Annotated in this window: 231 protein-coding genes and 4 tRNA genes; 51 read left to right on the top strand and 184 right to left on the bottom strand. The window is 75.2% G+C overall.

Annotation, left to right across the window (positions count from 1 at the left end):
* Positions 1 to 153 precede the first annotated feature (153 nt).
* A complete protein-coding gene (locus ACI781_RS03810) occupies positions 154 to 1209 on the bottom strand; it encodes a BMP family lipoprotein (RefSeq protein WP_456564734.1) in 1056 nt (351 codons plus the stop codon).
* 260 nt (positions 1210 to 1469) lie between these two features.
* Here ACI781_RS03810 and ACI781_RS03805 point away from each other — a divergent pair, with 260 nt between their 5' ends.
* Positions 1470 to 2729 carry a D-alanyl-D-alanine carboxypeptidase family protein gene (locus ACI781_RS03805; RefSeq protein ID WP_456564733.1) on the top strand — a complete coding sequence of 420 codons (1260 nt, stop codon included), beginning with the start codon at positions 1470 to 1472 and terminating at the stop codon, positions 2727 to 2729.
* On the opposite strand, the gene ACI781_RS03800 is transcribed toward ACI781_RS03805, so the two are convergent.
* From ACI781_RS03800 to hisC, 4 genes are all read right to left on the bottom strand, one after another.
* Positions 2695 to 3666, bottom strand: a complete 972-nt coding sequence (locus ACI781_RS03800) for a YihY/virulence factor BrkB family protein (protein WP_456564732.1) — start codon at positions 3664 to 3666, stop codon at positions 2695 to 2697. The two genes, ACI781_RS03805 and ACI781_RS03800, sit on opposite strands and share 35 nt — an antisense overlap.
* Positions 3667 to 3695: 29 nt before the next feature.
* Positions 3696 to 4280: a 2'-5' RNA ligase family protein gene (locus ACI781_RS03795; RefSeq protein WP_456564731.1), complete on the bottom strand. Its 585-nt coding sequence runs from the start codon at positions 4278 to 4280 to the stop codon at positions 3696 to 3698.
* Entirely contained in the window at positions 4277 to 5299 is a 1023-nt protein-coding gene (gene trpS, locus ACI781_RS03790) for a tryptophan--tRNA ligase (protein ID WP_456564730.1), read from the bottom strand. The genes ACI781_RS03795 and trpS overlap by 4 nt, the downstream gene beginning before the upstream one ends.
* A gap of 79 nt (positions 5300 to 5378) precedes the next feature.
* Entirely contained in the window at positions 5379 to 6503 is a 1125-nt protein-coding gene (hisC, locus tag ACI781_RS03785) for a histidinol-phosphate transaminase (RefSeq protein ID WP_456564729.1), read from the bottom strand.
* A gap of 75 nt (positions 6504 to 6578) precedes the next feature.
* On the opposite strand from hisC, the gene galE reads away from it, so the two are divergent.
* Entirely contained in the window at positions 6579 to 7535 is a 957-nt protein-coding gene (gene galE / locus ACI781_RS03780) for a UDP-glucose 4-epimerase GalE (RefSeq protein ID WP_456564728.1), read from the top strand.
* Positions 7536 to 7616: 81 nt separating this feature from the next.
* On the opposite strand, the gene ACI781_RS03775 is transcribed toward galE, so the two are convergent.
* Positions 7617 to 8954: a hemolysin family protein gene (locus tag ACI781_RS03775; protein ID WP_456564727.1), complete on the bottom strand. Its 1338-nt coding sequence runs from the start codon at positions 8952 to 8954 to the stop codon at positions 7617 to 7619.
* A 218-nt stretch (positions 8955 to 9172) separates the two neighbouring features.
* Between ACI781_RS03775 and ACI781_RS03770 the strand changes: the two genes are divergently transcribed.
* Positions 9173 to 10162: a CAP domain-containing protein gene (locus ACI781_RS03770; RefSeq protein WP_456564726.1), complete on the top strand. Its 990-nt coding sequence runs from the start codon at positions 9173 to 9175 to the stop codon at positions 10160 to 10162.
* Positions 10163 to 10274: 112 nt separating this feature from the next.
* Here the strand turns inward: ACI781_RS03770 and ACI781_RS03765 are convergent, their stop codons facing one another.
* From ACI781_RS03765 to ACI781_RS03750, 4 genes are read right to left on the bottom strand one after another with little or no spacing between them, the layout of a single operon-like run.
* A complete protein-coding gene (locus tag ACI781_RS03765; protein WP_456564725.1) occupies positions 10275 to 11489 on the bottom strand; it encodes an NADP-dependent isocitrate dehydrogenase in 1215 nt (404 codons plus the stop codon).
* 44 nt (positions 11490 to 11533) lie between these two features.
* A complete protein-coding gene (gene mdh / locus ACI781_RS03760; protein WP_456564724.1) occupies positions 11534 to 12487 on the bottom strand; it encodes a malate dehydrogenase in 954 nt (317 codons plus the stop codon).
* A 36-nt stretch (positions 12488 to 12523) separates the two neighbouring features.
* Positions 12524 to 12868 carry a DUF3017 domain-containing protein gene (locus ACI781_RS03755; RefSeq protein ID WP_456564723.1) on the bottom strand — a complete coding sequence of 115 codons (345 nt, stop codon included), beginning with the start codon at positions 12866 to 12868 and terminating at the stop codon, positions 12524 to 12526.
* A 10-nt stretch (positions 12869 to 12878) separates the two neighbouring features.
* Positions 12879 to 13739 (bottom strand): bifunctional methylenetetrahydrofolate dehydrogenase/methenyltetrahydrofolate cyclohydrolase, encoded by an 861-nt coding sequence (locus ACI781_RS03750; protein ID WP_456564722.1) that lies wholly within the window; start codon positions 13737 to 13739, stop codon positions 12879 to 12881.
* A 104-nt stretch (positions 13740 to 13843) separates the two neighbouring features.
* Between ACI781_RS03750 and ACI781_RS03745 the strand changes: the two genes are divergently transcribed.
* Positions 13844 to 14587 (top strand): hypothetical protein, encoded by a 744-nt coding sequence (locus ACI781_RS03745; RefSeq protein WP_456564721.1) that lies wholly within the window; start codon positions 13844 to 13846, stop codon positions 14585 to 14587.
* Positions 14588 to 14599: 12 nt separating this feature from the next.
* Here ACI781_RS03745 and ACI781_RS03740 read toward each other — a convergent pair whose 3' ends face one another.
* The 11 genes from ACI781_RS03740 to ACI781_RS03690 form a co-directional block, all read right to left on the bottom strand.
* Entirely contained in the window at positions 14600 to 14902 is a 303-nt protein-coding gene (locus ACI781_RS03740) for a hypothetical protein (RefSeq protein ID WP_456564720.1), read from the bottom strand.
* A gap of 65 nt (positions 14903 to 14967) precedes the next feature.
* On the bottom strand, positions 14968 to 15579 hold the full coding sequence (locus ACI781_RS03735) for a pentapeptide repeat-containing protein (RefSeq protein ID WP_456564719.1): 612 nt from the start codon (positions 15577 to 15579) through the stop codon (positions 14968 to 14970).
* A 29-nt stretch (positions 15580 to 15608) separates the two neighbouring features.
* Entirely contained in the window at positions 15609 to 17171 is a 1563-nt protein-coding gene (gene purH, locus ACI781_RS03730; RefSeq protein ID WP_456564718.1) for a bifunctional phosphoribosylaminoimidazolecarboxamide formyltransferase/IMP cyclohydrolase, read from the bottom strand.
* The gene (gene purN / locus ACI781_RS03725; RefSeq protein ID WP_456564717.1) at positions 17168 to 17791 is read right to left on the bottom strand and encodes a phosphoribosylglycinamide formyltransferase; all 624 of its coding nucleotides are present in this window, start codon (positions 17789 to 17791) and stop codon (positions 17168 to 17170) included. Before purN ends, purH begins: the two co-directional genes overlap by 4 nt.
* A 53-nt stretch (positions 17792 to 17844) precedes the next feature.
* On the bottom strand, positions 17845 to 19020 hold the full coding sequence (locus tag ACI781_RS03720; RefSeq protein WP_456564716.1) for a cell division protein PerM: 1176 nt from the start codon (positions 19018 to 19020) through the stop codon (positions 17845 to 17847).
* A 125-nt stretch (positions 19021 to 19145) separates the two neighbouring features.
* On the bottom strand, positions 19146 to 20096 hold the full coding sequence (locus ACI781_RS03715) for a hypothetical protein (protein WP_456564715.1): 951 nt from the start codon (positions 20094 to 20096) through the stop codon (positions 19146 to 19148).
* Between the two features lie 88 nt (positions 20097 to 20184).
* Positions 20185 to 21054, bottom strand: a complete 870-nt coding sequence (locus ACI781_RS03710) for a hypothetical protein (protein ID WP_456564714.1) — start codon at positions 21052 to 21054, stop codon at positions 20185 to 20187.
* A 247-nt stretch (positions 21055 to 21301) separates the two neighbouring features.
* Entirely contained in the window at positions 21302 to 22180 is an 879-nt protein-coding gene (gene sucD, locus ACI781_RS03705) for a succinate--CoA ligase subunit alpha (RefSeq protein ID WP_456564713.1), read from the bottom strand.
* Between the two features lie 94 nt (positions 22181 to 22274).
* Positions 22275 to 23438: an ADP-forming succinate--CoA ligase subunit beta gene (sucC, locus tag ACI781_RS03700; protein ID WP_456564712.1), complete on the bottom strand. Its 1164-nt coding sequence runs from the start codon at positions 23436 to 23438 to the stop codon at positions 22275 to 22277.
* A 116-nt stretch (positions 23439 to 23554) separates the two neighbouring features.
* Entirely contained in the window at positions 23555 to 23989 is a 435-nt protein-coding gene (locus tag ACI781_RS03695; protein WP_456564711.1) for a methylmalonyl-CoA mutase, read from the bottom strand.
* 34 nt (positions 23990 to 24023) lie between these two features.
* The gene (locus ACI781_RS03690) at positions 24024 to 25025 is read right to left on the bottom strand and encodes a hypothetical protein (RefSeq protein ID WP_456564710.1); all 1002 of its coding nucleotides are present in this window, start codon (positions 25023 to 25025) and stop codon (positions 24024 to 24026) included.
* 232 nt (positions 25026 to 25257) lie between these two features.
* Here ACI781_RS03690 and ACI781_RS03685 point away from each other — a divergent pair, with 232 nt between their 5' ends.
* Both ACI781_RS03685 and ACI781_RS03680 read left to right on the top strand, forming a co-directional pair.
* Positions 25258 to 26145, top strand: a complete 888-nt coding sequence (locus ACI781_RS03685; RefSeq protein WP_456564709.1) for an alpha/beta fold hydrolase — start codon at positions 25258 to 25260, stop codon at positions 26143 to 26145.
* Between the two features lie 226 nt (positions 26146 to 26371).
* Complete coding sequence (locus ACI781_RS03680; RefSeq protein WP_456564708.1) at positions 26372 to 27226, top strand: M23 family metallopeptidase; 855 nt, start codon at positions 26372 to 26374, stop codon at positions 27224 to 27226.
* A gap of 269 nt (positions 27227 to 27495) precedes the next feature.
* Here ACI781_RS03680 and pcrA read toward each other — a convergent pair whose 3' ends face one another.
* Positions 27496 to 29802, bottom strand: a complete 2307-nt coding sequence (pcrA, locus tag ACI781_RS03675) for a DNA helicase PcrA (RefSeq protein ID WP_456564707.1) — start codon at positions 29800 to 29802, stop codon at positions 27496 to 27498.
* A gap of 321 nt (positions 29803 to 30123) precedes the next feature.
* On the opposite strand from pcrA, the gene ACI781_RS03670 reads away from it, so the two are divergent.
* Positions 30124 to 30399: a chorismate mutase gene (locus tag ACI781_RS03670; RefSeq protein WP_456564706.1), complete on the top strand. Its 276-nt coding sequence runs from the start codon at positions 30124 to 30126 to the stop codon at positions 30397 to 30399.
* A gap of 52 nt (positions 30400 to 30451) precedes the next feature.
* Here ACI781_RS03670 and ACI781_RS03665 read toward each other — a convergent pair whose 3' ends face one another.
* Complete coding sequence (locus ACI781_RS03665; RefSeq protein ID WP_456564705.1) at positions 30452 to 32755, bottom strand: putative bifunctional diguanylate cyclase/phosphodiesterase; 2304 nt, start codon at positions 32753 to 32755, stop codon at positions 30452 to 30454.
* A 186-nt stretch (positions 32756 to 32941) separates the two neighbouring features.
* Between ACI781_RS03665 and ACI781_RS03660 the strand changes: the two genes are divergently transcribed.
* A complete protein-coding gene (locus ACI781_RS03660) occupies positions 32942 to 33676 on the top strand; it encodes a PIG-L deacetylase family protein (RefSeq protein WP_456564704.1) in 735 nt (244 codons plus the stop codon).
* A gap of 26 nt (positions 33677 to 33702) precedes the next feature.
* Here ACI781_RS03660 and ACI781_RS03655 read toward each other — a convergent pair whose 3' ends face one another.
* Complete coding sequence (locus ACI781_RS03655; RefSeq protein ID WP_456564703.1) at positions 33703 to 34383, bottom strand: response regulator; 681 nt, start codon at positions 34381 to 34383, stop codon at positions 33703 to 33705.
* A complete protein-coding gene (locus tag ACI781_RS03650) occupies positions 34380 to 35582 on the bottom strand; it encodes an ATP-binding protein (protein ID WP_456564702.1) in 1203 nt (400 codons plus the stop codon). Before ACI781_RS03650 ends, ACI781_RS03655 begins: the two co-directional genes overlap by 4 nt.
* A gap of 126 nt (positions 35583 to 35708) precedes the next feature.
* Between ACI781_RS03650 and ACI781_RS03645 the strand changes: the two genes are divergently transcribed.
* A complete protein-coding gene (locus tag ACI781_RS03645; RefSeq protein WP_456564701.1) occupies positions 35709 to 36644 on the top strand; it encodes a PspC domain-containing protein in 936 nt (311 codons plus the stop codon).
* Positions 36637 to 36969, top strand: a complete 333-nt coding sequence (locus ACI781_RS03640) for a hypothetical protein (RefSeq protein WP_456564700.1) — start codon at positions 36637 to 36639, stop codon at positions 36967 to 36969. The genes ACI781_RS03645 and ACI781_RS03640 overlap by 8 nt, the downstream gene beginning before the upstream one ends.
* Positions 36970 to 37013: 44 nt before the next feature.
* Here the strand turns inward: ACI781_RS03640 and ACI781_RS03635 are convergent, their stop codons facing one another.
* Positions 37014 to 37604, bottom strand: a complete 591-nt coding sequence (locus tag ACI781_RS03635) for a dienelactone hydrolase family protein (RefSeq protein WP_456564699.1) — start codon at positions 37602 to 37604, stop codon at positions 37014 to 37016.
* Between the two features lie 55 nt (positions 37605 to 37659).
* On the opposite strand from ACI781_RS03635, the gene ACI781_RS03630 reads away from it, so the two are divergent.
* Entirely contained in the window at positions 37660 to 38355 is a 696-nt protein-coding gene (locus ACI781_RS03630) for a helix-turn-helix transcriptional regulator (RefSeq protein ID WP_456564698.1), read from the top strand.
* Positions 38356 to 38365: 10 nt separating this feature from the next.
* On the opposite strand, the gene guaA is transcribed toward ACI781_RS03630, so the two are convergent.
* Genes guaA through guaB form a run of 3 tightly spaced genes read right to left on the bottom strand, consistent with a single transcriptional unit; the run spans position 38366 to position 42620 of the window.
* The gene (guaA, locus tag ACI781_RS03625; RefSeq protein WP_456564697.1) at positions 38366 to 39928 is read right to left on the bottom strand and encodes a glutamine-hydrolyzing GMP synthase; all 1563 of its coding nucleotides are present in this window, start codon (positions 39926 to 39928) and stop codon (positions 38366 to 38368) included.
* Positions 39929 to 39931: 3 nt separating this feature from the next.
* Complete coding sequence (locus ACI781_RS03620) at positions 39932 to 41098, bottom strand: GuaB3 family IMP dehydrogenase-related protein (protein ID WP_456564696.1); 1167 nt, start codon at positions 41096 to 41098, stop codon at positions 39932 to 39934.
* Between the two features lie 4 nt (positions 41099 to 41102).
* Complete coding sequence (guaB, locus tag ACI781_RS03615; protein WP_456564695.1) at positions 41103 to 42620, bottom strand: IMP dehydrogenase; 1518 nt, start codon at positions 42618 to 42620, stop codon at positions 41103 to 41105.
* A gap of 122 nt (positions 42621 to 42742) precedes the next feature.
* Between guaB and ACI781_RS03610 the strand changes: the two genes are divergently transcribed.
* Positions 42743 to 43138 carry a DUF5319 family protein gene (locus tag ACI781_RS03610; RefSeq protein ID WP_456564694.1) on the top strand — a complete coding sequence of 132 codons (396 nt, stop codon included), beginning with the start codon at positions 42743 to 42745 and terminating at the stop codon, positions 43136 to 43138.
* Positions 43139 to 43249: 111 nt separating this feature from the next.
* Here ACI781_RS03610 and ACI781_RS03605 read toward each other — a convergent pair whose 3' ends face one another.
* Entirely contained in the window at positions 43250 to 43996 is a 747-nt protein-coding gene (locus ACI781_RS03605; protein ID WP_456564693.1) for a response regulator transcription factor, read from the bottom strand.
* A gap of 260 nt (positions 43997 to 44256) precedes the next feature.
* Between ACI781_RS03605 and ACI781_RS03600 the strand changes: the two genes are divergently transcribed.
* Positions 44257 to 44556, top strand: coding sequence for a WhiB family transcriptional regulator (locus ACI781_RS03600; RefSeq protein ID WP_456564692.1), 300 nt, complete (start codon positions 44257 to 44259; stop codon positions 44554 to 44556).
* A 157-nt stretch (positions 44557 to 44713) separates the two neighbouring features.
* On the opposite strand, the gene groL is transcribed toward ACI781_RS03600, so the two are convergent.
* Together groL and groES are read right to left on the bottom strand one after the other, a co-directional pair.
* The gene (gene groL / locus ACI781_RS03595; RefSeq protein WP_456564691.1) at positions 44714 to 46351 is read right to left on the bottom strand and encodes a chaperonin GroEL; all 1638 of its coding nucleotides are present in this window, start codon (positions 46349 to 46351) and stop codon (positions 44714 to 44716) included.
* Between the two features lie 124 nt (positions 46352 to 46475).
* Positions 46476 to 46784 (bottom strand): co-chaperone GroES, encoded by a 309-nt coding sequence (groES, locus tag ACI781_RS03590; RefSeq protein WP_029433407.1) that lies wholly within the window; start codon positions 46782 to 46784, stop codon positions 46476 to 46478.
* Positions 46785 to 46963: 179 nt separating this feature from the next.
* On the opposite strand from groES, the gene ACI781_RS03585 reads away from it, so the two are divergent.
* Positions 46964 to 48208, top strand: coding sequence for a THUMP-like domain-containing protein (locus ACI781_RS03585; protein ID WP_456564690.1), 1245 nt, complete (start codon positions 46964 to 46966; stop codon positions 48206 to 48208).
* Positions 48209 to 48229: 21 nt separating this feature from the next.
* Here ACI781_RS03585 and tsaD read toward each other — a convergent pair whose 3' ends face one another.
* The 15 genes from tsaD to ACI781_RS03510 form a co-directional block, all read right to left on the bottom strand.
* Positions 48230 to 49264: a tRNA (adenosine(37)-N6)-threonylcarbamoyltransferase complex transferase subunit TsaD gene (tsaD, locus tag ACI781_RS03580; protein ID WP_456564689.1), complete on the bottom strand. Its 1035-nt coding sequence runs from the start codon at positions 49262 to 49264 to the stop codon at positions 48230 to 48232.
* The gene (rimI, locus tag ACI781_RS03575; protein ID WP_456564688.1) at positions 49261 to 49737 is read right to left on the bottom strand and encodes a ribosomal protein S18-alanine N-acetyltransferase; all 477 of its coding nucleotides are present in this window, start codon (positions 49735 to 49737) and stop codon (positions 49261 to 49263) included. Before rimI ends, tsaD begins: the two co-directional genes overlap by 4 nt.
* Positions 49734 to 50372, bottom strand: a complete 639-nt coding sequence (gene tsaB / locus ACI781_RS03570; protein ID WP_456564687.1) for a tRNA (adenosine(37)-N6)-threonylcarbamoyltransferase complex dimerization subunit type 1 TsaB — start codon at positions 50370 to 50372, stop codon at positions 49734 to 49736. The genes rimI and tsaB overlap by 4 nt, the downstream gene beginning before the upstream one ends.
* An 11-nt stretch (positions 50373 to 50383) precedes the next feature.
* Complete coding sequence (gene tsaE, locus ACI781_RS03565) at positions 50384 to 50833, bottom strand: tRNA (adenosine(37)-N6)-threonylcarbamoyltransferase complex ATPase subunit type 1 TsaE (protein WP_456564686.1); 450 nt, start codon at positions 50831 to 50833, stop codon at positions 50384 to 50386.
* On the bottom strand, positions 50830 to 51474 hold the full coding sequence (locus tag ACI781_RS03560) for a uracil-DNA glycosylase (RefSeq protein WP_456564685.1): 645 nt from the start codon (positions 51472 to 51474) through the stop codon (positions 50830 to 50832). The genes tsaE and ACI781_RS03560 overlap by 4 nt, the downstream gene beginning before the upstream one ends.
* A gap of 26 nt (positions 51475 to 51500) precedes the next feature.
* On the bottom strand, positions 51501 to 52700 hold the full coding sequence (locus tag ACI781_RS03555) for an alpha/beta fold hydrolase (RefSeq protein ID WP_456564684.1): 1200 nt from the start codon (positions 52698 to 52700) through the stop codon (positions 51501 to 51503).
* Positions 52700 to 53839: an alanine racemase gene (alr, locus tag ACI781_RS03550; RefSeq protein ID WP_456564683.1), complete on the bottom strand. Its 1140-nt coding sequence runs from the start codon at positions 53837 to 53839 to the stop codon at positions 52700 to 52702. The genes ACI781_RS03555 and alr overlap by 1 nt, the downstream gene beginning before the upstream one ends.
* A gap of 4 nt (positions 53840 to 53843) precedes the next feature.
* Positions 53844 to 55298, bottom strand: a complete 1455-nt coding sequence (locus ACI781_RS03545) for an NAD(P)H-hydrate dehydratase (protein WP_456564682.1) — start codon at positions 55296 to 55298, stop codon at positions 53844 to 53846.
* Positions 55295 to 55690 carry a holo-ACP synthase gene (locus ACI781_RS03540; protein ID WP_456564681.1) on the bottom strand — a complete coding sequence of 132 codons (396 nt, stop codon included), beginning with the start codon at positions 55688 to 55690 and terminating at the stop codon, positions 55295 to 55297. Before ACI781_RS03540 ends, ACI781_RS03545 begins: the two co-directional genes overlap by 4 nt.
* 118 nt (positions 55691 to 55808) lie before the next feature.
* A complete protein-coding gene (gene glmS / locus ACI781_RS03535) occupies positions 55809 to 57698 on the bottom strand; it encodes a glutamine--fructose-6-phosphate transaminase (isomerizing) (protein WP_456564680.1) in 1890 nt (629 codons plus the stop codon).
* A 69-nt stretch (positions 57699 to 57767) separates the two neighbouring features.
* A complete protein-coding gene (gene glmM / locus ACI781_RS03530) occupies positions 57768 to 59117 on the bottom strand; it encodes a phosphoglucosamine mutase (RefSeq protein ID WP_456564679.1) in 1350 nt (449 codons plus the stop codon).
* An 11-nt stretch (positions 59118 to 59128) separates the two neighbouring features.
* Positions 59129 to 59548, bottom strand: a complete 420-nt coding sequence (gene rpsI, locus ACI781_RS03525; protein ID WP_456564678.1) for a 30S ribosomal protein S9 — start codon at positions 59546 to 59548, stop codon at positions 59129 to 59131.
* A complete protein-coding gene (gene rplM, locus ACI781_RS03520; RefSeq protein WP_456564677.1) occupies positions 59545 to 59988 on the bottom strand; it encodes a 50S ribosomal protein L13 in 444 nt (147 codons plus the stop codon). The genes rpsI and rplM overlap by 4 nt, the downstream gene beginning before the upstream one ends.
* A gap of 230 nt (positions 59989 to 60218) precedes the next feature.
* A complete protein-coding gene (locus tag ACI781_RS03515) occupies positions 60219 to 61421 on the bottom strand; it encodes a DUF7373 family lipoprotein (RefSeq protein ID WP_456564676.1) in 1203 nt (400 codons plus the stop codon).
* Positions 61418 to 61906 carry a beta-class carbonic anhydrase gene (locus tag ACI781_RS03510; protein ID WP_456564675.1) on the bottom strand — a complete coding sequence of 163 codons (489 nt, stop codon included), beginning with the start codon at positions 61904 to 61906 and terminating at the stop codon, positions 61418 to 61420. The genes ACI781_RS03515 and ACI781_RS03510 overlap by 4 nt, the downstream gene beginning before the upstream one ends.
* Before the next feature lie 70 nt (positions 61907 to 61976).
* Here ACI781_RS03510 and moeA point away from each other — a divergent pair, with 70 nt between their 5' ends.
* The 3 genes from moeA to ACI781_RS03495 are packed head-to-tail and all read left to right on the top strand — an operon-like array spanning position 61977 to position 64128.
* A complete protein-coding gene (gene moeA, locus ACI781_RS03505) occupies positions 61977 to 63170 on the top strand; it encodes a molybdopterin molybdotransferase MoeA (RefSeq protein WP_456564674.1) in 1194 nt (397 codons plus the stop codon).
* Complete coding sequence (moaC, locus tag ACI781_RS03500; protein WP_456564673.1) at positions 63167 to 63640, top strand: cyclic pyranopterin monophosphate synthase MoaC; 474 nt, start codon at positions 63167 to 63169, stop codon at positions 63638 to 63640. Before moeA ends, moaC begins: the two co-directional genes overlap by 4 nt.
* Positions 63637 to 64128: a MogA/MoaB family molybdenum cofactor biosynthesis protein gene (locus tag ACI781_RS03495; protein WP_456564672.1), complete on the top strand. Its 492-nt coding sequence runs from the start codon at positions 63637 to 63639 to the stop codon at positions 64126 to 64128. Before moaC ends, ACI781_RS03495 begins: the two co-directional genes overlap by 4 nt.
* Before the next feature lie 66 nt (positions 64129 to 64194).
* Here the strand turns inward: ACI781_RS03495 and fdhD are convergent, their stop codons facing one another.
* On the bottom strand, positions 64195 to 65022 hold the full coding sequence (fdhD, locus tag ACI781_RS03490) for a formate dehydrogenase accessory sulfurtransferase FdhD (RefSeq protein ID WP_456564671.1): 828 nt from the start codon (positions 65020 to 65022) through the stop codon (positions 64195 to 64197).
* A 41-nt stretch (positions 65023 to 65063) separates the two neighbouring features.
* On the opposite strand from fdhD, the gene mobA reads away from it, so the two are divergent.
* Positions 65064 to 65696 carry a molybdenum cofactor guanylyltransferase gene (gene mobA, locus ACI781_RS03485; RefSeq protein ID WP_456564670.1) on the top strand — a complete coding sequence of 211 codons (633 nt, stop codon included), beginning with the start codon at positions 65064 to 65066 and terminating at the stop codon, positions 65694 to 65696.
* Here mobA and ACI781_RS03480 read toward each other — a convergent pair.
* Positions 65642 to 66433 carry a helix-turn-helix domain-containing protein gene (locus ACI781_RS03480; protein ID WP_456564669.1) on the bottom strand — a complete coding sequence of 264 codons (792 nt, stop codon included), beginning with the start codon at positions 66431 to 66433 and terminating at the stop codon, positions 65642 to 65644. The genes mobA and ACI781_RS03480 overlap by 55 nt on opposite strands.
* A gap of 115 nt (positions 66434 to 66548) precedes the next feature.
* On the opposite strand from ACI781_RS03480, the gene ACI781_RS03475 reads away from it, so the two are divergent.
* Positions 66549 to 67562 carry an ABC transporter substrate-binding protein gene (locus ACI781_RS03475; protein WP_456564668.1) on the top strand — a complete coding sequence of 338 codons (1014 nt, stop codon included), beginning with the start codon at positions 66549 to 66551 and terminating at the stop codon, positions 67560 to 67562.
* Positions 67563 to 67674: 112 nt separating this feature from the next.
* On the opposite strand, the gene truA is transcribed toward ACI781_RS03475, so the two are convergent.
* From truA to rpsL, 37 genes are all read right to left on the bottom strand, one after another.
* The gene (gene truA / locus ACI781_RS03470; protein ID WP_456564667.1) at positions 67675 to 68478 is read right to left on the bottom strand and encodes a tRNA pseudouridine(38-40) synthase TruA; all 804 of its coding nucleotides are present in this window, start codon (positions 68476 to 68478) and stop codon (positions 67675 to 67677) included.
* Positions 68479 to 68533: 55 nt separating this feature from the next.
* Positions 68534 to 68788: a hypothetical protein gene (locus tag ACI781_RS03465; protein ID WP_456564666.1), complete on the bottom strand. Its 255-nt coding sequence runs from the start codon at positions 68786 to 68788 to the stop codon at positions 68534 to 68536.
* A 44-nt stretch (positions 68789 to 68832) separates the two neighbouring features.
* Positions 68833 to 69468: a 50S ribosomal protein L17 gene (gene rplQ / locus ACI781_RS03460; protein ID WP_456564665.1), complete on the bottom strand. Its 636-nt coding sequence runs from the start codon at positions 69466 to 69468 to the stop codon at positions 68833 to 68835.
* Positions 69469 to 69641: 173 nt separating this feature from the next.
* Positions 69642 to 70706 (bottom strand): DNA-directed RNA polymerase subunit alpha, encoded by a 1065-nt coding sequence (locus tag ACI781_RS03455; RefSeq protein WP_113838234.1) that lies wholly within the window; start codon positions 70704 to 70706, stop codon positions 69642 to 69644.
* Between the two features lie 140 nt (positions 70707 to 70846).
* The gene (gene rpsD, locus ACI781_RS03450; protein WP_456564664.1) at positions 70847 to 71473 is read right to left on the bottom strand and encodes a 30S ribosomal protein S4; all 627 of its coding nucleotides are present in this window, start codon (positions 71471 to 71473) and stop codon (positions 70847 to 70849) included.
* 35 nt (positions 71474 to 71508) lie between these two features.
* Positions 71509 to 71916, bottom strand: a complete 408-nt coding sequence (rpsK, locus tag ACI781_RS03445; RefSeq protein ID WP_014377968.1) for a 30S ribosomal protein S11 — start codon at positions 71914 to 71916, stop codon at positions 71509 to 71511.
* 103 nt (positions 71917 to 72019) lie between these two features.
* On the bottom strand, positions 72020 to 72400 hold the full coding sequence (rpsM, locus tag ACI781_RS03440) for a 30S ribosomal protein S13 (RefSeq protein WP_456548794.1): 381 nt from the start codon (positions 72398 to 72400) through the stop codon (positions 72020 to 72022).
* A gap of 15 nt (positions 72401 to 72415) precedes the next feature.
* Positions 72416 to 72529 (bottom strand): 50S ribosomal protein L36, encoded by a 114-nt coding sequence (gene rpmJ / locus ACI781_RS03435; RefSeq protein WP_012950458.1) that lies wholly within the window; start codon positions 72527 to 72529, stop codon positions 72416 to 72418.
* A gap of 74 nt (positions 72530 to 72603) precedes the next feature.
* Positions 72604 to 72825 (bottom strand): translation initiation factor IF-1, encoded by a 222-nt coding sequence (infA, locus tag ACI781_RS03430; RefSeq protein ID WP_012950459.1) that lies wholly within the window; start codon positions 72823 to 72825, stop codon positions 72604 to 72606.
* Positions 72826 to 73049: 224 nt separating this feature from the next.
* A complete protein-coding gene (gene map, locus ACI781_RS03425) occupies positions 73050 to 73907 on the bottom strand; it encodes a type I methionyl aminopeptidase (protein ID WP_456564663.1) in 858 nt (285 codons plus the stop codon).
* Positions 73908 to 73920: 13 nt separating this feature from the next.
* Positions 73921 to 74535, bottom strand: coding sequence for an adenylate kinase (locus ACI781_RS03420; RefSeq protein WP_456564662.1), 615 nt, complete (start codon positions 74533 to 74535; stop codon positions 73921 to 73923).
* Positions 74535 to 75845 carry a preprotein translocase subunit SecY gene (gene secY, locus ACI781_RS03415; protein ID WP_456564661.1) on the bottom strand — a complete coding sequence of 437 codons (1311 nt, stop codon included), beginning with the start codon at positions 75843 to 75845 and terminating at the stop codon, positions 74535 to 74537. Before secY ends, ACI781_RS03420 begins: the two co-directional genes overlap by 1 nt.
* A 179-nt stretch (positions 75846 to 76024) precedes the next feature.
* Positions 76025 to 76468, bottom strand: a complete 444-nt coding sequence (gene rplO / locus ACI781_RS03410) for a 50S ribosomal protein L15 (RefSeq protein WP_456564660.1) — start codon at positions 76466 to 76468, stop codon at positions 76025 to 76027.
* Between the two features lie 13 nt (positions 76469 to 76481).
* Positions 76482 to 76661 carry a 50S ribosomal protein L30 gene (gene rpmD / locus ACI781_RS03405; protein WP_456564659.1) on the bottom strand — a complete coding sequence of 60 codons (180 nt, stop codon included), beginning with the start codon at positions 76659 to 76661 and terminating at the stop codon, positions 76482 to 76484.
* Position 76662: 1 nt separating this feature from the next.
* Positions 76663 to 77277 (bottom strand): 30S ribosomal protein S5, encoded by a 615-nt coding sequence (gene rpsE, locus ACI781_RS03400; protein ID WP_026857030.1) that lies wholly within the window; start codon positions 77275 to 77277, stop codon positions 76663 to 76665.
* A gap of 49 nt (positions 77278 to 77326) precedes the next feature.
* Positions 77327 to 77695, bottom strand: a complete 369-nt coding sequence (gene rplR, locus ACI781_RS03395) for a 50S ribosomal protein L18 (RefSeq protein ID WP_456564658.1) — start codon at positions 77693 to 77695, stop codon at positions 77327 to 77329.
* 38 nt (positions 77696 to 77733) lie between these two features.
* Complete coding sequence (rplF, locus tag ACI781_RS03390) at positions 77734 to 78273, bottom strand: 50S ribosomal protein L6 (RefSeq protein ID WP_456564657.1); 540 nt, start codon at positions 78271 to 78273, stop codon at positions 77734 to 77736.
* A 15-nt stretch (positions 78274 to 78288) separates the two neighbouring features.
* Positions 78289 to 78693, bottom strand: coding sequence for a 30S ribosomal protein S8 (gene rpsH / locus ACI781_RS03385; protein ID WP_456564656.1), 405 nt, complete (start codon positions 78691 to 78693; stop codon positions 78289 to 78291).
* A gap of 173 nt (positions 78694 to 78866) precedes the next feature.
* Positions 78867 to 79052 carry a type Z 30S ribosomal protein S14 gene (locus tag ACI781_RS03380; protein WP_113838243.1) on the bottom strand — a complete coding sequence of 62 codons (186 nt, stop codon included), beginning with the start codon at positions 79050 to 79052 and terminating at the stop codon, positions 78867 to 78869.
* A 34-nt stretch (positions 79053 to 79086) separates the two neighbouring features.
* On the bottom strand, positions 79087 to 79671 hold the full coding sequence (gene rplE, locus ACI781_RS03375) for a 50S ribosomal protein L5 (RefSeq protein WP_456564655.1): 585 nt from the start codon (positions 79669 to 79671) through the stop codon (positions 79087 to 79089).
* 5 nt (positions 79672 to 79676) lie between these two features.
* On the bottom strand, positions 79677 to 80036 hold the full coding sequence (rplX, locus tag ACI781_RS03370) for a 50S ribosomal protein L24 (RefSeq protein ID WP_456564654.1): 360 nt from the start codon (positions 80034 to 80036) through the stop codon (positions 79677 to 79679).
* A gap of 2 nt (positions 80037 to 80038) precedes the next feature.
* Positions 80039 to 80407, bottom strand: coding sequence for a 50S ribosomal protein L14 (gene rplN / locus ACI781_RS03365; protein ID WP_029433456.1), 369 nt, complete (start codon positions 80405 to 80407; stop codon positions 80039 to 80041).
* Positions 80408 to 80633: 226 nt separating this feature from the next.
* Positions 80634 to 80945 (bottom strand): 30S ribosomal protein S17, encoded by a 312-nt coding sequence (gene rpsQ, locus ACI781_RS03360; RefSeq protein ID WP_456564653.1) that lies wholly within the window; start codon positions 80943 to 80945, stop codon positions 80634 to 80636.
* On the bottom strand, positions 80942 to 81175 hold the full coding sequence (gene rpmC, locus ACI781_RS03355) for a 50S ribosomal protein L29 (RefSeq protein WP_236825794.1): 234 nt from the start codon (positions 81173 to 81175) through the stop codon (positions 80942 to 80944). Before rpmC ends, rpsQ begins: the two co-directional genes overlap by 4 nt.
* Positions 81175 to 81591 carry a 50S ribosomal protein L16 gene (gene rplP, locus ACI781_RS03350; RefSeq protein WP_456564652.1) on the bottom strand — a complete coding sequence of 139 codons (417 nt, stop codon included), beginning with the start codon at positions 81589 to 81591 and terminating at the stop codon, positions 81175 to 81177. Before rplP ends, rpmC begins: the two co-directional genes overlap by 1 nt.
* 3 nt (positions 81592 to 81594) lie before the next feature.
* A complete protein-coding gene (rpsC, locus tag ACI781_RS03345) occupies positions 81595 to 82503 on the bottom strand; it encodes a 30S ribosomal protein S3 (protein WP_456564651.1) in 909 nt (302 codons plus the stop codon).
* Positions 82503 to 82967 carry a 50S ribosomal protein L22 gene (gene rplV, locus ACI781_RS03340; RefSeq protein ID WP_456548781.1) on the bottom strand — a complete coding sequence of 155 codons (465 nt, stop codon included), beginning with the start codon at positions 82965 to 82967 and terminating at the stop codon, positions 82503 to 82505. Before rplV ends, rpsC begins: the two co-directional genes overlap by 1 nt.
* A gap of 19 nt (positions 82968 to 82986) precedes the next feature.
* Positions 82987 to 83268, bottom strand: a complete 282-nt coding sequence (rpsS, locus tag ACI781_RS03335) for a 30S ribosomal protein S19 (protein ID WP_222173655.1) — start codon at positions 83266 to 83268, stop codon at positions 82987 to 82989.
* A gap of 23 nt (positions 83269 to 83291) precedes the next feature.
* Complete coding sequence (gene rplB, locus ACI781_RS03330; protein WP_409328737.1) at positions 83292 to 84125, bottom strand: 50S ribosomal protein L2; 834 nt, start codon at positions 84123 to 84125, stop codon at positions 83292 to 83294.
* A gap of 46 nt (positions 84126 to 84171) precedes the next feature.
* On the bottom strand, positions 84172 to 84474 hold the full coding sequence (gene rplW / locus ACI781_RS03325) for a 50S ribosomal protein L23 (RefSeq protein WP_113838249.1): 303 nt from the start codon (positions 84472 to 84474) through the stop codon (positions 84172 to 84174).
* Positions 84471 to 85247 (bottom strand): 50S ribosomal protein L4, encoded by a 777-nt coding sequence (gene rplD, locus ACI781_RS03320; protein ID WP_456564650.1) that lies wholly within the window; start codon positions 85245 to 85247, stop codon positions 84471 to 84473. Before rplD ends, rplW begins: the two co-directional genes overlap by 4 nt.
* Positions 85244 to 85909, bottom strand: coding sequence for a 50S ribosomal protein L3 (gene rplC / locus ACI781_RS03315; RefSeq protein ID WP_456564649.1), 666 nt, complete (start codon positions 85907 to 85909; stop codon positions 85244 to 85246). Before rplC ends, rplD begins: the two co-directional genes overlap by 4 nt.
* Positions 85910 to 85918: 9 nt before the next feature.
* Entirely contained in the window at positions 85919 to 86224 is a 306-nt protein-coding gene (gene rpsJ, locus ACI781_RS03310; RefSeq protein ID WP_014742859.1) for a 30S ribosomal protein S10, read from the bottom strand.
* A 118-nt stretch (positions 86225 to 86342) separates the two neighbouring features.
* The gene (gene tuf / locus ACI781_RS03305; protein ID WP_456564648.1) at positions 86343 to 87536 is read right to left on the bottom strand and encodes an elongation factor Tu; all 1194 of its coding nucleotides are present in this window, start codon (positions 87534 to 87536) and stop codon (positions 86343 to 86345) included.
* A gap of 91 nt (positions 87537 to 87627) precedes the next feature.
* On the bottom strand, positions 87628 to 89727 hold the full coding sequence (gene fusA / locus ACI781_RS03300) for an elongation factor G (RefSeq protein WP_456564647.1): 2100 nt from the start codon (positions 89725 to 89727) through the stop codon (positions 87628 to 87630).
* 97 nt (positions 89728 to 89824) lie between these two features.
* Entirely contained in the window at positions 89825 to 90295 is a 471-nt protein-coding gene (gene rpsG / locus ACI781_RS03295) for a 30S ribosomal protein S7 (protein ID WP_091213426.1), read from the bottom strand.
* 1 nt (position 90296) lies between these two features.
* Positions 90297 to 90671: a 30S ribosomal protein S12 gene (rpsL, locus tag ACI781_RS03290; RefSeq protein WP_012950487.1), complete on the bottom strand. Its 375-nt coding sequence runs from the start codon at positions 90669 to 90671 to the stop codon at positions 90297 to 90299.
* Positions 90672 to 91194: 523 nt separating this feature from the next.
* Between rpsL and ACI781_RS03285 the strand changes: the two genes are divergently transcribed.
* The 3 genes from ACI781_RS03285 to ACI781_RS03275 all read left to right on the top strand — a co-directional run bounded on the left by ACI781_RS03285 (position 91195) and on the right by ACI781_RS03275 (position 93566).
* Positions 91195 to 92175: a hypothetical protein gene (locus ACI781_RS03285; protein ID WP_456564646.1), complete on the top strand. Its 981-nt coding sequence runs from the start codon at positions 91195 to 91197 to the stop codon at positions 92173 to 92175.
* A 70-nt stretch (positions 92176 to 92245) separates the two neighbouring features.
* Complete coding sequence (locus ACI781_RS03280) at positions 92246 to 92461, top strand: hypothetical protein (RefSeq protein ID WP_456564645.1); 216 nt, start codon at positions 92246 to 92248, stop codon at positions 92459 to 92461.
* Between the two features lie 61 nt (positions 92462 to 92522).
* Positions 92523 to 93566: an LLM class F420-dependent oxidoreductase gene (locus ACI781_RS03275; protein WP_456564644.1), complete on the top strand. Its 1044-nt coding sequence runs from the start codon at positions 92523 to 92525 to the stop codon at positions 93564 to 93566.
* A gap of 87 nt (positions 93567 to 93653) precedes the next feature.
* Here ACI781_RS03275 and ACI781_RS03270 read toward each other — a convergent pair whose 3' ends face one another.
* The 15 genes from ACI781_RS03270 to ACI781_RS03200 form a co-directional block, all read right to left on the bottom strand.
* Positions 93654 to 97559: a DNA-directed RNA polymerase subunit beta' gene (locus ACI781_RS03270; protein ID WP_456564643.1), complete on the bottom strand. Its 3906-nt coding sequence runs from the start codon at positions 97557 to 97559 to the stop codon at positions 93654 to 93656.
* Between the two features lie 92 nt (positions 97560 to 97651).
* Positions 97652 to 101155: a DNA-directed RNA polymerase subunit beta gene (gene rpoB / locus ACI781_RS03265; RefSeq protein ID WP_456564642.1), complete on the bottom strand. Its 3504-nt coding sequence runs from the start codon at positions 101153 to 101155 to the stop codon at positions 97652 to 97654.
* A gap of 487 nt (positions 101156 to 101642) precedes the next feature.
* Positions 101643 to 102041 (bottom strand): 50S ribosomal protein L7/L12, encoded by a 399-nt coding sequence (rplL, locus tag ACI781_RS03260; protein WP_456564641.1) that lies wholly within the window; start codon positions 102039 to 102041, stop codon positions 101643 to 101645.
* Positions 102042 to 102058: 17 nt separating this feature from the next.
* The gene (gene rplJ / locus ACI781_RS03255) at positions 102059 to 102649 is read right to left on the bottom strand and encodes a 50S ribosomal protein L10 (protein WP_456564640.1); all 591 of its coding nucleotides are present in this window, start codon (positions 102647 to 102649) and stop codon (positions 102059 to 102061) included.
* Positions 102650 to 102995: 346 nt separating this feature from the next.
* On the bottom strand, positions 102996 to 103715 hold the full coding sequence (gene rplA / locus ACI781_RS03250; RefSeq protein ID WP_456564639.1) for a 50S ribosomal protein L1: 720 nt from the start codon (positions 103713 to 103715) through the stop codon (positions 102996 to 102998).
* Positions 103716 to 103851: 136 nt separating this feature from the next.
* Positions 103852 to 104283: a 50S ribosomal protein L11 gene (gene rplK, locus ACI781_RS03245; protein ID WP_456564638.1), complete on the bottom strand. Its 432-nt coding sequence runs from the start codon at positions 104281 to 104283 to the stop codon at positions 103852 to 103854.
* Between the two features lie 98 nt (positions 104284 to 104381).
* Entirely contained in the window at positions 104382 to 105260 is an 879-nt protein-coding gene (nusG, locus tag ACI781_RS03240; RefSeq protein ID WP_456564637.1) for a transcription termination/antitermination protein NusG, read from the bottom strand.
* Between the two features lie 42 nt (positions 105261 to 105302).
* Positions 105303 to 105845 carry a preprotein translocase subunit SecE gene (gene secE / locus ACI781_RS03235; RefSeq protein WP_456564636.1) on the bottom strand — a complete coding sequence of 181 codons (543 nt, stop codon included), beginning with the start codon at positions 105843 to 105845 and terminating at the stop codon, positions 105303 to 105305.
* Between the two features lie 136 nt (positions 105846 to 105981).
* Positions 105982 to 106054, bottom strand: a tRNA-Trp gene (locus tag ACI781_RS03230).
* A 193-nt stretch (positions 106055 to 106247) separates the two neighbouring features.
* On the bottom strand, positions 106248 to 106676 hold the full coding sequence (locus tag ACI781_RS03225; protein WP_456564635.1) for a MaoC/PaaZ C-terminal domain-containing protein: 429 nt from the start codon (positions 106674 to 106676) through the stop codon (positions 106248 to 106250).
* Positions 106673 to 107119, bottom strand: a complete 447-nt coding sequence (locus ACI781_RS03220) for an FAS1-like dehydratase domain-containing protein (protein WP_456564634.1) — start codon at positions 107117 to 107119, stop codon at positions 106673 to 106675. The genes ACI781_RS03225 and ACI781_RS03220 overlap by 4 nt, the downstream gene beginning before the upstream one ends.
* Before the next feature lie 39 nt (positions 107120 to 107158).
* Positions 107159 to 107323 carry a 50S ribosomal protein L33 gene (rpmG, locus tag ACI781_RS03215; RefSeq protein WP_091941123.1) on the bottom strand — a complete coding sequence of 55 codons (165 nt, stop codon included), beginning with the start codon at positions 107321 to 107323 and terminating at the stop codon, positions 107159 to 107161.
* A gap of 97 nt (positions 107324 to 107420) precedes the next feature.
* Positions 107421 to 107494 (bottom strand) — tRNA-Met (locus ACI781_RS03210).
* A gap of 53 nt (positions 107495 to 107547) precedes the next feature.
* Positions 107548 to 107620 (bottom strand) — tRNA-Thr (locus ACI781_RS03205).
* A 62-nt stretch (positions 107621 to 107682) separates the two neighbouring features.
* Positions 107683 to 110166: a putative bifunctional diguanylate cyclase/phosphodiesterase gene (locus ACI781_RS03200; protein ID WP_456564633.1), complete on the bottom strand. Its 2484-nt coding sequence runs from the start codon at positions 110164 to 110166 to the stop codon at positions 107683 to 107685.
* A gap of 652 nt (positions 110167 to 110818) precedes the next feature.
* Between ACI781_RS03200 and ACI781_RS03195 the strand changes: the two genes are divergently transcribed.
* Entirely contained in the window at positions 110819 to 111256 is a 438-nt protein-coding gene (locus tag ACI781_RS03195) for a pilus assembly protein TadG-related protein (RefSeq protein ID WP_456564632.1), read from the top strand.
* 49 nt (positions 111257 to 111305) lie between these two features.
* Here the strand turns inward: ACI781_RS03195 and ACI781_RS03190 are convergent.
* Positions 111306 to 111387 (bottom strand) — tRNA-Tyr (locus tag ACI781_RS03190).
* 92 nt (positions 111388 to 111479) lie between these two features.
* Between ACI781_RS03190 and ACI781_RS03185 the strand changes: the two genes are divergently transcribed.
* A complete protein-coding gene (locus ACI781_RS03185) occupies positions 111480 to 111971 on the top strand; it encodes a YajQ family cyclic di-GMP-binding protein (RefSeq protein WP_456564631.1) in 492 nt (163 codons plus the stop codon).
* On the opposite strand, the gene ACI781_RS03180 is transcribed toward ACI781_RS03185, so the two are convergent.
* Together ACI781_RS03180 and htpX are read right to left on the bottom strand one after the other, a co-directional pair.
* Positions 111877 to 112845: an SGNH/GDSL hydrolase family protein gene (locus tag ACI781_RS03180; RefSeq protein WP_456564630.1), complete on the bottom strand. Its 969-nt coding sequence runs from the start codon at positions 112843 to 112845 to the stop codon at positions 111877 to 111879. The genes ACI781_RS03185 and ACI781_RS03180 overlap by 95 nt on opposite strands.
* Positions 112846 to 112886: 41 nt before the next feature.
* The gene (htpX, locus tag ACI781_RS03175; protein WP_456564629.1) at positions 112887 to 113822 is read right to left on the bottom strand and encodes a zinc metalloprotease HtpX; all 936 of its coding nucleotides are present in this window, start codon (positions 113820 to 113822) and stop codon (positions 112887 to 112889) included.
* Positions 113823 to 113992: 170 nt separating this feature from the next.
* Between htpX and ACI781_RS03170 the strand changes: the two genes are divergently transcribed.
* Complete coding sequence (locus tag ACI781_RS03170) at positions 113993 to 115942, top strand: 2-oxoacid:acceptor oxidoreductase subunit alpha (RefSeq protein WP_456564628.1); 1950 nt, start codon at positions 113993 to 113995, stop codon at positions 115940 to 115942.
* A complete protein-coding gene (locus ACI781_RS03165; RefSeq protein ID WP_456564627.1) occupies positions 115939 to 117042 on the top strand; it encodes a 2-oxoacid:ferredoxin oxidoreductase subunit beta in 1104 nt (367 codons plus the stop codon). The genes ACI781_RS03170 and ACI781_RS03165 overlap by 4 nt, the downstream gene beginning before the upstream one ends.
* An 88-nt stretch (positions 117043 to 117130) precedes the next feature.
* Here ACI781_RS03165 and ACI781_RS03160 read toward each other — a convergent pair whose 3' ends face one another.
* From ACI781_RS03160 to ACI781_RS03070, 19 genes are all read right to left on the bottom strand, one after another.
* A complete protein-coding gene (locus ACI781_RS03160) occupies positions 117131 to 117682 on the bottom strand; it encodes a phosphotransferase-like protein (RefSeq protein ID WP_456564626.1) in 552 nt (183 codons plus the stop codon).
* Positions 117679 to 118869 (bottom strand): PQQ-dependent sugar dehydrogenase, encoded by a 1191-nt coding sequence (locus ACI781_RS03155; RefSeq protein ID WP_456564625.1) that lies wholly within the window; start codon positions 118867 to 118869, stop codon positions 117679 to 117681. Before ACI781_RS03155 ends, ACI781_RS03160 begins: the two co-directional genes overlap by 4 nt.
* A 12-nt stretch (positions 118870 to 118881) precedes the next feature.
* On the bottom strand, positions 118882 to 119940 hold the full coding sequence (locus tag ACI781_RS03150; RefSeq protein ID WP_456564624.1) for a polyprenyl synthetase family protein: 1059 nt from the start codon (positions 119938 to 119940) through the stop codon (positions 118882 to 118884).
* On the bottom strand, positions 119940 to 121514 hold the full coding sequence (gene nuoN, locus ACI781_RS03145; RefSeq protein WP_456564623.1) for an NADH-quinone oxidoreductase subunit NuoN: 1575 nt from the start codon (positions 121512 to 121514) through the stop codon (positions 119940 to 119942). Before nuoN ends, ACI781_RS03150 begins: the two co-directional genes overlap by 1 nt.
* On the bottom strand, positions 121514 to 123214 hold the full coding sequence (locus ACI781_RS03140; protein WP_456564622.1) for an NADH-quinone oxidoreductase subunit M: 1701 nt from the start codon (positions 123212 to 123214) through the stop codon (positions 121514 to 121516). The genes nuoN and ACI781_RS03140 overlap by 1 nt, the downstream gene beginning before the upstream one ends.
* 30 nt (positions 123215 to 123244) lie before the next feature.
* Complete coding sequence (nuoL, locus tag ACI781_RS03135) at positions 123245 to 125158, bottom strand: NADH-quinone oxidoreductase subunit L (protein WP_456564621.1); 1914 nt, start codon at positions 125156 to 125158, stop codon at positions 123245 to 123247.
* Positions 125159 to 125178: 20 nt separating this feature from the next.
* Positions 125179 to 125478, bottom strand: coding sequence for an NADH-quinone oxidoreductase subunit NuoK (gene nuoK / locus ACI781_RS03130; protein ID WP_456546257.1), 300 nt, complete (start codon positions 125476 to 125478; stop codon positions 125179 to 125181).
* Positions 125475 to 126320 (bottom strand): NADH-quinone oxidoreductase subunit J, encoded by an 846-nt coding sequence (locus ACI781_RS03125; RefSeq protein WP_456564620.1) that lies wholly within the window; start codon positions 126318 to 126320, stop codon positions 125475 to 125477. Before ACI781_RS03125 ends, nuoK begins: the two co-directional genes overlap by 4 nt.
* On the bottom strand, positions 126317 to 126961 hold the full coding sequence (gene nuoI, locus ACI781_RS03120) for an NADH-quinone oxidoreductase subunit NuoI (protein ID WP_456564619.1): 645 nt from the start codon (positions 126959 to 126961) through the stop codon (positions 126317 to 126319). Before nuoI ends, ACI781_RS03125 begins: the two co-directional genes overlap by 4 nt.
* Complete coding sequence (gene nuoH, locus ACI781_RS03115; RefSeq protein WP_456564618.1) at positions 126954 to 128477, bottom strand: NADH-quinone oxidoreductase subunit NuoH; 1524 nt, start codon at positions 128475 to 128477, stop codon at positions 126954 to 126956. The genes nuoI and nuoH overlap by 8 nt, the downstream gene beginning before the upstream one ends.
* On the bottom strand, positions 128474 to 130987 hold the full coding sequence (locus tag ACI781_RS03110; protein ID WP_456564617.1) for an NADH-quinone oxidoreductase subunit G: 2514 nt from the start codon (positions 130985 to 130987) through the stop codon (positions 128474 to 128476). The genes nuoH and ACI781_RS03110 overlap by 4 nt, the downstream gene beginning before the upstream one ends.
* Positions 130984 to 132312, bottom strand: coding sequence for an NADH-quinone oxidoreductase subunit NuoF (gene nuoF, locus ACI781_RS03105; RefSeq protein WP_456564616.1), 1329 nt, complete (start codon positions 132310 to 132312; stop codon positions 130984 to 130986). Before nuoF ends, ACI781_RS03110 begins: the two co-directional genes overlap by 4 nt.
* A gap of 4 nt (positions 132313 to 132316) precedes the next feature.
* Entirely contained in the window at positions 132317 to 133330 is a 1014-nt protein-coding gene (gene nuoE, locus ACI781_RS03100; protein ID WP_456564615.1) for an NADH-quinone oxidoreductase subunit NuoE, read from the bottom strand.
* A gap of 100 nt (positions 133331 to 133430) precedes the next feature.
* The gene (locus tag ACI781_RS03095; protein ID WP_456564614.1) at positions 133431 to 134753 is read right to left on the bottom strand and encodes an NADH-quinone oxidoreductase subunit D; all 1323 of its coding nucleotides are present in this window, start codon (positions 134751 to 134753) and stop codon (positions 133431 to 133433) included.
* Positions 134754 to 134763: 10 nt separating this feature from the next.
* Positions 134764 to 135513: an NADH-quinone oxidoreductase subunit C gene (locus tag ACI781_RS03090; RefSeq protein WP_456564613.1), complete on the bottom strand. Its 750-nt coding sequence runs from the start codon at positions 135511 to 135513 to the stop codon at positions 134764 to 134766.
* Positions 135510 to 136190, bottom strand: coding sequence for a NuoB/complex I 20 kDa subunit family protein (locus ACI781_RS03085; protein ID WP_456564612.1), 681 nt, complete (start codon positions 136188 to 136190; stop codon positions 135510 to 135512). The genes ACI781_RS03090 and ACI781_RS03085 overlap by 4 nt, the downstream gene beginning before the upstream one ends.
* A gap of 26 nt (positions 136191 to 136216) precedes the next feature.
* A complete protein-coding gene (locus tag ACI781_RS03080) occupies positions 136217 to 136579 on the bottom strand; it encodes an NADH-quinone oxidoreductase subunit A (protein ID WP_456564611.1) in 363 nt (120 codons plus the stop codon).
* An 87-nt stretch (positions 136580 to 136666) separates the two neighbouring features.
* A complete protein-coding gene (locus ACI781_RS03075) occupies positions 136667 to 137950 on the bottom strand; it encodes a geranylgeranyl reductase family protein (protein ID WP_456564610.1) in 1284 nt (427 codons plus the stop codon).
* Positions 137951 to 138388: 438 nt separating this feature from the next.
* The gene (locus tag ACI781_RS03070; protein ID WP_456564609.1) at positions 138389 to 139108 is read right to left on the bottom strand and encodes a demethylmenaquinone methyltransferase; all 720 of its coding nucleotides are present in this window, start codon (positions 139106 to 139108) and stop codon (positions 138389 to 138391) included.
* A gap of 62 nt (positions 139109 to 139170) precedes the next feature.
* On the opposite strand from ACI781_RS03070, the gene ACI781_RS03065 reads away from it, so the two are divergent.
* On the top strand, positions 139171 to 140433 hold the full coding sequence (locus ACI781_RS03065) for an isochorismate synthase (RefSeq protein WP_456564608.1): 1263 nt from the start codon (positions 139171 to 139173) through the stop codon (positions 140431 to 140433).
* Between the two features lie 9 nt (positions 140434 to 140442).
* On the opposite strand, the gene ACI781_RS03060 is transcribed toward ACI781_RS03065, so the two are convergent.
* The 5 genes from ACI781_RS03060 to ACI781_RS03040 form a co-directional block, all read right to left on the bottom strand.
* On the bottom strand, positions 140443 to 140610 hold the full coding sequence (locus tag ACI781_RS03060; protein WP_456564607.1) for a hypothetical protein: 168 nt from the start codon (positions 140608 to 140610) through the stop codon (positions 140443 to 140445).
* Positions 140611 to 140699: 89 nt separating this feature from the next.
* A complete protein-coding gene (locus ACI781_RS03055; protein ID WP_456564606.1) occupies positions 140700 to 142481 on the bottom strand; it encodes an ABC transporter ATP-binding protein in 1782 nt (593 codons plus the stop codon).
* Positions 142478 to 144094: an ABC transporter transmembrane domain-containing protein gene (locus ACI781_RS03050; RefSeq protein ID WP_456564740.1), complete on the bottom strand. Its 1617-nt coding sequence runs from the start codon at positions 144092 to 144094 to the stop codon at positions 142478 to 142480. Before ACI781_RS03050 ends, ACI781_RS03055 begins: the two co-directional genes overlap by 4 nt.
* A gap of 109 nt (positions 144095 to 144203) precedes the next feature.
* Positions 144204 to 145901: a 2-succinyl-5-enolpyruvyl-6-hydroxy-3-cyclohexene-1-carboxylic-acid synthase gene (gene menD, locus ACI781_RS03045; RefSeq protein WP_456564605.1), complete on the bottom strand. Its 1698-nt coding sequence runs from the start codon at positions 145899 to 145901 to the stop codon at positions 144204 to 144206.
* Positions 145898 to 146848, bottom strand: coding sequence for an o-succinylbenzoate synthase (locus tag ACI781_RS03040; protein WP_456564604.1), 951 nt, complete (start codon positions 146846 to 146848; stop codon positions 145898 to 145900). The genes menD and ACI781_RS03040 overlap by 4 nt, the downstream gene beginning before the upstream one ends.
* An 80-nt stretch (positions 146849 to 146928) precedes the next feature.
* Here ACI781_RS03040 and ACI781_RS03035 point away from each other — a divergent pair, with 80 nt between their 5' ends.
* From ACI781_RS03035 to ACI781_RS03025, 3 genes are all read left to right on the top strand, one after another.
* Positions 146929 to 147495: a hypothetical protein gene (locus ACI781_RS03035; protein ID WP_456564603.1), complete on the top strand. Its 567-nt coding sequence runs from the start codon at positions 146929 to 146931 to the stop codon at positions 147493 to 147495.
* Positions 147496 to 147566: 71 nt separating this feature from the next.
* Positions 147567 to 148697 (top strand): o-succinylbenzoate--CoA ligase, encoded by a 1131-nt coding sequence (gene menE / locus ACI781_RS03030; RefSeq protein ID WP_456564602.1) that lies wholly within the window; start codon positions 147567 to 147569, stop codon positions 148695 to 148697.
* Positions 148697 to 149566: a 1,4-dihydroxy-2-naphthoate polyprenyltransferase gene (locus tag ACI781_RS03025; RefSeq protein WP_456564601.1), complete on the top strand. Its 870-nt coding sequence runs from the start codon at positions 148697 to 148699 to the stop codon at positions 149564 to 149566. The genes menE and ACI781_RS03025 overlap by 1 nt, the downstream gene beginning before the upstream one ends.
* A gap of 57 nt (positions 149567 to 149623) precedes the next feature.
* On the opposite strand, the gene ACI781_RS03020 is transcribed toward ACI781_RS03025, so the two are convergent.
* On the bottom strand, positions 149624 to 150031 hold the full coding sequence (locus tag ACI781_RS03020; protein WP_456564600.1) for a DUF4229 domain-containing protein: 408 nt from the start codon (positions 150029 to 150031) through the stop codon (positions 149624 to 149626).
* Positions 150024 to 150461 (bottom strand): Lrp/AsnC family transcriptional regulator, encoded by a 438-nt coding sequence (locus ACI781_RS03015; protein ID WP_456564739.1) that lies wholly within the window; start codon positions 150459 to 150461, stop codon positions 150024 to 150026. The genes ACI781_RS03020 and ACI781_RS03015 overlap by 8 nt, the downstream gene beginning before the upstream one ends.
* Positions 150462 to 150565: 104 nt before the next feature.
* Between ACI781_RS03015 and ACI781_RS03010 the strand changes: the two genes are divergently transcribed.
* A complete protein-coding gene (locus ACI781_RS03010) occupies positions 150566 to 150781 on the top strand; it encodes a hypothetical protein (protein ID WP_456564599.1) in 216 nt (71 codons plus the stop codon).
* A 79-nt stretch (positions 150782 to 150860) separates the two neighbouring features.
* On the opposite strand, the gene ACI781_RS03005 is transcribed toward ACI781_RS03010, so the two are convergent.
* The 15 genes from ACI781_RS03005 to ACI781_RS02935 all read right to left on the bottom strand — a co-directional run bounded on the left by ACI781_RS03005 (position 150861) and on the right by ACI781_RS02935 (position 165617).
* Positions 150861 to 151151 carry a hypothetical protein gene (locus ACI781_RS03005; protein WP_456564598.1) on the bottom strand — a complete coding sequence of 97 codons (291 nt, stop codon included), beginning with the start codon at positions 151149 to 151151 and terminating at the stop codon, positions 150861 to 150863.
* Positions 151152 to 151282: 131 nt separating this feature from the next.
* The gene (ccsB, locus tag ACI781_RS03000) at positions 151283 to 152248 is read right to left on the bottom strand and encodes a c-type cytochrome biogenesis protein CcsB (protein ID WP_456564597.1); all 966 of its coding nucleotides are present in this window, start codon (positions 152246 to 152248) and stop codon (positions 151283 to 151285) included.
* Positions 152245 to 153888, bottom strand: a complete 1644-nt coding sequence (gene resB, locus ACI781_RS02995) for a cytochrome c biogenesis protein ResB (RefSeq protein WP_456564596.1) — start codon at positions 153886 to 153888, stop codon at positions 152245 to 152247. Before resB ends, ccsB begins: the two co-directional genes overlap by 4 nt.
* Entirely contained in the window at positions 153885 to 154721 is an 837-nt protein-coding gene (locus tag ACI781_RS02990) for a cytochrome c biogenesis CcdA family protein (RefSeq protein WP_456564595.1), read from the bottom strand. The genes resB and ACI781_RS02990 overlap by 4 nt, the downstream gene beginning before the upstream one ends.
* Position 154722: 1 nt before the next feature.
* Positions 154723 to 155304, bottom strand: a complete 582-nt coding sequence (locus tag ACI781_RS02985; protein WP_456564594.1) for a TlpA family protein disulfide reductase — start codon at positions 155302 to 155304, stop codon at positions 154723 to 154725.
* A complete protein-coding gene (locus tag ACI781_RS02980; RefSeq protein ID WP_456564593.1) occupies positions 155301 to 155948 on the bottom strand; it encodes a histidine phosphatase family protein in 648 nt (215 codons plus the stop codon). The genes ACI781_RS02985 and ACI781_RS02980 overlap by 4 nt, the downstream gene beginning before the upstream one ends.
* 1 nt (position 155949) lies before the next feature.
* A complete protein-coding gene (hemL, locus tag ACI781_RS02975) occupies positions 155950 to 157329 on the bottom strand; it encodes a glutamate-1-semialdehyde 2,1-aminomutase (protein WP_456564592.1) in 1380 nt (459 codons plus the stop codon).
* Complete coding sequence (locus ACI781_RS02970) at positions 157326 to 157868, bottom strand: hypothetical protein (protein WP_456564591.1); 543 nt, start codon at positions 157866 to 157868, stop codon at positions 157326 to 157328. The genes hemL and ACI781_RS02970 overlap by 4 nt, the downstream gene beginning before the upstream one ends.
* A 19-nt stretch (positions 157869 to 157887) precedes the next feature.
* A complete protein-coding gene (gene hemB, locus ACI781_RS02965; RefSeq protein WP_456564590.1) occupies positions 157888 to 158880 on the bottom strand; it encodes a porphobilinogen synthase in 993 nt (330 codons plus the stop codon).
* Entirely contained in the window at positions 158877 to 160418 is a 1542-nt protein-coding gene (locus ACI781_RS02960) for a uroporphyrinogen-III synthase (protein WP_456564589.1), read from the bottom strand. Before ACI781_RS02960 ends, hemB begins: the two co-directional genes overlap by 4 nt.
* Before the next feature lie 79 nt (positions 160419 to 160497).
* Positions 160498 to 161448 (bottom strand): hydroxymethylbilane synthase, encoded by a 951-nt coding sequence (hemC, locus tag ACI781_RS02955; protein WP_456564588.1) that lies wholly within the window; start codon positions 161446 to 161448, stop codon positions 160498 to 160500.
* Positions 161445 to 162833, bottom strand: a complete 1389-nt coding sequence (locus ACI781_RS02950; protein WP_456564587.1) for a glutamyl-tRNA reductase — start codon at positions 162831 to 162833, stop codon at positions 161445 to 161447. The genes hemC and ACI781_RS02950 overlap by 4 nt, the downstream gene beginning before the upstream one ends.
* Positions 162830 to 163537, bottom strand: coding sequence for a redox-sensing transcriptional repressor Rex (locus tag ACI781_RS02945; RefSeq protein ID WP_456564586.1), 708 nt, complete (start codon positions 163535 to 163537; stop codon positions 162830 to 162832). Before ACI781_RS02945 ends, ACI781_RS02950 begins: the two co-directional genes overlap by 4 nt.
* 237 nt (positions 163538 to 163774) lie before the next feature.
* The gene (locus ACI781_RS02940; protein ID WP_456564585.1) at positions 163775 to 164023 is read right to left on the bottom strand and encodes a glutaredoxin family protein; all 249 of its coding nucleotides are present in this window, start codon (positions 164021 to 164023) and stop codon (positions 163775 to 163777) included.
* On the bottom strand, positions 164016 to 165617 hold the full coding sequence (locus ACI781_RS02935; RefSeq protein WP_456564584.1) for an AMP-binding protein: 1602 nt from the start codon (positions 165615 to 165617) through the stop codon (positions 164016 to 164018). The genes ACI781_RS02940 and ACI781_RS02935 overlap by 8 nt, the downstream gene beginning before the upstream one ends.
* Before the next feature lie 201 nt (positions 165618 to 165818).
* Here ACI781_RS02935 and ACI781_RS02930 point away from each other — a divergent pair, with 201 nt between their 5' ends.
* From ACI781_RS02930 to ACI781_RS02920, 3 genes are all read left to right on the top strand, one after another.
* Complete coding sequence (locus tag ACI781_RS02930) at positions 165819 to 166544, top strand: sigma-70 family RNA polymerase sigma factor (RefSeq protein ID WP_456564583.1); 726 nt, start codon at positions 165819 to 165821, stop codon at positions 166542 to 166544.
* A gap of 133 nt (positions 166545 to 166677) precedes the next feature.
* Positions 166678 to 167817 (top strand): hypothetical protein, encoded by a 1140-nt coding sequence (locus ACI781_RS02925; protein ID WP_456564582.1) that lies wholly within the window; start codon positions 166678 to 166680, stop codon positions 167815 to 167817.
* 94 nt (positions 167818 to 167911) lie between these two features.
* The gene (locus tag ACI781_RS02920) at positions 167912 to 168868 is read left to right on the top strand and encodes an HAD family hydrolase (protein ID WP_456564581.1); all 957 of its coding nucleotides are present in this window, start codon (positions 167912 to 167914) and stop codon (positions 168866 to 168868) included.
* Positions 168869 to 168921: 53 nt separating this feature from the next.
* Here the strand turns inward: ACI781_RS02920 and ACI781_RS02915 are convergent, their stop codons facing one another.
* From ACI781_RS02915 to ACI781_RS02890, 6 genes are all read right to left on the bottom strand, one after another.
* Positions 168922 to 169830: a lysophospholipid acyltransferase family protein gene (locus tag ACI781_RS02915; RefSeq protein ID WP_456564580.1), complete on the bottom strand. Its 909-nt coding sequence runs from the start codon at positions 169828 to 169830 to the stop codon at positions 168922 to 168924.
* Positions 169823 to 170929, bottom strand: a complete 1107-nt coding sequence (locus ACI781_RS02910; RefSeq protein WP_456564579.1) for an NAD-dependent epimerase/dehydratase family protein — start codon at positions 170927 to 170929, stop codon at positions 169823 to 169825. The genes ACI781_RS02915 and ACI781_RS02910 overlap by 8 nt, the downstream gene beginning before the upstream one ends.
* Before the next feature lie 10 nt (positions 170930 to 170939).
* Positions 170940 to 171038, bottom strand: a complete 99-nt coding sequence (locus tag ACI781_RS02905) for a 30S ribosomal protein bS22 (protein ID WP_012854759.1) — start codon at positions 171036 to 171038, stop codon at positions 170940 to 170942.
* Positions 171039 to 171308: 270 nt separating this feature from the next.
* Positions 171309 to 171668: a helix-turn-helix domain-containing protein gene (locus tag ACI781_RS02900; RefSeq protein WP_456564578.1), complete on the bottom strand. Its 360-nt coding sequence runs from the start codon at positions 171666 to 171668 to the stop codon at positions 171309 to 171311.
* A 272-nt stretch (positions 171669 to 171940) separates the two neighbouring features.
* The gene (gene proC, locus ACI781_RS02895) at positions 171941 to 172750 is read right to left on the bottom strand and encodes a pyrroline-5-carboxylate reductase (protein ID WP_456564577.1); all 810 of its coding nucleotides are present in this window, start codon (positions 172748 to 172750) and stop codon (positions 171941 to 171943) included.
* Complete coding sequence (locus ACI781_RS02890) at positions 172747 to 173439, bottom strand: hypothetical protein (RefSeq protein WP_456564576.1); 693 nt, start codon at positions 173437 to 173439, stop codon at positions 172747 to 172749. Before ACI781_RS02890 ends, proC begins: the two co-directional genes overlap by 4 nt.
* Positions 173440 to 173511: 72 nt before the next feature.
* On the opposite strand from ACI781_RS02890, the gene ACI781_RS02885 reads away from it, so the two are divergent.
* A complete protein-coding gene (locus ACI781_RS02885; RefSeq protein ID WP_456564575.1) occupies positions 173512 to 174081 on the top strand; it encodes a type 1 glutamine amidotransferase domain-containing protein in 570 nt (189 codons plus the stop codon).
* A 36-nt stretch (positions 174082 to 174117) separates the two neighbouring features.
* Here the strand turns inward: ACI781_RS02885 and ACI781_RS02880 are convergent, their stop codons facing one another.
* Both ACI781_RS02880 and ACI781_RS02875 read right to left on the bottom strand, forming a co-directional pair.
* The gene (locus ACI781_RS02880; RefSeq protein WP_456564574.1) at positions 174118 to 174879 is read right to left on the bottom strand and encodes a hypothetical protein; all 762 of its coding nucleotides are present in this window, start codon (positions 174877 to 174879) and stop codon (positions 174118 to 174120) included.
* Positions 174879 to 175823, bottom strand: coding sequence for a Ppx/GppA phosphatase family protein (locus ACI781_RS02875; protein ID WP_456564573.1), 945 nt, complete (start codon positions 175821 to 175823; stop codon positions 174879 to 174881). Before ACI781_RS02875 ends, ACI781_RS02880 begins: the two co-directional genes overlap by 1 nt.
* A gap of 84 nt (positions 175824 to 175907) precedes the next feature.
* Here ACI781_RS02875 and ACI781_RS02870 point away from each other — a divergent pair, with 84 nt between their 5' ends.
* Both ACI781_RS02870 and ACI781_RS02865 read left to right on the top strand, forming a co-directional pair.
* Positions 175908 to 176765, top strand: a complete 858-nt coding sequence (locus ACI781_RS02870; RefSeq protein ID WP_456564572.1) for a hypothetical protein — start codon at positions 175908 to 175910, stop codon at positions 176763 to 176765.
* Between the two features lie 60 nt (positions 176766 to 176825).
* Positions 176826 to 179012 carry a bifunctional MFS transporter/dTMP kinase gene (locus ACI781_RS02865; RefSeq protein WP_456564571.1) on the top strand — a complete coding sequence of 729 codons (2187 nt, stop codon included), beginning with the start codon at positions 176826 to 176828 and terminating at the stop codon, positions 179010 to 179012.
* Positions 179013 to 179039: 27 nt separating this feature from the next.
* Here ACI781_RS02865 and ACI781_RS02860 read toward each other — a convergent pair whose 3' ends face one another.
* Positions 179040 to 180062, bottom strand: coding sequence for a helix-turn-helix domain-containing protein (locus tag ACI781_RS02860; protein ID WP_456564570.1), 1023 nt, complete (start codon positions 180060 to 180062; stop codon positions 179040 to 179042).
* Between the two features lie 81 nt (positions 180063 to 180143).
* Between ACI781_RS02860 and ACI781_RS02855 the strand changes: the two genes are divergently transcribed.
* Complete coding sequence (locus ACI781_RS02855; RefSeq protein ID WP_456564569.1) at positions 180144 to 180371, top strand: hypothetical protein; 228 nt, start codon at positions 180144 to 180146, stop codon at positions 180369 to 180371.
* 10 nt (positions 180372 to 180381) lie between these two features.
* Complete coding sequence (locus ACI781_RS02850; RefSeq protein WP_456564568.1) at positions 180382 to 180576, top strand: DUF3072 domain-containing protein; 195 nt, start codon at positions 180382 to 180384, stop codon at positions 180574 to 180576.
* A 91-nt stretch (positions 180577 to 180667) separates the two neighbouring features.
* On the opposite strand, the gene ACI781_RS02845 is transcribed toward ACI781_RS02850, so the two are convergent.
* Together ACI781_RS02845 and ACI781_RS02840 are read right to left on the bottom strand one after the other, a co-directional pair.
* Positions 180668 to 181348 (bottom strand): winged helix-turn-helix domain-containing protein, encoded by a 681-nt coding sequence (locus ACI781_RS02845; RefSeq protein ID WP_456564567.1) that lies wholly within the window; start codon positions 181346 to 181348, stop codon positions 180668 to 180670.
* Positions 181345 to 182625: a sensor histidine kinase gene (locus ACI781_RS02840; protein WP_456564566.1), complete on the bottom strand. Its 1281-nt coding sequence runs from the start codon at positions 182623 to 182625 to the stop codon at positions 181345 to 181347. The genes ACI781_RS02845 and ACI781_RS02840 overlap by 4 nt, the downstream gene beginning before the upstream one ends.
* A gap of 223 nt (positions 182626 to 182848) precedes the next feature.
* Here ACI781_RS02840 and phoU point away from each other — a divergent pair, with 223 nt between their 5' ends.
* Positions 182849 to 183508 carry a phosphate signaling complex protein PhoU gene (phoU, locus tag ACI781_RS02835; RefSeq protein ID WP_456564565.1) on the top strand — a complete coding sequence of 220 codons (660 nt, stop codon included), beginning with the start codon at positions 182849 to 182851 and terminating at the stop codon, positions 183506 to 183508.
* Between the two features lie 42 nt (positions 183509 to 183550).
* Here phoU and ACI781_RS02830 read toward each other — a convergent pair whose 3' ends face one another.
* The 4 genes from ACI781_RS02830 to mshA are packed head-to-tail and all read right to left on the bottom strand — an operon-like array spanning position 183551 to position 186513.
* The gene (locus tag ACI781_RS02830; protein ID WP_456564564.1) at positions 183551 to 184300 is read right to left on the bottom strand and encodes a phosphoglyceromutase; all 750 of its coding nucleotides are present in this window, start codon (positions 184298 to 184300) and stop codon (positions 183551 to 183553) included.
* Positions 184301 to 184322: 22 nt separating this feature from the next.
* Complete coding sequence (locus tag ACI781_RS02825) at positions 184323 to 184622, bottom strand: hypothetical protein (protein ID WP_456564563.1); 300 nt, start codon at positions 184620 to 184622, stop codon at positions 184323 to 184325.
* Between the two features lie 38 nt (positions 184623 to 184660).
* Positions 184661 to 185203, bottom strand: coding sequence for a YbjN domain-containing protein (locus tag ACI781_RS02820; protein WP_456564562.1), 543 nt, complete (start codon positions 185201 to 185203; stop codon positions 184661 to 184663).
* Positions 185200 to 186513: a D-inositol-3-phosphate glycosyltransferase gene (gene mshA / locus ACI781_RS02815; RefSeq protein ID WP_456564561.1), complete on the bottom strand. Its 1314-nt coding sequence runs from the start codon at positions 186511 to 186513 to the stop codon at positions 185200 to 185202. Before mshA ends, ACI781_RS02820 begins: the two co-directional genes overlap by 4 nt.
* A 101-nt stretch (positions 186514 to 186614) precedes the next feature.
* On the opposite strand from mshA, the gene ACI781_RS02810 reads away from it, so the two are divergent.
* On the top strand, positions 186615 to 187385 hold the full coding sequence (locus tag ACI781_RS02810) for an SDR family oxidoreductase (RefSeq protein WP_456564560.1): 771 nt from the start codon (positions 186615 to 186617) through the stop codon (positions 187383 to 187385).
* 121 nt (positions 187386 to 187506) lie between these two features.
* On the opposite strand, the gene ACI781_RS02805 is transcribed toward ACI781_RS02810, so the two are convergent.
* The gene (locus ACI781_RS02805) at positions 187507 to 188385 is read right to left on the bottom strand and encodes a DUF559 domain-containing protein (RefSeq protein WP_456564559.1); all 879 of its coding nucleotides are present in this window, start codon (positions 188383 to 188385) and stop codon (positions 187507 to 187509) included.
* A gap of 172 nt (positions 188386 to 188557) precedes the next feature.
* A complete protein-coding gene (locus tag ACI781_RS02800; RefSeq protein WP_456564558.1) occupies positions 188558 to 189565 on the bottom strand; it encodes a UDP-N-acetylmuramate dehydrogenase in 1008 nt (335 codons plus the stop codon).
* Between the two features lie 34 nt (positions 189566 to 189599).
* Between ACI781_RS02800 and ACI781_RS02795 the strand changes: the two genes are divergently transcribed.
* The 3 genes from ACI781_RS02795 to ACI781_RS02785 all read left to right on the top strand — a co-directional run bounded on the left by ACI781_RS02795 (position 189600) and on the right by ACI781_RS02785 (position 191641).
* Entirely contained in the window at positions 189600 to 190478 is an 879-nt protein-coding gene (locus ACI781_RS02795) for a class I SAM-dependent methyltransferase (RefSeq protein ID WP_456564557.1), read from the top strand.
* Positions 190475 to 191371 (top strand): spermidine synthase, encoded by an 897-nt coding sequence (locus ACI781_RS02790; protein ID WP_456564556.1) that lies wholly within the window; start codon positions 190475 to 190477, stop codon positions 191369 to 191371. Before ACI781_RS02795 ends, ACI781_RS02790 begins: the two co-directional genes overlap by 4 nt.
* A 78-nt stretch (positions 191372 to 191449) precedes the next feature.
* Entirely contained in the window at positions 191450 to 191641 is a 192-nt protein-coding gene (locus ACI781_RS02785) for a PspC domain-containing protein (RefSeq protein WP_456564555.1), read from the top strand.
* 1 nt (position 191642) lies between these two features.
* Here the strand turns inward: ACI781_RS02785 and ACI781_RS02780 are convergent, their stop codons facing one another.
* The 11 genes from ACI781_RS02780 to murD form a co-directional block, all read right to left on the bottom strand.
* On the bottom strand, positions 191643 to 191930 hold the full coding sequence (locus ACI781_RS02780) for a DUF2516 family protein (RefSeq protein ID WP_456564554.1): 288 nt from the start codon (positions 191928 to 191930) through the stop codon (positions 191643 to 191645).
* A gap of 135 nt (positions 191931 to 192065) precedes the next feature.
* Positions 192066 to 192809 carry a hypothetical protein gene (locus ACI781_RS02775; protein WP_456564553.1) on the bottom strand — a complete coding sequence of 248 codons (744 nt, stop codon included), beginning with the start codon at positions 192807 to 192809 and terminating at the stop codon, positions 192066 to 192068.
* Positions 192806 to 193309 carry a helix-turn-helix domain-containing protein gene (locus ACI781_RS02770; RefSeq protein WP_456564552.1) on the bottom strand — a complete coding sequence of 168 codons (504 nt, stop codon included), beginning with the start codon at positions 193307 to 193309 and terminating at the stop codon, positions 192806 to 192808. Before ACI781_RS02770 ends, ACI781_RS02775 begins: the two co-directional genes overlap by 4 nt.
* 87 nt (positions 193310 to 193396) lie before the next feature.
* Complete coding sequence (locus ACI781_RS02765) at positions 193397 to 194389, bottom strand: asparaginase (RefSeq protein ID WP_456564551.1); 993 nt, start codon at positions 194387 to 194389, stop codon at positions 193397 to 193399.
* The gene (locus ACI781_RS02760; RefSeq protein ID WP_456564550.1) at positions 194386 to 194940 is read right to left on the bottom strand and encodes an RsiG family protein; all 555 of its coding nucleotides are present in this window, start codon (positions 194938 to 194940) and stop codon (positions 194386 to 194388) included. The genes ACI781_RS02765 and ACI781_RS02760 overlap by 4 nt, the downstream gene beginning before the upstream one ends.
* A complete protein-coding gene (locus ACI781_RS02755; protein WP_456564549.1) occupies positions 194937 to 195677 on the bottom strand; it encodes a 3-keto-5-aminohexanoate cleavage protein in 741 nt (246 codons plus the stop codon). Before ACI781_RS02755 ends, ACI781_RS02760 begins: the two co-directional genes overlap by 4 nt.
* Positions 195674 to 196777 carry a CAF17-like 4Fe-4S cluster assembly/insertion protein YgfZ gene (ygfZ, locus tag ACI781_RS02750; RefSeq protein WP_456564548.1) on the bottom strand — a complete coding sequence of 368 codons (1104 nt, stop codon included), beginning with the start codon at positions 196775 to 196777 and terminating at the stop codon, positions 195674 to 195676. The genes ACI781_RS02755 and ygfZ overlap by 4 nt, the downstream gene beginning before the upstream one ends.
* Positions 196774 to 197232 (bottom strand): Fur family transcriptional regulator, encoded by a 459-nt coding sequence (locus ACI781_RS02745; RefSeq protein WP_456564547.1) that lies wholly within the window; start codon positions 197230 to 197232, stop codon positions 196774 to 196776. Before ACI781_RS02745 ends, ygfZ begins: the two co-directional genes overlap by 4 nt.
* Before the next feature lie 10 nt (positions 197233 to 197242).
* Entirely contained in the window at positions 197243 to 198094 is an 852-nt protein-coding gene (locus tag ACI781_RS02740; protein WP_456564738.1) for a glutamate cyclase domain-containing protein, read from the bottom strand.
* Between the two features lie 27 nt (positions 198095 to 198121).
* Positions 198122 to 199438, bottom strand: coding sequence for a hypothetical protein (locus tag ACI781_RS02735; protein WP_456564546.1), 1317 nt, complete (start codon positions 199436 to 199438; stop codon positions 198122 to 198124).
* Positions 199435 to 200814, bottom strand: a complete 1380-nt coding sequence (murD, locus tag ACI781_RS02730) for a UDP-N-acetylmuramoyl-L-alanine--D-glutamate ligase (protein WP_456564545.1) — start codon at positions 200812 to 200814, stop codon at positions 199435 to 199437. Before murD ends, ACI781_RS02735 begins: the two co-directional genes overlap by 4 nt.
* Positions 200815 to 200935: 121 nt before the next feature.
* Between murD and nhaA the strand changes: the two genes are divergently transcribed.
* Both nhaA and ACI781_RS02720 read left to right on the top strand, forming a co-directional pair.
* Entirely contained in the window at positions 200936 to 202252 is a 1317-nt protein-coding gene (gene nhaA, locus ACI781_RS02725; protein WP_456564544.1) for a Na+/H+ antiporter NhaA, read from the top strand.
* Between the two features lie 346 nt (positions 202253 to 202598).
* Positions 202599 to 203306, top strand: coding sequence for a hypothetical protein (locus ACI781_RS02720; protein ID WP_456564737.1), 708 nt, complete (start codon positions 202599 to 202601; stop codon positions 203304 to 203306).
* A 107-nt stretch (positions 203307 to 203413) separates the two neighbouring features.
* On the opposite strand, the gene ACI781_RS02715 is transcribed toward ACI781_RS02720, so the two are convergent.
* The 4 genes from ACI781_RS02715 to ACI781_RS02700 all read right to left on the bottom strand — a co-directional run bounded on the left by ACI781_RS02715 (position 203414) and on the right by ACI781_RS02700 (position 207115).
* Positions 203414 to 203749, bottom strand: coding sequence for a VOC family protein (locus ACI781_RS02715; protein ID WP_456564543.1), 336 nt, complete (start codon positions 203747 to 203749; stop codon positions 203414 to 203416).
* A gap of 78 nt (positions 203750 to 203827) precedes the next feature.
* A complete protein-coding gene (locus tag ACI781_RS02710; protein ID WP_456564542.1) occupies positions 203828 to 205504 on the bottom strand; it encodes a DUF885 domain-containing protein in 1677 nt (558 codons plus the stop codon).
* Positions 205501 to 206034, bottom strand: coding sequence for an FABP family protein (locus ACI781_RS02705; protein WP_456564541.1), 534 nt, complete (start codon positions 206032 to 206034; stop codon positions 205501 to 205503). Before ACI781_RS02705 ends, ACI781_RS02710 begins: the two co-directional genes overlap by 4 nt.
* 151 nt (positions 206035 to 206185) lie before the next feature.
* Positions 206186 to 207115, bottom strand: a complete 930-nt coding sequence (locus tag ACI781_RS02700) for an NAD-dependent epimerase/dehydratase family protein (RefSeq protein WP_456564540.1) — start codon at positions 207113 to 207115, stop codon at positions 206186 to 206188.
* A gap of 120 nt (positions 207116 to 207235) precedes the next feature.
* On the opposite strand from ACI781_RS02700, the gene ACI781_RS02695 reads away from it, so the two are divergent.
* Positions 207236 to 207922: a TetR/AcrR family transcriptional regulator gene (locus ACI781_RS02695; RefSeq protein ID WP_456564539.1), complete on the top strand. Its 687-nt coding sequence runs from the start codon at positions 207236 to 207238 to the stop codon at positions 207920 to 207922.
* A gap of 1 nt (position 207923) precedes the next feature.
* Positions 207924 to 208673, top strand: coding sequence for a DUF4184 family protein (locus tag ACI781_RS02690; RefSeq protein ID WP_456564538.1), 750 nt, complete (start codon positions 207924 to 207926; stop codon positions 208671 to 208673).
* An 87-nt stretch (positions 208674 to 208760) separates the two neighbouring features.
* Here the strand turns inward: ACI781_RS02690 and ACI781_RS02685 are convergent, their stop codons facing one another.
* The 7 genes from ACI781_RS02685 to ACI781_RS02655 form a co-directional block, all read right to left on the bottom strand.
* Positions 208761 to 209048, bottom strand: coding sequence for a DUF1416 domain-containing protein (locus ACI781_RS02685; RefSeq protein WP_456564537.1), 288 nt, complete (start codon positions 209046 to 209048; stop codon positions 208761 to 208763).
* 11 nt (positions 209049 to 209059) lie between these two features.
* Positions 209060 to 209887, bottom strand: coding sequence for a sulfurtransferase (locus ACI781_RS02680; RefSeq protein WP_456564536.1), 828 nt, complete (start codon positions 209885 to 209887; stop codon positions 209060 to 209062).
* A gap of 202 nt (positions 209888 to 210089) precedes the next feature.
* The gene (locus ACI781_RS02675; protein WP_456564736.1) at positions 210090 to 210164 is read right to left on the bottom strand and encodes a putative leader peptide; all 75 of its coding nucleotides are present in this window, start codon (positions 210162 to 210164) and stop codon (positions 210090 to 210092) included.
* A 45-nt stretch (positions 210165 to 210209) separates the two neighbouring features.
* On the bottom strand, positions 210210 to 210611 hold the full coding sequence (locus ACI781_RS02670; protein ID WP_456564535.1) for a thioredoxin family protein: 402 nt from the start codon (positions 210609 to 210611) through the stop codon (positions 210210 to 210212).
* Between the two features lie 11 nt (positions 210612 to 210622).
* Complete coding sequence (locus ACI781_RS02665) at positions 210623 to 211315, bottom strand: LmeA family phospholipid-binding protein (RefSeq protein WP_456564534.1); 693 nt, start codon at positions 211313 to 211315, stop codon at positions 210623 to 210625.
* A 9-nt stretch (positions 211316 to 211324) separates the two neighbouring features.
* Positions 211325 to 212161, bottom strand: a complete 837-nt coding sequence (locus ACI781_RS02660; protein WP_456564533.1) for a hypothetical protein — start codon at positions 212159 to 212161, stop codon at positions 211325 to 211327.
* Entirely contained in the window at positions 212158 to 212979 is an 822-nt protein-coding gene (locus ACI781_RS02655) for an alpha/beta hydrolase (RefSeq protein ID WP_456564532.1), read from the bottom strand. The genes ACI781_RS02660 and ACI781_RS02655 overlap by 4 nt, the downstream gene beginning before the upstream one ends.
* A gap of 85 nt (positions 212980 to 213064) precedes the next feature.
* On the opposite strand from ACI781_RS02655, the gene ACI781_RS02650 reads away from it, so the two are divergent.
* The 3 genes from ACI781_RS02650 (at position 213065) to pstS (ending at position 216145) form a co-directional block, all read left to right on the top strand.
* Entirely contained in the window at positions 213065 to 213814 is a 750-nt protein-coding gene (locus ACI781_RS02650) for a winged helix-turn-helix transcriptional regulator (protein ID WP_456564531.1), read from the top strand.
* A gap of 7 nt (positions 213815 to 213821) precedes the next feature.
* Positions 213822 to 214763: a mycothiol synthase gene (gene mshD, locus ACI781_RS02645; protein WP_456564735.1), complete on the top strand. Its 942-nt coding sequence runs from the start codon at positions 213822 to 213824 to the stop codon at positions 214761 to 214763.
* A gap of 266 nt (positions 214764 to 215029) precedes the next feature.
* Positions 215030 to 216145: a phosphate ABC transporter substrate-binding protein PstS gene (pstS, locus tag ACI781_RS02640; protein WP_456564530.1), complete on the top strand. Its 1116-nt coding sequence runs from the start codon at positions 215030 to 215032 to the stop codon at positions 216143 to 216145.
* The last annotated feature ends 49 nt before the right edge of the window (positions 216146 to 216194 follow it).

Genomic DNA, 216194 nt, shown 5'->3' with positions numbered 1-216194 from the left:
CGGCGCCCGCCGCCAACCCCCCCCCCCCAACCAATAACACCCCCCCCCGCGCCCCCACCCCCCCCCCCCCCCCCCCCCCCCCCCGCCCCCCCCCCCCCCCCCCGCCCCCCCCCCCCCCCCCCGGCCGTGGTGGTGCCTCGCTGCCGCGGGCGGTCAGGGGGTCGTCGGGACCTGGATCTCGCCGGCGATGATGCGCTGGGTGTAGTCCTCGATCTGCGGCTGGATGTCGTCGATCTGGCCACCGCTGGTGGACAGGGCGATGCCCTCCGTGGACAGGTCGTTGACGATGTCCGTGCCGCCCTCGACGGAGCCCTCGGCGAAGTCGCCGATGAACGACTGGACCGCGAGGTCGACCCGCTTCAGCATCGAGGTCAGGATCACGGCCTTCTGGGCCTCGTCGTCGACGGTGTTGTACTGGTCGGAGTCGACGCCGATGGCGAGCTTGCCGGCGGTGACCGCCGCGGCGAAGACGCCGGTGCCCGACCCGCCGGCCGCGTGGAAGATCACGTCCGCGCCGTCGCCGTACATGACGTCGGCGATGTCCTCGGCCCGGTCGGGGGCGTTGAAGCCGGAGAAGTCACCCGCCGGGCTGATGTACTGCACGTCGACCCGGATGGCCGGGTTGACCGCCTGCGCCCCGGCGGTGAAGCCGGCCTGGAACTTCTGGATCAGCGGGCTCTCGACGCCACCGACGAAGCCGACGTGGTTGTTGGGCGACTTCAGCGCGGCGGCGACGCCGGCGAGGAAGGACCCCTGCTCCTCGGCGAAGAGCAGGCCGGTGACGTTGTCGGCGCCGAGCTCGGCGGCCGAGGAGTCGACGATCGCGAAGGTGGTGTCGGGGAAGTCCGCGGCCACCTCGCCGATGGTCGAGCCGTAGGCGAAGCCCACCGCGATGACCGGGTCGTAGCCCTGCTCGGCCAGGTTGGCCAGGCCCTCGGCGCGGTCGGAGCCGTCCTCGTTCGGGGTGAACTCCTGGACGTCGCCACCGTTGTCCTCGATGGCGGCCTGGGCGCCGGCGTAGGCCGAGTCGTTGAACGACCGGTCGCCGCGGCCGACGGCGTCGTAGGCCAGGCCGATCTTCAGCTCGTCGCCGCCGCCACCGCCGCTGCTGCCACTGCTGTCGCTGTCGTTGTCGTCACTGGCGCACCCGGCCAGTGCCAGGCTGCCGGCCAGCAGCAGGGCGCCGGCCCGCAGGCCGCCCTTCCTCATCCGCGCTCCGCGCACGACGCATCTCCTCCTCTTGGGGGCCGGCCGGTGTCGCCGGGGACGGCCCGGTGGGCTCGGTCGTCGAGGCTGCTCGCCCGCTGTGTGCCGGGTCGGCCGCCGACGGCGACGCCGAACGCTAGACACGCACGCCGCCCGCGCGACCAGCCGGGAGCCGGATAGAGACGCGATCGTTGCCAACCGGTCCCCCGGTCGGGCTCTTCGTCACCCGCACGAGGCCCCGGGCGGGGCTAGCGTCGGCGCTCGTGGGGGGCAGCGCACGGCGGCGGCTGGCCGTCGCGGCGACGGCGGCGGTCCTGCTGCTGCCGGGCGCGGGTCCCGCGCTGGCCGACCCGGCGCGGCCGACCGTGGACCCCACGGCACCGTCGCCCACCGCGCCGTACCCGGGGCTGCCGCCGCAGGGCAGCGCCCCCGACGGCAGCACGGTCGGCGGGAAGCGGCTGGGCACCCGGGGCGTCGTCGCCGCCGCGGGCACGCCCCCGCTGCCCGAGGGCGTCACCGCCGCCGGCTGGCTGGTCGCCGACGCGCTCACCGGGGACGTGCTGGCGGCGCGGGACCCGCACGGCCGCTACTACCCGGCGAGCACGCTCAAGACCCTGACCCTGCTCACCCTGGCCCCGGTGCTGGACCCCGCACAGGTGGTCGAGGGGACGCCGGAGGACGAGCAGGTCGAGGGCAGCCGGGTGGGGCTGGTGGCCGGCGGCCGGTACCCGGTGTCGCTGCTGTTCCTCGCGATGGTGCTGCAGTCGGGCAACGACGCGGCCAACGCCCTGGCCCGGGCCGCCGGCGGGGTCGAGGCGACGCTCGCGGCGATGAACGCGACGGCCGAGGCGATCGGCGCCTTCGACACGGTCGCGGGCACGCCGTCGGGGCTGGACGTCGCCGGGCAGTCCTCCTCCCCCTACGACCTGGCGCTGGTGTTCCGCCGGCTGGTCGCCGACCCGGTGACGGCGGCGGTGCTGGTCACGCCGACGGCGCAGATGCCGGCGGTGGAGGGCCGCTCCCCCGGCTACCAGATCCAGAACCAGGACCCCCTGCTGGGCGGCTACCCGGGCGACCTGGGCGGCAAGACCGGCTTCACCGACGCCGCCCGGCACACGTTCGTGGGCGCCGCCGAGCGCGACGGCCGCCGCCTGGTCGTCAGCGTGATGGCGGCGGAGAACGTGCCCGTGCGCGCCGCCGACCAGGCGCGGCTGCTGCTGGACTGGGGGTTCGCCACCCCGCCGGGGACGCCGGGCGTCGGCCGGCTGGTCGACTCGGGCGCCGAGGTGACCGCGGCCGCCGCCACCGCACCCCCGGCGTCGGCCGGCGCCACGTCGGGGGCCCCGTCCGGAGTGCCCACCGCCACCGGCGACCGGCCCGCGCCCGGCGCGGACGTCGGCGGGGACGCCCGGCCGGTGCTGGGGGTGCTCCTGGCGGTCGCGGCGGCCGGCGTCGTCCTGGCCACCGTCGCCGGCCGGCGCCGCGCGGTCAGCCGGCCGGGGCGGCCGCAGGAGCCGCGCTGAACCGGCGCAGCGTCGCCGTCCACGCGGCGGTGAAGAAGGCGAAGCGGAACACCAGGTTGATCCACACCAGGATCCCGACGGCGCCGCCGAGGGCCGAGGCGGTGACGCTGCCGTCGATCAGCGACAGGTAGTAGGCGCCGAGCCACTTGAGCACCTCGAAGCCGGCCGCGCCGAACAGCGCCCCGGGCAGCAGGTCCCGGAACCGGTGCCCGACCGACGGCACGACCCGCAGCAGCCACAGGAAGACCACGACGTCGGTGACCAGGGCGAGCAGCAGGCCCAGCAGCGTGGTGAGCAGCGAGGCGCCGCTGACGTCGTCGAGTCCCAGCGCCTCCAGCGTCAGGGTGGTGGCCCGCGTCGAGATCCCGGTGAGCCCCAGGCTGAGCAGCCCCACGGCGCCGAGCAGCAGCAGCGCCAGCAGGTCCTGGAGGTTGTCCCGCCAGAAGTCCGGCTCGTCGACCCGGCCGCGCCAGATCTGCTCCATCCCGATCCGCAGCTTGTCCATCGCCCGGAGCCCGGCGAGCAGGAAGCCGACCAGGCCGATCACGCCGGTGACCCCCGCCGAGCCGACCGCGCCGCGCAGCTGCTCGACGATGCTCTCGCCGGTGGAGCCGGGGAAGGCCTCGAGGACCGCGTCGTAGAGCTCCTGCTGCAGCAGCGCGTCGCCGGCCAGGACCAGCCCGACGATCGAGGCCGCGAGCAGCAGGACGGGGAACAGACCGAGGAACGTGAAGTAGGTGACGGCGGCGGCGAGCAGGTCGCCCTGGTTGCGCTGGTAGCGGCCCCCGGCGCGGGCGAGGTGGTCGAACCACCGCCAGCGGCGGCGCAGCGCCGCGACCGCCGCCTCCCCGCGCTGCCACAGCCGGTCGGTCCACCCCGGGCGTGCGGTCTCGCGGGTCTCCTGCGGCGGCTCGGGCCGGGTCCGGGTCGCGCTCACCGGCCCCAGTCTGGGGCCGGCCGGTCAGCTCAGCGCGCCGGCCCGCGCAGCGGGTACTCGCGCGCCACGACCCAGGCCCCCGACGGCGCCTGCTCGAACTCGGTGAAGTGCTCGACCCGGAACTCCGCCGACAGCTCGGCCAGCGCCGAGTACGCCAGGTCCAGCATGTCCGGGGAGACGTCGTGGGCCACCGTCACGTGCGGGTGGTACGGGTAGGCCAGCGGCCGGGCCAGCGGGCCGGTGCGGACGTCGTTGGCGAGCAGCTCGCACGAGCCGATCCCGCGCGCCACCGCGACGAACACCACCTCCGACACCGGCGAGAACGTGCCGGTCCCCGCCAGGTGCATGTCGAAGGCGGGGTGCCGGCGGGCGACGTCGGCCAGGTGCGCGGTGATCGCCGGCCGCTCGGCCGCGGGCACCTCGGTCGGCGGCAGCAGCGTCACGTGCGGGGGCACGAGGCCGGCCTGCGGGTCGCCGCACTTGGCCCGCCAGTCCGTGAGCAGCTGCGCCCACGGCTCGGGGACGGCGACGACGACGCCGAGCAGCGCGGTCTCCGCGCGGACCCCGCGGCTGCGGGGCACGAACGTGTCGTCGTTCAACGGCTCGGAGGTCATGCCCGCGGCCCCGCCGGCGGGAGGAAGCCGACCCGCTCGTACACCGCGGCCACCGTCTGCGCGGCGACCTCGCGGGCGCGGGCGGCCCCGTCGGCCAGCACCCGCTCGAGCTCCGCCCGGTCGCCGAGCAGCTCCTGCGTGCGCTCCCGGATCGGTGTCACGAAGTCGACGACGATCTCGGCGAGCTCCTTCTTGAGGTCGCCGTAGCCGCGGCCGGCGAACTGCTCCTCCAGCGCGGCGACCGGCGTCCCCGACAGCGCGCTGTGGATCGCCAGCAGGTTGGTGATCCCCGGCTTGCCCACGGGGTCGGCGACGATCTCGCGGCCGGTGTCGGTGACGGCCGAGCGGATCTTCTTCGCCGTGACCTTCGGGTCGTCCAGCAGGAGCACGCAGCCGGCCGGCGGCAGGCTCTTGCTCATCTTCTTCTCCGGCGACTGCAGGTCCATGACCCGCGCGCCGCCCTGCGGGATGAACCCCTCGGGCACGGTGAAGGTGTCGCCGAAGCGGCCGTTGAACCGCACGGCCAGGTCGCGGGTCAGCTCCAGGTGCTGGCGCTGGTCGTCGCCGACCGGCACCTGCGCGGCCTGGTAGACGAGGATGTCGGCGGCCATCAGCACGGGGTAGGTGAACAGCCCCACCGAGCTGCCGGCGGTGCCCTCGCGCTGGCTCTTGTCCTTGAACTGGGTCATCCGGCTGGCCTCGCCGAACCCGGTGAGGCACTCCAGCACCCACGACAGCTGCAGGTGCTCGGGCACGTGGCTCTGCACGAACAGCGTGCTGTGTGCGGGGTCCACGCCCAGCGCGATCAGCTGCGCGGCGGAGGCGAGGGTGTTGGCGCGCAGCTCCGCCGGGTCCTGGGGCAGCGTGATCGCGTGCAGGTCGACGACGCAGTAGAAGGCCTCCGTCGTCTCCTGCAGCGCCACCCACTGCCGCAGCGCACCGAGGTGGTTGCCCAGGTGGAACGAGCCCGCCGTCGGCTGGATGCCGGAGAGCACACGGGGAAGAGGCACGTCGGCCATCAAACCAGCCCGGAGCAGCGGCGGGACCGCCGCTCCCGGCTGCGGGAGCGAACCCCGAGGCCGGGACGGGCGAGTCCGGTCACGCGCCCGGCGTGGCGACAGGCTGCGCGGCGAGGACGTCGTCGAGGGCGGCGAGCAGGACGTCGTCCTCGTCGGGTGCCCCGACGGTCACCCGGATCCCCTCGCCGGCGAACGGCCGGGTGATGACCCCGCGCGCCTCCAGGGCCGCCGCGAGCTCCGCCGTCCGCTCAGCGACGGGCAGCCAGACGAAGTTCGCCTGGCTGTCGGGCACGTCCAGGCCGCGGTCGCGCAGGGCGGCGGTGAGCCGGTCCCGCTCGGCGACCACGGCGGCCACGCGGCGGCGCACCTCGTCCTCGCTGGCCAGCGCGGCGACCGCGGCGGCCTGGGCCAGCATCGAGACGCTGAACGGGACGTGCGTGCGGCGGACGGCGTCGGCGACGGCCGGGTCCTCCGCCACCAGGTAGCCGACCCGCAGCCCCGCCAGGCCCCACGCCTTGGAGAACGTGCGGAGCACCGCCACGTTGGGCCGGCCGCGCATCAGCTCCGTCCCGTCGGGCACGTCGGGGTCGGTGACGAACTCCCGGTAGGCCTCGTCCAGCACCACGAGGGTGCCGGCGGGCACGGCGTCCAGGAAGCGCTCCAGCGCCGCCCGGCGCACGGCGGTGCCGGTCGGGTTGTTCGGGTTGCAGACGAAGACCACGCGGGTGCTCTCGTCGACCGCCGCGGCCAGCCCGTCGAGGTCGTGGGTGTCGGCGGGGCCACCGGGCCGGCCGGGCACCAGCGGCACCTGCACCGACCGGGCACCGGCGACCTGCGCCAGCAGCGGGTACATCTCGAAGCTGCGCCAGGCGAAGGCGATCGAGCTGCCCGGGTCGTTGAACGACTGGGCCAGCTGCTGGCACAGCATCACCGCGCCGCACCCGGGCACGACCTGCGCCGGGTCCACGCCGTACCGGGCGGCCAGCGCCTCGGTGAGGACGACGGCGCCGTTGTCCGGGTAGCGGTTGGTCTCGGCGGCCGCGGTGGCCAGCGCCTCGACGACGGCGGGCAGCGGCGGGAAGGCCACCTCGTTGCTGGCCAGCTTCACCGCCCGGGCCACGCCGAGCTCGCGCGCGAGGTCGGCCGGGTTGCGACCGGGCTTGTAGGCCGGCAGCGACTGCACCGCCGGGCGTGCGCTGACCACGTCGTCCGTCCTCCCGGGGGTGCTCCCGCCCCGCGCGGCGCGTGCGTGCGCTCCGCCGTCCCTAGGGTGGACCCCATGCGCGTACTCGTCGCCGGCGGCGCCGGCTACATCGGCAGCGTAGTCACGGCCGACCTGCTGGCGGCCGGGCACGAGGTCACGGTCCTGGACGACCTCTCCACCGGGCACGCCGACGCCGTCTCCGAGGGCGCCCGCCTGGTCCGGGCGACGCTGCACGAGTCGGCCCCGGTGCTGGCCGAGGTGCGCCCCGAGGCGGTGCTGCACTTCGCGGCCAAGAGCCTGGTCGGGCAGTCGCAGGTCGAGCCGGAGGTCTACTGGGAGACCAACGTGGGCGGCTCGCTGGCGCTGCTGGAGGCGATGCGCGCGGTCGACTGCCGGCGGATCGTCTTCTCCTCCACGGCGGCGACCTACGGCGAGCCGGAGCAGGTGCCGATCCGCGAGGACGCCCCGACCCGGCCGACCAACACCTACGGCGCGACGAAGCTCGCGGTCGACGCGATGCTGACCTCCTACGCGGCCGCGCACGACTTCGCGGCGGTCAGCCTGCGGTACTTCAACGTCGCCGGCGCCGCGCACGGCCTCGGCGAGCGGCACACGACCGAGACCCACCTCATCCCGATCGCGCTGCAGGTGGCGGCCGGGCAGCGGGCGGCGCTCACCGTCTACGGCGAGGACTACCCGACGCCGGACGGCACCTGCATCCGGGACTACATCCACGTGCAGGACCTCTCCGACGCCCACCTGCTCGCCCTCCCCGCGCCGCGGCCCGGGGAGCACCGCGTCTACAACCTCGGCAACGGCACCGGCTTCTCGGTGCAGGAGGTCGTCGACGCGGTCCGGCAGGTCACCGGGCACCCGGTGCCGGTCGAGGTCGGGCAGCGCCGCGCCGGTGACCCGGCGCAGCTCGTGGCCTCCAGCGACCGCATCCGCGCGGACCTGGGCTGGACGCCGCGGCACACCGACCTGGCCGGCATCGTCCGCGACGCCTGGGAGACGGCCCGGACCCGCGGCTGACTGCTGCCCTTCCCCAGGCATGGGAGGCGATCCCCACGTCCCCGGCCGGAGGACGTGGGGATCGCCTCCCATGCCGAGGGGTCAGGAGCCGGCGGTCGGGGTGGGCACGGTCGCCGGGTCGACCGGGGCCGGCGGCTCCGGGCGGGTCACCGACAGCCGCGCGATCCGGCGCCCGTCCAGCTCGACGACGCTCAGCCGGCGCCCCTCGACCTCCACGACGTCGCCCACCTCGGGCAGCCGGCCCAGCTCGGCCAGCACGTACCCGGCGACGGTCTCGTACGGCCCCTCGGGCAGCCGCAGGCCCGTGACCTCGGCGAAGTCGTCGAGGTTGAGCAGCCCGTCGACGTCCTGCGGGCCACCCGGGACCTCCGCCGGCTCCGGCGCCACGTCGTCGTCGTACTCGTCGTAGATCTCCCCGATGACCTCCTCGATGAGGTCCTCGAGCGTCACGATGCCGTCGGTGCCGCCGTACTCGTCGACGACGATCGCCAGGTGCTGGTTCTCCCGGCGCATCTCAGACAGCGCGGTGAGGACGCCGGCGGTCCCGGGCAGGCGCTTGACCTCGCGGGCCAGGTCGCCGACCGTGGCCGCCCGCCCGGCCGGGTGCCCGGGCAGCAGCAGGTCGCGGATGTGCACGAAGCCGACGACGTCGTCCTGGTCGCGGCCGACGACGGGGTAGCGCGAACGGCTGGAGTCGGCGACCTGGCGGGCGGCGCGGCTGGCGGTGAGCGACGCGTCCAGGAAGTCCACCTCGGTGCGCGGCGTCATCACCTCGCGGACCTCGCGGTCGCCGGCGCGGAAGACCTCCCCGATGAGCTGGCGCTCGTCGCTGCTCAGCGACTCGTGCGCGGCGACCAGGTCCCGCAGCTCCTCCTGGCTGATCTGCTCGCCGCTGGCCTTGGGGTCGCCGCCGAGCAGCCGGACCAGCAGGTTCGTCGACCGGGACAGCAGCCAGATCACCGGGCGGGCGGCCTTGGCGATCCCGTTGAGCGGCGCCGCGACGAGCAGCGAGAAGCCCTCGGCCCGCTGCAGGGCCAGCCGCTTGGGGGTCAGCTCCCCCACCACCAGGGACAGGTAGCTGATGGCGATGGTGACCAGGACCAGGGCCAGGGTGCCGGCCAGGCCCTCGGACATCCCCCGGTCGACGAGGACGTCGGCCAGCGGCTCGGACAGGGTGCTGGCACCGAACGCGGCGGAGAAGAAGCCGGCGAGGGTGACCCCGACCTGCACGGCGGCGAGGAAGCGGTTGGGGTCGCTCAGCAGCCGGGCGACCGCCCGCCCCCGGCGCCCGCCGCTGTCGGCGAGGGCGCGCACCTGCGACTCGCGCAGGGAGACGAGCGCGATCTCCGCTCCCGAGAAGGCGCCGCCGATCAGGACGAAGACGACGACCATGACGATGTTGAGCCAGACGTCGCTCACCGGCGGCGTGCTCCTGTCGGGTCGGGTGCTGCGGACCGGGACCATGCTGCCCGCCCCGGGGCACGGTGCCCACCGGGCACCCCCCGGCGGGTCACCCCGGCTCGCCGGAGGACGCCGGTGTGACGTGCCCAGATCCCATTCCGTCACGGATCAGTCACAGCTAGTCTCCACGAATCACATCCGTGGAATTGGCAGATCGTGAGGTCCCCGTGCACCACATGCCGGCCGGTCCGTCGCTGCGCACCCGGCTGCTGGCCCTCCTGCGGCGCCGGGCGGCCCTCCTGTCGGGTGCGGCCGTCAGCGCCGGCGCGGCGGTCGCCGTCCTGGGGACGTTGCTGCTGGTGAGCGGCGCCGCGGGCGGCGCGCGCACCGTGGACGCCTCCGCCACCACGGGAGCGGACCTCGACCAGGGGACGGTGCGACTGGGCGTGGACGGCGCCCCGGCCGCGGACTCCCCGGCGCCGGCGGCTCCGGACACCGCGACCGGCGCGACGGCCGGGAGTCGGGCCCCGGGGACGACGCCGGGGACCACGCCGGGGACGACGCCGGGGACCGTGCCCGGCACCACGCCGGGCACCGCGTCGGGCAGCGCGCCCCGCACGTCGGCCGGCTCCTCGACCGCCTCCCCGGGATCTGCGGGGACCGCCTCCGCCGGCGCGGCGTCGACCGGAGGGTCGCCGACCCAGCAGGCCCCGTCCGCCCAGCCGCCGACCCAGCAGCCGCCGGCCGAGGAGGAGCCGGCCGAGGAGGAGCCGGCCGAGCAGCCGACCCGGCCGGCGCCCGGCTCCGCGACCGCCCCGGCCCAGCCGGCACCGGACGCGGCCCCCGCGTCCGCCCCCGTCTCCGCCGAGGGGCAGGTCCTGGCGCTGGTGAACGAGGCGCGGGCCGAGGCCGGCTGCGCCCCCGTCGCCGCCGACGCCGGCCTGGCCGCCGTCGCCCGCGCGCACAGCGCCGACATGCGCGACCGCGGCTACTTCGACCACGTCGACCCTGACGGGCTGGGCCCGGTCGACCGGGCGGCCGCCGCCGGGCAGTCGGCGCGGGCGGAGAACATCGCCCGCGGTCAGGCCGACGCCGCCGCCGTCGTCCGGTCGTGGCTGGCCAGCCCCGGACACCGGGCGAACGTCCTGGACTGCGGGCTCACCCGGCTCGGGGTCGGGGTCGCCGACGGCCCCGGCGGCCCCTGGTGGACCCAGCTGTCCGGCTGAGTCCGGACACACGACGGCCCCCGCACCCAGAGGGTGCGGGGGCCGATCGTGGCCCCGTCCGGAGGCTCGCGCCGCGCGGACCGTGGCGTGAGCCTCCGGACGGGGCCCTCCCTCAGGCCATGGCCTTCTGCAGGTTCCCGTCGATGGCCGCCAGGAAGTCCTGGGTGTTCAGCCACGGGCTGTCCTTGGAGATCAGCAGCGCCAGGTCCTTGGTCATCTGACCGCTCTCGACGGTCTCGATGCAGACCTTCTCCAGCGTCTCGGCGAACCGGGTGACCTCGGGGGTGCCGTCCAGCTTGCCGCGGTGGGCCAGGCCCCGGGTCCAGGCGAAGATCGACGCGATCGGGTTGGTCGACGTCTCCTTGCCCTGCTGGTGCTGCCGGAAGTGCCGGGTGACCGTGCCGTGCGCGGCCTCCGCCTCGACCGTCCGGCCGTCGGGGCTCATCAGCACCGAGGTCATGAGGCCGAGCGAGCCGAAGCCCTGCGCGACGGTGTCGGACTGCACGTCGCCGTCGTAGTTCTTGCACGCCCAGACGTAGCCGCCCTCCCACTTCAGGGACGCGGCGACCATGTCGTCGATGAGCCGGTGCTCGTAGGTGATGCCGGCGGCGTCGAACCTGTCCTTGAACTCCGCCTCGAAGACCTCCTGGAAGAGGTCCTTGAACCGGCCGTCGTAGGCCTTGAGGATCGTGTTCTTCGTGGAGAGGTACACCGGGTAGTTCCGGTTGAGGCCGTAGTTCAGCGAGGCCCGGGCGAAGTCGCGGATGGACTCGTCGAGGTTGTACATCGCCAGGGCCACGCCGGCGCCGGGCGCCTGGAAGACCTCGTGCTCGATCGGCGCGGAGCCGTCGGCCGGGGTGAAGGTCACCGTCAGGGTGCCCTCGCCCGGGAAGCGGAAGTCGGTCGCCCGGTACTGGTCACCGAAGGCGTGACGGCCGACGACGATCGGCTTGGTCCAGCCCGGCACCAGCCGCGGGACGTTCTCCATGATGATCGGCTCGCGGAAGATGACGCCGCCGAGGATGTTGCGGATCGTCCCGTTCGGGGAGCGCCACATCTTCTTGAGGCCGAACTCCTCGACCCGCGCCTCGTCCGGCGTGATGGTGGCGCACTTGACGCCGACGCCGTGCTTCTTGATGGCGTTGGCGGAGTCGACCGTCACCTGGTCGTCGGTGGCGTCGCGGTGCTCGATGCCGAGGTCGTAGTACTCGAGGTTCACGTCGAGGTACGGGAGGATCAGCTGGTCCTTGATGAACTGCCAGATGATCCGCGTCATCTCGTCGCCGTCGAGCTCGACGACGGTGCCCTCGACCTTGATCTTGCTCATGGTTCCCTCTCTGCAGCTCCGACCGGGTGTGGTCGGAGGTCGGCTCACATGTCGGCGATGTCCGCCTGCTTGGCACGCACGGCCTCGGCCGCCTCGCGCAGCCCGGTCAGCTCGCTCTCGGTCAGGTCGCCCTCGACGACCCGCCGAACCCCGCCGCGCCCGATCTCGGCCTCCACCCCGAGGTAGACCCCGGAGACGCCGTACTCGCCGTCGACCCACGCGCACACGGGCATGACGGCCCCGGAGTCCTCGATGACCGCCTTGGCCATGCGGGCCGCGGCCGCCGACGGGGCGAAGTAGGCCGACCCCGTCTTGAGCAGCGCCACGACCTCCGCCCCACCGTTGCGGGTGCGGGTGACGAGCTCCTCGATGCGCTCGGCGGGGAGCACGTCGGCCAGCGGCTTGCCGTCGACGGTGCACCGGGACGGCACCGGGACCATGGTGTCCCCGTGGGACCCGAGCGTCAGGGTGCGCACCGAGGCGACGGGGACCCCGCACTCCTCGGCGACGAAGTGGCTGAACCGGGCGGTGTCGAGCATCCCCGCCTGGCCCATCACGCGGTGGCGCGGGAACCCGGTGGCGATCTGCGCCAGCGCGGTCATCTCGTCGAGCGGGTTGGACACGACGATGACCACGGCGTCCGGGGAGGTGCGGGCGACGTTCTCCGCCACCTGCCGGACGATGCCGGCGTTGGTCTCGATGAGGTCCATCCGGCTCATGCCGGGCTTGCGCGGCAGGCCGGCGGTGATCACGACGACGTCGGACCCCTCGGTGCCCTCGTAGGACCCGCCCCCGACCCCGACGACCCGGGTCTCGAAGCCCTCGATGGGGCGCGACTGGTTGATGTCGAGGGCCAGGCCCTCGGGCTTGCCCTCGACGATGTCGGTGAGCACGACGGTCTCGAGGACGTCGTACTCGGCCAGACGGAGAGCGGTGGTCGAGCCGTAGAAACCGGCACCGACGACGGTGACCTTCCCGTTCCGAGGCTGCTCTGCCATGGCGGCCAACCTAGCGCCAGAACGCACTCCCGCGCCTCAGCGGGTGGACGGCGGCAGGAGCGGGACCCCGGCAGGATCGGCCGGGATCAACAGGGCGATGGTGACGACGGCGGCACCGACCACGGCCATGAGGACGACGTCGACCGTCCGGCTGCGGACGGCGAGGAAACCGACCCGGCGCACCGGCAGCAGCAGCCGCAGGAGTGCGGCGACCACCAGCGCCACCCCGATGACGACCAGTCCGCGGCGCCAGTACTCGAGGGCGACCATCGCGAGCCCGACCGCGACCGCGACCAGCACCGCGAGCAGCGGCAGCTGCCGCAGCAGCCCGGCGAGGAAGGGCCGGCGGGTGTAGAGCGGCGGGCGCGCCACGGCCGTCACCGGCCGGTCGTCACGCGGGGACCCCGGCCGCGCGCTCGGCGGCCAGGACGACGTTCTGCAGCAGCATGGCGCGGGTCATCGGCCCGACGCCGCCGGGGTTGGGGGCGACGAACCCGGCGACCTCGACGACGTCCTTCGCGACGTCCCCGGCGATCTTCCCGTCGACCCGGCTGACCCCGACGTCGAGGACCGCGGCCCCCGGCTTGACGACGTCCCTGGTGACCAGGCCGGGGACCCCGGCCGCGGCGACCACGACGTCGGCGGAGCGCAGGTGCGCGGCCAGGTCGCGGGTGCCGGTGTGGCAGAGGGTCACCGTGGCGTTCTCGCTGCGGCGGGTCAGGAGCAGGCCCAGCGGCCGGCCGACGGTGATGCCGCGTCCGACGACGACGACCTCCGCGCCGGCGATCGGCACGCCGTGGCGGCGCAGCAGCTCGACGATGCCCACCGGGGTGCACGGCAGCGGCCCGTCGACCCCGAGGACGAGCCGGCCGAGGTTGGTCGGGTGCAGGCCGTCGGCGTCCTTGTCCGGGTCCATCGCCTCGAGGACGGCGTACTCGTCGACCTGACGGGGCAGCGGCAGCTGCACGATGTAGCCGGTGCAGGCCGGGTCGGCGTTGAGCTCGGCGACGACGGCGAGCACGTCGGCGAGGCTCGCGGTGGCGGGCAGCTCGCGCTGGATGCTGGCGATGCCGACCTGCGCGCAGTCGGAGTGCTTGGCGTTGACGTACCAGCGGCTGCCCGGGTCGTCGCCGACCAGCAGGGTGCCGAGGCCGGGACGGCGTCCCGCGGCGGTCAGCGCGGCCACGCGCTCGGTCAGTTCGGTCCGGATCGCGGCGGCGGTCGCCTTGCCGTCGAGGGTCGTGGCGGGCACGGGCCACAGTCTGCCCGAGAGGTCTCCGCGCCGACCGCTGCGGCCCTAGGCTGACCGGGCAGTGGGCGTCTCCCCGCGCCCGCGCGACCCCGCGAGGAGAGCCGATGAGCGAGCGCGACCAGTCCCCCGCCACCCCCCAGTGGTCGGGACAGCCGCCGGTGGACTGGCGCGCCGACACCACGCCGGGGATCACGCAGCAGCCCGCGGGTGGCACGTACTCCGGCGCCGGGGCCAGCGCCGTCGGCGCCGGTACTGCCGCGGGAGGGCCCGGGTGGTCCGGCGAGCACGCCGGGCCGTACGCGGGCCGGCCGGCCGGCGACCACCCCGGCCGGCACGCCGGGCCGGGCGAGCACCCGGGTTCGGGGGCGGCCCTCACCGCGCCGCAGTACTCGACCTCGCCGGTCACCGTGCGGCGGCCGGACGTGCTCGCCGCGCTGCTGCTCGTTCTCGCCGGCATCGCGGCCGCGATCAGCCTGCTGCTGGAGTGGCTGCGCGGCAGCAGCGACACCGGCTGGGACCTCGTCGACCGCGGCCTCGAGGTGCTCTCGCGCGACTTCGGCGTGTTCGTCGACCGGGGCTTCTGGGAGCCGGTGGCGATCGTGCTCGGGGGCGGCGTCCTGCTGGTGCTGGGGCTGCTCGTGCTGGTCCCCGCCCGCAGTCACCGCACGCTCGGCGTCCTGGCGCTGCTGGTGTCGCTGCTGGCGGCCGCCGCGGTCGTCGTCCTCGCCAACGACCTCGACTGGGACGTGCAGGAGTTCGGGATCGGCCTGTGGGTCGCCGTCGCCGTCGCCGGACTCGGACTGCTCGGCGCCTTCAAGGCGATGCTGACCGGTCCCCGGCTCCGGTAGCCGCGGGCGCCGTCAGGCGCGGCGGCGCCGGTCGGCCTGCATGAGGTGGACGACGATCCCCTGGTAGCCGTGCGCCACGTAGTCGGAGATGTCCGCGCAGGCGATGCGGCCCGGCAGCGGCGCCCGGTCCTCGCGGGGCAGGTGCGGCTTGCGCGACCGCGGCAGGAACGAGCGCAGCGTGCGCCGGGTCGCCGCCGTCGCCTCCCGCGCGTACTCCATCCGGCCCACCGGGACGTCGCTGCGCTGGTGGACCAGGTCCTTCCAGACGGCGACGGCGCAGCCGATCAGCAGGACGAGGAGGAGAGCGGCGAGCATGCCCACATCATCGGCGGTCCAAACCCCGTGACGGAAGGGTCCGGGTCACACCGGTCCCAGGGGTCTCAGTCGGTCACGAGGGCCCCGTGGGCGCGCGCCACCTGGACCGACTGGGTGAGGTCCAGCCGCACCCCGGTCAGGTCCAGCGCCCGCCAGTTCACCCCGTCGGTGTCCGCGCCCCGCAGGTCGCTGCCGCGCAGCTTCGCCCCCTGCACGCGGGCGCGCACCAGGTCCGCGCCGGTCAGGTCGCACTCGCGCAGGTCGGCGTCGGTGAGATCGGACTCGGTGAGGCGCTGACCGGACAGGTCCGAGCCCGACAGGTCGACGCCCCGCAGCGACGTCCAGCTCCAGTCCGTGTCGGTCGAGGTCAGCGGCCGCAGCGTCGCGCCCAGGAACTGCGAGCCGGTCAGCTTGCAGCCGTCCCAGACCGCGTCGAACAGCCGCGCGCGCTCGAAGCGGCAGGACAGGAACGCCGTCCCCACGTGCCGGGACCCGGCCAGCCGGGCGCCGGTGAGCACGCAGTCGGTGAAGACGCAGCGCCGGGTGACGACCTCGGTCAGGTCGGCGTCGTCGAAGCGGCAGCCGGTGAAGGTCACCTCGACCAGCTCGGCGCCCCACCAGTCCACGCGGGCCAGGTCGGCGCCCTCCAGCACCGCGCCGTCCTCCGGCGGCCGCACGTGCGGCCGTCCCGGCACGAGCGCCGCCCTCAGTGCGCGAAGTGGCGGGTGCCCGTGAGGTACATCGCGATGCCGGCGGCGGCCGCCGCCGCGACGACCTCCCCGTCACGGACGGAACCCCCGGGCTGGACGACGGCCCGCACGCCCGCGTCGGCGAGCACCTGCAGGCCGTCGGCGAACGGGAAGAACGCGTCGGAGGCGGCGACCGACCCGGCGGCCCGCTCCCCCGCCCGCGCGACGGCCAGCCGCGCGGAGTCCACGCGGTTGACCTGCCCCATGCCGACGCCGACGGTCGCCTTGTCGTGGGCGAGCAGGATCGCGTTGCTCTTCACCGCGCGGACGCTGCGCCAGGCGAAGACGAGGTTGTCCAGCTCGGCGGCGTCCAGCGGCTCGCCGGTCGCCAGGGTCCAGCTGGTCGGGTCGTCACCGGGGGCGTCGATGCGGTCGGCCTGCTGCAGGAGGACGCCGCCGCTGATCGGCCGGGACTCCACGGCCCCGCGGGCGTCGGTGGGCAGCCGCAGCAGCCGGATGTTCTTCTTCGCCGTCAGCACCTGGACGGCGTCCTCGGTGAACGACGGCGCCACGACGACCTCGGTGAAGACGTCGGCGACCTGCTCGGCCATCGCCAGGTCGACCTCGCGGTTGGCCGCGATCACCCCGCCGAACGCCGACACCGGGTCGCAGGCGTGCGCCTTGCGGTGGGCGGCGGCGATGTCGGCGCCGACGGCGATGCCGCACGGGTTCGCGTGCTTGATGATCGCCACGCACGGGTCCCGGTGGTCGGCCGCGGCGCGCCAGGCGGCGTCGGTGTCGACGTAGTTGTTGTAGGACATCTGCTTGCCGTGCAGCTGCTCGGCGTGCGCCAGCCCCGGCTGCCCGCCGCGGTACAGGGCCGCCTGCTGGTGCGGGTTCTCGCCGTAGCGCAGGACCTCGGCGCGCTCCCAGCTCGCCCCGGCCCAGGCCGGGAACGGCGACTCGTCGTCGGGCGCCACCACGCTGCCCATCCAGGAGGCGACCGCGATGTCGTAGGACGCGGTGTGCCGGAACGCGGCCGCGGCCAGCCGCTGCCGCTCGGGCAGCGTGAAGCCACCGGCGCGGACCGCGGAGAGGACGTCGGCGTACCGGGCCGGGTCGACCACGACGGCGACGGACGGGTGGTTCTTGGCGGCGGCGCGGACCATCGCCGGGCCCCCGATGTCGATCTGCTCGACGCACTCGTCGGGGGTCGCGCCCGAGGCGACGGTCTCGGTGAAGGGGTACAGGTTGACCACGACGAGGTCGAACGCGGCGATGCCGAGCTCGGCGAGCTGGGAGACGTGCTCGGGCCGGCGCCGGTCGGCGAGGATCCCCGCGTGTACTGCGGGGTGCAGGGTCTTCACCCGGCCGTCGAGGCACTCGGGGAAGCCGGTGACCTGCTCGACGGGGGTGACGGCGATGCCGGCGTCGGCGATCCGGCGGGCGGTCGCGCCGGTGCTGACCAGCTCCACACCCGCCTCGGCCAGGCCGCGGGCCAGCTCCTCGATGCCGCTCTTGTCGTAGACGCCCAGCAGGGCGCGGCGCACGGGGACACGGTCGGGGGTGCGGTCGCTCATCGGGGGTTCTCCCTGGGGGTGCGTGCGGAGGGCGACCCGGCGGCGACCCGGGCCACCGTGTCCACCAGGAGCGTCCGCTCCACGGCCTTGATGCGTTCGTGCAGGCGGTCCTCGTCGTCGCCGGGCAGGACCGGGACCTCCCGCTGGGCGATCACCGGGCCGGTGTCGACGCCCGCGTCGACCCAGTGCACGGTGCTGCCGGTGACCTGCGCGCCGGCGGCCAGGGCGTCCCGGACCGCGTGGGCCCCGGGGAAGGCCGGCAGCAGCGCGGGGTGGGTGTTGAGCAGGCGGCCGCCGAACGCGTCGAGCACCGCCGGCCCCACGATCTTCATGAACCCCGCCGAGACGACGAGGTCGGGGCGGTGCGCGGCGATGGCGGCGGCCAGCGCCCGGTCCCAGGTGGCGCGGTCGGCGTGGTCGCCGAGCCGGCAGACGAAGGTGGGCAGGTTGCGCCGGCGCGCGTGCTCGAGGCCGGGGGCGTCGCGGTCGGCGCCCACCGCGACGACGGTGGCCGGGTAGCCGGGGTCGTCGGCGGCGTCGAGGAGCGCGGCACACAGCGACCCGGTGCCGCTCACCAGCACGACGACCCGGGCGCGCCGGGTCGGTTCGGCGGACGGCACCCCGCGATCCTATGAGGCCCGCCCCGGCGCCCCTGCCCCGTGGGGTCGGGCGGTCAGTCGCCCGACCGCCACCGGGCTCCCGCGGCGCCGACCGCCGCGGCGATCCCGGCCTGGGCCGCGACCGCGATGCCCGTCGCGAGGGGCGGTGCGCCGACGTCGGCCAGGGCGCCGTCGCCGAGGACGCCACCACCGGCCCAGGTGACGGCTGCGGCGCCGACGCCGACCAGCACCCCGGCGAGCAGCCCGGCCAGCCCGGCGACCACGGGGCCGCCGTCCCCCCCGGCCAGCCGGCGCCCCACCGCCACCCCGGCGACCAGGCCCGCGAGGGCGGGGATCGCCTGGGACACCCAGGCGATCAGCGGGACGGCCTGGGTGTCCGGCAGGGCCGCGAGCAGCGGCAGGGCGGGCAGCGGGCCCAGGGTCACCCCGTGCACCGAGACCAGGGTGCCCGCGCCTACGGTGAAGCCCGGCCCGGCGGCCAGCCCCAGGACGGCGGCCGCCGCGTTCGGCAGCAGGAGCACGGCCAGGCCCAGCGTGCCGACGGCGCCGGCGCCGGAGCCCCCGAGCCCCTCGGTGAGCCGGCCGTAGCCCCGCGCGTCGGCCGCGACCGCGATCGCGACCACCGCGGTGCACAGCGCGAGCGCGGCGAGCAGGCCCGCCGCGGCGGCCCGCGGTACCGGGCGCAGGGACCCGGGGAGGCGGTCGAGGAGCGCCTCGAGGGCGCCGGTCTCGCGGGCCACCCCCCAGCCGGTGGCCGCGGCGGCCAGGACGGCGGCTCCGGCCACGGCCTGCAGCAGGCCCCGTCCAGGGGCCCCGACGGCGACGGCGACGAGCAGCGCGAGCAGGGTGTGGACCCCGGCGACGGCCCCGACCACCTCGGCGGCGCCGCGCCCCCGGGTCACGGTCCGCGCGGCCACCACCCCCCGGCCGGTGCGCGCCAGCGTCCACCCGATCCCGGCGGTCAGCAGCAGCGGGGCGAGGGCCAGCGGCCCCGACTCCAGGGAGAGCCGGCCGCCGTGGGCGAGCAGCCACAGCCGGCCGGCGAGCGTCGCGGAGCCCCCGACGGACATCCCGCCGGTGGGGTCCAGGCTCTGGACGACGACGAGCGCCAGCCCCAGGCCGAGCAGACCCAGCGCGGTGAGCGCGGCGGCGGCGGCCGCGGCGAACCAGAGGGGGTGCCCCGGGGTCCGCCGTCCGGGCGACGTCAGGCGGGAGAGCAGCGGCAGCACTCCCCCACTCTCCCAAGTGCGGTGCCCGCCCGCGGGAGGCACGCGCCGGGAACGCCACGAGGGCCGGTGACCCGTGGTCACCGGCCCTCGTGGGGTGCCTGCGGTCCCCCCGTGCGGGAGGGCGCTCAGCTGCCGTCGGTGGGCTGCCCCGGAGCGGTCCCGGAGCCGGGCTGGACCGGCGGCGGGGGCGGGGGCGGCGAGTACGGCTGCTGCGGCTGGCCGTACGGCTGCTGGGGAGCCGCCGGCTGGCCGTACTGCTGCGGCTGCCCGTACTGCTGCTGCGGGGGCTGCGGCTGCCTGTACTGCTGCTGCGGGGGCTGCGGCTGGCCGAACTGCTGGCCACCGGCGCCCGGGCCGCTGTGGGTGCCGGACCGGCGCGACGCCTGGAACGTCTTCAGCTCCGGCAGCAGGGACAGGACGGCGAGGACCGTGATCGCCAGCGACAGCAGGAACGCGATGAGCGCGATGACGCTGAAGCCGGTGTCGTCCGGGAAGATCTGCTCCAGCTGCTCGTTCAGGCTGAACGTCGAGATCCAGGCGATCAGCGCGAACAGGAAGCCCAGGCCGGCGAGGCCCGCCGTGACGAAGCTGCGCGGGAAGGGCAGCGTCAGCTTCGCGACGGCCGACCCGATCGCCCACAGCGCGGCGAGCAGGAACAGGATCCAGGCGAAGACCATCAGTCCCGAGGCGTACTCGATGCCGTTGTCGCTGAACCCGTTGGCCGACTCGTCGATGCCGAAGTCCGGCTGGTCGAAGCTGAACCACGGGATGATCATGAAGACCGTGAGCAGGACCCACAGGCCGGCGATGAGCCAGTCGAAGAGCTTCACGCGCGAGAGGTCGAACCCGGATCCGCCGCTGCGCCCGCCGGCGAAGGTGGGCTGCTGGCCGTAGGCCGGCTGCTGGCCGTACGCGGGCTGCTGGGGCTGACCCGCCGGCGGCTGCTGCCCGTAGGCCGGCTGCTGGGGCTGACCGTAGGGCGAGGACCCGGCCGGCTGCTGGCCGTACCCGGGCTGCTGCCCCGGGGCCGGTTGCCCGAACCCCCCGGGCTGCTCGGGCGGCTGACTGCTGCTCATCTGGGGTGCTTCCCTTCGTTGGTGCCGACCGGCGAGGGGGGCTCACCGGGGCCCGCCGCACCCGCGAGCGGGTGCGGCGGTGCGGTGGTCAGGCGCCGCCGCTGGGCTGCCCCGGCTGCGTCCCCTGACCCGAGGCCGGCGGGAACTGCTGCTGCGACTGGCCGTACTGCTGCTGCGGGGCCTGCGGCTGACCGTAGGGCTGCTGCGGGGCCGGCTGCTGGCCGTACTGCTGCGGGGCCGAGGGCTGGCCGTACTGCTGCTGCGGGGCCGGCTGCTGGCCGTACTGCGGCTGGCCGTGGGCCTGCTGGGGGGCGGTGCCGAAGGCGGGCGCCTGCTGGTTGGCCCACTGGGCCGCGTTGGCGAGCCCGCCGGGCAGCCCGGGGCGGTTCTTGAGCTCAGGGAGCAGCCCGAGGACGGCGAAGGCCACGATGGCGAGCGTCACCAGGAGGGCCAGCAGGCCGATGAAGCTGAACTCCAGGTCGAACGCCTTGATCCACAGCACGAGCGTGAACACGGCCGCGAGCGCGGTCAGGCCGACGGTGACGTAGCCGCGGGGGAAGCCCAGCCGCAGCGGGGCGACCGCGGGCAGCAGCGCCCAGACGGCGGCGGCCAGCAGGCACAGCAGCGACAGCGTCGCCCAGGGGCCGGGGATGTCCCACGCGTTGAAGTTCTCGGAGAAGTCCGAGCCGAAGCCCTCGTAGTCGTAGTCGACCCACGTGAAGAAGGAGAGGACGAGCCACACGAGCGCCCCGCCCGCGACGACGTGGTCGGCGAGCCTCAGCCGCTTGGCGTCGAAGGCGAACTGGCCGCCGGAACCGGCTGGCTGGCCGTAGGGGTTGTGCTGCGGCTGACCGTACGGCTGCTGCCCGTAGGGCTGCTGCGGCTGCTGCCCGTACGAGGGCGGACCGGCAGGCTGCTGGCCGTACCCCGGCTGCTGGGGCGGCTGACTGCTCGACATCGGTCGGTTTCCCTCCGTGATGACACTGTGACGGGGCGATGCTCGCGTGCTGATGTTTCCGCACGCAACCTCGCCACGCACACGGATCCCCCGTGCGGGTCGCTTTCGTGACCGGGCCGCAACACACCCGGCCGGCCGCGGCCGTCCCCGGTCGCCGCAGCCGGGGACGCCGCTGCCCCGGCCCTCCGGGAGGAGGGGCCGGGGCAGCGGGCGGGGTGCGGGCGCCTCCCCGAGGGGAGGCGCCGCGTCAGGCGCCGACGATCTCGCGCATGAGGCGGGCGGTCTCCGACGGGGTCTTCCCGACCCGCACGCCGGCGGCCTCGAGGGCCTCCTTCTTGGCCTGGGCGGTGCCGGCCGAGCCGGAGACGATGGCACCGGCGTGACCCATGGTCTTGCCCTCGGGCGCGGTGAACCCGGCGACGTAGCCGACCACCGGCTTGGTGACGTTGGCCTTGATGAAGTCCGCGGCGCGCTCCTCGGCGTCACCACCGATCTCACCGATCATGACGATGGCCTCGGTCTCCGGGTCGTCCTGGAAGGCCTGCAGGCAGTCGATGTGCGTGGTCCCGATGACCGGGTCGCCGCCGATGCCGACGCAGGTGGAGAAGCCGATGTCGCGCAGCTCGTACATCATCTGGTAGGTCAGCGTGCCCGACTTGCTGACCAGGCCGATCTTGCCCTGCTTGGTGATGTTGGCCGGGATGATGCCGGCGTTCGAGCGCCCGGGGCTGATCAGCCCGGGGCAGTTCGGGCCGATGATCCGGGTGGCACCGCCCTGGGCGTGGGCCCACACGTAGGTGGAGTCGTGCACCGGGATGCCCTCGGTGATGACGACGGCGAGCCCGATCTGGGCGTCGACCGCCTCGATCGCGGCGGCCTTGGCGAACGGCGGCGGCACGAAGATGACGCTGACGTCGGCGCCGGTCTCCTTCATGGCGTCGGCGACCGAGCCGAACACCGGGACGCTGGCGCCGTCGAAGTCGACGCTGGTGCCGGCCTTGCGCGGGTTCACGCCGCCGACGATCGCGGTGCCGGAGGCCAGCATGCGCTGCGTGTGCTTGCTGCCCTCCGAGCCGGTCATGCCCTGGACGATGACCTTGCTGTTCTCGTTGAGGAAGATCGACATCTGTACTGAATCCTGTCTTGGGAGGGGGGCGCCGATGGCCCCGTCCAGAGGCTCGTCCCGAGCCTGCGAGGGATGAGGAGGACGGGGTCCTTGCTCAGGCGGCGGCGAGCTCGGCGGCCCGGCGCGCGGCGCCGTCCATCGTGTCGACCACGGTCACCAGCGGGTGGTTCGCCTCGGCGAGGATCCGGCGGCCCTCGTCGACGTTGTTGCCGTCGAGGCGGACGACCAGCGGCTTGGTCGCCTCGTCGCCGAGGATCCCGAGGGCGCTGACGATGCCGTTGGCGACGGCGTCACAGGCGGTGATCCCACCGAAGACGTTGACGAAGACGCTCTTCACGGCCGGGTCGGAGAGGATGATCTCCAGGCCGTTGGCCATGACCTCGGCCGAGGCGCCACCACCGATGTCGAGGAAGTTGGCCGGCTTCACGCCACCGAACTCCTCGCCGGCGTAGGCGACGACGTCCAGGGTGCTCATGACGAGACCGGCGCCGTTGCCGATGATGCCGACCTCGCCCTCGAGCTTGACGTAGTTGAGGTCCTTCTCCTTGGCGCGCGCCTCGAGCGGGTCGGCGGCGGCCTTGTCCTCCAGCGCCCCGTGCCCCTCCTGGCGGAAGGAGGCGTTCTCGTCGAGGGTGATCTTGGCGTCCAGGGCCAGGACGGTGCCGTCGGGCGCCTTGGCCAGCGGGTTCACCTCGACCAGGGTGGCGTCCTCCTTGCTGAAGACGTCCCACAGCTGGACGGCGATCGCGATGACCTGGTCGCGGACCTCGGCCGGGAAGTTCGCGGCGTCCACGATCTCGGCGGCCTTCTGCGCGTCGACACCGACGGAGGCGTCGACCGGGATGCGGGCCAGCGCCTCGGGGCGCTCGACGGCCAGCTGCTCGATCTCCATGCCGCCCTCCTTCGAGGCCATCGCCAGGAAGGTGCGGTTGGAGCGGTCGAGGAGGTAGGAGAAGTAGTACTCCTCGGCGATGTCGGACGCCTGGGCGACCATCACCTTGTGCGTGATGTGGCCCTTGATGTCCAGACCGAGGATGTCCTGCGCGCGCGCCCGGGCCTCGTCGGCGTCCGCCGCGAGCTTGACGCCACCGGCCTTGCCGCGGCCGCCGACCTTCACCTGGGCCTTGACGACGACCTGCTGGCCGATCTCGCGGGCGATCGCCTCCGCCTGCTCCGGCGTCTCCGCCACACCGCCGGGGAGCACGGGCACGCCGTGCGAGGCCAACAGATCACGGGCCTGGTACTCGAAGAGATCCACGAACAGGCACCGTAGACCGCGGCCGACCCGGCCGTCTCCTCGGCCTTTCGGGTGGTGGGCGGTGTCACAGCACCGGCCCTCCGATCGGGTCGCCGCGGTCGGGGCAACCGCCCTGCTCAGGCCCCGGAGCGCGCGTCACCGGTGCTCGCGGACCGGTCACCCGCGGGCCGGCTCCCCGCTCCGGCGGCGCGCAGCCACGCGACGACGTCCTCGGGCGGCGTGCCCGGCCCGAACGCCCGGACCCCGCCCGGGAGGTCGCCCTCGGTGGCGCCCAGCAGGAACCCGGCGACGTCGTCGGCGCCCGCCCGGGCCGCCAGCCCGAGCACCTCCGCCAGCAGCGCGGGCGGCCCGCCGGCCAGCCCGAGGGCGTCGGCGTCCTCCTGGACCAGCGTCGCAGCCAGCTGCGCCGGCGACCCGCCGACTCCCGTGTGCACCACCTCGGCCCCGGCGTCGCGCAGCGCGCGGGCCAGCGCGATCGCCGCCGGCACGTCGGGGGACCCTCCCCCGGCGCCGGGCTCGGCGACCACCACGCGCAGGCGTTCGGCGTCCACGGCGGCAGCCTGGGAGCACCGGGCGCGGCCGGGGTCAGCCACCGGCGGCCGGCCGCCGGCGCAGCCGCCACACCAGGACGGTGAGGGCCGCGTAGCCGAGCCCGAGGAGGAGCAGGCCGGCACCCGGCAGCGTCCAGTCCAGCTCGGGCGCCCGGGCGTCCCGGATCCCGGCCAGTGCCGCGGCGAGGACGGTGGAGGTGATGGCCAGCAGGCCGCCGACGGCCGCGAGGCGGGGCCGCAGCGACGGCGACAGCACCGAGCACAGCAGGATCGCGCCGGCCAGCAGGAGACCGCCGAGCAGCGCCCAGCCGGGGCGACCGTACAGCGCCTCGGGGCCCTGCTGCTCGACGACGACCTCCTCCAGCGTGCGCGGGTTGGTCACCACGAGCTCCGGCAGGCCGACCGCGGGCGCCGCCAGGCACAGGACGGTGCCGACCCCCAGCAGCGCGGCGAGGCCGGCCAGCCCGGGCCGGACGGGGTCGAGGGCGCCGTCGTCCTCCATGACCGTGCGGCCCCAGGCCGCCACGGCGAGGGCGCCGGCCAGCACCAGGCACGCGAGGGCCAGCACGCCCAGCCACCAGCCCGCGCCCCGCTCCACCGAGCTGGTCACCACCCAGGCCCCGGCCAGCGCCTCGCGCCCGGCGCGCGCGGTGCTCGCCGCGCCGTTGTGCACCTCGATCAGCAGCGCCCCCAGCGCCAGCGACCCGCCGACGGCGGCGTATGCCAGCCCGAACTTGGGCAGCCGGCCGGCCGCCAGCAGCGCCCCGACCGCGATCGAGGTCAGCGGGACGACGAGGCCGGCGAGGACCCCGGCGACCCCCGCCGCGAGCGTGAGCCGCTCCCCGCCCACCACGAGGTAGGTGGGGGACAGCGCCGCGACGCCGAGCAGCCCGGCCAGGACCAGCAGGACCCCGGCGACGCGGGCCAGGACCGGGGTGTCGCCGACGACCAGCGCGTACCCGCGCTCCGGCTCGGGGACCGGCCGACGGCCGGGGACACCGCCGTCCCGGCGCGGTCGGGGTCCGCGGGCGGGCACCGGCCGGGCGCCTCCGGAGCGCCGGGCGGAGGCACGGGCGTGGCGGGTCGGACGGTCGCGCGCGGGCACGGTGGCCCCCCTTCCTCCGAGGTCACGAAGCGGCGTCGATGCAGGCCGGACCGGGTGTCCGATGTGTGACGTGCACCACGCGCCGGTATTACCGTCGGGTGAACGGAGCACGACGGGTGCTCGGTGACCGGTCCCCCCGCGGGGCCCACGGGGAGGGAGCGTCGTGAGCAGCTCCCCCGACCCGGCGCCGGTCCCAGCGTCGCACACCGAGGGCCCGCCGCCGGCCGCGCCACGAGGCGTCCTGCGCGCGCTGGCGCGGCCGGCGACGCTGACCGGCGGGATCACCGAACTGGCCCTCGTCGGCGCGCACGTGCTCATGTACCCGCTGGGGGCGCGGACCGAGGTGCTGCGCCCCGACCTGACCCGCCGGCCGGTGCCGGCACCGCCCACCGTCCGGGCGCGGTTCGCCGCCGATCCCCTCGCCGCACGCGTCCCCGTGCTGCTCGTGCACGGCCTGGTCGACAACCGTTCGGTCTTCACCGGGATGCGCCCCAGCCTGCGCCGCCGCGGCTTCGCCTCGGTGTGCACCTGGAACTACAGCCCGATGCTGGCCGACACCGCGCGTGGCGCCGAGGACCTCGGCCGGGAGATCGAGCGGATCTGCGCGCGGACCGGGCACGAGCGCATCCACGTCGTGGGCCACAGCCTGGGTGGCCTGATCGCCCGGTACCACCTGCAGCGGCAGGAGGGCGCGCAGCGGATCCAGAGCCTGGTCACCCTCGGCACCCCGCACGAGGGCTCGGTGCTCGCCCACCTGCTGCCCACCCCACTGGTCCGGCAGCTGCGGCCCGGCTCACCGCTACTGCGCGAGCTCGCCGAGCCCGCCCCCGACTTCACGACGCCGGTCACCGCGATCTACAGCGACCTCGACCAGCTGGTGCTGCCCACCAGCGCCGCCCGCTGCGACCACCCCGACATCGGCGCGCGCAACGTCCTGGTCCGCGGGGTCGGCCACATGTCGCTCCCGTTCTCCCGGTCGGTGATCGACGAGGTCGCGGCCACGCTCGCCGGCCTGCGCGGCGACGCCCCGCCGGCCGCGGCCGCCGCCTGACGCATCCGGCACGCGGGGCGCCGGGCCGGGTGTCGCCGTCCTCACCGGGTCGACACGGCGACACGCAGGCTCGGTTGCCCGGCATACGACTAACGGACGGTTACGGTCCGATCACGGCACCGGGAGACCCCCGGCGGGCGTCGCAGGACCGGACGCCCCCGCCGCCGTCGCTCCCCCGACGGGCGCCTCCCGCGCCCCGCCGGGGAGCCCCACGGGAGGGTGCAACGTGTCTCGGTCGGCTGGTCCCACGCTCCTGGAGCGGTCGGAGGCCGCCGGGGAGCGCCCCGAGCCCGTCCAGGTCCCCGGTCGCTTCGCCCGGCGCCCCCGGACCGCGGACCTCCCCGACGCCACTCTGGACGCCACGGAGCCGGCCGCCGACGTCGCGACCGACCCGGCCGCCGAGCCCGCGGCGACCGCCCGCCGACGGCTGCCCCGGCCCCCGGGCCGGCGCGGCCCCCTGTGGCTGGCCGCCCTCGTCGCCGGCGCCCTCGCCGTGGGCCTCCCGGGCCTGCTCGGCGGGGAACCACCCGCCGGGCCGCAGAGCGTCAGCGCCGCCGACTACGGCCTCGGCGACGACGGCAGCATGGCCGGGGACATGGAGGACGCCGGCGTCCGGCAGGGGCTGAGCGCCGCCGAGGCCGAGGCCCGCCTCGGCGAGCTCGCCGCCTCCCGGGCCGCCCGCACACCCACCACCGCCGACCCCGTCCCCGGGGCGCGCATGACCACCTGCTTCTGCATGCGCTGGGGCACCATGCACTGGGGCGTCGACCTCGCCGCGCCGCTCGGCACCCCCATCTACGCGACCACCGACGGCGTCGTCCTCCGCGCCGGCCGCGCCTCCGGCTACGGCAACGCCGTCTACATCCAGGACGCCGACGGCGACGTGCACGTCTACGGGCACATGCGCTACTACGACGTCGAGGCCGGCCAGATCGTGCACGCCGGCGACGAGATCGCCCGGGTCGGCAGCGAGGGCCAGTCCACCGGCCCGCACCTGCACTACGAGATCCACCGCGGCGGCATGGACGGCCGGCGGATCGACCCCGAGGAGTACCTGGCCGAGCGCGGCGTCTCTGTGTGATCTGTCGGCCTCCGGCCGACACCACGTGACCTGTCGGCCTCAGGCCGACACCACGTGACCTGTCGGCCTCCGGCCGATACCGCGGCCAGGTGCCGCCCCCGGTTGCGCTGAGCCGTTCCCGGCCGCTCGTCGGGGGCCCTCCGGGCCCCGCTCCTCGCGGGCGCCTCGCGAGGCGGCTCTCGTCGGGCGCCGCGGCTCCTGCGGTGGTCAGGTCTCGCGCCTCGACTCCCTGACCTCCTCGGGGACCCCTCCGGGGCCCCGCTCGTCGCTCAGAGCTTGACGAGGGGGGCGTAGCGCAGGACGAGGCGCTTGGTGCCACCGCTGCCGAAGTCCACGGTGGCCTGCGCCTTGTCGCCGACGCCGTTGACCTCGACCACCGTGCCCAGGCCGAACGCGTCGTGGCTCACCCGGTCACCGACCTCGACCGAGATGACGGCCCGGTTGCCGGCACCGCCGCGCAGACCGCCGGTCGACAGGCCGGTCGCGGCGACCCGCGTCTGGGCCGAGGAGTAGCCGCGGCTGTACCCGGTGCTCGGCGCCGGGGTGGGCGTCAGGTTGGCCCAGTGCACGGTGTCGGCGGGCAGCTCGTCGAGGAACCGGGACGGCGGGTTGTACGCCGGCTGCCCCCAGCTGGTCCGCACCGTCGCGCGGGACAGGAACAACCGCTGCTGGGCCCGCGTGATGCCCACGTAGGCCAGCCGCCGCTCCTCCTCCAGCTCCTTCGGGTCGCCCAGCGCCCGCAGGTGGGGGAAGACGCCGTCCTCCAGGCCGGTCAGGAAGACGACGGGGAACTCCAGCCCCTTGGCCGTGTGCAGGGTCATCATCGTGACCACGCCGGCCTCGTCGCCGGCGACGGGGATCTGGTCGGCGTCGGCGACCAGCGAGACCTGCTCGAGGAAGTCGGTGACCGTGCCCTCGGGGTGGGCGGCCTCGAACTCCGCGGCCACCGAGATGAGCTCGTTGAGGTTGTCGACCCGCCCCTCGTCCTGCGGGTCCGTGCTGGCCGACAGCTCCGTCAGGTAGCCGGTGCGGTCGAGGATGCTCTCCAGCAGCGCGGCCGGGCCGGAACCGGTCTCCACGAGCTGCTCGAACTCCTCCAGCAGCGCGACGAACTCCTGGATCGCCTTGAGCGACCGCGGCGCGAGCGAGGGCACCTCCGTGCACAGCCGCAGCGCCGAGGCGAACGGGATCCGCTCGCGGTCGGCGTAGGCCTCGACGCAGGCCTCGGCGCGCTCGCCGATCCCGCGCTTGGGCGTGTTGATCACCCGGCGCAGGCTGACCACGTCGGCCGGGTTGGCCACCACCTTGAGGTAGGCCAGCGCGTCGCGGACCTCCTTGCGCTCGTAGAAGCGCACCCCGCCGACCACCTTGTAGGGCATGCCGACGCGGATGAACACCTCCTCGAACACCCGGGAGGCATTGTTGGTGCGGTAGAAGACCGCGATCTCCTTGGGCTGCGCCTTGCCCTCGTCGACCAGCGCGTCGATCTGCTCGGCGACCCAGGCGGCCTCGTCGTGCTCGTTCTCGGCGACGTAGCCCTCGATGAGCTCGCCGTCGCCCGCGTCGGTCCACAGGTTCTTCGGCCGGCGCGAGGTGTTCTTCGCGATGACCGTGTTGGCGGCCTTCAGGATCCGCTGGGTGGAGCGGTAGTTCTGCTCCAGCAGGATCGTCGTCGCCTGCGGGTAGTCCCGCTCGAACTCGTCGATGTTGCGGATCGTGGCGCCGCGGAAGGCGTAGATCGACTGGTCGGCGTCACCCACGACGCACAGCTCGGCGGGCGGGACCGGCCCCTCACCCGTGCCCACCAGCTCCCGCACCAGCACGTACTGGGCGTGGTTGGTGTCCTGGTACTCGTCGACCATCACGTGCCGGAAGCGGCGCCGGTAGTGCTCGGCGACGTCGGGGAACGCCTGAAGCAGGTGCACCGTCGTCATGATGAGGTCGTCGAAGTCGAGCGCGTGCGCCTGGCGCAGCCGCTGCTGGTAGAGCGTGTACGCCTCGGCCAGCACCTTCTCGGGCGCGGTGACCGGGGTGAACGACTCCTCGTCGACCAGCTCGTTCTTCAGGTTCGACACCTGCGCCGCCAGGCTGCGGCCGGGATAGCGCTTCGCGTCGAGGTCCAGGTCGCGGGCGACCATCGACATCAGGCGGACCGAGTCGCCCTGGTCGTAGATCGTGAACGACGACTTGAGGCCCAGCTTGGCGGCCTCGGCCCGCAGGATGCGCACGCACATCGAGTGGAAGGTCGACACCCACATCGCCCGGGCACGCGGGCCCACCAGCGAGGCGACGCGCTCCTTCATCTCGCCGGCGGCCTTGTTGGTGAAGGTGATCGCCAGGACCTCGCCCGGCTGCACCCCCCGCGCGCCGAGCAGGTAGGCGATGCGGTGGGCGAGCACCCGGGTCTTGCCCGAGCCCGCGCCGGCCACGATGAGCAGCGGGCCGCCCTCGTGGACGACGGCCTCGCGCTGCGGGCCGTTGAGCCCGGCGAGCATGCGGTCCAGCTCCCGGCCGACCTGGCCGGGCGCGTGCCGCTGGAGGGTGGCCGTGCCCGGGAGGGCCTGCTGGACGTTCACTCCGGGGTCCCCGCGGAGACGTGGAGCGCCAGCGGAGCGTCTTCGTGGGGTGAGCTCATAGCGACACCACTGTAGTTCGCCCGGGTGACACGTCCCGCGCGTCGCGGGCGCCCCGCGGGAGCACTCGCCCGGCGCGACGAGGGTGTGGCAGACTCCCCGCCGTGCTCGCCACGACCGGCTTTTACTACGGCCACCGGGATCCGGTGTCCGTCACCGCTGGCTGAGCACACGCCGCAACAGACGCCCCGGGCCCGAGGAGCCCGGGGCGTCTCTCGTTCCCGGGGTCCGACGGCCACGAGCCCGACCCGCAGGAGAACGCAGATGACCACCACCGCACCCGGCCCGGCCGCCGACGCGACCGACCGCATCGGCGAGCTGCGCCGGGAGATCGACGCCTGCGACGCCGGCATCATCGACCTGGTCCGGCGCCGCCTGGCCGTCTCCCGGGAGATCGGCGCCCTGCGCGCGGCCGCCGGCGGCACCCGGCTGTCGCTGTCGCGCGAGTCGCAGGTGCTGGCCCGCTTTCGCTCGGCCCTCGGGGACGAGGGCGCCACGCTGGCGCTGATGCTGCTCCGGCAGGGCCGCGGCCGCCTCTGACCGGGCGGCCGCCTCTCAGGGGGCGACCGCCCGCGATCGGGGCGGGTGCGTCTCAGCCGGTGAGGACGCCGCGGCTGCCCAGCAGGTCGGGCACCGCGGCCGGCGCGAGGGGCCGGGCGAGCAGGAAGCCCTGGACCTGCGGGCAGCCCAGCCGGCGCAGCACCGACAGCTGCCCGGGCCGCTCGACGCCCTCGGCGATCACCGGCAGCGAGAGGTCCCGCGCCAGCCGGAACACCGCGCCCAGCAGCGTCGCCTCCCGCTCGTCGGAGTCGATCCGGGCGAGGAAGGACCGGTCGATCTTGACCGAGTCGAGCGACAGCGCACCCAGCCGTGCCAGCGACGACTGCCCGGTGCCGAAGTCGTCGAGGGAGACGCCGACCCCGAGGTCGGCGAGCTCCCGGACGACCCGCTCGGCCACCTCCTCGTGCGCCAGCAGGCCCGACTCGGTCAGCTCCAGCACGAGCTGGCCCGGGGCCAGGTCGTGCCAGTCGACCAGCTCCCGCACCCGCGTCACGAGCCCCGGCTGGACCAGCGACGCCGGGGCCACGTTCACGTGCACCGACAGGGCGGTGTCGCGGCCGGCCGACCACGAGGCCACCCGCTCGCAGGCCTGCACCAGCAGCTGCGCGGTCAGCTCGTCCAGCAGGCCCGCGCGCTCGGCGACCGGCACGAACACGTCGGGGCCGATCTCGCGGCCCTCGGAGGTCCAGCGGGCCAGGGCCTCCAGCGCCACGACGCGGCCGGTCCCCAGCTCGACGATCGGCTGGTAGGCGAGGGTCACCTCGCCCGCGTCGAGCGCCCGGCGCAGCTGCTCGGCCAGCCGCTCGAACTCGACCTCCTCCAGGCGCAGCCCGGGCCTGTAGGCCACGACCTGGTCCTTGCCCGAGCGCTTGGCCGCGTACATCGCCGTGTCCGACCGGATCAGCAGCGTGTCCGCGCGCACCGGGGCGTCGTCCGGGCCGAGCGCGCACACGCCGACGCTCGCCCGCACCGGCAGCGAGCGGCCGGCCACCTGGAACGGCGCCCGGAGGGCCTCCAGCGCCCGGGCCGCGGCCGTGTCGGCCTGCCCGCCGTCCTCCAGCAGGACGGCGAACTCGTCACCGCCGAGCCGGGCCACGGTGTCGCCGTCCCGCGTGGCGCCGGTCAGCCGCTCCGCGACCCGGACGATGAGCTCGTCACCGGCGAGGTGGCCGAGGGTGTCGTTGACGACCTTGAAGTCGTCCAGGTCGAGGAAGACGACGGCGACCGGACGCAGGTCCCGGCGGTGCAGGGCGAGCGCGTGCTCGAGCCGGTCGAGGAACAGCGCCCGGTTGGCCAGCCCGGTCAGCCCGTCGTGGAAGGCCTGGTGCCGCAGCAGCGCCTCGCGCGCCGCGAGCTCCCCGGCCAGGCGCACGTTCTCCCGGAGCACGAGGTACTGCCGGGCCAGGAGCAGCACCACCACCGCGGTGGCCAGCGCGACCTCCGCCGGCTCCAGCGTGCCGCCGACGAGCACGTGCACGACCGTCGCCACCAGCGCGACCGCCACCGGGACGTAGGGCAGCAGCCCGGCGTGCAGACCCGTCCGGTGGCCGCCGGGCGGCGCAGGGGGCACCTCGACCCGGGGGTGCCGGACGGCGCCGGCGAGCGCGAGCACCAGGAAGCCGGCGACCCAGCCGAGGTCGGCGGAGAACCCCGCGTACGTCGTGGTGACCTGGCGGAAGGCGAAGGCGCTGTCGGACACGCTGAGCGCCACGAGCCCCAGGCACAGCAGCAGCAGCGACAGCCGCTGCGCCTCGGCCCGCGCGGCGACCAGCACCGCGAGCACGACGAGGACGACGTCGAAGGCGGGGTAGCCCAGGAACAGCACCCACTCCAGCGGCGTGGCCATCGGGCCGCGACCCATCGCGGGACCGAGCACGAACTCCCAGCTGACGAGCGCGACCGCGGCCGTCGTCATCAGCGCGTCGGAGGTCCGCCGCCAGCCCTCGCGCGGCCCGCCCGGGACCGGGTACAGCAGCAGGCCGACGGCGGCCAGCATCGGGAAGGCCGCGAAGCCCAGGTCGGCCGGCGACGGGAACGGTGCGGCGTCGCCGGCCAGCTCCCGCGCCGTCCACCACAGCTGACCGGCCGTCCACGACGCGCAGGCGGCCGCCAGGACCGCCCACGCCCGCCGCAGCCGTCCGGCCGACCGGCGGGCCAGCGACGCCAGCGACACCGCGGCCGCCCCGGGGGCGATCAGCTGGGCCAGGTTGGAGACCACGCGGTCGTGCACCTCGCCGGGGAGCACGGCCCCGAGCAGGACGAACACCAGGACCAGGCCGCCGGCAGCGGCCAGCGCGGTCGGGGACGGCCCCCTGGGGACGGTCGGGTCCAGCACCTTCGCCTCTCCTCCCGGCTGCGAGACCCCCATCACACGCCGTGGCCACCGCGACACCGTCGGACAGGATGCCCGGTCGGCGCCGCGCGCGACAGGGGTTCGCGACGATCGGAGCAGGACGGTTCCGTCCGTTAACCCGGGGCCGCGACGCGGCGCCCGGCCCCGGGCACACCTAGGCTCCGCCGGGTGACCTCCCCGCTCCCCCGCCGTCCCGCCGAGCACGTCGACCGCGCCCTGTGCGTCCTCGCCCACCCCGACGACGTCGACTTCGGCAGCGCCGGCACCGTGGCGACCTGGACGGCGGCCGGCACCGAGGTCACCTACTGCATCGTCACCGACGGCGACGCCGGCGGGTTCGACGACACCCCCCGCCACCTCATGGGCCCGCTCCGGCAGGAGGAGCAGCGCGCCGCGGCGGCCGCCGTCGGCGTGACCGACGTCCGTTTCCTCGGCTACCCCGACGGCCGGCTGGAGCCGACGCTGGACCTGCGCCGCGACATCTCCCGGGTGATCCGCCAGGTCCGGCCGCAGCGGGTGCTCACCAGCTCCCCGGAGCGGTACTACGAGCGGATCGGCGCCAGCCACCCCGACCACATGACCGTCGGGGAGTCGACGCTGCGCGCGGTGTACCCCGACGCCCGCAACCCGTTCGCCTTCCCGGAGCTGCTCGCCGAGGAGGGGCTGGAGGCCTGGACGGTGTCGGAGGTGTGGCTGGGCGCCAGCCCGCGCGCCGACCACGCGGTCGACGTGACCGACGTCGCCGAGCTGAAGTTCGCCGCGCTGAAGTCGCACGTCAGCCAGGTGGCCCACCGCGACGACCTCGAGCAGTTCGTCGGCGGCTGGATGCAGCAGGTCGGTCGCACGTTCGGCCTGCCCGCGGGCCGCCTCGCCGAGGCCTTCCACGTCGTCTTCACCGACTGACGGGTGCAGGACCGCGCTCCTGCACCTCAGAGCAGGCGGTTGGTCGCCGCCCACCTCGTGAGCTCGTTGCGGTTGGACAGCTGGAGCTTGCGCAGCACGTTCGAGGCGTGGGACTCCACGGTCTTCACCGAGATGAACAGCCGCGAGCCGATCTCGCGGTAGGTGTAACCGCGGGCCAGCAGCTGCATCACCTCGCGCTCGCGGGCCGACAGCAGGTCCAGGCCGGGGTCGGTGGCCGGATCGGTCGCCGGCGCCGCCGCCGGGCCGGCCGCGGCGAAGGCGTCCAGCACGAAGCCGGCCAGCCGCGGGCTGAAGACGACGTCCCCGTCGGCGACCCGCTGCACCGCCGCCCGCAGGTCCGGACCGGAGATGGTCTTGGTGACGTAGCCGCGCGCCCCGGCGCGGATGACGGCGATGACATCCTCGGCGGCGTCGGACACCGACAGCGCCAGGTACCGGACGGCGGGCAGCTCCGCGCGCAGCGCCTCGAGCACCGCCCGGCCGCCCCCGCCGGGCAGGTGCACGTCGAGCAGGACGACGTCGGGCGAGGTCGCGCGGATGCCGGCGATCGCGGCGTCGGCGTCGGCGGCCTCCCCGACGACGTCGACGGACTCCCCCAGCTCGGCGCGCACGCCGGCCCGCACCATCGCGTGGTCGTCGACGACGAACACGCGCGGCGCCGTCCCGGTCGTCCCCGGCTCCGTCACGATCCCTCCCTGGGCAGCAGCAGCTCCACCTCGGTCCCCTCCCCCGGCGCCGAGCGCACGGTCGCCGTCCCCCCGAACCGCGTCACCCGGGCGGTCACCGAGTCGCGCAGGCCGCGGCGGTCGGCCGGCACCGCCGCGGGGTCGAAGCCCCGGCCCCGGTCGCGGACGAACACCGACACCGCGTCGGCGCCGACCTCGGTGTACAGGTCGGCCGACGTCGCCCCGGAGTGCTTGGCCGCGTTGACCAGCGCCTCGCGCGTGGCGGCGCCGAGCGCGGCCAGCGCCTCGTCGACGGGGGCGTCGCCGACGACGACCGGGTCCACGGTCAGCTCGTGGTCGGCCTCCACCTCGGCGACCATGGCCGACACCAGGCCCGCCCAGGTGCCCTCGGAGGCCTTCTCCGGCTCGTACAGCCAGGTGCGCAGCTCCCGCTCCTGGCTGCGGGCCAGCCGGGCGACGGCCTGCTGGTCACCGGCGTGCCGCTGGATCAGCGCGAGCGTCTGCAGCACGGAGTCGTGCAGGTGGGCGGCGACCGCGGCCCGCTCCTCCGAGCGGATGCGCGCGGTGCGCTCGGCCTGGCGCGAGGTGAGCAGCCGCCGCCACACCGGCGCGGTCGCCAGGGCGACCCCGACGAGGATGACCAGCGTCGCGGCGAAGCCGTTGCGCGCGTTGGCCAGCTGCCCGGTCGAGGCCAGCAGCAGCACGACCCCGACCACGCCGAGCAGCACGCCGCCGGCCAGCACCCACGGGCCGCCGGGCCGGGTGAGGGCCCGGTCGGTGTCCAGCTGCCGCCAGATCGTGGCCAGGCCGACGCCGACCAGCAGCAGCGGGACGGTGACGTCGCCGCTGCCCCAGCTGGCCAGGTTGGTCACCAGTGCGAGCGCGCCGATGCCGAGCAGCACCAGGCCGATGGTCTGCCGGCGGCTGGGCCGCTCGGCCGCCGTCAGCGCCGGGACCTCGGCGTCGGAGACCGGCATGAACAGCCACAGCAGGCCGTAGGCGACGACGCCGATGCCGGTGACCGCGAGGGCGACGAAGGCGACCCGCACGACCAGCGGGTCGGCGCGCAGGTGCGCGGCGGTGCCGGCGGCGACGCCGGCCAGCATCCGCCCCTGGCGCGGGCGCACCAGCGACGGGCGCGGGTCGCCGGCGGGGGCCGGGCCGCCCGCGGCCGCCGCGGTCGCGTTCTCTGTCGTCATCGCCGTCGATCGTCGCACCGGCCGCGCGGCCGGGGCATCGGTGATCACCCCGGTGGGGCGGGACCAGGGTCGGATGGGGGCCTTCCCTGATGTCCCGGGCGCCCCTCGTCACGCAGTGTCTGTGCCATGACCGCAGCTCCGCCTCCCGCGCCGCCCACGGTGGACCCGCCCGGCGCCGTCCCGCCGTCCATGCCGCCGTCCGGCACCACGCCGCCGGTGCGGCCCCCGCTGCGCCGCAGCCGCACCGACAAGATGGCCGGCGGTGTCGCGGGCGGCCTCGCCGAGTACAGCGGCATCGACCCGCTGCTGTGGCGGGTCGGTTTCGTCGCCCTCACCCTGGCCGGCGGCACCGGCATCCTCGTGTACCTGCTGCTGTGGGTGCTCACCCCCGCCGGGCCGCCGGGCGCGGAACCCCCCGGGACCGGGAGCGCAGCGCCCACGCTGCCGCGCTCCCCCGTCGGGCGGCTGACGCTCGCCGGCGTGCTCATCGTGCTCGGGGTGCTGGTGCTGGTGGCGCGGCTGACCGACTGGGAGCCGGGGCCGCGGCCCTTCCTCGGCGTGGCCCTGCTGGTCGTCGGTCTCGGGCTGGTCGCCGGGGCGTTCGTCCCCGGGCGGGCCCCCCGCGGCGGGCTGATCGCCCTGGGCGTCGTGCTCTCCCTCGGCCTGGCGCTGGCCTCGTCGGTGCCGTGGGCCAGTGGTGCCGGCGTGGGCGACCGCGACTACCGGCCGGCCACGGTCGGCCAGGTGCGCGACGTGTACCGGCTCGGCGCGGGTGACCTCACGGTCGACCTCAGCCGCGTCGACGTCTCGGACCTGGACGCGCCGCTGCGCGTGGAGATCGACCACGGCGTCGGGGACCTGGACGTGGTCGTGCCCCGCGACGCCGACGTCCGGCTGACGCTCGACACCGGGGTCGGCGAGGAGCAGGTGTTCGACGGCGGTTCGTCCGACGGCGGTTTCTTCCCCGGTACCGGTCCCGGCCGTCACGTCGACGACGGCGATCCCGAGTTCGTTCTCGTCGTCGACCACGGGGTCGGCGACACGGAGGTGTCCCGTGGCTGAGTCCAGCGACTTCCCGACCACACCGACCACGCCGGGGGTCCCGGCCGCAGGGGCCGCCCCGGCCGCGGGAGGCGGCTGGGCGCCGACCACCCCGCTGCCGCTGGAGGACCCGGCCGGGCCCCCCGCTCCCGCCCCGCGGCGGGCGGTCGACCCGGTCTCGCTCGTCCCGGGCCTGCTGTTCGTCGTCCTGGCGGTGGTCGGCCTGACCGGGGCGGAGCTGCCGCTGGGGGTCTTCCGCGACGGCGGCGTCCTGTGGGTCCTGCTCATCGGCGCCGGCCTCTGGCTGCTGGTCGGCGAGCTGCGCCGGTCCCGCCGCCGACGCTGACCCCCGGGCCGCTCCCGCACCGACGCGGGGGCGGCCCGGCCGCGTCACCCCACGGCTGCGCAGAAGTCCAGCGCCCGCCGCCACAGCAGCTCCGCCGCCTCCCCGTCGTACTCGGCGGGGAGGCTCGCGTCGGTGAACAGGTGGCCCGACCCCGGGTAGTCGAAGCGCTCCAGCCCGGCGCCGGCCCGTCGCGCGTCCTCCGCGGCCTCCTCGACCCACGCCGCCATCCGGAACGGGTCGTCCGCGGTGTAGTGCAGCTGCGCGGGCACCCCGGCCGGCCAGGAGCCGGCGCCGAGCACGTGCATCGGCAGGATCCCGGAGAACAGCAGCAGGCCGGCGCACGGACGGCGGGTCGCCACGTGCTGGGCCATCCCCGCGCCGTTGGAGAACCCGGCCGCCACGAAGCCGTCCGGCAGGTCCGCCACGGCGTCGACCGCGGCGGCCATGAGCGCGGGGTAGCCGATCGACCCCGCGTACGCCGAGGCCTGCTCGTAGTCGTCGAACACGCGGCCGCCGTACTGGTCGACCACGTGCACCTCGTGGCCGGCGGCGCGCAGCCGGTCCGCCGCGTCGGTGACACCGGGACGGACGCCGAGCACGGAGTGGAAGAGCGCGATGGTGGTCATGCGGCCCACCCTGGGGGGCTGCTGGTGACACCGTCCTGTCACCGTCTGCTGCGATCGTCCTCCCGTGAACCGCACCGACCGGCTGCACGCGCTCACCGAGGAACTCCGCCGGGCCGGGCCCCGGGGGCGGACGGCGCAGCGGCTCGCGGCCTGGCTGGAGGTCTCCTCCCGAACGGTCAAGCGGGACGTCGCCGCGCTCCAGCAGGCCGGGGTGCCGATCTGGGCCAGCGCCGGCCCGGGCGGCGGGTACGTGCTCGACGCCGTCGCCACCCTCCCCCCGGTGAACCTCACCCCGGCGCAGGCGGTGGCCGTCGCCGTCGCGCTGGCCGGAGCCCCCGACGCCCCGTTCGCCGCAGACGGCCAGGCCGCCCTGGAGAAGGTCCTCGACGCGATGGGCCCCGGCGCCCGGGCGCGGGCCGACGACCTGGGCGCCCGCGTCTGGGTGCGGGGCGGCCGGTCCCGGCCGGCACCGGCCTCGGCCGTCGAGCAGGCCCTGCTGCGCCGCTGCGTGGTGGCGATCGGCTACCGCGACGCCGCCGGCGACGTCACCCGGCGCCGCGTGGAGCCCCACCTGCTCGCGCGCACCGGCGACCACTGGTACCTGGTCGGCTGGTGCCGGGAGCGGCAGGCCCCGCGCTGGTTCCGGTGGGACCGGATCGAGTCCGCCCACCTCACCCCCGAGCCGGCGCCCGAGCGCGACCCGGCCCTCTACGGCACCGCACCGCCGGACGCGCACGCGGTACGGGTACCGCGCGGCTAGCGGCCTGCCGCTACTCCCACTCGATGGTGCCCGGCGGCTTGCTCGTCACGTCGAGGACGACGCGGTTGACCTCTTCCACCTCGTTGGTGATCCGCGTCGAGATCCGCGCCAGCAGGTCGTAGGGCAGCCGGGTCCAGTCCGCGGTCATCGCGTCCTCGCTGGACACCGGGCGCAGCACGACCGGGTGCCCGTAGGTGCGCCCGTCGCCCTGCACGCCGACCGAGCGGACGTCGGCCAGCAGCACCACGGGGCACTGCCAGATCTCGGTGTCCAGCTGCGCCGCGGACAGCTCGGCCCGCACGATCGCGTCGGCCCGGCGGAGCACGTCCAGCCGCTCCCGCGTCACCTCGCCGACGATGCGGATGCCCAGCCCCGGGCCGGGGAAGGGCTGCCGCTGCACGAGGGTGTCGGGCAGCCCGAGCCGGCGGCCGACCTCGCGCACCTCGTCCTTGAACAGGGTGCGCAGCGGCTCGACGAGCGAGAAGGTCAGGTCCTCGGGCAGCCCGCCGACGTTGTGGTGGCTCTTGATGTTGGCCGTGCCGGTCCCGCCGCCGGACTCCACGACGTCGGGGTAGAGCGTGCCCTGCACGAGGAAGTCGACGGTCTCGCCGTGCGCCTGCGCGTCGGCGACGACGTCGAGCGCGGCCTGCTCGAACACCCGGATGAACTCCCGGCCGATGATCTTGCGCTTCTCCTCCGGGTCGCTGACCCCGGCCAGCGCCGACAGGAACCGGTCGGCGGCGTCGACGACCCGCAGGTCCGCACCGGTGACGGCGACGAAGTCCCGCTCGATCTGCTCGGTCTCGCCCTCGCGCATCAACCCGTGGTCGACGTACACGCAGGTGAGCCGGTCGCCGATGGCCTGCTGCACGAGCGCGGCGGCGACCGCGGAGTCCACCCCACCGGACAGCCCGCAGATCGCCCGCCGGTCCCCGATCTGCTCGCGGATCGCCGCGACCGCCTCGTCGACGACGTTGGCCATCGTCCAGGAGCGCTCCAGGCCGGCGATGTCGAACAGGAAGTGCTCGAGCACCGTCTGCCCGTGCGAGGTGTGCCGCACCTCGGGGTGGAACTGCACCCCGGCCAGGCGGCGGTCGACGTCCTCGAACGCGGCGACCGGCGCCCCCGTGGAGGTGGCGGTCACCGTGAAGCCGGGCGGTGCCTGGGCGACGGCGTCCCCGTGGCTCATCCACACCGACTGCAGGGTCGGCGTCTCACCGAACAGCCGGCCGCCGGTGGTGACGGTCAGCGGGGTGCCGCCGTACTCGCGGTCCCCGGTGCGCGCCACGGTCCCGCCCAGGGCGGCGGCCATCGCCTGGAAGCCGTAGCAGATGCCGAACGCCGGCACGCCGGACTCGAACAGCACCGGGTCGACCTGCGGGGCCCCCTCGGCGTACACGCTGGAGGGCCCGCCGGAGAGCACGATCGCGGCCGGCTTGCGGGCGACGATCTCCTCCGCCGGCGTCGAGGACGGCACGATCTCGGAGTAGACGCCGGCCTCACGGATGCGGCGGGCGATGAGCTGGGCGTACTGGGCGCCGAAGTCGACGACCAGGACGGTCGGGAAGTCCACGGGTCAGCCCCGGCCCTCGGTCGAGGGGTCCGCGCCGCCGTGCCCGCCGCCGATCACCAGGTCCACGCGCTGGAACTCCTTGAGGTCGCGGTAACCGGTCTTGGCCATCGTGCGGCGCAGCGCCCCGAACAGGTTGGTCCGGCCGTCGGCGGCGCGCGCCTCGCCGAGCAGGACGTCGGCCAGGGACCCGGCGGGCTCGACCGGGGCGGAGGTGCCGCCCCGGGGCAGCCGCGGGTGCGCGGCGACGGAGTCCCACCAGATGCCCCCGGCGGGGGCCTCGGCCGCGGCGCGCAGCGGCTCGCCGAGCTGGACGGCGTCGGCACCGCAGGCCAGGGCCCGGGCGATCGCGCCGCTGTCCTCGATCCGTCCGTTGGCGATGACGTGCACGTACCGGCCGCCGGTCTCGTCGAGGTAGTCGCGGCGGGCGGCCGCGGCGTCGACGATCGCGCTGGCCAGCGGCACGCGGATGCCCATGACGGCGTCCCCGGTGGAGTAGCTGTCGGCGCCCACACCGACGATCACCCCGGCCGCGCCGGTGCGCATCAGGTGCAGCGCCGTCTGGTAGTTGGCCGCGCCGCCGACGATGACGGGGACGTCGAGGTCGGCGATGAAGTCCTTGAGGTTCAGCGCCTGGCCCGAGGTGGTGACGTGCTCGGCCGAGACGATGGTGCCCTGGATGACCAGCATGTCCACGCCCGCGGCCAGCACGGTCGGGGCCAGCTGCAGGGTGTGCTGCGGGGAGATGCGCACCGCGGTGGTGACGCCGGCGGCGCTGATCTCCTTGACCCGGGCCGTGATCAGGTCGGGCTTGACCGGCTCGGCGTAGACCTCCTGCAGCACCGACACCGGCGGGGCGCCGTCGCCGGCGGCGGCGCGGATGCGGGCGTAGGCCTCGGCCGGGTCGTCGTAGCGGGTCCACAGGCCCTCGGCGTTGAGGACGCCGAGCCCGCCGGCCTGGCCGACGGCGATCGCGGTGGCCGGGCTGACCACCGCGTCGGACGGGCTGGTGACCAGCGGCAGGTCGAAGCGGAAGGCGTCGATCTGCCAGGCGGTGGAGACGTCGTCCATGTCCCGGGTGCGGCGGGAGGGGACGATCGAGACCTCGTCCAGCTCGTAGCCGCGGCGGGCGAAGCGGTTGAGGCCGATCTCGACGGTGTCGCGTGCGGGCATCAGGTCACCGGGCCCGGTAGTTGGGGGCTTCGACGGTCATCTGGATGTCGTGCGGGTGGCTCTCGGTCAGCCCGGCCGCGGTGATGCGGGTGAGCTGGCCGCGCTCCTGCAGGTCGGCGACCGTCGCCGCGCCCGCGTAGCCCATCGACGCGCGCAGGCCGCCGACGAGCTGGTGGGCGACGGTGGCCAGCGCGCCGCGGTAGGGCACCTGGCCCTCGATGCCCTCGGGGACGAGCTTGTCGTCGGAGAGGACGTCGTCGGCGAAGTAGCGGTCGCGGCTGTAGGACTGGTTGCCGCGCTTCTGCATGGCGCCCAGCGACCCCATGCCGCGGTAGGTCTTGAACTGCTTGCCGTTCATGAAGACCAGCTCGCCGGGGGCCTCCTCGACGCCGGCGAACAGGCCGCCGATCATCACGGTGTCGGCCCCGGCCACCAGGGCCTTGGCGATGTCACCGGAGTACTGCAGGCCACCGTCGGCGATCACCGGGACACCGGCCGGCCGCGCGGCGAGCGAGGCCTCGTAGATGGCGGTGATCTGCGGGACGCCGACGCCGGCGACCACGCGGGTGGTGCAGATCGAGCCCGGCCCGACGCCGACCTTGACGGCGTCCACCCCGGCGTCGATCAGCGCCTGGGCGCCGGCACGAGTGGCGACGTTGCCGCCGACGACCTGAAGGGCACCGGCGCCGCCGAAGTCGGCCTTCACCCGGGAGACCATGTCCAGGACGGCGCGCTGGTGGCCGTGCGCGGTGTCGACGACGAGCACGTCGACCCCGGCGTCGACCAGCAGGCCGGCCCGCTTGTAGGAGTCCTCGCCCACACCGACCGCGGCAGCGACGACCAGCCGGCCGTCGGCGTCCTTGGTGGACAGCGGGTACTGGTCGCGCTTGACGAAGTCCTTGACGGTGATCAGCCCGCGCAGCCGGCCGCCCTCGTCGACGATCGGCAACTTCTCGATCTTGTGCTGGGACAGCAGGCCCAGGGCGGTGTCCGGGTCGACCCCGACCGGGGCGGTGACCAGCGGCATCGGCGTCATCACGTCGCGGACGAGCCGGTTCTGGTCGGTCTCGAAGCGCATGTCGCGGTTGGTGCAGATGCCGACGAGGACGCCGTCGGCGTCGACGACCGGGGCACCGGAGATGCGGTACCGCGCCGACAGCGCGTCGACCTCGGCCAGGGTGTTGTCCGGGGAGACCGTCACCGGGTTGGTGACCATGCCGGCCTCGGAGCGCTTGACCAGGTCGACCTGGCCGGCCTGCTCCTCGGCGGCGAGGTTGCGGTGCAGGACGCCGACGCCGCCGACGCGGGCCATGGCGATGGCCATGCGGGCCTCGGTGACGGTGTCCATCGCGCTGGACAGCAGGGGCACGGCCAGCCGGATCCCGCGGGTGAGGCGGCTGCTGGTGTCCACCTCGGCCGGGACGACGTCGGAGGCGCCCGGGATGAGCAGGACGTCGTCGTAGGTCAGGCCGAGCGGGGCGAACTTCGCCGGCAGCTCGGGTACGAAATCATCGGGCTGCATCAGGAGCCGCCACCCCTCCGGGATCGGTCTGCACCCTCGTGGGCGCGCGGGGAACCGCCTAGATCGTAGGCGGCGGCCCACGAGGAGCGGACCGACGGCTGCCGGGCGGCTACCGTGACCCCGTGAGTGCCGACGACTTCAGCGGTCCCGACCCCGGGGGCTTCGACCCGTCGGGTCCGCCGCCGCTGACGATGGAGGAGCGGGCGGGGGTCCTCGACGACCTGGCCGAGCTCGAGGTGTTCCGCACGCTGCTGGAACCGACCGGGATCAAGGGCATCGTCGTCGACTGCCCGGACTGCGACGAGGAGCACCACGTCGACTGGGCCCTCATGCAGGCCAACCTGCGCCAGCTGCTGGAGGAGGGCCAGACCGGCCGGCACGAGCCGCCGTTCGACCCCGACCCCGCCGACTACGTCAGCTGGGACTACGCCAGCGGGTACGCCGACGGGGTCGCCGCCGTCGCCGAGCGCGAGGAGCCGGGTGGCGGCCGCACCGGCCGGCACGCCCGCGAGGACTGAGCCGGCGGCCCCGAGCCCGCCCGCATGCGCCAGAGGGCGGTCATCCCGACCGGGATGACCGCCCTCTGGCGCATCGGGGCGGCCGGCCCGAGGGGGGCGGCCGCCGCGAGGTCACTGCATCATCCCCCGGCGGAAACCGGTGGCGACCGCCTCGGCGCGGTCCTTGGCGCCCAGCTTGCGGAACAGCCGGCGGGCGTGGGTCTTGATGGTGTCCTCGGACAGGTAGAGCTCGCGACCGATCTGGGCGTTGCTCTTGCCCTGGCTCATGCCGGTGAGCACCTGCATCTCGCGCATGGACAGGCTGACCGGGGCGGCCTCGCGGACCACGGCGGCGCGGACGGTGGTCGGCGCGGACCCGGCGAGCGGGGTCGCACCGTTCCAGGCCGGGGCCGCCGAGTGCGCGCCGACGCTGGCCAGCGGCACCGGGTGCCCGGCGGCCGGCTGCGGCGTCCGCCCGTCGACCCGCAGGCCGACGCGGGACAGGCCCAGGCCCATCTCCAGGGCGGTGGCGTCCCAGCGCAGGTAGCCGCGGGCGCCGACGGCGACGGCCGCGCGGACGGTCTCGGCGTCGTCGGGGGCACCGAGAACCAGGACCGGCAGCCGCGGGTGGGCGCGCAGCGCCTGGGTGGCGACGGTGAGGCCGGCGTCGGTGGCGCGCTGGGTGCCCACGAGCAGGACGTCGGGATGGCGGGTGGCCAGCCGCGACATGAGGACCGCGGGGTCGCCCACGGCCTCCACGCGGCCGACGAAGGGCAACGCGACGAGGCGGGAGGCGATGTCCTCGCGGACCCGCCGGCGCTCGTCGAAGACCCACACCGTCGTCCCGTTGCCGGGGCCACGCATCCTGTCGTCGATCACGGTTGTGCTCCTCGCTCCCGGCGCGCTGTCCGGGCGACTCCCCCGCCGACCTCGGACGGGACTCCCCGCCGGATTCGGCACGACCGGGACCCACCTTGATCGGCCGCCGGGACGGGTGACAGATGCCCTCACCCAGCGGGGTGAGCCAGGAGGCGGGAAAATGCCGCGACGCCCTGTGTTTGACCCGCGTGGGCCTCGGGCACCGGCCCCTTGCAGCCGGACCGCCCCCTCCGGCTCGCATCGAGCCGAGGAGGACCGACATGGCTGACATCCGCCGACTGCCCACCCCCGTCGCCGAGGTCTGGGACTGGCAGTTGCACGGCGCCTGCCGTGGCGAGAGCACCGCCCTGTTCTTCCACCCGGACGGGGAGCGCGGCCCCGCGCGGGCCCGCCGGCAGAACGCGGCCAAGGCCGTCTGCGCGAAGTGCCCCGTCGTCGAGGCCTGCCTCAAGCACGCGCTCGCCGTCCGTGAGCCCTACGGCGTGTGGGGCGGCATGAGCGAGGAGGAGCGGGCCCGGCTCATCGCCGCGGAGCCCGCCCCGGTCGCCGCGGGCGTGTAGCCCCTCCCGACAGACACCGAGGGCCGGTCCAGACGTTCGTCTGGACCGGCCCTCGGTGCGTTGCGCGGGGTGCGCGCCCCGTGATCATCGGCAGGTGGCTGCCCGACCCGCCGGCCGGACGCGCCACCCGCCGATGATCACGGGAGGGTGGCCGTGCTCAGTGGGCGTGGCCGTGGCCGTGCGAGTGCCCGTGGGTGTGGTGCCCGCCCGCGTGCGCCTCCTCCTCCGGCGCCTCGACGACGGCGGAGTCGGTGGTGAGCACCATCGCCGCGATCGAGGTGGCGTTGCCGAGGGCGGCCTTGGTGACCTTGACCGGGTCGATGACGCCCTGGGCGGCCAGGTCGCCGTACTCGCCGGTCGCGGCGTTGAAGCCGGTGCCGACGCCGCCGTCGCGGACCTTGCTGACGACGACGCGGCCCTCGAAGCCGGCGTTCTCGGCGATCCGGACGAGCGGGGCGTCCAGGGCGCGGCGGACCGCGCGGGCGCCGGTGAGCTCGTCGCCGGTGAGGTCCAGGGCGTCGATCGCCGCGGCGGCGTGCACCAGCGCGGAGCCACCACCGGGGACGACGCCCTCCTCCACCGCGGCGCGGGTGGCGGCGATGGCGTCCTCGATCCGGTGCTTCTTCTCCTTCATCTCGACCTCGGTGGCCGCACCCACGCGGATGACGCCGATGCCGCCGGCCAGCTTCGCGAGCCGCTCCTGCAGCTTCTCGCGGTCCCAGTCGGAGTCGGTGGCGTCGATCTCGCGGCGGATCTGCGCGACGCGGTCGGCGATGGCCTCGCCGGTGCCGCCGCCGTCGACGATCGTCGTCGCGTCCTTGGTGACGACGACGCGCCGCGCGGTGCCGAGCACCTCGAGGCCGACCGCGTCGAGCTTGAGGCCGACGTCCTCGCTGACGACCTGACCGCCGGTGACGATGGCGAGGTCGGTCATGAACGCCTTGCGGCGGTCGCCGAAGTAGGGCGACTTCACCGCGACGACCTTGATGGTCTTGCGGATGGAGTTGACGACGAGCGTGGACAGCGCCTCGCCCTCGACGTCCTCGGCGACGATCAGCAGCGGCCGCGAGCCGGAGCCGAGCACCTTCTCCAGCAGCGGGAGCAGGTCGGCCAGGGCGCCGACCTTGCCCTGCACGAGCAGGACCAGCGCGTCCTCGAGGACGGCCTCCATCGCCTCGGTGTCGGTGACGAAGTACGGCGACAGGTAGCCCTTGTCGAACTGCACGCCCTCGGTCACGTCGAGCTCGGTGGAGAGGGTGTTGCTCTCCTCGACGGTGATGACGCCGTCCTTGCCCACCTTCTCCATCGCCTCGCCGATCAGGGTGCCGACCTCGGCGTCCTGCGCGGACACGGTGGCGACACCGGCGATGGAGTCCTGGTCCTCGACCGGGGTGGCGGCCGCGTCGAGGGCGGCGTGCACGGCGTCGACGGCGGCGCGCATGCCGCGGCCCAGCGCCATCGGGTTGGCCCCGGCGGCGACGTTGCGCATGCCCTCGTGGACCAGCGCCTGGGCCAGCACGGTGGCGGTGGTGGTGCCGTCACCGGCGACGTCGTTGGTCTTGGTGGCGACGTTCTTGGCCAGCTGCGCGCCGAGGTTCTCGTACGGGTCCTCGAGCTCCACCTCGCGGGCGATGGTGACGCCGTCGTTGGTGATCGTCGGCGAGCCGAACTTCTTGTCGAGGACGACGTTGCGCCCGCGCGGGCCCAGCGTCACCTTGACCGCGTCGGCCAGCTTGTCCACGCCGCGCTCGAGCGCGCGGCGGGCGTCCTCGTTGAACTTGATGATCTTGGCCATGGGCCGGCTCCTCGTTCAGGACTGGGGGGTGCGGAACGACGACCGCCCCAGGGACCCGGTGTCTCGGGTCGCCCGGGGCGGTCGCATCGTGCGGTGCGTCAGGGACGCGGGTGGAGAGGAGAGGTCACTTCTCCACGACGGCGAGCAGGTCGCGCGCCGACAGCACGAGGTAGTCCTCGCCGCCGTAGCGCACCTCGGTGCCGCCGTACTTCGAGTAGATGACCACGTCGCCGACGTTGACGTCGAGGGGGACGCGGTTGCCGTTGTCGTCGACGCGGCCGGGGCCCACGGCGATGACCGTGCCCTCCTGCGGCTTCTCCTTGGCGGTGTCCGGGATGACCAGGCCGGAAGCGGTGGTGGTCTCGGCCTCGTTGGCCTGGACCACGACGCGGTCCTCCAGCGGCTTGATGCTGACCTTGGTAGCGGTCGTCACGTCGGTGACGCCCCCTTCGGGATCGACGGGCTGGAACAGGATGCTGTGGCACGGGCCTGCACACCTGCCGTCGCGGGGGTCAGGCGGCTGCCGTGTCGTTGGCACTCTACCCACGAGAGTGCCAGCCCCTCAAGCGGGTCACCCGACGGGGTCCCGGACCGGTGCGTCACGCTGACGGCGTGCCTCCCGACGCGTCCGCGACCCATCCGGAGAGCGTGCTGGAGCAGCTGGCGCTGATGCGCACGCCCGAGGGCGCGGCCGCCCTCGCCCGTGCCGCCGAGCTGCTCGCGGCCGGCACCGAGCTGGTGCCGGCGCTCGACCGCCTCCGCGCCGCCGTGGGGCCGGTGCTGGCCGGGCCCGCCTGGGGGTTCGCCCGCCTGCGCGAGCGCGCGCGGCCGGTGTTCGGCGACGACGCCGACGTGCTGTTCCTGACCGCCGACACCCTCGAGCAGGCCGGCCGGCCGGAGCTCGCCGCCCGGCGCGCCGCCCGGCTGCTGGCCGCCGGCGGCGAGGGCGTCGACTCCGTCGCCGACCTCGGCTGCGCGGCCGGCACCGACACCATCGCGCTGGCCCGGGCCGGGGCCAGCGTCCTCGCCGTCGACGTCGACCCGCTGGCCCGGGCGCTGACCGCGGCCAACGTCGAGGCGCTGGGCCTGGCCGACCGGGTGTGGGTCGTGGCCGGGGACGCCGTCGAGCTGGTGGCGGCGGCCCGCGGCGGCGAGGTGGCCAACTGCGCGGGCGCCGTCCTGGACCCGGCGCGGCGGGCGGGCGGCCGCCGGCAGCTGGACCCCGACCGGTGGTCGCCGCCCTGGGGATGCGTCGAGGCCCTGCTGGACCGCGTGCCGGTGACCGCGGTCAAGGTCGCCCCCGGGCTGGACCACGACCGCGTGCCCGCCGGCGTCGAGGCCGAGTGGGTGTCGGTGCGCGGGTCGATCGTGGAGGCCGTGCTGTGGGGGCGCGCGGTCTCGACGCGGTGGCGGCGGGCGACCGTCGTCCGCGCCGGCACGGTGCACGAGCTGGCCGCCGACGCCGACCCGGGGCCGGCGCCCACCGGACCGGTGCGCGGGTGGCTGCACGAGCCGGACCCGGCGGTCATCCGCTCCGGCCTGGTGGCGCTGGCCGCCGCCGAGCTGGGCGCGACGCTGGTGGACCCGACGATCGCCTACCTGACCTCCGACGCGGCCGCCGACTCCCCCTGGGTCACCTCCCACCGGGTCGAGGAGGTGCTGCCGTTCAACCTCAAGAAGCTGCGGGCGCTGCTGCGCGCCCGCGGTGTCGGCCGGGTGACGGTGAAGAAGCGCGGGTCGGCGATCGAGCCCGAGCAGCTGGCGCGGCAGCTGCGCGGCCCCGGTGCGGGGTCGGCGGTCGTCGTCGTCACCCGGGTGGCCGGCCGGCCCACCGCGCTGGTGTGCGCCGCCTCCTGAGGAGCCCCCGCGGCAGCGGCGCTACGGGGTGACGACCTCGATCGGCAGTGAGCTGTCCGCGCCGAGGTCCGGAGCCGACGGGGCCACCCCGGCCGCGACCAGCCGCGACCCCAGCGCGGCGACCATCGCGCCGTTGTCGGTGCACAGCCGCGGGCTCGGCACCCGCAGCACGATGCCGGCCGCGGCGCAGCGTTCCTCGGCCAGCGCCCGCAGCCGCGAGTTGGCCGCCACTCCCCCACCGAGCACCAGGTGGTCCACGCCGTGCTCGCGGCAGGCCCGCACCGCCTTCGCGGTCAGCACGTCGGCGACGGCCTCCTGGAACGACGCGGCGACGTCGGCCACCGGCACCGGCTCCCCGGCCCGCTCGCGGGCCTCCACCCACCGGGCGACGGCGGTCTTCAGGCCGGAGAAGGAGAAGTCGTAGGGCGCGTCCCGGGGGCCGGTGAGCCCGCGCGGGAAGGCGATCGCCGAGCCGTCGCCCTCGCGGGCGGCCCGGTCGATCGGCGGGCCGCCGGGGAAGGGCATGCCGAGCACGCGGGCGACCTTGTCGAACGCCTCGCCGGCCGCGTCGTCGACCGTGCGGCCCAGCGAGACGACGTCGCGGGACAGGTCGGGCACCAGCAGCAGCGAGCTGTGCCCGCCGGAGACCAGCAGCGCCAGCGACGGCTCGGCCAGCTCCCCGTGCTGCAGCTCGTCGACGGCGACGTGCGCGGCGAGGTGGTTGACCCCGTACAGCGGGACGTCGAGCGCCAGCGCGTACGCCTTGGCCGCCGCCAGCCCGACCAGCAGGGCGCCGGTGAGACCCGGGCCGGCGGTCACCGCGACGGCGTCGACGTCGCCGGCCCCCACCCCGGCCTCGGCGAGCGCGCGGTGCACCGTCGGCACCATCGCCTCCAGGTGCGCGCGGGAGGCGATCTCGGGGACGACGCCGCCGAACCGCTCGTGCTCGGCCATCGAGGTGGCCAGGGCGTCCGACAGCAGGGTGCGGCCGCGGACCAGCCCGACCCCGGTCTCGTCGCAGGACGTCTCGAACCCCAGGACCAGCGGCTCGGTCACGGTCTCTCCCGTCTCATCACCACGGCGTCGGTGTTGCTCGGCTGGTAGTAGCCGCGGCGCCGGCCGATCTCGGCGAACCCGCGACGCCGGTACAGGGCCTGCGCGACCTCGTTGTCCGCCCGCACCTCCAGCAGCACGACCGGGCTGCGCCGGTCGGCCTCGGCGAGCAGGGCGTCCAGCAGCAGCGCGCCGACCCCCTCGCCCTGCCGGGCCCCCGAGACGCCGATCGTGGCCACGTGCGCCTCGTCGTCGTAGGCGATGAGCCCCGCGTAGCCGACCACGGCCCCACCGCCGTCCGCGTCCCCGTCGACGGCGACCAGGTAGTGCCGGGTGTCGGTGCGCGACAGCTCGTCGCGGTACATCGACACCGTCCACGTGTCGGGGGCGAAGAGCTCCTCCTCGAGCTCCATCACCGCCGGCAGGTCGGCCAGCCGCATCGGCCGCAGCCGGACGGCGCCGGCGGGACGGCTCACGAGGTGGTCACCGGCTTGAACGACGTCGGCGGGGTGGCGTCGGGACGGCGCAGGTACAGCGGCACCAGCGGGCCGGCGGACGACGGGTCGGCCAGCTGCGGGCCGGCCGCGCGCAGCAGCCCCGCCGTCGTCACCTCGGCCGGCGTCACCGCGGCGCCCAGCCGCCCGGCGAACGCCGGGTCCCCGACGAACGGGCCGGTCAGCTCCCCGGACTCGGGGCGCACCACGCCGGGCCCCTCGACCCGGGCGCCCGCGGCGTCGTAGGCCGCCCAGTAGACCTCCTTGCGCCGGGCGTCGGTGACCACCGTGCGGGCGCCGGCGCCGATCGCGTCCAGCGTGCAGACGCCGACGGCCGGCAGCCCGCGGGCGTCGGCGATCGCCGCCGCGGTGACCACGCCGACGCGCAGGCCGGTGAACGGGCCGGGCCCCAGCCCGGTGACGACGGCCCCGACGTCGGCCAGCGCCAGCCCGGCGTCGGCGAGCGCGCCGCGGATCGCGGGGGTCAGCAGCTCGGCGTGCCGGGTGCCCGAGGCGACGGCGCGCTCGGCCAGCACCTCGACGCCGCCGTCCGGCGACCACCGGGCCAGCCCGGCCAGCAGGGTCGGCGTCGCGGTGTCCAGGGCCAGTACCAGCACGAGGACCGAGGTTAGTCGGCCAGCCGCTGCTCCCAGCCCGGGCCGTGCGGGACGAGGACGGCGGTGCGCACGTCGTCCTCGCACCGGTCCAGGCGCACCTCCAGGTGCTCGTCCGCGAGCTGCTCGACCAGCCCCTGCCCCCACTCGACCACCGTCACCGACTCCGCCGTCGACGCGTCCAGGTCGAGGTCGTCGACGTCGGCGACCCCGCCGAGCCGGTAGGCGTCCACGTGCACCAGCGGCAGCCGCCCGCCGCGGTGCACGCGGGCGATGACGAACGTCGGCGAGGTGACCGGCTCGCGGACGCCCAGCGCGGCACCCAGCCCCTGGGTGAGCGCCGTCTTGCCGGCGCCCAGGGGCCCGACGAGGACGACGAGGTCGCCGGGGCGGGCCAGCGCGGCGAGGGCGGCGCCGAGGGCGCGGGTGTCCTCGGCGGTGGGCAGCACGTGCTCGCGGTTCACGACAGGCTCCCGGCGACGGCGGTCAGGTCGGCCAGCAGCCCGGCCCGCGGCGCCCCGTTCGGGCCGAACCGGATGGCCGCCGACGGGTGGTAGGTGGCCCAGACGGCCCGCCCGTCGACCTCGTGCGGCCGGCCCCGCACCTGGGCCAGGACGGTGCGCGGCCCGAGGAACCACTTGGCGCTGGACAGGCCGAGCGCGACGACGACCGGCGGGGCGAGCAGCTCCAGCTGCCGGCGCAGCCAGCCGCTGCACCGGGCCACCTCGGGCGCCCTGGGGGTGCGGTTGCCCGGCGGCCGGCACTTCACGACGTTGAGCACCGCCGCCTGCCCACGGTCCAGCCCGGCCTCGGCCAGCAGCTGGTCCAGCAGGGCCCCGCTCCTCCCGACGAAGGGCCGGCCCGTCTCGTCCTCGGTCGCGCCGGGTGCCTCGCCGACGAGCACGAACCGCGGCCGGCCGGACGCCGGCACGTCCCCGACGACGACGTGCTGCCGGGCGGCGGCGAGCTCCGGGCAGGCGACGCAGCCGCGGGCGGCGCCGGCGAGCGCGGCCCAGTCGGGCGCGGCGGCGGCGGTGCGGGCGACGTCCTCGGCCGCGGCCCCCACGTCGGGTGCACCGGACCAGGGCGGACGGGGGGCGGCCACGCGCCCGACCCTACGACCCCGCCGGCTCAGGCGGTCGCGGCCGCCCGTTCCGCGGTCGCCCGCCGGATCAGCGCCCCGAGCGCCGCCGTGACCTCGGCCGGCTTCTCCAGCAGCACCATGTGCCCGGCCCCACCGACGACGACGTGCTCGACCCGGTCGGCGTCCGCCCCGCCGAGGAGCTCCACGAGCGCCTCGCTGTGCGCCGGCGGGATCAGCGAGTCGCAGTCGCCGGTGAGCACCAGGGTGGGGACGGCGCGCAGCGGCGCCAGCGACCCGGTCTCGTCCAGGCCGGCCAGCGCCGGGTAGAACTCCGCGATCACGTCGACCGGGGTGCCGGCGATCATCGCGTCGACGTAGCGGCCCAGCGCCGGGTCGACGTCCCGCGAGGCGAACGACAGCGACCAGGTCGCCGCCGACACGACCGACGCGGCCAGCCGGCGGGTGCGCTCGGCGAGGGCAGGACGGCGGCGCATCGCCCAGGCCGCGACCGGGATGACGGCGGCCCGGACCCGGGTGAGGAACTCCGGCAGCCCGAAGGACAGCTCGGCGAGGTTGCCGCTGGAGGTCGACAGCAGCGCGGCGCCCACGACCCGGGTGCCGAACAGCTCCGGGCGCAGCGCGGCCAGCGCCATGAGGGTCATCCCGCCCATCGAGTGGCCGACCAGCACCACCGGCCCGCGCGGCACCCGCGCCTCCAGCACCGCGGCGAGGTCGCGGGCGAGCTGCTCCATCGTCGAGTGCTCCGCCGGGCCCCGGCCGGAGGAGCCGTGCCCGCGCTGGTCGAAGAAGACCAGCCGCGCCTGCGGGCGCGCGCCGTTGGCCGTGGCGAGCTGGGCGCCCAGCGAGCGGCGCTGGTAGGCCCAGGAGTGCATCGACAGCGAGTAGCCGTGCACGAAGACGACGGTCAGCGGGGCGTCGAGCGGCCCCACCTCCTCCACCGTGAGCGGCACCCCGTCGTCGGCCCGCACCAGCGCGGTGCGGTCGGCGTGGCGCGCGGCGGGGCCGAGCGGGTCCTCCTCGCGCAGCTCGGCGTCGGTGGCGCCGGGCGGCAGGCCGGCGGCCGAGCCGACGCGCTCGGCGTCGACCCGGCGGGTGGCGTGCCGGTGCACGGCCACCCCGACCGCGGTGCCGGCCGCGGCCAGCCCGGCGACGGCGCCGACGACCCCGGCGGTGGAGTGCGGGACGGGCACGGCGGGCTTGCGGGCGGGGCGCTTCGCGGGCGCCATCAGACCGTTCCCGCCGTGCCGGTGTACCGGCGCGTGAACCGGCCGCCGATGCGGGCGACCAGCTCGTAGTGGATGGTGTCGAGCGCGTCGGCCCACTGCTGCGCCGTCGGCTCGCCGTCGGTGCCGGGCCCCCACAGGACCACGCGGTCGCCGTCGCGGACCTCGTCGTCGCCGACGTCCAGCACGAACTGGTCCATGCACACCCGCCCGGCGACGGTCCGCTGCGCGCCCCCGGCGAGCACCGGCGCCCGGTTGCCCGCGGCCCGCGGGATGCCGTCGGCGTAGCCGACCGGCACGACGGCGAGGGTGGTGTCGGTCGCGGTCGTGTACGTGTGGCCGTAGGACACGCCGGTGCCGGCCGGCACCCGCTTGGTGAGCAGGACGCGCGCCTGCACGGTCATCGCGGGGCGCAGCCCGTACGCCGCCGGGTCGCCGCCGAGCGGGTCCAGCCCGTAGAGCGCGATGCCCGGCCGGACGACGTCGTACCAGGTGTCGGGCAGGGCGATGGTGGCCGCGGAGTTGGCCAGGTGCCGGCGGGCGTCGCGCAGGCCCGCCGCGCGGGCGACCTCGACCGCCTCGTCGAACACGGCCCGCTGCCGGCCGATGGTCGGGTGCGTCGGGGCGTCGGCGTAGGCGAGGTGGCTCCACAGGCCGACGACCTCGACGTCGCCGTCGGCCTGGGCGCGGGCGGCGGCGGCCACCACCGCCGGCCACTCGTCGGGGGTGGCCCCGCCGCGGGAGAGCCCCGTGTCGACCTTGAGGTGCAGCCGGGCGGTGCGGCCGGTGGCGCGGGCCGCGGCCACGACCTCCGCGACCCCCCACGCGGCGTTGACCGACACCTCGACGTCGGCCGCCAGCGCGGCGGCGAAGTCCTCGCCCGGGGCGTTGAGCCAGGCCAGCAGCGGGGCCGTCACCCCGGCCGCCCGCAGCGCCAGCGCCTCCTCGACCACGGCCACGCCGAGGGCGTCCGCGCCGCCGGCCAGCGCCGCCCGCGCCGAGGGGACGAGGCCGTGCCCGTACCCGTCGGCCTTGACCACGGCCATCAGCGGCCGGCTGACGCGCTCGCGCAGGACCGCGGTGTTGGCGGCGATGGCGTCGAGGTCGACGACCAGCTCGGCCCGGGCGGGTGCACTGCTCACGCGCTCAGTCTCCCAGCCCGGGCCCCCGGTCCCCGCGCAGCCGGGCGAGTGTCCCCGGCAGCCGGCGGACGAGGTCCCCCGCGATCAGCGGCCCGTCCGCGGCGGCCAGCTGCCCCGCCCGCCCGTGCACGTGCGCGGCGACGGCGGCGGCCTCGGCGGGCGGCAGGCCGCCGGCCAGCAGCGCGCCGGCGATGCCGGAGAGCACGTCGCCGGTGCCGGCGGTCGCCAGCCACGGCGTGCCGGTGCCGTTGACGTACGCCGGCCCGTCCGGCCCGGCCACCACCGTGGCCGCGCCCTTGAGGAGGACGACGGCACCGAGGTCGGCGGCCAGCCGCCGGGCGGCGCCCACCCGGTCGGCGCCGACCTCCGTGCCGAAGCGCGCGTACTCGCGGTCGTGCGGGGTGAGGACCGTGGGCGCCGCGCGGTCGCGGACCAGCTCCGGACGCCGGGCGGCCAGCGTGAGCGCGTCGGCGTCCAGCAGCACCGGCAGGTCGGTGGCCAGCACCTGCGCGACCACGTCGGCCGCGGCGTCGTCGGTGCCCAGGCCGGGCCCGACCACCCAGGCCTGCACCCGCCCGGCGTCGGCGGGGCGGCCCTCGGTGACGATCGCCTCCGGCCAGGCCGCCCGCACCCCCGCGGCGGCGGTCCCGGCGTAGCGGACCAGACCCGGCCGGGTGCGCAGCGCCGCCCCCGTGCACAGCACCGCCGCGCCGGGGTAGGTCGCCGAGCCCGCCACGACGCCGACGACGCCGCGGGAGTACTTGTCGTCGTCGTCGGTGGGCGGCTCGAGCCGGGCCGCGACGTCGTCGTCGGTGAGCCGGACGGCGTGCGGCACCGGCAGCGTGCCCGCCAGGCCGATGTCGACGAGGTGCACCTCACCGGCGTGCTGCCGCCCCGCCCCCAGGACCAGCCCGGCCTTCACCGCGCCGAACGTGACGGTGTGCTGGGCGGGGAAGGCCGCGCCGGGAACGGCCCCGGTGTCCGCGTCGACGCCGCTGGGCAGGTCCACGGCGACCATCAGCCCCGGCCCGGCCGCGGCATCGCCGGCCAGCCGCGCCGCCGCGGGTCGCAGCCCGCCCCGGCCGCCGATGCCGACGATCCCGTCGAGGACCAGGTCCGCGCGGTCCAGGCCGGTCGGACCGTCCGGGCCGGCCACCCGCCCGCCGGCCCGGCGCAGCGCGGCCAGCCCGGCCGGGTGGGCGCGCTCCGGGTCGAGCAGGACGGCGGTCACCCGCACGCCGCGCCTCGCCAGGTGCGCGCCGGCGAACAGGGCGTCACCGCCGTTGTCGCCCGCCCCCACCAGCAGCGTGGCCCGGGTCCCGACCGCGCGGCCCAGCAGCCGCAGGCCGACGGTGGCCAGGCCGGTGGCGGCCCGGTGCATGAGCACGCCGTCCGGGCCGGCCGCGAGCAGGGGCGCCTCGGCGGCCCGCACCTGGTCGGCGGTGTACAGACCGATCACGCCGTCCCCTCCGCGGTGCGGGGGATGCCCTCGGCGAGCACGAACGCCGAGGCGATGCCGCCGTCGTGGCTGAGCGACAGGTGCCAGGACGTGACCCCCAGCTGGTGCGCCCGCCGGGCCACCGTGCCCCGGACCGCGAGCTGCGGGCGCCCGTGCTCCCCGACGGTCACCTCGGCGTCGTGCCACTGCAGGCCCCCGGGCGCGCCCAGCGCCTTCGCCAGCGCCTCCTTGGCCGCGAACCGCGCGGCCAGGGACTCGCCGGTCCGGGGCCGGCCCGACGGGGTGAGCTGCTCCTCGGCGGTGAACAGCCGGTCCCGCAGGCCCGCCGTGCGCGACAGCGACGCGGCGAAGCGGTCCACGGGCACCACGTCGATGCCGATCCCGATGATCACGGCGGCCAGTCTGCCCGGCCTCCCGGCGCCCCGCGCCCCAGGCCGGGTCGCCGGGCCTCCCGGCGGACGACCCGGGCTCCGCCGGGACCGGCTCACGCGGTCCCGGCGACCGGCGACGTCACTCGACGGTGACGGACTTCGCGAGGTTGCGCGGCTGGTCGACGTCGTAGCCGCGGGTGTCGGCGATCTCGCAGGCCAGCACCTGCAGGGGCACCGTCGTCACCACCGGCGCCAGCAGGGTCGGCGTGCGCGGCACCCGGATGACGTGGTCGGCGTAGGGGACGACGTCCTCGTCGCCCTGCTCGGCGATGACGATCGTGCGCGCCCCGCGGGCCCGCACCTCCTGGATGTTGGAGACCACCTTGCCGTGCACCGACTCGCGGCTGCGCGGGGACGGGACCACGACGATGACCGGGGTGCCCTCGTCGATCAGCGCGATCGGGCCGTGCTTGAGCTCACCGGCGGCGAAGCCCTCGGCGTGGATGTAGGCGAGCTCCTTGAGCTTGAGCGCGCCCTCCAGCGCGACCGGGAAGGCGACGTGCCGGCCGAGGAACAGGATCGTGTCGGCGTCGGCGAGCGAGCGGCCCAGCGCGCGCACCGGCTCCATCTGCCCGAGCACCTCGGCGACCTTGTCCGGCAGCCCGCGCAGGTCCTCGACGATCGCGGCGACCTCGTCGTCGAACTTGATCCCGCGCACCTGGGCGAGGAACAGGCCGACGAGGTAGCAGGCGACGACCTGGGTCGTGAAGCCCTTGGTCGAGGCGACGGCCACCTCCGGGCCGGCGTGCGTGTAGAGCACGGCGTCGGACTCCCGCGGGATGGTCGAGCCGTTGGCGTTGCAGATCGCCAGCACGCGGGCCTTCTGGTCCTTGGCGTGCCGCAGCGCCATCAGGGTGTCCATCGTCTCGCCGGACTGGCTGATGACGACGACGAGGGTCGAGCGGTCCAGCACCGGGTCCCGGTAGCGGAACTCGCTGGCCACCTCCACCTCGACGGGGATGCGGGTCCAGTGCTCGATGGCGTACTTGGCGATCAGACCGGCGTGGTAGGCCGTGCCGCAGGCGACGACGAAGACCTTGTCGACGTCGCGCAGGTCCTGGTCGGACAGCCGCACCTCGTCCAGGACCAGCTTCCCGTTCTCACCGAGCCGGCCCAGCAGCGTGTCGGCGACCGCCCGCGGCTGCTCGGCGATCTCCTTGAGCATGAACCAGTCGTAGCCGCCCTTCTCGGCGGCCGCGGCGTCCCAGTCGACCGTGTAGGCCCTCGCCTCGGCGGGCGCGCCGGAGAAGTCGGTGACGGTCAGGCCGCGGGTGCGGTCGATCTCGACGACCTGGTCCTGGCCCAGCTCGCGGGCGTCGCGGGTGTGCGCGATGAAGGCGGCGACGTCGGAGCCCAGGAAGTACTCGGGGGTGCCGTCGGCGGTCTCGCCGACGCCGACGACCAGCGGGCTGTTGCGGCGGGCGGCGACGAGCGTGTCGGGCTCGTCGGCGTGGGTGGCGACGAGCGTGAACGCTCCCTCCAGCCGGCGGCACACCACCCGCATGGCCTCGGCGAAGCGGTCCGGTCCCGCCGGCAGCGCGTCGTAGGCGGCGGTGAGCAGGTGGGCGACGACCTCGGTGTCGGTCTCGGAGCCGAACTCGACGCCGCGCTCCTCGCACTCGCCGCGCAGCGCGGCGAAGTTCTCGATGATCCCGTTGTGGATCACCGCGACCCGCCCGTCGTCGGACAGGTGCGGGTGGGCGTTGCGGTCGGTGGGGCCGCCGTGGGTCGCCCACCGCGTGTGCCCGATGCCGATGGTGGAGGCCGGGAGCGGCGCCTCGGCCAGCACCTTCTCCAGGTTGGCCAGCTTGCCGGCCTTCTTCGCCGCCGCGAGCTCACCGCCCGCCTCGCCGGCGATCCGGACCGCCACGCCCGCGGAGTCGTAGCCCCGGTACTCCAGCCGCCGCAGTCCCTCCAGGACCACCCCGAGGGACTCCTGGGGACCGACGTAGCCCACGATGCCGCACATTCCCACGAGGGTACCGGCGGAGTCGGACCGATCCGTCCTCTGACACGAGCGGCGCTGTGCGGCGCCCGATCAGCCGACGGCCGCGACGACCTCCGCCAGCCGGTGGGCCACCTCGTCGGCCTGCGCCTGCGTGGGCGCCTCGACCATCACGCGCACGAGCTGCTCGGTGCCCGAGGGGCGGAGCAGGACCCGGCCCCCGTCGCCCAGCTCGGACGCGACGGCGTTGACCGCGTCGGCGACGGCGTCGCTCTCGGCGACCGCGATCCGGTCGCGTACGGGCACGTTGACCAGCACCTGCGGCAGTCGCTCGACGACCGAGGCGAGCTCGCCCAGCGACGCGCCGGTCGTCCGCATGCGCCCGAGCAGCGACAGGCCGGTGAGCAGGCCGTCGCCGGTGGTGGCGTGGTCGAGGAACACCAGGTGGCCGCTCTGCTCGCCACCCAGGCTCAGCTGTCCGCGGCGCAGGGCCTCGAGGACGTAGCGGTCGCCGACGGCGGTGGTCTGCACCGTGATGCCGGCCCGGCGCATCGTCCGGTGGAACCCGAGGTTGCTCATCACGGTGGCGACGACGGTGTCCTCGCGCAGCGTCCCCCGCTCCTTGAGCCCGAGGGCGCAGACGGCCAGGATCGCGTCGCCGTCGACGGGGTCGCCGTCGGCGGTGATGGCGAGGCAGCGGTCGGCGTCGCCGTCGTGGGCGATGCCGAGGTCGGCACCGTGGTGGCGGACCGCGGCGGCCAGCGGGCCCAGGTGGGTGGAGCCGATCCCGTCGTTGATGTTCCAGCCGTCGGGCTCGCCGCCGATGACGTGCACGGTGGCGCCGGCGCGGCGGTAGACCTCGGGCCCGACGCCGGCTGCCGCCCCGTGGGCACAGTCCACGACGAGGGTGAGCCCGGCCAGCGGCTGCTCGACGGTGGTGAGCAGGTGCGCGGCGTAGCGGTCGGCGCCGTCGGTCAGGTCGCGCACCCGGCCGATCTCGGCCCCCACGGGGCGGTGACCGTCGCTGCGGTGGCGCTGGGTGGTCACGCTGGCCTCGATCGCCGCCTCGACGGCGTCGGGGAGCTTGTGACCGCCCCGGCTGAACAGCTTGACGCCGTTGTCGGGCATCGGGTTGTGGCTCGCGGAGATCATGACGCCGAGGTCGGCGCCGGTGTCCGCGGTGAGGAAGGCGACGGCGGGCGTGGGCAGCACACCCACGCGCAGCACCTCGGCGCCCGCGCTCGAGAGGCCGGCCACGACCGCGGCCTCGAGCATCTCCCCGCTGGCGCGGGGATCGCGCCCGACGACCGCGACGGGACGCGAGGTCCCGTCGCGGTCGGCGAGCACACCTGCGGCGGCACGAGCCACCGCCAGGGCCAACTCCGGCGTGAGGTCGTCGTTGGCCCGACCCCGGACGCCGTCGGTCCCGAAGAGGCGACCCACGGATGCGCCCGTCAGCGCTTGCTGTACTGCGGCGCCTTGCGGGCCTTCTTCAGGCCGTACTTCTTGCGCTCCTTGACCCGGGCGTCGCGGGTGAGGAAGCCGGCCTTCTTCAGGGCGGGACGGTCCTCGGCCTCGACCTGGATGAGGGCGCGGGCGATGGCCAGGCGCAGCGCGCCGGCCTGACCGGTGACACCGCCGCCCTTGAGCAGGCCGACGACGTCGTACTGCTCGGCCTTCTCCAGGGTCACGAACGGCTCACGGATGAGCTGCTGGTGCACCTTGTTCGGGAAGTACTGCTCGAGGGTGCGGCCGTTGAGCGTGAACTGGCCGGTGCCGGGCAGCAGCCGCACGCGGACCACGGCCTCCTTGCGCCGGCCGACGGTCTGGACCGGGCGCCCCTCGGCGTCGGTCACGGTCAGCGAGCTGGTCACTGGGCCACCTGCTTGATCTCGTAGGGCTGGGGCTGCTGCGCGGCGTGCGGGTGCTCGGGCCCGGCGTACACCTTCAGCTTCTTGAGCATCTGACGACCCAGGCTGTTGTGCGGCAGCATGCCCTTGACGGCGCGCTCGATGACGCGGTCGGGGTGCGTGCGCAGCTGGTCGCCGACCGGGATGGCCTTGAGGCCGCCCGGGTAGCCGGAGTGGCGGTAGGCCATCTTCTCGTCACGCTTCGAGCCGGTCAGGGCGACCTTGCCGGCGTTCACCACGACGACGAAGTCACCGACGTCGAGGTGGGGCGCGAACTGGGGCTTGTGCTTGCCGCGGAGCAGGATCGCCGTCTGGCTGGCGAGTCGACCGAGCACCACGTCGGTGGCGTCGATGACGTGCCAGGTCCGGGAGACCTCTCCGGGCTTGGGGGTGTACGTGCGCACGGCGCTCGTGTCCTCCGTCGTCGTCGGGTCGGCTGGTGGGATCGCCTCACCGAGCACGGGAGACGTGGAGACGCGCGCGCACCAGCCAGCGGCCGCGCGCCAGCCGACGACGATACCAGCCGCGCGCCCTCGCCCGACCGCCACCCGACGACGCGACCCACCCCTGGAACGGCCCCCTCGCAGGGGCCCGCCGCGAGCGTGCGAGCGGTGGGGGGCGAGGGGGCCCTTCCTCAGTCGTCGATGAGGTCGCGCTGGGCGGGGAGCAGCTCGTTCATCCGCGCGTAGTCGTCGGGGGCACTCAGCCCGCCGACGTCGACGCTGGCCAGGTTGGTCCGGTAGCCGACGTAGCAGCGCTGGTAGAAGCGCCCGCCGCCGGCGTCGAACACGAAGCAGGGGGCCTCGGGGATGGCCGGGAGGACGAAGGGGGTCCCGCCGAAGGCGGTGGCCTCCAGCTGCTGGAAGCCGGTGTAGACGGCGTTGGTCTGGTCGGTCGACCCGAAGCGGTAGAGGGCGACGGCGTACAGGCCGTCGCCGTCCTCGGACTGCTTGGAGTAGAAGCCGGCGAAGCCGTTCGTGCCGAGCAGCTCGCGCTCCGTCGCGGGGTCGATCGAGATCCGCAGGTACCCCTCGAAGTCGTAGGGGCCGGAGAAGTCGTTCAGGTCGCCGGGCGGCGTCAGCGCCATGCCCTGCATGCCCACCGGGTCGGTCGGCAGGGCCGGGACGTCGGCCTGCGGCGTCGGCTGGAAGCCCTGCAGCAGCCCGACCTGGTCGGCGACCACGCGGGTGATGTCGTCGGCGACGGTCGCGGCGGTGCCCTCGTGCCAGAGGTAGGCGACGGTCCGGCCGACCGGGACGAAGGCCTGCACGGTGGCCTGGTCCCCGTCCACAGCCAGCAGCGCGCCGCCGTCGATGTCGGTGGGGACCTCCTCGAAGCCGTTGATCGCCTGCGCCTGGACCAGGTCCTCGGCGGCCCGCCGCGCGGCCTCGGGATCGGACAGCTCCATGACCAGCGTGATCGTGCCCAGCGCGCCGTCCGCGGTCTGATTGCACTGACCCCAGGCGGTGACGAACCCGTAGGTCTCGAGGACGTCCGCGGCCGAGCCGGCGGTGAAGTAGGCGGCCTCCACCCCGCCGGCGGAGGTGGCCGGGCCGGACGGGGAGCAGGTCTCGGTGCGGTCGGGGAACGACGTCTGCACCAGCGCGGTGACCGACGCCAGCCGGTGCGCCTCCAGCAGCAGCCCGACGCCGCGGGCCGGCGGCGGCGTGACGTCGATGGGCGGCTCGCTGGGCGTGCTGGGCGCCGGCGGGGTCGTGGTGGGTGACGGCTCGGGGGTGGACGCCGGGCTCGCGGAGCCGGCGACGGTGCTGGTGCACCCCGCCAGCGCCGCGAGCAGCAGCGCCCCCGCCGCACGGGGCCGCCACCCGCGGGTCACGGCTGGACCCGGCGCAGCCGGCCCGTCTCGACGTCGTAGACCGTGCCGCAGATGTCGGTGGAGAGCAGGTACGGGCACTCCTGCAGCAGCCGGATGGACTCCCGGACGTCGGCGTCGACGTCGGTGAAGGTGCGGGCCGGCCACGGCGGCCGCACACCGGTGGCCTGCTCCACCATGTCGGCGAACGAGGCGTCGTCGGTCTTCTGCAGGCCGCAGTCGGTGTGGTGCACCAGCACGACCTCGCGGGTGCCGAGCACGTGCTGCGAGATCGTCAGCGACCGGATGGTGTCCTCGGTGACGACGCCGCCGGCGTTGCGGATGACGTGGGCGTCGCCGACCGCGAGCCCGAGCAGCGGGAACAGCGGCATGCGGGAGTCCATGCACGCCACGACGGCGACCTTGCGGCCCGGGGCGACCGGCAGCCCTCCGGTGAAGGACTCCGCCCACCGCTCGTTCGCGGCCAGCATCCGCTCGTACTCCGCCATCGTCGCGCCTCTCTCCCGTCCGGCCAGGGCGGATAGAGGTTAACGGCGGCGCATCGGCCAGGATGGCGGGGTGCGCACCGTCGAGGAACACCAGGCAGCGGTCGCCGCGCTGCTCGCGCCGATGCCCGCCGAGCGGGTGCCGCTGGCCGGGGCCCACGGGCGGGTGCTGGCCGGGGACCTGACGGCCCGCGTCTCGCTGCCCGGCTTCGACAACTCCGCCATGGACGGGTACGCCGCCCGGGCGGCCGAGCTCGCGCCGCTGCCGGCCCGGCTGCCGGTCGCCGACGACGTCCCGGCCGGGCGGACCGACGTCCGGCCGCTGGCGCCGGGGACCGTGCAGCGGATCATGACCGGCGCCCCCCTGCCGGCCGGTGCGGACGTCGTGGTGCCCGTGGAGTCCACCGACGGCGGCACCGACGTCGTGACGATCCGCGAGACCCCGGCCGCCGGGACGTACCTGCGGCGGGCCGGCGAGGACATCGCCGCCGGCGACGTGGCCCTGGCTGCCGGCACCCCGCTGGGCGCCGCGCAGCTGGGCCTGGCCGCCGCGGTCGGCCACCGCGAGGTGCCGGTGGCCCGGCGCCCGCGGGTGCTGGTGCTCTCCACCGGCAGCGAGCTCGTCGAGCCCGGCGCCGACCTGCTGCCCGGGCAGATCTACGAGTCCAACTCCGCCCTGCTCGCCGCCGCCGTCACCGAGGCCGGCGGCACGGCGCGGACGCTGCACTTCGTGCCCGACGACGTCGGGCAGTTCCTGGCCACCGTGCGGGCCGAGCTCGCGACCGCGGACCTGCTGGTCACCAGCGGCGGGGTGAGCGCCGGCGCCTACGAGGTCGTCAAGGACGCGTTCGCCGCGCTGGGCACCGTCGAGTTCGGCAAGGTCGCGATGCAGCCCGGCGGCCCGCAGGGCTGCGGCACGGTGGACGGCGTCCCGGTGGTGACGCTGCCGGGCAACCCGGTGAGCTCGTTCGTGTCCTTCGAGGTGTTCGTGCGCCCGGCGCTGCGCCGGGCGCTCGGGCACGCGGCGCCGGACCGGCTGCGCGCGCCGGCCACGCTGACCGGGCCGCTGCGCTCCCCCGCGGGCCGCCGCCAGTTCCTGCGCGGCCGCTACGAGGACGGCCGGGTCGCGCTGGTCGGCGGCGCCGGCTCGCACCTGGTGGCGCACCTGGCCCGCGCCAACTGCCTGGTCGTCGTCCCCGAGGACGTCACCGACCTGCCCGCCGGCGCCGCCGTGGACGTCGTGCTGATCGAGGGAGCGCTCCTGTGACGGAACAGCGATTGACCCACGTCGACGAGGCCGGCGCCGCCCGGATGGTCGACGTCTCGGCCAAGGCGGTCACCGCCCGCGAGGCGACGGCGGCCGGCCGCGTGCTGGTGAGCCCGGAGGTGGTGGCCCTGCTGCGCGGCGAGGGGGTGCCCAAGGGGGACGCCGTCGCCGTCGCCCGGATCGCCGGCATCGCCGGGGCCAAGCGGACGCCGGACCTCGTGCCGCTGTGCCACCCGATCGCCCTGCACGGGGTGACCGTCGACCTCCAGGTCACCGACGACGCCGTGGAGATCACCGCCACCGCGCGCACCGCGGACCGCACCGGGGTGGAGATGGAGGCGCTGACCTCGGTCGCCGTCGCGGGGCTGACGATGATCGACATGGTCAAGGCCGTCGACCCGCGGGCGTCGATCACCGACGTGCGCCTGCTGGCCAAGTCCGGCGGGAAGAGCGGGGAGTGGCGGCGATGAGCGAGCTGCCGGAGGGGGCGCGCGCCGTCGTCGTCACCGCCTCCAACCGGGCGTCGGCCGGCGTCTACGCCGACCGCAGCGGCCAGGCGCTCGCCGAGGGGCTGCGCGAGCTGGGGTTCGCCGTCGAGGGGCCGCGCGTGCTGCCCGACGACCGGGAGGCACTCGCCGGGGCCCTGCGCCAGGCGGTGGCGTCCGGGGCGGACGTCGTCGTCACGACCGGCGGCACCGGCCTGTCCCCCACCGACGTGACCCCCGAGGCGACCCGCGACGTGCTGGAACGCGAGGCGCCCGGGATCGCCGACGCCGTCCGCCGGTACGGGGCGCCCCAGGTGCCGACGGCGGTGCTGTCCCGCGGGCTGGCCGGCACGGCGGGCCGGACGCTGCTCGTCAACCTGCCCGGGTCCACCGGCGGCGTCCGCGACGGGCTCGCCGTCCTCGGGCCGCTGCTGCCCCACGTCGTGTCGCAGCTGCGCGGCGGGGACCACTGAGGGAGGACCCCGTCCCCCTCACGCCTCGCAGGCTCGGCGCGAGCCTCTGGACGGGGCCGACCGTGCTCAGTCGAGGAGCACCCGCTCGGTGCGCGTGTAGACGTTGCAGCCGTCGCCGCGGAGGAAGCCGACCAGCGTGATGCCGACGTCGGCGGCGAGCTCGACGGCCAGCGACGACGGCGCGGACACCGCGGCCAGCACCGGGATGCCGGCCATCGCGGCCTTCTGGGTCAGCTCGAAACTGGCACGGCCGCTCACCAGGAGCACGTGCCCGGCCAGCGGCAGCCGCCCGCCGCGGACCGCGTTCCCGACCACCTTGTCGACGGCGTTGTGCCGGCCGACGTCCTCGCGCAGGGCCACCAGCTCCCCGCCGGAGGTGAACAGGCCCGCGGCGTGCAGCCCGCCGGTCCTGTCGAACACCTGCTGGGCGGCGCGCAGCCGCTCGGGCAGCCCCAGCAGGGTCGCCAGGTCGACCCGCGCACCGTCGGCCGCGACGTCGTGCCGGGTGCGCGTGCGGATCGCGTCGATGCTGGCCTTGCCGCAGACGCCGCAGGCGCTGGACGTCAGGAAGGTGCGGTCCAGGGCGGTGGCCGGGGCCTCGACGCCGGGCGCCAGGTCGACGTCGACCACGTTGTAGGTGTTGCGGCCCTCGGCGTCCACCGAGTCGCAGTAGCGCAGCGCGAGGACGTCGGCGTCGGCGGCGATGACGCCCTCGGTGGCCAGGAAGCCGTGCACGAGGTCGAAGTCGTCGCCGGGCGTGCGCATCGTGACCGCCAGCGGCGTGCCCGAGAGCCGGATCTCCAGCGGCTCCTCGGCCGCCACGGTGTCCGGCCGGGTCGTCCGGTGCTCCCCGCGGATGCGCAGCACCGGGGTGCGGCTCGTGACTCGTCCCACGCCGGACGACGCTACCCAGCTGCGGGCCCTACCGTTCCCTCGTGCCCGCGCCGCCGCCCTACGCCGCCGTCGTCCTGGCCGGCGGCCGCGCGGCCCGCCTCGGTGGGCAGGCCAAGCCGCAGCTGGAGGTCGGTGGCCGCACGATGCTCGCCACGGTCCTCGCCGCCGTCGCCGACGCCCGGCCGCGGGTGGTCGTGGGGCCGCCGCAGCCGGTGCCCGAGGGCGTCGCCGTCCTCCGCGAGACCCCACCCGGCGGCGGGCCGGTCGCCGCGATGCGTGCCGGGCTGGCCGCGGTGGACACCGACGTGGTGGTCGTCCTCGCCGGCGACCTGCCCTTCCTGACCCCCGGGGTGGTCGCGCAGCTGCGCGACCGGCTCACCGGGGACGGCGTCCTCGTGGTCGACGACACCGGCCGCGACCAGCTGCTGCTCGGCGCCTGGCGGACGGCGGCCCTGCGGACGGCGCTGGCCGGCGCGGCCGCCCACGCCCCGGTGCGGCGGGTGCTGGCCGGGCTGGCCGTCGCCCGCTGGCGACCACCCCCGGAGCCGGGGGTGCCGCCGCCGTGGACCGACTGCGACACCCCCGCCGACCTCGCCCGGGCGCGCGCGGCGGCGGGCGGTCAGCCGCCGGCCGGCCGGCCCCTCCCGCGCCACGCCCCCGGCGAGGTGCCGTAGCGGCGGCGGAACGCCGCCACGAAGCCGTTCACCGAGCCGTAGCCCACGCGCGCGGCCACGGTCGCCACCGGGACGCCGCGGTCGAGCAGGGGCAGCGCGGCCCGGACGCGGACCCGCGCGCGCCACTCGCTGAACGGCATCCCGGTGTCGGCGACGAACGACCGGCGCAGCGTGCTCTCCCCGACGCGCAGCCGCGCCGCCCAGGCCGCGAGCGGGGTGTCGTCGGCCGGGTCGGCGAGCAGCCGCGAGGCCACGGTCGCGGCGCGCGGGTCGGCGGGCACCGCGAGCCCGCCGTCGGGGACCACCGCGACGGCGAGCTCGTGCCGGACCAGGGCCAACGCCTCCTCCGCCAGCGGCTGCACGCCGTCGGCCGCGGCGAGGAAGACCAGCAGCTCCCGCAGCAGCGGGCTCACCGCCAGCTCCGTGGGCCGGTGCCACGCGCCCGGCCAGGCAGCCGGCCGCACGTAGAGGCAGTGCAGGGCCCCCGGTGGGGTGAGGACGACGTCGTGCGGCGTCCCGCCCGGCACGAACAGCGCCCGCGAGGGCGGCAGCACCCACGACCGGCCGGCCGCGACGGCCCGCGCGGCGCCGATCGCCGTCCACACCAGCTGGTGCTCCCCGTGGTCGTGCAGTCCCCACCCACCGCGCTCACCCGGCGGGAAGCGGCAGGTCCACGCGCGCAGTTCCTCGACGCCCGGGTGCACGTCCCGGGGCACCGCCTCGACGGTCGCGGTCACTCCACCTCCTGGGCGCTGGTCGTCCGCGCCCGGGCGCTCCGCTGCTCCCGGGATGCAGTTAGGTCAGCCTAACCTCATGGCGCTGTCGTCCGATCCCGCCCCGAGGAGACCTCTCGTGCCCCGCCGCACCCACCTGCTCGTCCCGCTCAGCGTCCTGGCCCTGCTCGCGGCGTGCGGATCGGACCCCGACCGGGAGGAGACGGCGACACCGGACGCCGGAGGCGAGTTCCCCGTCACCGTCGAGCACGCCTTCGGGGAGACCACCGTCCCCGCCGAGCCGCAGCGGGTGGTCTCGGTCGGGTTCACCGAGCAGGACACCCTCCTCGCCCTCGGCGTCGTGCCGGTCGGGGTCACCGAGTGGTTCGGGGACCAGCCGCACGCCGTCTGGCCGTGGGCCCAGGACGAGCTGGGCGACGCCGAACCCGCGGTGCTCGACGCCTCCGACGGCATCAACGTGGAGGCGGTGGCGGCCCTGGAGCCCGACCTGATCATCGGCACCAACGCCGGCCTGGACGAGGACACCTACCGGGCGCTGTCGGGGATCGCCCCGACCATCGCGCACTCCGGCCGGTACGAGGACCACTTCGAGCCGTGGGACGTCCAGGCCGACCTGATCGGCACCGCGGTCGGCCGGCGCGACGAGGCCCGGGACCTGACCGAGGACCTGCAGGCCCGCTTCGCCGACACCGCCGCGACGCACCCCGAGTTCGCCGGCACCGCGGCCGTCTTCCTGCAGAACGCCGTCTACGACGGGTCGTTCATCGCCTACCAGGACGGGCTGTCCACCGAGTTCCTGACCGACCTCGGCTTCGTCGTCCCCCCGAGCATCGCGCAGTACGCCGGGGAGGGGCAGGCCTACATCCCGCTCGAGCGGGCCGGCGTGCTGAACGACGCCGAGGTCCTGCTGTGGGCCACCGAGGCGCCCGGCGACCGCGCCGCCCTGGAGGAGCAGGCCGTGTACCGGGCCCTGGAGCCGGTGCAGGCGGGCCGGCTCGCCTTCACCGACCAGGTGCTCGCCGGCGCCATCTACTTCACCAGCCCGCTGAGCCTGCCCTACGTGCTCGACGAGCTGGTGCCGCGGCTCGAGGCGGCCGTCGCCGGCGACCCGTCGACCGTCCCGGCGGGCTGACCCGCCGCGGCGACACCGCCCCGGCGTCGTCTGCGACCCGCCGCGTCCCGCGGGCACCGGCCCGCGGGACGCGGCGACGCCCTCCCCGGGCGCGCTGGCCTCGCCGAGGCGGTCAGCTCGGCCGGAGCGCCCGGGTCACGACGGCCCGGGCGGCGAGCTCGTCGTCCGGCGGGTAGTCGACGGCGAGCAGGGTCAGCCCGCCCGGCGGCACCACGGGCACCTCGCTGGACCGCGTGGTGGCCGTCAGCAGAGCCGCCGGCCACCCCACCGGGCGCCGCCCCTCCCCCACCGCGGTCAGCGCGCCGACGAGGCTGCGGACCATCGAGTGGCAGAACGCGTCCGCGGAGGCGTACACGCGGACCAGCTCACCCTCGCGTTCCACCCGCAGGTCCAGCAGCGTGCGGATCGTCGTCGCCCCCTCGCGCCGGCGGCAGAAGGCGGCGAAGTCGTTGAGCCCGACCAGCGGGGCGGCCGCGGCGGCCATCGCCCCGGCGTCCAGGCGACGGGGCCAGCCCACCGTGTCGGCCCGGCGCAGGGGCTCGGGCCCGGCGTCGACGTCGACCATCCGGTAGACGTAGTGCCGGGCGAGCGCGCCGAACCGGGCGTCGAAGGCGGGCGGCACCTCGCGGACGGCCCGCACCGCGATGTCGGGCGGCAGGACGCCGCGCAGCCGGCGCACCAGCTTGACCCGCTGCTCCTCCCACACCGGCCGGGGGACGTCGGCGTGGGCCACCTGACCGGTCGCGTGCACCCCGGCGTCGGTGCGGCCGGCGACGGTCAGCGAGACCGGCAGGCGCAGCACCCGCGCCAGGCCCTCCTCCAGGTCGGCCTGGACGGTGCGCCCGTGCGAGCCGGGCTGGCGCGCCCAGCCGTGCAGGTCGGTGCCGTCGTAGGACACGTCGAGCCGGAGACGCACGAGCCCGCCACCGGGATCGGTGACGGGCTCGTGGGACTGCTGCGTGCTCAGGGCGTCACTTCGGGTCCGGAGCGGAGTCGCCGCCCTCGTACTGCCGGCTCGCGGTGGCGGCGTCACCCAGCTCGGCCGCCTCGATCTCGGCGGCCGCGGCCTCCGCGACCTCGGGCGACAGGGCGGGGTCCTCGACGACCGCCGCGTTCTCCCGGTGCGGCTGGGGCGTCACGGCGCCGTCGTCCTGCCGGTCGCCGTCGGGGCTGAAGACGTCGGTGACGGCCTCCTGCGCCTCGGGGTCGACCTGGCCCGACGTCACGGCCGGGGAGGTGTCCCCACCCGGTCCCGTCGTCTCGCCCCGGGTCACTTGGTGCCGTCCTCGTCCTTCGACTCGGCGGCGTCCGCCTGGACGTCCTGGCCCTCGACGGGCTCGTCCGTCGCCTCGGCGCCGGCCTCGGTGGCGTCGGCGGTCTCGGCGGCCTTCTCGTCGACGACCTCCGCGGTCTCGGCGACGGCGGGCTCCTCGCCGGCGGCCAGGGCGTCGGCGGTGACCTCGCCGCTGGCGGCGGCCGCACCGGCGCCGGTCGCGAACCGGGTGCCCCGGGCGCGCTCGGCCTCGCCGACAGCCTGCTGGGACACGGTCAGGGCCTCGACCAGCTCGATGACCGCCATGGGGGCGTTGTCGCCCTTGCGGGGGCCGACCTTGGTGATCCGCGTGTAGCCACCGGGACGGTTCTCGTACCGCGGCCCGATCTCGGCGAACAGGTGGTGGACGACGTCCTTGTCGCGGATCGTCGTCATGACCTGACGACGCGCGTGCAGGTCACCGCGCTTGGCGAAGGTCACCAGCTTCTCGGCCAGCGGGCGCAGCCGCTTGGCCTTCGCCTCGGTGGTGGTGATCCGGCCGTGCTCGAACAGCGAGGTGGCCAGGTTCGCCAGCATCAGCCGCTCGTGCGACGGGGAACCGCCGAGACGGGGGCCCTTGGTGGGGGTGGGCATGTCGGTCCTTCCTCAGGCGGCCGGACGGGCGTGCCGGCTGCGGCCAAGCGTTGTGTGGTGCTGTCGTCCCCCGCGGGCGGGGTGGCTGCGCGGTGGTGCCCCGGCGACCAGTGTGGCGGTCACCGGGACGGCGCCGGACGGCGGGGCTGGCCCGCCGTCCGGCGCCGGAGTGCTCAGAGCTGCTCGGTCTCCTGGTACACGGCGTCGCCGTAGTCCCCGCCGTCGGCGTACCCGGTGGTCTGGTACGCGTCGGTCTCGTAGCCCTCGTCGTAGCTCTCGATCGAGCTGGGGATGAACCCGGGCGGGCTGTCCTTGAGCGCGAGGCCCATGGCCGCCAGCTTCATCTTGACCTCGTCGATCGACTTCGCGCCGAAGTTGCGGATGTCGAGCAGGTCGGCCTCGGAGCGGGTGACGAGCTCACCGACGGTGTGCACGCCCTCGCGCTTGAGGCAGTTGTAGGACCGGACGGTGAGGTCCATGTCCTCGATCGGCATCGAGAAGTTCGCGATGTCGGCGGCCTCGGCCGGGCTCGGCCCGACCTCGATGCCCTCGGCGTCCAGGTTCAGCTCGCGGAGCAGGCCGAAGAGCTCGACCAGCGTGGAGCCGGCGCTGGCGATCGCGTCCCGCGGGGCGATCGACGGCTTGGTCTCGACGTCGACCACGAGCCGGTCGAAGTCCGTGCGCTGCTCGACACGGGTGGCCTCGACGGCGTAGGTGACCTTGAGGACCGGCGAGTAGATCGAGTCGACCGGGATGCGGCCGATCTCCTGGCCGGGCTGCTTGTTCTGCGGGGCCGGGACGTAGCCGCGGCCGCGCTCGACGACCAGCTCGATCTCGAGCCGGCCCTTGCCGTTCAGGGTGGCGATGTGCAGCTCGGGGTTGTGCACCTCGACGCCGGCCGGCGGCGCGATGTCCGCGGCCGTGACCTCACCGGGGCCCTGCTTGCGCAGGTACATGGTCACCGGCTCGTCCGAGTCGGAGCTGACCACGAGGCCCTTGAGGTTGAGGATGATCTCGGTGACGTCCTCCTTGACGCCCGGCACGGTGGTGAACTCGTGCAGGGTGCCCTCGATCCGGATGCTGGTGACAGCGGCACCGGGGATCGACGACAGCAGGGTGCGGCGCAGGGAGTTGCCGAGCGTGTAGCCGAAGCCGGGCTCGAGCGGCTCGATGACGAACCGCGAGCGCTGCTCGGAGATCGTCTCCTCGGTCAGGGTGGGGCGCTGTGCGATGAGCACGGTCGTTCTCCTTCGTGTCCTCCGGCGACCGCCATATGACGCCGTGAGGGGGTGGTGCCGGCCCCGATGGACATCCGTCCGCCCCCGGGGCCCGGGACCGGCCCCGCCCCGGGAGTACCGGGACGGGGCCGGGCCGCCGCTTACTTGGAGTAGAGCTCCACGATCAGCTGCTCCTGCACCGGGGTGTCGATCACCTGGCGCGCGGGGACGCTGTGCACGAGCACCCGCAGCTGGTTCGTGATGACCTCGAGCCACGCCGGCACGGGACGCTCGCCCGCGCGGGCCTGGGCGACCTCGAACGGCAGCATCGTGCGCGACTTCTCCGCGACCTCGATGATGTCGTTCGCGCTGACCCGGTAGGACGGGATGTCGACCTTGCGGCCGTTCACGCGGATGTGACCGTGGCGCACCAGCTGGCGGGCCATGTCGCGGGACTCGGCGAAGCCGGCCCGGTAGACCACGTTGTCCAGGCGCGACTCGAGGATCTGCAGGAGGACCTCACCGGTCTTGCCCTGCTTCTTGTTCGCCTCCTCGTAGTAGCCGCGGAACTGCTTCTCCAGCACGCCGTAGATGCGGCGGGCCTTCTGCTTCTCGCGCAGCTGCAGGAGGTACTCGCTGTCCTTGCTGCGACCGCGGCCGTGCTCGCCCGGCGGGTAGGGCCGGATCTCGATCGGGCACTTCGCGGACTCGCACTTGCTGCCCTTGAGGAACAGCTTCATCTTCTCGCGCCGGCAGAGGCGGCAGTCGGCTCCGGTGTAGCGGGCCACGTCAGGTACTCCTCGTCAGTCTCGTGAGTGGCCGGTCAGACCCGGCGGCGCTTCTTGGGGCGGCAGCCGTTGTGCGGCTGCGGCGTCACGTCCTGGATCTGACCCACCTCGAGGCCCGTGGCCTGCAGCGAGCGGATCGCGGTCTCCCGGCCGGAGCCAGGGCCCTTCACGAAGACGTCGACCTTGCGCATGCCGTGCTCCTGCGCCTTGCGGGCAGCGTTCTCCGCGGCCATCTGGGCGGCGAACGGCGTCGACTTGCGCGAGCCCTTGAACCCGACGTGCCCGGCGGAGGCCCAGCTGATCACGTTGCCGTTGGGGTCCGTGATCGACACGATCGTGTTGTTGAAGGTGCTCTTGATGTGCGCGGCACCGTGGGCGACGTTCTTCTTCTCCTTGCGGCGGACCTTCTTGGCACCAGCCGCGGCGCGAGCCCTGGGAGGCATGTCTCTCCGGTTTCCTTCAGCTTTTCAGTGGCCAGATGCGGCACACGCGGCGCGCCGTCACTCCCGCCCTCACGGGTCGCTGCGACGGCGCGCGCTGCGTGGCTTACTTCTTGCCGGCCTTCTTCTTGCCGGCGATGGTCTTGCGCGGGCCCTTGCTCGAGCGCGCGTTGGTGCGGGTGCGCTGACCGTGGACGGGGAGCCCACGGCGGTGGCGCAGACCCTGGTAGCACCCGATCTCCACCTTGCGACGGATGTCGGCCGCCACCTCGCGGCGCAGGTCACCCTCGACGCGGAAGTGCTCGTCGATGTAGTCGCGCAGCTTCAGCAGGTCCTCGTCGCTGAGGTCCTTGGCGCGCAGGTCGGGGCTGACGCCCGTCGCGGCCAGGGTCTCCTTCGCGTGGGTCTTGCCGATCCCGTAGATGTAGGTGAGCGCGATCTCCATCCGCTTCTCGCGGGGCAGGTCGACGCCGGCCAGTCGTGCCATGTCTCAGGTACTCCCTCAGCCCTGCCGCTGCTTGTGGCGGGCGTTGTCGCAGATGACCATGACCCGGCCGTGCCGGCGGATCACCTTGCACTTGTCGCAGATCTTCTTCACCGACGGCTGGACCTTCACCGGTGCCGCCCCTCATTCCTGTCGATCGTGAGCCGGCCGCTGACCCGCCCGGGTCGGGCGGTGCGGCACGGCGGTTACTTGTACCGGTAGACGATGCGACCGCGGGTCAGGTCGTAGGGCGAGAGCTCCACGACCACTCGGTCCTCGGGCAGGATGCGAATGTAGTGCTGCCGCATCTTGCCGCTGATGTGGGCGAGCACCCGGTGCCCGTTCTGCAGCTCCACCCGGAACATCGCGTTGGGCAGCGGCTCGACGACGCGACCCTCGACCTCGATGGCCCCGTCCTTCTTCGCCATGCCCTACACGGCCTCCCTGACTCGGTCTCCGCCCACGCCGGACCCGGCGCTGCGGTGTGGTGGTTTGCGGAACTGGTGGTGCACTCGACGTCCTCGCGAGGGCGCCCAGCGTCATGCGGCCACAGCACGACGACAGAGCGGCGCGAACGCCGTCGTTCACTGTACCCCGCCCCTGGCGGAGCCTCCAACCGGGCCCCCGTCACAGCCGGGACCCGGAGGTCACGTCACTGGCGGGGGGTGATCCCGAAGGGCGCCAGGCCCGCCAGCCCGCCGTCCTCGGCCGTGAGGACCCACGGCCCCTCCGGCGTCACGGCCACGGTGTGCTCGAAGTGGGCGGCCCGCGAGCCGTCCTTGGTGACGACGGTCCAGCCGTCGTCCAGTTCCACGGTCGCGGCGTCCCCCACCGTCACCATCGGCTCGATCGCCAGCGCGAGGCCCGGCACCAGCCGTGGGCCGCGCCCGGGGCGGCCGTAGTTGAGCACGTGCGGGTCCTGGTGCATCTCCGTGCCGATGCCGTGCCCGCCGTATTGCTCGACGATCCCGTAGGGGTGCGCCTCGGCGGTGATCACCCGCTCGACGGCGTGGCTGATGTCGGTCAGCCGGTTGCCGGCGACGGCCGCGGCGAGGCCCGCCCACATCGACCGTTCCGTCACCGACATGAGGGCGGCGTCCTCCGCCGAGGGCTCGCCGACCGTCATGGTCACGGCGGAGTCGCCGTGCCAGCCGGCCAGGATCGCGCCGCAGTCGATGGAGATGTTGTCGCCCTGGGCCAGCGCCCGCGTCGCGTTCGGGATGCCGTGCACGATCTCGTCGTTGATCGACGCGCAGATGCTGCCGGTGAAGCCGTGGTAGCCCAGGAACGACGGGACGGCGCCCCGGCTCCGGATCACGTCCTCGGCGACGGCGTCGAGCTCGCCCGTCGTGACGCCGGGGCGCACCGCCGCGCGCACGGCGGCGATGGCCTCGGCGACCACGAGCCCGGCCGCCCGCATGAGCTCGATCTCCTGCGGGGTCTTGATCTGGATCATCCGTCCACTCCACTTCGCCAGGAACGGCAGGCGGGCGAGGATCCCGGCCGACATGTCCGCCCGGTGCCTAGTCGCCGTCCGGCTGCGCCGCGCCGCCGACGGACGCACGGCCGAGGGCCGACAGTGCCCGCTCGGTGACCTCCTCGACGCTGCCCATGGCGTCGATGCGCGCCAGCAGCCCCTCGCCGTCGTAGAACCCGGACAGCGGCGCCGTCTGCTCCCGGTAGACGTGCAGGCGGTGGCGCACCGTCTCCGGCTCGTCGTCGGCCCGCTGCACCCACTCGCCGTCCACGAGCATCCGCCGGCTGGAGAGCCGGCGCACCAGCTCCTCCTCGTCGACGACGAGCTCCAGGACGCAGTCGAGCGCGTTGCCCATCTCGGCCAGCGACGCACGCAGCTGTTCGGCCTGCGCGATGGTCCGCGGGAAGCCGTCGAGCAGGAAGCCCGACTCCGCGTCGGGCTCGGCGAGCCGGTCCCGGACCATCGCGACCGTGATCTCGTCCGGGACCAGGTCGCCGGCGTCCATGTAGGTCTTCGCCCGCAGCCCGAGCTCGGTCCGGCCGCTGACGTTCGCCCGGAAGATGTCACCGGTCGAGATGGCCGGCGCCCCGAGCTGGCCGGCGATGATCTGCGCCTGGGTCCCCTTGCCCGCACCCGGAGGGCCGAGCAGCACGACGCGCACTACTTCAGGAACCCTTCGTAGTTGCGCTGGTTCAGTTGCGTCTCGATCTGCTTCACCGTCTCCAACCCCACTCCGACCATGATCAGCACCGCGGTCCCGCCGAACGGGAAGTTCTGGTTCTGCCCCTCCTGCGTCACGGAGAGGAACAGGTTGGGCAAGACTGCCACGAGCCCCAGGTAGATCGACCCGGGGAGGGTGATCCGGGACAGTACGTACTGCAGGTACTCCGCGGTCGGCCGGCCGGGACGGATGCCCGGGATGAAGCCGCCGTAGCGCTTCATGTCGTCGGCCCGCTCCTCCGGGTTGAACGTGATCGACACGTAGAAGTACGTGAAGAACACGATCAGGCCGAAGTAGATGGCGATGTGGACCCAGCTGCTCTGGTCGATGACGTACTTGTCGAAGAACCGGCGGACCGGACCCACCTCGTCGCCCTGCAGCTGCGAGATCAGCTGCGGCAGGTACAGCAGCGACGAGGCGAAGATGACCGGGATGACACCGGCCTGGTTCACCTTCAACGGCAGGTAGGTCGACGTGCCGCCGTACATCCGGCGGCCGACCATCCGCTTGGCGTACTGCACGGGGATGCGGCGCTGCGCCTGTTCGACGTAGACCACCGACGCGATGACCACGAGGGCCAGCAGGCAGATCAGCGCGAAGACGATGCCGCCGCGGGTCTGCAGGATCTGGCCGCCCTCGGCCGGGATGCGCGCGGCGATCGACGTGAAGATCAGCACGGACATGCCGTTGCCGATGCCCTTCTCCGTGAGCAGCTCGCCGAGCCACATGATCACGGCGGTGCCGGCGGTGAGGGCGATGACCAGGACGACCGTCGTCCAGATGGAGTCCGACGGGATGATCTGCTGGGCGCAGTTCGGGAACAGCTGCCCGCTGCGGGCCAGGGCGATGATGCCGGTGCTCTGCAGGATCGCCAGGGCGATCGTGAGGTATCGGGTGTACTGGGTCAGCTTCTGCTGCCCGGCCTGCCCTTCCTTCTTCAGCTGCTCGAAGCGCGGGATGACCACCACGAGCAGCTGGACGATGATGCTCGCGGTGATGTACGGCATGATGCCGAGCGCGAAGATCGACAGGCGCAGCAGCGCCCCGCCGGAGAACAGGTTGACCAGGCTGTAGATGTCGCGCTGGTCGGAGGCCTGCGCCTGCTCGAGGCAGCTGTTGATGGCCTCGACGGAGACGCCCGGGCCGGGGACGGCAGCACCCAGCCGGTAGACGGCGATGACCGCCAGGGAGAACAGGATCTTGCGCCGGAGGTCTGGCGTCCGGAACGCCGCGGCGAACGCCTGCAGCACGTGCCCTCCCCGAGTCGGTCGTCTGAGTGTAGGGACCACCCTGCCCCCCGCCGCTCGCACACCGGCGGCGGGTCCCTGCAGGGCGGACCGAGGAACTTGCCTGCTGTCAGCCGGGCAGCAGACGACCCCCGGGGCAGCAGCCTCCACGTGGGAGGCCCGCCCCGGGGGTCATCGGCGGCTCAGACGAGCGTGGTGCTGCCCCCGGCCGCGGCGATCTTGTCGGCCGCGGAGGAGGAGAACGCGTGGGCGCGCACGTCCACGCGGACGCCACCCAGGTCGCCGGTGCCGAGCACCTTCACCAGGTGGCCCCGACGGACCGCACCGGCGTCGACGAGCGCGTCGACGTCCACGGTCCCGCCCTGGGGGAACAGCGCCGCGATCCGGTCGAGGTTGACGACCTGGAACACGACCTTGTTGTTGTTCTTGAAGCCCGAGAGCTTGGGCAGCCGCATGTGCAGCGGCGTCTGCCCGCCCTCGAACCGGGCGGACGTGTTCCCACGCGCGCCCGTGCCCTTGGTGCCGCGGCCGGCCGTCTTGCCCTTGGAGCCCTCACCGCGACCCACGCGGGTCTTCTTGGTGTGGGCGCCCTCGGCCGGGCGGAGGTGGTGGAGCTTGAGAGTCATGACGTGTCCCCGCTCAGATCTCTTCGACGGTGACGAGGTGCGGCACCGTCGCGACCATCCCGCGGATCTCGGGACGGTCCTCCTGCACGACCGAGTCGTTGATCCGCTTGAGGCCCAGCGTGCGCAGCGTCTGCCGCTGGTTGGGCTTCGTGCCGATCGCCGACCGGATCTGGGTGACCTTCAGCTGAGCCATGTCAGACCCCCTGGCCCGCACGCGCCCGCAGCATCGCGGCCGGAGCGACGTCCTCCAGGGGCAGACCGCGGCGGGCCGCGATCTCCTCGGGACGGACGAGGTCCTTCAGCGCCTGCATGGTCGCGTGCACGATGTTGATCGGGTTCGACGAGCCGAGGCTCTTCGAGAGCACGTCGTGGATGCCGGCGCACTCCAGCACGGCGCGCACCGGGCCACCGGCGATGACACCGGTACCGGGGCTGGCCGGCTTGAGGAGCACCACGCCGGCCGCGGCCTCACCCTGCACGGGGTGCGGGATGGTGCTGGCGATGCGCGGCACCTTGTAGAAGTGCTTCTTGGCCTCCTCGACGCCCTTGGCGATGGCCGCGGGCACCTCCTTGGCCTTGCCGTAGCCGACGCCCACGGTGCCGTCGCCGTCGCCCACGATCACCAGGGCGGTGAAGCTGAAGCGACGACCACCCTTGACGACCTTGGACACGCGGTTGATGGCCACCACGCGCTCGATGTAGTTGCTCTTCTCGGCAGGAGCGCCGCCCGGCCCCCGCCCGCCGTCACGACGGTCGCGGCGGTCGTTACCGCCGCCGGCCCCGCCGCCGCGTCGCTGTGGTCCTGGCATCAGACGTCCCTCTCGATCACTGTCGTGCTGCTGGTGTGGGTGCTGGTCATCAGAAGTCCAGCCCGCCCTCGCGGGCGCCCTCGGCGAGCGCCGCGATCCGGCCCTGGTAGCGGTTGCCACCACGGTCGAACACGACCGCGCTGATCCCCGCCGCCTTGGCGCGCTCGGCCACCAGGGCGCCCACCCGACGGGCGAGGGCGGACTTGTCGCCGTCCGCGCTCCGCAGGCTGGCGTCCAGCGTCGAGGCGCTGACCAGGGTGTGGCCCGCGGTGTCGTCGACGACCTGGGCGTGGATGTGGCGGGAGCTGCGCTTGACCACCAGGCGCGGACGCTCCGGCGTGCCGGAGACCCGCTTGCGCAGCCGGTTGTGCCGGCGCAGCCGGGCCACCCGGCGCGCGGTGCTGATGTCGGTGCCCACGGGCGTGTGGACCCGAGCACTCTTCTCGGTCTGTGCCATCACTTACCCGTCTTCCCGACCTTGCGCTTGACGACCTCACCCTGGTAGCGCACGCCCTTGCCCTTGTAGGGGTCGGGACGGCGCAGCTTGCGGATGTTGGCCGCGACCTGGCCCACCTGCTGCTTGTCGATGCCCGTCACCGTGAGGCGGGTGGGCGACTCGACGGTGAACGTGATGCCCTCCGGCGCCTTGACCGGCACCGGGTGGCTGAAGCCGAGCGCGAACTCGAGGTCTCCGCCCCGGGCCTGCACGCGGTAGCCGACGCCGACGATCTCCAGGGTCTTGGTGTAGCCCTGGGTGACGCCGGTGATCATGTTGGCGATGAGAGTGCGCGACAGCCCGTGCAGGGCCCGGCTCTCCCGCTCGTCGTCCGGGCGGGCCACCTGCAGCGTGCCGTCCTCACCGCGGGCCACCGTGATCGGCGACGCGACGGTGTGGGACAGGGACCCCTTGGGGCCCTTCACGTTGACGGTCTGGCCGTCGATGGCGATGTCGACGCCACCGGGCACCGGAATCGGGAGTCGTCCGATCCGTGACATGTCTGCTCGCTCCTCTTACCAGACGTAGGCGAGGACTTCCCCACCCACGCCCTTCTTGTTCGCCTGGCGGTCGGTCAGCAGGCCGGTCGAGGTGGAGATGATCGCCACCCCGAGGCCGCCGAGGACCTTGGGCAGCGCGGTCGACTTGGCGTAGACCCGGAGGCCCGGCTTCGACACGCGCCGGACACCGGCGATGCTCCGCTCGCGGTTGGGGCCGTACTTGAGGTCGATCACCAGCTCCTTGCGGGTGGTGCCGTCCTTCTCGACGTCGTTGACCTGCCAGCCGGCGATGTACCCCTCCTGCTGGAGGATCTCGGCGATGTGCGTCTTCAGCTTGGAGGACGGCATCGTCGTCGAGTCGTGGTACGCCTGGTTGGCGTTGCGGATGCGCGTCAGCATGTCCGCGATCGGGTCGGTCATCGTCATGGGTGTCGTGCCTCTCTCGCCGCGGTTCCACACGCGGACCTCGCGTGGGCCTCTCGGCGATCGGTGGTGCTACGGGTGGTGCGCCGGCCGACTCGGGTGAGTCCTGGACGGCCCCGGTGCCGGGACCCACAGGGCGCGGGACGCGCTGCGGGAGGCACCGGGGTCCTTCACCAGCTGGACTTGCTCACGCCGGGCAGCTCGCCGGCGTGGGCCATCTCCCGCAGGCAGATCCGGCAGAGGCCGAACTTGCGGAAGACGGCGTGCGGGCGGCCGCAGCGCTGGCAGCGGGTGTAGCCGCGGACCGCGAACTTCGGCTTGCGGGCCGCCTTGTTGATCAGGGCCTTCTTGGCCATCTCGGTCTCCTGTAGCTCTCTCGAAGGCCCGGGCTCAGCGGGTCGTCGTCACGACGGGCTGGCCGGCGAAGGGGAACCCGAGCAGCCGGAGCAGCTCGCGACCCTCGTCGTCGTTGGTGGCGGTGGTGACGAGCGTGATGTCCATGCCGCGCGGCCGGTCGATCTTGTCGACGTCGATCTCGCGGAACATCGACTGCTCGGTCAGGCCGAAGGTGTAGTTGCCGTGACCGTCGAACTGCTTGGCGTTCAGGCCGCGGAAGTCACGGATACGGGGCAGCGCCAGGGACAGCAGCCGGTCCAGGAACTCCCACATGCGGTCGCCGCGGAGGGTGACCTTCGCGCCGATCGGCATGCCCTCGCGCAGCTTGAACTGGGCGATGGACTTGCGGGCGCGGACGACCGCCGGCTTCTGGCCGGTGATGGCGGTGAGGTCACGGACCGCGCCGTCCATCAGCTTGGCGTCCCGGGTGGCCTCGCCGACGCCCATGTTGACGACGATCTTGGTCAGCCGCGGGATCTGCATGACGTTCTCGAAGCCGAACTCCGACTGCAGGGCCGGCACGATCTCGTCGCGGTACCGGGCCAGCATGCGGGGCAGCTCACGGGTGGGTGCGCTCATGTCGCTCACAGGTCCTTACCGGTGCGCCGCGAGACCCGGATGCTGCGGCCTTCCTCGTCCTTGCGGAATCCGACCCGGGTCGGCTTGTCCTCGGAGTCGATCACCATCACGTTGCTCACGTGGATGGGAGCCTCCTGCGTGACGATCCCGCCCTGCTGGGCGCCGCGCTGCGTGGAGCTGATGCGGGTGTGCTTCTTCACCCGGCCGACGCCCTCGACGAGGACCTTCTGCGTCTGCGGGAAGGCGGCGATGACGCGCCCCTTGGCACCCTTGTCCTTGCCCGAGAGCACGACGACGGTGTCGCCCTTCTTGACCTTCATCGACGGCGCCTTCTTGGTGCCGGGGTCGTTCTTGTGGGCAGCCATGATCACAGCACCTCCGGGGCGAGCGAGATGATCCGCATGAAGCGCTTGTCGCGGAGCTCCCGCCCGACCGGGCCGAAGATGCGCGTGCCGCGCGGGTCGCCGCTGTCGCGGATGATGACCGCGGCGTTCTCGTCGAAGCGGATGTACGAGCCGTCCGGACGGCGGCGCTCCTTCACGGTGCGGACGACGACGGCCTTGACCACGTCGCCCTTCTTCACACCGGCACCCGGCAGCGCGTCCTTCACGGTGGCGACGATGACGTCGCCGATGCCCGCGTAGCGTCGCCCGGACCCGCCGAGGACACGGATGCAGAGGATCTCCTTGGCACCCGTGTTGTCGGCGACCCGCAGTCGCGACTCCTGCTGGATCACGTCCTACTCCCAATTCTCAGTGGTGACAGCCGGGCCGAGACGGTGAACCGGCTGTCCGGCACCCACGTGCGGACGCACCGGCGGGGGTCCGCCGGTGCGTCCGAGGCACGGGTACCGGGATGCGGCGCCCGCTCTCCAGCGGCGCCAGTCGTCCAGAGTACCTGCTCCGGACACGGCCCGAGAGGCCGGTCGGCGGGGCCCCGCTACCGCGGAGCCCCGCCGGGGGTCACTTGGCCTTCTCGAGGACCTCGACCAGCCGCCACCGCTTGGTGGCCGACGTCGGCCGGGTCTCCATGATCTGCACGCGGTCACCGATGCCGGCGACCCCCTGCTCGTCGTGCGCCTTCAGCTTGCTCGTACGGCGGATGACCTTGCCGTACAGGCCGTGCTTCACGCGGTCCTCGACCTCGACGACGATGGTCTTGTCCATCTTGTCGCTGACGACGAGGCCCTCACGGACCTTGCGGTACCCGCGACCGGCCAGGCCGGGCCCGGTCGCCGTCGCGTCGTTGGCGGTCACCGACTGGGACTCGCTCATGCCACACCCTCACTCGGGGCGACCGACAGGCCCAGCTCGCGCTCACGCATGATCGTGTAGATCCGCGCGATGTCGCGGCGGACGGTCTGCAGCCGCCGGTTGTTGTCCAGCTGGCCGGTGGCCACCTGGAACCGCAGGTTGAACAGTTCTTCCTTGGACTCGCGCAGCCGCGAGGCGAGCTCGTCGACGGACAGCTCGCGCAGCTCCGGAGCGGTCAGACCGGCGGCCATCACACCTCTCCTTCACGAGTGATGAAGCGGCACTTCATGGGCAGCTTGTGGATCGCGCGGCGCATGGCCTCGCGGGCGACCGGCTCGGCCACACCGGAGAGCTCGAAGAGCACCCGGCCCGGCTTCACGTTGGCCACCCACCACTCCGGCGAGCCCTTGCCCGAACCCATGCGGGTCTCGGCCGGCTTCTTGGTGAGCGGGCGGTCCGGGTAGATGGAGATCCACACCTTGCCGCCACGACGGATGTGCCGCGTCATGGCGATACGGGCGGACTCGATCTGCCGGTTGGTGACGTACGCCGGCTCCAGGGCCTGGATGGCGAACTCACCGAAGTTGATCGCGGTGCCGCCCTTGGCCCGGCCGGAGCGGCTCGGGTGGTGCTGCTTGCGGTGCTTGACGCGCCGTGGGATGAGCATGGCTCAGCTCTCCGTGTTCTCGGTGGCGGTCGCCTCGGCGGCCGAGGTGGCCTCCGGACCGGCGAGCTCGGCCACCGTGGTCTCCGGGGCCTCGCCGGCGGTCTGCGCGACGACGGCCTCGGTGGTGTCCGCGACCGGGCCGGTGCCCTCGGCGGCCGCGCGGCCGGCCTCGGTGCCACCGGCGGTGGTGCCGCTGGAGCCCGACCGGCGCTGCGGGCGCTGGGCGCGCTCGCGACGCTGCTGGCGGGCGGCCAGGGCCTCGAGGGCCTCGCGCTCGGCGCGGGAGCCGCTCACGTCGCCCTTGTAGATCCAGACCTTGACGCCGATGCGGCCGAAGGTCGTGCGGGCCTCGTAGATGCCGTAGTCGATGTTCGCGCGGAGCGTGTGCAGCGGCACACGGCCCTCGCGGTAGAACTCCGACCGGCTCATCTCGGTGCCGCCCAGGCGACCGGAGCACTGCACCCGGATGCCCTTGACCTGCGGGCTGCGCTGGGCCGACTGCATGGCCTTGCGCATCGCGCGGCGGAAGCTGACCCGGCTGGACAGCTGCTCGGCCACACCCTGCGCCACCAGCTGCGCGTCGGCCTCGGGGTTCTTGACCTCGAGGATGTTCAGCTGGACCTGCTTGCCGGTCAGCTTCTCGAGCTCCCCGCGGATGCGGTCGGCCTCGGCGCCACGGCGGCCGATGACGATGCCCGGACGCGCGGTGTGGATGTCGACGCGCACGCGGTCACGGGTGCGCTCGATCTCGACCTTGGAGATGCCGGCCCGCTCCATGCCCTTGGACATGAGCTTGCGGATGGCGACGTCTTCCTTGACGTAGTCCTTGTACAGCTTGTCCGCGTACCACCGGGACTTGTAGTCGGTGGTGATGCCGAGCCGGAACCCGTGCGGGTTGACCTTCTGACCCACTAGCGGGTCCCTCCCCTCGTGTTGCTCTTCTGCTGGGTCGCGGGACCGGACTGGCCGGTGTCCCGACGCGCCTTGCGCGACTTCTGCGCGAGCTCGGCGCTGCTGGCGACCTCGCTCACCTCGACGGTGATGTGGCTGGTCCGCTTGTTGATGCGGAACGCCCGGCCCTGGGCCCGCGGACGGATCCGCTTCAGCGTCGGGCCCTCGTCGACGAACGCGGCGCTGACGACCAGCGCGTTGCGGTCGAGCTGCAGGTTGTGCTCGGCGTTGGCGACGGCGCTGGCCACCACCTTGGCGACCGGCTCGCTGGCGGCCTGCGGGGCGAACCGCAGCAGCGCCAGGGCCTCGTCGGTCGGCAGGTAGCGGATGAGGTCCACCACCCGGCGTGCCTTCATGGGGGTGACGCGGACGAACCGGGCCGTGGCCCGGGCGACCGGCGTCTCCTGCCCCAACTGGGAAGTCATCTGAGTGATCTCCTCGCCGTCAGCCGCGCCGCGACCGGCGGTCGTCCTTGATGTGCCCACGGAAGGTCCGCGTGGGCGCGAACTCGCCGAGCTTGTGCCCGACCATCGCCTCGGTCACGAAGACCGGGACGTGCTTGCGGCCGTCGTGCACGGCGATCGTGTGCCCGAGCATGTCGGGGATGATCGTCGAACGCCGCGACCACGTGCGGATGACGTTCTTGGTGCCCTTCTCGTTCTGGGCGTCCACCTTCGCGAGCAGGTGGTCGTCGACGAACGGGCCCTTCTTCAGGCTGCGTGGCATGTCTGTCGAGCTCCTCTACCCGCTCAGCGCTTCTTGTTGGTACGCCGGCGGCGCACGATCATGGAGTCCGAGGCCTTGCGCTTGCGCGTGCGGCCCTCGGGCTTGCCCTTCGGGTTCACCGGGTGGCGACCACCGGAGGTCTTGCCCTCACCACCACCGTGCGGGTGGTCCACCGGGTTCATGGCGACACCGCGGACGGTCGGGCGCTTGCCCTTCCACCGCATGCGGCCGGCCTTGCCCCAGTTGATGTTCGACTGCTCGGCGTTGCCCACCTCGCCGACGGTGGCGCGGCAGCGCACGTCGACGTTGCGGATCTCGCCCGACGGCATGCGCAGCTGGGCGAACCGGCCCTCACGGGCGACCAGCTGGACGCTGGTGCCAGCGGACCGGGCGATCTTCGCGCCGCCACCGGGACGGAGCTCGATGGCGTGAACGACGGTGCCGACGGGGATGTTCCGCAGCGGCAGGTTGTTGCCCGGCTTGATGTCGGCCGCGGGGCCGCACTCCACCGTGTCGCCCTGCTTGAGGCGGGCCGGCGCGATGATGTAGCGCTTCTCGCCGTCGGCGAAGTGCAGCAGCGCGATGCGCGAGGTGCGGTTGGGGTCGTACTCGATGTGCGCGACCTTGGCCGGCACGCCGTCCTTGTCGGCCCGGCGGAAGTCGATCAGCCGGTAGGCACGCTTGTGACCGCCGCCCTGGTGGCGAGCGGTGACCTTCCCGTGCACGTTGCGCCCGCCGCGGCCGTGCAGCGGCCGGACCAGCGACTTCTCGGGATGGTCGCGAGTGACCTCGGCGAAGTCGGCGACGCTGGAGCCGCGGCGGCCCGGCGTCGTCGGCTTGTACTTGCGGATAGCCATTGCTGACTCAGTCTCTCTGTCTCTGGTCCGGGATGGTCACGGCGCCTCAGGCGCCGGGACCACCGAAGATCTCGATGCGGTCGCCGGGGGCGAGCGAGACGATGGCGCGCTTGGTGTCGGGACGCTTGCCCATGCGGTTGCCCCGGCTGCGCTTCTTCTTGCCCTGGCGGTTGATCGTGTTGACGTCCAGGACCTTCACGTTGAAGACCTGCGCCACGGCGATCTTGATCTGCGTCTTGTTCGCGTCGGGGTGGACCAGGAACGTGTACTGGTTCTCGTCCAGGAGCCCGTAGCTCTTCTCCGAGATGACCGGCGCCAGCAGGACGTCCCGGGGGTCGTGGAAGGTCACGCCTTCTCCTCCTCGGTGGTGTCGGCGTCCGTGGTGCCCTCGCCGGCCGCCGGGGCGACGGACGGGATCTGGCCCGGCACGTCCGGCGTGGTCAGGTCGGGGAGCACGACGTCGCGCCCACGGGCCGGACCGGCGACGAACTCGGCGAGCGCGGCCTCGGTGAAGACGACCTCGTCGGAGAGCAGCACGTCGTAGGTGTTGAGCTGGCCGGCCTCGAGCAGGTGCACCCGGGGCTCGTTGCGCAGGCTGATCCAGTTGAGGACGTCGTCGCGGTCGAGGACCACGAGCACGCGCTTGGCCTGGGTCACGGCCTCCAGCGCCTTGAGCGCCTCCTTCGTCTTCGGGGCGTCGCCCTCGACGAAGGTGGTGATCACGTGGACGCGGTTCTCGCGGGCCCGGTCGGAGAGGGCGCCGCGCAGGGCGGCGGCCTTCATCTTCTTGGGGGTCCGCTGGGTGTAGTCACGCGGCTGCGGGCCGTGGACCGTGCCACCGCCGGTGAACTGCGGAGCGCGGATCGAGCCCTGGCGGGCGCGGCCGGTGCCCTTCTGGCGGTAGGGCTTGACGCCACCACCGCTGACCTTGCCGCGGGTCTTCGTCGCGTGCGTGCCCTGGCGGGCGGCGGCCAGCTGGGCCACGACCACCTGGTGCATCAGCGAGACGTTCGCGTTGGCGTCGAAGAGCTCACCGGGCAGCGTGACGCTGCCGGAGGTCTCCCCCGCCGGCGTCCGGACGTCGACCTCGCGGTCGGTCCGGGTGTCGGTGGACTGGGTCACTTCGTGTCACTCCCCACGGGGCCGCCCTTGACGGCCGAGCGGACGAGCACGAGGCCGCCCTTCGGACCGGGGATCGCGCCCTTGATCAGCAGCAGCCCGCGCTCGGTGTCCACCTTGTGGACGACCAGCGAGAGCGTCGTCGTCTTGACCGCACCCATGCGGCCGGCCATGCGCAGGCCCTTGAAGACGCGGCCCGGCGTCGAGGCCCCACCGATCGAACCCGGGGACCGGTGCTTGCGCTGGGTGCCGTGCGCGGCGCCGAGGCCACGGAACCCGTGGCGCTTCATGACACCGGCGGTGCCCTTGCCCTTGCTCGTGCCGATGACGTCGACCTTGGCGACGCCGTCGAAGACCTCGGCCGTCAGCTCCTGGCCGACGGTGTAGGTGGAGGCGTCCTTGGTGCGCAGCTCCACCACGTGGCGGCGCGGCGTGACGCCGGCCTTGGCGAAGTGGCCACCCTCGGGCTTGTTCACCTTGCGGGGGTCGATCTCACCGAAGCCGAGCTGGACGGCCGAGTAGCCGTCGACCTCGGGGGTGCGCACCTGGGTGACCACGCACGGCCCCGCCTTGACGACGGTCACCGGCACCATGCGGTTGTTCTCGTCGAAGACCTGGGTCATGCCCAGCTTCTCGCCGAGGAGTCCGCGGAAGTTGCTCGCCATGACTCCCCCTTACTGGATGTTGACGTCGACCGAGGCCGGCAGGTCGATGCGCATGAGCGCGTCGACCGTCTTCGGCGTCGGGTCGAGGATGTCGATGAGGCGCTTGTGCGTACGCATCTCGAAGTGCTCCCGCGAGTCCTTGTACTTGTGCGGGGAGCGGATGACGCAGTACACGTTCTTCTCCGTCGGCAGCGGCACCGGGCCGACGACGCGCGCTCCGGTCTTCGTCACCGTGTCCACGATGCGCCGCGCCGAGGCGTCGATGGCCTCGTGGTCGTAGGCCTTCAGCCGGATGCGGATCTTCTGTCCCGCCATCGCCTTGTCTCGCTCCTGCCGATCGTGAGTCTGTCTGTGGTGGGTCCGAGCACGAGCGGGAGCCCGGACCCGGGAGACGGGCGGCGGCCTGTCCGGCCGCCGCCCGTCCGCGGGGGTGTTACTTGAGGATCTTGGTGACGCGGCCGGCGCCCACGGTCCGACCACCCTCGCGGATGGCGAACTTCAGGCCCTCCTCCATGGCGATGGGCTGGATCAGCTCCACCGTCATCTCGGTGTTGTCGCCGGGCATGACCATCTCGGTGCCGGCGGGCAGCGTCACGACGCCCGTCACGTCCGTCGTCCGGAAGTAGAACTGGGGACGGTAGTTGTTGAAGAACGGCGTGTGCCGGCCACCCTCGTCCTTGGAGAGGATGAAGACCGAGGCCTCGAAGTTCGTGTGCGGGGTGATGGAACCCGGCTTCACGACGACCTGGCCGCGCTCGACGTCCTCGCGCTTGATGCCGCGCAGGAGCAGACCGACGTTGTCACCGGCCTGGCCCTGGTCGAGCAGCTTGCGGAACATCTCGACGCCGGTGACCGTGGTCTTGGTCGAGGTGGGACGGATGCCGACGATCTCGACCTCCTCCGACACCTTGACGATGCCGCGCTCCACGCGACCGGTCACGACGGTGCCGCGGCCGGTGATGGTGAAGACGTCCTCGACGGGCATGAGGAACGGCTTGTCGATGTCGCGCTCGGGCTCGGGGATCGCCGTGTCGACGGCGTTCATGAGCTCCATGAGCTTGTCGCCCCACTCGGCGTCGCCCTCGAGGGCCTTCAGCGCCGAGACGCGGATCACGGGGACGTCGTCGCCCGGGAACTCGTACTCGGACAGCAGCTCGCGGACCTCCAGCTCGACGAGCTCGAGGATCTCCTCGTCGTCGACCATGTCGGCCTTGTTGAGCGCCACGACGATGTAGGGGACGCCGACCTGGCGGGCCAGGAGCACGTGCTCCTTGGTCTGCGGCATCGGGCCGTCGGTGGCGGCGACCACGAGGATGGCGCCGTCCATCTGCGCCGCACCCGTGATCATGTTCTTGATGTAGTCGGCGTGCCCGGGGCAGTCGACGTGCGCGTAGTGACGGTTCTCCGTCTGGTACTCGACGTGGGCGATCGAGATCGTGATGCCGCGGGCCTTCTCCTCGGGCGCCTTGTCGATCTGGTCGAAGGCCGACGCCTCGTTGAGGTCCGGGTACTTGTCGTGCAGGACCTTGGTGATCGCCGCGGTCAGCGTCGTCTTGCCGTGGTCGATGTGCCCGATGGTGCCGATGTTGACGTGCGGCTTGGTCCGCTCGAACTTGGCCTTGGCCACTGGGTTCCTCTCCTCGTGGTGTCGCAGTCGTGCGCGAACTCTGGGGTGGGGTTGCTGGGGGGTGCCGGGCGGATGGGCTCCGCCCGGCGGGTCACTCGCCGGTCGCCTTGGCGATGATCTCCTTGGCGACGTTCTGCGGGACCTCGGCGTACGAGTCGAACACCATGGTGTAGCTCGCCCGCCCCTGGGTGCGGCTGCGCAGGTCGCCCACGTAGCCGAACATCTCCGAGAGCGGGACCAGGGCCCGGACGACGCGGGCGCCGGAGCGCTCCTCCATCGCCTGGATCGTCCCGCGCCGGGAGTTCAGGTCGCCGATGACGTCACCCATGTAGTCCTCGGGGGTGACGACCTCGACGGCCATCATCGGCTCGAGCAGGGCCGGGCTGGCCTTGCGGGCGGCCTCCTTGAAGACCATCGAGCCGGCGATCTTGAAGGCCATCTCCGAGGAGTCGACCTCGTGGTACTGGCCGTCGATGAGGGACGCCTTGACGCCCACCATCGGGTAGCCGGCGAGGATGCCGTACTGCATGGCGTCCTGGATGCCCTGGTCGACCGAGGGGATGTACTCCTTCGGGATGCGACCACCGGTGACGGCGTTCTCGAACTCGTAGGTGGCCGAGTCGCCGCTGATCTCCAGCGGGGCCAGGGTCACCTGCACCTTCGCGAACTGGCCGGAGCCACCGGTCTGCTTCTTGTGCGTGTAGTCGACCTTCTCGACGGTCTTGCGGATCGTCTCGCGGTAGGCCACCTGCGGCTTGCCGACGTTGGCCTCGACCTTGAACTCGCGCCGCATGCGGTCGACGAGGATCTCCAGGTGGAGCTCGCCCATGCCGGAGATGACGGTCTGGCCGGTCTCCTCGTCCAGGCGGACCTGGAAGGTCGGGTCCTCCTCGGCGAGCTTCTGGATCGCCGTGCCGAGCTTCTCCTGGTCACCCTTGGTCTTCGGCTCGATGGCGACCGAGATGACGGGGGCGGGGAAGGTCATCGACTCCAGGATGACGGGGTTCTGCGGGTCGCAGAGCGTGTCACCGGTGGTGGTCTGCTTCAGGCCGACGACGGCGACGATCTGGCCGGCGCCCACGCCCTCGCGCTCCTCGCGCTTGTTGGCGTGCATCTGGTAGATCTTGCCGATCCGCTCCTTGCGGTCCTTGGTGCTGTTGAGCACCGGCGAACCGGAGGAGAGCTTCCCGGAGTACACGCGGACGTAGGTCAGCTTGCCCAGGTGCTGGTCGGTCTGGATCTTGAAGGCCAGCGCGGAGAACGGCTCGGACTCGTCCGCGTGCCGCAGCACCTCGGTCTCGCCGTCCATCGCCGTCCCGACGATCGACTCGATGTCGAGCGGGCTCGGCAGGTAGTCCACGACCGCGTCGAGCAGGGGCTGCACGCCCTTGTTCTTGAAGGCGGTGCCGGTGAGGACCGGGTTCACCTTCGCGGCGATCGTGGCGGCGCGGATCGCGGCCTTGAGGCGCTCGACGGAGATCTCCTCGCCGCCGAGGTAGGCCTCCATGAGCTCGTCGTCGGTCTCGGCGATCGTCTCGAGCAGCTTCTCGCGGTACTCGGCGGCCTGGTCGGCCATCTCCGCGGGGATCTCCTCGACGGCGTAGTCCTCGCCCATCTTGGTCTCACCGCGCCAGGTGAGCGCCCGCATGCCGACCAGGTCGACGACGCCGATGAAGTCGGCCTCGGCACCGATCGGCAGCTGCAGCACGGCCGGGTTGGCGGCCAGCCGGTCGACCATCATGTCGACGCAGCGGAAGAAGTCGGCACCCGTGCGGTCGAGCTTGTTGACGAAGCACATGCGCGGGACGCCGTACTTCTCGGCCTGCCGCCAGACCTGCTCGGTCTGCGGCTCCACGCCGGCGACACCGTCGTAGACCGCGACCGCACCGTCGAGCACGCGCAGGGACCGCTCCACCTCGACGGTGAAGTCGACGTGCCCCGGGGTGTCGATGATGTTGATGTCGTGGTCGTTCCAGGTGCACTTCGTCGCGGCCGACGTGATGGTGATGCCGCGCTCCTGCTCCTGCTCCATCCAGTCCATCGTGGCCGCGCCGTCGTGGACCTCACCGATCTTGTAGTTGATACCGGTGTAGAAGAGGATGCGCTCGGTCGTCGTCGTCTTGCCCGCGTCGATGTGCGCCATGATCCCGATGTTGCGGGTCTTGGCGAGCTGGGCCTGGCTGTCGGCCATTCCTACTCCTCTGTGCTTGGGTCCGCGTCGGCGTTCCGGGGGTGGCCCGGAACGGGCCGCGGCGTGCTGGTGGACGGGGTGTCACCAGCGGGGGCGACTACCAGCGGTAGTGCGCGAAGGCCTTGTTGGACTCGGCCATCTTGTGGGTGTCCTCGCGGCGCTTGACCGCGGCTCCCAGACCGTTGCTCGCGTCGAGCAGCTCGTTCATGAGGCGCTCGGTCATCGTCTTCTCGCGGCGGGCGCGGCTGTACTGGATCAGCCAGCGCAGACCCAGCGTGGTGCTGCGCGAGGCGCGGACCTCGACCGGGACCTGGTAGGTCGCACCACCGACGCGGCGGCTGCGGACCTCGAGGGCCGGCTTGACGTTGTCCAGCGCGCGCTTGAGCGTGACGACCGGGTCGGTGTCGGTCTTGGCGCGGCAGCCCTCGAGGGCGCCGTAGACGATGGCCTCGGCGACCGAGCGCTTGCCGTCCACCAGGACCTTGTTCACCAGCTGGGTGACCAGCGGCGACTGGTAGACCGGGTCGGCGACGAGGGGGCGGCGGGGAGCGGGACCCTTGCGGGGCATGTCAGCTCTTCTCCTTCTTCGCGCCGTACCGGCTGCGAGCCTGCTTGCGGTTGCGGACACCCTGCGTGTCCAGCGAGCCGCGGATGATCTTGTAGCGCACGCCCGGGAGGTCCTTCACACGACCGCCGCGCACGAGCACCATCGAGTGCTCCTGGAGGTTGTGGCCGACACCGGGGATGTAGGCGGTGACCTCGATGCCACTGGTGAGACGGACGCGGGCGACCTTGCGCAGTGCCGAGTTCGGCTTCTTCGGGGTCGTCGTGTACACGCGGGTGCACACGCCGCGACGCTGAGGGGAACCCTTCAGCGCCGGGGTCTTGGTCTTCTCGACCTTGTCCTCGCGGCCCTTGCGGACCAGCTGGTTGATCGTGGGCATGAGGGGCCTGGATCTCCTACCTGCGCTGGGTCGTGCTGTCGGTCGGTGCTCTGTCGTGCCGGGTGCCGGCCTGCTCGGGTCGATCCGCCCAGGCCGCGTCCTGCCGCCGGTCCCCGCGGTCGGGCGTGTCGCCCTTCCCGGGACCGGTCGGGCGCTGCCAACCGGATCGGTCGCCCCCCGCGACTCGGCGCCACCAACCTGTCGGCGAGCGCACCGCGAACGGGAGCAGGCCCAGGGCACCCTGGGCACGGCTGACCACGATACTCGCGCCGCAGAGCCCGGTGCAAACCGGGTCCCCATGTCGACGAGGCGGCCTCGCTCACAGCGGGCTCGTCCCCTGTCAACGCCTGCCGGCCGGGTCCATTCCCGACGCCGGGAACCGGCGCATGCCGACGGCGGGGACTGTACCGGCCGGCCGCGGGCGGCGGCCGGCCCTCGCGCACGCGGCGACTGTCGGACCCCCGCCCTACCGTCGGTGCCAGGACGCACACCCACGGCGACGGCCGTGGAGCGAGGGGGAACGGTGCAGATCGACTCGGCGCGGGAGCTGAAGGCGCACCTGCGGGCACAGGTGGCCGGCTGGGAGGGCCCGCGGGCGCGGGCCAGCGACCTCGGCCCCGACCGCGTGTGGTTCCCGCCCGCCCTGGGGCTGGCCCTGGTCGGCCCGGACCGGGCCCACCTCGCCATCCGGGTGGCCCTGCCCGAGGACGCCGTCCTCCTGCTCGACGGCGTCGACGACGCGGTCCGGGCCCAGGTGGACGTCCGTGTCATCGGTCCGGTGCGGGCCCTCCCCTCCCCCGCCCTGTCCCCGTCGCCGGCCGACCTGCAGCAGCGGGTGCGCCCGCTGCGACCGGGGCTGTCCGTGGCCCACACCGCCGTGACCGCGGGGACCCTCGGCGGGTTCGTCCGCGCCGGCGGGCGCACCGCGATCCTGTCCAACAACCACGTCCTGGCCGCCAGTGACGCCGCGGAGGTGGGCGACGCGGTGCTGCAGCCGGGCCCCGCCGACGGCGGCGCCGCCGGGGACCGCGTCGCCACGCTGACCCGGTTCGCCCGCCTCTCCCCCGGCCCGGTGCTCGTGGACGCCGCCGTGGCCGTCCTGGACGACGGCGTGGCGGTCGACCCCTCCGGCCGGCCCGGCGGTCCGCTCGCCGGCACCGTGCCCCCGGCGGACGACGTCGACCCCGACGAGGACGTCGAGAAGCTCGGGCGGACCACGGGGCACACCCGGGGGCGCATCACCGCCGTCGAGGTCGACGGGGTCGCGGTCCAGTACGACGACGCCGTCCACCGGTTCGACGGGCAGATCGAGATCGAGGGGCGGCACGGCGCCTTCAGCGCGGGCGGCGACAGCGGCTCGGTGATCTGGCGGAGCCGCGACCGGGCGCCGCTCGCGCTGCTGTTCGCCGGCAGCGAGGTCGGGGGGAGCCAGGGCGGCGGGGTCACCTACGCCAGCCCGCTGGCCACCGTGCTCGACGTCCTCGGCGTGCAGTGGATGGGCTGACGGCCCGGATCAGGCAGATCTCCCCCTCCGGGGCCTGTCCCCGGGGGCGGGAGTGGCGCACCATGGAGGGGTGACCGATCGCGACTCCGCCCGTGCCGCCAAGAGCACCCTGAGCGCACGGCTCGCGGACGTCCCAGAGATCGTCGGCATCGGGCTCGCCCGCCGCGGCGCCGGCTACGTCGTGAAGGTCGACCTGGCCGACCCCGTGGCCGCCGGGCTGGTGCCGACCGACGTCGACGGGGTGCGCGTGGTCACCCAGGTGGTCGGGGTCGTCCGGCCGATGTGAGCCCGGCGCCGATACGGTCGTCCCGGCGCCGACGAGGGCGCCGACGACCCCGGGAGGGCACGTGCGCATCGGCATCCAGGCCAGCTACAGCGGCGGCTTCCGCGAGACCGCGGACGAGATCCGCGACCTCGAGGCCGCCGGGCTCGACATCGCATCGGTCGCGGAGGTCTACACCTTCGACGCGGTCAGCCAACTGGGCTACCTCGCCGCGGTCACGGAGCGGGTGGAGCTGATGAGCGCCATCCTCCCCATCTACAGCCGCACCCCTGCCCTGATCGCCATGACGGCGGCCGGGCTGGACCACGTCTCCGACGGCCGGTTCACCCTGGGCCTGGGCGCCTCGGGGCCGCAGGTCATCGAGGGCTGGCACGGCGTCCCCTACGACGCCCCGCTGCAGCGCACCCGCGAGATCGTCGAGATCTGCCGGAAGGTCTGGCGCCGCGAGCGACTCGAGTACGCGGGGCCGAAGTACCCGCTGCCGCTCCCGGACGGCCAGGGCACCGGGCTGGGCAAGCCGCTGAAGCTCATCAACACCCCCGTGCGCGACCGGGTCCCCGTCATGCTGGCCGCCCTCGGGCCGAAGAACGTGGAGCTCGCCGCGGAGATCGCCGAGGCGTGGGAGCCGATCTTCTTCATGCCGGAGCGGGCGGGCGCGGTCTGGGGCGAGGCCCTGGCGGCCGGCAAGGCCAAGCGCGACCCCGCGCTGGGCGACCTGCAGGTCGTCGTCGGGGTCGCGGTCGCCATCGGGGACGACGTCGACGCGATGCACGACCTGGTCCGGCCGCAGCTGGCCCTGTACGTGGGCGGCATGGGGGCGCGGGGGAAGAACTTCTACAACGACCTCGCCGTCCGCTACGGGTTCGCCGACGCCGCGGCCACCGTGCAGGACCTCTACCTGTCGGGCCGCAAGGACGAGGCCGCGGCGGCGCTGCCCGAGGAGCTGGTGCGGGCGGTCTCGCTCATCGGGTCCGAGAGCTACGTCGCCGAGCGCATCGCGGCCTTCCGCGAGGCGGGCGTGACCACGCTCGCGCTGCAGCCGCTCGACGACACCCCGGAGAACCGGCTGAAGACCGTCGCGACGATGCGGGAGCTCTGCGACCGGTAGCCACCGCCCATTGCGTCACATGACGCAGACGCGCGAGGGCCCCGCAGGTCATGACCTGCGGGGCCCTCGTCGTTCAGCCGGGTGTCATCACCCGCGCCAGTCGTACTCCTCCAGGCGCACGGCCTCGCCGGTGCCGGAGCCGAAGACGTCGGGGCTGTAGTACTGCCCGTCGTCGTACCCGGCCATCGTGTAGACGGCGGCGCGGGCCTCCTCGGTCGGCTCGACCGTGATGTTCCGGTAGCGGCTGATGCCCGTACCGGCCGGGATCAGCTTCCCGATGATCACGTTCTCCTTGAGGCCGAGCAGGCTGTCGCTCTTGCCCTGGATGGCGGCGTCGGTGAGCACCTTGGTCGTCTCCTGGAAGGAGGCGGCCGACAGCCACGACTCGGTGGCGAGCGAGGCCTTCGTGATGCCCATGAGCACCGGACGGGCCGAGGCCGGCTCGCCGCCCTCGGCGACGACGCGACGGTTCTCGGTCTCGAACAGCGTCCGCTCGACCAGCGCGCCCGGCAGGAACTCCGTGGCGCCCGAGTCGATGATGGTCACCCGCTTCAGCATCTGGCGGATGATCACCTCGATGTGCTTGTCGTGGATCGACACGCCCTGGCTGCGGTAGACCTCCTGGACCTCGCGGACCAGGTGCAGCTGCACCTCGCGCGGGCCCATGATCCGCAGCACCTCGTGCGGGTCCACCGCACCCTCGGTGAGCTGCTCGCCGACCTCGACGTGGGCGCCGTCCTCGACCCGCAGCCGCGACCGGCGCGACAGCTTGTCGATGACGACCTCGTCGGAGCCGTCGTCCGGGGTGATCGTGAGCTTGCGGAACTGCTCGCCGTCCTCGATCCGGACGGTGCCGGCCAGCTCGGCGATCGGGGCCTTGCCCTTGGGGACGCGGGCCTCGAAGAGCTCCACGACACGCGGCAGACCGTGGGTGATGTCCTCACCCGCGACACCACCGGTGTGGAAGGTGCGCATCGTCAGCTGGGTGCCGGGCTCGCCGATGGACTGGGCGGCGATGATGCCGACCGCCTCACCGACGTCCACCAGCTTGCCGGTCGCCAGCGAGCGGCCGTAGCAGGTGGCGCAGGTGCCCAGCAGCGACTCGCAGGTCAGCACGCAGCGGACCTTGACCTCGTGCACGCCGGCGTCGACCAGGGCGGCGATGAGCACGTCACCGAGGTCCGCACCGGCCTGGGCGACGAGCGTGCCGTCCGCGGCCACCACGTCGGCGGCCAGCGCGCGGGCGTACACGCTGGTCTCCACGTGCGCGTCCCGCGTCACCTTGCCGTCGACGACCGTGCCGATGGGCATGATCACGCCGCGCTCGGTGCCGCAGTCCTCCTCACGGATGATGACGTCCTGGGAGACGTCGACCAGCCGGCGGGTGAGGTAGCCGGAGTCGGCGGTGCGCAGCGCGGTGTCGGCCAGACCCTTGCGGGCACCGTGCGTGGAGATGAAGTACTCCAGCACCGACAGACCCTCCCGGAAGTTGGCCTTGATCGGCCGCGGGATGATCTCGCCCTTCGGGTTGGCCACCAGGCCACGCATGCCGGCGATCTGGCTGATCTGCATCATGTTGCCTCGGGCGCCCGAGTTGACCATGACCCAGACGGGGTTGGTGGTCGGGAAGTTCTCGACCATCGCCTCACTGACCTCGGCCCGCGCGCGGGTCCAGATCTCGATCAGCTCGCCACGCCGCTCGGCGTCGGTGATGAGTCCGCGCTCGTACTGGCGCTCGACGCCGCGGGCCTCCTCCTCGTGCCGGTCCAGGATCGCCTGCTTCGCCGGCGGGGTGACGACGTCGTCGATGGCGATCGTGATGCCCGCGCGGGTCGCCCAGTGGAAACCGGCCGACTTGAGGGCGTCCAGCGTCGCCGCCACCTGCACCTTGGGGTAGCGCTCGGCGAGGTCGTTGACGATCGCCCCGAGCTCCTTCTTCGGCACCTGGTAGTTGACGAAGCGGTAGTCCTCGGGCAGGGCCTCGTTGAACAGCACCCGGCCGAGGCTGGTGAGCACGCGCGCGGGGGCGCCCGGCGTCCAGTCCTCCGGCTGCTCCCAGCCCGGGTTCTTCGGGCCGTTGTCGACGCCGAAGACCTCGTCCAGGCGGATCCAGGCCCGCTCCTGCAGACCCAGCGAGCCCTTGTCGTAGGCCATGATCGCCTCGGCCGTCGACGAGAACGCCGCCGGCTGGCCGCCGTCGGCCTCCTGGCCGCTGGCCACCAGGGTCGTCAGGTGGTACAGGCCCAGCACCATGTCCTGGGTCGGCGCGGTGATCGGGCGACCGTCGGCCGGGCTCAGGATGTTGTTGCTGGACAGCATGAGGATGCGGGCCTCGGCCTGCGCCTCGGCCGACAGCGGCAGGTGCACGGCCATCTGGTCACCGTCGAAGTCCGCGTTGAACGCGGTGCAGACGAGCGGGTGGATCTGGATGGCCTTGCCCTCGACCAGCTGCGGCTCGAACGCCTGGATGCCCAGGCGGTGCAGGGTCGGCGCGCGGTTGAGCAGCACCGGGTGCTCGGTGATGACCTCCTCGAGCACGTCCCACACGACCGGCCGCGCGCGCTCCACCATCCGCTTGGCGGACTTGATGTTCTGCGCGTGGTTGAGGTCCACCAGCCGCTTCATCACGAAGGGCTTGAACAGCTCCAGCGCCATCTGCTTGGGCAGACCGCACTGGTGCAGCTTCAGCTGCGGGCCGACGACGATGACCGAACGGCCGGAGTAGTCGACGCGCTTGCCGAGCAGGTTCTGCCGGAACCGGCCCTGCTTGCCCTTGAGCAGGTCGCTCAGGGACTTCAGGGGACGGTTGCCCGGGCCGGTGACCGGCCGGCCGCGACGGCCGTTGTCGAACAGCGCGTCCACGGACTCCTGCAGCATCCGCTTCTCGTTGTTCACGATGATCTCGGGCGCACCGAGGTCGAGCAGGCGCTTGAGCCGGTTGTTCCGGTTGATGACCCGGCGGTACAGGTCGTTCATGTCGCTGGTGGCGAAGCGGCCACCGTCGAGCTGCACCATGGGGCGCAGGTCCGGCGGGATGACCGGGACGCAGTCCAGCACCATGCCCATGGGCGAGTTGCGGGTCTGCTGGAACGCCGCGACGACCTTGAGCCGCTTGAGGGCCCGCAGCTTGCGCTGCCCCTTGCCGTTGCGGATGGTGTCGCGCAGCGAGGCGGCCTCGGCGTCGAGGTCGAAGTCGGCGAGCAGCTTCTGCAGCGCCGCGGCGCCCATGCCGCCCTCGAAGTACTCACCGAAGCGGTCGCGCAGCTCGCGGTAGAGGCCCTCGTCGGCGATGAGCTGCTTCACCTCGAGCTTGCGGAAGGTGTCGAGCACCTCCTCGAGGCGGTCGATCTCCCGCTGCGCGCGGTCGCGGATCTGGCGCATCTCGCGCTCGCCGCCCTCGCGCACCTTGCGGCGCACATCGGACTTGGCACCCTCGGCCTCGAGCTCGGCGAGGTCGGCCTCCAGCTTCTGCTGGCGGGTCTCCACGTCGGAGTCGCGGCGGTTCTCCAGGTTCGACTTCTCGGCGCTGATCTCCGCCTCGATGGTCGGCAGGTCGCGGTGGCGCGACTCGTCGTCCACCGAGGTGATCAGGTAGGCCGCGAAGTAGATGATCTTCTCGAGGTCCTTGGGCGCCAGGTCGAGCAGGTAGCCCAGGCGCGACGGGACGCCCTTGAAGAACCAGATGTGGGTGACCGGGGCGGCCAGCTCGATGTGGCCCATCCGCTCACGACGCACCTTGGCGCGGGTCACCTCGACGCCGCAGCGCTCGCAGATGATGCCCTTGAACCGGACCCGCTTGTACTTGCCGCAGTAGCACTCCCAGTCCCGCGTGGGACCGAAGATCTTCTCGCAGAAGAGACCGTCCTTCTCCGGGCGCAGCGTCCGGTAGTTGATGGTCTCGGGCTTCTTCACCTCACCGTGCGACCACTGGCGGATGTCGTCGCCACTGGCCAGGCCGATGCGCAACTCGTCGAAGAAGTTGACGTCGAGCAAGGGGACCCCTTTCCCGGGGCTCGGTTACTGCTGTTTGTCTTGTGGTCGAGGGGCGCCGGCCGGCCCGCGGCGACGGGCCGGCCGGCGGCCGATCAGACGTCCTCGACGCTGGAGGGCTCGCGGCGGGACAGGTCGATGCCCAGCTCCTCCGCGGCCCGGAACACCTCGTCGTCGGTGTCGCGCAGCTCGATCGCCTGCCCGTCGCCGGACAGCACCTCGACGTTGAGGCACAGCGACTGGAGCTCCTTGAGCAACACCTTGAACGACTCCGGGATGCCCGGCTCGGGGATGTTCTCGCCCTTGACGATCGCCTCGTACACCTTGACGCGGCCGAGGATGTCGTCGGACTTGATGGTCAGCAGCTCCTGCAGCGCGTAGGCCGCGCCGTAGGCCTGCATCGCCCAGCACTCCATCTCACCGAAGCGCTGGCCACCGAACTGCGCCTTACCACCCAGCGGCTGCTGCGTGATCATCGAGTAGGGGCCGGTCGACCGGGCGTGGATCTTGTCGTCGACCAGGTGCAGCAGCTTCAGGATGTAGACGTAGCCCACGGAGATCGGCTCGGGGAAGGGCTCGCCGGACCGGCCGTCGAACAGCCGCGCCTTGCCGGTGGGGGCGACCATGCGCTGCCCGTCCCGGTTCGGGATCGTCGACTCGAGGAGGCCGACGATCTCGTCCTCCTTGGCGCCGTCGAACACCGGCGTCGCCGTGCGGGTGCCCGGCTCCGCCGAGCGCGCCCGCTCGGGCAGGTTGGCCGCCCACTCCGGGGTGCCCTCGACCTGCCAGCCGGACTTCGCGACCCACCCGAGGTGGGTCTCCAGCACCTGCCCGACGTTCATCCGGCCGGGCACGCCCAGCGGGTTGAGCACGATGTCGACCGGGGTGCCGTCCTCGAGGAAGGGCATGTCCTCCTGCGGCAGGATCTTCGCGATGACGCCCTTGTTGCCGTGGCGCCCGGCGAGCTTGTCGCCGTCGGAGATCTTGCGCATCTGGGCGACGTAGACCCGGATCAGCTCGTTGACGCCGGCGGGCAGCTCGTCGCCGTCCTCGCGGGAGAACACGCGGACGCCGATGACCTTGCCGGACTCACCGTGCTTGACCTTCAGCGACGTGTCGCGGACCTCGCGGGCCTTCTCACCGAAGATCGCGCGCAGCAGCCGCTCCTCGGGGGTCAGCTCGGTCTCGCCCTTGGGCGTGACCTTGCCGACGAGGATGTCGCCGGGGACGACCTCGGCACCGATGCGGATGATGCCGCGCTCGTCGAGGTCGGCGAGGACCTCCTCGGAGACGTTCGGGATGTCCCGGGTGATCTCCTCGGCACCGAGCTTGGTGTCGCGGGCGTCGACCTCGAACTCCTCGATGTGGATCGAGGACAGGACGTCGTCCTGCACGAGGCGCTGCGACAGGATGATCGCGTCCTCGTAGTTGTGGCCCTCCCACGGCATGAAGGCGACGAGCAGGTTCTTGCCCAGCGCCATCTCGCCCTGGTCGGTGCACGGGCCGTCGGCGATGACCTGGCCGACCTCGACCCGCTGCCCCTCGTCGACGACGGGGGTCTGGTTGATCGAGGTGCCCTGGTTCGAGCGGCGGAACTTCAGCAGCCGGTAGGTCTGCCGGGTGCCGTCGTCGGCCATGACGGTCACGTAGTCGGCGGTGGAGTCCTCGACCACGCCGGCCTTCTCGGCCACGACCACGTCACCGGCGTCGACGGCGGCACGCAGCTCCATGCCGGTGCCGACCAGCGGGGCCTCGCTGCGCAGCAGCGGGACGGCCTGGCGCTGCATGTTCGCGCCCATGAGCGCGCGGTTGGCGTCGTCGTGCTCGAGGAACGGGATCATCGCCGTCGCGACCGAGGTCATCTGCCGCGGCGAGACGTCCATGTAGTCGACGTTCTCGGGCGACAGGTAGTCGACCTCACCGCCCTTGGTGCGGACCAGGACGCGGTCCTCGGCGAACCGGCCCTGGGCGTCCAGCGGCGAGTTGGCCTGGGCGACGACGAAGCGGTCCTCCTCGTCGGCGGTCAGGTAGTCGATCGTGTCGGTGACCACGCCGTTGTCCACGCGGCGGTACGGCGTCTCGATGAAGCCGAACGCGTTGACCCGGCCGAAGGACGACAACGAGCCGATCAGGCCGATGTTCGGGCCTTCCGGGGTCTCGATCGGGCACATCCGGCCGTAGTGGCTGGGGTGCACGTCGCGGACCTCCATGCCGGCCCGCTCGCGGGACAGACCACCCGGACCCAGCGCCGACAGGCGGCGCTTGTGGGTCAGGCCCGCGAGCGGGTTGGTCTGGTCCATGAACTGGGACAGCTGGCTGGTGCCGAAGAACTCCTTGATGGAGGCGACGACCGGCCGGATGTTGATCAGGGTCTGCGGCGTGATCGCCTCGACGTCCTGGGTCGTCATCCGCTCGCGGACGACGCGCTCCATGCGGGAGAGGCCGACCCGGATCTGGTTCTGGATCAGCTCGCCGACCGTGCGCAGGCGACGGTTGCCGAAGTGGTCGATGTCGTCGACGCCGTGGTCCGCGTCGCCCGCGTGCAGGCGGACGACGTACTCGATCGTGGCGACGATGTCGTCCTCGGTCAGCGTGTTGGTGCTCTGCGGCACCGAGACGCCCAGCTTCTTGTTGACCTTGTAGCGGCCGACCTTCGCCAGGTCGTAGCGCTTGGGGTTGAAGAAGAGATTCTCCAGCAGCGCCTGGGCCGACTCGCGCGTCGGCGGCTCGCCCGGACGCAGCTTGCGGTAGATGTCGAGCAGGGCCTCGTCCTGGCCGGCGATGTGGTCCTTCTCGAGCGTGGCCAGCACCGTGGGCGACCACTGGAAGTGCTCGCGGATGCGGTCCTCGGTCCAGCCCAGGGCCTTGAGCAGGACGGTGACCGGCTGGCGGCGCTTGCGGTCGATGCGGACGCCGACGGTGTCGCGCTTGTCGACGTCGAACTCCAGCCACGCACCACGGCTGGGGATGACCTTGGCGCTGAAGACGTCCTTGTCCGACGTCTTGTCCAGGGTCTTGTCGAAGTAGACGCCGGGGCTGCGGACGAGCTGCGAGACGACGACGCGCTCGGTCCCGTTGATGACGAAGGTGCCCTTGTTCGTCATGATCGGGAAGTCGCCCATGAACACCGTCTGGCTCTTGATCTCGCCGGTGGTGTTGTTCATGAACTCGGCGGTGACGAACAGCGGCGCCGCGTAGGTCATGTCCTTGTCCTTGCACTCCTCGAGGGACGCCTTGACGTCCTCGAAGCGCGGGTTGGAGAAGGACAGCGACATCGAACCGCTGAAGTCCTCGATCGGGGAGATCTCCTCGAGGATCTCGGCCAGACCGCCGACGGCCGCGGCCTGCTCCTCGGGCGAGAGGGTGGCCCGCCACTCGGGGCTGCCGATCAGCCAGTCGAACGAGGCGGTCTGCAGGGCCAGGAGGTCCGGCACCTCGAGCGGCTCGCTGATCTTGGCGAAGGAGACGCGGAGCGGCGCGCCCGGGATCTTCTGCTGGTCGGCCTCGCCGGTGCGGGGGCCGGACTGCGGGGTGGTGCTCTGCGGGGTGGGTGACTCGGTGGTGCCTGCGGAGATGCTGGTGGGGCGGGAGCCTGCCAAGATGCGTCCTTCCAAGGACCTCACGACGTGCGGGCGGTCGGTGCGGGTTCGTCCTGGGTCGTCGTCGGTTTCGGCGGGGCTGCACCCGGCCTGCGGCGAGGCCAGCACCAACGGTCGGCGGGGTGCTCGGGAGAGGCCCCCCGGGCACCCCAGGTGACCCGTCTCGGCGGGCAAGCAGTCAGGGGGCAGCGCAACAGGGAACCCTACCCCTGCTCCAGCGCACTGTCCACGTCGGGGGCGGTGATCACCGACACCACCCCGGGAAGGACCAGCGACGCTCCGCCAGGGGCGGGAGTGCCGCGTCGATGATGCCAGGCCCGGGGCGTCCCGGCAGTCGCCACGCCGGGCCGGCCCCCGCGAGGTGGACCCGTCGCCGTCCCGGCCGGCCCGCCGCCGGACGCGGCAGAGGCCGCCCTCCCCGGGGGGAGGACGGCCTCTGCGGTACAGCGGTGGTGCTACCCGGCGACGCGGGGTCGCCGGGGAGGGGTCACTTGACGGTGACGGTGGCGCCGGCGCCCTCGAGAGCGGCCTTGGCCTTCTCGGCGGCGTCCTTGGCGACCTTCTCCAGGACCGGCTTCGGCGCGCCGTCGACCAGGTCCTTGGCCTCCTTGAGGCCGAGCGAGGTCAGGCCGCGCACCTCCTTGATGACCTGGATCTTCTTGTCACCGGCGTTCTCGAGGATGACGTCGAACTCGTCCTGCTCCTCGGCAGCGCCCGCGCCACCGTCGCCACCGGCGCCACCGGCGGCCGGGGCGGCCGCGACGGCGACGGGGGCAGCGGCGGTGACCTCGAAGGTCTCCTCGAACTGCTTCACGAAGTCGGACAGCTCGAGGAGGGTCATCTCCTTGAACGCGTCCAGCAGCTCGGTGGTGGAAAGCTTGGCCATGTCGATCTCCTTCTGGGTCAGTCGTCGCTGGCCGCGGCGTCGGCGGCGTCAGCGGTGTCGGGGGTGGTGTCAGCAGCAGAGGAGTCGGCAGCCTCGGCGGGCTTCTTCTCCTTGAGCGCCTCGGCCAGGCGGGCGACCTGCGACAGCGGGGCCTGGAACAGGCCGGCGGCCTTGGTCAGGTTGCCCTTCATCGCGCCGGCCAGCTTGGCCAGGAGCACCTCGCGCGGCTCGACGTCGGCGAGGGCGGTGACCTCGGCGGGCGTGACCGTGCGGCCCTCAACCACGCCGCCCTTGACGACGAGCAGCGGGTTGGCGCGCGCGAAGTCACGGATGGCCTTGGCGGCCTCGACGACGTCGCCCTCGATGAAGGCGATGGCCGTCGGGCCGTTCAGCAGCGGGCCCAGGTCGGTGTGCCCGACCGAGTCCGCCGCCCGCTTCGTCAGGGTGTTCTTGACGACGGCGTAGCTGCTGCCCGCACCGAGGGAACGACGCAGCTGGGTCAGCTGCGCCACGGTGAGCCCGCGGTACTCGGTGAGCACTGCCGCGCTGGACTTCTGGAACCGCTCGGTGATCTCGTCGATCACCACGGCCTTGGCCTGCGTGGGCACGGGGCCTCCTCTCGTCTGTCGGGTGACCACCGGACGGTGCACGACGACGGGCGATCGGGGCCCGGAGACGAGGAACGCCCCGGCGCAGGCGCACGGGGCGAGGGCGGGAGCGGCGAGCGCCCCGCGATCGAACCGTCCTCCTGCGCGGGCCGCCCGGGTGATCCGGGACCTTCGATCGCACGCGGACGTGCGACGACCAGCGGTCGTGGGGGGAACGGCGACCACTGTACGGCATCCGCGGCGGGGGGCGGCGCCCACCCCTCGGGACGCAGCAGGGCCCCGCGGCGCGGTGCGCTGCGGGGCCCTGCGGGGTGCCGGCCGTCCCGGCGGGGACGGTGGCGGCGCGTCAGGCGGTGGGCTCGTCCACCGTGAGGTTGCGCGTCCGGTTCGGGTCGACCGGGATGCCGGGGCCCATGGTGGTCGAGATGGTGACCTTCTTCAGGTACCGACCCTTGGCGGCGGCGGGCTTGGCACGCAGCACCTCGTCGAGCGCGGCGGCGTAGTTCTCGACCAGCTTGGCCTCGTCGAAGGACGCCTTGCCGATCACCAGGTGCAGGTTGGCCTGCTTGTCGACGCGGAAGTTGATCTTCCCGCCCTTGATGTCGTTGACGGCCTTGGTGACGTCGGGGGTCACGGTGCCGGTCTTCGGGTTCGGCATCAGGCCGCGGGGACCGAGGATGCGCGCGATGCGGCCGACCTTGGCCATCTGGTCGGGGGTGGCGATCGCCGCGTCGAAGTCCAGGAAACCGCCCTGGATGCGCTCGATCAGGTCGTCCGAGCCGACGACGTCGGCGCCGGCGGCCTCGGCCTCGGCGGCCTTGTCGCCGGTCGCGAAGACGATGACGCGGGCGGTCTTGCCGGTGCCGTGGGGCAGGTTGACGGTGCCGCGCACCATCTGGTCGGCCTTGCGCGGGTCGACGCCCAGGCGCATGGCCACCTCGACGGTGGCGTCGTAGGCGGTCGGCGAGGTCTCCTTCGCCAGACCCGCCGCCTGCAGCGGGCTGTACAGGGCGTCCCGGTCGACCTTGGCGGCCGCCTCGCGGTACTTCTTGCCGTGCTTGGCCATGGTGGTGTCCTCTCCCCCGCGCCGCGGCGCGGGAGTCTCGTGGTGCGCGGGCCTGGCCGGCCCTCCCACGGGTGCTGCCGGTGCCCGTGTGGGCACCGGGTGGTGCGTGCGGCCGCCGGTCGGGGCGGCCCGGGGCTCAGCCCTGGACGGTGATGCCCATCGACCGGGCGGTGCCGGCGATGATCTTCTCCGCCTCGTCGAGCGAGTTGGCGTTGAGGTCCTGCATCTTGGTCTGCGCGATCTCGCGGACCTGGTCACGGGTGACGGTGGCGACCTTGGTCTTGTGCGGCTCGCCGGACCCCTTCTCGACACCGGCGGCCTTGAGCAGCATGCGCGCGGCCGGCGGGGTCTTGGTGACGAAGGTGAACGAGCGGTCCTCGAAGACCGAGATCTCGACCGGGATGACGTTGCCGCGCTGCGACTCCGTCGCGGCGTTGTACGCCTTGCAGAACTCCATGATGTTGACGCCGTGCTGGCCGAGCGCCGGACCCACGGGCGGGGCGGGGGTGGCCGCACCGGCGTTGATCTGGAGCTTGATGACCGCGGTCAACCGCTTCCTGGGGGGCATTCCATTCCTTCTTCGTGGGATACGTGCCTGGTCTTGGCTGGAAGGCCCCCTCGCAGGGGCCCGCGCCGAGCGTGCGAGGTGCGGGGGGCGAGGGGGTCCTAGATCTTGCTGACCTGGGTGAACGACAGCTCGACGGGCGTCTCGCGCCCGAAGATCGACACCAGCACCTGCAGCTTCTGCTGCTCGGCGTTGATCTCGTTGATGGTGGCCGGGAGGGTGGCGAACGGGCCGTCCATGACGGTGACCGACTCGCCGACCTCGAAGTCCACGACCGTGGTGGGCGCCGCGACCGCGGTACCACCGGAGACGCCCGGCTCGGCGGCCTTGGCCGCGACCGGCACGGCCGGCGGGGCCAGGAGCGTGACGACCTCGTCGATCGACAGCGGCGACGGGCGCGAGGTGGCCCCGACGAAGCCGGTGACGCCCGGGGTGTTGCGCACCGCGCCCCACGACTCGTCGTTGAGGTCCATGCGCACCAGGAGGTAGCCCGGCAGCTTCTTGCGGTTGACCTGCGTCCGCTTGCCGTTCTTGATCTCGGTGACCTCCTCGGTGGGCACCTCGATCTGGAAGATGTAGTCCTCCATGTCCAGGGACTGGATGCGCGACTCGAGGTTGGTCTTCACCTTGTTCTCGTAGCCGGCGTAGGAGTGGATGACGTACCAGTCGCCGAACTGGCTCTTCAGCCGGTTGCGCAGCGCCTCGACCGGGTCGGCGTCCTCCGGGGCGTCGTCGGCGGCCGGCGCGACCAGCGGGTCCGACGCCAGCGTGTCGGGGTCGCCGCTCTCGACGTCGGGCACCTCGTCGGCCACGGCGGTGGCGGTGTCCTGGTCGGCGGTGTCGGTGCTGCCCTCGGCCGCACCGGTCTCCCCGGCGCCGGTCTCGAGGTCGACGCTGCCGAACTCGTCGACGCGGGCGTCGTCGAGGTCGATGGAGGGGACGGCGCTGTCGGTCTCGAAGGGCTCGCGGGGGTCGGTCACGGAGGTTGCTTCCTTTGCGTCGTGTGCGGCGGGCGGGGTCGGTCAGCCGAAGACGGCGAGCACGCCCTGCGCGAAGAGGAGGTCCAGGCCGGCGACCAGCGCGACGATGAAGGTCACGAAGACGATGACGACGGTCGTGTAGGTGATCAGCTCACGGCGCCCCGGCCAGATGACCTTGCGGAGCTCGGCGACGACCTCGCGGAGGAAGCGCCGCAGGCTGCGCCGCTGCCGGGTCTCGGCGGCGCGGGCCCGCTCGGCGGCCGCCCGGGAGCGGGTGCCCTGGCCCTCGGCGGCACGCCCGGAGGGCCGGCTCGCGCCTCGCTCGCGGGCGGGACGGCGGGACCGCGGGGCGGCCGGCTCGTCCTCGTCGTCCTCGTCGCCGGCGGTGATCCGGCCGCCGCGGCGACGCGCGGAGCGGGGGACGACCTTGTCCTCGGCGGACTCCGCCTCCTCGGCCACGGCGTCCTCGGCGGCCTCCAGCTCGGCGGCGTCGTCCACCCCGGGGGCCTCGCGGTCGAGCTGCTCGTCGGTCGCGTCGGAGACGGAGCGGGAGTCGTCCTCGCGTCCGCGCTTCTCGTCGCTCACTGCGCCTCGCTGCCCTGGTCGTCGGTGGCCCGGCCGCTGGGTCGTGGCCGGCGGGGTGGTGCTGGTTCCTCGGCGGTGCTGCCGTGTCCGTGGTGCTGTGCGTGCTGGTCGCCGGTGAGGTCTCCGGCGGCACGGGCAGGGGTGACAGGACTTGAACCTGCAGCCTGCGGTTTTGGAGACCGCTGCTCTGCCAATTGAGCTACACCCCTAGTGCCCGGGACTGCTGCCCTGAGCTGGGCCCGGGGGACGCCTCGCCTCGCGCGGGCACCGTCTCCCCGAGGGGATCCGGGGCACGCCGGTGGCGGGGTCGAACACCCCAGGACACCTAGTGTACCCAGACCGTCCTGGTGCCGGACCAACGGCCCGGCGACGGCCGCCCGGAGGGCCGCCGCGCGACCGCGGTCAGGCCAGCCGGACGACGGCCCGCGCGAGCGACAGGACCTTCTCGCCGGCGCTGGTGACGGTCAGGTCGACGCGGACCCGCTGCTCGTCGAGGACGGCCGCGACGCGGCCGCGGACGGTGACCTCCGCGCCCGTGTCGTCGTCCGGCACGACCACGGGACGACCGAAGCGCACCTGGTACTCCACCAGCGCGGCCGGGTCGCCGGCCCAGTCGGCCACGGCCCGGCCCGCCAGGCCCATCGTCAGCATCCCGTGCGCGATGACGCCGGGCAGGCCCACCGAGGTGGCCACCCGGTCGCTCCAGTGGATGGGGTTGAGGTCCCCGGAGGCACCCGCGTAGCGGACGAGGTCGGCCCGCGTCACGGGGAACACGCGCTCGGGCAGCTCGGCGCCGACCGCCACGTCCGCGGCGCGGACGCGGGCGCTCACGCGGCGCCCCGGGCCACGAGCATCGAGGTGGCCGAGCACACCGGCTCGCCGTCCTCGGTGGCGACGTCGACCCGGGTCGTCAGCAGGTCGTTGCCACCGATGCTGCGCACCGCCTCGATGGTCGGGGTGGCGACCAGGCGGTCCCCGGCGCGGATCGGCCGGTGGTGGACGAAGCGCTGCTCGCCGTGCACCACGCGGCTGTAGTCCAGGTCGACGTCCGGGTCCTCGACCACGACGCCGGCCGCGGACAGGGTCAGCGCGATCGCGAACGTCGGCGGGGCGACCACGTCGGGGTGGCCGGCGGCCCGGGCGGCCTCGACGTCGGTGTGCACCGGGTCGGTCGAGCCGAGCGCCGCCGCGAACTCGGCGATCTTCACCCGGCCGACCTCGTACACGGCAGAGGGCGGGTAGCTGCGCCCGACCAGTCCTGCGTCCAGCGTCATGCTCCCCGCCCTCTCCGGCGTTCCTCGCGGGCTACCGCGTCAGCGGGTCTCGCGGTGCACGGTGTGCTTGCGGTCGTGCGGGCAGTACTTCTTCAGCTCGAGCCGGTCGGGGTCGTTGCGCCGGTTCTTGCGGGTGATGTAGTTCCGGTTCTTGCACTCCTGGCAGGCCAGGGTGATCTTCGGACGGACGTCGGTGGCTGCCATGGGTGCTCTCCCAGCCTTGTCGGGCGGGCCCGGGGGCCCGGGTGCGGGCGGGGCGCCCACACGACGACGGACCCCGGCGACCGGGGTCCGTCAGGAGTAGCGGTGACCGGACTTGAACCGGTGACACAGCGATTATGAGCCGCTTGCTCTACCAGGCTGAGCTACACCGCCGGGATGACCTGCGGCCCGGTCTCGCGACCGGGCCGGGGTCACTGCTTGCTACGAGCCCCTTTACGGAATCGAACCGTAGACCTTCTCCTTACCATGGAGACGCTCTGCCGACTGAGCTAAAGGGGCGGTGGCCGGAGCCGTCGTGAACTGTACCCGACGCCGTCGGCACCCCGTCGGCGGGGGTCCACCTAGGTGCGGACGAACAGCCGCCGGTGCGTCGCGCCGGGCGCGGCCGAGCGGACACCGGCCCGGGCGAGCAGCCAGCTCTCCAGGCGGTCGTCGGGCAGCGGGCGGCTGACGAGGAAGCCCTGCAGCTTGTCGCAGCCCATCTCGGCGAGGGCGTTGCGCGTCAGCTCGTCCTCCACGCCCTCGGCGACCACCCGCAGGCCCAGGTTGTGCGCCAGCTCGATGATCGACCGGGCGATGAACGACTCGCCCTGGCTGGTGGACATGCCCAGCACGAAGGACTTGTCGATCTTGACCTCGTCGATGGGGAGCTGGCGCAGCTGCGACAGCGACGAGTACCCGGTGCCGAAGTCGTCCATGGACAGCCGCAGGCCGAGTGCGTGCAGGTCGGCGAGCACGGTGCTGCTGCGCACCGAGTCGTCGACGACGCTGCCCTCGGTCAGCTCCAGGATCAGCAGCTCCCCCGGCACGCCGTGCCGGCGCAGCGCGCGGGACACCCGCTCCACGAGGTCGGGCTCGGCCAGGCAGCGCGCGGAGAGGTTGACCGAGACCGACAGCGAGATGTCCTGGTCCAGCCACTTGCGGCAGCGGGCGAGCGCGAGGTCGAGCACGTGGTCGGTGAGCGGCCCGATGCGGCCGATCTGCTCGGCCAGGTGGATGAACTCGTCCGGGGCCACGGCGCCGTAGCGCGGGTGCGCCCAGCGCACGAGGGTCTCCACGCTGACGATGTCCGACGTCCGCGCGTCGATGATCGGCTGGAAGACGACGCTGATCTGCCCCTCGGCCATCGCCTGCTCGAGCTCGGTGCCCAGCTGGAGGCGGCGCAGGCTCTGCTGGTCCAGCACCGGGTGGTAGCTGGCGACACCGCCGCCCGCGGCCGCGGCCAGCAGCGCGACGTCGGCCCGCTGCATCAGGGTGCCGGAGTCGGTGCCGTGCACGGGGGCCGCGGCGACGCCGATGGTGAGGGAGACCTCGAGGTCCAGGCCGGCGACGCGGGCCCGGGTCGAGGTGGCCTCCCGCAGCCGCCGCGCGGCCCGCTCGGTGGCGGCCAGCGACAGCCCGGGCAGCAGGACGGCGAACTGCTCGCCCTCCATCCGGGCCAGCACCGCCTGCGCGGGGGCGTGCTCGCGCAGCAGGCCGGCGGTGACCAGCAGCAGCTCGTCGCTGGCCGCGTGCCCGAGCGTGTCGACGATCTCGGTGTGGTTGTCCAGCGAGGCCAGGATCAGCCCGGCGCGGGCGGTGACCTGGTCGGCGCCGAGGAGCTCGTCGATCTCGGTGACCAGCCGCTGCCGGTTGGGCAGGCCGGTCAGCCGGTCGTGGTCGGCGTCGTAGCGGATCTGGATCAGCAGCTGCTGCTGCCGGATGGCCGCGTTGACGTGCGTGAGCATCGAGTCCAGGGCGGCGCGCTCGCCGTCGGCGAAGGTGACCAGGTCGCTGCGCCGGTCGCAGACCTCGAGGTACCCGGGCTCCCCCGCGGCGGTCGCGATGGGTGCGCCCAGCACCTCGTGCGCACAGCGGCGCGCGAGGGCCGCCCGCTCCTCGTCGTCGGCGCGGGCGCCCGAGACGAGCACGGCCCCGGACGAGCGCGGGTCCAGGGCACGCCGGCGGACCAGGTCCTCCGAGTCGCCGGGCCCCTCGTACCAGGCGGCGCCGTCCTCGGTGTCGACGATGAGTCGCGGCTCCTGGTCCAGGTAGGGCGGCAGCCAGAGGGCCACGCGCTCGGCGTTGAGCAGCTCCCGGACCGCGGCGACCATCTCGCGCACGCCCTCGTCGTCGGGGCTGAGCGCCTCCACGCGGCGGGCGAAGTCGTAGACCTGCTCGACGGTCCGCCGCTCCCGGGACACCGCCGCGAACCGGCGGAAGAGCAGCACGACCGCGGCGGTCACCGGCAGCATCAGGACGGCGGCCCATGCCGTGAGCGGCAGCAGCAGCATGGTCACGACGGCGACCGAGACGGCGAACGGACCGACCGCGACGATCGGGACCAGCTGCTCGCTCCAGTACTCGCGCCCCGGACTGCCACCCGACAGACGGATGGCCAGTGCGACCATCGCGGCGCTGGCCAGGTCGGCGGCGAGCACAGCGACGACCAGGGCCGCCCAGGACCGCGGGTCACTCAACGACGAGCTGGGGAACGCCTGGACGACCGCCACGGAGACGGCAGCCTCTGCCACGGCGACCGCGCCGTTGTAGCAGGCCTTGGCGGGTGAGTAGGGCCGGGCGAGGAAGGTGACGGCCAGCGCCAGCACCCGCGCGACCGCGATCCACAGCCCGCCCAGGTGGACCAGCCCGATGGTGAGCCCGAGCTCGGTCACCGACCAGCGGACGGTCTGCTGCCGGAAGTCGAACCGGAGCTGCACGCTCTCCGTGACGGCGAAGGCGGCTGCGACCACCAGCAGGGGCAGCCACTCGAAGCGCGCCGGCGCGGACGGGAAGACCAGCACGGCGAGGACCAGCGCCACTGCGACGCCGACGACGGCGATCACAGGCAGGGGCAGGGGCCTCCGGAGTCCCACCCGCGCAGTCCCGGAACTGGTCACGTCACCCGACTCGCTAGGAGGGACAGAGCGGCGCTGAGGCTACAGCGAGTGACGCCAGCGAGGAATTGCACATGACCCGGAGGGGTCAGACCGCCAGAGACGGTCCGACCCCTCCGGTCAGTCGTGTCCGGGTTCAGCGCCCCCAGGTGGTCCCGCGACCCCAGGTCGTGCCGCGGCCCCACGTCGTCCCGCGACCCCACGTCGTGCCGCGACCCCACGTCGTCCCGCGACCCATCTCACGCTGCGTGTTCATGACGCCTCCTCAGGCATGAAGAACTGGCTCTCTTCGATGCGGGCTTCACCCGGGGCGCGGGGACAGAGCGTCAGTCGGTGTACGGACCGCACCCGCGACATTGCTTCCCGTCACTCCTTCGGGGCAAGCACCGACGATCACGACAGGGTGACGAACCGTGATGTCGCTACGGTGTGTCACGCAACGTCCTTGATCCGTCACCCAGGGGGGTGACGGATGGGTCCCCAGGGTGTTCGTCCGGCCGTCCACAGGGAGGGCCGCGGCCGGGCGGGGCGGGGCCCCAGCCGTCCACACCCGTCCCCAGCGCGGTCCACAGTCGGTGGACGACGACCTACGCTGCGCGGCGTGCGCGAGACTGGACGGTCGTCTGCCGAGCGGGGGTCGTCGCTCCCCCTCGTGCTCGTGTGCTGGCTCGTCGCGGCGCTGATGGCCCTCGGCGCGGTGGCCGCCTCCGACGCGTTCCTCGAACAGCGCGCCGTCCAGGGGGTGTGCGACGCCGCCGCGCTGGCAGCGGCCAACCGGGCGGACGAGGCCGCCGTCTACGCCGGCGGCGTCGCCGGCGGCACGGTGCCGCTGACCCGCGGCGGCGCGCAGGCCGCGGTCGCCGACTCCCTCGCCGCGGGCGGCACCTCGCTGGACTCCTGGTCGGCCGAGACCGACGGCGTGGAGGTCACCGTGCGGTGCACGCGGCGCGTGCAGATCGCGTTCGGGTGGCTCTTCCTGGGCGGCCGCCCCCTCGAGCGCACCGCCGTCGCGAGCGCCCGCGCCCCGACCGTGCCCTGAGACGGCGAACGGCCCCCGACCTGGTGGTCGGGGGCCGTCTGCGTACCGGTGGCGGGTGAAGGATTCGAACCTTCGTAGGCTAAGCCGACGGATTTACAGTCCGCTCCCATTGGCCACTCGGGCAACCCGCCGTGGTGGTACCGGAGAAGAGAGTACAAGACGGGCCGCGCCCGTCCGCCGGGTCCTCCTGGCGGGTCGCCGGCCCCGATCGGGAGGAGGGGACGTGGCCGACTCGTCCTTCGACGTCGTCAGCAAGGTCGACCGCCAGGAGGTCGACAACGCGCTCAACCAGGCGGGCAAGGAGCTGTCCCAGCGGTTCGACTTCCGGGGCACCAACGCGTCGATCGCCTGGGCCGGCGAGGAGGGGGTCACCCTCACCGCCGACACCGAGGAGCGGGTCACCGCCGCGCTGGAGGTGTTCAAGGAGAAGCTGATCAAGCGGAACATCTCGCTGAAGTCCCTGGACGCCGACGAGCCGCAGTCCTCGGGCAAGTCGTACAAGATCTCCGCGCGCATCAAGCAGGGCATCGAGTCCGACGTCGCGAAGAAGATCGCCAAGCTGATCCGCGACGAGGGCCCCAAGGGCGTGCAGGCGCAGATCCAGGGCGACCAGCTGCGGGTCAGCGGCAAGAAGCGGGACGACCTGCAGGCGGTCCAGCAGCTCCTGCGCGGCGCGGACCTGGACGTCGCGCTGCAGTTCGACAACTACCGCTGAGCCCACGCCGATCCCCGGCGGACCGCCGTCCGCCCGGGTTCGTCCGTGCAGGAACGCGGGTCCTGCACCCCGGCGGTGCGGCTCCGGCGAGGGGCGCCGCGTCGGTCGGGACCGGGGTCACCGGCACCCAGTCCAGGTGCTTGCCGCTCCGCGCGTCACCGGAGGACCGGCCGCGCAGGTGCCGGCCCACCCACGGGAGGACGTGCTCGCGGTAGTACCGGGCCTCGGCCAGCACGCGGCGCCGGGGCTCGGCGGCGGGGTCGACGGCCGACGCCGCCACCTCGTGCCCGAGCGCGGTGAGCACCAGCGAGGCCACGCGGCGGTGGCCGGCCGGCCCCAGGTGCAGCCGGTCGGGCGACCAGTAGCCGGCCCGGCGCAGCTCGGGGTCGGCGAAGGCGTTCACGAACGTCACCCCGTGCCGGGCCGCGAGCTCCTCGAGGGCGCCGGTCAGCTCGGCGGCGCGGCGGTGCAGCGTCCGGCCGAACGGGAGCCGGGCCGAGGGGTCCGCGCCGCTGACGAGGACCAGCGTCACCCCCGCGTCGAGCACGCGGCGGACCGCGACCTCGGTGAGCCGCACGAGCCGGGCGGCGTCCACCCCCGGCCGCATGATGTCGTTGCCGCCGCCGTTGAGGGTCAGCAGCGTGGGCGCGGGGTCCAGCGACAGCGCCGCCGGCACCTGCTCGGTCACGATCGGCGCGAGCAGCCGGCCGCGGACGGCGAGGTTGGCGTACCCGACCGGCGCCCCGGTGGCCGCGGCGAGCCCGCCGGCGACGAGATCGGCCCAGCCGCGGACGGCGCTCCCGTACAGCTCGTCCCCGACGCCCTCGGTGAAGCTGTCCCCCACCGCCACGTACCGCACCCCGTCGTCCTGCACGGGTGGCGAGGATAGGCGCCCCGGCGGGCGGCGCCGCGACGTCAGCGCTGGCCGAGCTCGCGGGCCATGTCCTCCAGCCGGGCGATCCGCTCGGCCATCGGCGGGTGCGTGGAGAACATCGACGCCAGCCCCTGCCCCCGGAAGGGGTTGGCGATCATCAGGTGGCTCTGGGTGACCAGCCGGTCGTCCTGCGGCAGTGGCCGGGCGCCGGCGCCGCGCTCGATCTTGCGCAGCGCCGAGGCCAGCGCCAGCGGGTCCTGGGACAGCTGCGCGCCGGTGGCGTCGGCCTGGAACTCGCGGCTGCGGCTCACCGCCATCTGCACCAGGCCGGCGGCGACCGGGCCGAGGACCACCAGCAGCAGGGACCCCAGGGCGTTGCCGCCGCCGCGGTCGTCACCCGGGCGCCCGCCGAACAGCGACGCGAACATGGCCATGTGCGCCAGGTAGGTGATGACCGTGGCCATCGCCCCGGCGACGGAGCTGATGAGGATGTCGCGGTTGTAGACGTGGGACAGCTCGTGGGCCAGCACCCCCCGCAGCTCCCGGCGGTCGAGCAGCTCGAGGATGCCCTGGGTGCAGCAGACGGCCGCGTTGCGCGGGTTGCGCCCGGTGGCGAACGCGTTGGGCTGGTCGGTGGGGCTGACGTACAGGCGGGGCATGGGCTGGCGCGCCTCGGTGGCCAGGTCCCGGACGATCGCGTAGAGCGCCGGCGCCTGGGTCTCGGTCACCGGGAAGGCGCGCATCGAGCGCAGGGCGAGCTTGTCGGAGTTGAGATAGGCGTAGCCGTTGACGGCCAGCGCCACGACCAGCGCGACGAGCAGCCCGCCGCGGCCGCCGATCAGCGCGCCGGCGGCGAGGATCAGCCCGCCCATGAGCCCCATGAGCAGGGCCGTCTTCAGCGCGTTGTTCCAGCGGTGCACGTCCGGGACAACGCGGCTCGTCGGGGCGCCGTTCCCCGGCGGGGCGGGCGCCGGCACCCCGACGAGGGAATAGGGAGCGCCCGGGGAGTCGTTGCCCGACGGAGGCGGCGGCGCCGTCCCCGGCCCGTCCGGAACGGGCCAGCAGGTCTGCGGGACCGCGAGTGAGTCACGCCACACCGCTCGCTCGTCACCTACACGTAACCTCGCCCGGTGGAGGTAGACCACTCATGACCGCGACCGACCCGGCAATCTCGGCAGCCAGCTCCGCTCCCGGCGGCCTCGTGAAGAGCGTCGTCGAGCTCGACCGCGTGGTGATCCGGCTCGCCGGCGACTCCGGCGACGGCATGCAGCTCACGGGCAACCGCTTCACCAGCGAGACCGCGTCCTTCGGCAACGACCTGTCGACGCTGCCCAACTTCCCCGCCGAGATCCGGGCCCCCACGGGGACCCTGCCGGGTGTCAGCTCCTTCCAGCTGCACTTCGCCGACCACGACATCATGACCCCCGGCGACGCGCCGGACGTCCTGGTGGCGATGAACCCGGCGGCGCTGAAGGCGAACCTGGCCGACCTCCCCGGCGGCGGCCTGCTGATCCTGGACGCCGACGAGTTCACCCCGCGCAACCTCGCGAAGGTCGGCTACGCGACGAACCCGATCGAGGACGGCTCGCTCGAGGGCTGGCAGACCGTCAGCGTCCCGCTCACGAGCATGACGCTCGAGGCGCTCGCCGACTCCGGTCTCGGCAAGAAGGAGGCCGAGCGGAGCAAGAACATGTTCACGCTCGGCCTGCTGTCGTGGATGTACCACCGGCCCACCGAGGGCACGGTCCGCTTCCTCGAGCGCCAGTTCCGCCGCAAGCCCGAGATCGCCGCGGCCAACATCGCCGCGTTCCGGGCCGGCTACAACTACGGCGAGACGACCGAGGCGTTCGCGGTCTCCTACGAGATCAAGCCCGCCCCGATGGCCCCCGGCCGGTACCGCAACATCTCCGGCAACCAGGCGCTGGCGCTCGGGCTCGTCGCCGCGGCGTCCCGCTCGGGCCTGCCGCTGTTCCTCGGCGCGTACCCGATCACGCCGGCGTCGGACATCCTCCACGAGCTGTCCAAGCACAAGGCCTTCGGCATCCGCACCTTCCAGGCCGAGGACGAGATCGCCGGTGTCGCCTCGGCGATCGGCGCCTCCTTCGGCGGGGCGCTCGGCGTCACCACGACGTCCGGCCCCGGGGTGTCGCTGAAGTCCGAGGCGCTGGGCCTGGCGATCATGACCGAGCTGCCGCTCGTCGTCGTGGACGTGCAGCGCGGCGGCCCCTCCACCGGCCTGCCGACCAAGACCGAGCAGTCGGACCTGCTGCAGGCGATGTTCGGCCGCAACGGCGAGGCCCCGCTGCCGGTCGTCGCCCCCCGCTCCCCCGGCGACTGCTTCGACGCCGCGATCGAGGCGGCCCGGATCGCGCTCGCCTACCGCACCCCGGTGATGCTGCTGTCCGACGGCTACCTGGCCAACGGCGCGGAGCCGTGGGCGGTCCCCTCGGCCGAGGACCTGCCGGACCTCTCCGCCGAGGTGGGCTTCGCGACCGAGCCCAACGGGGAGGACGGCGAGTTCCTGCCCTACCTCCGCGACCCGGAGACCCTCGCCCGGCCGTGGGCCATCCCGGGGACGGCGGGCATGCAGCACCGCATCGGCGGGCTGGAGAAGGCCGACCGGACGGGGAACATTTCCTACGACCCGGCCAACCACGACTTCATGACCCGCACCCGCCAGGCGAAGATCGACGGCATCGCCGCGACGATCCCGCCCACCGACGTCGACGACCCCGACGGCGAGGCGCGGGTCGCCGTCATCGGCTGGGGGTCCACCTACGGGCCGATCGGTGCCGGCGTCCGCCGGGTCCGCCGCTCGGGCCGGAAGGTGGCGCAGATCCACCTGCGGCACCTCAACCCGTTCCCGGCCGACCTCGGCGAGGTGCTCGCGCGCTACGACCGCGTGGTCTGCCCGGAGATGAACCTCGGCCAGCTGTCGCTGCTGCTGCGCGCGAAGTACCTCGTCGACGTGCAGAGCCACACCCAGGTGCGCGGGCTGCCGTTCCGGGCGGCGGAGCTGGCCGCCGTCATCCAGGACGTCATCGACTCCACCAGCGGCGCACCGCTCGCCGCCGACCCCACCGGAGGCGGGGAATGAGCACCACCGAGCACGTCCACGACCTCGGGATGCCGGCGTCCACCCCCATCGACGCGGCGATCGCGGCGTCGATCGGCAGCCAGGGCGAGAAGGAGACGGCCCTCAAGGCCAAGGACTTCAAGACCGACCAGGAGGTGCGCTGGTGCCCCGGGTGCGGTGACTACGTCATCCTCAACGCGGTCCAGAGCTTCCTGCCGAGCCTGGGCATCGCGCGCGAGGACATGGTCATCGTGTCGGGGATCGGCTGCTCCTCCCGCTTCCCGTACTACATGAACACCTACGGGATGCACTCGATCCACGGCCGCGCCCCGGCGATCGCCACCGGCCTGGCCGTGTCCCGCCCCGACCTGTCGGTGTGGGTCGTCACCGGCGACGGCGACGCGCTGTCGATCGGCGGCAACCACCTGATCCACGCGCTGCGCCGCAACGTGAACGTGACGATCCTGCTGTTCAACAACCGGATCTACGGGCTGACCAAGGGCCAGTACTCGCCCACCTCCGAGGTCGGCAAGGTCACCAAGTCCACCCCGATGGGCTCGCTGGACCACCCGTTCAACCCGGTGTCGCTGGCCCTCGGCGCGGAGGCGACGTTCGTCGGGCGGGCGATGGACTCCGACCGCAAGGGCCTGACCGACGTGCTGCGCCAGGCCGCCGAGCACCAGGGCACGGCGCTGGTGGAGATCTACCAGAACTGCAACATCTTCAACGACGGCGCGTTCGACCTGCTCAAGGACCCGGCCACCGGCACCCAGTGGGCGATCCCGCTGGTGCACGGCGAGCCCCTGGTCTTCGGCCCGGACGGCGGGTCCTGCGTCGTCCGCGACGAGTGGGGCGGCCTGCGGATCGCCGAGACGAACCAGGTGCGCCCGGAGGACGTCGTCGTCCACGACGCGCACCGCGAGGACCCGGCGTACGCGTTCGCGCTCTCCCGGCTCTCCAGCCAGGACCTGCGCTACACCCCCATGGGCGTCTTCCGGTCGGTGCAGAAGCCCACCTACGACCGGATGATGAGCGAGCAGCTCGACACCGCGGCGGCCGAGGGCCCGGCCGACCTCGACGGGCTGCTGGCCGGCGGCGACACCTGGACCGTCTCCGCCTGACCCGACCCACCGCGACCGGCCCGTCTCCCCACCCGGAGGCGGGCCGGTCGCCGTTCTGCGGGCCGCCTCCGGGAGGCGGCCCGAGGGGTCAGCGGCGGCGGGACGCCCACGCGTGGACGGTGGCCGCGGTCTGCTCCGGGGTCTCGCCCGTCGAGTCGTGGACCAGGTCGGCCGGCGTCGCGCGCACCCACGCGTCGAAGGTCCGCGCCGCGGCCAGGAGACCGTCGTCCGGCCCGTCGGGGCCCGACCACCCGGCGTAGGCCTCCGTCCCTCGACCGCGCTCCCGGGCGGCGACCGTCTGCGGCGACGGGACCAGGGCCACGACCAGCAGGTCGTGGGGCGCGACCGCGTCCCGGAGGACCTGCACGTCCTCGCCGAAGACGTTGTCGGCGACGACGGTGGGCAGGCCGGCCGCGGCGTAGACCCGGGCGGCCTGGCCCAGGGCGCGGTAGCGCAGGTGCAGCTGCCGCAGCGCCTCGGGGGTGGGGTCGGGGGTCATGTCCGCGCGTCCGGAGACCACCGCGCGCCAGAACACGTCGCCGTCGAGGAACACCCCGCGCGGCCAGCGGCCGGCCACCAGCCGCCCGATCGTCGTCTTGCCCGCCGCCTGCGCGCCGGTGACCAGCAGGACCGCGCTCACCGCGGCGCGCCGGGGGTGACGCGCAGCAGCCGATCGCGGCCGTCGCCGTCGTCGGTGGTGACGTACAGGGCGCCGTCCGACCCCAGCTGCGGGGTGCGCAGCCGCCCGTGGCGGTCCTCCAGCTCGGGCACGCGGAAGGTGTCCCGCAGCTGCCCGGTGTCGTCCAGGCGGATCGCCAGCAGGCCGGTGTCCCTCAGCACGCCGACCACGAGCAGGCCGTCGTAGCCGCGCCAGGCCGGTCCTCGCAGGAACGTCGCGCCGGAGGTGGCGATCGTCGGTGCCCCCGACGCCCACGAGGGCGGCACGACGCCGGGCAGCTCGGGGTCGGTCATCGGCACGCTCTCGTCGTAGTCCCCGCCGTCGCCGTCGGGGTCGTACCCGCCGTTGGCGCCGGCCGACAGGAGCGTCACCTCGTCGTCGCGGTCGGTGCCGTGCTCGACGGCGTACACCTGACCGGTGCCCGGGCGCAGCGCGAGGCCCTGCACGTTGCGGTGGCCGTACGTCCACACCTCCGCGGCGGCGCCGGGCCGCCCGGCGAACGGGTTGCCCGGCCACGCGTCGCCGGTGACCGGGTCCACGCGCAGCACCTTGCCGCCGAGGACGGCGAGGTCCTGCGGGACGCTGCCGGTGGCCGAGTCCCCCGTACCGACCAGCAGCGCCCCCTCGGCGTCGAAGCGCAACCGGCAGCCTCCGTGCCGGCCGCTGCCGGCGTTCGCGGGGAGGCCGCCGACGAGGGGGTCGGCGACGCGGGTGGCGCTCCCCCAGTCCGCGGCCACGGTCCAGGCGACGACGGCGATCGACGGCTCGCCGTCCCCGTCCCGCACGCCCTGGCAGGTGTACATCCGGCGGGTGACGTCGAACGCCGGGTCGAGCACCAGGCCCATCAGACCGGTCTCGCCGCGGGCGTACAGGTCGTCGAGGTCGGCCTCGAGCTCGACCACCGCGCCGTCGGGCCGGACGGCGGTGAAGCCGCCGGAGCGCTCGTCGACCAGCAGGGTCCCGTCCGGGGCCTGCGCGACGTCCCAGGGGTGGTCGAGACCGTCCAGGACGACCTCGACCGTCAGCGCGGGAGCGCCCGGGCCCGGGCCGTCGGGGGCGGGACCGCCGCCTCCCGAGCAGGCCGTCCCCAGCAGCAGTGCGGCCCCGATGCAGGGCCCCGTCGCGCGCCTGCGAGCGGCGGGGGGCATCGGGGTCCCTTCTCAGCTCGTGCGGGTGACCACGTAGTCGCACAGCGCCGACAGCGCGTCGCGGACCTCGCCCTCGGGGACCTCCGCCAGCCGCGCCCGCGCCCGGTCGGCGTACTCCCGCAGCACCTGGGTCGCGCGCTCCAGCGACGCCGAGGAGCGCAGCAGCGCCAGCGCCTCGGCGTGTTCGCCGTCGTCGGTGACCGGGGCCCCCACCAGCTCCCGCAGGCGCGCCTCGGCGGGGTCGTCGCCGGCGAGCACGAACAGCACCGGCAGGGTGGCGATGCCCTCCCGCAGGTCGGTGCCCGGGGACTTCCCCGAGTCGCTGCCCTCGCTGAGGATGTCGATGAGGTCGTCCGACAGCTGGAAGGCGACGCCGACCTCCTCGCCGAAGGCGGTCAGCGACTCCACCAGGGCAGCGTCGACGCCGGCGAAGGTGGCGCCGAAGCGCGCGGCGGTGGCCACCAGCGAGCCGGTCTTGTCCGCCAGCACCTGGAGGTAGTGCTCGACCGGGTCGTCGTCCGGGGCGGGCCCGACGGTCTCGCGGATCTGCCCCGTGACCAGGCGCTCGAAGGTGCGGGCCTGCACCCGCACCGCCTCGGGCCCGAGGTCGGCGAGCAGGTCGGAGGCGCGGGCGAACAGGAAGTCGCCGGTGAGGATGGCGACGCTGTTGGTCCAGCGGGCGTTCGCGCTGGGTGCGCCGCGGCGGACGGCGGCCTCGTCCATGACGTCGTCGTGGTACAGCGTCGCGAGGTGGGTGAGCTCGCACACGACCGCGGACTCGGTCACGCCCGGCGCCTGCGCGTCGCCGAGCTGCGCGGCCAGCAGCGCGAGCATCGGCCGGAAGCGCTTGCCGCCGGCCGCCATCAGGTGCGCGGCGGCCTCCCGCACGAACGGGTGCGGGCTGTCGACGGACGCCGACAGCGTGGTCTCCACCCGGGCCAGGCCCGCGGCGAGCGCGTCGCCGAGGGCGCCTGCGGGCAGCCAGGCCCCGATCGTGGACGCCGGTGCTGAGCCTCGGTGCCAGACCTCAGCGGGTGGCGTTCCGTCGACAGCGGCGTGGGCTCCGGTCATCAACCGACGAATCTAGCCGCCCCACCGGCCAGGTCGAGCACCGCCCCGGGCACGATCCCCAGGACGAGCGTGGCCGCGGCCGTCACCGCCACCACCACGGTGGTGGGCAGCCCGGGCACGCCGACCGTCGGGCCCTCGCCCCCGCCGGTGGACCCGGCCGGCTCGGAGAAGTACATGAGGACGACGACCCGCAGGTAGAAGAACGCGGCGACGGCGCTGGCCAGGAGCGCGATCACGGCCAGCGGCCAGGCGCCGTCGTCGATGGCCGCCCGGAACACCGCGAACTTGCCGGTGAAGCCACTGGTCAGCGGGATGCCGGCGAGGGCGAGCAGGAACAGCGTCATCACGGCCGCCACCAGCGGCGAGCGCTGGGCCAGGCCGGCCCACGCGGACAGGTGGGTGGCCTCGCCGTCGCCGTCGCGGACCATCGTGAGGACGGCGAACGCGCCCAGCGTCGTCAGCCCGTAGACCAGCAGGTAGAACAGCGTGGCCGACAGGCCGGGGCTGTCGCCGCCGGCCTGGAAGCCGATGACGCCGGTCAGCAGGAAGCCGGCGTGCGCGATCGAGGAGTAGGCGAGCATCCGCTTGAGGTCGGTCTGGGTGAGACCGAGCACGGCGCCGACGACCATCGACACGATGGCGATGCCGTAGACCAGCGGCCGCCAGGTCCACTCGTCGGTGCCGAAGCCGACGTAGAGCAGCCGGAGGATCGCCCCGAACGCGGCGACCTTCGTGCAGGCGGCCATGAAGGCGGTCACCGGCGTCGGGGCGCCCTGGTAGACGTCCGGCGTCCACGTGTGGAAGGGCGCGACGCTGGCCTTGAACATCAGCCCGACCAGGAGCAGGGCGAGGCCGAGGACCAGCAGCACCCCGCCGCCCTCCTCGGCGACGGCCGCGGAGACGGCGGAGAGCCGGACGCTGCCGGCGGCGCCGTACACCAGCGCGAGGCCGTACAGGAAGAAGGCCGAGGCGAAGGCGCCGAGCAGGAAGTACTTGACCGCGGCCTCCTGGGAGAGCAGCCGGCGGCGGCGGGCCAGGCCGCAGATCAGGTACAGCGGGAGGCTGAGCACCTCGAGCGCCACGAACATGACCAGCAGGTCGTTGGCGACGACGAACAGCATCATGCCGGCGGTCGCGAAGGTGGTCAGCGGGTAGACCTCGGTCTGCACGCGGCTGGAGGTGAGCAGCTCGCGGTCGCGGGCGCTGCCCGCGGGCACGGCGGCCGCGGCGACGAACGACGACCGCGCCGGGTCCAGCGCGCGCTCGGCGAACAGCAGCACCGACAGGGCGGCCAGGCCCGCGATCGTCGCCTGCAGGAAGACCCCGGCGCCGTCCACGGCCAGCGCCCCGCCGGCGGTCACCTCGGCGCCGTCCCCGGACAGGTCGCGGCCGGCGGCCAGCAGGACGGCGCTGACCAGCCCGCCGACGGTGCCCACGAGCGCGACACCGACCTGGACCGGGTGGCGGACCTCCCGGGGGGCGAACGCCTCGACGAGGACGCCGACGCACGCGGCGCCGAGGAGGAACAGCAGCGGCGCCAGGGCCGCGAACGAGAGGTCCGGTGCCTCGATCATCAGTTCCCCGCCTCCGGTCCGGCACCGTTCGGATCCACGTCGGGGGTCGTCCCGCCGGGGTCCCCGCCGACGTCGGACACCGTGGCGGCGACGGCGGGTTCGATGAGGTCGATGAGCGGCTGCGGGTAGACGCCCAGGACGACGATCAGGGCCACCAGTGGCGCGGCCACGGCCACCTCGCGCCGGCTGAGGTCGGGCACCCGCCGCGTGCGGGTCGCGGACTCCGTCGCGGGGGCCGTCGCGGTCGCCGTCGTGGCCGCCGTGGTCGCCGTGGCCGCCGTCGTCGCGCCGCCGTCCCCGACGGGGCCGGTGGCCGCGGCGGGCCCGGGGGCGCCGTCGCCGGCGAGACCGGCGCCGTCCATCAGCCCGCGGGCCGGGCCGTGCATCGTCCGCTGGTACATCAGCAGCACGTAGAGCGCGGCCAGGATGATGCCGACGGTGGCGAGCACCGTGAACACCGGCCGGTCGGGGAACGAGCCGATCAGCACGAGGAACTCGCTGACGAAGCTGTTGGTGCCCGGGAGCGCGAGCGAGGCCAGGCCGGCGACGAGGAAGACCCCGGCCAGCGCGGGCGCCTGCGCGGCGACCCCGCCGTAGTCGGCGATCCGCCGGGACCCGCCGCGGGCGATGAGCATGCCGACGACGAGGAACAGCAGCCCGGTCGCGATGCCGTGGTTGACCATGTACAGCACCGCGCCGGTACCGGCCTCGGTGGTGAAGGCGAAGATGCCCAGCGCGATGAACCCGAAGTGCGCCACCGAGGTGTAGGAGACCAGCCGCTTCATGTCGGTCTGGCCCATCGCCAGCAGCGCGGCGTACAGCACCCCCACCACGGCGAGCGCGAGCACGTACGGGGCGAGGTCGCGGGACGCGTCGGGGAACAGCGGCAGGCAGTAGCGCAGGAAGCCGAAGGTGCCCACCTTGTCCAGGACGCCGACGAGCAGCACCGCACCGCCGATGGGCGCCTCGGCACCGGCGTCGGGCAGCCAGGTGTGCAGCGGCACCAGCGGCGCCTTGATCGCGAAGGCGACGAAGAACCCGAGGAACAGCAGCTTCTGCACGTCGGGGTCGATGTCGATGGCGTTGAGCACCTCGAAGGCGAAGCTGCCCTCGCCCTGCTGCGCGCTGACGACGTAGAGGCCGATCACCGCGGCGAGCATGACCAGCCCGCCGACCAGGCTGTACAGGAAGAACTTGACCGCCGCGTACTGCCGTCGCGGCCCGCCGAAGCTGCCGATCAGGAAGTACATCGGGACCAGCATCGCCTCGAAGAAGACGTAGAAGAGGAAGACGTCGGTCGCGGCGAAGACGCCCACCATCATCGCCTCGAGCAGCAGCAGCCAGGCGGAGAACGTCGTCATCGAGCGCTTGCCGGTCGGCTCGTCCGCCCAGGAGGCGCCGATGACGACCGGCACCAGCACGCCGACCAGCAGCAGCATCACCAGCGCGATGCCGTCCACGCCGAGGGCGAAGGAGACGCCGAAGTCCTCGATCCAGGACACCGAGCTGGTCAGCTGGAAGCGCGGGCCGTCGGTGTCGAACGCGGCCGTGGCCAGCACGGCCAGCAGCAGCACGACCAGGCTGATGCCCAGCGAGATCTGCTTGGCCAGCAGCTCCCGGCCGCGGCCCAGCGCCGCCACGACGGCCGCGCCCACCGCGGGCACGACGATCATGAGCAGCAGGAACGGGAAGTCAGTCACGCCAGGCGTCCCCTCGTCCGATCGACCGGCTCATCCCGCCGTCACCGCCAGCAGCGCCCCGGCGACCAGCACCGCGCCGCCGAGCATGCCCAGCGCGTAGGTGCGCACGAAGCCGGTCTGCAGCCGGCCCAGCCGCGCGGAGGAGCCGCCGAGCCCGGCGGCCAGGCCGTTGACCGCGCCGTCCACGCCGCGGTTGTCCACCCACACCAGCGCCCGGGTCAGCCACTGTCCGGGGCGCATGAACAGCGACTCGTTGACCGCGTCGGCGTACAGCCCCCGGCGGGCCGCGCGGGTGACCACCGAGACCCGCGCGGGGGCGACCACCGGCACCTCGCGGCGGCCGACGAACAGCCACGCGGCGAGCACGCCGAGCAGCATCACCACGGTCACCACCACCCCGACGAGGGCCGGCGCGACCACGTGCTCGGCCTCCTCGGGCTCGCCGAACACCGGGGCCAGCCACTCGTCGAGCGGGAAGGCCTGCACCAGCAGGAAGCCCGCGGCGACCGACCCGACGGCGAGCACGATCATCGGCACGGTCATGACCGGCGGCGACTCGTGCGGGTGCGGCGTGGACCGGCCCGGCGCGGACGGCGCCCACCGCGGGCGGCCAAGGAAGGTCATGAACATCAGCCGGGTCATGTAGAAGGCGGTGAGCCCGGCGCCGAGCACCGCGACCCCGCCGAGCAGCCACCCCGAGACCCCGCCGCGGTCCAGCGCGGCCTCGATGATCGCGTCCTTGGTCCAGTAGCCGGACAGGAACGGGAAGCCGATGAGCGCGAGGTAGCCCAGCCCGAAGGTCACGAAGGTGACCGGCAGCCTGCGCGCCAGCCCGCCGAAGCGGCGCATGTCCACCTGGTCGTCCATGGCGTGCATGACCGAGCCGGCCCCGAGGAACAGCCCGGCCTTGAAGAAGCCGTGGGTGAGCAGGTGCGCGATCGCGGCGGCGTAGCCGACCGGGCCGAGCCCGACGGCCAGGAACATGTAGCCGATCTGGCTGACCGTCGAGTACGCGAGCACCTTCTTGATGTCGTCGTACGCGCAGCCGGCGATCGCGCCGATCATCAGGGTGACCGCGCCGACGGCCATGACCACCGTGCGCGCGGTCTCGGTGAGGTCGTAGATCGGCGCCGACCGGGCGATCAGGTAGACGCCGGCGGTGACCATGGTCGCGGCGTGGATGAGGGCCGAGACCGGCGTCGGGCCCTCCATCGCGTCGGGCAGCCACGCCTGCAGCGGGAACTGGCCGGACTTGCCGCAGGCGCCCAGGAGCAGCAGGAGCCCGAGCGCCGTGACGGTGCCGCCGGCCAGGAGCCCGACCGAGCCGAAGACGCCCTCGTAGGTGACCGTGCCGAGCTGGGCGAACATCAGGAAGATCGCCAGGGCCAGGCCGACGTCGCCGACCCGGTTCATGATGAACGCCTTCTTGGCGGCGGTGGCGGCCGCCGGGCGCTCGTGCCAGAAGGCGATGAGCAGGTAGGAGGCCAGGCCCACGCCCTCCCAGCCGACGTACAGCGCGACGTAGTTGTCGCCGAGGACCAGCAGCAGCATCGCCGCGACGAACAGGTTCAGGTACGCGAAGAACCGCCGGCGCCGCGGGTCGTGCGCCATGTAGCCGATCGAGTAGACGTGGATCAGCGCGCCGACCCCGGTGATCAGCAGGGCGAAGACCGCCGACAGCGGGTCGAACAGCAGCCCCATCTGCACGTCGAGGCTGCCGCTGTCGACGAAGGTGAACAGGTCGACGGCGACCTGCCGGTCGTCCAGCTGCAGGGTGCAGGCGAGCGCGATGACGAAGGCGGCCACCACCGTCGCGGTGCCCAGCAGGTGACCCCAGCGGTCGGTGCGCCGGCCCCCCAGCAGCAGCACCGCGGCTCCGGCGAGGGGCAGTGCGATGAGCAGCCAGGAGGCGGAGATCAGCCCGTCAGCGGGCACGGTGTCCATCGACGCAGGTCCCCGTCTCGTCAGTACTTCAGGAGGTTGGCGTCGTCGACGGACGCCGAGCGGCGGGTCCGGTAGATCGACATGATGATCGCCAGGCCGACCACGACCTCGGCGGCGGCCACGACCATCACGAAGAAGGCCATGATCTGGCCGTCGACGGTGCCGGTCGCACGGGCGAAGGTGACCAGCGTCAGGTTCACCGAGTTGAGCATCAGCTCCACGCACATGAACACGACGATCGCGTTGCGCCGGACCAGGACGCCGACCGCGCCGATGGTGAACAGGATGGCGGCGAGCACCAGGTAGTGCGCGAGCGTCATCGGGGGTCTCCCCCGGCCGCACCGTCCGCGCTGCCGCCCATGAGGTCGGGACTCCCCAGCTGGCGGCGTCCGGTGGGGCGCGGCATCTGGTCGACCTCCTGGGGCTCGATGCCGGTGGCGAAGCTGTCCTCGGCCGGCCGGCCGTCGGGGAGCAGGGCGGGAGCGGCGACGGAGTCCGCGCGGGCGAAGACGCCGGGGCCGGGCAGCGTCTGCGGCCGGTCGCTGGTCAGGAACCGGGCGCGGGACAGCTCCTTCTGCGTCTGGCGCGTGCCGGGCTCCCGCTCGATGTGGGCCAGCACCATCGCGCCGACCGCGGCGGTGATCAGCAGCGCGCTGGTGACCTCGAAGGCCAGCAGGTAGCGGGTGAACAGCAGCTCGGCGATCGCCTGGATGTTGCCGTCGGGCTGGGCGTCGTCCAGGCCCCGGGGCGACAGGTCCTGGGTGGCCCGGGCGATGCCGGCGCCCACCAGCCCGGCGAACCCGACGCCGAGCACGATCGCGGCGACCCGCTGCCCGCGCAGCGTCTCCACCACCGAGTCCGACGAGTCGCGGCCGACCAGCATCAGCACGAACAGGAAGAGGATCATGATCGCGCCGGTATAGACGATGATCTGCACCGCCCCGAGGAACGGGGCCTCCTGGACGACGTAGAACACGCCCAGCGCGAGCATCGTGTTGACCAGCCACAGCGCCGAGTGAACGGCGTTGCGGGAGAACACCATCCCCAGGGCGCCGGCCAGGGCGATCGGCCCGAGCACCCAGAAGACGACGGCCTCCCCGGTGCCCAGCGAGACGCTCGTGTCGGCCGCGGCCGCGAGCACCTCGCCGCCTCCGGCGCTCACGCCTGCTCCCCGCGCTGGGTGGCCGCCAGGTAGTAGGCCTTCTCGTCCTCACCCAGCCGCATCGCGTGCGGCGGCGCCTCCATGCCCGGCAGCAGCGGGGCCATCAGCTGCTCCTTGGTGTAGATCAGGTCCCGCCGGTTGTCGTCGGCCAGCTCGAAGTCGTTGCTCATGGTCAGCGACCGGGTCGGGCAGGCCTCGATGCACAGGCCGCAGAAGATGCAGCGCAGGTAGTTGATCTGGTAGACGCGGCCGTACCGCTCGCCGGGCGAGTACCGGGCCTCCTCGGTGTTGTCCCCGCCCTCCACGTAGATGGCGTCCGCGGGGCAGGCCCAGGCGCACAGCTCGCAGCCCACGCACTTCTCCAGCCCGTCGGGGTGCCGGTTGAGCACGTGCCGGCCGTGGTAGCGCGGCTTGGTCACCTTCGGGACCTCGGGGTACTCCTCGGTCGTCACCTTGCGGAAGATCTGCGCGAAGGTGACGCCGAACCCCTGCCCCGGTGCGGGCAGCAGGCTGCGGCGGCCGGCCGGCGCCGGTGTGGCACCGCGGCCGGCCCGCTCGAGCTCGCCGCCGCGCGCGGACCGCTCGACCTCGCCGCCGCGGGTCGCCGGGCGGTCGCCGCGCTCGGGCGTCGGGTCAGACACTGCCGTCCTCCATGCCGCTGGTCGTGGGGGTGCCCGCGGGCCGCGAGCCGGACCGGGTGCTGCCGCGGCGGCCGGTGGCCACCACGCCGCCGTCGGCACGGGCGGGGCCGCCGACCGGCTCGGCCCGCCGCAGCCGCGGCGAGGGCGGGACCGCCAGGTCCAGCGGGGGGATCGGGAAGCCGCCCTCGGCCCGGCTGGGGCCGGTGCGCTGCGCGGGCCGGCGGCGCGGCCCGACGGGGGCGAGCACCTCGGGCTCGGGGTCGGTCGCGTGGACCGCGCCCGCGGTGGCCTCCTCCGCCATGATCCGGGTGTCCCGGTTGCTCGCCCGGCTGGCCACCAGCAGTCCGGCGAGGACGAGCAGCGCGATGGGCACGCCGACGAACAGCGCCACCTGGCCGGTGGAGAGGTCGGCCTCGCGGGCCACCGTCCGCATCGTGGCCACCACGAGGATCCAGGCCAGCGCGGTCGGGACGAGCACCTTCCACCCGAAGCGCATGAACTGGTCGTAGCGGAGCCGGGGCAGCGTGCCGCGCAGCCAGATGAACACGAACAGCGCGACGACGACCTTGCCGAAGAACCACAGCACAGGCCACCAGCCGGAGTTGGCGCCGTCCCAGATCGACAGCGGCCACGGGGCCCGCCAGCCGCCGAGGAACAGCGTCGCGGCCAGGGCGGAGACGGTGACCATGTTGATGTACTCGGCCAGGAAGAACAGCGCGAACTTCAGCGACGAGTACTCGGTGTGGAAGCCGCCGACCAGCTCGCTCTCGGCCTCGGGCAGGTCGAAGGGCGCCCGGTTGGTCTCGCCGACGACGGCGACGGCGTAGATCACGAAGCTGACGGGCAGCAGGACGGCGAACCAGCTGGGCCCGGTGAACTCCAGGCCGAAGAAGGAGACCTCGTTGCCGTCGGCCTGCGCGGCGACGATCTCCGACGTCGACATGGACCCGGCGTAGAGGAACACCGCGACGATCGACAGGCCCATCGCGATCTCATAGCTGACCATCTGCGCGGCGCTGCGCAGGCCGCCCAGCAGCGGGTAGGTCGAGCCGGAGGCCCAGCCCGCCAGCACGATGCCGTAGACCCCCATGGCCGAGCAGGCGAGCACCACGAGCACGCCGATCGGGGCGTCGGTGAGCTGCAGCGGGGTGCGCTCGCCGAAGATGCTCACCGTCGGGCCCAGCGGGATCACCGAGAAGGCGAGGAAGGCCGGCACGGCGGCGATCACCGGCGCCAGGAAGTAGACCGGCTTGTCCGCCAGCGCCGGCATGATGTCTTCCTTGAACGCCAGCTTCAGGCCGTCGGCCAGGCTCTGCAGGTAGCCGCGCGGGCCGACCCGGTTGGGCCCGATCCGCTGCTGCATCCGCGAGACGACCTTGCGCTCGAAGACGATGGCGAACAGCGTCATCAGCACCAGGACGACGAAGATCCCGACGATCTTGATGAGGACGATCCACCAGACGTCGCCGCCGAAGTCCTCGAGCGTCGGCTGGTCGGCCGTGGCCAGGACGGTCACGCGACGCCTCCCGTCGGGGCGGTGGGGGCGGCCGCGGGTGCGGCGGACAGCCGGACGATGCCCCCGGGCGCGGTGCCCAGCTGCGCGCGGACCTCGCTGCCCGGTGAGCGCATCGGGACCCACACCACCCGGTCGGGCATCTCGGTGACGCGCACCGGCAGCGTGATCGAGCCGGTGGCCCCGGTGACGGTGACCCGGTCGCCGTCGGCCAGGCCCAGGCGGGCCGCGGCCTCGCGGCCCAGCCGGGCGACCGGCGGGCGGGCAGTGCCCGCGAGCTCCGGCTCGTCCCGCTGCAGGGTGCCGACGTCGAGCAGTTGCCGCCAGGAGGCCAGCACCGCCTCGTCCTCCCCCGGGGCGGGGTCGGCGGCGGGCGGCACGTCGAGGCCGGGGACGGGAGCGACACGGGCCGGCAGGCCGAGGGCGCCCAGCTCCGCCCGGGCAGCCTCCACGACGGGCAGCCGCAGGTCGACGCCCATCGCCTCGGCCAGGCCGTGCAGCACGCGGCCGTCGGTGAGCTGTCCCGTGCCGTGCAACGTCGCGTCGAACGAGCGCACCCGGCCCTCCCAGTCGAGGTAGCTGCCGGCCTTCTCCGGCGCGGCCGCGACGGGCAGGACGACGTCGGCGCGCTCGGTGACCGCGCTCGGCAGCAGCTCCAGGCTGACGACGAACCCGGCCCCGGCCAGGGCCGCCTCGGCCAGCCGCGGGTCGGGCAGGTCGGCGGGGTCGACCCCGCCGACGAGCAACCCGCCCAGGGCCCCGTCACGGGCGGCGGTGAGGATCGCGGTGGTGTCGCGGCCGGGGGCGGACGGCAGCGCGTCGGGGGCCAGGCCCCACAGCGCCGCGACCTCGGCGCGGTGCGCGGCGTCGGTGACCACCCGGCCACCGGGCAGCAGCCCGGGCAGGGCGCCGGCCTCGACCGCACCGCGCTCGCCGGCCCGCCGCGGCACCCAGGCCACCCGGGCGCCGGTGAGCCGGGACAGCTCGGCCAGCGCGCTGAAGGCGCCGGGGACCTCGGCCAGCCGCTCGCCGGCGAGGACCACCGCGCCGGGCTGCCGCAGCGCCTCGACCGCGGGCCCGCCCCACGTGCCGGCGGCCAGGGCCGCCAGCGACCGGGCCTCGGTGCCGGGCAGGGTGCCCAGCACGGTGGCCTGCAGCTTGACCGCGGCGCGGGTGGCGAAGGGAGCCAGGTCGAACACCGGCAGCCCGCGGGTGCGCACGGCGCGGCGCAGCCGCAGGAAGACGATCGGCGACTCCTCCTCCGGCTCGAAGCCGGCGAGCAGCACGGCCGGGGCGGCGCCGAGGTCGTCGTAGGTCACCGCGCCGTCGTCGGGGCCGTGCCCACCGGGGAAGCGGCCGGCGACGCGTGCGGCGAGGAACGCCTCCTCCTCGGCGGAGTGCGCGCGGGCGCGGGCGTCGACGTCGGCGGTGCCCAGCACCAGGCGGGCGAACTTGGCGTAGGCGTAGGCGTCCTCGACGGTCAGCCGGCCGCCGGGCAGCACGCCGACCCCGCCCGCCGACCGGGCCGCGGCCAGCCCCGCCGCGGCCGCCGCCCACGCCTCCGGCCAGGACGCCGGCTGCAGGACGCCGTCGCGCCGGACCAGCGGCGTGGTCAGCCGCTCGGTGGCGGTGGCGTAGCGGAAGGCCCAGCGGCCCTTGTCGCAGTTCCACTCCTCGTTGACCTGAGCGTCCTCCCCCGCCAGCCGGCGCAGCACCCGGCCGCGGCGGTAGTCGGTGCGCTGCGCGCACCCCGAGGCGCAGTGTTCGCAGACGCTGTCCTCGCTGCGCAGGTCGAACGGGCGGGAACGGAACCGGTACTGGGCGCTGGTGAGCGCGCCGACCGGGCAGATCTGCGTGGTGTTGCCGGAGAAGTAGGACTCGAACGGCTCGTCCTCGTAGATCGCCACCTGCTCCAGCGCGCCCCGCTCGAACAGCTCGATGAACGGGTCGCCGGCCACCTGCTGGGAGAAGCGGGTGCAGCGGGCGCACAGCACGCAGCGCTCCCGGTCCAGCAGCACCTCGCTGCTGATCGGCAGCGGCTTGGGATAGGTGCGCTTGACGTCGACGAACCGGCTCTCGGCGCGGCCGTTGCTCATCGCCTGGTTCTGCAGCGGGCACTCGCCGCCCTTGTCGCAGACCGGGCAGTCCAGCGGGTGGTTGATGAGCAGCAGCTCCATCGTGCCCTGCTGCGCCTTGTCGGCGACCGGGCTGGTCAGCTGCGTGTGCACGACCATGCCCTCGGTCACCGGCATGGTGCAGGAGGCCACCGGCTTGCGCTGCCCCTCGACCTCGACCAGGCACTGGCGGCAGGCCCCGACGGGCTCCAGCAGCGGGTGGTCGCAGAACCGGGGGATCTGCACGCCGATCATCTCGGCCGCGCGGATGACCAGCGTCCCCTTCGGCACGGCGACGTCGAAGCCGTCGATCGTGGCGCGGACGGCGTCCGGCGGGGTGTGCGGCCCGGGGGTGCCGGGCGGGACCGCCGCCGCCGGCTCGGGGCTGACGAGTGTCACGAGGCGGCCCCCACGGGCTCGAGGCGGAGGGAGCGGCCGAGCCGGGCCTGCTCCTCGGGGGGCAGCAGCGCGACGTAGTCGTCCCGGAAGTACTTCAGCGAGCTGGCGATGCAGCTGGTGGCGCCGTCCCCGAGGGCGCAGAAGGACCGGCCGAGGATGTTGTCGCAGGTGTCGGTCAGCAGGTCGAGGTCGGCGGCGGTGCCCCGGCCCTCGACCAGCCGCTGCAGGATCTGGACCAGCCAGTAGGTGCCCTCGCGGCAGGGGGTGCACTTGCCGCAGCTCTCGTGCGCGTAGAACTCGGTGAAGCGCAGGGTGGCCTCGACGATCGAGTCGGTCTCGTCGAAGACCATCAGCGCGGTGGTGCCGAGCATCGAGCCGGCCGCCGCCACCGAGTCGAAGTCGAGCGGGACGTCGAGGTGCTCGGCGGTGAAGTACGGCGTCGAGGACCCGCCCGGCGTCCAGAACCTCAGCTCGTGGCCGGGCCGCACGCCGCCGGCCATCTCCAGCAGCTCGCGCATCGTCGTCCCCATGGGGGCCTCGTACTGGCCCGGACGGACGACGCGACCCGACAGCGAGTAGATCTTCGGCCCGGGCGACTTCTCCGGGCCGAACGCCTTGAACCACCCGGCCCCGCCGCGGACGACGAACGGCACGCTGGCCAGCGTCTCCACGTTGTTGATCACCGTCGGGGCGCCGTAGAGGCCGGCGACGGCGGGGAACGGCGGCTTGAGGCGCGGCTGGCCGCGGTAGCCCTCGAGCGAGTCGAGCAGCGCCGTCTCCTCGCCGCAGATGTAGGCGCCGGCGCCGGCGTGCACGACGAGCTCCAGGTCGTAGCCGGAGCCCAGGACGTCCCTGCCGAGGTAGCCGGCGGCGTAGGCCTCCTGCACGGCGCTGACCAGCCGGCGGTGGGCGTGCACGGCCTCGCCGCGCACGTAGATGACCGCGAAGGAGCACCGGATCGCGTAGGCGGAGATGATCACGCCCTCCACCAGGGAGTGCGGGTCGGTCATCATCAGCGGCAGGTCCTTGCAGGTGCCCGGCTCGCCCTCGTCGGCGTTGACCACGAGGTACTTGGGCTTGGCCGCCGGGCCGGTGGGGGTCTCCCCCGGCTTGGGCTGCGGGATGAAGCTCCACTTCATGCCGGTCGGGAAGCCGGCGCCGCCCCGGCCGCGCAGCCCGGAGTCCTTGACCAGGGTGACGAGCTCGTCGGGGGCCATCGTCAGCGCGGTGCGCAGCGCGGCGTAGCCCTCCAGCGACTCGTAGGTGGACAGCCGCCAGGACCGGTCGGCGCCCCAGCGGGAGGTGAGGACGGGGGTCAGGGGCATGGGGTCACGCCTTCCCGGGGCCCTGGCCGGAGGTGCCCGGCTCGCTCCCCGCGGGTGTGTCGGTGCCGGTGGTGCCGTCGGGGAGCCGCCGCCCGGCGGGCTCGGGGGCGTCGGGGTGCGAGCCGGCGGCGCCGGCCCGCTCGGCGGGGGTGTCGGCGGCCGCGACCCGGGCGTCGGCGGCCTCCAGGCCGGGCGCCCTGCCCGCCCCGCCGTCGGGGCGCACGGTCTCGCGGGCCTCGCCGGGATCGGCCGGCGCGGGTCCGGGGCCGCCGCCGATCGGCGGGGCGGTCTCGCCGCGCTCGGCGGCGAGGTGGACGCCGGCCAGCGTGGGCCCGGCCGACCACGGGGCGTCGACCGCGGCGGCGGCCTCGGCCGCGTCGGCGTGCTGGGAGAAGCCGGCGAGCTGCCGGGAGACGCCGCGGAAGTCGGTGAGCGGGGCGCCGCGGGTGGGGTGCGGCTTCTCGCCCCGGCGCAGGGCCGCGACCAGCGCGCGGGCGCTCTCGACGTCCTGCTGGTCGTAGAACTCGTAGTCCACGGTCACCACGGGCGCGTAGTCGCAGGCGGCCAGGCACTCGGCGTGCTCGAGGGTGACGGAGCCGTCGGCGGCGGTCTCGTCGTGGTGGACGCCGAGGTCGGCCGCGACGGCGTCGAAGATCCGCTTGCCGCCCAGGACGTTGCACAGGGTGTTCGTGCAGACGCTGACCAGGTGCCGGCCGGTGGGCCGGCGCTTGTACATCGTGTAGAAGGTCGCGACCGCGCCGACCTCCGCCTTGGTCAGCCCCAGTTCCTCGGCGCACAGCGCCACGCCCTCGGGGGAGACGTAGCCCTGCACCGACTGGACCAGGTGCAGCATCGGCAGCAGCGCCGACCGCGGCTGCGGGTAGCGGGCCATGATCGCCCGCGCCTCGAGCCGGGTCTGCTCGGTCAGCGGCGGCAGGTCGGCGGCGGCGGGTTCCACCGGGCTGCTGTCCAGCCCGGTGACCGCCGTCCCCTCCGCCGATCCGGGGAGCGCGCTCATCGGTCGACTCTCCGTTCCTGGGTCGTCTCCGCGGCCGCTCCGCTCCTCGCTCGCCGTCCCCCGCGAGCGGGAGGTGCCCCCAGCTCGCTGCGATGCTCACTCACCTGTCGACTCCTCCCATGACGGGGTCGATGGAGGCGATCGCCGCGATGACGTCGGCGATCATGCCGCCCTCGCTCATCGCGGCCGTGGCCTGCAGGTTCACGAAGCTGGGGTCGCGCACGTGGACCCGCCACGGGCGGGTGCTGCCGTCGCTGACCACGTGGTAGCCGAGCTCCCCGCGCGGGGACTCGACGGGCACGTACACCTGCCCGGCCGGCACCCGGAAGCCCTCGGTGACCAGCTTGAAGTGGTGGATCAGCGACTCCATGGAGCCGGCCATGATGTGCTGCACGTGCTCGAGCGAGTTGCCCATGCCGTCGGCGCCGAGCGAGAGCTGCGCGGGCCAGGCGATCTTGCGGTCCTCCACCATGACCGGCCCGGGCTCGAGCCGGTCCAGCGCCTGCGCGACGATCTTGAGCGACTCCTGCATCTCGGCCATGCGGACCAGGTAGCGCCCCCAGGCGTCGGACGTGTCGGCGGTGGGGACCTCGAAGTCGTAGGTCTCGTAGCCGAGGTAGGGCTCGACCTTGCGCAGGTCCCAGGGCAGCCCCGCGGCGCGCAGGCAGGGCCCGGTGACGCCGAGCGCCACGCAGCCGGTGACGTCGAGGTAGCCGACGTCCTTGAGCCGGCGCTGCCAGATCGGCTGGCCGGTCAGCAGCTTGTGGTACTCGGCCAGCCGCTTCGGCATGACCTCCAGCCACTCGCGGATGTGCTCGACCGCGCCCGGGGGGAGGTCCTGGGCGAGCCCGCCGGGGCGGATGTAGGCGTGGTTCATCCGCAGCCCGGTGATCTCCTCGAGGAGGTCCAGGCACAGCTCCCGCTCGCGGAAGCCGTTGGTCATCGCGGTGAGCGCGCCCAGCTCCATGCCGCCGGTGGCCAGGCCCACCAGGTGCGAGGCGATCCGGTTGATCTCCATGACCAGGACGCGGATGGTCTCCGCCCGCTGCGGCACCTGGATGCCGAGCAGCTTCTCCACGGCCATGCAGTAGCCGGCCTCGTTGTACAGCGGGGACAGGTAGTCCATCCGCGTGACGAAGGTCGTGCCCTGCGTCCAGTTGCGGTACTCGGTGTTCTTCTCGATGCCGGTGTGCAGGTAGCCGATGACCACCCGCGCCTTGGTCACCGTCTCGCCCTCGAGGTCGAGCACCAGCCGCAGCACGCCGTGCGTGGAGGGGTGCTGCGGCCCCATGTTGACGACGAGCCGCTCCTCGCCGCCGAGGTCGCTGCCGAAGGTCTGGTCCCAGTCGCCGCCGGTGACCGTGTAGACGCGGCCCTCGGTGGTCTCGCGGGAACCGGCGTAGGGGTCCTGCGTGCTCGTCATCGGGAGCCCCTCATCGGTAGGACCGGCGCGTGTCGGGGGGCGGGATGGTCGCGTCGTGGTACTCCACGGGCACGCCGCCCAGCGGGTAGTCCTTGCGCTGGGGGAAGCCGTCCCAGTCGTCGGGCATGAGGATCCGGGTGAGCGACGGGTGGCCGTCGAAGACGACGCCGAACATGTCGTAGGTCTCGCGCTCCTGCCAGTCCGCGGTCGGGTAGACCGCGGTCACCGACGGCACCCGCGGGTCCTCGGCGGTGACCGCGACCTCGAGGCGGATGCGGCGCCGGTAGGTCATCGACGTCAGGTGGTAGACGACGTGCAGCCGCGGCCGGCCGGGCGCCACCGCGGGGCCGCCGCTGTCGAGGTAGTCGACCCCGGAGACGCTGGAGCACAGCTCGAAGCGCAGCGCCTCGTCGTCCCGCAGCGCCCGCACCAGGGTGAGCAGGTGCTCGCGGGGGACGAAGTAGGTGATCTCGCCGCGGTCGACGAGCACCCGCGAGACCGCGACGGCGTAGGTGGCCTCGCCGACCGCCTCGACCAGCGCGTCGGTGACCTCGTCGAAGTACCCGCCGTAGGGGCGCTCGGTGGAGTGCAGCGCGACCGCGCCGCCGGGCTCGACCCGGACCAGGCCACCGAAACCGGAGGTGTCGCCGCTGCCGGTGACGCCGAAGGCGCCGCGGCGGAAGCCACCGGCGGGCTCGCCGCCGATGCCCTGCCGGCCGCCGTCGGGACCCGGGGTGGGGAAGCCGCCGTCGCTGCTCACCGCGGGCTCCGCACGTAGGGCTCGGGCAGCAGGACGGCGCGGCCGCCGCGCTGCTCGATGGCGAACTGGCCGGTGCGGCCCTCGGCGGCGGCCTGCTCGTAGGCGCGCCGGGCGGCCTTGTCGACGCGGACGCTGGAGGGCATCTCCACCAGCAGGTCCTCCGCCGTCCCCTCCTCGCGGGCCCGCGCCAGCTGCCGCGCCCGCTTCTCGCCGAGCGGCTCGTGCTGGATCTTGTAGTGCAGCTTGAGGATCGCGTCCATGAGCATCTCCGGCCGCGGCGGGCAGCCGGGCAGGTACATGTCCACCGGGACGACGTGGTCGACGCCCTGCACGATCGCGTAGTTGTTGAACATCCCGCCGGAGCTGGCGCACACGCCCATGGCGAGCACCCACCGCGGCTCGGGCATCTGGTCGTAGATCTGGCGCAGCACCGGCGCCATCTTCTGGCTGACCCGCCCGGCCACGATCATCAGGTCGGCCTGCCGAGGCGAGGCCCGGAAGACCTCCATGCCGAAGCGGGCCAGGTCGTAGCGCCCGGCGCCGGTGGCCATCATCTCGATGGCGCAGCAGGCCAGGCCGAACGTCGCCGGCCAGAACGACGACTTCCGCGTCCAGTTGACGAGCTTCTCCACCGTCGTCAGCAGGACGCCGCTGGGCAGCTTCTCCTCGAGACCCACCGGTCAGACCCCCATCACCCGGGCGCTCAGTCCCACTCGAGCCCGCCCCGCCGCCACACGTAGGCGTAGGCGAGGAAGACGGTGCCGATGAACACGACCATCTCGACCAGCCCGAAGACACCGAGCGCGTCGTTGGCGACGGCCCACGGGTAGAGGAAGACGATCTCGATGTCGAAGACGATGAACAACATCGCGGTCAGGTAGTACTTCACCGGGAAGCGGCCGCCGGTGAGCGGCTGGTCGACCGGCTCGATGCCGCACTCGTAGGCCTGCAGCTTCGCCCGGTTGTAGCGGCGGGGGCCGATGAACGGGGCGGCCGTGACGGAGAAGAGCGCGAACGCCGCGGCCAGGGCGAACAGGCCGACGATCGGCACGTAGGTCGACAGCATCAGCGGCACCCTACGGTGACGGCGGTCACGTCCGCCGAGCGTCGGGGACGGGCGGTGCCCATTCGGTATCGGATCGTCATGTCGACCTCACACCGCCGGGGTCAGTCGGGTCAGCACGGCCAGCGCCCGGTCGAACCGGTCGCCGTCCCGGCCGTCGGAGAGGTTGCCCATCAGCCGCAGCGCGCGGTTCACCAGCGCGGGCCGCTTGAGGCCGTGCGCGGTGGCGAAGCGGACGACGTCGGGCCGGTCGAGCAGCGCCAGGAAGCCCATGCCCAGCCGGTGGTGGCGGCCGTACTCCTCGCGCAGCCGCCGCGGGTACCGGCGCAGCGCGGCCTCGCGGGCTGGTCCCTCGGGCAGCCGCAGCGCCTCGACCGCGGTCTCGGCGGCCATCCGCCCGGTCTCCAGCGCGTAGCTGATGCCCTCGCCGTTGAACGGGTTGACCACCCCGGCCGCGTCGCCGGCCAGCAGCAGGCCGCGGGTGTAGGCCGGCTGGCGGTGCAGCGCCATGGGCAGGCCCGCGCCGCGCAGCGGCGTGACCGCGTGCTCCTCGCCCAGCTGCCACTCCTCCGGCAGCGTGGCCAGCCACCGGCGCAGCACCGTGCGGTGCTCGGCGCCGGTGCCGCGCCGGGTGTCGAGCAGGCCGAACCCGACGTTGGCGGTGCCGTCGCCCATGCCGAACGACCAGCCGTAGCCGGGCATCGAGTCGGCGGTGGGGCCCTCGGCGGACAGGTCGAAGGAGATGTCGAGGTAGTCGTCGGCCGAGCGGGGGGTGCGCACGTACCGGCGGACCGCGACGCCCAGCGGGCGGTCCTCCCGGCGGACCAGGCCGAGCGACTTGGCCAGCCGCCCGGACAGCCCCTCGGCGGAGACCACCAGCGGCGCGCGCCAGGTGGCCGGCTCCCTCGCCGGGCCGACGAGGATGCGCACGCCGACGACCCGCCCCGCGTCGTCCAGCTCCGGGTCGGTCACCTGGACGCCGGTGTGCACCCGCGCGCCGGCGGCCGCGGCGTGGTCGGCGAGCAGGGTGTCCAGGTCGCTGCGGGTGCGGATCAGCCCGTACGACGGCCACGACCGCAGCCGCGGCCAGTCGACCTCCACGACCTCGCCGCCGCCGAACACCCGCAGGCCCCGGTGGCGGACCCAGCCGGTGGTGTCGACGCCCAGCTCGTCGAGCGCCGCGACGCCGCGCGGGGTCAGCCCGTCGCCGCAGACCTTCTCGCGGGGGAAGTCGGCCTTCTCCAGGACCACGACGTCGAGGCCCGCGGTCGCCAGCACGCGGGCCGCCGACGAGCCCGCGGGACCCGCGCCGACCACGACGACGTCGGCGCGCAGCTCGTCGCCGCCCGGCACCGCGGCGAGGGTCCTCGGCACGTCGTCAGCCCTCCGGTCGTTCCCGAGACGCTTGTGAAGAATTTCACGAGGTCGACGGCTCCGAGCCTACGCCCGCGTGTGAGCCACGGAACAAGCCCCCCGTGACCAGGCTCACTCGCCGTCGTCCTCGAGGCGCCCGCGCGGCGCGGCGCGGGGCGCGGCGCTCCTGCGCGGCGGCAATGCCGCGGTGCGGGACTCGCGCCCGGCGGCAGTGCCGCGGTGCGAGCGCCACCGCCGGGCTGTGGGACGGCGGTCGTCCCCGCGACCCGGCACTGCCGCCGGACAGCAGAGGCGGACGGCGGACGGCGGACGGCGGACGGCGGACGGCGGGACGGGAGCGGCGGCGCACCGAGAGCGGCGGCGCACCGAGAGCGGCGGCGCACCGGGGAGCAGGGGTGCAGCGGGGAGCGGCGGCGACGGTACGGGGAGGCCGGCGCGTCAGGGGCGGCGGGCGCGGTGCAGCGCGACGACGCCCCCGGTGAGGTCCCGCCAGGCCACGTCGGCCCAGCCGGCGGCCTGCACCCGGGCGGCGAGCGCCGGCTGGTCGGGCCAGGCGCGGATCGACTCGGCCAGGTAGACGTACGCCTCGGGGTTGCTGCTGACCGCGCGGGCGATCCGCGGGAGCGCCCGCATCAGGTACTCGAGGTAGACCGTGCGGAACGGTCGCCAGGTGGGGCTGGAGAACTCGCAGACCACCAGCGTCCCGCCGGGCCGGGTGACCCGGAGGAACTCGCGCAGCGCGGCGTCGGGGTCGGCGACGTTGCGCAGCCCGAAGGAGATGACGACGGCGTCCACGCTGGCGTCGGCCAGCGGCAGCGCCATCGCGTCGCCGGCCACCTTGGGCACCGGCCGGTCCGCGCCGGCGCGCAGCATGCCCTGCGAGAAGTCGCACGCGATCGCGGTGACGCCGCCGGCGGCCAGCTCCACGGTCGAGACGGCGGTGCCGGCCGCCACGTCGAGCACCGTCTGGCCCGGCCGCGCACCCACCGCCTCGCGGGTGGCGCGGCGCCAGCCGGCGTCCCGGCCGCCGGACAGGACGGTGTTGGTGACGTCGTAGCGGCGGGCCACCCGGTCGAACATCGCCGCGACCTCGGCGGGGGCCTTGTCCAGGCCGGCCCGCAGCCCGGCGGTGTGCGCGTCGTCTCGCCGGTCAGCCACGGCGACTGACGTTACAGAGCCGTCGGCGGCACCCCGCCCGCACGGCTGCCTACTCTGGAGTCGTGACCGCAGCGGCCCTGACCTCGCCGGACGCCACCGCGTCCGAGGTCACGACCGTGGAGCTGCCCGACGCCCCGGAGCTGCTGCGCCTGCTCCCGGCCGCCGGCGCGCTCTCCTGGGTCCGGCGCGGCGAGGGCCTGGTCGGCTGGGGCGAGGCCGCCCGGCTGGAGGTCAGCGGCCCCGGCGCGCTCGCCCGGGCCGCGCAGTGGTGGGACGAGCTGTCCGCGCAGCTCACCGGCGAGGACCCGGTCGCCGTCCCGGGCTCGGGCCCGGTCGTCTTCGGCAGCGTCGCCTTCGACCCGGCCGCGGGGACGTCGGTGTTCGTCGTCCCGCAGGTCGTGGTCGGCCGCCGCGCCGGCGTCGCCTGGACGACCACGATCGGCGCCGCTCCCCCGCCCCCGGCCCGGCGGCGACCCCAGGTGGCCCCCGGGCGGCTGCGCTACGCCGACGGCGCGCTCGACCCGGCGTCGTGGTCGGCCGCCGTCGGGGCGGCGGTGCGCCGCATCGGCGCGGGCGAGCTGGCCAAGGTGGTGCTCGCCCGCGACCTGCTGGTGACCGCCGACGTGCCGCTGGACCCGCGCCGGCTGCTCGACCGGCTCGCCGCGCGGTTCCCCGACTGCTGGACGTTCGCCGTCGACGGGCTGCTGGGCGCGACCCCGGAGCTGCTGCTGCGGCGGACCGGCCGCCGGCTGTCCTCCCGCGTGCTCGCCGGCACCGCCCCGCGCGGGGCGGGGGCCGACGACGAGCGCCTGGCCGCCGCGCTGCTCGACTCCGCCAAGGACCGCGCCGAGCACACCCTCGCCGTCGACTCCCTGGTGCAGGCCCTCGAGCCGTTCTGCGACGAGCTCACCGCGCCCGCCGAGCCGTCGCTGCTGACCCTGGCGAACGTGCGCCACCTGGCGTCGGACGTGACCGGCACGCAGCGCCGCTCCGGGCCGCGGGCGGCGGCGAGCCTGCTCGACCTGGTCGCCGCCGTGCACCCCACGGCCGCCGTCTGCGGCACCCCGCCGGACCGGGCCACGGCGCTCATCGGCGAGCTCGAGGGCATGGACCGCGGGCGCTACGCCGGCCCGGTCGGCTGGCTGGACTCCCGCGGTGACGGGGAGTTCGGCCTGGCCCTGCGCTGCGCCCAGCTGTCCCCGGACGACCCGGCCACCGCCCGGCTGTTCGCCGGCTGCGGCATCGTCGCGGGCTCCGACCCGGCCGCCGAGCTGGCCGAGACCCAGTCGAAGTTCGCCGCGTTCCAGGCCGCCCTCGAGGGCTGAGCCCGTCGGTCAGCGGTCGTCCTCGCCGCGGGCGATCCGCTCGGCCCGCTCCGCGCGGGTGGGGCTGCGGCGCCCCAGCTGGCCGTTCGCCCGGGCCAGCCGGGCCGCGTTGGCCACCCAGGCGGCCACCAGCCCACCGATCACCACGACGGCCACCACGATCCAGATCCAGGTCACGACGACTCCTCCCTGGGCGCTCGCCGCGTCGGCCGCGGCCGTGAACACCCGATCGGTCGTGCCCTACCCACCGGCACGCGGAGCACGCGTCAGCGGCCCTGCCAGGCCGCCCACAGCGTCGCGTACCGGCCGCCCGCGGCGACCAGGTCGGCGTGGCTGCCCTCCTCGACGACCCGCCCGGCCGCCAGGACGACGACCCGGTCGGCCCGCACCGCCTGGGTGAGCCGGTGGGCCACCACGAGGGTGGTCCGCCCGGCGGTGGCGGCGAAGGCGCCCTCCTCCAGGTCCCGCGCCCCGGAGCTGCCCGCCTCCGCGGTGGCCTCGTCGAGCACGGCCACGGGCGGGTCGGCGAGCACCAGCCGCGCCAGGGCCAGCTGCTGGGCCTGCGCCGGGGTGAGCGTGGTGCCGCCCTCGCCGACGAGGGTCGCCGTCCCCTCGGGCAGGGCCGTGACCCAGCGCGCGCCGACCCGCTCCAGGGCGGCGGCCACCTCCGCGTCGCTCGCCTCCGGGCGGGCCAGGCGGACGTCGTCGGCCAGCGTGCCGGCGAACACGTGCACCTCCTGGCTGACCAGGGCCACCCGGTCGCGCAGCCCCCGGCCGGGCAGCTCGCCGGCGGGGACCCCGTCGAGGAGCACGGTGCCCGCGGCCGGCTCCAGGGCCCCGGCGAGCACGGCGGCCAGGGTCGTCTTGCCCGCGCCGCTGGCGCCCACGAGCGCCACCCGCTCCCCCGGCGCGATCCGCAGGTGGACGTCGTCGAGCACCGGCGGGCCGTCGCCGTAGCGGTGCCCCACCCCGCGCAGCTCCACGGCCGGCCGGGTGCCGGCGGGCGGGCGCTGCGGGACCGTCGCCGGGTCGGGCAGGTCGACGACGCCGACGAGCCGCACCAGCGCCGCGCCCGCGGCCTGCACCTCGTCGAAGGAGAACAGCAGGATCCCCAGCGGCCCGAACAGGCGGTGGAACAGCAGCGCCGCCGTCGTCACCTCGCCGACCGACGCGGACCCCGAGCGCACCAGCCAGAAGCCGACGGCGAGGACGGCGGCCAGCCCCAGGAACTCCGACCGGTTCATCCGCCAGCCGAAGTCGGTGTACAGCCGGAAGACGCCGACACCGACGTCGCGGGCGACCGCGGACCGGCGGGCCACCTCGGCGGCGTGCGGACCACTGCGGGCGTAGGCCCGGATGGTGTCGGCCCCGTGGACGGCGCCCAGCAGCGCGTCGGCGCGGTCGGCGACGGCGAGCCGCTCGCGGGCGTACACCGGCGCCGACCGCGGCAGGTACCAGCGCAGCGCGAGCGCGTACGCCGGCAGCGCGAGCAGCCCGGCCACCGCCAGCCGCCAGTCGAGGGCGCCCAGGCCCAGCAGGGTGAGCAGCACGGCGAGCGTCGCGCCGATGACCTCGGGCAGCCCGGTGGTCACCGACTCGCTGACCCGCGCGACGTCGTCGCCCACGCGGGAGAGCAGGTCCCCGGGGCGCACCCGGTCGAGGGTGGCCGTGTGCAGGTGCAGCACCCGGGCCACGACGGACTCGCGCAGCCGCGCCAGCACCGACTCGCCCAGCCGGCTGATCGCCACCGCCGAGAGACCGGCCAGGACCGCGGTCAGCACCGCGGCACCGGCCAGCGCCAGCAGGAAGCCGCCGATCGCGCCGCCGTCGCCCACGGCGTCCACCAGGCGGCCCAGGACCGCGGGGGCGACGAGCCCGGCGGCGGCCGAGGCGACGCTGACCAGCAGGGCGGTGACCGCGAGGCCGGGGCGCTCGCGGGCGTAGCGGCCGACGACGCGCGCCGCCCGCCGTCCCGTCGCCGTGGGCAGCCGGTCGGGCGCTGCCGCGTCGGTGCCGACCGCTCCCGGGCCGACCGGTCCCGTGCTCACCGCAGCACCGCCGCGCGGTACGCGCCGGCGGCCGACAGCTCCGCGTGCGTCCCCTCGGCGGCCACCCGGCCCCGGTCGACCAGCAGCACCCGCGCGCACCGGCCGAGCAGCGCCGGGCTGCTGGTGACCAGCACCGTGGTGCGCCCGGCGCGCAGGTCGGCGACGCCGGCGGCGATCGCCTCCTCGGTCACGGCGTCGACGGCGGTGGTCGGGTCGTGCAGCACGAGCACCGGCGGGTCCTGCAGCAGGGCGCGGGCCAGCGCGATCCGCTGGCGCTGGCCGCCGGAGAGGGTGCGGCCGCGGTCGGCCACGGCGCGCCGCTCGCCGTCGGGGTGCCCGGTGAGGACGTCGCCGGCGGCCGCGGCGTGCACCGCGGCCAGGAAGCGGTCGTCGGCGGTGGTGCCGTCGGGGTCGACCGCCGTCCGCAGGGTCCCCTCGAACAGCACCACGGCGTGCGGCTCCACCAGCACCGCGCGGCGGGCGGCGGACGGGTCGAGGTGGCGCACGTCGACGCCGTCGACGAGCACCGCCCCGCCGACGTCGGCGTCGGGCAGCCGGCCGGCCAGGACGGCGACGAGCGCCTCGGCGTCGCGCGGGTCGGGCGCCACGACGCCGACGAGCTCACCGGCCCCGGCGGTCAGCGACAGCCCGGCCAGGCTGCCCGCGGTGACCTCGCGCAGCTCCAGCCGGCCGTGCCCGGGCGGGCGGCGCCCGGCGTCACCGGCCGTCAGCACCGGCCGGCCGAGCACCGCGGCGACCCGGGCCGCCGAGGCCCGGGCCTCGGCGATCTTCTGGCCGGCGAAACCGAGCAGGCCGATCGGCTCGGCGAGGAACTGCGCGAGCCCCACGACGGTGACGAGGTCGCCGATGCCGAGCTGGCCGTCGAAGGCCAGCGCGCCGGCGGCTCCGGCGACCGCGGTGAGGAACAGGCCGCTGCCCAGCGTGGTGACGCCGCGGTAGACGCCGACCGCGCGGGCGGCGCGCAGCGTCGAGGCGAGCGCGGTGCGGCTGGTCCGCCGGTACCGCTCGGTGCCGGCGTCCTCGGCGCCGATCCCGCGCAGCGCGCGGACGCCCTGCACCAGGTCGGTGGCCAGCCCCGCGGTGCGCGCGACGTCGGCCTGCTGGGTGGCGGTGCGGCGGGTGAGCAGCGGCGCGAGCAGCTGCAGCACGCCGACCAGCAGCGGGGCGCCGGCCAGCACCGCCAGGCCCAGGGGCACGTGCACGAGCAGCAGCGAGACGGCCGCGACGACGACGGCGGTCGTGCCGGCCACCACCAGCGACGCGGCCTCCAGCACCCGCCCGACCCGGTCGGTGTCGGAGGTGGCGGTGGACAGCAGCTCCCCGGTGGCGGGCGGGTCGGCCAGCCCGCGCGGGTCCAGCACCCGCTCGGTGAGCTCGACGCGCAGCAGGTGGGTCTCCTCCCACCAGGCGGCGGTGACCGCCAGCGCGCCGAACCGGTAGGCCTGGGAGAGGACGACGAACAGCAGGCCGGTGCCGGCCAGGGCGACGGCGAGCGCGACCCCGTCCCCGGTGGCCACGGCGCGGTCGATCGTCAGCCCGATCGCGACCGGGACCAGCGCCTCGCAGGCCTGGTGCAGCGACAGCAGCACCATCGCCACGGCCAGGCGGCGGGGGTGGCGGCGCAGCGCGCGCCGCAGCAGGGTGGACGCCGTCGGAGGCAGGGCTCCTCCTCCGGCAGCCGGTCGATCAGGTCAGGGCACCCTAACCTGCGTCGTACGCGGGTCGGTCCCGCAGGGCCGCCGCGGCCGCGTCGCGCAGCCGGACGGCCAGCTCGGCCTCCGCGCGCTGGTCGGTGCGGACGACGACGACCCGGGGGCCGCCGCGGGCGAGCGCGGCCGCCAGCTCCGCCGGGGACGCGACCGTCTCGGCCGCCCAGCCCAGGGACCGCGCGACGGCGACCAGGTCGCGGCCGTGCGGGGTGCCGAAGACCCGGTCGTAGTCGCCCGCGTACTCCGGCCGTCCCGGCTCGAGCTGGGCGAAGATCCCGCCGCCGTCGTTGTCCGGCACCACGACGGTGAGGTCGGGCGCGGGCTCGCCGGCGCCGAGCAGCAGACCGGTCAGGTCGTGCAGGAACGTGAGGTCCCCCATCACGGCGACGGCCGGCCCGCCGTGCGCCAGGGCCGCGCCCACCGCGGTGGAGATCGTGCCGTCGATGCCGGCCACCCCCCGGTTGGCGAGCACGGTCAGGTCACCGCGCGGCACGGCCAGCCGGTCCGCGTCGCGGACGGGGGTGGAGGAGCCGAGCACGACCAGCCCGCCGGCGGGCGCCGCGGCGAGCACGTCGCGGGCGAGCCGCGCGGCGGTGCCGGGCTCGCCGTCGAGCACCGCGTCGGTGGCCGCGCCGATCCGCGCGGCCGCCGCCGACCAGGCCGCGGCCCAGCCGGTGTCGACGGGGCCCCCCGCGGGCGGCAGCCCGCCGACGGCGGCGGCGTTGCGGCCGGCGTCGGCCCACCGCGGCCCGGCCGGCACGACCTCGACCCGGACCGCGGGGTCGGCCAGCAGCGCCGACACCGGGCGCGACAGGGTCGGCCGGCCGACCACGACCACCCGCTCGGGCCGGTGCGCGGCCAGCCAGCCGGCGTCGCCGAGCAGCAGCGCGCCGCCGCGGACGCCCGCGCCCCAGGCGCCGCTGCTCGGCTCGGCGACGACGGGCCAGCCCTGCCGGCAGGCGAGCTCCGCGGCGGCCCGGCCGAGGTCCGCCGGGGCGTCCCCGGCGACGACGACGGTGCGCGCCGGGCCGGCCGCCAGCGGCGCCGGGCCGGGGGTCCCCGGCTCCCCCGCGGTCCACGGGCCACCGTCGGCGCGGCCGGCCCAGGGCCCGTCGGCGGCGGGCGTGCCACCGCCGGGCAGCAGCGGCTCGCGGAACGGCACGTTCAGGTGCACCGGGCCGGGGTCGCCGGAGACGACGCCGCGGGCCACGAGCAGCGCGCGGGCGACCAGCGACCGCCAGTACCGGTTCTGTGGCTCCTCGCGGCCGGCCTCGGGCACCCCGACGTCCGCGGCGAACCGCACCGCGCCGCCGTAGAGGCCCGGCTGGTCGATCGTCTGGTTGGCGCCGGTGGCGCGCAGCTCCGGCGGGCGGTCGGCGGTCAGCGCGAGCAGCGGCACCCCGCTCGCGTCGGCCTCCAGCACGGCCGCGTGCAGGTGCGCGGTCGCCGTCCCGGAGGTGGTGAGCACCGGGACCGGCCGGCCCGAGCGCCTGGCCAGACCGAGGGCCAGGAAGGCCGCCGTCCGCTCGTCGACCCGCACGTGCAGCGCCAGCCGGCCGGCGCGCTCGGCGGCGGCCAGCGCCAGCGCGACCGGCGCCGAGCGGGACCCCGGCGCGACGACGGCGTCGGTCACCCCGCCCCGGAGCAGCTCGTCGACCAGCACGGTGGCCAGCGCGGTGGACGGGTTCACGTGGTCACCGCCGCCAGCCGGGCCCGCCAGCGCGCGTCGACGTCGGCGGGCGCGGTCACCGCGGCCAGCCGGTCGGGGACGACCGGGCGCACCGGCAGCGCGCCGTCCACCGGCAGCAGCGGCTGCGCGGTGACGTCGCCGGTCAGCAGCGCCACGGTCGCCAGGCCGCAGGCGAAGGGCAGCTCGGGCAGGGCCGCGGCCAGCGCCACTCCGGCGGCGATGCCGACCGAGCTCTCCAGCGCCGAGGAGACCACGCACGGCAGCCCGTGCGCCTCGGCCACCCGCAGGGCCGCCCGCACGCCACCCAGCGGCTGCACCTTGAGGACGACGACGTCGGCGGCCTCGCGCAGGTCGACCCGCAGCGGGTCGGCCGAGCGCCGCACCCCCTCGTCGACGGCGACCCGCACGTCGATCCGGCGGCGCAGCGCGGCCAGGTCGGCCAGCGCGGCGCACGGCTGCTCGACGTACTCCAGCCCACCGGCGGCGGCGTCCAGCTCGCGGATGCGCACCGCGGCCGTGTCGACGTCCCAGGCCGCGTTGGCGTCGACCCGCACGGCGCCCGCGGGGCCGAGCGCGTCGCGCACGGCCGCCACCCGGGCGAGGTCCTCGGCCGCGCTCTGGCCGGGCTCGGCGACCTTGACCTTCGCCGTGGCGCAACCGGAGGCGGCGACGATCGCGTGCGCCCGCTCCGGGTCGACGGCGGGCACGGTGACGTTGACCGGCACGGTGGCGCGCACCGGCGCCGGCCAGCCCTCGACGGCGGCCTCCCGGGCGGCGGCCCACCAGCGGCGGCTCTCGGCGTCGTCGTAGTCCCAGAACGGGCTGAACTCGCCCCACCCGGCCGGGCCGTGCACGAGCACCCCGTCGCGGACGTCGATGCCGCGGAAGCGGGTGCGCATCGGCACCGAGTAGACGTGCACGGCGTCGAGCCCCGCCGCGTCCGCCACACCCGGAGGATAGTCAGCGCGACCGACGCCACCCCCGCGGCGGCGGCCGACCGCGGGACCCGAGGAGGACGGCGGCCCCGATGAGCCTCGAGCAGCTGGGCGATGCCGCGCCGGCAGCCTGGATCGCGCAGTCGACGACCGGGTACTGGCAGCTGATCGAGTTCGGGCCCGACTGCTTCGAGGCGTCGGCCCGGCTCCGCTACGTCCCCGACCCGACGCGTCCCGGCGAGCGGGAGGGCGACGTCCCCCGCGACCCGGAGCTCCCGTCGGACCTGCGTCGGTGCGTGGCGGCTATCGAGGTCCTGTGCGGGTGGACCGGCACCCCGGAGGAGCTCTTCTGCTGCTGGTGGACCGGGTCCGCCCTGCCGCCCGGCGGGAGGGAGGAGCCGACGGTCGGCACCCTCCACCGGGACTACGCGCTCTTCCGCGGGGGACTCCCCGACCTGCGGGCACTCGCGGTCGACGAGGCGCTGCCGCCGCCGGCGTTCACCTGGCCGGCCGACCACCGGTGGGTCGTCGCGAGCGACGTCGACCCGCACTTCGCCGGCATCGGCGCCGAGCGGGCGGCGATCGAGGCGCTGGTCCGCGACCGGCGCCTCGACGTCGTCCCCGCCCGGCCGCGGGAGCGCCAGCCCCGCTTCGCCTGACCCCGGCCGGCGGCCGGCGGAGCGCCGGAGCCGGGCGGTCGCGTGTCACGGCACCGGTAGCCTGGCGTCCCGTGGCCCGGCAGCTGACCCTCGTGCCGGCGCCGGCGGACCCCCTCGCGCTGCTCGACCCGCTGCGCGCCTGCCTGGCCGGCCGGGCCCCGCTGGCGGTGCTGCCCGCCGGTCCGCCGGCCGCGGTCGAGGCCGCCCGCGCCGTCCTGCACCCCGGGGAGCCGCTGGAGGAGGACGCCGACCTCGTCGTCGTCACCTCCGGGTCGACCGGCAGCGGCCGCGCCGTCCTGCTGCCGGCCGCCGCGCTGCACGCGTCGGGCACCGCCACCCACGACCGGCTGGGCGGTCCCGGCGGCTGGCTGCTCGCGCTGCCGGTGTCTGCGATCGCCGGGCTGCAGGTGCTGTGCCGCTCGCTGCTGGCCGGCACCGCCCCGACCGTGCTGCACCGCGGCGAGCCGCTGGCCGCGGCGGTCGGACGGATGCCCGCCGGCCGCCGCTACGCCTCGCTGGTCCCCACCCAGCTGCGCCGCTCCCTCGACGCGGAGCCGGACGCGCTGCGCGGCCTCGACGCCGTCCTCGTCGGCGGGGCCGCGACCGACCCGGCGCTGCTGGACCGCGCCCGCGCGGCCGGGGTCCCGGTGGTCACCACCTACGGGATGACCGAGACCGCCGGCGGCTGCGTCTACGACGGCGTCCCGCTCGACGGCGTCTCCGTGGCCGTCGACGACGGCGGCGTCCGCCTCGCCGGGCCCGTGCTGGCCCGGGGCTACCGCGCGGACCCCGCCGCCACGGCCGAGGCGTTCGCCGGCGGCTGGTTCCGCACCCGGGACGCCGGAACGCTCGCCGGCGGCGTGCTCACCGTGCACGGCCGGCTGGACGACGTCGTCGTCACCGGCGGGGTGAACGTGGCGCCGCAGGCGGTCGAGGGCGTGCTGCGCGAGCACCCGTCGGTCGCCGACGCCGTGGTGTTCGGCCGGCCCGACCCCGAGTGGGGGCAGCGGGTCGTGGCCGCCGTCGTGCCGGCCCCGGGCGCCGACCCCGGCCTGGACGCGCTGCGGCCGTGGGTGGCCGAGCGGCTCGGGGCGCCGGCCGCCCCCCGCGAGCTGCACCGCATCCCCGCCGTCCCGACGCTGCACACCGGCAAGCCCGACCGCCGCGGCGTGGCCGCGTCCCTGACCGGAGGACCCGCCTGATGGCCACACCCGCCCAGTGGGTGGCCGGGGCGCGTCCCCGGACGCTGCCCGCCGCCGTCGCCCCCGTCCTCGTCGGCACCGGCGCCGCGGCCGCCCTCGACGGCTTCCGCCCCGTCCCCGCACTGCTGGCGCTGCTGGTCGCGCTCGCCCTGCAGGTCGCGGTCAACTACGCCAACGACTACTCCGACGGGCGCCGCGGCACCGACGCCGACCGGGTCGGCCCGATGCGGCTGGTCGGCTCCGGCGCGGCCACGCCGCGGCAGGTGCTGGTAGCCGCGCTCGCCGCGTTCGCCGTCGCGGCGGTCGCCGGCCTCGCACTGGCGGCGCTGTCGAGCTGGTGGCTGGTCGCCGTCGGCGCGGTCTGCATCGTGGCGGCCTGGACCTACACCGGCGGCCCGCTGCCCTACGGCTACCGGGCGCTGGGCGAGGTGTTCGTCTTCGTCTTCTTCGGCCTGGTCGCCGTCACCGGGACGACCTTCGCCCAGACCCGCGAGGTCGAGGGGCTGGCGCTCGCGGCGTCGGTACCGGTCGGCCTGCTGTCGGTGGCCCTGCTGGTGGTCAACAACCTGCGCGACATCGCCGGGGACGCCGCCGTCGGCAAGCGGACGCTCGCGGTGCTGCTCGGCGAGCGGGGCACCCGGCTGGCCTACGCCGGGCTGCTGGTCGCCGCCTTCGCCGTGGTCGTCGCGATCGGGGTGGCCCGGCCCTGGGCGCTGCTCGCGCTGCTGGCCGCGCCGCTGGCGGTCCCGCCGACCCGGCTGGTGCTCTCCGGGGCGCGCGGACCGGCGCTGATCGCGGGCCTGCAGGCCACCGGGCTGCTCACGCTGGCCACCGGGGTGCTGCTCGCCGCCGGCCTCGCCCTCAGCTGACGCACCCGGCGACCATCCCGACCCGGTGGCCCGGGACGCGGGCGCCGGGCCCGGGGGTCAGGCGTCCTCGGGGTCCGCGCCCGACAGGCGGGCGCGCAGCTCCTCCCTGGCGGCCCGGCGGGCGACGCTGCGGGCGGCGAGCGCCTCGGTCAGCCGGTCCCGGACGCCGCGCAGCAGCAGGTGGGAGGCGGGCATCGACAGCAGCAGGCCGAACAGCAGCGCCGGGAACCCGGGCAACCCGGCGACCCAGATGGCGGCCACGAGGGCGACCGTGATGAGCAGCCGGCCGAGCGTGTAGAGCACCAGCGGCGGGCCGACCCGCGGCGGCGTGGCCGGGCCGCCCGTCGGGGCGCCGGGGGCCCCCGCCGTCGCGGCGGGGGCCGGTGCCAGGTCGGCGGGAGCGCTCGCCGCGGCGGGTTCGGGGGTACCGCTCCCCGGCGTCGCCGGGTCCGTCGCGTCAGCCATGCCGGCCCTCCCACTTGGTCGAGAGCACCACCGTCGTGCGGGTGCGTGCGACTCCTCTGATCCGGTTCAACGCGCTGATGGCGGCCTCGAGTGCCGGGATGTCGGTCACGCGGACCTTCAGCACGTAGCCCTCGCTGCCGGCGACTCGCCAGCAGTCCTCCACCTCGGGCATCGTCGCCAGCGCCGCCTCCACGCCGGTCTCGTCGACGGAGTCGCTCTCGATCACGCCGATCAGCGCCGTGACGTCGAGCCCCACCGCCGTCGGGTCCACGACCGCCCGGTAGCCGGTGATGACGCCCGCCGTCTCCAGCTTGCCGACCCGCTCGTGCACCGCGGGCGCGGACAGCCCGACCTGGCGCGCCAGCTCCGCGTAGCTCGCGCGCCCGTTGGCCTGCAGCAGCTCGATCAGCCTGCGGTCGACGGCGTCGATGACGTCCTCCGTCCGGATCGGCCCCGGACGCTCCGGAGCCGCCCCCGAGTATCGCCGCGGACGTACTGTTGTCCGTACGGGGGGAGACGGAGAGGTGGCGCCGCGTGGTGTTCCTGGTGTTCCTGGTGGTGGCGATCGCCGTGGTCGTGCTCGTCCTGCGCGCCGCGGAGCGGTCCGGCGGTGCGGGCGCGGGTGCGCCGCGCCCGGTGCGCCGTCCGCGTCCGCCGCGGGCCGCCCGCCCGCTCGCGCCCGACGACGACCCCGAGTTCCTGCGCGAGCTCGAGCGCCGCACCCGCCGGGACGACGGCTCGCCGGCCTGACCCGCACGCCCGCCGGGGCCGGACGACCCGGTCCCCCGGCCCCTCCCGCGCGGAGCGGCCCGCCGGGGCGGGGGCCCGTTCAGGCGGCGCGGACGCCGAACAGCCGCCGCCAGCCCCGCGGCCGCTCGGGCTCCGACTCCGGAGCCGGCTCCGCCGCCGGCGCGGGGCTGTCCGAGGCGGACCCGGGCCAGCCCACCGGCGCCCCGGCCGGCGCGTCGTCCTCCTGCCGGCCGGGCCAGCCGACCGGCGCGCTCCCGCGCTCTCCCCCGGCGCTCGCGTGCCGGGGGCCGGCCCCCGGGGCGTGCCGGGCCAGCGCCGCCGCCACCACGGGGTCGACTCCCGACCCCGCGGCCGCCGCGTGCCTACCCACGGTGACCACCGCCGCAGCTGTCCATGACGTCATCCCAGCACGGCGAGGGTGCGCGCGTCACCCACGGCTCCCCCGACCGGGGTCCGGGTCACCCGGAGTGACGATGCGGTGCCCGACGGGACACCCGCGGGTCAGGAGACGCCGGCGTAGCTGTGCAGGCCGGTGGACACCATGTTCACGTAGAGCAGGTTGAAGATCATCACGCCCAGCCCGACGACGTTCACCCACGCGGCGGGGCGGCCGCGCCAGCCCGCCGTCGTCCGCGCGTGCAGGTAGGCGGCGTAGACCACCCACGCGATGAACGCCCACGTCTCCTTCGGGTCCCAGCCCCAGAACCGGCCCCACGCGCTCTCGGCCCAGATCGCGCCGGCGATGACGGCGAAGGTCCAGATCGGGAACCCGAAGACGGCGGTGCGGTGGGCCACCCGGTCGATGGCGGCGGCCGAGGGCAGCCGGTCCAGCAGGCCGCCCCGCTCGGCGGTGCCCGCGGTGACCCGGCCGTCGTGGCGGACCCGCAGCAGGTACATCACGCTGGCGATGCCGCTGACGAAGAAGATGCCGAAGCCGAGGATCGCCGTCGACACGTGCACGGCCAGCCAGCTCGACCGCAGCGCGGCGACCAGCGGGCCGCCCTCCACGTAGAGGAACAGGCCGATCGCCACCATCGCGATCACGGCCGGCCCGAGCACGAACACCCCGAGGTGGCGCAGCGCCGGGCGCCGCAGGGCGAGCACCGCGTAGGAGGCGACGCCGACGAGCACCACCGCGGTGGCGAACTCGTACATGTTGCCCCACGGCAGCCGGTCGGTGGCCAGGCCGCGGAAGACCAGGACCCCGGCGTGGGTGAGCACGCCGAGCAGCGTCAGCGTCATCGCGACGACGCCGTAGCGGCGCACCCCGGCGGGCTCGGCCGCGGGTGCCGCGTCGGGCGCCGGCGGCGGCACCGGCGCGCCGGCCCCGACCAGCTCGCGCGCGGGAGCGGCCCGCCGGCCGAAGGCCAGCTGCGCGCAGAAGGCGATGACGGCCAGCGAGTACAGGCCGACGGTGACGGAGAACAGGACGGTGGAGAGGTCGTCCAGGGACTGGTCGACGGTCACGGGGTGGGGGCCTCCGGATCCGGGGTCGCCCCGCCGGCCGGCGGGGTCGGTCGTGCGGGGACGCGGGCGGCCAGCGCGGCCCGCAGGTCGTCGGTCAGCGCGGTGAACCGCTCGCCGCCCTCGCCGCCGCCCCGCGTCAGCGAGCCGACGGTCAGGACGGTACCGCCGCCCTCCGCGGCGGGGGCGACGCGGGCGAAGACGCGCTCGCGGCGCAGCAGGAGCATGCCGAGCAGCCCGACCAGGACGGCGATCGCGGCCACCAGGACCCACACCTGGCCGGGGTCGTGGGACAGCTGCAGGGCGGCGAACTGGCTGTAGCCGCTGAACGTGATGGCGGTGCCGTCCGGGAGGGTCAGCGTCTCGCCGAGGGCGAGGTTGGCCCGGCCGCTCTCGGTCAGCGCCCCGCGGTCGATCTGCTCGGTGTCCAGCGCGTACACCGACTGCGGCCGGCCGCTGTCGAGGCCGAGATAGCCCTGGTACGCGATGATCGCCACCCGCGGCTCCAGCGGCCGCGGGTCGATGCTGGTGAGGATCCCGTTGCGGACCACCCCGGTGGGCGCGAAGAAGCCCTGGACGGCCAGCTGGGAGTCGGCGTCGGCCCCGAGGTCGGGGAACTTGGCCGCGCCCTCGCTGGCCATCGTCGACTGGTTGGTGGGCAGGAACGGGGCCGGGACGCCCTCGAAGGTCCGACCGCCGGGGGTCGTGACGGTGAACCGGGGCGCGTAACCGTGGCCGGTCAGGTAGACGCGGTCGCCGTCGGTGCGCAGCGGGTCGTTGACCCCGATGGTCTCCGGGGCGCCCTCCCGGCCGGGTGCGCCGTAGGTGACGTCGGCGGTGAAGGACGACGCGGTCAGGTCCGGCTCGTACTCGGCGCGGAAGTCCTCGAGGTCCACGCACAGCGGGCTGAGGTCGCCGCCGTCCACCAGCGGGCCGGCCGAGTACGTGTCGTACTGCTGGAAGGTGTTGCAGAAGCCGTCGCCCTCGGTGACCAGGATGCTGCCCTCGTAGCCCCAGAGCTTCCCGCCGGCCAGCGCCAGGAGCAGCCCGACCAGGGAGAGGTGGAAGACGAGGTTGCCCGCCTCCTTGAGGTAGCCCTTCTCCGCCGACAGCTCCGGCCCGCCCCGCCCGTCGCGGCGCACGACGCGGAAGCGGCGCACCCGCAGCTCCTCCTCGACCGTGTCGAGGGCGGCCGCGGGCTCCAGCGGGGTGTCCAGCCGGCCGAAGTCCGGCAACCGCAGCAGGTTGCGCGGCGCCGGCGGCGGGGGCGTGCGCAGGGCGCGGAAGTGCTCCGCGGCGCGGGGCAGCACGCAGCCGACCAGGGAGACGAACAGCAGCAGGTAGACCGCGGCGAACCACGGCGAGCTGAAGACGTCGAAGAGGTAGAAGCGGTCCAGCACGGGGGCGAGCGCCGGGTGCTCGGCGAAGTAGCGGGCGACGTTGGTCTGCGACAGCGACCGCTGGGGCAGCAGCGAGCCGGGGATGGCCGCCAGCGCGAGCAGGAACAGCAGGATGATCGCCGTCCGCATCGCGGTGAGCCGGCGCCACCAGCGCAGCCACACGCCCCACGCCCGGCGCCCGGCCGACGGCCGGGCCGGGGGGACCGGGGCCTCCGGGGGACGCGGCGGGGCCTCGATGCTCACAGCGCGGACTCCCCGAGGCCGCTCGTGGCCAGCCAGGAGCGCAGCCACTGCATCATCTCGGTCCAGGCGCCGGTGACCAGCAGCAGCCCGACGAGCACCAGCAGCGCGCCGCCGACGCGGGTCACGGCGCGCGCGTGCCGGCGCAGGAACGTCGTCGCCCCCAGCGCCCAGCGGGCGCCGAGCGCGACGAGCACGAACGGCACGCCCAGCCCGAGGCAGTAGGCGACGGACAGGAACGCGCCGCGGCCGGCGGTGCCCTCGCTGTAGGCCAGGCTCAGGACGGCGCCGAGCGTGGGCCCGAGGCACGGGGTCCAGCCCAGGCCGAACACCACGCCCAGCAGCGGCGCGCCGAGGAGTCCGGTGGTCGGCCGCAGCGTCAGCCGCTTGGTGCGCTGCAGCAGCGGGATCCAGCCGAGGAAGCCCAGCCCGATCAGGATGACGACCACGCCCATGACGCGGGTGATGACGTCGGAGTGCACCAGCAGGAGGCGGCCCAGCGAGCCGGCGGCGGTGCCGAGGGCGACGAAGACGGCGGTGAAGCCGAGGACGAAGAGGACCGCGCCCAGCACCATCTGCCGGCGCCCGGCGCGCTGGTCGGCGACCGTGGCGGTGGCCGTGCCGCCTCCCGCGGCCGTGCCGGCGGTGGTCCCGTCGGGGGTCCCGGCGCTCGCCGGGCGCCCGGCGCCGGCGAGCCCGGCCACGTAGGACAGGTAGCCCGGGACCAGCGGCAGCACGCAGGGCGAGGCGAAGCTGATCAGGCCGACCAGCGCCGCCACCCCGGCGGCGACGAGCAGCGGGCCGTCGGTGACCAGGTCGCGGAAGACGTCCCCCACCTCAGCCCTCCTGGAGCAGCCGGTCGAGGACGGCCCGGAGGTCGTCCTGGGAGATCTGGGCCGTGTAGACGGCGGCGACCCGGTACTGGCGGTCGAGGACGATCGTGGAGGGGATGGCGTTGGCCGGGTAGTCCCGGAAGGCCAGCGCCACCTCCCCGCGCGGGTCGTACAGCGACGGGAACTCGATCCCGAAGCTGTCGACGAACGCCTGCGCGAACTGCTGGTCGGTCTCCTTGACGTTCAGCCCGACGAACTGCACGCCCCGGTCCCGCACCTCGGCGTAGACCTCCTGGAACTCCGGCGTCTCCACCCGGCAGGGCGGGCACCAGGACCCCCAGAAGTTGAGGACGGCGATGTCCCCGGACAGCTCGGTGGAGTCGAAGTCGCCGCCGTCGAGGAGCGTGCCGCGGAACTCCGGCGCGCTGGCCCGCTCGCTCTCGCCGATGACCTCGCCGGAGGGGGTGCCGGCCTCGAACCGGAACTCGCCGCCGTTGTTGACGTCGACGGCCGAGCCCTCGCCGGTCGAGCAGCCGGCCAGCAGCAGCGCCGCGCCCAGCACCGCGGGCAGGAGTCGTCGCCTCATGCGCCCGGCACCGCGTCGGGGTCGGTGGCGCCCGCGGGCTCGGCGTAGGTGACGCCGGCGAACCGGTCGCCCTCGTAGGTGACCGAGGTGACGCTGGCCAGCGCGCACTGCCGGCGCCGCGGGTCGTGCAGGTAGCGGCGCCCCTCCAGGTGCAGCCGGACCGTCCAGATGGGCAGCTGGTGGCTGACGCACACCGCCGCCGAGCCGCGGGCGGCGTCACGGGCCGCCTCGACCGCGCGCATCATCCGGGCGGCGATCTCCACGTAGGGCTCGCCCCAGGACGGCCGCAGCGGGTTGCGCAGCTTCCACCAGTGCCGGGGGTCGCGCAGGGCGCCGTCGCCGGCGGCGACGCGCTCGCCCTCGAACAGGCTGGCGGCCTCGATCAGCCGGTCGTCGGTGGCGATCGGCAGGGAGAGGGCCTCGGCGATGGGGGCCGCGGTCTGCTGGGCGCGCTCCAGCGGGCTGGCCACCAGGTACGTCACCGGCGGGTCGGCGGCGACCCCGCCGAACCAGCGCGCGGCGCTGCGGGCCATCTCCTCGCCGGCGCCGGACAGCCGGTAGCCGGGGAGCCGCCCGTAGAGCACCTTCTCGGGGTTGTACACCTCGCCGTGGCGCAGCAGGTGGACGACGGTGGTCTCCGCCATGTCAGGTGCTCACCTCGGTGGGGTCCTGGCCGGTCGCCCGCGGCGCGTCCTCCGGGGAGGCCTCGGCCGCGGCCCGGGCGGCGGCCGGCAGCGCGTCGAGGACCTGCTCGACGGCGGCGTCGTCGAGCGCGGCACTGACGAACCACGACTCGAACGCCGACGGCGGCAGGTAGACGCCCCGGGCGAGCAGGGCGTGGAAGAACGCGGTGTAGCGGAAGGTCTCCTGGCTGCGCGCGTCGTCGAAGTCGCGGACCTGCCGCTCGTCGGGCACGAAGAAGACCGAGAACATCGAGCCGGCCTGCTGCACCCGGTGCGGGACGCCGGCGGCGAACAGCGCGGCGCTGGTCGCCCCGCGCAGGGTCGCGGCCACCTCGTCGCAGCGGGCGTAGACCTCGTCGGTGCACAGCCGCAGCGTGGTGAGCCCGGCGGCGACCGCGACGGGGTTCCCCGACAGCGTGCCGGCCTGGTAGACGGGGCCGGACGGCGCGAGGTGGTCCATGAGGTCCGCGCGGCCGCCGAACGCCGCGGCCGGCAGGCCACCGCCCATGACCTTGCCGAAGGTGAACAGGTCGGCGTCGACCGGGTCCAGGCCGTACCAGCCCGAGCGGGAGACCCGGAACCCGGTCATGACCTCGTCGAGCACCAGCAGCGCGCCGTGCGCGGCGGTGATCCGGCGCAGCTCGGCGTTGAAGCCGTCCAGCGGCGGGACGACGCCCATGTTGCCCGGCGCGGCCTCGCTGACCACGCAGGCGATGTCGGCGCCGCGCTCGGCGAAGACGGCCTCGACCGCGGCCACGTCGTTGTAGGGCAGCACCACCGTGTCGGCCGCGGCGCCGGTGGTCACGCCGGGGGTGTCGGGCAGCCCGAGGGTGGCCACCCCGGAGCCGGCCGCGGCCAGCAGCGCGTCGACGTGCCCGTGGTAGCAGCCGGCGAACTTGACCACCAGCGGGCGGCCGGTGGCGCCGCGGGCCAGCCGGATCGCCGACAGCACCGCCTCGGTGCCCGAGTTGACCAGCCGCACCCGCTGCACCGGCGGCATCCGGGCGGCGATCTCCTCGGCGAGGTCGAGCTCGCCCTCGGTCGGCGCGCCGAACGACGTCCCGCGGCGCGCGGCCTCGGTGACCGCCCCCACGACGGCCGGGTGCGCGTGGCCGAGGAGCAGCGGCCCCCAGGAGGCCACGAGGTCGACGTAGCGGCGGCCGTCGGCGTCGGTCAGGTACGGGCCGGCGCCCGAGGCCATGAAGCGCGGGGTGCCCCCGACGGCGCGGAAGGCGCGCACCGGGCTGTTCACGCCGCCCGGCGTCACCTGCTGGCCGCGGGCGAACAGCTCGGCGGAGACCGGCGCCTCGTAGGAGTAGGGCAGGCTGTCCAGCGAGGTCACGAGCCCAGTGTCCCCTCTCCACCTGGCAGGCCGGATGCGGCCTCCGTCTCACCCTGCGGCGCCGCCGTCCCGGCAGCCGGGGCGGACGACAGCACGGCGCGGGTGAGCGCCGCCGGGTCCCGGGTGGGCACCAGGACCGTGCGGCCGCCGGCGAGCCGCAGCGGCAGGCCGGTGCGGCCACGGGGCAGCGTCCCGCCGCCCCCGAGCACGGGCGCGCCGGCGTCCACCCCTGCCCGGCCCTCGCGGACCGCCCGCAGGTGGGCGGTGTCGACGTCGGTCAGCGGCACCCGCTCGCGGCCGACGGAGAGCACGCCACCGTCCCCGCCGTCGTCGGCGCCCACGCGGACGCTCCACACCCGGCGCGCCGACAGCACGCCGGCGGCGACGACGCCGAGCACCGCGACCGGGACCAGCGCCCACACCAGCGGCGACAGGCCCGGCCCGGGGAGCACCAGGTCCCCTACGAGGAGCACGCCGAGGGCCCCGGCGACCGCCCAGAACGGTCGCCAGGAGCCCCCGGCCTCGACGTAGACCTCCACCGGCGCGGGCCGCCCCGGGTCAGCGGCGCAGCAGGCGGGCGGCCTCGACCGCCCAGTAGGTGAGCACCGAGGAGGCGCCGGCCCGGCGGATCGCGGTCAGCGTCTCCAGGATGGCCCGGTCCCGGTCCACCCAGCCGTTGGCGGCGGCCGCCTCGACCATCGCGTACTCGCCGCTGACCTGGTAGGCGCTCACCGGCACCCGCACCTCGTCGGCGACCCGGGCGATGACGTCCAGGTAGGCCAGCGCCGGCTTCACCATGACCGCGTCGGCGCCCTCGGCGAGGTCCTGCGCGACCTCGCGCAGCGCCTCGTCGGCGTTGGGCGGGTCCATCTGGTAGGTCGAGCGGTCGCCGAACTGCGGGGCGCCCTCGGCGGCCTCGCGGAACGGGCCGTAGAAGCACGACGCGTACTTGGCCGCGTAGGCCAGCACCGGCAGCTCGGCGAAGCCGCCGCCGTCCAACGAGCGGCGGATCGCCGCGACCTGGCCGTCCATCATCCCGCTGGGCGCGATGAGGTGGGCGCCGGCCTGCGCCTGGGCCAGCGCCACGGCGGCGTACCGGTCCAGCGTCGGGTCGTTGTCGACGACCCCGGCGGGGGTGACGACGCCGCAGTGGCCGTGGTCGGTGTACTCGCACAGGCACAGGTCGGCCATGAGCACCAGCTCGTCGCCGAGGTCCGCGCGCAGCTGCTGCAGGGCCACGTTGACCACGCCGTCGGCGGCGTCGGCCTGGGAGCCCACCGGGTCCTTGTCGGCCGGGATGCCGAACAGGATCAGGCCGCTGACGCCCGCCTCCGCCGCCTCGTGCGCGGCCTTGCGCAGCGAGTCCTGCGTGTGCTGGACGACGCCGGGCATGGAGCTGATCGGCTGCGGCTCGGTGAGGCCCTCCTTGACGAACACCGGCAGCACGAGGTCGGCCGGCGACAGCCGCGTCTGCGCGGTCAGCCGCCGCAGCGCCGCCGTCGACCGCAGCCGGCGCCCGCGCGCGAAGCCCGGGTCCGCGCCGGCGCTCACCGGCCCTCGCCCTCCGCCCGGCGCGCCTCGGCGAAGGCGGCCAGGGCGTCGACCAGCGGCGCCACAGCCGCCGTCTCCGGCTGGACGTCGACCCGCAGGCCGAACTCCTGCGCGGTGGCGGCGGTCTGCGGGCCGATCACCGCGACGACGGTCTTGGCGTGCGGCTTGCCGGCGATGCCGACCAGGTTGCGCACCGTGCTGGACGAGGTGAAGCACACCGCGTCGAAGCCGCCGCCCTTGATCGCCTCGCGGACCGCGGCCGGCGGCGGGGCCGCCCGGACGGTCCGGTAGGCGGTGACGTCGTCGATCTCCCAGCCGCGCTCCTTGAGCCCGGCGGCGAGGGTCTCGGTCGCGATGTCGGCGCGGGGCAGCAGCACCCGGTCGATCGGGTCCAGGACGTCGTCGTACTCGGGGAAGTCGGCCAGCAGGCCCTCGCTGGACTGCTCGCCCGAGGGCAGCAGCTCCGGCACGATGCCGAACGCGCGCACCGCGTCGGCGGTCTGCTCGCCGACGCAGGCGACCTTCACGCCGGCGAACGCGCGGGCGTCCAGGCCGAGCTCGGCGAACTTCTCGCGCACCGCCTTCACCGCGTTCACCGAGGTGAACACGATCCAGCCGTAGCGGCCGGTCACCAGGCCCTTGATGGCGCGGTCCATCTGGGCGGGGCTGCGCGGCGGCTCGACGGCGATGGTCGGCACCTCGACCGGCACCGCACCGTAGGCCCGCAGCCGCTCGCTCATGTCCCCGGCCTGGTCCTTGGTGCGCGGCACCAGCACCCGCCAGCCGAACAGCGGCCGGCTCTCCCACCAGGAGAGCTTGCCGCGCTTGTCCACGACGCTGCCCACCGTGGCCACGACCGCGCCGGTGAGCGCGTCCAGACCGGCGGTCTTCTCGGCGACGTCGGCGAGCCTGGCCACGACGCTCTTCTGGTCGGTGGTCGAGCCGGCGGTGGTGACGACGACGGCGGTGCCGCCGGGCAGGCCGCCCTCCACCAGCCGCGCCGCGGCGTCGGGGAGGTCGGCGGCGTCCCCGGTGAGCACCAGCGGCGCGCCCAGGCCCTGCGCCGCCGAGGCGAGGGCGGTCAGGTCGGCGGTCCCGCGCAGCTCGCCGGTGAGGGTGGTGCCCCCGAGGGCGACGCCGGCGAACGCCGGCACGGCGGTGGCGGGAGCGACGCCGGGGACGACGTCGAAGCCCACCGAGGTGCGGCCGACGGCGAGCACCTCCTTGACCACCGCGTCGCTGGTGAAGGGGTCACCGGCGACGAGCCGGACGACGGCGTCGCCCTTCTTCGCCGCGGCGACGGCGGCCTTGGCCACCTCGTCGGGCTCGCCGGTGGCGGTCGTCGGCTCGAGGTCGGGCCGGAGGTCCCGCACGGCGGCGGTCACCGCGGGGGCCACCCCGGCGTCGACCACGAGGACGTCGGCCTCGGTCAGCGCCGCGGTGGCCCGTGCGGTGAGCATCCCGGGGTCGCCCGGGCCGGCGCCGACGAAGACGACCGTGCCGGCCGCCCCGCCGCTCTGCTTGCGGAAGCGCGTCATCGCGTGCTCCTGTTCTGGCCCGTCGTAGGGCGTGTGCTGGGTCCGGGTCCCGGGCCGCGGGGCCCGGGGGTGGAGGGGGTCAGGGGGTGACTCGCGAGGCCGCCATGAGCTCGGCGGCACCGCGGTCGAGCAGGTCGGCGGCGAGCTCGCGGCCCAGCCGCTCGGCGTCGCCGGCCGGGCCGGTGACCGAGCCGCGGACGGAGTCGCTGCCGTCGAGAGCGGTCACCGAGGCGCGGAGGAACAGCTCGTCGCCGTCCTCCCCCTCGGCCAGCTCGGCGTAGGCGGCCACGGGCGCGCTGCAGCCGGCCTCGAGCGCGGCGAGCGTCGTCCGCTCGGCCAGCACGCAGGCCCGCGTGGCCGGGTCGTCGAGCTCGGCGAGCACCGCGCGGGTCGCCTCGTCGTCGGCCCGGCACTCCACGGCCAGGGCGCCCTGGGCGGGCGCCGGCAGCACCTGCAGCGGGTCGAGGGTCTCGGTGACGGCGTCCAGCCGGCCCAGGCGGGTCAGCCCGGCGCGGGCGAGGACGACGGCGTCCAGGTCCCCCGGCGCCACCCGCGCCATCCGGGTGTCGACGTTGCCGCGGATCGGCACGACCTCCAGCCCCAGGCCCAGGGCCCGGATCTGGGCGACCCGGCGGGGGGCGCCGGTGCCGACGCGGGAGCCGGCGGGCAGCTCGCCGAGGGTGGCGCCGTCGCGGGCGACGAGCGCGTCGCGCGGGTCCTCCCGCGGCGGGACGGCGGCCAGCGCCAGCCCCGGCTCGGGGGCGGTGGGCAGGTCCTTGTAGCTGTGCACGGCGACGTCGACGGTGCCCTCGAGCAGCGCCCGGCGGATCGCGGTGACGAACACGCCGGTGCCGCCCAGCTGGGCGATCGCGGCCGAGGAACGGTCGCCCTCGGTGCTGATGTGCACCAGCTCCACGGGCACGCCGGTGGCCGCGGTGATCGCGTCGGCGACCGCCTGCGACTGGGTGGTGGCCAGTTGGCTGGCGCGGGTGCCGAGCCGCAGCGTGCGCACGGCCGGGGCGGCGGTCACGAGGCACCTCCGGTGCGCAGCTCGTCGGGGTCGACGGTGACGGCGTCGGCCAGCCGGCCGCCGCCGGTCGGGACGTCGGCGTCGATGCCGAGCCCGAACAGCGCCCGCAGGGCGTCGGCGTAGTCGACGCCGCCCGGCGCGCTGGCCAGCTCCTTGACCCGCACAGTGGGCTCGTGCAGCAGCTTGTCGACCACGCGGCGCACGGTCCGGGCGATCTCCGCGCGGGCGCGGGCATCGAGGTCGGGCAGCCGGGTCGACAGCCGCAGCAGCTCCGCGTCGACGACCTCGGCGGCCTGGCTGCGCAGCGCCGACACCGTCGGCGCGACCGCCGCCGCCTGCCGCTCGGCGCGCAGCAGCGCGGTCTCGGCCTCGATCAGGGCGTGCGCGGCGGTGATGTCGTCGCGGGCGACCGCGCCGGCCAGCGAGCCGGGCCGCGCGTCGCCGTCCTCGGCGTGCAGCAGCGCGCTGCGCTCGCCCTGCAGCAGCGCGAGGTCGACGACGTGCACGCCGGGCAGCGCGGCGACGGCCGGGTCGACGTCGCGGGGCAGCGCCAGGTCGACGACGGCGAGGGGGCGGTCCGGGCGCGACCGCATGGCGCTCGTCACCGCGTCGGTGCCGACGACGAGCCCGGTGGCGCCGGTGCAGGTCACCAGGAGGTCGGCGCCGGCGATGGCGGCCGGGAGGTCGGCGAGCTCGGCGGTGGCACCGTCGACGGCGGCCGCCAGGCGGGCCGCGGACTCCGCCGTCCGGCTGGCCACGGTGACCAGGGCCCCGCGGCGCGACAGCGTGGCGGCGGCCAGGGCGCCCATCGACCCGGCCCCGACGACCAGGACGGGACGGCCGGCCAGCGGGCCGATCCGCTGCTCGGCGTGGTCCAGCGACACCGACACCAGCGAGGCCCCGGCCTTGTCGATGCCGGTCTCGGAGTGCACCCGCTTGCCGACGCGCAGCGCGTGCTGGGCCACCGGGTGCAGCGCGCGCCCGACCGTGCCCTGCTCGCGGGCCAGGGCGTAGGCGTTGCGCAGCTGGCCGAGGACCTGCGTCTCGCCCACGACCATCGAGTCCAGCCCGGCGGCGACGGTGAACAGGTGGGCGACGGCCTGGTCCTCGTAGTGGACCGTGACGTAGGGCGAGAGCTCCTCGACGGTCGCGCCGGCCTGGCGGGCCAGCACCCGGCTCACCTCGGTGACGCCGCCGTGGAAGCGGTCGACCTCGGCGAACACCTCGACCCGGTTGCACGTGGCCAGCACCATGGCCTCGCTGACGTGGTCGGTGCCGACGAGCTCGTGCAGCGCCTTGACGGTGTCGTCGGTGCCCATCGCGAACTGCTCGAGCAGCGAGACCGGCGCGGTCTGGTGGCTGATGCCGACGGCGAGGAGGCTCACGACAGGCCCCCGACCGCCACGCCGCCGAGCGACATGCCCCCGAGCACGGGGAGGGGGGCGTCGTCCGCGGCGTCCCGGTGGGTGTCGAGGAAGGCGAGCACCTGCAGCTCGACGGAGAGGTCGACCTGGCGGACGTCGACGCCCGCCGGCGCGGCCAGCGTGACCGGCGCGAAGTTCAAGATGCTCCTCACCCCGGCCGCGGTCAGCCGGTCGCAGACCGACTGGGCCACCTCGGCCGGTGTCGCGATGACCCCGATCGTCGCCCGCGTCGCGGCGACCACCTCGTCCAGCTCGGCCACCGGGCGCACCCGCCGGCCGCCGATCTCCTGCCCGATCCGGTCCGGGGAGCTGTCGAACAGCCCGACGAACTCGAACCCCCGGCTCCCGAAGCCCGCGTAGTCGGCCAGCGCCGAGCCCAGGTTGCCCAGGCCGACCAGCACGCAGGCGCGGGAGCGCTCGACGCCGAGCACGCGGGCGATGCGGTCGCGCAGCCCCGGCACGTCGTAGCCCACCCCGCGCACCCCGCAGGGGCCCAGGTGCGACAGGTCCTTGCGCAGGCCCGCGGGGTTCACCCCGGCGGCGCCGGCCAGCTCGCCGGAGGAGACGCTGGCCCGCCCGTCGTCGGCGAGCCCGGTGAGCACCCGGAGGTACACGGCCAGGCGGGCCACGGTGGCCTCCGGGATCCGGGGCCTCGACGGGTTCACGGGGAACTGACTCCACAGCGGGCGCGCCGTCCGGCCGGCGGCTGCCGGGGGGACGACGACATCGGGGACCGGGCGGGAGGCCGCCCGGCAGAGCCCACGTTAACCGCTTGTGAACGCAGGAACAAAGTCGCCGGCGGGGCGCCTGCCCGGCTGCCAGCGTGGATGTCCGCGGTTGTGGTGAGGACCATACCCGGACGGCGGACGGACCCCCCCGTGCCCCCTCCCCGCGCGGGGGGCTCAGCCGAGCCCGAGGTCGCGGCGCAGCCGGGGGACGTCCACGGTGAAGTAGGAGTGCTCCCGCCCGTCGAGCAGCACCACCGGCACCCGGTCGCCGAACTCCGCCTGTAGCTGCGGGTCCGCGTCGACGTCCACCTCCGTCACGGCGAGCCCGGCCTGGGCGGCGAGCGGCGCGAGGGTGCCCGCGGCGGTCCGGCAGAGGTGGCAGCCCTCCCGGGTGAGCAGCTGCAGCCGGCCGGCGTCAGGCATCGCCGGGCGTCCCCGCCGGCGCCACCTCGGGCACCTCGTCCTCCGGGGCGCGGGTCAGCCCGAGCTCGCGCAGCCGCGCGCGGCTGACCTTGCCGGTCAGCGAGTGCGGCAGCGCGGGCAGGAAGTACACCGACGTCGGCACCTTGTACCGCGCCAGCGACCGCGCGGCGTGGGCCTGCAGCTCGGCCAGCTCGAGGTCCGCCCCCGGCTCCAGGACGACGACCGCGCGGACGGCCTCACCGGTGCGGCCGTCCGGCACGCCGATGACCGCGCTCTCCCGCACCGCCGGGTGCCCGTCGAGCACCCGCTCCACCTCGGCCGGGTAGACGTTGAACCCGCTGACCAGCACCAGGTCGCTGCGGCGGTCGACGAGGTGCAGGTCGCCGTCGGCGTCGCGGTAGGCCAGGTCGCCGGTGGCCAGCCAGCCGTCGGCACCCGGACCGTCGGCGCCGTCGGGCCAGTAGCCGGAGAAGAGGTTCGCGCCACGTACCCAGATCTCGCCGGGGCCCTCGTCGGCGACCTCCCCGGCGGCCCCGTCGGCGTCGTCGCGGGTCACCGTGTCCTGGACGGTGTCGTGCGTGGCGGTGGCGCGGGTGGCGGTGTCGCGCAGCTGGACCTCGAGCCCGGGCAGCGGGCCCCCGATGCAGGCCGGCTTGGGGCGGCCGGTGGCCAGGGTGCTGGCGACCACGGGGCACGCCTCGGTGAGGCCGTACCCCTCGTGCACGGTGACCGCGGCCCGCTCCCGCATCGCCCGCCAGGTCTCCTCGGGCAGCGGCGCCGCACCCGAGGAGGCGATCCGCACCGCGGCGAAGGCGCGCCGCAGGTCCGCGTCGCTGCCGGCGGCGTCGGCCGCGGCCAGCCAGGCCTGGTACATCGGCGGCGCCCCGGGGACGGCCGTGACCTCCTCGGCGGCCATGAGCGCCAGGGCCGCGCGCGGGTCGAAGGACTCCATCAGCACGGCGCACGCGCCGGTCGCGGCGACCAGCCCGAAGCCGGCGTTGAGGCCGTAGACGTGGAACAGCGGCAGGACCAGCAGCACCCGGTCGTCGGGTCGCACCGGCGGCGGCTGCACCGCCAGGCACTGCTCCTGGTTGGCCCGCAGCGCGGCGGTGCTCAGGATCGCCCCGCGCGGGCGCCCCGAGGTGCCGCTGGTGTAGGCGAGGAAGGCCGGCCGGTCGGGCTCGGGCGCGACCTCGGGCGGGGCGCCGTCCCCCTCGGGCGGCCCCGGGCAGACCGCCACCCCGGCGACCGGCGCCCGCTCCCCCCGGGCCACCAGCAGAGCGGCGCCGGAGTCGGTGAGGACGTGCTTGAGCTCGGCGTCGGTGTAGGCGGTGTTCACCGGCACGACGACCAGGCCGGCGCGCAGCGCGCCGAGCGTCGCCCGCAGCCAGTCGACGCCGTTGGGCAGCTGGACCGCGACCCGCTCCCCCGGCCCGAGGCCACGCTCGGCGTACCCGGCGGCCGCCCGGTCGACCAGCGCGTCCAGCTCCGCCCACGTCAACCGGGTGTCCCCCGCCACGACCGCGGGCGCATCCGGGCCCCGGCGGGCCGCGTCCCGGACCAGCGCGGCGAGCGAGGGCGGGGCTCCGGACACTCGGCATCTCCTCCGGCGGCTGGCGGCGGTCCCACTCCCGCGCAGGCCGGGCGGGGCGCTCGCCGGGTGGCGTGGACGGGCTGTCGCGATGTTGTCGCGATGTTGTCACCATGGGACGAGCAGCGCAGCACGCGCCCCGGCGGGTGCCGCGCGAACGAGCCGGTCCCGGGCCTGCGGGGCGACGAGGAGGTCGATCCCCGCATGGCCCGCCCGCGTCCGGTGGACGAGCGGCCCGCCGTCCCCGTGGCCGCGCCGGCGCCCCGCCGTCCCTCCCCCCGCCCGCGCCCCACGCCGCACCCGCGGGTCAGCGGCGGGTCCGCGCCGGCGGACGCCCCGCTCGCCGCCGGGCCCGCGGCCCCGGCCGACGGGCCGGCCGGCGACCGGGTCGACGTCTGGGCGCTGGTCCACCGCGCCCAGCAGGGCGACGCCGAGGCCTTCGGCCGGCTCTACGACCACTACGTGACGATGGTGTACCGGTACCTGTACCACCGGGTCGGCGACCGGACCCTGGCCGAGGACTTCACCAGCGAGACGTTCGTGCGCGCGCTGCGCCGGATCGACTCGCTGTCCTTCCAGGGCCGGGACGTCGGCGCGTGGCTGGTCACGATCGCGCGCAACATCGTGCGCGACCACGTGAAGAGCAGCCGCTACCGGCTGGAGGTCACCACCGCGGACATGCGCGATGCCGACCGCGCCACCGACGGCCCCGAGGACGCGGTGGTCTCGCGGCTGACCGCCGAGGAGCTCCTGGCCTGCGTGCGCCGGCTCGGCGGCGAGCAGCAGGAGTGCATCTCGCTGCGCTTCCTGCAGGGCCTGTCGGTGGCCGAGACGGCTGCCGTCATGGGCAAGAAGGACGGCGCGATCAAGGCGCTGCAGCACCGCGCGGTGCGCCGCCTGGCGAGCCTGCTGCCGGAGGGGCTGCGGTGACCGGCGGCACCCGTGGGACCGATCCCGTCGTTCCCGGCCGGTCCCCCGTAACGGCGGGCCGCCCGCCGTCGTTGGTCGTGTGGGCGGGGCTCGGGACAGGCCGGCCGCGGCCCGGGCGGACCGGAGGAGCGCGATGAGCACGGACGACGGGGCGGCACGGCCCCGCGGCGGTGCCGCCCTCGCGCCGGACCGCGAGGGAGCGGTCGCCGCCCGGCTGCGGGGGCTGGGCAGCGGCCTGGACGTCGAGCCCGCCCCGGACTTCCGGGCCGCGACCCGCGCGCGGCTGGTGGCCATGGCCGCCGTCCGCTCGCCGGAGCCGGCGCCGGGCGGGCTCGCGCGGCGGCTGCTGCGGGCGCGCGCCGTCGACGGGCCGCCGTCGCGGTGGCGCGCCCGGCTCACCGCGGGCCTGGCGGGCGCGGCGCTGGCGGTCAGCGCGCTGGGCGTCGTCGTCGCCCTCGCCGCCGACGCGCAGCCCGGGGACCTGCTGTACGGCCTCAAGCGCGGCACCGAGCGGACCCAGCTGGCCCTGGCCGGCGACGACCGCGGGCTGACCCTGCTGGAGTTCGCCGGCACCCGCCTGGGCGAGCTCGAGGACGAGCACGACGACGCCGGACTGGTCGTCGCCACCCTGGAGACGATGGACGACCAGACCGCCGAGGGCGCGGCCCTGCTGGTCACCGCCGCGCTGGACTCGGGCACGCCGGCGGCCCTGGACGAGCTGGCCGGCTGGACCTCCGGGCAGTCGGCGGCGCTGGCGGCGGTCCGGCCGCGGCTCCCGGCGGCGACGGCCGACGCCGCCCAGGCGTCGTGGGAGCTGCTCGACGCCGTGCAGGCCCGGGTCGGCGCCGCGCGCGCCGCGCTCGGCTGCGCCACCCGGCCGGCGGACGCCGGCCGCGACGACCTGGGCCCGATCCCGGGGCTGTGCCGGCCCGCCCTCGTCCCGTCCGCCCCCACGGGCAGCACGCCCGCCGCCCCCGGCGGCAGCGCACCCGCCGCCCCCACCGGCGGCGCGCCGGCGCCGACGGAGGTGCCCCCGCCGGTCGCCCCGGCCGACCCCGGCGCGGGCTCGACCCCATCCGCGGTCCCCACCGGCGGGGCGGGCGCCGGCCCGCCGCCGCGGGCCGTTCCCGGCCCCCCTGTCCCGCTGCCGCTGCCCGTGCCGGCCCCGGCCGGGCGGCCGGCGCTCCCGTCCCCGGCCGGCCCGCCGGGCGCCACCCCACCGCCGCTGCTCGACCTGCCCCTGCCGCTCTGCCTGCCCCCGCTGCTCTGCTGAGCGTTCGAGCGGAACGCCGGGCGCCGTCCCGATAGGGTCGTCGCGGGAGAGTCCGCCGCACCCGATGGCGGGGTCGCAGCCGAGGAGGTCGCGCGTGCCGGTCCTGCCCTTCCGGGGTCGCGGCGTCCCGGTCGACCAGGGTGTCGGCGACGAGACGCGGGCAGCGGTCGCCGGTGCTGCCTCGGCCGCCGCGGCGGAGGTCGAGCCGCCGCCCGCCGTCGTCCCGGACCCGTCCGCCGCGGCCTTCTTCGACGTCGACAACACGATGATGATGGGCGCGTCGCTGTTCTGGTTCGCCCGGGGCCTGGCCGCGCGCAAGTACTTCACCGGCCGCGACCTGGCCCGGTTCGCCTGGCAGCAGGCGAAGTTCCGGCTGGCGGGCAACGAGAACGCCGACGACATGCACACGATCCGCGAGAACGCTCTGGCGTTCGTGGCGGGTCGTTCGGTCGTCGAGATCGTCGAGGCCGGCGAGGAGATCTACGACGAGCTGATGGCCGACCGCATCTGGGCGGGCACCCGCGTGCTGGCTCAGCAGCACCTGGACGCCGGCCAGCGGGTCTGGCTGGTCACCGCCACCCCGGTCGAGCTGGCCCGCATCATCGCCCAGCGCCTGGGCCTGACCGGGGCGCTCGGCACGGTCTCCGAGATCCGCGACGGCCGCTACACCGGCCGGCTGGTCGGGGAGCTGATGCACGGCGAGGCGAAGGCCGAGGCCGTCCGGGCGCTCGCCGAGCGGGAGGGGCTGGACCTGTCCCGCTGCACCGCCTACAGCGACTCGTCCAACGACCTGCCGATGCTCACGCTGACCGGGGAGGCCGTCGCGGTGAACCCGGACACGGAGCTGCGCGCGGTGGCGCGTTCCCGCGGGTGGCAGGTGCGCGACTTCCGGACCGGCCGCAAGGCCGCGATCATCGGCATCCCGACGCTAGCCGCGGCGGCGCTGTCCGGTGGGATCGTCGGCGGGGCGCTGGCGATCCGGCGCCGCCGCCAGCCGCCGCCCCCGCCACCCCCGCCGCCGCCCAGGCGCGGCCTGTCCCGCTTCTTCTGACCCGCACCTCCCGGTGCGGGACCGCCCTCCCGCACCGGGAGGCGGGGAGGGCGTCAGCCGAAGACGGAGGGGCGCTTGAGCAGCAGCTGGTAGAGCGACTGCTGGATCGTCTCGCGCACCTGGTCGGTGAGGTTGAAGACCAGCATCGGGTCCTCGGCGGCGGCGGGGCCGTAGGACGCGGTCTCGATCGGCTCGCCGAACGCGATCAGCCACTTCGACGGCAGCGGCACCAGCCCGAGGGGGCCGAGCAGCGGGAAGGTCGGCGTGATCGGCAGGTACGGCAGCCCGAACAGCCGCGCCGCGGTCCGGGCGTTGCCGATCATCGGGTAGATCTCCTCCGCCCCGACGATCGCGCACGGGACGATCGGCACCCCCGTCCGCAGAGCCGCCGTGACGAAACCGCCCCGGCCGAACCGCTGCAGGGTGTAGCGGTCACGGAACGGTTTCCCGATGCCCTTGAAGCCCTCCGGGAAGACCCCGACGAGCTCGCCGTCGGTCAGCAGCCGTTCGGCGTCCTCGCTGCAGGCCAGCGTCGCGCCGAACTTGCGCGCCATGGAGCCGATGAACGGCAGCTCGAAGACGAGGTCGGCGCCGAGCAGCCGGAACCGCCGCCGGGCCGGGTGGTCGTCGTGCAGCGCGACCGTCGTCATCAGCGCGTCGATCGGCACCGTCCCGGAGTGGTTGGCGACCACCAGGGCGCCGCCGGTGGCCGGGACGTTCTCCGCCCCGTGGGTCTCCACCCGGAACCAGCGGTTGAACAGCGGCCGCAGCATCGGCAGGAGCACGTGGTCGGTGAGGTCGGCGTCGAAGCCGAACTCGTCGGTGGCGTACTCGCCGGTGGCCCGCCGGCGCAGGAACTCCAGGACCTCGGTCAGCTGCTGGTCCCACCGGTGGGCGGCCGGCGGGGGGACGCGCGGCTCGTCGTCGTCGGGCCGCAGCGGGATGACCCGGGCCTCAGGCATCGCGCACCGCCCGCAGGTCCGGCGCCGGCGGCGTCGGTCGCAGCCGGTCCCCCACCGAGGCGGCCGTGCGGCCCACCCGGCCGACGAGCCGCTCGGCCCGGCCGGTCACCCCGGCGACGGACTCGCGCGACAGCACCGGCCGCACCGTGCGGGCGTAGTCGGCCAGCGCCTGCTCGGTGGAGTAGCGCGGGGTGTAGCCGAACTCGGTGCGCAGCACGCGGGTGTCCACGACGCGACCGAAGTTGAGGAAGCGCATCTGCTCCGGGGAGTAGTCGATGAACCCGAACCGGCGGGTGAGCCGGCCCAGCGAGCCCAGCGTCGGCGCCGGCAGCGGCACCTGCAGCCGGCCGAGCCGCCGGATGACCTGGGAGAGCAGCAGCGTGCCCGCGCCGCCGACGTTCGCCGTGCCGGCGAAGTCCCCGGTGGTGGCCCGGGCGAGGACGGCGAGGGCGTCGTCCTCGTGCAGCAGCTGGACGCGGGCGTCGTAGCCCAGCGCCGTCGGGACGACCGGCATCCGCAGGAAGCCGGTGAGCAGCGAGTCGATGCGCGGGCCGATGAAGTTGGTGAAGCGCAGCACGGCGACGCCGACGTCGGGCCGGCGGCGCGCGAAGGAGCGCACGTAGCCCTCGATGTCGAGGCTGTCCCGGGCGAAGCCGCCGGAGGGCACCCGCCGCGCCTGCATCGCCTCGGTGAAGACGGCGGGGTCGCGGGGCGAGGCCCCGTAGACGGCGCTGGTGGACTTGAGCACCAGCCGCCGCACGGACGGCGCGCGCTGGCAGGCGGCGAGCAGCTGCATCGTGCCGATGACGTTGAGTTCCTTCATCGGGCCACGCCCCCCGGAGCCGGCCGGGGTGGAGCTGATGTTCATGTGCACGACCGTGTCGACGCCGGCCGTGGCGATGACCTTGCCGATCAGCGGGTTGCGGATGTCGGCGCGGACGAACTCGGTGCGACCGAGCCGGCGCAGCATCTCCGCGGACGGGGGGACCGTGTCCACCCCGATGACCCGGCCGATGGCGGGGTCGTGTGCGAGCTCGGCCGCCAGCGCTCCGCCGAGCCACCGGCTGACACCGGTGACGAGGACGACCGCGGGCGGCACGAGCGTCAGCTCACTTCTTGTTGCGGCGCTGCACGCGGGTCTTCTTGAGGAGCTTGCGGTGCTTCTTCTTCGCCATCCGCTTGCGGCGCTTCTTGATGACCGAACCCATGGTCTGCTCCCGGGGTCTGCTGGGCGGCACCGGGGCCGGCAGGCCGGCGGTGCCGCGGAGGGGTGATCAGCTCGTGCGCGGCCGGACGGGACTGACGCCCCCCGGGCCACATCGAGCCGAGAGTACCCGGCACCCCCGCGGCGACGCTGCCGCGGGAGCCGGAGACACCCCGATCGAGAGGGAGGACGGCTGACCGACCGCCGCACCCTCGGCCCGCTGCCGGGGCCCGCGCCGCGCGGAGCGTGGCGTGGGGAGCAGCGGGGTCCTTCCTCAGGCGATGTCGGTGTAGGCGTCGCGCAGGTAGTCCTGCACGGCGCGCTCCGGCACGCGGAAGGACCGGCCGACGCGGACGGCGGAGAGCTCGCCGGCGTGGACGAGGCGGTACACGGTCATCTTGGAGACGCGCATCATGCTCGCGACCTCGGCGACGGTCAGGAAGGTGACCGAGGCGCGGGGGGCGGGGACGGCGGGACGGCCGACGGGCACGGCGGCCGGGTGCTGCGGGCCGACCGGGCGGGCCATGGTGGCCGCCGACACGGGGCGACCGACGGGCCGCGGCGCGGGCACACCCGGGCGGGCGTACGGAGCGGCGGCGTGCTGCTGGGCGGCGTGGCGCTGGGGCATGGTCATGTCAGTCGTCTCCGGACTAGCACGAGTCGGGTGCCGGCTTCCCCACCGGCTACGGGACACGCACGTGCTGATACAGAGAGTAGGGGGACCCGCGTGACTGATGCGACGTATGAAACGGACATGCGGACCGGTCCGTCCTCGGCAGAACTACACCTATGTAGCTCTGTCGACATGTCCCTCGGCGAGTCGCAGGTGACCCTCGCGCGTCACGCGCCCCAGCCGCCCCGCCCGCAGCAGGCCCGGGGCCGGCCGCGGACCGCCGGTCGCCGGCCTCAGGCGTCCGGGCGCCCCAGCTCCAGCGAGCGGTCGCGCGCCGCCTCGGCCGCCGCGGCCAGGGCCGCGCGCACGCCGTGCCGCTCCAGCTCCCGCAGGGCCGCAGCCGTCGTCCCCCCGGGGCTGGTCACCGCCTCGCGCAGCTGCACGGGGTGGTCCCCCGAGTCGCGCAGCATGACCGCCGAGCCCACCGCCGTCTGCACGACCAGGTCGGTCGCCAGCGCCCGGGACAGGCCCAGCTGCACCCCCGCGTCCACCAGCGCCTCGACGACGTAGAAGAGGTAGGCGGGGCCGCTGCCGGACAGCGCGGTCACCGCGTCCTGCTGCGCCTCGGGCACGCGCCGGACCTGCCCGACCGCGGCGAGCAGCTCCTCGGCCTCGTCCAGGTCGGCGTCCGTGGCGTGCGCGCCCCCGGACAGCACGCTCATCCCCTCCCGCACCAGCGCGGGGGTGTTGGGCATGACCCGCACGACCGGGACGCCGGCCGGCAGCGCCGCCTCGACCCGGGCGGTGGAGACCCCGGCGGCGACGGAGACGACCAGGGTGTCGCCGTCCACCGAGCCCGCGACCAGCCGCAGCAGCCCGTCGACGTCCTGCGGCTTGACCGCGAGCAGCAGCACCCGCGCGCGGGCGGCCGCCTCGGTCAGCTCCAGCACCTGCACGCCGTGGCGGGCCGTCAGCTCCGCGGCGCGCTCGGCGCTGCGCTCGACGACGACGACCTGGCCGGCCCCGCGCGTGCGCACCAGGCCCGCCAGCAGCGCCTCGCCCATCTTCCCGCCGCCGACGAGGGCCACCCCCGACCGGCTCATCGCCGTGCCCCCGACCGCCGTGCCCCCGACCGCACCGCCACGCGGACCGTGGCACCCCCGGCCAGCAGCCGCCGCTGCTCCTGCACCCGCACTCCCTGCGCCATCACGTACTCCCAGCTCTCCGGATCCCGCTCGTTCCAGGCCGCGCGCTCGCCGGCGATCGCCAGCAGCCGCGGGTCGGTCGTCGCGACACCGGGGTGCCCGGTCGCGGACATCAGCACGTTGAGGCAGCGCACGAACGCCAGGTCCGCGCCCGGCGCGCCGCGGCGGCCCGCGCGACCGGTCAGCCGCACCCGGCCGCCGCCCAGCGCCCGGCAGGCGTCCTCGGCGCCCGGGACCGCGGCGGGCACCACCACCCCGGCCACCGGCACCCGGACGGCGAGCTCGCGCACGCGCTCCAGCGGGCCGGCCAGGTCGACGCCCAGAGCGGCGTCCGCGGCGCGGGCGGCGAGGTCGCCGACGGCGGCGTCGGGCAGCGCGGCGACGGGCAGCGCGAGCCGGCAGCGCCCGGCGAGGCCGGCGCCGGCCACCGCGTCGAGCAGGCCGGACAGCTCCGCGACGGGGTCGGCTCCCGGCGCGTGGTCCAGCGCCACCGGGTGCCCGGACCCGACCAGCTCGCGGGCCACCGCCACCACGCCGCGCGGGCGCACGAGTGGCCCGGACGCGGGGTCCCGCCACGGCACGCGCACGGCCCGAACCGTAGTGGGACGCCGCGGGCGGCCCGGGTGTGCCGCCCGGGAGGGCCGGGTAGCCGCCGCCCCATGGCTGACGAGCTGAGCGGGATGCGGGTCGCCGTGCTGGCGACGGACGGCGTGGAGCAGGTCGAGCTGGAACGGCCCTGGCAGGCCCTCGAGGAGGCCGGCGCCGAGCCCGAACTGGTCTCCCTGGAGGCCGGGGAGACCACCGCCTTCCAGCACATCGACAAGGGCGACACGCGCAAGGTGGACACGACGGTGGGCGACGCCGACCCCGACGACTACGCGGCGCTGGTGCTCCCCGGCGGGGTCGTCAACGGCGACTTCGTCCGCGCCGACGCCGACGCCGTCGCGTTCGTGCGGGCCTTCTTCGACGCGGGCAAGCCCGTGGCCGCGATCTGCCACGCCCCGTGGGTGCTCGCCGAGGCCGACGTCGTCCGCGGGCGCCGGATGACGTCGTGGCCGTCGCTGCAGACCGACCTGCGCAACGCGGGAGCCACGTGGGTCGACGAGGAGGTCGTCGTCGACGGAGGCCTGGTCACCAGCCGCAAGCCCGACGACCTCGACGCCTTCGGCGCCGCGATCTTGGAGGTCTTCGCCCGGGCCGGGACCGACGCGGACGACACCGCGGACTGACGCCCGAGGGGCCCCGCCGCGCGGGCGGCGGGGCCCTCAGGCGCCGCCGAGCAGGGCCGCGGCGGGGGCGACGGTCAGCAGGGTCCCCGCGAACACCAGGACCACGACCAGCCGCAGGCCGAGCGCCTCGCCCCCGAAGCGGTGCCGCCACGCCCCGACCGCGCCGACGAGCGCGGTCACGGCCAGCGGCGCGACCACCACGGTGATCCGGGGCAGCTGCTCCCACAGCACCGTGAACAGCAGGTAGATGCCGACCCCCGCGGCGAGGGCGACGACGAGCTCGCCGGCGAAACGCAGCCAGGCGAGCGCGCCGCCGGCCGGCTCGTCCTCAACCAGCGGCGGGTCGTCGTCGCGCACGATCGGGATGGGGCCGGTCGAGGGCCCCGCGTCGGCGGACCCGGGGACGCCGGGCCGGCGGGAGGGCCGCAGGCCCGGGATCGCCGCGGTCGAGGGACCGTCGGGCGCGCGCGGCGGCTCCGCCGGCGGTTGACCGCGGCGGGCCAGCGGGTCGGCCGGGGTGCGGACCCGCGCCTTGACCGGGTCGGCCGGGGCGGCCGGCGGGGTCGACCCCGTGTCCCCGGCCCGGCGCCCGAAGGCGGCGGGGTCCGCGACCCGGCCGGTGTCGCCGGTGCCGTCGCCGTCCCCGCGGCGGGAGCCGCGCTGCCGGGCCGGGACCGGCTGCTCACCGGTGTCCCCGCGCCGGCGCCGGCCGGTGCGGGCGGACTCGACACCGGCCTCGCGGAGGATGTCGGCCAGCGAGCGGCCCCCGGTCTCGGGGTCGCGGCGCGGGTCGGACATCACAGGCCTCCCAGGGAGTCCAGCCGGCGGAGGATGACGCCCTCCCGCAGGGCCCACGGACAGATGCGGACGAACGGTACGTCGAGGGCGCCCATCGCGGCCCGCGCCACCACGGCACCGGCCGGGACCTGGTGCGCGCGGTCGGGCGACACGCCCTGCAGCTCGGCCAGCGCGGAGCTCTCGATCCGGGACACGAAGCCGATCAGCTGCTCCAGCCCGTCGGTGGTCAGCTCGCGCGGCACGCGCAGACCGGCCGAGTAGGGCGCCGCACCGGTCAGCCGGGCGAGGGTGCGGAAGGTCTTGCTGGTCGCGGCGACCAGGTCCGGGGGGCCGACGGCGCGCAGCTTCTCCGTCGCCGGGGCCAGCAGGTCGCCGGCGTGCTCGCGCAGCTCCTCCAGCGCGGCGAGGTCCGGCCGGCCGCCGGTGGCCGCCGCGGGCAGGTACCGGCGGGTCATCCGCCCGGCCCCCAGCGGCAGCGACAGCGCGACCTCGGGGTCCTCGTCCATGCCGGCCGCCAGCTCCAGCGAGCCGCCGCCGATGTCGAGGACCAGCAGGCGCCCGGCGCTCCAGCCGAACCAGCGCCGGACGGCGAGGAACGTCAGCCGCGCCTCGTCCTCGCCGCTGGTCACCTGCAGGTCGACCCCGGTCTCGGCCCGGACCCGCTCCAGCACCTCCATGCCGTTGCGCGCCTCGCGGATGGCCGAGGTGACCAGGCCCAGCAGCTCCTCGCAGCCCAGCGCCTCGGCCTGCTCGCAGGCCTTGCGCACGGCCCGGACCAGGGCCTTCTCCCCCGCGCGGGACAGCACGTCGTCCTCGCCGACGTGCTCGGCCAGGCGCAGCAGCCAGCGGTCGTCGTGCGTGGGCGTGGGGTGGCCGCCGCGGTGCGCGTCCACGACCAGCAGGTGGACGGTGTTCGAGCCGACGTCCAGCACCCCGAGCCGCATGCCGGTCAGTCTGCCGGGCGCCGCTGCCGGCGGCCGCGCGGGCACCGGCGAGGCGGCCGGGACGCCGCTCCCTACCCTGGGGCGGTGCCCGACGACGTCCCGCCCGAGGTGGAGCCCGACTTCGCCCGGGAGTGGCTGGAGTTCCCGGACCCGGCCGACCCCGGCCGGGTGGTGCGCGCCGACCTGACCTGGCTGGGCTCCGCATGGACGTGCGTGTTCGGCCGCGGCTGCGCGGGCGTGGTCGAGGGCCGCGCCGACGACGGCTGCTGCAGCCACGGCGCGTTCTTCAGCGAGGAGGACGACCTGCTGCGGGTCACCGCGGCCGTCGCCGAGCTCACCGACGAGGACTGGCAGCTGGCCCCGGTGGGCCGCGGCGCGTGGACCGAGCTGGACCGGGCCGAGGACGAGACCGAGGAGGACGGCGCCCGGTCGCTGCGCACCCGCCTGGTCGACGGCGCGTGCGTCTTCCTCAACCGCCCGGGCTTCCCCGGGGGCGCCGGCTGCGCGCTGCACCGGATGGCGCTGCGGGAGGACCTGCACCCGCTGACCACCAAGCCCGACGTCTGCTGGCAGCTGCCGGTGCGCCGCGAGCAGGACGTGGTCGAGCGCCCGGACGGCTCCCGGGTGGTGGTGACGACGCTCGGCGAGTTCGACCGGCGCGGGTGGGGCCCCGGCGGCGCCGACCTGCACTGGTGGTGCACCGGCTCCCCGGCCGCCCACGTCTCCCCCGAGCCGATGGTGCTCACCTACGCGGCGGAGCTCACCGCGCTGATCGGTCCCGCCGCCTACGACGAGCTGCGCCGGCTGACCGAGGCCCGTCTGGACCTCGGCATGGTCGCCCCGCACCCGGCCAGCCCGGCGCCGCGGCGCGGGCCCCGACCGGTCACGCTGCAGGTCCGCCGTCCGGGTGCGGACGACGCTCCCGGGGTGCGGGGTTCCTGACCGCCCGCTGGACGCCACTACCCTCTCCGCAGACCGACCGACGAGCGAACGGCGAGGCCAGTGACCGAGGACCACGCGAGCGCGGGTCCTCCCCCGGCCTCCGCACCGGCCGGGACCCCGCCGCCGGACAACGCGCTGAAGGCGCTGCTGCACATCCCCGTCTTCCGCCGGCTGTGGCTGGCGATCACCGTCTCCAGCTTCGGTGACTGGCTGGGCCTGCTGGCCACCACCGCCATGGCCCAGCAGCTCACCCGCCAGGAGTCCCTGGCCGTGCAGGGCGTGGCGATCTCCGGCGTGATCCTCACCCGGCTGCTCCCCGACCTGCTCCTGGCGCCGCTGGCCGGGGCCCTCGCCGACCGGTTCGACCGCCGGGTCACCGCGGTCGTGGGCGACCTGATGGCGCTGGCGCTGTACATGTCCATCGCGTTCGCCTACGAGCTGACCTGGCTCTACATCGCCCAGTTCCTCGTCGAGGCCGTCGGGTTGTTCACCAACCCCGCCAAGCAGGCGATGCAGGTGGCGATCGTCCCGCGCGAGCGGCTGGCGGTGGCCAACCAGCTCATGCAGTTCTCGATCTACGGCGCCGTCCCGATCGCGGCCCTGGTCTTCGCCCTGCTGTCCACGCTGACCCGCGCCGTCCACCACGGCCCGGGCGCCGAGCAGACGGCGATCGTCATCGCGCTGGTCTTCGACGCCCTCACCTACGGCGTCACCGCGACGACCATCCTGGTGTCGCGCGCCCTGATACCCGGGCGGCCCGCCGAGCGCAGCACCAGCACCAACGTCTTCTCGCTGGTGGCGGAGGGGATCTCGTTCCTCCGCGGGCAGCCGCACATGCGGGCGCTGTACATCGGCACGGTCGGGGCGTTCGCCGCCGGCGGGCTCATCATCGGCGTCGCCCAGCTCTACATCGCCACGCTGCGGGCGGGCCCGGCCGGCTACGGGATCATCTTCGGCACGGTCTTCACCGGCCTGGCGCTCGGCATGCTCGTCGGGCCGCGCGTGCTGCCGACCGTCCCCCGGCGCACCCTGTTCGCCCGCGCGATCGGCATGGCCGGGGTGGCGCTGCTGGCGATGTCACTGCTGCAGAACTTCGTCCTGGCCACGGGGGCCGCCTTCTTCGTGGGGCTGTTCGCCGGGATGTCCTGGATCATCGGCTACACGCTCATCGGCCTCGAGGTCGAGGACCGGCTGCGCGGCCGGGTGTTCTCCTTCGTCGTCTCCTCGGTCCGGATCGTGCTGCTGCTGGCCGTCGCGGTCGGCCCGGGCCTGGCCGGCACCCTCGGCTCGCACGACATCGCCGTCGGCGACCTGGTGTTCAGCGTCAGCGGCCCCGGCCTCACCCTGCTCGTGGGCAGCGCGATCGCCCTGCTGGTCAGCCTCTACGCCACCCGCCAGGTCGCCCCGCGGCACCGCGGCCGCTCGCGGGACCTGCTGCGCCTGCTGTGGGGGAACTCCGACATCCTCACCGCCGTCCCGCGCTCGGCCGGCCTGTTCCTGGTGGTGGAGGGCGCCGACCGCGAGCTGACCCGCCGCTACACGGAGGCGCTGGCCGAGGTGGTGCGCGAGCGCGGGTGCCCCGTCGTGGTCACCTCCGAGCCCAGCGACACCGACCTCGGCCGGCGGGTCGGGCGCCTGCTGTACCCGCCGCGGCTCGCGGTCTCGCACGAGCCGGGCTGGCCGGCCCCCGCGCCGCGGCCGGCGACGGAGGGCGACGGCCCGCGGGTGGAGGCCTACACCGCGGCGCTGCTGGCGGCCGCCGACCGCGCCGAGCACGTCGCCACGGTCATCCGGCCCTCGCTCGCCGCCGAGCAGGTGGTCATCAGCGCCCACTACGTGGACGCGTCCATGGCCTTCCACGGCGCCGGCCAGGGGCTGGACGCCGACCGCATCCTGCGGACGTCGCAGTGGGCGACCCGCGGCCTGCTGCCCGACCTCACCGTCGTCGTGGACGCGCCCGTCACCGAGGCGCCGGTCGACGCCGACCCCGACGCCGTCCGCCGCGCGTTCCTGCAGCGGGCCGAGGCCGCGCCGGACCGCTACGTCGTCGTCCCCGGGGAGGGGCTGGAGGCGCGGGCGCGGGCCACGGGCACCGGGCTGGTGTCGCCGGTCGTGCAGGAGCGGGTCGCGACGCTGCTGGCCCTGCGCTTCCCGGGCGCGGGGACGGTGCCGCGCGAGGAGACGCCGGGGGTCGCCGCCCCGCCGGCCGGCGCGGCCCGCGACCGCCGGGCCTCCGACCGGTCCTGACCGGCCGGTCCTGACCGGCCGCGCCGCTCAGGCCGCCGCGTCGTCCCCGGCGGGGTCCACGGTGCGGGCGCCCGCGGCAGGGCGCACGGTCCGGAACGTCTGCCGGTAGGCCCGCGGGGACACGCCGCGGCGGCGGGCGAACTGCTCCCGGAACCCGGCGGCGGTGCCGAAGCCGACCAGCCGCGCGATCTCCTCGATCGACGCGTCGCTCTCCTCCAGCAGGGTCTCGGCGGCCGCCAGCCGCTGCGCGAGCAGCCAGGCGTGCGGCGTGGTTCCGGTGGTCGCCTTGAACCGCCGGGCGAAGCTGCGCGGGCTCATCAGCGCCCGCCGCGCCAGCGCCTCGACGCTGATCTCCTCGGCGAGGTGGCCGGCCGCCCACTCCAGGACGACGCCCAGCCGGTCGTCCTCGCAGGCGGCGACGGGAGCGTCGATGAACTGGGCCTGCCCGCCGTCGCGGTGCGGCGGGACGACCATCTCGCGGGCCAGCGCGTTGGCCGCCGCCGCTCCCCACTCGCGGCGCACCAGGTGCAGCATCGCGTCGACGCCCGCCGCCGTCCCGGCGCCGGTGATGACCTGGCCGCAGTCGACGTAGAGGACGGCGGGGTCGACGTCCACGGCCGGGTAGCGGGCGGCCAGCTCGCCGGCGTACTTCCAGTGGGTCGTGGCCCGGCAGCCGTCGAGCAGCCCCGCGGCGGCGACGGCGAAGGCCCCGGTGCAGTGGCTGACGATCGTGGCGCCGCGGGCGTGGGCGGCGCGCAGCTCGTCCAGCAGGGCGTCCGGCGGCGCGCGGTGCGTGCCCTCCCAGGCGGTCATCAGCAGGACGTCGGACTGCGCGAGCCGCTCGAAGCCGTGCTCGACGGTGATCGGCAGCCCCGTGTCCGTGCGGACGACGCCCGGCCGGTCGCTGACCAGGGCGAAGTCGAACCGCGGCAGGCCCATCCCGGTGCGGTCGTAGCCGAAGACCTCGGCCGCGACGCCCAGCCCGAAGGCCCCGACGAGGCCGTCGGCGACGATGGCGCTCACCACGACGGGCCGCTGCGTGTCGGTCATGCGGACACTATGGCAGGAATGACGCGATACGTGTCACCTCGGCCACTCGTCGGGGCGGCGAGGCCGCGCCAGGCTCGTCCCATGTTCCTCATCACCTGCCCCGTCACCCGCACCGACGAGCTCGTGGCCGACCGGCGCATCCGGTCGGTGACGAACCACCCGACGCACGTCGCGATGGGCGTGGAGTGCCCCGCCTGCGGCGGCGTCCACGTGTACCGGACCGGCCGGCGCTGGGAGGCCGCGCGCCGCGCCGCCGACGCCGCACCCGGCCCCTCCGCTCGCGCTGCGCGGGAGCTCGCCCGGGCCTAGGCTCGAACACATGAGCGAAGGAAGCAGCACGGAGAAGGACCCGCGGGACTGGGTGACCGGCGACGAGCCCGCCACGGGGGCGCAGAAGAGCTACCTGCACACCCTCGCCCGGGAGGCCGGCGAGGAGGTCCCCGAGGAGATCAGCAAGGCCGACGCGTCGATGAGGATCGACGAGCTCCAGGAGGAGACCGGCCGGGGCAACTGACCGGGGCGCCCTCGCGGGCGCCACCAGCCGCCGGCCCCTCTGCAGGGGCCCGCCGCGAGCTCGCGAGCGGTGGGGGCAGAGGGGTCCTTCGTCAGGCCTCGAACTTGTAGCCGAGGCCGCGGACGGTCACCAGGTGCTCGGGGTTGGCCGGGTCCGGCTCGATCTTCGCCCGCAGCCGCTTGACGTGGACGTCAAGGGTCTTGGTGTCGCCGACGTAGTCCGAGCCCCAGATCCGGTCGATGAGCTGGGCCCGGGTGAGGACCCGGCCGGCGTTGCGCAGCAGCAGCTCCAGCAGGTCGAACTCCTTGAGCGGCAGCGACACCGGCTGCCCGTCCACGGCCACGACGTGCCGGTCGACGTCCATCCGCACCGGGCCGGCCTCCAGCGCGCCCTCGGCGGTCGCCTCGGGCTCGCCGCGGCGACGCAGCACCGCGCGGATCCGGGCGACCAGCTCGCGCGCCGAGTAGGGCTTGGTCACGTAGTCGTCCGCGCCGAGCTCCAGCCCGACGACCTTGTCGATCTCGCCGTCCTTCGCGGTCAGCATGATGATCGGCACGTTGCTGCGGCTGCGCAGCGTGCGGCACACCTCGGTGCCGGGCAGGCCGGGGAGCATCAGGTCGAGCAGGACGATGTCGGCACCCTGCCGGTCGAACTCGTCGAGCGCCTGCGGGCCGCTGGCCGCCACGACCGCGTCGAAGCCCTCCCGCCGCAGCATGTAGGACAACGCGTCGGAGAAGGACTCCTCGTCCTCCACCACGAGCACCCGGGTCATGACCGTCCTTCCGTGGGTCCGCCGGCGCGCGAGGCGGCCGACGTGGGTGAGCCGGGGCCGAGGGCCCCGGAGAGCTGCGCGCCGGGCGGCGCGGGGTCGGGGGTGGTGTCGGGGGTGCCGTTCCCGGGAGGCGGGGTGGCCGGGACCGCACCCAGGGGGATGCGCAGGGTGAACGTCGACCCCAGGCCCTCCTCGCTCCACACGCTGACCGACCCCCCGTGGTTGCTGGCCACGTGCTTGACGATGGCCAGCCCCAGGCCGGTGCCGCCGGTGCTGGTCGCGCGGGACTGGTCGACGCGGTAGAAGCGCTCGAACACCCGCGAGCGGTCCTCGCGCGGGATGCCGATGCCGCTGTCGGTGACGGCGATCTCGGCGAAGCCGGAGCGGGCCCGGGCCGCCACCGCGATCCGGGTGCGTTCCGGGCTGTAGGCGACGGCGTTGGCCAGCAGGTTGGTGACCGCCGTCGCCAGCTGCGCCTCGACGCCGCGGACGACGAGCCCGCGCTCACCGCCGACGACGATGTCGATCTGCTTGGCGGCGGCCGCCAGCCCCGTGCGGTCGGTCGCCTCGTTCAGCACCGTGTCGACGTCCACCGGCACCAGCTCCGGCAGCGGCTCGCCGCCCTGCAGCCGGGACAGGTCGATGAGCTCCCGCACCAGCCGGGCCAGGCGGTCGGCCTCGTGCGACATGCGGGCGGCGAAGCGCTGCACCGTCTCGGGGTCGTCGGCCGCGTCCTGCACCGCCTCGGCCAGCAGGGCCAGCGCCCCGACCGGCGTCTTCAGCTCGTGCCCGACGTTGGCGACGAAGTCGCGCCGGACCTCCTCGACGCGGCGGGCCTCGGTGACGTCCTGCAGCACCAGGGCCACCGGCCCCGGCGCCGGGGCCGGCCCGCTCTCCAGCCGCACCCCGTGCACGCCGACCAGCCGCGGGCCGGAGCCGACGAGGTCCCCGGGCAGCGAGACGTCGATCCGGCGGCTGCCGGCGTCGCGCACCTCCCGGACGATGCGCAGCAGCTCGGGCACCAGCAGGCGGGTGCCACGGACGATGCCCAGCGCCCGCGCCGCAGGGTTGGCCAGGACGACGGCCTCGTCGACGTCGACGACGACGACCGCCGGGTCCATGAGGTCGACCAGGCGACGGGCGAGCAACTGCTCCGGTGTCGGGTCGTGCTCGACGCGCACGGGCTCCTCCGCCAGGCGTCGGCGCGTGCCGAGGACGGCCCCGACGAGAGCGACGCCCAGGACGAGGCCGGTCACGAAGGCAAGCGTGGGGCTCACGCGGCCGATGCTAGGCCGGGGGAGTCCCCCGTCATCCCCCGTGCGGGTGGTGGCCCCACGCACCGGCGGGACTGTTCACGTCCCCGTGCCCCCGCGTTCACCTCGGCGGTCGGGGCCGGTCAGCGTGCCCGGCCTACCCTCGGGGCCGCAGCGCGGGCACGGAGCAACCGGGACCCGCCGAGACCGCCCCGGCCCGGCGACGGGCCGACGAGGAGGAACCACCGTGCGCGAGCACTACCGCGAGGAACTCGACGACGTCAACGCCTGCCTGGTGGAGATGGCCAACTCAGTGGGCTCGGCCATGAGCACCGCCACCACCGCCCTCCTGGACGCCGACGTCGCCCTCGCCGACCGGGTCATCGCCGGGGACGAGCACATCGACGGGGTGCGCGAGAGCATCGAGCAGCGCTGCTTCACCCTGCTCGCCCAGCAGCAGCCGGTCGCCACCGACCTGCGCACGGTCACCGCCGCGATGCGGATCGTCGCCGACCTCGAGCGCATGGGCGACCTCGCGGTGCACGTCGCCAAGGTCGCCCGGATGCGCTTCCCCGACCAGGCGGTGCCGCAGGAGGTGCGCCCGCTGTTCCTCGAGGCCGGCCACATCGCCGAGAGCCTGGTCAGCAAGACCGCGACCGTCATCGCCAAGCTCGACGTCGACGCCGCCGCGCAGCTGGAGGCCGAGGACGACCTGATGGACCGGCTGCACCGGCAGCTGTTCGCCGAGCTGCTGTCCGACAGCTGGCCGCACGGCATGGAGCAGGCGATCGACATCACCCTGCTCGGCCGCTACTACGAGCGCTTCGCCGACCACGCCGTCAGCGTCGCCCGCCGGGTGGTCTACCTGGTGACCGGCGAGATGGAGATGCGGGCCGCGGCGGAGTGAGCGCTGCTGCGGCGCCGGTGGCGCCGCAGCAGCTCCCGGCCGCTACCTCTTGCCCTGGTTCCTGACGGCCTCGATGGCGGCCGCGGCCGCCTCCGGGTCGAGGTACTCGCCGCCGGGCTTCGTCGGCCGCAGGTCGTCGTCCAGGTCGTAGCGCAGCGGCACCCCGGTGGGGATGTTGAGCCCGACCACCTCGTCCTCGCCCATGCCGTCGAGGTGCTTGACCAGCGCGCGCAGGCTGTTGCCGTGCGCGGCGACGAGGACCGTCAGCCCCGCCCGCAGGTCCGGGACGATCGCGTCGTACCAGTAGGGCAGCATCCGGACGACGACGTCGGCCAGGCACTCGGTGGCCGGGCGGACCTCCGGCGGCAGGGTGGCGTAGCGCGGGTCGCCGTCCTGGCTGTACTCGCTGCCGGCCTCGATCGCCGGCGGCGGGGTGCTGTAGGACCGCCGCCAGACCGTGAACTGCTCCTCGCCGTACTCGGCGAGGGTCGCGGCCTTGTCCTTGCCCTGCAGGGCGCCGTAGTGCCGCTCGTTCAGCCGCCACGAGCGCTTCACCGGGATCCACTGCCGGTCCGCGGCGGCCAGGGCCAGCTCCGCGGTGGTGATGGCGCGCTTGAGCAGCGAGGTGTGCAGCACGTCCGGCAGCAGGCCGGTCTGCGCGAGCAGCTCACCGCCCCGCGCGGCCTCGGCGCGGCCCTTCTCGGACAGGGGCACGTCCACCCAGCCGGTGAAGAGGTTGGCCTTGTTCCACTCGCTCTCGCCGTGGCGGAGCAGCACCAGAGTCCCGGTCACGGCGCCATCCTGCCCGACGCCCTCAGCCGGCGATCAGGGGCCAGACCAGCCACAGCTCGAACAGCGCCGGCGGCGCGAGCCCGGCCAGCAGCCAGGGGCTGCGCACCGGGCGGGACGCCGCCCAGCGGACCACGGCGACGAAGCCGACGCTGCAGCAGACGCCGAGGGCCAGCCACACGACGACGGCCGGGAGGTCGGGATCGAGGAACTGGGTGACGACGAGCTGCACCGCGCACAGCAGCATCGGGTACACCAGCGCGGACGCCGCGACCACGCCCGCGAGCAGCCGCAACCGCCGTCCCTCCGGGGAGCGGTCGGGCACCGGGCCCCCGCCCCGTCCGGGCGACGCCTCCGCCGTCCTCAGGCCGGGCCGGCGGCCGGCCCGCGCGACCGCCGCTCGGGGTCGGCGAAGTCGGCGAAGGCCTCGAGGTTGCGCAGCGACTCCCCGCGCTCGACGCGCCAGGCCCACTCGCGCCGGATGGAGGTGCCGAAGCCGATCTCCAGCATCGTGTTGAAGTGGTCGTCGGCGTAGCTGAGCACCGAGCCCAGCACCCGGTCCAGCTCCTCGGGGGTCACCGCGGCGTGCGGCAGCCGGCCGGTCAGGTAGATGTCGCCGACCGAGTCGATCGAGAACGACACCGCGTACATCCGCGCGTTGTGCTGGAGCAGGTAGGTCCACAGCTGCTCGCGGTTCTCGTCGGGCTGGCGGCAGACGAAGGCCTCCACCCGCAGCGCGTGGTCCCCGACGACCAGGCCGCAGACCGTCTTGAGCTTCTTGGTGCCGGGCAGGTCGACCAGCCACTGCCCGGCGGCGGGGTGCTCGTGCTCCAGCTCGGCGTCGCGGAGGGTCGCGGCGATGACGGCGTCCAGCTCCTCGACCGACCGGCGGCCGCCCGCACTCACCGGGCCACCCGGAGACCGGCGCCGGCGCCGGCGACCGCGCGGCCCGCGGCCCCGGCGAGCTCGGCGGCCGCGGCGGCGTAGGCGTCGACCAGGGTGTCCACCGTCCGGTCCCAGGAGAAGGCGGCGGCGTGCCGGCGGGCACCGGCGGACAGCAGCTCGCGGCGGGCCAGGACCGCCCGCACCGCCGCGGCGTAGTCGCCCGGGTCGCGGCCGGCCACCAGCACGCCGGAGACCCCGTCGCGCACCGCCGTCGTCAGGCCGCCCACGGCGGCGGCGACGACCGGGGTGCCGCACGCCTGCGCCTCCAGCGCGACCAGTCCGAAGGACTCGTTGTGGCTGGGGACGACGACGACGTCGGCGGCCCGGTAGTGCTCGGCCAGCCGGTCCGGCGGCTGCGGCGGGAGCAGGTCCACGAGGTCGGCGATGCCCAGGGCGGCGGCCAGCTCCTGCAGCTGCCGCGGCGCGTCCAGCCCCGAGCCGCTGGGGGCACCGACCACCTGCACGCGCAGCCGGTCGCGCAGCGCCGGGTCGTCGGCGAGCATCCGGGCGGCGGTCTCCAGCAGCGTGTCCGGCGCCTTGAGCGGCTGGATCCGGCCCACGAACAGCAGGACGACGGCGTCGGCGGGCACGCCCACGGCGCGGCGGGCCGCGGCGCGGGCGCCGGGGCGGAAGCGGGCGAGGTCCACGCCCGGGGGCACGACCAGCGTGCGGCGCGGGTCGGCGCCGTAGTGCCGCACGAGCTGGTCGGCCTCGTCGTCGGTGTTGGCGATCAGCCGGTCGGCCTCGGCCACCACCTGCTCCTCGCCGATGACCCGGGCGCGCGGCTCGGGCCGGTCCCCGGCGGCCAGCGCGGCGTTCTTCACCTTGGCCAGGGTGTGGGCGCTGTGGATCAGCGGCACGCTCCACCGGTCGCGGGCCAGCCAGCCCACCTGGCCGGACAGCCAGTAGTGGGAGTGGACGACGTCGTAGTAGCCCGGCTCGTGCTGGGCCTCCTCGCGCAGCACCGCCGCGGTGAAGGCGCACAGCTGCCCGGGCAGCTCGTCCTTGCCCAGGCCCTCGAACGGCCCCGCGGGCACGTGCCGGACCACGACGCCGGGGCTCATCTCGACCACCGGCGGCAGGTCGCTGGACGTCGCGCGGGTGAAGACGTCGACGGCGATGCCGCGCGCCGCCAGGCGGCGGGAGACCTCGACGACGTAGACGTTCATGCCGCCGGCGTCACCGGCCCCCGGCTGGTCCAGCGGGCTGGTGTGCACCGAGAGCGTGGCGACCCGGCGCAGCCGACCGGGGACGTGCAGGCGGGAGACCACGCGCGTGCGACCTCCTGCCCGGCCCCGGCGACCGTCTCCAGCACGGGGCCCGCGGGCACCCCTGTCGGTTCCCCATCTTCCAACAGCGCCAGGATGGGGGCATGTCCGGTCCGTCACACGCCCCGTCGCTGCCCGGGTCCGGCCGCACCGCCGTCGTCACCGGCGCGTCCAGCGGCATCGGCGCGGCCACCGCGCAGCGGCTCGCCGCCGAGGGCTTCGACGTCGTCCTCGGGGCGCGCCGGCTGGACCGGCTGACCGCGCTCGCCGACCGGATCGGCGGCCGGGCGCTGCCGCTGGACGTGACGGACCCGTCCTCGGTCGAGGCGTTCACCGCCGCGCTGGACCGGGTCGACGTCCTGGTCAACAACGCCGGCGGCGCCTTCGACACCCGGCCGGTCGCCGACGCCGACCTGGACTCCTGGCAGCGCACCTTCGACGTCAACGTCCTGGGCACGGTCCGGCTGACCCGGGCGCTGCTGCCGGCGTTGCGGGCCTCGGGCGCCGGTGACGTCCTGTTCGTGGGGTCCACGGCGGGCCTGGTGAGCTACGAGGGCGGCGCGTCCTACACCGCGGCGAAGCACGGGGTGCACACGCTGGCGGAGACGCTGCGGCTGGAGCTGGTCGGCGAGCCGGTGCGGGTGATCGAGATCGCGCCCGGGATGGTGCACACCGAGGAGTTCTCGCTCAACCGCACCGGCTCGGCCGAGGCCGCGGCCGCCGTCTACCGGGGGGTGCGCGAGCCGCTGGTCGCCGAGGACGTCGCCGACTGCATCGCCTGGGCGCTCACCCGCCCGCACCACGTGAACGTCGACCTGCTCGTCGTCCGCCCCCGGGCGCAGGCGGCCCAGCACAAGGTCCACCGGGAGCCCTGACCCTGCCCTCCCCTCGCTTCCCCCTCGCCCGCCCCCTCCCGCGCCTCTACCGCGCCCCCCGTGTCGAGATCGGCGATCTCGGCGGTATGGGGCGCTGATGCCGCCGAGATCGCCGATCTCGTCACCCGAGGGCGGCGCGGATCGCCGCCACCACCCGGTCCGGGTGGCCCAGGACGTCGGCCGAGGTGAACCGGAGGACGGTCCACCCGGCGGCCACCAGCGCGTTCTGCCGGCGCACGTCGGCGACGAAGGCGTCCCGCTCCCGGTGGACGTCGCCGTCGAACTCGACCAGCACCCGCCGGTCGGGCCAGGCGAGGTCGACGCGGCCGAGGAAGGCACCCTCCGGCGTCCGGACGGCGTGCTGCAGGTCCGGCGAGGGCAGCCCGGCGGCGTGCAGCAGCCAGCGGAGCACGGACTCCATGGGTGACTCGGCACGCGGGTCCGCGACCGGCAGCACGGCGCGGGCCCGCGCGACGCCCCGCCCGGTCGGACGCCGCTGCACCTGTGCCGCGAGCTCCGCCGGCGTGCACCACCGCGCGAGGAGCTGGTCGCTGACGGCGAGGAGGGCCGCCAGCGGGAGGATGCCGGCCAGGTCCCGCCAGGTGCGCGCGGGCGTGGTCACCGGCAGCCCGCTGCGGGTGTCGCACTCGGTCGCGTCCAGGAGGGTGCGGTGGACCACGCGGTCCCGCCGGCTCTCCGCGCGCGACCCCGGAGGCACGACGAGGTGGACGCGCCGGTCGTCCCGGTCGACCAGGGGCACCTCCACGCCCCAGAGGGCGGCCGCCGCGAGGTGGCTGACGACGGCGCCCTCCGGTGCCGTCATCAGCACTGCGGCGCAGCGGTGACCGAGGTCGGCGGCCAGGGCCCGCGGGAGGTAGGTGTCCCGGGACAGGCGCTGCACCGCGGGGTGGCGCAGGGCCCGGTCGGGGACGCCGGTCGCGGCGGCGGCCGCCCGGGTGAGGGGACCGGCGACTCGGGAGCGGGGGCGGACGCTGGGCACCGGCGGACGATGACGCAGGAGCGCCGGGGCCCGCTCGCGTCGTCCACAGCCCCCGCCGAGATCGGCGATCTCGGCGGTATCAGCGCCTGATGGTGCCGAGATCGCCGATCTCGGCGGCGGGGCGAGGGTGGGGACGGCGCGGCGGGGCGGGGGTGGGGACGGCGCGGGCTGGCTACGGGGTGACGGCGGTCGGCTCGCGCTCGAGGGTGACGCCGAAGCGGTCCCGCACCGCGGCGACGACGTCCTCGGCGAAGGCGAGCAGCTCCGCCGCGGTCGCGCCGGGCTCGGTGGTGAGCGCCAGACTGTGCCGCGGGGAGGTGCCCACGCGCCCGCGGCGGGTGCCCCGGCCGAAGCCGGCCGACTGCACCAGCCAGGCCGCGCTGAGCTTCACCCCGCCGTCCCCCGCCGGCCAGCTCGGGCAGCCCGCGACGGCGCACTCCGCCGGGACGACGGGGTTGGTGAAGAAGGAGCCGGCGCTGCGGGTGTCGGGGTCGGCCGGGTCCCACACCATGCCCTTGCCGCGGCGCAGGCCGAGCACGGCCTCCCGGACGGCGGCCAGCGGCGCGGTCTCCCCCAGCTCGACGCCGAGGGTGCGGGCGAGCTCGGCGTAGCCCACCGGCCGGGAGACGGCGGACTCCTCCAGGGCGAACCCGACCGTGAGGACGACGTACCGGCCCGGCTCCCGCTTGAACCGGCTGTCGCGGTAGGCGAACCCGCACTCGGCGGCGGTCATCGTGCGCTCGCGGTCGTCGGCGCGGTCCCAGACGCGGACCGCGGTGAGCACCTGCGCGACCTCCTGGCCGTAGGCGCCGACGTTCTGCACCGGCGTCGCACCGGTCGACCCCGGGATGCCGGCGAGCGCCTCGACGCCGGCCAGGCCGTGCGAGACGGTGTACGCGACGAGGTCCTCCCACGGCTCGCCGGCCTGCACCTCGAGCCGGGCGCCGTCGCGGGCGATGCCGCGCGAGCGCACCAGGACCACGTCCCCGGGCCAGCCCGCGTCCGGCGCGACGACGTTCGACCCGCCGCCGAGCACGAGCAGGGACCGGCCGGCCCGGTCGGCGTCGCGGACGGCGGCGACCAGCTCGGCGGCGTCGGCGACCTCCACCAGCCGCGCCGCCGGCCCGCCGACCCCGAGGGTGGTGAGCGTGGCCAGGGGGACGTCGGAGCGGACCTGCACGCGCCCACGCTAGCCGCGACTACCCTCGGGGCCGGTGAGCGAGGCGAGCGGTGGTGACCACAAGCGCCGTGCCGTGCTCCCCGCGAACGCACCGCGCAAGGCCGACCCCCGGCTGGCCGCCGGCCGCGCCCGGGCTCTGGGGCTGCCCACGCGGGGCACCACGAACGCCAACCGGCTGCGGCGGGTGGACCGCTGGCTGGTCGCGACCCAGGTGCCGCGGTTGCGCGACGCGGCCCGCCCGCTGGTCGTCGACCTCGGCTACGGCGCCTCCGCCGTCACGACCGTGGAGCTGGCCGACCGGCTGGCCCCGCACGTGCGCGGCCTGGAGGTCGTCGGGCTGGAGATCGACCCGGAGCGGGTGGACGCCGTCGCCGGCGACCGCGACCCGCCGCGGCTGGACTTCCGGCTGGGCGGCTTCGAGCTGGCCGGGCTGCGGCCGGTCCTGGTCCGGGCGTTCAACGTGCTCCGCCAGTACGACGAGCCCTCGGCCGCCCGCGCGTGGGAGACCGTCTGCGCGAACCTGGCGCCGGGCGGCCTGCTGGTCGAGGGGACCTGCGACGAGTGGGGCCGCCGCTCGGCGTGGGTGGCGCTGGACGCCGACGGCCCGCTGACGCTCACCCTCGCGGCGCGGGTGTCGGACCTGGACCGCCCCTCGGACCTGGCCGAGCGGCTGCCCAAGGCGCTGATCCACCACAACGTCCCCGGCGAGCCGGTGCACGAGTTCCTGCGCGCCTTCGACGCCGCGTGGGCCGCTGCGGCCGGCCTGTCGACGTTCGGTCCGCGCCAGCGCTGGGCCGCCGCGGCCCAGACGCTGGCCGACGCCGGCTGGCCGCTGGTCGGCTCGTCGCGTCGCTGGCGCGACGGCGAGCTGACCGTGCGCTGGCCGGCCGTCGCCCCGCGGACGCCGGCGTGAGCCGCCGCGCGGCCGAGGACCGCCGCGCGGGTGGCGGCCGCCGCGCCGTGGACCCGCCGCCCCCGCCCGGCCGGGTCCCGGTGGCCGGCGGGGTCGCCGAGCTGCTCGGGGACGCCGACCGGGACGGGGCCTGGGTGCTGCTGGTGGACGACACCCCGCAGTCGCACGTCGACCTGACCGACCCCACCCACCTGGAGTTCGAGTACGTGCGGCGGCTGGGCCACGTCCTGGACCTGGTCGCGGACGGCGGCGCGCCGCTGGACGTGCTGCACCTCGGCGGCGGCGCGCTCACCCTGGCCCGGTACGTGGCGGTGACCCGGCCGGGGTCGCGGCAGCGGGTGGTCGAGCTGGACGAGCCGCTCACCGAGCTGGTCCGGGCGCACCTGCCGCTGCCGCGGGGGGCCCGGGTGCGGGTGCGGGCCGCCGACGCGCGGGCCGGCCTGGAGGTCACGCACGCGGCCGGCACCGACGTCGTCGTCTGCGACGTCTTCGCGGGGGCGCGGACGCCGGCGCACCTGACGACCGTCGAGTTCGCGACGCAGGCCCGGCGGGTGCTGCGCCCCGGCGGGCTCTACGCGGCCAACGTCGCCGACGGCCCGCCGCTGCGGTTCGCCCGCGGGCAGGTGGCCACGCTGCGGGCGGTGTTCGCGCACGTCTGCCTGGTCGCCGAGCCGGGGACGCTGCGCGGCCGGCGGTTCGGCAACCTGGTGGCGGTGGCGTCGGACGCCCCGCTGCCCGTCGCGGCCCTGACCCGGCGCTGCGCCGGCGACCCGATGCCCTCGCGGGTCGTCGAGGGCGCCGACCTGGACCGCTTCGTGGGGGACGCGCGGCCCGTGACGGACGCGGACGCGGTGCCCTCCCCCGAGCCGCCGGCCGGGGTCTTCAGCCGCTGACCGCCGCCGCGGTGCCGGACCGCCCGTCCGCGGCGGACGGGCGGACGGGCGGACGGGCGGACGCCGTAGGGTCGGTCCATGACGGCACCGGCGCCGCGACTGCGGCGGGACCTGCGGAACAAGCGGCTGGGCGGGGTGTGCGCCGGCATCGCCCGCCGCTACGGGCTCTCCACGGGCGCCCTGCGGCTGGCCTTCGTGCTCTCCTGCGTGCTCCCCGGCCCGCAGCTGCTGGCCTATCTCCTCCTGTGGCTGGTCATCCCCGCGGGGTAGGTCACCAGCCGCTGTTGCCCCGGCGCAGGCCACGGACGGCGGGCCGGACGTCGACCAGGTAGACCACGGCGGCGACGATCGCCGGGAGGCCGAACAGGCTCATCGGCGCCTTGGTGAGGAAGATGACCAGCGCCGCGACGCCGGTGATCCCCAGCCAGGCCGGCTTGCTGAGCTTGCCGGCGGCGACGAAGCCGCCGGCGGGGCGGACCAGGGCGTCGACGAAGGCCCACAGGGTGAGCGCGAGGGTCCCGTAGTACAGAACGAGGTACACGAGGCCCTGGAACTCCATGGGCGCAGGGTACTCGCGGGGAGCCCCGTGGCCCGGTCGCCGGGACGGCGCCGGTCCCGGCCCGGACACGACGAGGGCCCCGGAGCGCCGTGGGCGCTCCGGGGCCCTCGTCGGGGACCGGCGTCGGTCGGGAGGTCAGGCCGTGGGGCCCGGCTTCGTCGTCCGGGTGCGGGCGACGCGGGCCGACGTCTGGGAGGTCCCCTTCGCGGCCGGGGTGGTGCGCTTCTTGGCCGGCTTGGCGGCGGGCTGCTCGGCGGTCTCCAGGCCGGCCTTGGCGCCCTCCGCGGCCTCCTCGACCGCGGACTCGGCACGGGCGGCGGCCTTGGTGGCCTTCGCGGCGGTCTTCTGCGCGACCGAGGTGACGGTGTCCGAGGCCTCGGCGACGGCCTCGGCGCCGTCGGCGAGCACGTCCTCCAGGGCGTCCTCGACGGCGTCGACGGCGCGCTCGGCGCGGCCCACGACGGTGCGGAAGCCCGGCTGGCGGCGCAGCTCGTCGAGGACGCCGGCACCGCGCTCGGCCAGCTCCTCCAGGGTGCTGGCGGCCTGGGTGCGGGCGTTCTCGAGCAGCCCGGTCAGGGTGGTGCGGACCGTCTCCGGCTTCACGCGGTCGCCGAACTGCTGGGCGGTGGCGCGGGCGGTCTGCACGGCGCCGCGGGCGCGGCCGGCGGCCTCCTCGGCGCGGGTACGGGCCTCCTTGGCGGCCAGGTCGACCTGCACCTGGGCCTCGCCGGGCAGCGCCTCGGCGCGGGCGAGGAGCTGCTCGACGACGGCGCGGGCGCGCTCGACGGCCAGGTCGCCGGCGCCGACCAGGGCCAGCACGGGGGTGCGGCCGCGCTCGGCGAGCTGCTCGGTGTAGGTCTTCAGGGTCTCGGTGGTCATGCCGGCTCCTCCGTGGGGTCGGTGGTGGGGGTCTCGTGGGCGGCCGCCCGGGTGGCGGCGTGCTCGCGGACGTAGGTCTCGTAGAGCTCGAGCAGGACGGCGCGGTGCCGCTCGGAGAGCGCCTGGTCGGCGCGGATGGCGGCGACGGTGTCCGGGGGGCCCGAGCGGCGGTCGAGGATCCCCGCCTGCTCGTACAGGGTCTCGGCCGAGATCCGCAGCCCCCGGGCGATCGACGCGAGGATCTCCGCCGAGGGCTTGCGCAGGCCGCGCTCCACCTGCGACAGGTAGGGGTTGCTCACCCCCGCGGTGCGGGCGAGCTCCCGGAGCGAGACGCGCGCGGCGTTGCGCTGCTCGCGGATGAAGTCGCCGACCTGGCTGCTGGTCGCCGAGACCTTCTCCTTCTCGGCGGCGACGGTCTCCGCGACGCTGCCCGCGAGCTGGTCCACCTTCTCGCGGACGGTGCTCACCTGCTCGCGGACGAACTCGCTCGGTGTCTGCACCTCATCGACGCTAACCCCGGGTGCTAGCAGCTGCAAGCGGGCTAGCTAGCACATGTCGTGAACCGCCTCACATCCCGCGGTTCGGCTTCACCCGGCGAGCGCCGGGCCCGCCCGGACCTCGCCCACGACGCCGTCCCCACCGCTGACCGGGGCCGGCGACCAGGGCTCGAGCGGCTCCGGCGCGATGCCCAGCCGGCGCAGCCCGGCCACCAGGGCGGGCCCGCGCCCGCGGTCGCCGCCGTCGTCCAGCTTGAGCGCGACGGCGCCCCGGCCGGGCAGCGCGGCGACGTGGACGCCGTCGGCACCGCCCTTGACCAGCAGCCCGGGGACCGCGTCCATCAGGCCGGTGTCCTCCCGGCCGGTGCCGGCGACGTACCAGGGCTCGGCGCGCATCGCGTCGGCGACGCGGCGCCCCGCGGACCCCTCGGGCGCGGACACCAGCGACAGGACGCCGCGGGCCAGCCCCGTCAGCGACAGCGCGTGCTGCGGCGCGCCGCAGCCGTCGACGACGACGGCGGTCACCGGCTCCCCCGCGGCCTCGGCCAGCCGCGCCTCGACCGCCTGCTGCAGCGGGTGCCCGCGGTCCAGGTACCCGTCGGTCGGCCACCCGGCGGCGACGCACGCGGCCAGCATCGCGGCGTGCTTGCCGGAGCAGTTCATCGCCGCGCGCTCCGGCCCGCGGCCGGCGACCAGCCAGGCGGCGCGGGTCGGCTCGTGCTGCGGCAGGGCCGGCGGGCAGCCCAGCGCGGCGGGCGTCAGGCCGGCGCCGGCGAGCACCTCCCCGGCCAGCCCGCGGTGGCCGTCCTCCCCGGAGTGCGAGCCCGCGGCGATCGCCAGCTCCGCGGCCGAGCGGGGCGCCCAGCCGGCGTCGAGGTAGGCGGTCGCCTGCACGGGCTTGTTCGACGACCGGGGCAGCACCGGCCGCGCGACGTCCCCGGCCGCGTGGGCGACCTCGCCGTCCGCGGAGAGGACGACGAGCGCGCCGCGGTGCACCGACTCCAGGAACCCCGACCGCCACACCTCGACGAGGACCGGGTTCTCCGGCCAGGGCGAGACGCGATGAGCAGCGGTGTCCGTCAACGCCCCTCGTCCGCCAGCAGGGCGGCGACGTCGGCCTCGCCGTTGCGGTAGCGGCGGGCCAGCTCGCCGGCCAGGCCGTCCATGACCTGCTGGACGCCGCGGCGGCGCTCCGACAGCGCCCCCTCGGCGGCGGCCAGGGCGCGGGCGGCCTTCTCCAGGTCGGCGTCGGGGAGGTCGGTGATGGCCAGCAGGTCCACCCCCGGGGTCAGCGCGTTGACCCAGGACTCGTACTCCTCCGGCGCGGCCGGCTGCACGGTCTGGTGCCGGCCGAGGCCGTGCGCGGGCCCGCGGCCCTTCTCGGCGAGGATCTCCGGGAGCAGGTCCAGCAGCGAGCGACCGTCGTGCTCGGCCCGGCGCTGCAGCTCGCGCCGCACGATGTCCAGCCGGCCCTGCAGGAGCCGCCGGGTGTAGGAGAGGTTGACCTCCTCCTGCTCGGCCCGGCGCCGCAGCCGCCGCACCTCGGCCATCGGGCTGCCGACCGCGGACTCGAGGAAACCGGGGTCGAGCAGCGCGTCGACGGCGGCGCCGCCGGCGGGCGTGGGCTGGGTCATCGGATCTCCACGGACGTCGGGTCGGGGGCGGGGCGGGGCGGGAGGAACCCGGGTGCCGGGCTCAGCAGCAGGTCGCGGGCGGCGGCGGGCGGCACCGGCGGCCGCTGCGCGATGCGGGCCAGGCCGGCGGCGCGGGCGACCAGCTGGAGGTCGGCCCGCGCCGGGTCGCCGGGCTCGGGGGTGTCCGCGGTGCCCGCGCGCACCGAGCCGCCACCGGCGAGGGCCGCCAGCAGCACCGGCAGCGCGGCCGCCCCGCGCCCGGTCGCGTTCCACAGCGTCCCGGCGGGCAGGCGCCCCAGGCAGCCGGCGAGCGCGGCGAGGGTGCCGGGCAGCCCGCCGGGGGCGCCGAGCACCAGCGTGACCAGCAGCGGGCCGCCCGCCGGGCCGCCGGTGCGCTGCAGGGCGCGGTCCAGGGCGTCCAGGTCCGCCGGTGCGCCCGCCTCGTACACCGGTGCGGTACCGCGGCGCGCGGCCTCGGCGGTCAGCTCGTCCAGCAGCGCGTCGGGCGCGCTCAGCGGCACGGTGACCAGCTCGGTGCCCAGCAGCGGGTCGGTGGCCTGCACCAGCAGGTCGGTCTCCTCGCGCAGGGCGGCGACGGCCTCCCGCGCCACCGCCGGCTCCAGCGGCGGGAGCGCCACCACCGCCGCGCCGACGGCCTGGCAGTCGCGGGCGGTGGCGGCCAGCTCGGCCGGCCCGGCCGCGGCCGGCGCCAGGGTCACGAGCGTGCCGGAGGTCACCGGAGCATGGTCCCAGACCGGACCGCCTGCACCCGCTCCCGGGCCGCTGCTCGCGCCGCGTCGAGCTCGGCCGGGACGTCGTCCGGGTCGATCGACGCGCGGGAGCCGCCCACGACCAGTTCGGCGTCCGCGGCGACGGACTGCTTGACCAGCGCCAGCACGACGACGCCCAGCTCGTGGTGCCGGACGGCGGTGCCTGTGCGGCCCACCTCGCGGGCCCCCAGCTGCACCGGCGTCCCGGGCGCGGGGAGATCCTCGCTGACGCCGTCCAGGTGCAGCAGCACCAGCCGGCGCGGCGGCCGGCCGAGGTTGTGCACCCGGGCGACGGTCTCCTGGCCGCGGTAGCAGCCCTTCTGCAGGTGGACGGCGGTGCTCAGCCACTGCAGCTCGTTGGGGATGGTGCGGTGGTCGGTGTCCACGCCCAGCCGCGGGCGGCGGGCCTCCACCCGCAGCGCCTCGAACGCGTCCAGCCCGGCGAGGCCGGCCCCGGCCCCGAGCAGGGCGTCGGCGGTCGGCTCGAGCGCCGCCCGGGGCACGAGGAGGTCGGCCACCGGGGCGCCGTCCCCGACCGGCGGCATCCGCCGCACCCAGCCGCCCCCGGGCAGCGGCGCCACCGCGCCGGGGCCCTGCGGGACGGGCAGGCCGGCGGCGGCGAGCACCTCGTCGCCGCGCGGGCCGACCAGCGACAGCACCGCCCACTGCCCGGTGACCAGCGCCGGCTCGACGCGCAGCATGAAGACCATCCGGGACAGGAAGGTCTGCAGCGCCTCCCCGGTGCCGGGCTCGACGTCGGCCCACACCACGCCGGCCAGCTCGGCCAGCACGAGGTGGTGCTCGACGTGCCCGTTCGGCGAGAGCAGCAGCGCCTCGGCGCCGGTGCCGTCGGCCAGGCCCTCCAGGTGCTGGCTGGTCAGGCTGTGCAGCCAGGTCAGCCGGTCGGCGCCGGAGACGGCCAGCACGTCGCGGTCGCTGCGGTCGACCAGCCCCGCCCCCTCGGCGAGCAGGCGCTGCTCGCGCAGCGGGTCGCCGAGGTGCGCGGCCACGGTGCCCGCCTCGACGGCGACGGCGCCCGGGCGGGAGAGCAGGGGGGATGGGGTCACGGTGCGTCCTCGTTCTCGCGGCAGGCCCGGCACGTCCCGGAGAGGGCGACGTGCCCGATGTCCAGGTGGAAACCCAGCTCGGCCGCCAGACGTTCCGCCGCGGCGTCGAGCAGGTGCGGGTCGGTGGACTCGATGCCGCCGCAGCCCTGGCACACGACGTGCAGGTGCGGTCGCTCGAAGGCGTGGTAGACCGGCGCTCCGCGGCCCAGGTGGGTGTGCCAGACCAGGCCGAGGCGCTCGAGGAGCTCCAGGTTCCGGTAGACGGTGGAGGTGTCGGGCGCGGCGCCGCCGGGCCCGGCCTCCTCGCGCAGCCGGGCGCCGATCGCCTCGGGCGTCGCGTGCTCCAGCGCGGCGACGGCGGCGAGCACCTGCTTGCGCTGGGTGGTCAGCCGCAGGCCGCGGGCGCGCAGCCGCTCGGCGAGCGGTCCGGCCTCGGGGGCGGGGGAGTCGGCCACGGCGTCGAGCCTAGGCGCTGGCCAGGGCGCGCAGATCGGCGAACAGGCCGGCGTAGGCGCCCACCGGGACACCGTCGACGGTGGGGCCCGCCACCCCGGTCACCCCGTCGATGCCGCCCGCGCCGCCGGCCGCCGCCAGCAGGGCCGCGTCGAGGGCGGGGTCCAGCAGCGCGCGCAGGTCCGCGGCCCGCGCCGGCGCCTCCCGGGCCAGGGCGGCGACCAGCCCGTAGCAGCCCCAGTTGGAGGTGCCGGCCACCACGAGGGCGTCGACCGCGATCCGGCAGGCGATGTCGGCGCCGTGCGCCACGGACGCGGCCACGACGTCGGCCGGCACGTTGCCCATGCCGATCTCGTTGCCGCCGTCGCCGACCGCGCCGGTGGGGACGCCGGGCAGCCCGAACGCGGCGTGCAGCGGCGCGGTGGAGGCGGTGATGTCGACCGCGCGCATGGTCAGCACCCGGCCGTGCCGGTTGGGCCCCAGCCGCTCCACCGCGACGAGCGCGGCCGGGTAGAGGGCGCGCACGGCCGCGACGACGTCGTCCGGGGTCGCCGTCCCGGGCAGCACGACCGCCGGCCGGAGGCCGGCCGCGGCCAGACAGGCGTCGACCACCGGTCCGCACCAGGCGTCGGTGAGCACGACCGGCTCCCCGCCCAGCAGCGCCAGCGCGCGGGCCAGGACGGCGGTGCCCACCGGCCCGTCGGTCTCCGCGGCCGGGCGCGGCGCCCAGGCGATGTGCACGCCGGTGACCAGCCCGATCCGCCCGCCCGCGGCCGCGGCACCGGCCAGCACCCGCGCGAGCCGGGCGAGCTGACCGGCCACCGGCGGCCCGAGCGCCGAGACGTCGCGCGCGCCCGGGCGCAGCAGCGCCCGCTCCAGCGGGTCCAGCCGCTACTCCACCGGGGGCCGGGCGTCGGCCAGCACCCGCTGCAGGGCGGTGAGATACCCCTCGGGGACGGCGTGCTCGCCGCGCGGCGGCAGGAACCCGGCCACGGTGGACCCGGTGGTGGCGGCGAAGGCCGCGGCCTCCTCGCCGAGGTCGCGGACGACCGGCTGGTCGCCCCAGGCGCGGGTGCCGGCGAGGTGTGCCATCGCCGCGGCGCTCTCGGCGCGCTCGCCGACGCAGTCGAAGGGCTTGTCGGTCGCCCAGAGCACGCGGAAGCCGTCGACCAGCGAGGCGTCGGCGAGCGGGTTGCCGCCGAACATCCGCTGCGCCTCGGCGGGGGGCAGGAACACCGCGAAGCACAGGAAGGTGAACAGGCACTTGTCGCAGTGCAGGCACCAGCGCTGCGTGGCCTCCCCGCCCATGTGCCGCTGGGTGTAGGAGCGGTTGCAGGACAGGATGCTCTGGCGCAGGGGCAGCGCCGCGACCGCGGCGACCGTGGCCAGCTCCGACAGCTGCCGGGTGAGGCTGAAGTAGCCGACGCCGACCTCGGCGGCCGCGGCGGCGAACAGCCGCTCGAACTCGTAGGACTTCGAGTACTGGTGGTTGACCGGCACGCCGTCGACCGACAGCGTCTCCTCGTCGGCGGAGCGCTCGTTGGCGAACACGACCGGGTCGTACCCGCCGAGGACGGCGACCAGCGTCGAGATCGCCGAGTTGATCGCGGTCACCGGCACGTGACCGTTGAGGCCGCCCTCCGCCGTCCGCCGGATCATCAGCGGGTCCAGCCGCCGGCGGACGCCCAGCAGCGGGGCCCCGGCGGCGCGGGCGACGTCGCGCTGGGCGTCGGTCGGGTTGACCGCCAGCGCCGTCCCGTCCGGGACGACGACCAGCGCGAGCGCGGAGTCCTTGCCGCCGCCGACGGGCAGCAGCGCGCCGCGCTCCCCCGCGGCCGGCGGCACGGGGGCGGCGTCGCGCACCTCGACGTCCCAGCGGACGGTGTGCGGCAGCGGCAGCCGGTTGACGGCGGCGAACTCCCCCAGCCCGCCGCCGTAGGCGGCCTCGGCGACGGCGAGCTGCGCCTTGGTGACCGGGCGGCGGACGACGACGCGGCCGGGGGCGGCCAGCTTGTAGTAGCTGGTGCCCATGACGAGGTGGACCAGGTCGAGGGCGGCGTCCAGCTGCGCGGGCGCCGTGTCGCGCAGCAGGGCGGGGTCCAGGGTGAGCCGCTCGGTGAACTCGTCGTCGCCGAGCCGGTAGGTGAAGGCGGCCTCGCCGGTGGCGACGTCGAGCGTGCGGTCGGTGATCTCGAACGGGGCGGTCATCGGGCGGCTCCTGGGAGGGCGGTCGCGCCGGCGGCGAGCACGAGCTCGGTGAACCGCGCGGCCAGCTCCTCGTAGTTGCGGAAGCGGTTGTAGCTGGGGGCGCCGGGCGAGAGCAGGACGACCCCGCCGGGGCCCGTGGTGGCGACCGCCGTGGCGACGGCCTCCTCCAGCGACGCCGTCTCGTGCACCGTGACCGCCGCGCCGCCGGGGGCCCGGCGGACGTCGGCGGCCAGCCGGGCGCCGGTGTCGGGCACGGTCACCAGCGCGACGGAGTCGCTGCGGGCGGCCAACGCCGCGGCCAGGCCGGTGTAGTCCAGGCCGCGGTCCTGGCCGCCGGCGACGAGCGTCACCGGCCGCGGCGCCAGCGCGTCGAGGGCGGCCAGGACCGACACCGGCGTGGTGCTGAGCGTGTCGTCGACGAACGTCACCTCGCCCAGGCGGGCCACCGGCGAGATGCGGTGCGGCAGCGCCCGGAACCCGCCGACGGCGGCGGCGACGGCCCCGGCGTGCGCGGCGAGGTCGGCGCCCAGCAGTGCGCAGGCGGCGAGCGCGACCCGCACGTTGCCGAGGTTGTGCTCGCCGAGCAGGTGGCGCGGGCGCAGGGCGGTGGCCAGCTCCCCGGGGACCAGCTCGTCGGGGTCGACCAGCAGCGCCGGGTCCAGGTACCGCTCGGCCACCGGCCGCGCCTGGGGGGCGACCACCACCGACCGCGGCGGGCAGCCGGCGAAGACGCGCAGCTTGTCGCGGTAGTAGGTCGCCTCGTCGCCGTGCCAGTCCAGGTGCTCGGGCGCGAGCGCGGTGAGCGCGCCCCGGCCGGCGAAGTCGGGCACCGCGGCGGCCTGGTAGCTGGACACCTCGACGACGAGCGTGCGGCCCTCGGCGGCGCCGTCGAGCAGCACGTCGAGCAGCGGGGTGCCGATGTTGCCGGCGTGCACCGCCGGACGGTCCGCCGCCTCCAGGGCGGCGGCGGCCAGGGCGCTGGTGGTGCTCTTGCCCTTGGTGCCGGTGACGCACAGCGTCGGCACGCCCCGGCGGGCGAACTCGGCGAGGGCGACGCCGGTGCCCGTGGTCACGCACGTGCGGTCGGCGAGCCCGCGGGCCTCGGGGCGGTAGGGGCTGATGCCGGGCGAGCGGACGACGACGCCGCAGGCGGCGAGGTCCTCGACGTCGGCCGACGCGGTGACCCCCGGCGGCAGGATCGCCGGGTCCACGGGGGAGCTGTCGACGACGTGCACGGCCGCGGCCCCGGCGGTCAGCGCCGCGCGGACGGCGGCCCGCCCCTCGCGGCCGTGACCCCAGACGCCGACCCGCACGCCGGCGAGCTCGGCCAGCCGCACCGAGCGCTCCCGCGGGGGCGCTGCCGGGGCGGGTTCCACGGCGCCCACTCTACGGACCGGCGCCCGTCGCGCCGGGCCGCCGAGGCCGGCCGCCGCTACGCTGACCGGAGGTGAGCCGGGAAGTCTGGTCGGCGTTCCCGACCCGACCCCTGGAGTCCCCGTGCCGAGCACCGCCAGCCGCCACCCCCGTGTCTTCGCCCGCGGTTCGTGGGCCGAGGCCCGCCGCATCGCCGACGTGCTGCGCCGGGAGACCGTCGGCGGCGTCCTCCTCCTCCTCGGCACCGTCGTCGCCCTCGTCTGGGCCAACAGCCCGTGGTCGGCGGCGTACGAGACGCTGCGCGACACCCGCATCGGCCCGGAGTCGCTGCACCTGCACCTGACCCTGGGCGAGTGGGCGGCCGACGGCCTGCTGGCGATCTTCTTCTTCGTCGCCGGGCTCGAGCTCAAGCGCGAGTTCGTGGCCGGCGACCTGCGCGACCCGAAGCGGGCCCTGCTCCCGGTGGTCGCCGCCGTGGGCGGCATGACGGCACCGGCCGTGGTCTACGTGCTGGTGAACGCGAGCGGGGACGGCGACCTGGCGGGCTGGGCGGTCCCGACGGCCACCGACATCGCGTTCGCGCTCGCCGTCCTCGCGGTGATCAGCACGCACCTGCCGACGGCGCTGCGCACGTTCCTGCTGACCCTCGCCGTGGTCGACGACCTGCTGGCCATCTTGATCATCGCGCTCTTCTACACGTCGTCGCTGGCCGCCGGCTGGCTCGCGCTCGCCCTGGTGCCGCTGGGCCTGTTCACCGTGCTGGTGCAGCGCCGGGTCCGCTCCTGGTGGCTGCTGCTGCCGCTGGCCGTCCTCACCTGGGCGCTGGTGCACGCCTCCGGCGTGCACGCCACGGTCGCCGGCGTGCTGCTCGGCTTCGCCGTCCCGGTGCTGCGCAGCGACGCCGCCGGCGGCCCGGCGGCCGGGCCCGGCCTGGCCGAGCACCTGGAGCACCGGTTCCGGCCGATCTCGGCGGGCGTCGCGGTCCCGGTCTTCGCCTTCTTCGCCGCCGGGGTCACGATCGGCGGGTTCTCCGGCCTGGCCGACTCGCTCGGCGACCGGGTGGCGCTGGGCATCGTGGTCGGCCTGGTCGTGGGCAAGGCGGTCGGGATCGCCGGCTCCACCTGGCTGGTGGTGCGCTTCACCCGCGCCGAGTTCGCCGACGAGCTCGGCTGGTGGGACGTCATCGGCCTGGCGCTGCTCGGGGGCATCGGATTCACCGTGTCGCTGCTGATCGGGGAGCTGGCGTTCGGGCAGGGCAGCGTGCGCGACGACCACGTGAAGGTCGGCGTTCTCGTCGGCACGCTGCTGGCGGCCCTGCTGGCCACCGTCGTGCTGCGGCTGCGCAACCGCCGGTACCGCCGGATCGCCCGGGAGGAGCGGGTCGACGCGGACTCCGACGGCGTGCCGGACGTGTACCAGCGGCCCGTCGCCGAGGCCTGAGAAAGCGCGTTGCCGACCGCCGGATCCGGTCGTACCGTCGAGGTACACGAGAGAGGAGGTGGTCCGTAACTTGCATGCTTATCGGACTCGTGAGGTGGCTGTCCGCTAGCCGCCGTCCAGATGGGCCGCCCGTTCGGAGGGGACTCCGAACGACGGCATGATCGCCCGTCCGTCGTACGGCGGCGAGCGAGAACCGGACAGTCACCCGACCCCCGGGCCGCCGACCGTTGTCCAGTCGGCCCGCGTGCAGCTCCCCTGGTCTCAGGGTCCAGCGCCGCGGAGCAGCCCGGGGGTTGTCCGTTCCCCGGGGCAGTTCCGGCCGGGCGGCGGTAGGTTCCGTCCCGTGATGCTGGCCGGCCGGCCCGTCGAGACCGACCTCTCCCCCGCCGCGTGGCTCGTCGACGCCCTCTGCGAGGCCCGTCGCGGCACGGTCGCCGCGCTCGTGCCCGCCGGCTTCCCGGCGCACGCGCGGGTCCTGCACCCTGCCGTCCGCTACGACGGGGACACCGACGTCGACGTCCGCTGGGACGAGGTCGCCGCGTACAACGGCACGACCGCCCACCGCCTGATGCAGTGGCCGGGGGTCACCGGGTCCTGGGACTACGTCGGCGAGGAGGACCAGCCCGACGTCTGGAACGACACCCCGGCGCCCGGCCACCTCTCCACGCACGTGGCCGCCGAGCTGGCCGCGGTGCTGACGGGTGTGACCACGACGCCGGACCGCTGCTTCTTCGGGGCCTGCGACGAGGAGGGGGCCGACGCCCCGCGCCTGGCGCTGCCCTCGTGCGAGCTGCTGCTGGTCAGCGGCCCGATCACCCTCGCCACGGCGAACGTGGCGCCGGAGCCGCAGGAGCAGAGCCCGGCGCTGTGGTGGCCGGCCGACCGCGCGTGGGTGGTGGCCACCGACCCGGAGCTCATGAGCACCTACGTGGCGGGGCCGGCCGAGGTGCTGGACGCGCTGCTGGCCTCGCGCCTGGAGGTGCACCCGGCCCGCCCGGACGACCCGGTGGGCTACGCCGCCGACTCGGTCAACCCGGTCGCCCCGCGCGCCTGAGGGGCCGCGCCCCTGCCAGGCCGGAGCGATGTGCACCTGTGGCGCGTTCCGGGACCCAGAACACGCCAGAACCGCACATCACCGGGACCGTCGCGACGCTGGCTGTCTCAGGGGCCGGTGAGCACGACCCGGTTGCCGTCGGGGTCGGCCAGCACCAGCACCCGTCCCCCGCCGCCGGGCTCCGGCTCGCCGTGGGCGCTCCCCGCGGCGCGGAGCCGGGTGACGACGGCGTCGAGGTCGTCGAGGCCCAGGACCACCGTGGACCGCCCCGCGCGCTCCGGCTCGGACCAGACCTGCAGCCCCGACCCGCCGGGCAGGCGCCACTCGAGCAGCCCGGGCATCGGCCGGGCGTCGGGGGCGCGGTCCCACAGCTCGGTGTACCAGCGCTCGGCGGCGCCGAGGTCGGAGACGGTCGACTGGGCGAGCACGGTGGAGAAGCTCATGCAGGGGTGACCGCTCCCGCCGTCCGGACTCATCGCCGTCGGCCGCCCCCGCCGCGCAGACGGGCGGTTCCGCACGGGTCAGAGGGCGGCGAGCTCGGACTCCAGGTCGTCCAGGCCGAGCGAGCCCTGCGACAGCGCGGCCATGTGCCACGACCGGAGGTCGAACGCCGCGCCCCGCGCCCGCCGCGCCGCCGCCCGGCCGGCCAGCCACGCCCGCTCCCCCAGCTTGTAGCCGATCGCCTGCCCCGGGACGCCGAGGTAGCGCACCAGCTCGCTGTCCAGGAACGCCGTGGTGCTGCCGCTGTGCTCGCCGAGGAACGCTCGGGCCAGCTCCGGCGTCCAGGGCCGTCCCCGGGCGTCGGCGAGGACGCCGTCGGCGTCCTCGGGGACCCGCAGCCCGAGGTGCAGGCCGAGGTCGACGACGACGCGCATCGCCCGCAGCTGCTGGCCGTCGAGGTGGCCCAGCCGCGCCCACGGCTCGGTGAGGTGGCCGAGCTCGTCCATCAGCCGTTCGGCGTACAGCGCCCAGCCCTCGATGTCGGCGCCCACCATGCCCACCGAGGTCTGGAACGTCGACAGCTCACCCGACCGCAGCACCCACTGCCCCAGCTGCAGGTGGTGGCCCGGGACGCCCTCGTGGTACCAGATCGAGACGAGGTCCCACAGCGGGAACCGCTCGCGGCCGAGGACCGGCAGCCAGGTGCGGCCGGGGCGGGAGAAGTCCTGCGAGGGTGGCGTGTAGTACGCGCCGGCCGCGCTGCCGGGCGGGGAGACGACGGCCTCGACGCGGCGCAGCGGGGGCGCGATGTCGAAGTGGACGCCGTCGAGGGCGTCGATCGCCCGGTCCATGACGCCCTGCAGGTACGCCCGGGCGCCCTCGACGCCGTCCACGGCCGGTCCGTGCTCCGCGACCCGCCGCATCGCCTCGCGCGGCGTCGCGCCGGGCAGCACCTCGGCGGCGGCCCGCCGCTGCTCGGCCAGCAGCCGGCGGTGCTCGGCCCAGCCGAACGCGTAGGCCTCCTCCAGCCGGCCGTCCGCGCCGAGGTCCGCGCCGGTCCAGCGGCGGGCCGCCAGCGCGTACCGGTCGCGGCCGACGGCGTCCGGCGTCCCCTCGGCGCGGGCGAGGTACTCCCCGCGCAGGAAGTCGCGGACCTCGGCGACGGCGTCGTCGGCGGACGTCGCCGCGGCGTCCAGGTCCCGGCGCAGCGCCGGCGGTCCGGCCGCGACGAGGCCGGCGAACCACGGGCCGGCCAGCCACGCGTCGAGCTGGTCGGCGACGGCGCGCACCTGCCGCGGCGCCACGAGCAGCCCGCGGCGGGCGCCCTCGCGCAGGGTCGTGACGACGCCGCGGTAGGCCTCGGGCACCCGCGCCACCCGGCGGGCGAGGAGGGACCAGTCCTCCTCGGTCTCGGCCGGCATCAGCATGAAGGCCTGCCGGATCGCGTGCAGCGGGCTGAACAGGTGCGACAGTTCCCGCAGGTCCTCGCCGGCCTCGTGCCGCGCCAGCTCGTCGCCCAGCCGCTCGCGTAGCAGCCGGGCGCAGCGGCGCGCGCCGGCGCCGTCGGCCGGGGCCGCGGCGAGCTCCGCGAGCGCGTGCCGGGCCAGTGCGGCGCGCTCCTCGAGCCCGTCCGGCGTCGTGTCCGGCAGCCCGTCGGCCGCCTGCCCCAGCGACGTGGCCACCAGCGGGTCCAGCGCGGACAGCGCCGCGACGTACCGGTCGGCCACCGCCCGCGGGGTGGACGCCGGCCCGCTCACCGGAGCCGGTCGAGCCGCGCCGACGTCGTGGGCCGCAGCGGCGCGTCCCCGGTGGCCCGGTCGATGGCGTACATCAGCGCGCCCTCCACCACCCCGTAGAGGCGGACGGCTCGGGTGACGTCGGGCCCGTCGGGCGTGTGCGCCAGGACGTCGGAGGTGAGCTCCCAGCTGGTCGTCGTCCGGGCGGTGCCGACGTACAGCTCCACCAGGCCCGCGGGGTCGACGACCAGCAGCTCGACGTCGTCCTCGCCGCGCGGGCGCCAGAAGCCGGACTCGCGGGCGTCCGGGCCGGCGGGCCGGCCGTCGTCGCCGATCAGCCAGGTCCGCGACTCGTAGGCGAGGAAGCCGCGGCCGTCGTGGGCGAACCGCATCCACTGCCCGAACCGCCGGTCACCGTCCTCGCCGGCGCTCACGCCCTCGCCGTGCCACTCGCCGAGCAGCGGCAGCAGCCCGAGGAGCTCGTGGGCGACCTCGGGCCCGGAGCGGACGTCGACGGTGTCCTCGACGGGCAGCTGCGTCGGCTCGGTCACCGCCGGGCCTCCCGCGGCGCGCGTGCGAGGCGGACGGCGCCGTACCCGCTGCCGAGGGCAGCCAGCGACACCAGGGCGACGAGGACCCAGGCAGAGACCATGGCCCCCACCGTAGGACCCCGCCGGGACCCGGTCCGCCGGCACCGCCGGGTCAGGCGGCCGCGGGGACCGCCTGCACGGTGGCGGCCACGACCTGCTCCCACGGCGTCGCGGTCAGCCCGAACCTCGCGGTCGTCGCCGCGGCGTCCATGAGGTAGGGCTGGTCGAACTGGTGCCGGACGTCGACCACCTCGCGCATCCTCGGCGCGACCACGCCGATCGCCCGCAGCAGCGGCCAGGGGAGGCCGCTGACCGGGACGGCGGGGCGGCCGGCCGCGGCGCAGAGGTCGGCGATCGCCTGCCGCTGCGAGCGCGGCGGGCTGCTGGGCACGTGCCAGGCGCGGCCCAGCGCGCGCTCGTCGGTGCCGAGGACGGCGAGGGTCGCCGCGACGTCGGGCAGGTAGCTCCACGAGCGCGGGGCGTCCGGGTCGCCCACGACGAAGGCCCGGCGGCCGCGCCGCACCGCGGGCAGCTGGCGGACCAGGTGGGACTGCGCGGCGGGCACCTGCGGCCCGACGAAGTCCGCGGCCCGCGCCTCGGTCATCCGGATCCGGCCGGCCTCGTGCGCGGCGAGCGCGTCGGCCCACATGCGGTTGCGCACCCGGCCCTTGGTGTCGGTCGCGGCGAGCGGGGAGTCGGGGGTCATCACCCCGGTGGGCCGCCCGTAGCCGTAGAGGTTGCCCATGGTGACCAGGACGGCGCCGGCGCGCTCGGCGGCCGTGAGGAGCGCCGCCGCCACGGGGGGCCAGTCGGTGGGCCAGCGGGAGTAGTCGGGGTTGACCGCGTTGTAGAGGGCGGCCGCGCCCCGGGTCGCCGCGGTGAGCGCGTCGGCGTCGGCGGCGTCGACCTGCCGGTGCTCGACCGCGGCGGTGGAGGTGCCGCCGCTGCGCGACAGGACGCGCACCTCGTGCCCGGCGGCGGCCAGGGTCGCGGCCGTCGTCGTCCCCACCGGCCCCTTGCCCACGATCACGTGCAGTGCCATCTCGGCCTCCCGACCATCCATCGAGAGCGGTGCTCTCGGACTGGATCGACAGTCGCAGACGCCGACACGGGCGTCAAGAGCGGTGCTCTCGCTTGCGGTCACCGATCTCTTCAGCGCACCATGGCCCCCGTGCCCACCGCCCGCGAACGCGTCCGCGCCGAGATCACCGGCGAGATCACCGACGCCGCGCGGCGCCAGCTCGCCGAGGTCGGCGCCGCCGGGCTGTCGCTGCGCGCGGTCGCGCGGGAGCTGGGCATGGTGTCCTCGGCGCTCTACCGGTACTTCCCCAGCCGCGACGACCTGCTCACCCGCCTGATCATCGACGGCTACGACGCGCTCGGGGCCGCCGCGGAGGCCGCCGACGACCCCGCCGCCGCACCGGCCCAGCGCTGGCTGGCCGTCTGCCGCGCCGTCCGCACCTGGGCGCGGGCCCACCCGCACGAGTACGCCCTGCTGTACGGGTCGCCCGTCCCCGGCTACACCGCGCCGGCGGACACCGTCCCGGCCGCCTCGCGCGTCGGGATCGTCCTCGGCCGGGTGCTGGGCGACGCGGCGCGGGCCGGGCTGCTGCCCCCCGCCGGTGGGGGGCCCGCGCACGGCGTCGTGACGCCGGAGGCCGTCGCCGTCCTGGGCGGGGAGCACCCGGCGCTGGACGACGACGTGCGGGTCCGCGCGCTGCTGGCCTGGAGCGCGGTCTACGGCGCGGTCAGCTTCGAGCTCTTCGGCCACCTCACCGGGTCGGTCGCCGACGGGGACCGGTTCTTCGACGAGGCCATGCGCGCGCTGGGCCGGCTGATCGGTCTCTGACGTGCCCTTCACCCCGAGCCACGTGGCCGCCGTCCTGCCGCTGCTGCGGACCGGCCTGCCGGCGTCGGCCCTGGTCGCCGGCAGCGTGGCGCCCGACCTCCCCTACTTCCTGCCCGGCCGGCCCGACTGGCCGACGCACACGGCGGTCGCGGTGGTCACGCTCGACGTGCTGCTCGCCGTCGCCGCCTGGGCGCTGTGGCACGGGGTGCTGGCGGCGCCGGCGTTGGCCACCGCCCCGGCCGGGGTGCGCGGCCGGCTCCACGGGCGGGCGACCCCGGGGCTGCGCCGCCGCCTCGGGTCACCGCGGGCGGTGGCGTCCGTCCTGCTGGCGGCCGCGGCCGGTGCGGCCACGCACGTCCTGTGGGACGAGTTCACCCACGGCGGGCGGTTCGGCACCGACCACCTCGCCGTCCTGCGCGACCCGGTGGGCGGGCTGCCCGGTCACCAGTGGGCGCAGTACGCCAGCGGCGTGCTCGGGATCGCCGTCCTCCTGCTGTGGGTCCGGCGCTGGTGGCAGCGGACCCCGGCCCGGCCGGCGCGCCCGGCCCCGGGGACCTGGTGGGTGTACGGCGGGCTGCTGGTGGCCGCCACGCTCGCCGGCGCCGGCGCGGTCGCCGCCGCCGGCTTCCCGCCCGCCTCGGGTTTCCTGGGCGCCCGGGTCGGCGGGGGCACCGGCGCCGCGCTGGCCCTGGCCGGCGCGCTCGGGTGGCACCTGCGCGCCCGGCGGCGCACCCCGGTGACCCTGCCCTGACCGGGCAGCACCGACCGGGACCCCCGACGCAGACGGCGCCCCTCCCCGCGGCTGCGGGGAGGGGCGCCGTCTGCGGCTACGGACGCGTCACTCGATGACGAGGGTGGTCTCGTTCAGGCCCACCTCGGCGTCGACGAGCCGCTCGCCCTTGCCCACCTGGGCCAGCGTGCGCAGCTTCCACTTGCCCGGGGCGGCGAAGAACCGGAAGTCACCCTCCGGGCTGGTCACCACCTCGGCGGTGAACTCGTCGGTCTCGTCGAGCAGCCGGACGTAGGCACCGGCGACGGGGGCGCCGTCGTGCCACACCTGCCCCTGGATGACCGTCTGGTTGCCGACGTCGATGAGGGTGTTGCCCTGCTTGGGTGCCGAGCACATGTCGGATCAGCTCACTTCTCGATCGGGACGCCGACGAGCGAGCCGTACTCGACCCAGCTGCCGTCGTAGTTCTTGACGTTCTTCTTGCCCAGCAGCTCCTGGAGCACGAACCACGTGTGGCTCGACCGCTCGCCGATGCGGCAGTAGGCGATGGTCTCCTTGCTGTCGTCGAAGCCCTGCTCGGCGTACAGCGCCGCCAGCTGCTCGTCGGACTTGAAGGTGCCGTCCTCGTTGGCCGCCTTGCTCCACGGGATGTTGATCGCGGTGGGCACGTGGCCGGCGCGCTGCGACTGCTCCTGCGGCAGGTGCGCCGGGGCGAGGATCTTGCCGGAGAACTCGTCGGGCGAGCGCACGTCGACCAGGTTCTTGGTGCCGATCGCGGCGACGACCTCGTCGCGGAAGGCGCGGATCGACAGGTCGGGCTCACCGGCCGTGTACGTCGTGGCCGGGCGCTCCACCGGGTCCTTCGACAGCGGGCGGCCGTCGAGCTCCCACTTCTTGCGGCCGCCGTCCATCAGCTTGACCGAGCGGTGCCCGTAGATCTTGAAGTACCAGTACGCGTACGCCGCGAACCAGTTGTTGTTGCCGCCGTACAGGACGACGGTGTCGTCGTTGCCGATGCCGCGGCTGGACAGCAGCGCCTCGAACGCGGACTTGTCGATGTAGTCGCGACGCAGCGGGTCCTGGAGGTCGGACTTCCAGTCCAGGCGCACGGCGCCCTCGATGTGTCCGCCGTCGTAGGCGCTGGTGTCCTCGTCGACCTCGACGAGGACGATGCCGGGGTCGCCGAGGTGCTCCTGCACCCAGTCGACGGTGACGAGCACGTCGTTTCGGCTCATGGGGGGTGTTCCTCCCTGTGTGGGTGTGCGTGCGGTCAGGTGGTGCGGGCGAGCGAGGAGGGTGCGGCCCGCCGGGAGCGGCGGGGCGCGCGGAGGCCGCGGCCGCCATCGGCACGGACGTCCACGGGCGCGGGCTCACGGGACATGGGGGGCGACTCTCCGGACGGCGGTCAGGGCGCGTCTGGGCCGGGGGGACCAGCCCTCAGGGAGTCGGACACAGGCAGCTGCCGACGCGGCACAGGTCGACTGTGCGGCGGGAGGTCAGCATGAGGCCCACGGGGCGAGGGTAGCCGATCGGACGCGGCCGCCCGTGTGGACCCGATCACCCGCGACCGCCGGTGTGGGCGTCGACCAGGGCGGTCAGCTCGCCGGGCCGGGGCGCCCCGGACAGGCGGGCCAGCAGCCGCCCGTCGCGGGCGAGGAGGAACAGCGTCGGGGTGCGCGTGACGCCCAGCGCCCGCACCGCGTCGAGGTGGCTCTCCGCGTCCACGTGCACGTACGCCAGCCCCGGCCGGGTCCGCCGGAGCTGCTGCAGCCGGGCCCGCGTCGCCCGGCAGGGCCCGCAGAAGGCGGTGGAGAACTGGACGACGGTGAGGTCGGCACCGGCCGGCCGCACGCCGAGCCCCGCCAGGACCGCCGCCTCGCGCGCGGCGCCGTCCTCCCGCGCCGTGCCCGGCCCGACCGCCTCCACGGCCGCCTGCAGCGCCCCGGCGACCCGCCGCATTCCCGCGGCGGTCAGCGGGTCGCGGACAGGACGGTGTCCACCGCACCGCCGGTGACGACCACGCCGTCCTCGCCCGGCGTCACACCGCTGAGCCGGAGCCCGAACGGCAGCTCGAGCGGGTAGCGCAGGTCCAGCGCGTCGCTGGCCGCGTCGACCACGGCGCCGGGCAGGTCCACCCCCGCGGCACCGGCCTCGTCGACCTCGATCACCAGGTCCTGGCCGTCCAGGGTCACCGTGCCCACCGCCGTCAGGGGCACGTCGTAGCCGAGGACCGAGACCGTCTTGGTCAGCCGCAGCCGGTCGCCCTCCCGCCGCAGGGTCGTGTCCGTGCCCAGCGCCCGGGACAGCAGCGGGTACGAGAGCGTCACCGTGCCGTCGATGCGGTCCACCGGGATGCTGCTGACCGAGCCGCCCAGCGCGTCCGACAGCGGCACGTGCACCCCCTGCAGCCGGACGTCGCCGGAGGTGCCGTCGGGCTGGGCGAGGTCGCCGGCGTCGAGCCGGATCCGCACGTCCCGGTAGTCCCCGGCGACGGCCTGGGTCAGGAAGGGCCAGCCCTCGATCGACACGTCCGGCGTCCCCGCCAGGCCTCCCCGGTCGGCGATGGCGTCGGCCACCCGGTCCTCGACCACGGCGACGGCGACCCGGTCGGCGACCGCTGCCAGGAGCACGACGACGACCAGCGCGACGAGGAGCGAGCGCACGCGCCGGCCTCAGAACGCCGTCTGCAGCGCCAGCGCGAACGCCACCGGGCCGCAGGCGGCGATCGGCAGGACGGCCTGCAGCACGGGGCCGGCCGCCAGCCGCCCGCGGGCCCCGCCCGGGACCTCCGCGGCGACGTAGCTGCCGGCCAGCCCCACCAGCGCCGCGACCCCGGCGAGCACCAGCCCGGCGGTGACCGAGGAGAGGGTGTCGGCCAGCCCGCCGGGCGAGTGGCGCAGCACCGCGACGGCGACGCCGGCCAGGAGCGCGACCAGCAGGCCGAGCACGCCGCAGTCGATACCGGGGGCGACCTGCGGCCGGGGCACGACCGCGTCGACGAGGTGACCGGCGACCAGGGCCGCGCCGACGACGAGCGCCACGGTGGCCGCCGCCTCCTCCCCACCGGCGGCGTCGGGCAGCCGCAGCAGCACCGCGAGGGCGCAGACCGCGCAGACCAGCAGCAGCGTCCCGGCCAGGGAACCGACGACGTCGCGCCGCGGGGGCCGCCGCAGCATCTGGTGCAGCACCGCGGCGACGAAGGCGATGCCCGGGACCGCCAGCAGGTCCCCGGGCTCGGGCCGGTCCGGGAGCACGAGCAGCAGGTCCGCGGCGCCGGCGGCGGCCAGGCCGAGGACCGTTCCCCCCAGCCCCCCGGCGAGGCCGGTCGCCGGCGCCCAGGCCGCGACCAGCGCCAGCTGCAGCACGAGGACGGCGGCGAGCGTGCCGGCGTCGCCGTCCAGCCGGCCCGGCAGCAGCGCGAGCAGGGCGGTCCCGAGGGCGGCGACGAGCGCGGCCGGCAGGTGGTGGGCGCGGGCCGGCTCGACGTCCGGCAGTGCTGCTGCGCTCACGCCCCGATCGTCGCAGACACCCAGCGCGCGATCCGCTCGACGAGCGGGGCGGTGGCGCCGCTCTCGGCGTGTCCGAACCCCGGGACCACCCAGGCGGTGGCGGTCGGCCCGGCCGCGGCGGCCAGGGCGCGGGCGTGCTCGACGGGGAAGTAGCCGTCGCGGTCGCCGTGCACGAGCAGCAGCGGCGTCGGCGCGATCCGGCTCACCACCTGCAGCGGCGCCAGGGGCGGCACCAGCCACGCCGGGCCGAGCCGCAGCCCGACGGCGCGCGCGCCCAGCCGCCGTCCCGCCGTCGTCTCCAGCAGCCAGTGCACCCGGCGCATCGGCGCGGTGTCGCGCACGTACCAGCGGCTGACCGCGCTGACGGCGACCACCGCGTCCGGCCGGTGCCGGCCCAGCGCCGCCTTCCGCAGCACCGCGCCGCCGCCCATCGACATGCCCACGGTGACCACCGCCCCGGCCCCGGACGCGCGGGCCGCGGCCACCGCGGCCTCGACGTCGAGCAGCTCGGGGTCCCCGCCGGTCCCGCTGGCGCCACCCGAGCGGCCGTGGCCCCGCAGGTCCAGCGCCCGCACCTCGCCGGAGCGGCGCAGCACCCCGGCCAGCCGCCGGAAGTCCGGCCGGGCGGTCGAGTTGGTGAACCCGTGGACGACGACGTAGACGACCCCGCGGGCCGGGGCGGGGCCCGTCCCGCGCTCGGCCGGGACGACGACCCCCGACAGCCGGACCCCGTCCGCGGTGGTCACCGTGACGGGGCGGGCACCCGGGAGCAGCTCGACCGGGCGCCGGCCCCGCGCCCGGGCGGTGGGCGGCGACACGTCGGTTATCCTGCGGTCTCACCCGACAGCGCCGTCGTGGGCCCCCGGGGCGACTCGTCGTCCCCCCGCTCCGTGAGGAGACGACATGCGACTCGTGCTCATGACGGCGGCGCGTCAGGCCACGACCGAGGTCCTGCCGGCGCTGGGTCTGCTCGGGCACCAGGTGCGGGTCGTGGCCCCCGAGCTGTCGAGCCTGCTCGACGGCGACGCCGGCGACGTCGTGCTGGTGGACGCCCGCCACGACCTCGTCCAGGCCCGCGCGCTGTGCGCCCTGCTCTCCTCGACCGGCGTGGCCTCGGCCCTGGTCGCCGTCCTGTCCGAGGGCGGGCTCGTGGCCCTGTCGGCCGACTGGGGGGTCGACGACGTGCTCCTGGACACCGCCGGGCCGGCCGAGGTCGACGCCCGCCTGCGCTGGGCGACCGCCCGCCGGCTGGCCGCCCGCACCCCGGCCGGCGCCGCCGAGGGCGGCCTCACCCAGGCCGGCGAGCTGGTCATCGACGAGCACAGCTACTCGGCCAAGCTGCGCGGGGTGCCGCTCGACCTGACCTACAAGGAGTTCGAGCTGCTCAAGTACCTCGCCCAGCACCCGGGCCGGGTCTTCTCCCGCGCCCAGCTGCTGCAGGAGATCTGGGGCTACGACTACTTCGGCGGCACCCGCACGGTCGACGTCCACGTCCGGCGGCTGCGGGCCAAGCTCGGTACCGAGCACGAGGCGCTGATCGGCACGGTCCGCAACGTCGGCTACAAGCTGGACCAGCAGGTCGCCGACGCCACCGCGCCCCGCGCAGACGCCGCCGCGCCGCCGGCCGACCGACCCACCGCACCCCTCCGCTGAGCCGGCCCTGACCACCGACCCCGCCGTCGAGGACGTCCCGCGCCTGGACGCCGCCCGCGTGCCTGCGGTCCTGGCGCTGCTGCGCGCCGCCACCGCCGCCGACGGCGTGCGGCCGCTGTCGGAGGAGGCCGAGCTGCGCCTGCAGCACGGCGGGCCCGCCGGGGGCCGCGACGTGGTGGCAGCGGCCGGTGGCACGGTCGTCGGCTACGCCCGGTTCGAGGGCGGGGACGGCACCGGCGACGCCGAGGGCGAGCTCGTGGTGCACCCCGACGCGCGCCGGCGCGGCACCGGCCGGGCGCTGCTCGGCCGGCTCGAGCGGCTGGCCGGGGACCGCCCGCTGCGGGTGTGGGCCCACGGCGACCTGCCCGGCTCGGCGGAGCTCGCCGCGGCCGGCGGGTACGAGCGCGCCCGGACGCTGCTGCAGATGCGCCGCGACCTCGCCGGCGTGGACCCGGACCCGCGCCCGGCGCTGCCCGACGGCGTGCGGGTGCTGCCCTTCCGCCCGGGCCGCGACGAGCAGGCGTGGCTGCGGGTCAACGCCCGCGCGTTCGCGCACCACCCGGAGCAGGGCGCCTGGACCGCCGAGGACCTCGCCCGGCGGGAGGCCGAGCCGTGGTTCGACCCGGCCGGCTTCTTCCTGGCGTGGCGGGGCGACCCCGACGGCGGCGGGACGCTGCTGGGCTCGCACTGGACCAAGGTCCACCCCCCGGGCGACGCCGGGGACGAGGCGGTCGGCGAGGTCTACGTGCTGGGGATCGATCCCGACGCGCAGGGCACGGGCCTCGGCCGCGCGCTGACCGACCTCGGCCTGGCCTCGCTGCGCGGCCGCGGGCTGCGCGAGGTCCTGCTCTACGTCGAGGCCGACAACGTCCCGGCCGTCGCGCTGTACGAGAAGCGTGGGTTCACCCGCTCCGCCGTCGACGTGTCCTGGCGGCGCGCGCCCCGCTGACCGCCGTCCCCGCAGTCGCCCCGCACGGGGCCCGGGACGCCGGCCAACCGCTCATCCCGCCGCATCCGGACCCGCCGCGCCAGCCGAATCGCCCGGGTTCACCTGCCGGACGTGAGCTGGTTCTCACCCGGTCAGGAAGTGCTCCGGCGGCGTTCACCGCTCGTTCACCGCGGGACCCGGATGCGTCCACCTCGGCTCCCTACCTTCCTCTCCGTTGGTCACCCATGCCCGGCATCGAGGCCCGGGCACCAGAGAGAGGCACTGACTTGAAGCTGCGCAGCAGCACGCGCACCCTCGCGCTGTCCACCGCCCTGGCCGCCACGCTCGCCCTGGCCGCCTGTGGCGCCGACAACGAGTCCGACAACTCGTCGTCCGGCGGCAGCGACGGTGGCTCGACGCAGGAGCTGAGCGGCGAGCTCGCCGGCGCCGGCGCCAGCAGCCAGCAGGCCGCCATGGAGGCGTGGCAGGCCGGCTTCCAGGGCGAGTACCCCGACGTGCAGTTCAGCTACGACCCGGCCGGCTCCGGCGCGGGCCGCGAGCAGTTCATCGCCGGCACCACCGCCTTCGCCGGCTCCGACGCGGCGCTGGACGACGAGGAGCTGGCCGCCGCGAAGGAGCGCTGCGCCGGCGGCGAGGTCTTCGAGCTGCCGAACTACATCTCGCCGATCGCCGTCATGTACAACCTCCCGGGCGTCGACGACCTCAACCTGTCGCCGGCCACCATCGCGGGCATCTTCACCGGCGCCATCACGACCTGGAACGACCCGGCGATCGCCGCGGACAACCCGGACGCCACGCTGCCGAGCACCGCGATCACCCCCGTGCACCGCGGTGACGACTCCGGCACCACGGACAACTTCACCGACTACCTGCACCAGGCCGCTCCCGACGTGTGGACCGCCGAGCCCGACGGCGAGTGGCCGCTGTCCGGCGGCGAGGCCGCCAACGGCACCTCCGGTGTCGTCGAGACCGTGACCGGCACCGAGGGCGCGGTGACCTACGCCGACGCCAGCCGCGCCGGTGACCTGGGTGTCGCCAACGTCGGCGTGGGGAGCGAGTTCGTCGCCCCCAGCGCCCAGGCCGCGGCCGCGGTCGTGGAGAACTCGCCGGCCCTCGAGGGTCGCGGTGAGTACGACTTCGCCATCGAGGTGAACCGTCTGACCGAGGAGTCCGGCGAGTACCCGATCGTGCTGGTCAGCTACCACGTCGGTTGCACCACCTACGACGAGCAGGAGACCGCCGACAACGTCAAGGCCTTCATGGACTACGTGATCAGCGAGGACGGCCAGGCGGCCGCCGCGGAGAACGCCGGCAACGCCGAGATCTCCGACGCCCTGCGCGAGCAGGCGCAGAAGGCGGTCGACGCCATCACCGCCGGCTGACGACCGGCTCCCGCGGTGGCCCGGAGCGCCGACCGGCGCCCCGGGCCAC

This window comes from Blastococcus sp. SYSU D00695, assembly GCF_054050555.1.
This window is presented reverse-complemented; position numbering and strand designations above follow the sequence as displayed.

Bases quoted from the DNA above. Each gene is read 5' to 3' on its own strand.
- ACI781_RS03810 (WP_456564734.1), bottom strand. From the start codon at position 1,209: ATGAGGAAGGGCGGCCTGCGGGCCGGCGCCCTGCTGCTGGCCGGCAGC.
- ACI781_RS03795 (WP_456564731.1), bottom strand. From the start codon at position 4,280: ATGACCTCCGAGCCGTTGAACGACGACACGTTCGTGCCCCGCAGCCGC.
- trpS (WP_456564730.1), bottom strand. From the start codon at position 5,299: ATGGCCGACGTGCCTCTTCCCCGTGTGCTCTCCGGCATCCAGCCGACG.
- galE (WP_456564728.1), top strand. From the start codon at position 6,579: ATGCGCGTACTCGTCGCCGGCGGCGCCGGCTACATCGGCAGCGTAGTC.
- ACI781_RS03770 (WP_456564726.1), top strand. From the start codon at position 9,173: ATGCCGGCCGGTCCGTCGCTGCGCACCCGGCTGCTGGCCCTCCTGCGG.
- ACI781_RS03765 (WP_456564725.1), bottom strand. From the start codon at position 11,489: ATGAGCAAGATCAAGGTCGAGGGCACCGTCGTCGAGCTCGACGGCGAC.
- mdh (WP_456564724.1), bottom strand. From the start codon at position 12,487: ATGGCAGAGCAGCCTCGGAACGGGAAGGTCACCGTCGTCGGTGCCGGT.
- ACI781_RS03745 (WP_456564721.1), top strand. From the start codon at position 13,844: ATGAGCGAGCGCGACCAGTCCCCCGCCACCCCCCAGTGGTCGGGACAG.
- ACI781_RS03740 (WP_456564720.1), bottom strand. From the start codon at position 14,902: ATGCTCGCCGCTCTCCTCCTCGTCCTGCTGATCGGCTGCGCCGTCGCC.
- purH (WP_456564718.1), bottom strand. From the start codon at position 17,171: ATGAGCGACCGCACCCCCGACCGTGTCCCCGTGCGCCGCGCCCTGCTG.
- ACI781_RS03715 (WP_456564715.1), bottom strand. From the start codon at position 20,096: ATGAGCAGCAGTCAGCCGCCCGAGCAGCCCGGGGGGTTCGGGCAACCG.
- ACI781_RS03710 (WP_456564714.1), bottom strand. From the start codon at position 21,054: ATGTCGAGCAGTCAGCCGCCCCAGCAGCCGGGGTACGGCCAGCAGCCT.
- sucD (WP_456564713.1), bottom strand. From the start codon at position 22,180: ATGTCGATCTTCCTCAACGAGAACAGCAAGGTCATCGTCCAGGGCATG.
- ACI781_RS03670 (WP_456564706.1), top strand. From the start codon at position 30,124: ATGACCACCACCGCACCCGGCCCGGCCGCCGACGCGACCGACCGCATC.
- ACI781_RS03650 (WP_456564702.1), bottom strand. From the start codon at position 35,582: ATGACGACAGAGAACGCGACCGCGGCGGCCGCGGGCGGCCCGGCCCCC.
- ACI781_RS03645 (WP_456564701.1), top strand. From the start codon at position 35,709: ATGACCGCAGCTCCGCCTCCCGCGCCGCCCACGGTGGACCCGCCCGGC.
- ACI781_RS03620 (WP_456564696.1), bottom strand. From the start codon at position 41,098: ATGCCCGCACGCGACACCGTCGAGATCGGCCTCAACCGCTTCGCCCGC.
- guaB (WP_456564695.1), bottom strand. From the start codon at position 42,620: ATGCAGCCCGATGATTTCGTACCCGAGCTGCCGGCGAAGTTCGCCCCG.
- ACI781_RS03600 (WP_456564692.1), top strand. From the start codon at position 44,257: ATGGCTGACATCCGCCGACTGCCCACCCCCGTCGCCGAGGTCTGGGAC.
- groL (WP_456564691.1), bottom strand. From the start codon at position 46,351: ATGGCCAAGATCATCAAGTTCAACGAGGACGCCCGCCGCGCGCTCGAG.
- ACI781_RS03555 (WP_456564684.1), bottom strand. From the start codon at position 52,700: ATGGCGCCCGCGAAGCGCCCCGCCCGCAAGCCCGCCGTGCCCGTCCCG.
- glmS (WP_456564680.1), bottom strand. From the start codon at position 57,698: ATGTGCGGCATCGTGGGCTACGTCGGTCCCCAGGAGTCCCTCGGGGTG.
- ACI781_RS03510 (WP_456564675.1), bottom strand. From the start codon at position 61,906: ATGGCGGAGTACGAGCGGATGCTGGCCGCGAACGAGCGGTGGGCGGAG.
- ACI781_RS03495 (WP_456564672.1), top strand. From the start codon at position 63,637: ATGAGCGAGCTGCCGGAGGGGGCGCGCGCCGTCGTCGTCACCGCCTCC.
- rplQ (WP_456564665.1), bottom strand. From the start codon at position 69,468: ATGCCCACCCCCACCAAGGGCCCCCGTCTCGGCGGTTCCCCGTCGCAC.
- rpsK (WP_014377968.1), bottom strand. From the start codon at position 71,916: ATGCCTCCCAGGGCTCGCGCCGCGGCTGGTGCCAAGAAGGTCCGCCGC.
- rpsM (WP_456548794.1), bottom strand. From the start codon at position 72,400: ATGGCACGACTGGCCGGCGTCGACCTGCCCCGCGAGAAGCGGATGGAG.
- infA (WP_012950459.1), bottom strand. From the start codon at position 72,825: ATGGCGAAGAAGGACGGGGCCATCGAGGTCGAGGGTCGCGTCGTCGAG.
- map (WP_456564663.1), bottom strand. From the start codon at position 73,907: ATGTCGGCCGGGATCCTCGCCCGCCTGCCGTTCCTGGCGAAGTGGAGT.
- rplO (WP_456564660.1), bottom strand. From the start codon at position 76,468: ATGACTCTCAAGCTCCACCACCTCCGCCCGGCCGAGGGCGCCCACACC.
- rpmD (WP_456564659.1), bottom strand. From the start codon at position 76,661: ATGGCTCAGCTGAAGGTCACCCAGATCCGGTCGGCGATCGGCACGAAG.
- rpsE (WP_026857030.1), bottom strand. From the start codon at position 77,277: ATGCCAGGACCACAGCGACGCGGCGGCGGGGCCGGCGGCGGTAACGAC.
- rplF (WP_456564657.1), bottom strand. From the start codon at position 78,273: ATGTCACGGATCGGACGACTCCCGATTCCGGTGCCCGGTGGCGTCGAC.
- rpsH (WP_456564656.1), bottom strand. From the start codon at position 78,693: ATGACCGACCCGATCGCGGACATGCTGACGCGCATCCGCAACGCCAAC.
- ACI781_RS03380 (WP_113838243.1), bottom strand. From the start codon at position 79,052: ATGGCCAAGAAGGCCCTGATCAACAAGGCGGCCCGCAAGCCGAAGTTC.
- rplE (WP_456564655.1), bottom strand. From the start codon at position 79,671: ATGAGCGCACCCACCCGTGAGCTGCCCCGCATGCTGGCCCGGTACCGC.
- rplX (WP_456564654.1), bottom strand. From the start codon at position 80,036: ATGGCTGCCCACAAGAACGACCCCGGCACCAAGAAGGCGCCGTCGATG.
- rpsQ (WP_456564653.1), bottom strand. From the start codon at position 80,945: ATGAGCGAGTCCCAGTCGGTGACCGCCAACGACGCGACGGCGACCGGG.
- rpmC (WP_236825794.1), bottom strand. From the start codon at position 81,175: ATGGCCGCCGGTCTGACCGCTCCGGAGCTGCGCGAGCTGTCCGTCGAC.
- rplP (WP_456564652.1), bottom strand. From the start codon at position 81,591: ATGCTCATCCCACGGCGCGTCAAGCACCGCAAGCAGCACCACCCGAGC.
- rplV (WP_456548781.1), bottom strand. From the start codon at position 82,967: ATGACTTCCCAGTTGGGGCAGGAGACGCCGGTCGCCCGGGCCACGGCC.
- rpsS (WP_222173655.1), bottom strand. From the start codon at position 83,268: ATGCCACGCAGCCTGAAGAAGGGCCCGTTCGTCGACGACCACCTGCTC.
- rplB (WP_409328737.1), bottom strand. From the start codon at position 84,125: ATGGCTATCCGCAAGTACAAGCCGACGACGCCGGGCCGCCGCGGCTCC.
- rplC (WP_456564649.1), bottom strand. From the start codon at position 85,909: ATGGCGAGCAACTTCCGCGGACTCCTCGGCGAGAAGCTGGGCATGACC.
- rpsJ (WP_014742859.1), bottom strand. From the start codon at position 86,224: ATGGCGGGACAGAAGATCCGCATCCGGCTGAAGGCCTACGACCACGAG.
- fusA (WP_456564647.1), bottom strand. From the start codon at position 89,727: ATGGCCGACAGCCAGGCCCAGCTCGCCAAGACCCGCAACATCGGGATC.
- rpsG (WP_091213426.1), bottom strand. From the start codon at position 90,295: ATGCCCCGCAAGGGTCCCGCTCCCCGCCGCCCCCTCGTCGCCGACCCG.
- rpsL (WP_012950487.1), bottom strand. From the start codon at position 90,671: ATGCCCACGATCAACCAGCTGGTCCGCAAGGGCCGCGAGGACAAGGTC.
- rplL (WP_456564641.1), bottom strand. From the start codon at position 102,041: ATGGCCAAGCTTTCCACCACCGAGCTGCTGGACGCGTTCAAGGAGATG.
- rplA (WP_456564639.1), bottom strand. From the start codon at position 103,715: ATGGCCAAGCACGGCAAGAAGTACCGCGAGGCGGCCGCCAAGGTCGAC.
- rplK (WP_456564638.1), bottom strand. From the start codon at position 104,283: ATGCCCCCCAGGAAGCGGTTGACCGCGGTCATCAAGCTCCAGATCAAC.
- ACI781_RS03220 (WP_456564634.1), bottom strand. From the start codon at position 107,119: ATGACGCTGGACGCAGGACTGGTCGGGCGCAGCTACCCGCCCTCTGCC.
- rpmG (WP_091941123.1), bottom strand. From the start codon at position 107,323: ATGGCAGCCACCGACGTCCGTCCGAAGATCACCCTGGCCTGCCAGGAG.
- ACI781_RS03170 (WP_456564628.1), top strand. From the start codon at position 113,993: ATGACCGCGACCGACCCGGCAATCTCGGCAGCCAGCTCCGCTCCCGGC.
- ACI781_RS03165 (WP_456564627.1), top strand. From the start codon at position 115,939: ATGAGCACCACCGAGCACGTCCACGACCTCGGGATGCCGGCGTCCACC.
- ACI781_RS03155 (WP_456564625.1), bottom strand. From the start codon at position 118,869: ATGCCCCCCGCCGCTCGCAGGCGCGCGACGGGGCCCTGCATCGGGGCC.
- ACI781_RS03150 (WP_456564624.1), bottom strand. From the start codon at position 119,940: ATGACCGGAGCCCACGCCGCTGTCGACGGAACGCCACCCGCTGAGGTC.
- nuoN (WP_456564623.1), bottom strand. From the start codon at position 121,514: ATGATCGAGGCACCGGACCTCTCGTTCGCGGCCCTGGCGCCGCTGCTG.
- nuoL (WP_456564621.1), bottom strand. From the start codon at position 125,158: ATGGACACCGTGCCCGCTGACGGGCTGATCTCCGCCTCCTGGCTGCTC.
- nuoK (WP_456546257.1), bottom strand. From the start codon at position 125,478: ATGACGCTCGCGCACTACCTGGTGCTCGCCGCCATCCTGTTCACCATC.
- nuoF (WP_456564616.1), bottom strand. From the start codon at position 132,312: ATGCCCCTGACCCCCGTCCTCACCTCCCGCTGGGGCGCCGACCGGTCC.
- nuoE (WP_456564615.1), bottom strand. From the start codon at position 133,330: ATGAGCGCGCTCCCCGGATCGGCGGAGGGGACGGCGGTCACCGGGCTG.
- ACI781_RS03095 (WP_456564614.1), bottom strand. From the start codon at position 134,753: ATGACGAGCACGCAGGACCCCTACGCCGGTTCCCGCGAGACCACCGAG.
- ACI781_RS03080 (WP_456564611.1), bottom strand. From the start codon at position 136,579: ATGCTGTCGACCTACGTGCCGATCGTCGGCCTGTTCGCCCTGGCCGCG.
- ACI781_RS03050 (WP_456564740.1), bottom strand. From the start codon at position 144,094: ATGGTGCTGCTGTCGCTGCACCAGGCCTGCGAGGCGCTGGTCCCGGTC.
- ACI781_RS03035 (WP_456564603.1), top strand. From the start codon at position 146,929: ATGAGCCTCGAGCAGCTGGGCGATGCCGCGCCGGCAGCCTGGATCGCG.
- ACI781_RS03025 (WP_456564601.1), top strand. From the start codon at position 148,697: ATGGCCACACCCGCCCAGTGGGTGGCCGGGGCGCGTCCCCGGACGCTG.
- ACI781_RS03020 (WP_456564600.1), bottom strand. From the start codon at position 150,031: ATGGCTGACGCGACGGACCCGGCGACGCCGGGGAGCGGTACCCCCGAA.
- ACI781_RS02985 (WP_456564594.1), bottom strand. From the start codon at position 155,304: ATGAGGCGACGACTCCTGCCCGCGGTGCTGGGCGCGGCGCTGCTGCTG.
- ACI781_RS02980 (WP_456564593.1), bottom strand. From the start codon at position 155,948: ATGGCGGAGACCACCGTCGTCCACCTGCTGCGCCACGGCGAGGTGTAC.
- ACI781_RS02960 (WP_456564589.1), bottom strand. From the start codon at position 160,418: ATGACGCGCTTCCGCAAGCAGAGCGGCGGGGCGGCCGGCACGGTCGTC.
- ACI781_RS02940 (WP_456564585.1), bottom strand. From the start codon at position 164,023: ATGCCTGACGCCGGCCGGCTGCAGCTGCTCACCCGGGAGGGCTGCCAC.
- ACI781_RS02930 (WP_456564583.1), top strand. From the start codon at position 165,819: ATGGCCCGCCCGCGTCCGGTGGACGAGCGGCCCGCCGTCCCCGTGGCC.
- ACI781_RS02925 (WP_456564582.1), top strand. From the start codon at position 166,678: ATGAGCACGGACGACGGGGCGGCACGGCCCCGCGGCGGTGCCGCCCTC.
- ACI781_RS02915 (WP_456564580.1), bottom strand. From the start codon at position 169,830: ATGCCTGAGGCCCGGGTCATCCCGCTGCGGCCCGACGACGACGAGCCG.
- ACI781_RS02905 (WP_012854759.1), bottom strand. From the start codon at position 171,038: ATGGGTTCGGTCATCAAGAAGCGCCGCAAGCGGATGGCGAAGAAGAAG.
- ACI781_RS02900 (WP_456564578.1), bottom strand. From the start codon at position 171,668: ATGACCATGCCCCAGCGCCACGCCGCCCAGCAGCACGCCGCCGCTCCG.
- proC (WP_456564577.1), bottom strand. From the start codon at position 172,750: ATGAGCCGGTCGGGGGTGGCCCTCGTCGGCGGCGGGAAGATGGGCGAG.
- ACI781_RS02885 (WP_456564575.1), top strand. From the start codon at position 173,512: ATGGCTGACGAGCTGAGCGGGATGCGGGTCGCCGTGCTGGCGACGGAC.
- ACI781_RS02880 (WP_456564574.1), bottom strand. From the start codon at position 174,879: ATGTCCGACCCGCGCCGCGACCCCGAGACCGGGGGCCGCTCGCTGGCC.
- ACI781_RS02875 (WP_456564573.1), bottom strand. From the start codon at position 175,823: ATGCGGCTCGGGGTGCTGGACGTCGGCTCGAACACCGTCCACCTGCTG.
- ACI781_RS02860 (WP_456564570.1), bottom strand. From the start codon at position 180,062: ATGACCGACACGCAGCGGCCCGTCGTGGTGAGCGCCATCGTCGCCGAC.
- ACI781_RS02855 (WP_456564569.1), top strand. From the start codon at position 180,144: ATGTTCCTCATCACCTGCCCCGTCACCCGCACCGACGAGCTCGTGGCC.
- ACI781_RS02850 (WP_456564568.1), top strand. From the start codon at position 180,382: ATGAGCGAAGGAAGCAGCACGGAGAAGGACCCGCGGGACTGGGTGACC.
- ACI781_RS02845 (WP_456564567.1), bottom strand. From the start codon at position 181,348: ATGACCCGGGTGCTCGTGGTGGAGGACGAGGAGTCCTTCTCCGACGCG.
- ACI781_RS02810 (WP_456564560.1), top strand. From the start codon at position 186,615: ATGTCCGGTCCGTCACACGCCCCGTCGCTGCCCGGGTCCGGCCGCACC.
- ACI781_RS02785 (WP_456564555.1), top strand. From the start codon at position 191,450: ATGACGGCACCGGCGCCGCGACTGCGGCGGGACCTGCGGAACAAGCGG.
- ACI781_RS02780 (WP_456564554.1), bottom strand. From the start codon at position 191,930: ATGGAGTTCCAGGGCCTCGTGTACCTCGTTCTGTACTACGGGACCCTC.
- ACI781_RS02775 (WP_456564553.1), bottom strand. From the start codon at position 192,809: ATGACCACCGAGACCCTGAAGACCTACACCGAGCAGCTCGCCGAGCGC.
- ACI781_RS02760 (WP_456564550.1), bottom strand. From the start codon at position 194,940: ATGACCCAGCCCACGCCCGCCGGCGGCGCCGCCGTCGACGCGCTGCTC.
- ACI781_RS02735 (WP_456564546.1), bottom strand. From the start codon at position 199,438: ATGACCGCCCCGTTCGAGATCACCGACCGCACGCTCGACGTCGCCACC.
- ACI781_RS02720 (WP_456564737.1), top strand. From the start codon at position 202,599: ATGCTGGCCGGCCGGCCCGTCGAGACCGACCTCTCCCCCGCCGCGTGG.
- ACI781_RS02715 (WP_456564543.1), bottom strand. From the start codon at position 203,749: ATGAGCTTCTCCACCGTGCTCGCCCAGTCGACCGTCTCCGACCTCGGC.
- ACI781_RS02700 (WP_456564540.1), bottom strand. From the start codon at position 207,115: ATGGCACTGCACGTGATCGTGGGCAAGGGGCCGGTGGGGACGACGACG.
- ACI781_RS02695 (WP_456564539.1), top strand. From the start codon at position 207,236: ATGGCCCCCGTGCCCACCGCCCGCGAACGCGTCCGCGCCGAGATCACC.
- ACI781_RS02685 (WP_456564537.1), bottom strand. From the start codon at position 209,048: ATGTGCTCGGCACCCAAGCAGGGCAACACCCTCATCGACGTCGGCAAC.
- ACI781_RS02680 (WP_456564536.1), bottom strand. From the start codon at position 209,887: ATGAGCCGAAACGACGTGCTCGTCACCGTCGACTGGGTGCAGGAGCAC.
- ACI781_RS02670 (WP_456564535.1), bottom strand. From the start codon at position 210,611: ATGCGGCGGGTCGCCGGGGCGCTGCAGGCGGCCGTGGAGGCGGTCGGG.
- ACI781_RS02650 (WP_456564531.1), top strand. From the start codon at position 213,065: ATGCGACTCGTGCTCATGACGGCGGCGCGTCAGGCCACGACCGAGGTC.